The sequence below is a fragment of the Deltaproteobacteria bacterium genome (assembly GCA_016709225.1).
Lineage (GTDB): Bacteria > Myxococcota_A > Polyangia > Nannocystales > Nannocystaceae > Xiheibacterium > Xiheibacterium phototrophicum.
In genome coordinates this window covers 631,852-862,537 of record JADJEE010000002.1, presented here as the reverse complement: position 1 = coordinate 862,537, position 230,686 = coordinate 631,852, and the positions used below count along the sequence as shown (strand labels likewise).

Sequence of the window (230,686 nt, the reverse complement as noted above, 5' to 3'; positions counted from 1 at the left end):
ACATCACCGCGTACTCGCCCTCGCGCTCGGGGCGGATCTTGCCGGCGTCATCGCGGCACGCCGCGTCGACCACCGCCTTGCACACGTCGTCCGGGTTGTCCTCGCAGATGCAGTTGCGGGTGTTCTCCGGCAGCTTGTCGCTGCGTCCGTACAGCGGGATGGGCTTGACGTTGGCCTGGTAGAACGGGTCGCACTGCACGCCTGCGACGGCCTCGTCGACGTCGCCGCCGAGCGAGTCCTGGCAGCACTCCGACGCGGTCAGCACCGTGTCGTTGGTCTCGCTGTTACAGGCGCCCAGCAGCGTGTTCTTGAAGTCGTCGCAGTTCTCGCCTTCTTCGTTGCACTGGCCCTGGAACGAGGAGTTGGTGAAGAAGCACGCGCCCGCACCCGCGTCCGAGAAGCGCCGGTCGATGCAGTAGCCGGTGTCGCCGCCCGTGGTGTCCGGGTTGGCCGCGCAGGTGACGAACCACTGCGCGCGGCAGGCCCCTTCGGTGCACTCGGGGTCGATGCCGACCACGCAGCTGTCGCCGCTGGGCAGCGAGCCCATGCACACCGTGCCGTCGAGGCCGTGGACGTCGCGGCACTCCTGCGAGGTGTTGCACTTCGAGGTGAGGTTCTCGAGGTGGGCGGGACGCTGATCCGGGTGGGTCTCGCGGACCTTGTCGCTCCACGGCACCTGGAAGGTCTCGGCCTTGCAGCCCGGCGTGCCCGGCTCGCACGACCAGTAGTAGGTGTAGCTGAAGTCCTCGTCCTGACGGTCCACGTCGACGACGAAGTTCTTGCACTCGATGAGCGGGTCGCCGGCGGTCGCGTCGCAGGTGATCGCGCCGTTGCCCGCACCGCCCGGGTTGTCACCCTGTGGCGTGCGCGGGGCACCGCTGGCGTCGAGGCCGTACTTGTTGACCCGCACGCTGAGCAGGTAGTCGCACTCGCTGCAGCAGCTGTCGAAGCCCTCCTGCGGCGTGTCGCAGCTGTTGCTCCCGGCCGTCCACAGGCCGCGGAACGACACCAGCTTCGCGTCGTCGGTGCCGACGCGCATCTTCATCGGCAACAGCTCGCCGTCGACCTCGCGCGTGGTGTTGCACGGGTTGGTCGCGGGGTTCTCGTAGCTGGTGTGGTCGAACGGCACGCCGGCGTCGGCGAGGTTGTCGACGCACGCGAGGTTGACCAGGCGCGACACGACGTCGGGCGCGTCGCCGGTGCCCTTGTTGAAGTCGCCGTTGTAGCGGGTCGTGGGGCCGACGATGTCGAGGATGTCGGTCTTCCAGTCGTAGACCTCGAACAGCTTGGGCTGGTCGGGGCGCTTGCGCACCAGCTCGACCGAGGTCGGCTCGAGCAGGGTGTTGAAGACGAACTCGATGCCGAACGCCACCACCAGCGGCGAGATGCGGCAGTACTCCTCGGCGCCGCGGGGCGAGGCCTTGGCCTCGTCGCTCTCCTCGCACGGTCCGATGTCCTCGACGAAGTACGAGCCGCTGTTGACCGTGCCCGGGCAGCGATCACCGGTGCAGGTGGGCCCGAGCACGTGGATCTTCTTCGAGGCGTAGTTGACCCCCGAGATGCTCTCGAGGATCAGCTTGTCGGGATCGCAGATGCCGCAGTCGGTGTCGCGGATGCACGCCGTGTCTGCGAGTGCGATGGCACCCAGGCTCGCGAGCGCCACGAGTCCACGTCGCGCGTGGTTCGTGAGGGTCGCAGTGGTCGTCGACTTCGAAATGATCATGGAAGACTTCGTCCGTCTTGATCGCACCCTGGTCGCCCTCGCGCGGGCTCGGGGTCAGGGCCTTGGCCCCCCATCGTTCGGGGGGACCGGTGGAATCGGCGGTGAGACTACGCCAGGAACTCGCCCGAGGTAACCCGACAATCCGGCGCGGGCCAAGGCCCGAGGGACCGATTGACCGGGGCCCGGGCGTGGCGCGCGAGGCCCTCGGCCGCTCGCACGTTGGCGAGCGCACATCCCCCGGTGCGCGATCCCCTGCACGGGAGGATTGCAATCGCCGCGCGTTCGTCGGGGGTGGTGGGTCGGCGCGGGATCAGCCACCGTCCTGCGCCCCGGTGCCGCTGCTGCTGCTGCTGCCGCCGTCGCCGCTGCCGTCGGTGGCGGGCACGCCCTCGGTGTCGGTGCCGTCCACCTCGCAGCGCAGGTCGAGCCCGTAGCCGCCGTTGCACACCGCGCCGGCCTTGGGCCACAGCCGGCCGTTGGCGTCGGAGTAGGTGGCGTTCTCGGGATCGAAGTCGAACGGGCAGAGGTCGCAGCGATCGCCGTAGCCGTCGAAGTCCTGGTCGAGCACGGGCAGCGTGCACACGTGCGACCAGTACGCGGCGATGTCGTCGCCCTCCTCGAACACCAGCCGCGGGTTGTCCTGCGGCCGCATGCCGGCGAGCGCCTCGTCGCAGCCGAACGGCGGCAGCAAGACCCCCGGCATGGCGGCGAGCGCGTCCGGCAGGCGTCGGCAGGTCTGCAGCAGGGGATCGAGGTCGGGCGGCTCGTCGCAGTCCAGGCGCACGGGCACCGGCTCGCGCAGCTTCATGCCGAACTCGTCGCGGACCCCGGGGTCCATCAGGAGGTCGCCGCTCGCGCGCACCACGAGGTTGCCGTCGCCGTCGACCTCGAGCAGCACGGTGCAGCAGTGGCCCTGCACCGAGATCTCGTAGAAGTCGAACGGGCGTGGCGCGGTGCCACCGACGCCGGCGCAGTCGGCGTTGGTCTCGCAGGCGGCCCCGATGAAGTCGTGATCGCCGTCGTCGTCCTCGGCGGCGCCCTCGTCGTAGTGCTGCAGCGGGTTGTCGTCGGCGGGGCAGGTGTCGCAGATGTCGCCGACGCCGTCGCCCACGATCTCGCCGTCGGCATCGCGCTCGGAGTCGGCGTGGTTGCAGGTGCCCATGCCTTCGCATGCGCCGGTCGCCGGACAGGGCTCGCAGGTCGCGGCCTCGGGGCAGTCGAGGTCGGTGGTGCACGGCTGGTGCTCGACCGGGATGCGCGGGCACTTGTCGACCGCGTTGCCGAGGCCGTCCTGATCGAGGTCGTCGTCGTCGCCGAACCCGACCGGCCCGGCCGCGCCGTCCGAGAGCAGCCCCTCGCAGGCGTTGCCGATGTGATCGCCGTCGGCGTCGACCTGGCAGCGGGAGGCGTCGCCGAACGCGATCGGCAGGCCCGGGTGCCACGGCGAGTCGCGGTCGTACGACTCGCAGTTGGCCACGCTCACGCAGTTGTCGCAGGCGTCGCCGATGCCGTCGCCGTCGCTGTCGCGCTGGCTGGGGTTGTTGTCCACGAGCAGTCGGTAGTCGATGCCGCCCGTGTCGCGGTTGTACTGGTCGGTGGGGCGGCGGCACACGTCGCAATCGTTGCCGATGCCGTCGCTGTCGGAGTCGCCCTGGTTGCCGCCGGCGTCGACCAGCGGACACAGATCGATCACGTCGCCGAGGCCGTCGCCGTCGGCATCGTGCTGATCGGAGTTGGGCACCGCGTCCGCGTTGTCGCAGCTGGTGGGGATCTCGTCGTGATCGGGATCCTCCTTGCACTTGGGCTGGTCGATCGTGAAGTCGTACCAGTCGTCGCGGGTCTGCGCGGTGCCGGTGACGAGCGGCATGCCGCAGGCATCCCAGAAGGCCGCGGCGTAGGCGGCCGGGTCGGCCATCTGCGCGATGTCGGTCAGGCCCGGCGCCGCCAGGCGGTAGCGGTGCCGTGGCAGCAAGGTGGCGTCGAAGCGGGTGGTGTCGATGGCGACCTCGAGCTCACCGGCGGCCTGATTGCGGATGTCGACCGTCAGGCACGGTGCGCCGCAGGGATCTTGCTCGAGCGCGGCCGGGTCGTCGTAACACGCGCTGCCGCCGGCGACCGGCACGACACCGCAGCCGTCGCGCGCGATCGGCTCGCCGTGGTCCGTGTCGTCGGCGGCGAGCTCGTAGATCGCGAGCTTGCGCAGGTTCACCGGGCTGAGGTCGTAGCGGTTGGAGAAGCGCAGCGCGAAGCCGTCGCACGCGCCGATGCGCAGCGAATCGGCCGGGAAGCCGCTGCCCGGCACGACGTGGAACGCGGCGGTGTCGAAGCCGTAGGTCTCGCGCCCGCTCAGATCGTTGCCGACCTTGTCGACGACGTGCTCGCCGGCGGTGGCGAACACCACGGTGTAGTGCGAGCCCGAGCACATCGCGCGATCGAAGTCCTCGAAGCTCTCGATGAACTTGCCGTCGTTGGCGCGCCAGCCGTCGTGGCGGTTGCGCTCGGGCAGCAGGCCGCGGGTCTCCGCGCAGGCTTCGACGCGCGCGCGCGGGACGTTGCCGACGTCGGCAGGCCGCCACTCGAAACCTTTGATCGCCGGGTCGTAGACCACGCCGCCGGCGCGGTCGACGAACGCGACCGCGTACTGGCCGCGTCGCTCGTCGCGGATCCGACCCCCGTCGTCGGTGCACAGCGCCGCGACCAGCTCCGTGCAGTGCGGCTCGGGGTCGTCCTCGCACAGGCATGAGCGGGTCTCGCGGGGGAGGTGCTCGCTGCGATCGTAGATGGGGCGCGCGGTCAGCTCGGGCTGGAAGAGCGGATCGCAGGCGTCGATCTCGGCGCCGAGGCTGTCCTGACAGCAGTCCTCGGCCGACAGCTCGCCGACGCCACCGCGATCGCCACACTCGGCCAGCCGCGAGCCGGCACGTTGCTGCGAGCAGCCGCCGCCGTCGGGATCGCAGCCGCCCTCGAAGGCCTGCGCGGCGGTGAAGCAGGCGCCCGCACCCTCGTCGGAGAAGCGGCGATCGACGCACAGCCCGCGCTCCGAGCCGGTGGTGCGCGCGTCGGCCTCGCAGCCGACGAACCACGCCGCACGGCAGTGGCCGCCGGCGCAGCTGGGGTCGGCGTCGGGATCGCAGGCGGACCCGTCGGTGCCGACGCCGATGCACTCGGTGCCGGGCAGGGCGTGGATGCGGGTGCAGTCGTCGTCGGCCGTGCACGCGGCGGTGAAGTTCTCGAGGAACGCGGGGCGCTGGTCGGGATGGGTCTCGCGCAGCTTGTCGTAGCGCGGCAGCGCGAAGTCCTCGCGTGCGCAGTCCGGGTCCGCCGCGGGGTCGCACGACCAGTGATAGGCGTACGTGCCCCCCTCGGTGCCGCGGTCGACCGCGGGCACGAACGCGGCGCAGTCGGCATAGGCGTTGCCGGTCGGATCGCACTCGATGGCGCCGTCGGCCGCGGCCGCACCGGGCTCGTAGTTGGGCGTGCGTCGGCGGCCGCTGTCGTCGACGCCGTACTTCGCGACCTTGGTCGACAGCAGCCAGTCACACTCGCTGCAGCAGGTGTCGGCGACGCCCTCGCCCTGGGGCGTCACGCAGTCGAACGCGCCCGCGCTGCCGTGGGTGGTGATGCCGCGGTACGAGCGGATCGCCGCGTCGGGCGTGCCGACGCGCATCTTCATCGGCACCACGTGCGACTCGCCGTCCTGCTCGATCACGCGGGTCTGGTTGCAGGGGTCGCGCGTCGGATCCGCCGCCACGACGTGATCGTAGGGACGGCCCTCGTCGCGCAGGTTGTCGATGCAAGCGAGGTTGACCGCCCGCGAGACCACGTCGGGCGCATCGCCCTGGCCGCCGACCACGTCGCCGTTGTAGCGGGTGGTCGGGCCTTCGATCGCGACGATCTGGGTCTTCCAGTCGTAGACCTCGAAGAGCTTTGGTTGATCGGGTCGCTTGCGCACGAGCTCGATGGCGGTGGGGTCGAGCAGGTTGTTGAACACGAACTCGAGTCCGAACTGCGTGACCAGTGGCGACAGCTTGCAGTACTCCTGCGGTCCGCGCGGCGAGGCCAGTGCCGCCTCCGAGCGCTCGCATCGCTCGATCTCGGTCACGAAGTAGTGGCCGTGATCGCGGCTCGCCGGGCACGCGTCGCCGTGGCACTCGGGCGAGAGCAGGTGGATCTTGTCGTAGGTGTAGTTGGTGCCGGAGATCGACTCGAGGAAGAGGTGCTCGGGATCGCAGATGCCGCAGTCGCTGTCGTGGATGCAGCCGGTCGCCGGGCCGGCCATCGCGGCGGTGAGGGCCATCAGCGCGGGGACGCAGGGACGGATGACGGTGCGATCGCGATCGGGCATCTGTAGCTCCACCCCGGCGCAGCCACGGGCATCTGCGCGCCTCGCGGGCAACGGCGGGCAGGCCCGCAGCTTACGGCCGGGCCTACCGTGATCGGTCCCTTCGCCGGCGCCCTGGACGGGAATCTGGCACCCTTGGCGCGCCCCATTGGTCGCGATGCACCCGACGTCGATCCGTTTCCATCGCCGCGGCGTGGCCGTGCTCGTGCTGCTCGTGGGCTGCGCGCGACCGGCCGCCACCACCTCCGTGGCCGGCGACACCCACGGCACGACCGCGCCGACACCGGGCGATCCGTCGCCATCGGCCGCCGTGGATGGTTCGATGCGCGACGCCTCGGCCACCGCGCTGCACGGCGAGATCCTCGGCTGCGTGCTCACGCACCCCGACGTGCGCGCGTATGTCCACCCCGAGCATCCGGGTCGCGTGCCGGTGACGGTCCACGTCGATCGGAGCATCGCCGTCGGGGTGCCGCCGACGGCCTATGGTCACGCGGTCGAGTGGAGCACGCCGGCGGCGTCGCTGGTCGACATCGCGTCGCTGCGGCTGGCGGGCGACGAGGCCACGGTCGCACTCGCGATCGACGAGGAGGGTGTGCGCGGCACGGTGGCCTGCACCCGTGGCGACGGCGGTTGGGTGCCCGGCGCCGCCGCGCTCGCCGAGCACTGACGCCGGTTTCCGTCGCCGGCCGCGGCCCGACGGGGGCGCCGCGCATGGGCACCCGCTGGGAACGGCGATCCCGGCAGCGAAGCCCCCTCGCCCCGCACGGCTGCCGTATGCTGGATCGAAACGTGCGAGACCGGGTCGTCGTCATCACGGGTGCGAGTGCGGGCATCGGAGCAGCGCTGGCGGCGGAGGTCGCCGCCCGCGGCGGACGGCCGGTGCTGGTCGCACGCCGGGAGGACGCGCTGGCCAAGGCCTGTGCGCGCTGTGGCGACCAGGCCCTGGCGGTGGTCGGCGACGTCACGCGCCGCGTCGATCACGAGCGGGTACGCGACGCTGCGATCGCGCGCTTCGGCCACATCGATGCGTGGGTCAACAACGCTGGCCGCGGCATCACTCGCCCGGTCTCCTCGCTGACCGACGAGGACTTCGACGAGATGATGCTCGTCAACGTCAAGTCGGCGCTCTACGGCGCACAAGCGATCCTGCCCCACTTCCGCAGCCGGGGCGCCGGCCACCTCGTCGCGGTGTCGTCGATGCTCGGCCGCGTACCGTTCGCGGTGGTGCGCTCGGCCTACTCGGCGGCCAAGCACGCGCTGAACGCCCTGATGGCGAACCTGCGCATGGAGCTGGCGACCAGCGATCCCACCCTCCACGTCACGTGCGTGCACCCGGGCGTGGTCGCGACCGAGTTCGGCAACAACGCGCTGCACGGCGGGCCCGACTCGCGCCACCTGCCCAACGCGCAGAGCGTCGACGAGGTCGCCGGGGTCATCGCGGACGCGCTCGAGCGACCCCAGGCCGACGTCTACACCCGCCCGGGCGCGCGGCAGATGGTGGTCGACTACTACGCGGCACCCGACATGGAGATCGCCGAGCAGGCGTTCTCGATGGGCCCGCCGCGGCGCGCGACGCCGACCTTCACGCCACCGCGTTGAAGCCCGAGGCGCCGGGCAGCGGCGCAAGTGCTGGCGCGTGTGGGTTCGACGCGGGTGGGGCCTGGTGCCGCGCGCGTCGCCACGGCATCATGTCGGGCGATGTTGCGGCGCGGCTGCTCGACGGCGATCGGACTGCTGCTGTTCGCCTGTCGGCCACCCGCCGCGCCCGCCCCCGAACCGCCGATGTCGCCCACCTCCGACGCTCCGCCCGCCCACGCACCGATCGCGCCGCCGTGGCAGCTGGACGTGGCCGACGGCAACGGCAACCTCCACCGCTGTGGTCACGAGGTCGGCGCGGCGGCGCAGTACGCCTACGTCCCCGTGACCGCCGAGACCAGCTCGAGCGGACACTACGACGGCGGCCCGCCGCGGCAGGGCACCATCGCCGACGATCGCATCGAGCCGCTGTGGCGCGCGGTCGCGACGCTGTGCGCGGACGCATCGGTGCAGATCGCCGAGCGGCGCAAGGGCACGGTCGCGATCGCGGCGGTCGGCCCCGTGAGCTGCGACGTGATCGTCGACGGCGCGGCCGCGGCCGACCTGCTGGAGCTGCTGGTCGCACTGCCCTGAAGACGCGCCGGAGCCCGCCACGACCATGTTGCGCCCGCCCGCCCGCCGTCGACCTCGCCGCTCGCCCACGGCATCGGGCGAGAGCGCCCCACCGCGCTCGCACAGGCCCGGCGCGCGCCGGGCGAACCGCCGCCGCGCGGTGGCACCTTGGTGTCGACCGCCGCCTCGTCGCCCGGCCGCGGGGGCTCCGCCATGAACGACGACATTCCCACGCAGGTCAGCGTCGGCCAGCAGGTCGGACGGGCCGCTGCGGGCTTCAGCGCCGCCGCCAAGCTGGCCCAGCGCGCCGTCGCGCAGGCGCTCTTCGGCGTCGGCGCCACGCCCTTGCTCGCGGGTCGCTATCGCCTCGGCGAGCGGGTCGGGGCCGGTGCCCAGGGTGCGGTGTGGCGCGCGCACGACGAACGACTGGGTCGCGACGTCGCGATCAAGATCCATCACGTCGAGCACGCCGGGGACATCGAGCAGGCCGAGGCCTGGCTCAAGCGCGAGGCGAAGATGCTGGGACGCATCTCGCATCCCGGCGTGGTCGCGGTGTTCGACGTGGGACTGCACGCCGCGTCGGCGTTCGGCATCGACGACGATGGTCCGGTGCTCTTCGTGGTGCTCGAGTTCGTCGACGGGCAGACCTTGTCGCAGTGGCTCGGCCATCGCTGGCGCACGCCCGCGGAGATCACCGCGGTGTTCGCCGCGGTCGCTTCGGGGCTGCAGGCCGTGCACGACGCCGGGCTCGTGCACTGCGACGTCAAGCCCGGCAACATCCTCGTCACCGAGGGTGGCGTGGCCAAGCTCGGTGACTTCGGCCTCGCCCATGCACAGCACGCCCTGCGACTGCGCGCGCGCAGTGCCAGCGTCGAGTTCGTCGAGGACCCCGAGCAGACCGAGCCCGGCTCGACCGCGGCGGGGCCGTTCGGTGGCACGCCGCTGTACATGCCACCGGAGCAGTTCGACGGCGCCCACGTCGACGCGCGCGCCGATCAGTACGCGCTCGCGGCGACGTGGTTCGAGGCGCTCGTGCGGCGTCCGCCACATCGGGGCCGCGACGCCGATGCGCTGCTGCTCGCGAAGCTCGAGGGGCCGCCCGCGCGCCCCCGCAGCGGGCTCGGCAGCGCCGCGCTGGGCACGACCCAGTACCGTGCGCTCGCCCGCGCGCTCGAGCCCTCGCCGTCTCGCCGTCACGCCAGCGTCGGCGAGCTGCTGCGCGCGATGACCACCAGGCGTCGCGTGCCAGCGTGGGCCATGGTCGCGGCGGCCGGCGTGGTCGCCATCGGCGGCGCGGTGCTGGCCCGGCCGCGCGTGCTGCCGGGCTGCGAGCCCGAACGCCTGCGCGGCGACGAGGGCACGCTGCGCATGGTCGGGATCGAGACCGGTGACAGCAGCCACTTCGCGCGGCACCTCGAGCGCAACGCGGTCGATGCCTGGAACCGGGTCCATCGCGCGCAGCACGAGGCGCGTCAACAGGTCTGTCACGCCGACCCGGTCGATCCCGAGGCGCTGGCGTGCATCGAGACGTTGACGCAGCTGACGGCGGCCACCACCGCGCCGGGCGACGCGCGCGGGCGCGAGGCGCTGGTGCGGTTGATCTCGATGCTGGCGCAGCTGCCCGATCCGCAGGGGTGCCGCACGGATCCAGCCTCGATCGTCGGAGCGACCGCGCAGGGTCCCGCGGAGCTGGAGGCCGAGATCGCGGCCGCCGACGCTGCGCTGCGCGAGGCCGTCGATGCGGCCGCTCGCGGCGAGGCCGAGGCCGCCCTCGGGGCGCTCGCGCGCATCGATCTCTCGTCGACCGCGGGGCGACCGTACCGCGGCGAGGTCGGCATCTGGCGCGGCCAGCAGCTCATCGAGCTCGAGCGCTACGAGGAGGCGCTCGCGGTCGAGCGCGTGGTGTGGGACGAGGCGGTGCGCGACGACGTGCCGTTCGACGCCATGCGGGCCGCCAGCGCGCTGGCCCACCTCGAAGGGGTCGTGTCGCTGCGCGCCGAGGCTGGCCTCGGGTGGGTGCGTCACGCGCGGGCCCAGCTCGATCGCGTCGGCGAGCTGCCGGCGTTCGCCGCCGAGATCGATGCCGTCGCGGGCGCCATTCGTGGCACCGCGGGCGACCCCGCCGGCGGGCTCGCCGAGCTCGAGCGCGCCATCGTCGAGCTCGAGCGCGTGGGCGACGACGAGGCCGCGGTCATCGCGATGACGGAGAACGCGGCGCTGCTGCAGATGGTCCAGGGTGATGTCGACGGCGCCGAGCCGCGGCTGAGCCACGTGCTCGCGTGGCGCGAGAACACCCTGGGGCCCGATCATCCCGAGGTCGCGCGGACGCTGTTGAACCTCGCCTTCATCGCGCGCACGCGCGGCCGCCACGACGACGCCGAGGCCCTGCTGACGCGTGCGCTGACCATCCAGACCGCGCTCGAGCGCCCCCAAGAGCGCGAGATTGCCAACATCGAGAGTGCCCGCGCCGAGCTGGCGCTCGCCCGCGGCCGCTACGACGACGCGCTGCGATCGATCGCCCGCGCCGGTGAGATCCGCAGTCGCATCCTGCCGCCCGACCATCGCGATCGGACCGCGGCCGTGATGATGCAGCTCGAGGTGCTGATCCAGGCCGACCGCTTCGCCGAGGCCGACGCGGTGGTGCAGCGCAGCCGCGACGAGATCAGCGCGCTGCTCGGCGACGAGGGCGACGCCGCGTTGTTGCTCGAGGAGCTGCTCGCCCGCATCGACGGCCTCAACGGCCGCCACGCGGCCTCGCTCGTCCGGCTCACCCACGTCATCGACGAGGCGCAGCGTCGCGGCCGTAGGCTCGACTCGATTGCGCGCTGGTGTCTCACGGCGGCCTCGATCAACGGCACCCTCGGCGACCTCGCGGCGGCGACGCGGTGGGTCGATCGCGGCGAGCAGGCCTTCGCCGCCCACGGCGGGCCCGCCACCATCCCGCAGGAGATCGAGGTCCTGCGCCTGCTCATCGCCGGCGAAGACGTCTACATGCGGGTGCCGTCCGCGGGCTGAACACCGCCGCCGAAACGACGGCTGCGGCGGTCAGCCGGCCGGACGCGCGGCACGGATGCGGGCGACCCACTGCTCGAGGTCGCGGATGCTGCTCTCGCGCAGCTCCGGATCGCGCACCAACGACGCGAGCTGCGAGCGCAGCTCGTCGCGCGCGCGGAACAGCCGGCTCTTCACGGTGCCCCGCGGCACACCGAGGATCTCGCCGAGCTCCTCGGTCGAGAGCTCCTCCCAGTAGTGGAGCTCGAGCAGGATCTGCTGGTCGAGCGGCATGCGTCGCAGCCCCCGAACGATGAGTCGCTCCTGCTCGCTACCGGCGAGCGCGGAGTCGGGCGAGGGCAGCAGCTCGTCGATGCAGCTCTCTTCGAGCGCCGCGTCGACCCCCCGACGGCCACGGGTGCGCAGGTGCATGAGCAGCTGGTTGCGCGCGACCGCGAGCAGGTATGCGCGGAACTTGGAGCCCTCGCGAAGGCTGTCGCGGCTCTGGATCACCGCCACGAAGGTGCGCTGGCTGAGGTCCTGCGCCGCGACGTCGCCGAGCTTGGCCGCGAAGAAGCGGAACACCGACACGAAGTGTCGCTCGAACAACGCGCTGCCAGCCGACGCATCGCCGCCGCGCCAGGCCTCGAGCAGGGTTGCGTCGTCGTCGGCCACCGTGGATTCCAGCCGGGGCCACGATACCGCAGGCGCGCGCGATCGTGCGCGCGAAGAGGTGATCACGGCAACGGCGACGGCACGCCTCGAACGCGGGGGGCAGTTCGCGGGCCGGTTGGGCAACTTGCACGGTCGCATCGCACCGGCGCGGCGCCGCAGCGCCCGCGCGCACGCGGGAACCTCTCGGCACGGGACCTGCTCACCCATGGGGCAATGTCCACGCGCGCCTCCAGCCTCGTCGTCGCCCTCGCGGTCGTCTCGCTCTCGTCGGCCTGCGCCGGCGACGACGACGAGGGCGCCGAGGGGGGCTCGTTCACCGGCGCGAGCGCGAGCTCGCCGTCGGGCACCGTCGGCGAAGGGACGCTGGGCGACGCCGACGGCAGCGACGGCAGCGGCGGCGACGGTCCCACGACGATGCCCTCGAGTACCACCACCACCGCCGACGACGGCAGCAGCGACGGGGGCAGCGACGACGGCACCAGCGGCGGCGAGGTGCCGTTCGACGCGGGGCTGTGCGGCGAGCCGGTTCCCGGCGGCGCACCGGTGCCGCCGGCACCACCTGCCTACTCCGGCGGCGCGTGTCCGATGCTGCAGCCCGGCTACAACACCGGCTTCATGGCCGGCGGGTTGAGCCGCGAGTTCGCACTCATCGTGCCGAGCGCGGTCGACGACACCGGCACGTATCCGCTGCTGTTCGCCTGGTATCACATCAGCGGCAACGCGATGGACTTCGTGAACGAGGTCGACGCCCAGGCACTTGCCGACGAGTCACGGGCGATCATCGTGATCCCGCAGGACTCGGGGATGTTCCAGGCCAAGTGGCCGGACACGCCCCTCGACATCGGGCAGTCGGGGGTCGACCTCGCGATGTTCGACGACCTCTACGCCTGCATCTCGCAGCAGTACGCGATCAACCAGCAGTGCGTGTCGTCGCTCGGCGTCTCCGCGGGCGGCCTGTGGACCTCGTACCTCGGCACCGTGCGCGGGCAGTACCTCGCCAGCGACCTGACGATCTCGGGCGGTCACCCCTCGGAGATCGTCGGGCCGTGGTGGCCGTGGAACTCGCCGCGCCCGTTCGCGACGCTGGTGATGTGGGGGGGCCCGAGCGACATGCTCGGCATCGACTTCAACGCCGCCTCGCTCAACCTCCTGGCCGACTACACCGGCAGCGGACACTTCATCCTGCGCTGCGAGCACACCGGCGGCCACGGCGTGCCGCCGGCGGGCGATGGCGATCCGCTGAAGACCGCGATCCACTTCGTCCGCAACCATCCTTTCTGGCTCGACGGTGACTCGCCGCTCGACAACGGCTTGCCCAGCTACTACCCCAGCTACTGCGTCGTGCCGTGAGCCAAGCGCCGAGGGCGAGCCGGTGACGCGGACGGTGGTACAACCACCGTCGACGGCCCCTTTCGAGTGTCGACGTCGCTGCGAGATCAACGCGTGGTCGTGCTCGACGCGCAGAGCACCGGCGCGTCACCGGCCCACGGTCACCTGCTCGAGCTGGCGTGGACGATCACGAGCGCCGCCGAGCTCGCGCCGCCGTCGTGCACGAGCGCCAGCGTGGTCGCACTGCCCGAGGGCGCGAGCATCCCGGCAGTCATCGTCGGCCTCACGGGCATTGCGGCCGCGGACCTGGCGGGTGCGCCCTCGGATGCGTCGCTGTGGCAGCGCCTGCTGGCGCAGACGCACGTCGACGCGGCCGACGACGCGGTGTTGCCGGCAGTGGCCCACTTCGCCCGCTTCGAGCGGTCGTTCCTGGTGCCGCTGCACGAGCGCGTGGCGCCCGGACGGCCGTTCCCTTTCGAGCTGCTGTGCACCAAGGAGATCGCGCGGCGGCTGCTGCCGGGGCTGCCGCGCGTGGGCCTGCGTGCACTCGCGGGTTACTTCGGCCACGACACCGACGAGCCCCGTCGCGCCGGTGCGCACGTGGCCGCGACGGTGCTGGTGTGGCGCGACCTCGTCGACGCGCTCGCGGCGGTCGGCGTGCTGACCCTCGCGCAGCTGCGAGCGTGGCTGCAGCAGCCGGCGCCGCGGGCAGCCAAGCGCAGCTACCCGATGCCCCGCGAGCGCCGCCTGGGACTGCCCGACGGCCCCGGCGTCTATCGCATGCTGCGGGCCGGTGGTGCGGTGCTCTACGTCGGCAAGGCGCGATCGTTGCGGCGCCGCGTCAACACCTACTTCCAGAAGCAGCAGCACGCCGCCGGTCGCACACTGGAGCTGCTGAGTCAGGCCCGCGATCTCGAGGTCACCGCGGTCGCGTCGACGCTCGAGGCTGCGCTGCTCGAGGCCGACGAGATCAAGCGCTGTGATCCGCCGTTCAACGTCGCGCTCAAGGCCGGTGATCGTGCGGTGTGGTTCGCTTGTCGCGGGCTGTCGCGGCAGTCGCCCGCGGTCACGCGCATGCGGCCGATCGGTCCGTTGGGCTCACCGTGGGCTGCGCGCCGCGTGGTCGCACTCGCCGAGGGCCTCGCGAGCGACGACGACGAGGACGCGGTCGCGGCCCTGCGTCGCGCGCTGGGGGGATGGCACGATCACCACCTGCCGGGGCCCGAGGCCGCGGCACTGCTTGCCGCGCGGGACCGCCTGCGCGAGCGCCTCGGCGTGCGACTCGATCGACGGGCGGTGGCGCGCGAGGGTCGGCTGGCGGCGCGCGAGGCCGCCGCTGCGCGCACACGCGTCGACGACGAGGTCGACCCGGACGGGGACGGGGAGCCCGAGCCCGAGCCCGAGTTCGAGTGGACCCCGGAGCGCATCACCGAGCACCTGCACGGGCACGTGCTCGCGCTGGCCCACGAGCTGCGCCGTGCCGCGTGGCTCTCGGCGCTGTCGGAGTCGCTGGTCGAGTTCGTCGACCACGGTGTCGCGCGGGTGTTGGTGCTCGAGCGTGCCTGCGTGGTCGCGCGCTTCGACGCTCGCGACGCGCCGCCGCAGGCGTCGCCGCCGGGCTGGCGACGCAGTCGGCGGGCGCGTGCACGCAGCTTCGATCTCGCGAGCTTCGATCGCCTGCGGGTCTTGAGCGCCGAGCTGCGGCGCGTGCTCGACGAGGGCGGCGAGGCCCGCGTGGTGCTGTCGCCGACGCGTGCGCTCGCCGGCGAGCGGCTACGTCGCGCGCTGGTGTGGGGCTGACGTGGGTCGGCGCCGCGGTTGACAGCCCCGGGTTTGCCGCTAAACGCACGGGCGTGAGCCCCCGTGCACGGACCTCCACGTTGCTGCTGATGATCCTCCCCGCGCTCGCGTGCAGCACGGATGGGGCGCAGGCGCCCGATGGGACCGGCGGCACCGGTGGCGAGGCCTCGACCTCCGCGGGCGTCGGTGACAGCTCGGGCGAGTCGGGCGCGCCCGCGCCCACCGCGGTCGGGCGCTGCGAGTACATCAGTCCGTTCACGCAGGGCGCCGAGTGTCGCGAGTACATCGGCGCCGGCTGGACCGAGGCCGACGTGACCGGAGCATGCGACACGCTGGGCGGCACCGCGACCCTCGCGGCGGGCTGCAGCCGCGACGGCAGCCTCGGCGAGTGCGTGCTCGATGCCGGTGGCGATCAGGTCACGCGCATCGTCGTCTACGGCGACGACCCCGGCACCTGTGCCGATCAGAAGACCGGCTGCGAGGTCTTCGGCGGTGGCGCGTGGGAGCCCGCGGCGATCTGCGACGATGGTGGCGACTCCGGTGAGCCGCCGCCGCCCGGCTCGGTGTTCGAGCAGCCGACGCGTTCGTGCGTCGAGCCGCTGGCCGGCGAGCCACCTGGGTTGTCCGAGGGCGGGCAGGTGTGCACGTGGTGGATGATCTCCGGCGCCACCGAACCGGGGCGACGCTTCGTCGACTACGGCAGCTGCGACACCGTGCTGACCCAGCGCCCCTACTATCCCGCGCCACCGGCCGCCGGCTTCGACGCCGTCGATCCGCGGCTCGACGATCCCGCCTACGTCGACGAGGTCGCGTGGGTGCGTCGCGAGATCGAGGCCAGCGCGTGCGTGTGCTGCCACTCCGACGTCGCCCCCCAGGGCGCGTCGATCTGGACCATCGACGCGCCCGACAACTGGGTGAACTCGTTCTCTCCGACCGGCCTGGCGTTCGCGGGTGGCATCATCGATTCGACGGCGTTCGGCGCCTATCCGCCGGCGCAGAACAACGGCTTTCATCGCGACACCACCGGCCTGCCGACCACCGACCCCGCGCGCCTGCGTGCGTTCTTCGTGGACGAGCTCGCCCATCGCGGGCTCACGCCCGCGGACTTCGCCGACGCCCCGCCGGTCGGGGGCCCGTTGGTCGATCAGCTCGAGTACGTGCCGGGCCCGTGCACGGCGGGCGAAGGCGTTGCCGCCGATGGCACCGTGACCTGGACCGGCGGCGACGCCAGATACGTCTACGTACTCGAGTCGGATGCGCGCAGTCCCACCGTGCCGCCCAACCTCGACATTCCCGACGGCACGCTGTGGCGCATCGACGTGCCCAGCGACGGCCAGCCGCTGCGCAGCACCGAGGTGCAGTACGGCATCACGCCCGCGGGCACCACCCGACGCGTGCCCGAGGACGGCGCCCCGGCATCGCTGGTGGCCGGGCGCAGCTACTACCTGTACGCCGCACGCGACGTGCTGCAGCCGGTGACCCGCTGCGTCTTCACGTTCTGACCCGCGGCGGCGAGCCGCCGTCGGGGCCCGTCACTTCAGGCTGCACTCGATCAGCATCGCCGTGACGTTGTCGTCGCCACCGGCCTCGTTCGAGCGCTCGATCAACTCGGCGACCGCCGCCTCCGGGTCGGCCTCGCCGGCGACGATCTCGTGGATCTCGGCGTCGGTCAGCATGCCCGACAGGCCGTCGGAGCACAGCACGAAGCGGTCGCCGTGCTCCACCTTCACGCAGCTGAGATCGATCTCGACGGTCTCGCGCATGCCGAGCGCGCGCGTGATGACGTTCTTGTGGGGGAAGTCGCGGATCTCCTGCTCGGTCAGGTCGGGACGCGCGTCCTTCCAGTCCTCGAGCAGCGAGTGATCCCGCGTGAGCGCATGGATCGAGCCGTTGCGGATGCGATAGCAGCGCGAGTCGCCGACGTGGGCGACGTAGGCCTTGGTGCCGTTCAAGTGGAACGCGACGATGGTGGTGCCCATGCCGCGCTGGTGGCGGTTGCGCATCGAGGCGTCGTGGATGCGCTCGTTGGCGAGGCAGATCGACGCGAGGATGCGGTTCTCCGCGAACGGCCGCTGCGGATCGTAGCGATACGGCCACGTGACGTCGGGGTCACGACTGGTGCGGTAGAACTCGCCGATGACCTCGGTCGAGAGCTTGCTCGCGACATCACCCGAGGCGTGCCCACCCATCCCGTCGGCGACGAGGAACAGCCGCTCCTCTTCGATGAGCGCGAAGTAGTCCTCGTTGTGGGTCCGCTTGCGACCGACGTCGGTGCGAGCTGCGTAGCGGATGCGCACGATGACGCATCGTAGAGCCGCGGCCGCAGGGCCCGCAAGCGCGATCGGGGGCGTACGCCAAAGTTCGTCGGCCCGCCGGGGCGATGCCGAGGCTGCGCCGCACCCGGCCGCGCGTGGCCTCGCCAGCGGCGGGCGCGAGGGGCCGGGCTGCCCGGGGCGCCGCCGGTTCGCGCCCGAGCGCGCGACGACGACCTCGGGTCCGGACCCCGCAGCGGCCCCGCTTCGGGGCGTGCGCTCACGCGTCGGGGTAGGCCCGCATCAGCGCGTCGTACAGATCGCTGGTGTCGAGCAGCTGAAGGCGCAGCGGGCCGAACGCGATCCAGTCGCCGCTGTGCACCGCGAGGGCGTCGCCGGCCGGTAGGGGCTTGCCGGCGACGGTGGTGCCGTTGGCCGACCGATGATCGGCGAGCTTGAGCGCCGCACCGTCGCCGTCGACGAAGTGCGCGTGCAGCTTCGACACGAACGGGAACCGCAGCACGACGTCGCAGTTGTTGGCCCGCCCGACGCTGATGCGCTCCGGGAACGGATTGCCGGGGCGCTTGCCGACCTCGACCACGCGCCACTCGCCCGGGTAGGGGTCGCTGGCCTCGAGCTCGTCGGTGCGCACCGCGACGGTGTGGTACTCGAACCGAGCGGCCTCGGTGGCGCTGCCGGTGTTGGCGTGCTTGAGCAGGAACCAACGGGCGTGCCGGGCGATGAACGCCGCGCGCCCGAGCTGTCGGGCCTGCTCCCAGAGCGGACGGGCGTCTTGCACGGACGCTTCGCAGCCTAGCAGTCCGCGGCGAAGGCCCGCAACGCGACACGGGTCGACGCGCCTGCCGACCTCGGCTGCCATGCCGTGTGGATTGGAGGTAGCCTCGCTGCGGGCGTGAGGGCAGGGGGCCGGCGGTGGCGGTAGCGGCAAGCGTGGTTCGAAGGGTGCGACGGTGGGGCTTGGCCGCGTGCGCGTCGGCGTGCGCGTGCGCCTTCGACAGCGCAGGTGTTCCCGCGGGTGACGGCAGCACCGCCGCGTCGACGACCAGCCGCGGCACCGTCGACGGCGCCGAAGGAGCCGACGGCAGCAGCGGCACGCAGCCGCGGCCGCCGGGCGATCTCGGCGGCGGCGTCGATGCGGGCACGCCGTGGGCACCGTGGGCGCAGGGCCACCCGATTCCCCCCGGGCCGCCGGTGGACGGCGATGCCGCGGCGGGGCGGGCTGCGTTGCTCGAGAACGGCTACGTCTCGTGCGGCATCCCGTGGGTGGTGTTCCCGTTGCTGCAGCCGTTCCTCGGCGGCATGGCCTCGGAGCCACCGCTGCCCGGCCGCACCGGCGCCAACGCGATGGTGCCGTACAACTGGACCGTCCACACCAACGCGGCGGGCGTCGAGATCACATCGCTCAATTGTCTCGAGTGCCACGTCGGTCGCTTCGATGGCGAGCTCGTGCTCGGGCTCGGCAGCGCCGACGTCGACTACACCGGCAATGCCGGCGCCACGTTGGCCGGGCTCCCGGTGCCGCAGATCGACATCCCCGGCATCGAGGAGTTGCTGCGCTTCGCCCAGCGCTACCAGGTGCTGGGCCCCGAGATCGTGATGCACACCGTCGGCACCAACCCCGCCGACGAGGTCGCGGCGGTGTTGGCCGCCCATCGCGATCGCGACACGCTGGCGTGGAGCGACGCACCGCTGGCCGAGGTGCCCGACCTGGTCGCGCCGGTCGACACGCCGCCGTGGTGGCGCACCAAGAAGAAGCACGGGCTCTTCTACAACGGCATGGCGCGCGGGGACCACCGCGGCACGATGATGTTCGCGTCGTCGCTGTGCACCGACACCATCGACGAGGCCGAGGCCATCCTCGACTACTTCGACGACGTGCGTGCGTTCATCGCCACCATCGAGGCACCGGTGTACCCGTTCGCCATCGACGCCAGTCTGGCCGACGCCGGCGCCGAGGTCTTCACCGCCAACTGCGCGGGCTGCCACGGCACCTACGGCGACGCCGGCAGCGACGACGACGACACCTATCCCAACCTCATCTTCGATGTCGATTTCGTCGGCACCGATCCGCTGATCGCCGAGTACGCCGCGAGCACCCCGCTCGTCGATTGGTTCAACGGCTCGATCTACGGCGCGGTCACCCAGCTGGTGGTCGACGATCCGGTGGTCGGCTACGTCGCACCGCCGCTCGACGGCATCTGGGCCACTGCGCCGTACCTGCACAACGGCTCGGTGCCGAGTCTGGCGCTGGTGCTCGACAGCGCGGCCCGGCCCACGCAGTGGCAGCGCGTCGACCACGACACCCGCAACTTCGACGAGCTCGCGCTCGGCTGGCCTTGGTTCACACCTTCGACCGGGTGGGACGACGCGCCACCCGAGGTCCGCAAGCACATCTACGACACCACCAAGCAGGGCCACGGCAACGGTGGCCACGACTTCGGCGACCACCTGAGCGACGATGAGCGTCGCGCGGTGCTCGAGTACTTGAAGACGCTCTAGTCCGCGACCGCGACCAGCAATCGCTCGGCGCGGAATGGGCGAGCCAACGTCGCCGAACCGTGGGCGTGCTCGGCCCAGCTGCGCGCGTCGCCGTCGGCGATCGGACGCAGACCGACGGCGAGCACCGCCTGGGCGGCGGTGGTCGGGGTCATCGCGCCATGCAGCGCCTCGCCGAGCCCGCGGAACGCCAGCCGCGTGATCGAGCGAGCGCCGGGGATCGGCAGCAGCACCAGCTCGGGCACCGCGTAGGTCATCATCAAGTGGCTGCCGGCGGCCGAGCGCGCGCCGATGTCGGCGAGCGTGGCGTGGATCGCCGCGGGGTGGAGGTAGGGCGTGACGCCCTCCCAGATCCACGCGGTGGGCACGGCCGCGTCGTGGCCTTCGTCGACGAGTCGGGTGTCGAGACGCTCACGCTCGAAGTCGACGGCGACGAAGCGCACCGACGCCGCACAGGGCCTGCTCGTGCCCACGCGCGCGCGCTTGGCCGCCTGCGTCGCGGGGTGATCGACCTCGAAGACGTCGACGTCGTGCAGTGCATCCATCCGCCATGCGCGTGCGTCGAGGCCGGCCCCGAGCACCACCAGCTGGCGGCAGCCGTCGTCCTTCGCGGCCAGCACGGCGGCATCGATCGCCGCGGTCCGCAGGCACACGTGATCGACCATGCCGAGGGTCACCGCGCGGGCGAGCGTGCGGCCGACCGCGCCGTGCGTGAGCGCGAGCGCGGCCCCCATCGGCCCCGGCAGCAGCTGGGCGGCGAGTGGATCGAGGACGTGGGCAGTGGTGCCGACACCACGCCCGAAGGCCACCGCCATGGCGGTGAGAGAGGGCCAGTCGCCGCGCATGTCGGCGCAGCCTACCCGATCGCGGGCGCACCCGCGCGGCGCGGCGCGGCCTCGTCGATGCTCGCCGGGGCCGGCGTGATCCAGCTGCAGATCGGACACGCGGCGGCGTCGTGGCCACGCGCGGGGCAGTGCGCGCGACCAAAGTAGATCATCTGCAGGTGGCGCTTGCCCCACTGCGCGCGCGGGAACGCGGCCCGCAGGTCACGCTCGGTCTGCACGACGTTGCGTCCGTCGGACAGGCCCCAGCGCGCCGCGAGGCGATGGATGTGCGTGTCGACCGGGAACGCCGGCACGCCGAACGCCTGCACCAGCACCACGCTCGCGGTCTTGTGGCCCACGCCGGGCAAGGCCTCGAGCGCGTCGGCGTCGGCCGGGACCACGCCGCCGTGGCGCTCGATCAACAGCCGCGCCGTCGCGTGCAGGTGCTTGGCCTTGGTCGGTGCGAGCCCGATGCTGCGGATGTGGGCGAGGATCTTCGCCGGCGTCATCGCGGCCATCGCCTGCGGCGTCGGGGCCACCGCGAACAACCCCGGCGTGACCTGGTTGACCGCGCGATCGGTGGTCTGTGCGCTGAGCAGGACCGCGACCAGCAGCTGGAAAGGATCGCCGTGATCGAGCGGGATCGCGGGCTGCGGGTGCAGGCGGTCGAGGATGCGACCGATGCGGCGCACGCGGGCGGAGATCGCCGCGCGGGGGTGAGCAGGGGAGTTTCGCATCGCCGTGCGCGAGGGTAGCAGGGGCGCTTTGGCGGTGGCGATCGGGCCGGCGTTGGTGTCCCGCGCACGGCCGCACCCACGCGCGGCGGGCCCATGTCGTGGGTGGTCGGGGTCGCACGCGATCGGCAAGAAGTCACCAGAACGACGATGTCCGACCGCACCGTGTTGGCCCTGCTGCCGCCCGCGCCCGATCCCCCGGCCCGGGGGCTGCCACGCGAGGGGTTGTGCATCGAGCAAGCGCGTCGCTATCGCCTGCGCGAGCGCATCGGCGAGGGTGGCATGGGCACCATCTGGCGCGCGACCGACGAGGCGCTGGAGCGCGAGGTCGCGATCAAGTTCCTCAAGCGCGACGTGCCGGTCGACTACCGCCGCCGGTTCCGTCGCGAGGCGCGTCTGGGCGCGAGCTTCGATCACGCCAACCTCACGCGCGTGTTCGATGCCGGCACGCGACTCGCCGACGGTGACGACTGGATGGCGATGGAGCTGCTGCATGGGCACGACCTCGGGGCCCTGCTCGAGGCCCATGGACGGCTCGGTGTGCCGGTGCTGCTCGATGTGTTCCGTCAGGCCCTCGATGCGCTCGAGTACGTGCACGGCCAGCGGGTGCTGCACCGCGACATCAAGCCGTACAATCTCTTCCTCGCGCGCACGCCCACGCGCGCCGGCTTCGTCGTCAAGCTGATCGACTTCGGCATCGCACGGGTGCTCGCGGGTCCCGAGCCGGTCGACACCCAGCTCATCGGCGATCCGCGCTACATGGCGCCGGAGCAGACCGTGCTGGGTGGCCCGCTCGACCCGCGGGCCGACCTCTACGCCCTGGGCTTGTCGCTGGTGCAGGCCGCGACCGGGCACCATCCCTTCTTCGCGTTGTTCCAGGCGCCGGTGTCCGCGTTGCTCGAGGGGCATCGTCGCGGGCTGCCGTGGCGGCCGAGCTCGGCGCTGCCCGGGGGGCTGCCGCGTGCCTTCGCGGAGGCGTTCGACGCATTCCTGGACCAGGCCTGCGCGGTCGAGGTCGAGGGCCGCTTCGCCGACGCGGCGGCGATGCGCGCAGGTCTCGAGCAGCTGGCCGCAGCCGCTGGTCGGCCGCTGCCGTCGCCACGCGTGGTGTGATGAAAGGGCCGATGGATCGCGCACCGTCGGCCGCCTCGGCCGATGGTCGCGATCATCCCGCGACCGCGGTATGGTCGCCGGCGCAGTGGCCGAACCGTCGTCTTGCTCGAGCTGTGGCGCCGAACACCGGCCGACCGACAACTTCTGCGCGAACTGTGGGAATCGCCTGCGCGAGCCCCCGAAGGAGGGGCCGTGCCGCGAGTGCGGCGTGGTGGTCCCGACCGGGATTCGCTTCTGCGTCGAGTGTGGCGCCTCCGAGCCGCATCGCGGCGTGGTGAGGACCGCACCCGCGCGCAGCGGCAGCAGCACCGCGACGCCCGCGAGCGCCGACGCGTCCGCCACCCCACCGCGGACCTCGCCCACGCGCACGGCACCGCCGAGCAGCTCGCGCACGCCGTCGTCGACGCGCACGCCCGCGGCCGGCAAACCGCTCGGCGAGCCGCCGCGTCCGCCCGCGTCGCTCAAGCGCAACGGCACCGGCGAGACGCCGGCTGCGAAGCCATCCCCCGCAGCGCCCGCGAAGCCCAGCGCCGCAGCGCCGAGCAGGCCGACGACGTCGGCGAAGCCCACCGCGGCGGCCAAGCCGGCGACCGGCGCGACGCCGGCGGTGGGCGCGATGCCCCAAGCCGCGACGGCGGCCACAGCTTCGCCGCGCGCCAACACCGGCAAGACGCCGACCGTGGCTGCACCCCCGCCCGCGCCGCGTCCGAGCACGGTCGTGCCGACCGGCGCACCTGCGGTGCAGCCGGCCGCGACCGCCGCAGCGTCGTCGACCACCGCCGCGCCCGAGGCGGTGCCGCCGGTCGCACCGCGTCGTCGCTCGAGCGTCGAGCTGTTGGCCGCACCCGAGGGCTGGCCCGACATCACCGACGAGCTGGCCGAGGTGCGCTTCTTGGTGCTGCAGGGCTTCGAGGACGAGGCCAACGCGATGCTCGCGGCGCTGCGTCAGCGCTTCGGCGCGCATCCCGATCTCGAGCGCGTCGAGGGGGCCAAGCGGCTCGGCGATCCCGCGGACGACGGCGGCGACGATGCGGTGCGAAAGCGACGCGAGCAGCAGATCACGGTGCGCACCGAGTCGGTGTCCGGGCCTGCGCCGCAGGATCCCAACGTCGCGCTCGAGCCGACACTGCCGGTGCTGCGCGAGACCCCGCGGCCCGTCGCGCCGCCGAGCGCGGCCGCGCCCAGCGGGCCATCGCCCTCACCGGCGTCGATGACGGTCGTGGCCCCGCCACCTTCGCCGGACCCCGTGTCGCCCTCGCCGGCGTCGATGACGGTCGTGGCCCCGCCACCTTCGGCGCCGCCGGGTGCCGTGGCTTCGCCGCCGTCGGGTGCCGTGGCTCCGCCGCCGTCGGTCGCGGCCACGTCGTTGCGCGGTGGTCCCCGCGTGCCGCCACGGGGGCTCACGTTGCCGAGCCCGGCGGTCGCCACCGACACGCCGGTGACGAGCTCGGCCCCCGCATCGCCGCCCGGCGCCGCCGGCAAGCGGACCGTGCGACTGCCCGATCCCTCCGAGCTCGAGCCGGTGTCGCCGCTGTCGCGCCCGTCGATCTCCGCTTCGGACTCCGCGGCCGAGACGCTCGAGTTCGACGTCGACGCCGAGATGCCCGACGATCCCGCGTCGCTGTCGACCTCGGCGGGGGTGCGCCTCGACGACGTGCGCGAGCAGGACGTCGACGACGTCGGGGAGACCGTCGTCGATCTCGCGTTCGAGCCGCAGGATCGCACGGTGATCTCCAAGGCTCCGCCGCGTCCGCCGGTGTTCGACGACGCGCCGAGCGGCGACGTCGACGCGACCCTCACCATGGACCATGCGCCGCCCGAGGCCACCTTCGAAGGCACCGTCATCGCGCGCATGCCCTCGCCGCCCGCACCGTGGCGTGGCGACGATGCCGACGAGGCCACGCACACCGACACCGGGCCGACGCTGCCGCGCACGACGATCGTGCCCGACACCGCCGGGCGTCCGCCCACGCCCGCTCCGTTCGGGGGCGCTCCGCCGCCGGGCAGCACGTTGGTGCCCGGCACCTCGCCGCCGGCCGAGTCACTCGCGAGCGTCGCCGAGGATCCCGACGAGGACGACGACGACGCGGCCACGATCGCGATGCAGCCGCTCGAGGCGGCGCAGCTGGTCGCCAGCGCGTCGGGCAGCGGCTGGTCGGGACCCTCGCCGGCGGTGACCGGCGCGACCGCACCGCCCGGCGTGTTGCAGGCGGTGCCGCCCGCGGTCACCGGGCAGACGTTGCCGCCGTCGTCGCCCGCCGCGGAGGAGGTGTCGACACAGCCGGGCAAGTCGACCGGGCCCCGCGCACGGGGCGACGCGCGGACCTCGGGGGTCCGTCTGGTGATGTTGGGCGCACAGGGTGAGGCCGTCGCCGAGCGCACGCTCGCCACCGGCAGCACGTTCGAGCTCGGCCGTGAGCCTGGCGCGCCGTGGGGCGACGACGAGTTCATCGAGCCTCGCCACGTCCGCGTGCTCGCGATCGACGGCGGCTGCAGCTTCGAGGAGCTGGTGCCGACCGGCGCCGTGTTCCTGCGCGTGCGTGGGCGCGCGCGCCTGCGCGACGGCGATCAGCTGCGGGTCGGGCAGTCGCTGCTGGCCTATGATCGCGGTGATGACGACACCGCCGGCGGGCCCTGGGGGCGGCTGACGATCCACTACGCGCCCGACGGCACCACCAACGCGATCCCGCTCGGCGGCGGCGGCATCATGCTCGGCCGCGAGCTCGGCGACGTGACGCTGCCGGACGACACCTTCGTGTCGAGCACGCACTGCCGCTTCGGCTGCGATCAGAACGGGGTCTTCGTCGAGGACCTCGACAGCAGCAACGGCACCTACCTGCGACTGCGCAACGGCGATCGGGTCGACTACGGTTCGTGCGTGCTGGTCGGTCAGACCCAGTTCGCGCTGCAGAAGCGGTGATCGGCCTTTAGCCGTCGCTGCGGCGCGCGGCGAGGTCGACGTGCAGGCCGCACTCCTTGTTCTCGTCGTGCTCCCACCACCAGCGGCCCTCGCGTTCGTGCTGCCCCGGCAGCACCGCGCGGGTGCACGGCGCACAGCCGATGCTGACGTAGCCCTTGGCGTGCAGCGGGTTGAACGGCACCGACAGCGCACGGATCGCGTCCCACACCTCGTTCGAGGTGGAGCCGCAGAGCGGATTGAACTTCAGCAGCTCGCCGCCGTCGCGCCCGCGGAAGCGACCGTCCGGCTCGATCGCCTCGATGCGGGCGCGGGTCTGGGGGTTCTGATCGCGACGCTGTCCGGTGATCCACGCCCGCAGACCACCGAGCTGGCGCTGCAGCGGCGCGACCTTGCGAACGCCACAGCACTCCTCGTGGCCGTCACGGAAGAACGAGAACAGGCCCTTGGCCGCCACCAGCGACTCGACCGCCGCCCGCTCCGGGAACAGCACCTCGATGCGGATGCCGTAGTGCTGCTCGACCTCTTCGATGAAGCGATAGGTCTCGTCGTGCAGCCGACCAGTGTCGAGGGTGAACACGCGGTAGCGCGCGTCGCCGTGGGCCTGCGACCACTGGTGGGCATACTCGACGAGCAGCACGTCCTCCGCACCGGAGAACGAGATCGCGACGTCGTCGCCGAACACCTGCAGCGCGCGGCCGACCAGCCAGGCTCCGCCCCGACCTGCGGCCTCGCGGCGCCACGCGTCGAGTGAGCTCGTCGCGTCGTTGGGTCGATCGTCAGGCATACCGTCGTGCTCCCAGGCCCATGCCGCGCATCATCGCGCGCCTTGGGCCCTCGCGCGTCGCGGATTTCCACCGTCATCGAACCGGCGGCGCGCGGCGCGGCACTGCGCGCCACGTTCGAGCGGTGCGCGCGTGCGCAGCTTGTGGCGCCTGGGGCGGGCCGCTAACCTGGGCGTCTTGCCGTACAAAGGTGTTCGACGGATGTCGATGCGCAGTGCAACCCGTGGCGTGTGTTGGATCGGTGGGCTGGCCCTGGTGGGCTGCTCTGCCGGCGACTTCGACATGGGGCTGACCACCTTCGGCACCGCGTTCTCGGCGGGGCAGACCACCGCCGCCGACGGTGGCAGCGACAGCGACGGGACCAGCGGTGACGACACGGCCGCGGGCACCACCGGTGCCGACGGTGGCGCGAGCACGGCCGCGAGCACGGCCGGCAGCGCCGACGCGACCACGGCGCTCGATACCGGCGCGAGCGCCGAGGCCGGCTGCACGCCGAGCGACGAGATCTGCGACGGCATCGACAACGACTGCAACGGCACCATCGACGACGGCGATCCCGGTGGCGGCAGCCCCTGCGACACCGGCATGCCGGGTGCTTGTGCGGCCGGCACCACCGCGTGCGTCATGGGCGAGACCACCTGCACCGCCGATGCGCCCGGCACGGCCGAGAGCTGCAACGGCGCCGACGACGACTGCAACGGCAGCATCGACGACGGCAACCCCGGTGGCGGTGCCGCGTGCAACACCGGCATGCAGGGCGTCTGCGCCACCGGCTCGCAGCAGTGCAGCAACGGCGCGCTCTCGTGCGTGCAGACCGTGAACGCAGGCGCGGAGCAGTGTGGTGACGGGCTCGACAACAACTGCGACGGCAGCGTCGACGAGGGCTGCGGCTGCGCCCACGATCAGTGCGCGACCGGGGCCGCGCTCGAGGACGGCTGCACCGGCTGCGTGAGTTCGGTGTGCGCGGTCGACAGCTACTGCTGCACGACCGCGTGGGACAACGTCTGCGTGCTCGAGGTCGCCAACGAGTGCGGCAGCTACTGTCTCGGCAGCTGCTCCCACTCGCCGTGCAGCACCGGCGGCGCGTTGACCGACGGTTGCGACCCCGGCGATTGCGTCTCCGAGGTCTGCCTCAACGACAGCTACTGCTGCACGAACAGCTGGGACGCGCAGTGCGTCGGCGAGGTGCTGACGTACTGCGGCGTCGTCTGCCCGTAGCCGCTACGCCCTCAGAGCAGCGAGAAGTCGCCGTTGTCGGTGACGTGCCACTGCAGCGTGGGGTTGTCGATGCAGAGCTGCACGTCTGGGACGCTCGCCGACAGCCCGGTGTGGGGGAACGCCTCCAGCACCCGCTCCTCGATGATCCCGTCGGCGCAAGTGGGGTAGAGGCAGCCAAAGAACTGCGGCAACGAGCCCAGGATGCTCGAGTTCGCGTCGACCACGACGTTGTCACTCACGACCTCGAAGGTCAGAGTGCCGTCGGCCTCGCAGCCGCCCGTCACCACCAGGTCGAAATCGATGTCGACCTCGGGATCGCTGCCGGTGACATCGGCCGCGAGGTCGGCGTCGAAGTGCAGCGTGTGCTCGTCGAGCTTCCGACTCTCGACCCAGTTCTTGCCGTAGAGGTGCCCCCAGTAGAGCGGGTTGTCCTCGTGGATGGCGTTGCCGATCATCGACTCGACGCGGCTCACCAGGCTGTCGGCGGGGAACACCGGCAACAGCAGCGGCGAGTTCAGCTGCCAGGCCGGCTCGGCGCGGAGCGTGGCGTGATCGAACTCGATGCTGGTCCAGTCGTTCTTGCCGCCGCCGATCCACAGGCAGCCATCCGGCTCGGCGTCGAAACGGCGCTGGAAGAACGTGACCCCGCCCAGCTGCAGCTGGACCTCTTCGAGGCACCACCAGTCCTTGCCCTCCTTGGTGATGCGGAACAGCTCGACGTCGCTGACCTGATCGATCGCCGGGGCGCCGTTCACCTCGGACAGTGACACGTGATAGGTGCGGTTCTGGCCGCGCTCGAAGTCGTCGCCGCCGTAGTCGATCCAGGTGCCGTTGTTCGACGGCGTGTAGCGGGCCTCGTGGGTGTTCAGCTGGATCAGCACGCCGTCGTCGGTGCCGGCATCTTCGATGTCGGCGGTCACCAGGACGACCTCGGCCTCGACCACCGTACGATCGGTGCCATCGGTCGTGAAGGCACAGGTGGTGGCCGACCAGCGGGTGCCGTGGGTGTTCCACGTGCGCACGCGGAAGCACGAGGGCGTGTCGGGGGTGAGACCGACGGCCGTCAGCGTGGTCTCACCGGACAGCGGCCCGAAGGTCACGATGTCGGTGAAGCTGTCATCGCCGTTGCTGCGCTCGATCGCCGTGCCGAGCTCGAAGTCGGAGTGGTCCTGCCAGCGGAACATGATCGCGGTCGCATCCCGGGCGGTGATGATCGGCGTGCCGGGGTTCGCCGGCGGGTCGTCGGCGTCCGGTGGCGAGGGCGGTGGCGGTGGAGGTGGCGGCGGGGTCGTGGGGTCGAAGCCCGGCAGCCATGGGTCGGGGTCCGGCAGCGGCGGCTTCGGGAGCGCGTCGGCATCGCGGGCCAGCATCGTGGTGGTGAGGACCAGCAGTGCAGCTGCGGCCCAGCGTCGATCGATCGTCGGCATCGTGGAACTCGTCTCGGGGTTTCGCGCGCGACAGACCCCAGCGCTGGGATTTCGATCATGCTCGGCGATCGGGTTTCCATCCCGCACCGCCCACGGCACACTCCCGCGAATGCCGGATGTCCACGAACTCGAGCTGTTGCGCGAGGAGCTGTTCGGTGCAGACGCCGGGTTCCTCCGCGTGCGACGCCTGCACCTGCGCAACCTCGCGGCCGACGGCTCGCCCTCGGCGGCCTACGTCTGCGACTTCGCCGTGCGGCCCAAGGGGGTCGACGCGGTGGTGGTGGTGCTGTGGCGGCGCGAGGCCGGGCGGGTGATGGTGCTGCTGCGCGAAGGCCTGCGGCCGGCACTGTGGTTCGGCCGCGACGACCCACCGCCGCCGGTCGCCGAGTCGCGGCGCTCGCCGTGGATGATCGAGGTCGTGGCCGGCATCATCGAGCGCACCGACGTCGGCGAGCACGGCGTGCGGGCGCGGGCCGCCGCGGAGGTCGATGAAGAGGCCGGCTTCACGGTGGCGCCGCATGCGTTCGAGTTCCTCGGCGCGGGTACGTTCCCGACGCCCGGCTCGATGCCCGAGATGTTCTGGTTGCTGGCCGCCGAGCTGCCCGCGGACGCCGTCGCCCGCGAGCCGGGTGGCGACGGCAGTCCGATGGAGCACGGCGCCCGCACGCACTGGCGCGAGCTCGACGCCGCGATCGAAGCGTGTGTGGCGGGCGAGATCCGCGACGCGAAGACCGAGCTCGTGCTGCGACGGCTCCGCGATCGGTTGGCGGCGGCTTGATGCTGCGGCCGCGCGTCAGAGCGCGATCGGTGCCGGCGCGCCGGTGATCTGCACGTCCATGTAGTAGACGTCGCCGGGCTGGCCGGTGAAGAACATGACGTGCTCGAGCTCGCCGCCGCCGGTCGCGAACACGCCGTTGGCGAGCTCGGTGGGGATGCCCGCGGCGAGTTCTTCGACCTGGATGAGATCGCCGCCGTCGGTCATGAAGATGCGGTCGACTCGGCTGGTGCCGCTCGGACCATCGACGCCGCCCTGGTCGACGACGTAGAGGTTGCCGCAGACGTCCAGCGTGATGCCGTCGGAGAAGCCGGTGAGATCGGCGACCATGGTCGGCTGCCCGATCGGCATGCCGCTGCCGCTGATCGAGATGCGCCACAGCTGGCTCTGGTCGTAGCGCACGAAGAACGCCATGCCGCGCAGCTCGTCGTAGATGACGCCGTCGGCGGTCGGCAGGTTCGCGATCAACGTGTTGCCCTCGGTCGCGAGGTCGTAGCGGCGGATGTTGCCGCTGCTGAACTCCGAGTACCAGATCGCGCCGTCGGCGTCGGCGTAGACCGCGTTGGGGATGAACGGCACCATGAGGATGCGGTCGTGGCTGCCGTCGGGGTGCAGCAGATCGATCGCGCGGTCGGCCAGCTGCAGCATCGCGATGTCACCCATCGAGGTGTAGCGGATGCCGAGGGTGCTGGTCGACGCAAAGTCGGGCGTCACCGTCACGTCGGTGCGCGTGATGCCGATCGAGGCGAAGTCGCCGGGGTCGGCGTCCGGCACCTCGTCGCCGATGGTGAGGCCGGTGACATCGATGCGGACCAGCCCGTTGACATTGCGGCCGATGAAGCCGCCGTTGCCATCGGGCGCCATGTCCTCGGCGCCCAGCGGTCCGCCCATCGAGGTGAGTCCACCCGGCCACGGCTCGAACCACTGACCCGCGTGATAGACATCGAACGGCCCCATCGCGAGCGAGTCGCACTCCGGCGGATAATCGATGGGATCGACGGTCGTCGCCGCGGTCGGATCGGTCTCCATGCCGGTGTCGGGATCGACCGTGGTCATGCCCATGGTCGTGGTCAGCGTGGTCGCGGCGGTCGCATCGGTGTCGGTGACGTCGCCGGTGCTGCCGGTGTCGGCGATGGAGTCGTTGGTGTTGCCGAACAGGCCGTCGAGCAGGGTGTAGAAGGGTTGGATGTCGCGGCCCGCACAGCGCACCTGTCGTGCGGGATGCTCGATGCGGCAGTCCTCGAGCGCACGCCACTCGCCCTTGCCCATCGCAAAATCGTCGGCCGAGATGTAGCCGATGTTGGTCTCGCTGGTGTTGCTCGGCAGCGCGAAGCGATAGCTGACCGAGGTGCCATACGCGAGCGGCATGGTCGGTCGCACGCGGTAGGCCTGACCGTAGGACTCCGGCGGTTGCGCGCCCGCCGGCGGGCCGACACAGAACTCGACGTCGGCATCGAGCGACTCGGGCTGGATCGCGATGCTCAGCACGCTGTCGGCGGACTGCAGCAGTCCGCCGGCGCGGCCGATGGTCGTGCAGGTCTCGTCGAGCTGCCCACAGCCCGTCGCCGTCGCGGCCAGCACCGCGAAGGTCACAAACGACCGCCGGGGCGACGCCGCACTGGACCCCATCGAACATGCCATGGCTCGGAAGCCTAGCACGCGCGCACGCCCGGAGGTCGTGCTAGCTTGCGGTACGTGAGCGTTGCAGGAGTGGTCCGGAATCGGCGGCGGGCTCGCGGCTGGGTCGCGTTGTCGCTGTTGCTGGCCTGCGGCGAGGACTCGAAGGTCGCGATCGGTCCCGCCGGCGGTCTGGTGTCGTCCGACGACGAGACGCTGACCATCGTGATCTGGCCCGGCGCCATCGGCAGCTACATGGACTTCGAGATCACGCCGAGCACCATGCCGCCCGACTCGTTCGGTCGCGCGTACCTGGTGCGGCCCAACGTCGAGCTCGACGTCGATGCCGAGATCATCTACCGCGGCGAGCTCCCGACCAACCTCGCATCGGCGCGCATCGGTGCGATCACGCAGGACGAGTACAGCCAGGGCAACGCCGACTGGAAGCCGATTCCCGCCGAGCCCGGGGCCGTCGACGACAAGGAGGGCACCGTGCGTGCCCACGACGACGAACTCGCGCTCTACTACACGTTGCTGGGCGACGGCGTCGACACCGTCGCCGACACCGGCGATCCGAGCACGGATCCCAGCGGCGACCCCACCGGTGACACCTCCGACAGCGCGGCCGAGTCCGATCCCACAGGTCCGCCGGTGTCCTATGCCAACGACATCCAGCCGATCTGGGACGCCAGCTGCGCAAACATGGCGACCTGCCACCTGCAGCCGGGTCCGGCACAGGGGCTCGATCTCTCGGGCAATTCCTACGACGCGATCGTCGACGTGCCGTCGGTGCAGACCGGGCAGCCGCTCATCGATCCCGACAACCCAGATGGCAGCTACATCCTGCTCAAGATCGAGGGCGACTCGTCGATCCTCGGCGGGCCGATGCCGTCGATCGGGACCCCGCTGACGGCCGATCAGGTCGACACGATCCGCAATTGGATCGCCCAAGGCGCGCCGGCCTGAAGCGGCGGGCGCCGGACGAACGAGCGGGACCCCTCGCGGGGTCGCACGCCTAACCCGAGATGCTGATCCCGCTGCCGTCGCAGGTCCAGGCGTAGCTGTTGCCGAGCACCAGCGCGCCGAGGTGGTTGCAGAGCTCGCCCATGGTCGTGCCGGGCACCACCAGGGTCGGCGTCGACGACTGATCGCGGCTGGGCACGCCCGCAAGCAGGAACTGCGGGGTGTTGAACAGCACGCCGGCGTAGCGACGCACGGCCGCGTCGGCGACCTCGCGGGCGACCGGCGCCAGCGGTGAGTCGAGCGGCGCGCCCATCACGGCCTCGATGGCCGCGACTTCGCCCGAGTCGCTGATCTCCGATTCGGTGATGATGCGGTCCTTCACCGCCTCGGCCACGTCGAGGAGGGTCGCTTCGGGGCTCGCGTATGCGACGTCGAGCAGCTGGCTGATCCAGTCGACGTCGGCACATGCGCCGCCCAGCGGGCCGGTGCAGTCGCCCCCGAACTCGATGCGCAAGCCCTGGCCGGTCTCCTGCTCCCAGTGCAGCAGGCCGGTGAAGTCGACGCCGTTGAAGCCGCTCTCGCTGTCGTTCAAGAACACGCCGACGTCGCGCAGGAAGTCGATCTGCATCGGCTCTTCGCTGCACGGCGGGAACTCGCCGGTACCGCAGTTGTTGCCCGGCAGCTGGTTCTCGCCGGGGTAGTCGCCGAAGCGCTGCGCGCGGTCCCACCACATCGCCTGCGACAGCGAGTCGAGCAGCACCATCGCCGAGTAGCGGTGCAGCGCGTCGCCGACGCCGTTGCCACGTGCGGTCGGATCGCTCGAGCTCTTGGTGAAGGGATCGAACAGCGCCGGCATGTGGTAGGCCGTCGAGGCGCCGCAGGCATCGGGCGGGTTCTGGTTGAAGTAGGGGTTGGTCGCGAGCGTCGCCAGCAGGTGCCGCAGGCTGTAGCGGTTCTCCGCGAAGGCCTGCGCCAGCGCCAGCATGGTGTCGTGCTGGGCCTCGTTGCGCGGGAAGTTGTTGGCGACGGTGAGCGGGTAGCCCATCGCCTCCTTCCACACGCGATTGGCGATGTTGGCCGAGAAGATCCACGCGAACGCGACGTTGACGTCGGTCACCGTGCCATCGGGCTCGGTCTGCAGGCCGCCGTCGTACAGCGCCTCGAAGCCCATGCGCATGCGGTCATCGAGCTGCGTGATGGTCGAGCCCAGCTCGTACTCGCCGACCATGTAGGCCTCGTCGGGCGTGAGCAGGTAGTCGGCGTCGGCGTTGAAGTTGAAGAGGCCGCAGCTCGCGTCCATGCCCCACGCGGTCTGGCTCCCGGGCGGCGCGCCCTCGGGCGCCAGCCACGGCGTGCTCGAGAAGCCGTAGCGACGGAAGATGGCATGGGCCCGCGGCGCGTTGGGCAGCGCAGCGTCGGGGCCATAGACCGCGAGCTCGACGTTGCCCGGCAGCGGCCAGTGGCGATCGAACGCCGGGTCGGCGTTGTCGGTCACCGACATCTCGGTGCGGTGGCAGTCCATGCACTCGGTGAAACGACCGAGGTACGACGACTCGAAGATCTTGCCGTAGTTCGCGATGTTGATCGCCTCGAGCTCGGCCTGCGTCACGTTGCCGGCGACCACCGGAGCCGATTGCCGCGCGTACATGTCCGCGCGGTAGGCCGGCGAGATGTCGTCGAGCAGCAGCGAGCTGTAGACCACGTCGCCGAGGCGGAACGACTGCCCGAAGTTGGCCGAGGCCGGGTTGTCGCGGATGTGCTCGGCGACGTCGGTGCCGCCCGCCGCGTTGGTGAAGGTGTCGTAGCAATCCTCGTTGCGGCGGTCGGAGTTCACGTTGACGCGCAGCTGGTCGTAGATCCACTGCTTCCAGCGATCGAGGTAGTGATCGCCGCTGGCGAGCCCGAGCGCGACGGTGTAGCGGCCATCGACGCCGAGCGCGTCGAGCTGCTCGACCATCTGCGCGATGACCCGTGCCTCGCGGATGCCCTCGACGCGGCGGCCCTGGATGAGCGGCACCACGCGCTTGGCCCAGGCTTCATCGCCGGCGTCGCACAGCTCGGCGTCGCCGTCGGGCCCCGGGGGCTCGCCACCACCGTCGTCGGCGGAGGTCATCCACACGCCGGGTCCGCTGTCGTCGACCGACGAGTCGGTGAAGCCCGAGGCCGAGGCCTCGGCGTTGGCGTCGTCGTCGCGGCAGCCGCTGCTCGCCAGCGCCGGCATGAGCGCGAGCGCCAGCAGGGCCTGCCCACGCGTGCGTAGGGTCGTCGTGATCGTGGTGTTCATGCCAACCCCAGGTAGACGTCGCGGACGCGAGTGGCGGCTTCGACCTCGTCTTGCACGCCGCCGCGGACGTCACCGACCGCGAACGACTGCGAGGAGAAGGGATAGATGCCGAGGGTCTGCAGCACCATCATGCGGTTCTCGGCTGGCGTGACGTAGTCCATCGCGTAGCCGTTCTCGGCGCCACCCGGGTCGTAGTTGATCGCGCCGTAGCAACCCGAGCTCTGCACCGGGCCGCCGATGAAGATGGTGATGTAGCCCCACGGCCAGTGGTTGGTGCCGGTCTCGCCGCCGGCGAGCTGGCGTTCGGGCGTGCGGCCGAACTCGGTGTTGATCACGACCATCGTGGTGTCGAGGTCGATCAGGCCCGGCGCGGGGCCGTTGGTCGAGATGATCTCCGTCAGCGCGCGCAGGGTGTGGGGGATGTTCTGCGCCGCTTGCACGGTGTGCAGCGTGTGGCTGTCGTGGCCGCCGTTGGGATGCGGGTTGATGCCGGTGTCGATCCACAGCACGTAGCGGGCCTGATCGGTCTCGCGCGTGAGCAGGTTGGCGGCCAGCCGCGCCTGCATGCGTGGCATGTCTTCCGGGCGCTGGTTGCCACCGCCGCACTCGGCGGCACCGGGCGGCGCGATGGGGTTGAACTGGTCCGCCGAAAGCACCGCCTGCAGCTCGGGCGCGTGGCGCCGCGCGAAGTCGGAGTACTCGTAGTTGCCGCGCTCGAGCGAGCGGGCCGGCGCGCCGAGGCCGTCGACGCGGAAGCGGGCCTCGTACTGCTGGCGGTAGTAGGTGATCGCGGTGTCGAACGCGGCCCGGTCGTACGGGCCCGTGCGCGCCAGCAGGTTCGACAAGAGCGAGTTCGCGGCGACCGTCACGCCCAGCGGTCGCGCCGAGCCGGGGTGGAAGCCGACCGCCGATGCCGACAGCGAGTTGAAGGTCGAGAAGCCGGTGCCGGGGTAGAGCACGTAGGAGTACGGCGTGGCCCGCAGGCCGCCGCCGGCCTCCGGGTTCTCGCTGAAGTAGCGCTGGATCGAGGTGCCGACCCCGGCGAGTCGCGGTTGGCCGAGGCGGTCGCCGGTGAACGACAGCGGGTTCGCGCCCTCGTGGGCGACGTTGTCGTGGCGCTGCACGACGATGCGCATGCGCGCGAGGATGTCGGGGCGATCGCGCAGCGGATACGCCCACGGACCGAGGTTGAGCGCGACGCCGTTGCCGTCGTTGATGCCCAGCGGCGACCACAGCTCACCGGCGAAGCCGCAGGTCGCGAAGCGGGCGTCGCGATCGAGCTGATCGCCGAAGTTGCCGGCCTCCGGGGAGAACTGGTGGACGTAGGTGAACTCGGACGCACCCCACTCGGGCACCGTGTAGAAGGTGTCCCAAGGGCTCATGCCACCGTTCATGTGCAGCTCGAGCACGTTGGTGGCCATGCGATCCGCCGGCAGGATCGCGTCCATCTTCTCGCTCGGCCACGCGCCCCAGCCGGACGCACGCGCGCCGCGGGGGTACTTGAGGATGCCGAACACACCTGCGCCGGCGGCCGCACCTACGGTTGCGGTCGTACGCAGGAAGGATCGTCGTCGCATCTTGCTGGGCATGTCGAACCTTGGGTTGCTCGCGCTGGGCGTGACGGGCGTCAGCCCGACGCGATGAGGTCGAAGTAGCCGCGCCGTTCGAAACGGGTCACGACCTTGACGCCGCCGGCGGAGAAGGGGATGCGCTCGATGTGCTCGCGCGCAACGCTGATGGTGATGGGCCCGGGGCTCAGCACCGCGAGGGCATCGGTGGGGATCTGGTACTCGCCGTCGTCCTGGGCGCGGATCGTGAACATGCGCCCGAGATCGTCCCACACGCGGATGATCAGGCGATCGCGCGCGGTGCCATCACCCTCCCACGCGACGGTGAGTGCGCTGCCCTGCATCAGTGGGTCGTTGTAGCCGCTGAAGTCGGGCTCGACGATGTCGAAGTCCTTGGGGGTCTCGACCGCGCCCAAGAACTGCTGGGTCTCGAACAGCTCGCCGCCGTACATCACGATGTCGTAGTCGGCACCGGGCACGAACTGCTCGGCCCGCGGGGCGCACTCCTCGGGGGAGGTCGCCGAGCCGGTCGCGGCGTACACGGGATAGATGTCGAGCACCATGCCGACCTCGAGCAGGCATGCGAGCGCATCCACCTCGCCGGTGTGGAGCCGGAACGCGGTGCCGGCCTGCAGCCAGCCGTCGACGTCGCCCCAGTCGTAGCCGGCGGGCACGTCGTTGTGCTCGAGCTCGTCGTCGCCCTCGGGCGGCAGCGGGTAGGCGGTCTGGAACGCGAATGCCGCGTGGAAGTCATCGACCTGTTCGACCTTCTCTTCGTCGTCGAACCAGGCGCCCGCCATGCCGACCTGATCGATGGCGGTGAGCGAGTCGGCGGCGTACATCGTGAACGTCAGGATCCCGCGCAGCTCACCGTCGCCCCAGGTCTCGACGCCGTCGTCACCACCATCGTCCATCGAGTCGCTGACGAAGCCGGAGTCGCCGTCCCCGACGCCGTCGCCGTCGTGCTTGCAGCCGGCGAGCACGAGCCCGCACGCGACCAGCCCGCGCATGTAGAGAAAGGAAGCTCGCACGATCGTCTGCACCACGCCCGCCAACGCGAGGAAAACAGCATCCCACGCCCTACGCAAGGGCGCGAGGGGGCGCGCCACGAGCGAACTCGCGGCGCAAACCTCCTGCCCCGGCGTCGACGGTTTTGCGCGTGCGCAGTTGCGGCTTTGGTCGCTCGACTAGAGTTGTGCCAGCTCACCGGCGGCGATCATCGCGTCGTACTCGTCGCCCCCCGGAAACCACCAGTTGTGGCCACTGGCGTCGAGACCGGTGCGCAAGAGTACCGCAGCCGTCGACAGCCCCAGGATCGTCGCGCGGATCTGCTCGGGGGTGTGCTCGCTGTTGGGGGCCGTGCAGAGCCCGCACAGGGCATCGCCGGGGTTCTGGAAGTCGCAGTGATCGGCCTCGAAGATCCGCACGGTGGTCGCGTCGGCGACGGCGCCGAACACGGGCACGCCGTTGGCGCTGCTGTTGCACATCGCGGCCTCGCCGACGATGTCGTGTGCCGGTGCTGCGACCGCGGCCGCCGCCGCCGCGCCGAGCCCACCGGCGTCGACCATGTCGAACCCGAGCAACGCGACGGCCGCGGGATCCTGGGCCGCCGCGAGCACCGCCGCAAGCCCGCCGGCGGAGTAGCCGGCGTAGAGCACGGGGCCGTCACCGACCGCCTGCGCGAGCGCGAAGACGTCGTCTCCGTTCTGCGCGTGATCGCTGTCGATGATCGTCGCGTGACACAGATCCGGCGTCACCACGCGCACGCCCCAGCTGGCCCAGTGCGCGGCCCAGCCCGCCATCGAGCCGCGGTTGCCCTGGAAGCCGTGGGCGAGCACGGCGGTCGGCGGCGAAGCGACGCCCGTGGGCGTGAACACGTCGTAGTCCATCGCGCACCCCGGCAGCGACAGCGAGCCGGGCGTGGTGTCGACCGTGAACGGACCCGGCTCGCGGAAGTCCGGGCCCGGTGCGATCGCGCCGGTGCTGCTGCCGTCGTCGCTGCTGCCATCGAGTGCGCCGCTGCTGCCGACACCACCGCTGCTGCCGGTCGCGTCGGCGACGGTGACCGAGCCCGCGTCGCTGCCATCGCTGGCCGTCGTGCCGCTCGACGTGCTCGGCGAGCCCGAGCTGCCGCTGGTTTCGGTCTGGGTGCCGGCCTGGGTGGTGGTGCTCTCGCCGTCGCCGCACGCCCACGAAGGGGTCAGCAACGCAACGAAGGTGGAGACTCGGATCGTGGCGGGGATCATGGCGTGGGCTCGTTCGGGTTCGGGGTCATCGCGCGCAGGGTCGGCAGCAACAGCTTGCGGCGCAGCAGCACCACCAGCCGCTCGCTGAGGGTGGTCGCGATCTCGGTGAGCGGCGCGAGTTCGCCGTCGGCGAGCGGCACGACGCCGGCGCGGAACATCTGCAGCTCGACGCGGACCAGCGTGCGCAGGGCCTCGACGTAGTCGCGCAGGATCGCAGGCGGCAACATCTTGGCCGTGAGGCCGGCGCGACGCGCCTGCCCGAGCAGTCGCAGCAGCGCGACGTCGTCGCCCACGTAGCGCTCCTGGCCGTCGACCGACTGCGGTGACACCAGCCCGAGTCCGCGCAGCAACGCCAGCTCTTCGTCGCGCACGCCGGCGGCGTGCAGCTGCTCGAGCGTGAGCAGCTCCCGTGGTGCGAGCTCGTCGAGCACGCGCGCGATGGTGGCTTCGAGCGCGACGTCGCCGGGGAGCTCGCCATCGGCGACGCGATCGAGCACCTGTCGGATCACCGGCAGCGGCAGGTGCAGCGTGACCTGCAGGCGCTTGATCGCCTTCACGCGCGGCACCAGGGCCGCGTCGTAGTAGGCCATGTTGCGGCTGGTCCGCAGCGGCTCCGGCAGCAGTCGTTCGCGGACGTAGTGCTTGATCGTCGGGATCGGCACGCCGCTGCGGGCCGCGAAGGCCGACATCTTCAGGAGCTCGGGCGCGCCAGTGGTTTCCATAGTAGGAAGTTCCACTTCCTACTTTTGTTGTGCGTGGATCGTCAAGCCGCAGGCGACCCGTGCGGGATCACAGCGGAATTCCGGCCGGCGGCGGCGGCTGGGGCGGGGCGACTAGCGAGGTCGGGTGGCCATGGCGCCGCTGCGCCGCGGGTCCTCGATCTCGCTGGTCTCCTCGCGGTATGGCCGGAAGCCCGCGTGCTGATACGCCAGCAGCGCGCGCGGATGATCGAGCGAGCAGGTGTGCACCCACAGCCGCGTGGGTTCGGGCTCGCGGGACCACGCGCGCTCGACTGCCGCATCGATGAGGTAGAGCCCGAGGCCCTGACCAATGAACTCCGGCACCAGGCCGCAGTACGCCAGCTCGACCTCGGTGCCGTGCCGTGCGTCGAGCTCGAGGAATCCGGCGGGCACGCCGTTGACGTACAACACGCGGATGTCGACGCGCTCGTCGTGGATGATCGCGGCGAGTGCATCATCCTGCATCACGCGACGCTCGAACCACAGCCACGGCTCGCCCACGGTCTCGTAGAGGTAGCGATAGAAGTGCAGCGGCGGACGCTCGGCCCGCAGCAGTGCCAGCTTGCGTTCACCGACGGGCGGCAGGCGTGCCTTGCGAGGGCGCGCATGCATCTCGAGGTACGTGGTCGTGACCTCGAGCGTTCCAACCACCGGCGGCGTCATGGGCCGGGACTCTAACATGCCGGATCAGGTCTTCGTGCGCGACGGCGCGGCGGCGGCCAAGGTGATCGCGCGCTGCAGCACCGCATGGCCGTGGCCGGCGGGGGGCAGGGCGGCGAGGGCCTCGGCGACGCCCACCGGCCCATTGGCGGCCGACGTGGTGCCGCGGCGCTGCACCGCCAAGGCGAGCAGCCAGTCGGCGCGCGGGCCGACGCAGGACTCGATGGCTTCGATCGTCAGCGCCAGCAGCAGCTCGAGCCCTGCGACCCGCTTGCCGAGCGTGGCGATCTCGGTCCGCTCGAGTTCGCTGCGCGAGTCCGCTGCGCTCACGCGCTCCCGCAGTCCGGCGAGCTCGCTGCGATCGCGGGCGAGCTCGCGCTCGAGCCCCGCGATTCGCTGCAGCAGGCGCGTGGCCTCGGTGCGCTGCTGTTCGCCCTCGGCGGCCATGCGCTCGCGGCCGGCCGCGAGCTTGTCGCGATCGGCCGTGACCCGCTTGAGCTCCGCAGCGACGGCGTCGCGCTCGGTTGCTGTGCGCTCGGCCCTCGCCGCCGCCGCGTCGCGCTCGCCCGTGAGGCGTTCGCCGGTCGCGGTCAGGTCTTGCTGCAGCTTGCGCAGCTGGGCCTCGGCGGCGGCGCGGGCCTCGTCGAGGGTGTGCAGGCGGTGCTCGGCGCTCTGTCGATCGCGCTCGCGCATCGCCGCGCGCTTGGCCTCGTGCTCGAGACGCGTGCGCAGCTCCTCCGCGTGCACGGTCACGGCGCGCAGCTCCTGCTGGGCCTGACTCCGCTCGGTCCGCAGCTGCTCGCGCGCGCCCTCGAGGGTCTGCATGACCCGGCCGAGCTCGCCTTCGACGTGCACACGGTGTGAACGCTCTTGCTCGACCTGCTCCGAGAGGATCGCGTTGCTGTCACGCAGCGACACCAGCTCGGCCTCGATCGCCGCCAGGGCTTGCGCGTCGCCGCTGCCGATCAGGCGGGCGAACCACCCGCGCTTGTTGGCAATCGTCGCCTCTTCGCTCACGGCGTGCCTCCGCCGTTCTGGCCGTCGTGGACGCGACGACGCAGCGTCGCCAGGAGGCTTCCCGGCACGGTCTGCGAGTCGGGACTCGCGATCGCAGCGTGCACGCGGCCGTCGGGCGCCGCGACCAGGGCCAGGGGGCCGCGATCGAAGGCCAGCACCGCCGCGTCGAGCGGTCCGAGCCCGTGCAGCTGGCCCAGGTGCGCGAGCGCGGCCGCGATGATGCGCAGCGATGCAACCGTCTCGGACTCGCCATCGACGAGCGTGGGCCCACCCTCGAAGCGATACTCGGTGGGGGACAGCGAGGTGGGGTCGGTCGTGTTCGACATGGTGAGCTCCCTGTTGAGCATCGCGCCTAGCCCTCGGCGCTGGGCTCGCGCCGCGCCGGGGGTGCGACGATCGATTCTTCGACGCCCGGTTGGTCGGGATGGGTGTCCTCGCGGACCATGGCCGCCAACGCGCGCGCCATCGCGTCGCGCAGCGGACGGCCGCGCACCTGCTGCCGCAGCGCGCGGTCGAGCTCGGCGTCGCGGCCCAGCAGATCCATCGCCCGTGGGCTGCCGCCGTCGTTGGCGTCGGCCTCGATGGCTGCGATGCACTCGCGCAGCAACCTGACGTCGTGGCTCGCCAGCTCGGGGCGCTTGTTGACGCCCATGATCAGCTCGACCATGTTCGCGAGGTCGCGCCAGAGTCGGATGCCGCCGATGGTATCGCCCGCACCGGCCCGCAGCCAGGTGAGGATGCGGTCGTGGAAGGTGCGGATGATGCGTCGGTCGCCCACGCGCAGCGCGGGGTAGATCGGATCGCCGACCAGCTTCACGATCGCGGTGCCGGCCAGGCGCAGTCGCGCGAGGATCTCCGCCTCGCGCGGTGGCCGGCCGACCGCGACGGCGTCGCCGAACACGACGTAGGCGTTGCGGATGCGCACCGCCTCGAGCACCGCGCGCGAGCGCGGATCGTCGGACGATGACAGGCCGAGCGCGCGCTCGATCGCGGTCAGCGTGCGCTCGATCTCCCGCGCGATGCCATCGGCGCCCGCCAGCACCTGCCAGCGGTCGTCGGGCACTGCGGCCTGGAGCGCGGTGAGGCGCGCTCGCAGGGCGAAGCCCGCGACGAAGGCGATCGCGGCGGTGTCGGGCACATGGGCCGGCTCGACGTGCGTGCCACGCTCGGGCGCGAACTCCCAGTCCAACTCGTCGGTATCGATCGCAGCCGAGGCGGCCGCGTCGGCATGGGTTCGCAGCAGCGCGAGTGCTCGCGCCGCGCAATCGGCTGCGAGCTGCATCGACTGCCGGCGACAGGCGGGATCCTCGAGGCGTTCCTCGTCGAGGTTCCGCGCCCACGCGATCTCCTGCGCGAGCTCCCGCAGGCCTACGAGGAACGCGAGTGCGTCCCCCGAGACCTTCGGTGCCGGTTGCGCGTCGGCGTCGTGGATGCGGACCACGTGCCTCGCCGTTCTAGACTGCCGCCTCGATGGTCGGCAGCGCCATGCGGCTCTTCGAGAGCACCATGCCGACGTTGGCCGAGCCGCGGCACACGAACACGACCGCGTGACCGGTGTGCTTCTTGCCGCGCAGGAACACGTGCAGGAGGTTGTCACTGAACACGACGATCTCGTTGAAGTAGTGGTGGTCGTCCTGCGCGACGCCGCGGGACTTCTTGAACATCTTCTCGATGGCCGTGATGTTCGGACCCTGGAAGAGATCGGCGGTGGCGGCCGAGACCAGGTCGAGCACCTCGGCAGGATGGGAGTCGACGGTCTTCACGGACAGCAGCATGCCCGTCTGCATGTCGACGTAGCCGACGGCGACGCACTCGGGGACTTGGGACTGGGCTGCGATGACGGCTCGATCGAGGGACATGGGTGGGGTGTTCCTTGCTATGCGGTGGTGGTGTGGAGGGGGCGTGGCCCCGCGGGTTGAAATGCTTCCAGGAAGTCGAGCTGAGCGATGGACTGCACGAAGCCCGGTTCGACGCGACGGATGGTCGTCAGCGCCTCGGCGGGCGAGAGCTGCTGGGCCCACTGCAGGTAGGCGGCGAGTGCCGTGCCGGTGCGGCCGAGGCCGCCGCGGCAGTGGATCGCGACCGGCTCCGCCATCGCCAGCGCACCGTCGATGAAGCGACACAGCGCGATCATCTCGGCGCGCGTGGGCACGTCCATGTCGGCGATCGCGAGCCGGTGGCCGTGGATGCCGTACTGCGCCTTGAGGCGCGGTTCGATGGGGTCGGTCTCCTCGAGGCAGACCAGATGCTGGATTCCGGCGGCCTGCAGGCTCGCGAGGTCGTCGTCGAGATCACCCACCAGGCCCGGCCGCGAGCAACCCGCGAGCGCGCCGGGGATGATCCACGCCAGCTCGCGATGGCCGCGTGCGGTCGCGCCACTGGGGCTCGGGGATGCCGGCGTCGTGTCGGCGTCGGCGACCTCGGGCACGGGCTCGGCGGTCGCGAGCGCGAAGCTGGTCGGACAGCTGCCGGTGCGCACGTAGCAGCGGCCGAGCTCGGTGGTCGGGGCTGCGAAGAACGACGTCGCCTCACCCGACTCGATCAGTCGGCGGTCGGCGAGCAGCGCCACGTCACCGCCCAGCGCCAGCGCATCGCGACGATTGTGGGTCACGTAGAGCACAGACCGATCGCCGCGCAGGTGACGGATCGACTGCAGCAGCTGTGCGCGGCTGAAGCCGTCGAGACCGGCGGTCGGCTCGTCGAGACAGATCAGCTGGGCATCACCTTCGAGCGCCGCGCGCACGCGCGCGAGATGGGTGCGCGTCGCTTCGTCGGCGGGGGTTGCAGCGCGCGGACGAACGCGTTGGGGCACGAACGCCGTCGGCACGCCGACCTCGAGGCTGCCCCAATGCGTGACCGCGGGCAGCTCGGCGCCGGCGTTGGCGACCAGGCGCAACAACAGCGACTTGCCGGATCCGGCGGGACCGATCAGCCCCAGTGCGCGGCCGGCGTGGAGCTCGAGGTCGATCGCGCTGAGCACCGTACGACCCTGTACGGCGCAGCCAAACCGAGTCAACGCAACCACCGCCATGGACGAATCATGTAACCGGTGGAGGTGGCGGAGCGCAACCGTCGAGTGGGTCCCGATCAGGCACCGACGCTTCTTGCCCCGGCCTGCGCAGCTTGCCAGTGACGCGCCGCCTGGGCGAGGGAGTGCAGCACGATCGAGACCTCGGCATCGCGCGCCGAGGCCGACGCGATGAGGGCCGCGGTGACGTTGCTGGTCAAGAACACCCGGAGGCCCACGGCGACGCCGCTCCCGTGCAGTACGGCTTCGATCTCGCGGTCCGCACCGCGCGGGCTCGCCGCGCTCACGATCGCGTGCGCGTCGCGCAGCACCGCCCGTTGGATCGCGCTGCCGTCGAGACCTTCGGCGTGACTCTCGGCCAGGCAGCCACCGTCGCGCAGATCGACGAAGCCGACCCACAACGGGGCCTCACGGGTCTCGCGAGCACGTTCGCACGCATGCACCAGCTCGCTGGCCCGCGTCGCTACGACGATCGGGCTCGACGCGGGATCCGGGGCCCGCCACGGCAGGTCGTCGAACGCGAACGTCAGGCGCCGATCATAGCGATGCTCGACGGGATGGAAGCTCGCGCGCAGCCCCTCGCCCAACGCCATGACGTGGGCGGAGTGTGCCGCAAGGTGGGCCCGTAGCGCCTCCCGCAGCGCACACATGCTCACCAGCCCGAGTGCCGCGAGGGACTCGCCGAAGCGCTCGCCGGTCGCCCGGCAGCGCGTCATCACCAGGCGCAAGTGCGCGGGCGAGAGCCCGCACTCCCGGCGGAGCACGTCGCCGAGGTGTTCGCCGTGGGTCGAGCAGTGCACCCAGGCCAGCCGGCCCCGATCGATGCAGACCCGCGCCGCTGCGTCCTTGCGGTCGTGCACCTCGAGCTCGCCGCAATAGCCGGCCGCGAGACCCTCGCGGATGACGTCGACCAGCTCGTCGACCGAGCGCAGCGGGACCGCGTCGACGGCGGTGTCGATCTGCAGGGGGATGTCGAGTGCGGTGCCGCTCATCCTGCCACGTCCTCAGCTGGTCGTTCGAGTTCGAGTCGTTGCAGCGCGTACTCCAGGCTCGCCCACGCGCGATCGATCGCGGTGCCGGCCCGCGCCAACAACACCACCGCGAGCGGACCCGCGCCGATGGTTCGATACAGGCGCAGACCCGAGCCGGTCACGATGTGGAGTCGCCGCGGTTCGAGTCGAGTCGGAGCGGTGGCCGTGGCGGCGCACAGCGGCGTGCGAGCCATCAGCAGCTCGGGTGCATGTTCCAGATCGAGCGTCGAGGCGCCCGACGGGCCGGTGTGGGCAGCCAACGGCAGCTGCGTCACCACGTCGACGAATCCGCAGGCGAACGCACCTTCGACTTCGTGGACGAGGACCTCGCAGGCGTGATCGAGTTCGACCATGTCCGGCGCTCATCGGCGCGGCCCCCTTTGGGCCGCGGGGGCCGAGGTGTCGTCCGCCACAGCCATGCGTCCGCCCTCGCCGGTGTGGCCGCCGGCGTACTCGATGCACGCGAGGCGCGCCTGGGCGTGCTGGGCGGCCGCGCTGCGGGTGATGGCCGCCGCGAGCGAGCGCGACTCGTCGAGCACCCGCTGCCAGCACGCGGTCGCCGTGTCGACGGCGAATCGATCGACGGTCGCGTCGCACGCCCGCAACAGCTCGACCAGATCCGTGCGCAGCTGCCAGCGCGACTGCCAGGCGAGCGCGAGCAGGCCGTCCGCTCCGCCGGCGCCGCGCTGCAGGTCGGCGCTCGTCTCGAGCCACTGCAGGAGCGATTCCACCGCCTCGATGCAGCCCCGCGTGGCCGCCATCGACTGTCGCATCATGCGTTCTGCCGCGCCATCGTCGTGATCGCCGCTGCTCCACTGCGAACCGATGTTCTCGGCCCAGCGCGCGAGCCCCACCAGCTCGGTGTGGATCTTCGATGCCTCGGGGCGAAGATCCAAACCGGATGACGACGGCATCGCTGACCCAACATACGGTGCAGCAATCAGCGCGTCAACGGCGATACGTCGGTGACGCACGTCGATCATCCGGCGCTGCGGGTGTGCGCACGGAGCACGATCGATGTGCGTCCGAATTGTCTGCGAGTGATGGATCGATGTTCCGCCGGCGGTGAACGTCGTGCAGTAGCGGCGCCGCCGTTGCAGACCACTTCGGGTGGTGCGGATGGAGCTCACCTCATCGCAGCGTGGCGTTCCGTATCGGGTCGACTTCGACGACCGATCGATCGTTTGGCCGCTGCTCATACCGCGAGGTCGAGCCCGGCCAGCAGCTCGTCGAACACGTCGGTGTCGTTGCTCGGCGCCATGAGGGCCACGTGGCCCCGCTTCGCGAGGGCGACGAGCGCCTGCGTGGTGCGAAACGGTCCCAACATCGTCCGCTCCTGCACTGCCGCCACATCGGCCATGCCGTCGCAGGCATCGAACACGTGTCGGGCGTCGGCCCACTCGCTCATCGCGGCTGGATCGGGATCGTCGAAGAAGTCCCAGTCGTCGTCGGCGCTGGCCTTCTTGCCACCGGCCTCGGGCTTGCTCGGCAGCGGTCCCGGGCGGACCAGGGGCACCGGCACGCGGTCGAGCGGTCCCAGCTCGGCGAGGATGCGCGGGTGCTCGTCGGCGCGTCGCGCCAGCTCGAGCAGCAGGAACGTCGCGTCCTGGGTGGACGACGGCGGCAGCAGCTCCGCGAGCCAGTGCGTGGCGCCGACCACCCACAGCAGCCGCGCGCCCGGAGCATCGCAGCCGTGGAGCGAGGCCAGCAGAGTCTCTTGCAGGAACGTGCGGCCGGGATCGATCGTCGCGCCGCTCGGCTCCGTGTCGGCGCCGATCCGCACGAGCTTTCGCCGGTGGAACTCGAGCGCCCACGCACCGAGGGACGCGAGCGGTCCCTGGCCGAGCACACCGCACGCGATGCCCTCGCGCACGAGCATCGCGCTCGCGTGCGAGCCATCGGCGGCGCCCATCACGAGCACGCCGCTGGGACGACCGGCCAGGAGCGCAGCGATCACGTCGGGCAGGGCACCGGTGGCGCCGACGTGGGTGACGATTGCCGTGACGGCGGTGGTATCGGCGAGCGAGAGCACCGCGCGACCGTCGAGCGCGAGGACGTGGCCGGCGCCGACCAGGCGGGCGGCGCTGCAGCTCACGAGTTGTTCGAGGTCGGTCATGGCGGGGCGATCGTCGTTCGGGCGGCGCTGGTTCTGCTTCGACCTCCGGGGCACCGGGGTTGAGCGCGATCCGCCGCGCCCGCCCGGTGGTGGCGGCGCTCGCTTGGGGACGCGCGGTGGCGGCGGCGGCCCAGGGCAGTGCCAGCGCTGCGCTCAAGCGGCCGTCGTGGTCGAGCGATGTCGTCCGCGGTGCTGGTTCATCGATGAACGTCGCTCCGATCGACATCGCGTACGAAGCCGGTGTGCCGGTGGTGCTGTTCGCGACCCGGCGTGCGGCCGCCGAGATCCATCCGCTCGCCGAGGACCTCATCGTCGAAGGTGCCGCCGTCGAGGTGATTGCCGGCGTCGATGGTGACCACGCCGTGGTCGAGGAAGCGCTCGCGCGCGTGCCCGAGCCGCGCGTGCTCGCGGTGGTGTGCCTCGCGATGGAGCGTGTGCCCGCCGGTGTCCGCCAGCGCTGCGACGCGTGTGCCGGCGCGCAGACCCACGTGGTCACCTGCGAGATCGTGCCGGGGCTGGTGCGCGGCGCCGTCGGTACGATCGTGGAGGCGATGCGGGCCGCGCAGCGTGACGTCGCCGCCGAGCAACACGAGGGACAGGCGCTCGCCACCGTCATCGCGGATCTCCGCGCCGACGGTCACGACAGCTGCGACGAACTCCCGGTCGTCGCGCCGGCGCCGGTGATCGCTGCGGACTCCCGCGTGCCGTCGCCCGTGCGCCGTCGCTGGCCGCTGGCGGTGTTGCCGGTCGCGGCCGCGTTGGCGTTGGCCGTGGTGCTGGGCGGCGGACCTCGCCCGTCGACGTCGCCGCCGCTGGCATCGCCGCCGCCGTCGGCGATCGCCGAGGCGCCCCCACGCATCGATGGCACTCCGGCGCGCCGGCAGCCCGAGTTCGCGGCCCAAGGTCCGAGCGCGCCGCGTTTGCCCGCAGCGCCGCCGCCCAGCGATGCCGTGATGGCGGCGGCCGAGGCCCCGCCGTCGTCGCCGGTCGCCGTCGCCAGCGACGACGTGCTCTCGCAAGCGATTGCCCGCGGACGCGTCCGTCGCGTCGACGATCTGCTGGTGTATCCGCTGGCGGGCGAGCGCGACTGGTACGCTGCGATGACCTCGTGCCGCGCCCGCGCGTTCTGGGGCATCGGTGGCTGGCGCGTGCCGAGCATCGACGAGCTGCATCGCCTCGCCCGTGCGCGCCTGTTCGCCGGTGCCCACGCGTGGTCCAACACCCGGGCGGCCGATCGCGAGTTCGCCCTCGTGATGTCGCTCGCCGGCGGCGCGGTCGAGACCGCGAACAAGGCCGCCGAGACCCGCGAGGTGATCTGCGTGCTCCAACGAACCGAGGCCGAGCCGTGAGCGTCGTCGTCGCAACCGCCGCATCTCTGTCGATCGCGAGCCGTGGGCGGCTGATGCTGTCGCCGGTCGACATGCCGCCGCTGCCGTCGATGCTCGGTGAGCTGCTGCAGGTCGCCAACGACCCCGTCGTCAGCAGCGAGCGATTGGAGCAGGTCATCGCGCGCGATCAGGTGAGCACGCTGCGGGTGCTCACAGTCGCGAACTCGGCGTACTACGGCTGCAGCCGCCAGATCGAGAGCGTCCGGCGGGCGCTCTTGCTGCTCGGCACCCGTCAGGTGCAGCACATCGCATCGGCGCTCGCGCTCGCGCCGACGTTCGAGTCGGCCCATGGCCCGGCGCTGTGGCGGCACGGCCTCGCGTGCGCGCTGTGGAGCGAGCGCGTGGTCGCGCGGCTGGGCCTGCCACCGATCGATGCGTTGTTCACCGCCGCCCTCATGCACGACATCGGCATCGTCATCATGTTGATGCGCGGAGAGCAGTGGGAGCAGCCGTGCCTCGACGATGCTTGCGCCGGGCGCGGTGCGTTGCCCGCGTTGGAGCGGGCGGCGTTCGGCTTCGACCACGCCGAGCTGGGCGCGAAGGTGTGCCAGAGCTGGCGCTTGCCCGAGCCGATCTGGCAGCTCATCGAGCGCCACGAGCGACCGGTCGCGCAGGGCGACGTCGCCCACGCCGTGCTGGCGATCGCCGATCATCTCGCGGGCGCGGCGGGCATGCCCGCTGCGGCCGGACTCGAAGACCCCGCGCCACCACGGGCCGCGCTCGGCGTGCTCGGGCTCGACGGCGCCGCGATCGAGCAGCTGCTCGGCGCGCGCGGCGACATCGAGGCGCAGGTCGCCGTGCTCACCTGAACGCGGCCCGTCAGAAGCGACCGCCGAGCTGCACGCCGAGGTAGGTCGAGCTCACCACCGGCTCGACCTGCAGCGTGCGCGCGCGCTCGCGGCGGTACTGATCGCCGAACGCGAGCACGCCGGCGCCGGCCGCCGCGGTCGACAGCGCGAGCTGGATGCCGATGGTGGTGCCGGCATAGACGCCGCGGTAGCAGCCGACCGTGCGTCCGAGATCGTCGCCGGCGCCGGCGCGGAGCGAGCGGTCGATGCAGCCGATCGCGGCGAGCCGCGCGAAGCGGGCGGCGAGGTAGGCCGCGCCACCGACCCCGACCATGGTCGCGCCGGCGATGATCATCCTGCGAGCGTCGCGGGGCCGTCCGCTGCGAGCCTCCCACTTGCCGCGCAACGCACCGCCGCCGGCCGCGAGCCCGATCGAGGCCAGGTTGGCGAACCACGCCGGGATCGAGAGGAACACGTCGCCGAAGCTCGAGATCAGACAGCCGCCGTAGTCGTAGTCGCCGCCTGGCAGCACGCCGAGCCCGCGACGTCGACAGCCACGCAGCTGCCACGCCACGCGGCCAGCGTTGAGCGCGAGGCCGACCCCGCCGGCCGCGGCCGCGCCGATGATGAGTCCCTTGCCGTTGCGACGCGGCACCGGCGACGCCGTCGGGGGCGACGCGGCGGGCGCGGTGGTGGTGGTGGTCGTGGTCGCGTCGCTCGCGAGTGCGAGCGCGGGGGCCTGGCACGGGCCCGCGAGCACGAGGACGAACGTGATGATGCGCGACGATCTCGGGGCGTGGGTCATGGCGTGGCGTGTCGACGCCGGTGCACAGGGCACCATTCGCCGCCGCGGCCCGCCGAGCGTGCGATTGCAGCGAACGCACCACAGCGATGGGGGCGCACGCGCGGCGGTCCGCCGGCAAGGTGCCGGTGGCGGTACATCAGATGCTGCAGTGCGCGTGGCCCTGCGGCTCGGCTTGCGCTTTCGGGGGGTCGTCGCCGAAGATGCGCCCGTGGACCGGCAGCCACCGCGCGTCTCCAGCAACGCCATCGAGCTCTACATCCGCACGTACTACTCGCTGCTGCGGAGCTCCGGCGACGTGCGGGTGCGGGCGTTCGAGGAGTCCCACGCGTTCAGCGACTCGAGCCTGCACGCAGGCGCGCGCGAGCCCACGCCCGATCTCGCAGCGTTCGCCTACGCCGCGGCCCGCCTGCCGCAGTGCATGCCGCAGGTACGACGCCTGGTGGCAGGGCAATCGAACGAGCAGTTCGAGTCCGCGGGGCTAGCAGTGACCACGTGGCAGCGCGTCACGACCCGCGGTCGTCGGCGCCCGCTGTGTTTCGACGGCGTCGACACCCTGGCGGTCTATGTCACGAGCGCGTCCGACATCGACGATCTGGTGCCGATCGTGACCGCGTGGCAGATCGAGTGGAACAAGATGCACGGTCTGCTGCTGCGGGCCGGCGACCACGCGCAGCTCGTCGCCGGCGGCCTCGATCGTGGGGCCCGCGACGCCGCGCTCGCCGACGGGCTCGGCCTACCCGCGGCCGACATCGTGACATTGCACGCAGCCTTCGGCGATGGCGACGACGACGGCGTGCGAGCGCTCGCGAGGCATCCTTGCGATCTCACGATGCGCCTGCTCGCAGGCACGCTGGCGGAGTACCGCCGCGCGTCGCAGCGGTGGTGGTCGGCCATCGAACCGGCGTACCTGCGCGGTGGCTCGACCCGCCGGCCGGTGTACTTCGTGTCGTCGAACACCCACGCGTTGCCGAACCTCATCGGTGGCTATGCGCGCGCCCATCGCGACGAGATCCTCGATCTCGTGCACGTCGCCGACCCCGAGGCGCTCGCGCCGGACATCGAGGCCGCGCGCGCACGCGGGGACGAGGGTGAGCTCGCGAACCTCTCGTACTACCTGCTGCGGCAGTACCTGCGCGCCGACGCGAGCGGCGGTCGCATCGCCGAGGTGCAGCAGTTCGACGCGGCCAGCGGCCTGTCGACGCTGGCCAACCCCGGCCACCTCGATGTCGCGGCGCAGCTGGTCGAGCTGGCGCAGGTACGGCCCGATCGCCTCGATCCGCGGGTGCGTATCGACGGCGTCGAGCTGCTGGCGCAGTCCGACGCGGTGATCATCAACATCGACTACCCGCTGGGCATGGCCGCCTATCACCACTTCACGCGCCTGTCGGAGGGCGTCGGCGAGCTGCGCGGTGTGTACCTCATGGGCAAGGCCGCGACGCTCAACGGGCGCGTCGGCGACATCATGCTCTCGACCGCGGCCTACGACGAGCACTCGCAGAACACCCATCTGTTCCGCAACGCCTTCGCGGCCGCCGACGTGCAGCCGTGGGTGCACGGCACCGTGCTCGACAACCAGAAGGCGCTGACGGTGCGCGGCTCGTTCCTGCAGAACCGCGAGTACATGCAGGTGTTCTATCGCGAGGGCTACACCGTGCTCGAGATGGAGACCGGGCCATACCTCTCTGGCATCTACGAGCTGGTCTATCCCAAGCGACATCCCACCGACGAGATCGTGCACCTGTCGAACCTGCTGCCGTTCGACCTGGGGGTCCTGCACTACGCGTCGGACACGCCGTACTCGCGGCGGCAGACACTGCTGTCCAAGAGCCTGTCGTACTTCGGCATGGACACGACCTACGGCTGCGCCATCGCGATCCTGCGGCGCATCTTCGAGGCCGAGATCGCCCGCGCCCGCCGCTAGAGAAGCGAACCGCTAAAGTCACGCGGCAAGTGCGGCCTGCAGCTCGATGAGGTTGGCGACGGCGGCGTGGCGCCGGAGGTCGAGCGTGTTCTTGCGGGCGCCCTTGTATCGCGCGCGGTCGCTCTGGAGGCCGCCGATGCGTGCGAGCCTGTGCTCGACGACGACTCGAGCGCGAAGATGCTGTCGTCCGTGCTCAGTCGCTCTGCGAGCCTCGAGTTTGCGATGCAGGCTCTCATGGGGGTGGATTCGGATCGCGCGACCAGCCTTGGCATCAGTGCATCGCGCTCGTAGGCGACAGCGATCGCAGGTCTCGGCACCGAAGTACGCGGTGGGAGTGTTGGCGGAGTACTCGGCCTGTTTGCCAGACGGACAAGTCACGAGTCGTCGGCGAAGGTCGATCTTGAAGGCGCTCTTGCCGAAGCGTCCATGCTTGTTCTGCTCGCGCCAGGGACGACAACGGACTTGCACACCGTCTCGATCGAGCGCGGCGATCTCGGGATGTGCAAGAAAGCCGCGGTCGATGAAGAGCTCGTCGAGCTCGCCGTAGGGCGCTACTTGGTCAACGAGTGAGGGTACAGCCTCGCGTTCGGGTTGGTTGGCGGGTCGCGCTTCGGCTGCGAGCACGAGCGGCGCGTCGATCGAAGTCGCGATGTAGCGCTTGTAGCCGTTGAAGGCCTGTGAGCGGGTTTTTCGGCCGTGGCGCATCTCCGGGTCGCCGACGGAGCAGACGCGGTCTTCAGCGACGCCCTTGCGGATCCGTACTCGTCTCGGTCGCTCGGGATCGGGCTCGGTATCTTGGTGGAGGACGCGCTCGAGCAGAACCGCGGCCTGCTCGACCTCACGCTCCTTCATCGCGTCGGGAGCCCGGGCGCGTGCCCAGTCCAGCAGCGCTTGTGCTTCACCGACGAGTCGTTGCAGCGCTTCACTACGCTGGTCATGATCATCCCAGTCGATGTCCAGTGCAGCCTTGATGCTGCTGCCCTGCAGCAGCGTGAGCCTGGCTTCGGCGATGATCGTGTCCTCCTCGACCGCAGCGATCTTCGCAAGTGCACTGACGAGCTTACCCATCGCCTGTCCGATCAAGTTCCAGGTGTCAGCGACGCGGCCGCGACCTCGCAGCGGCGATGAGTCGAACGCGGCCTTGAGCTTCTGCCAACCGAAGCCGCCAGTCCTCTTCGCGAGCTCGACGGTGCGCTCGAGCAATCTGCGGTCGAGGTCGTGCGCGGCCATCCGCTCGCGGAAGCGCGGCAGACTACCCTGCCCGAACGGAGCCTTCTCTTCGCCAAGTAGCCCCAGCACGAGCTGCCAGCGCGGATTCATCTCGGCTTCTTCGACCGCAGCGGCGTCGCTCGTCTGGGTGTACGCCTGCAACAGCACGACCATCGCCAGCAGCGCCGGCGGTACGGGCTCTTGACCGCGCGGCTCGTAAGCCCGAGCGAGCTCCTCTTGGAACTCCGGCGTGAACAGCTCGGCTCGGATCTCTCGCAGGAACACGAAGAAGCGGCTCGGCTTGCGCATGCGCGCCACCAGCCGCTGCTCCTCGGCGCTCAGCTTCGTAGGGACCTTCCACAGCATCGTGAGTGACCTCGCTCGCCAAACGAGATCACAGCGACACACCCTTGTCGATCCCCCTCGACCTTAGCGGATCGCCTCTCTAGCAGCCCGTGGTGAAACTCCGTGGCGCGAGAACGCCGTCATCGGACCCCGTGGCAAGACGCGAGGACGAAGGAGTACCGGGTGTATTTCGAGCTCCGAGCAACGCCGCCAAGGGGTCCGAGGGCGGTGTTATCGCGTCGCGGAGTTTCACCACGGGCTGCTAGCAGCGTCGGCGACGGAGCATCGGGGGCGCGTCCTCACGGGCGCGTCCGGGAATGCACGCTAAGCTCCACGGCGATGCCGAGAGCCACCTGGAATGGCGCCGTGATCGCCGAGTCGGACCAGACCGTCGTCGTCGAGGGCAACCACTACTTCCCGCCGGCTGCACTGCGCCGCGAACACCTCCGCGACAGCCAGACCCACACCGTGTGTGGTTGGAAGGGCACGGCCAGCTACTACGACGTCGTGGTCGGCGACGAGATCAACCGCGACGCGGCGTGGACGTATCCCGAGCCCAAGTCGGCCGCGGCGCAGATCCGCGATCACGTCGCGTTCTGGCGCGGCGTGCGGATCGAACCGTAGCGTCGCGCTCAACCGGCGGGTGGATTGACCACCAGCCCGAGGCCGGCGCCGGTCATGTCCGAGTAGGTGTAGGGCTGCACGAGGCCGGTCACGGTGGTGGTGGCGTAGCTCTCGGGGTGGACCTTGAACGCGACGCTCGCGTCCTGATCGGGCACCCACACGAAACCCTCGGCGTCGATGCTGATGCCGACCGGCGTGCCGCAGCCGGGCAGCGCGATGTCGTCGCGGATGAGCGTGCGCGTGGCGGTGTCGGCCTTCACCAGTGCGCAGGGGTTGTTGCTGGCCATCCACGCGAAGCCGTTGCGGTCGATCATGATGCCGCGGCCGCGACTGGTGTTCGGCGTGTCGATGATGTCCCAGGTCTCGGTGTTGGGATCGAAGTGCAGCAGCCCGCCGTTCCAGTCGCCCATCCACGGGTGACCGTTGGCGTCGGCGGTGATGCCGTACGGGCTGGTATCGGGCGGGGTCTCCCAGCGGTCGTAGACCAGCGTGTCGCCGTCGATGAACACTAGCGGCCCGGGGCCGCGACCGCTGGTCCAGAGATCGCCGTCGGCATTGACGGCTCCGCCGTAGGGGCCCCAGTCGGTGTCGCCCTGGGTGTCCCAGTCGATCACCTCGACCACGTCGAGGGTGTCGCCGTTGCCGCCGTCGAGCCGCTCGAAGTGGCCGATGTTGTTGTCGTAGTCCCACCACCCGACCCACAGGCGATCGTCTTGGGTCTGGCAGGGATCGTTGGCGGCGCCGGCGTCCCACGCGGTCGGGCGCGGCCCGTGGTGGTTGTTGCCGTCCACCGGCGTGGGCTTGTGCCACAGCATGCACTCGTCGTCGCCGAACGGCAGCACGTTGCCGGCGCCGGTCGACGTCTCGATCATGCCGTTGGCGTTGCGGTCGATGCAGCGGGCGTCGGCGGAGGCGAACTTGACGATGCCGCCGCCGCGGTTCGAGACCGCCGCGTCGCCCTCGAGGTTGACCGACGTGCGCGAGGGGTCGTCGTCGCCGTCGGTCGGGCCGGTGTAGTAGCGCCCGAGCTCGGTGCCAGTCGCGGTGTCGATCTTCGACACCGTGCCCTCGGGCGTGTTGGCGATCCAGATGATGCTGAAGGTGTTCTCGCCCACGGCACCGCCGCCGCCCATGCAGTCGCCGCCGGACTCCGTGGCGTTGCCGGTGCCGACATCGAGCTTGTCGCCGGAGTCGGCCTCGTGCGCGTCGTCGCCGTCGTCGACGCTGGTGCCGTCCAGCACGATGCCCGCCTCGCCGCTGCCCGCCTCGCTGGCCGCCGGCGGCGCTTGGTTGTGACAGGCCGCGACCGTCAACGTCGCGATCGCGCCGCGAATCATGCCTGATGCCGTCATTTGCTCGCCGCCCGATCGAGATCGGGCCCCCCGCAATCCAAGGTGCCACAAACCCCCGACGGCAGGGGGGCAGCGGCGACGCGAATCCTCGCACGACGACCCGTGGAGGTTGATGTGGCGGTCATTTCGACTACGCGCGCGTCAGCGCTCTGCAGCGTTCCCTGCCGATGGCGTGGCCCTCGCCACCCGATCATCCGCGCGCATCGGCGTCGGGCGATCGCCCGACGCCAGCGCGGGCTCAGGCGAGCACGGCGACCGCGAGCGCGACAGCGGTGGTGAACAGCGCGACACAGGCGACTGCGAGCCACGCCCGCGTGCGCGCAGCCGCGGCCGGCATCGCGCGGGGCAGCGACACGTGGGGCCTCGCGGTGTCCACCAGGCCGCGCACCGGCAGCACGACCGCGGGTACCGCTGCCGCGGATGCGCCGCGGGCGGTGGCGCCGATCAGCGTCTTGATGTCGATGAGGCCGGAGCCCGCCGACGGCTCGCGTGGCCGATGGACCATCGCATCCGGTCCGCCACCGTGGCGCCGCGCATCCTCGAAGGCGCGGAGATCGAACAACGTGGACTCGAGGCGGCGCTGTCCGATCAGACCGGGCGGGAACGGCTGCGGCGAGAACAGCGGGCTCGCGTCGCGTGGCGTGGTGCGGGTGTCGTCCACGTCGCAACAGACACCAGCCACCCGCGTGCTTCCGGGTCGGCCCCGCGAAAAATCGCGCCGGCCCCAGGTGTGCCGGTTGCGTTCGGCCCCACGGACGCGTGTACTTTCGGCCATGCAAGCTCGTCGCGTGGCGTGGGCGCTCACCGTGGCGGGTGTGATCGCCTGCCATCCGAAGGATGCTGGCACCACCGCACCGGTGGCGCTGGCGTCGGAGCAGATCGCCGATGACACCGGCAAGGTGCAGGTGGACATCGGCTACCGTGCCCGTCCGCAGCGCGAGGTCGAGCTCGTGGTCGACCTGCACGCCGTCGGCATCGAGGAGATGGACAAGCTCGCGGTCGACATCATCGTCGACGGCTTCGTGCTGGTCGACGGCGAGCCCGCGTGGTCGGGGTTCGTCGCGCCGCGGCAGCCCATCTCGCACCGCGCGAGCTTCCGCCTGATCGACGGGCGCGACGACGGCACCCTGACCGTCAGCGTGGACCGCTCCATGAACAGCGAGTCGTTGCTCGAGCGCCGTCTGACGTTCACCGCCGAGGGCGATCGCGTGGCGCCCGTGGACGATGGCGACTGACGCCGCATGGGGAATACGTGCGAGCGCGCGGGCGGTAGCGTGCGCGCCGATGCGATCGTGGATGACGCTGCGCCTGGTGCTGGTGCTGGGACTGCCTGCGTGCTCACTGCACCTCGAGCCGAGCTGCGGCGTGCACGGGCACGCTGGTGAGGTCGCCGCGTCTGGACCCGCGCCTGCCACCGAGCCCGCGTCCTGCCCGGGCCGCGCGCGCACCGGCATCACCGAGTGCTTCGCGAACCCCTGCGGACCCGGGCTGTATTGCGACGAGACCACGCTGCGCGAGTGTCGTCCCGGCTGCACGAGCGACACGAACTGCGGGCCGCGCGACATCTGCGTGCGCGAGGGCACCGCGGCGCTCGGTCGCTGCGAGTCGTGCGGTGGTCACGAGCTCCACGCGGCCGCGCCGGGCTGTGTCGAGCCCTCACGGACCGGCGCGACGCCGTGCTTCTTCGGCGACTGCGGGGCCGGCCAGTTCTGCGGCGGCGATCAGCGCTGCGTGCCGGGCTGCGTCAGCGACGAGAACTGCAGCGCCGAGGAGCACTGTGCCCGCGAGCGGGGCAGCGCAACGGGCGTGTGCCGCTCCTGCTACTTCTGATGGTCGCGTGCGGCTCGGCGGGGCTATCCTGTCGCGCACGCGGCTCGCCCGTCGGCGCCGCAGCACACCCTTGGCGCACGCGATCCCATGGCTGCTCTCGTTGCTGCTGATGGCCGGCCCCGGAGTGCGGACGCCCGGCGGTGTGCCGGCGCCGTGCGTGGCGAACCTCGTCGGGTCCGAGACGATGCCCACGCCGATGCGCCGCGTGCCCCCGGCTCGGCCGATCGCCGTGTTCACGCTCGGCGCCGGCGCGCTCGCGGCTGCGTCGGGCGCCGCGGTGTTGGCATCCGGGCTCGAGGCGCGCGACGCTGCACCGCACGGTGACACCTTCGGTGAGGTGCGCTCGCGTCTGAAGACCGGTCGCACGCTGGTGATCGTCGGCGCGACGCTGCTGGGGGCCGGCGTCGCGGCCCTCGCCGGGGGCATCGCGTGGATCGTCCGCGACCGCCAGCGTGCTCGGCGAGCGCTCGCACGCCTGTCGGCCGCGGCTTCGCGCTAACCTCCCGCACGAGATGGCGGCTGCGCGCTGGACCCCTGTGTGCCTCGTGTTCGCGATCGCCTGCGGGCGCGACCCCGTGCCCGCGGCGGTGCAAGCCAGCGCGACGCGACCTGCTGCGGCGCCGGTCGAGCGGGCCGCGATTCCGCCGGCGGTGGCGATCACCAAGGTCGCCGCCGGCGGCGACTCGACCTGCGCGGCGTCGAGCACCGGCCGCGTGCACTGTGCGGGGCGCATCATCGGCGACGCCGAACAGCCGCGCGCGATCCCGGTCGGTGATGTCGTCGACGAGCTCGCGGTCGCCGACGGCCAGGCCTGCGCCCGCACCCACGCCGGTGCGGTGGAGTGCTGGCGCGCGCCGGCGGTCGCCGGCGACGCGCCGGTGGTCGCCCGTGTGGACGACATCCACGACGCGACCGCGCTCGCGGTGCGCGACGAGGTCGCGTGCGCCAAGCTGGCGCAGGGGCGCGTGCGGTGCTGGGGCCGCGACACCAAGGGGCCGTTCACCGCGGAGCTGAACGGGCTGATCGGCGCCAAGGCGATCGCGTTCGACGGCGACGCCGTCATCGTGCATGCCGGCGACGGCAAGGTCCGCCACTACGACCCGCGCGGCGCCGTGCTCGAGCGCGACAACGACGGCGACGAGATCGCGGGCCTGGTCGGCACTGGCCGCGGCTGCGTGATCTACCGCGGCGCCCTGCGCTGCAGCGGTGATCACTTCGAGGGCACCCCGCTCGACGAGGGCTTCATGCCGCAGACGACCCATGTCGCGGGGGTGTGCGGCAGCTTCGGCACCGCCGAGATCCGCTGCTCGAGCTGGAACCGCGACACGCCGGCGGCCGGGCGCCGCTGGAGCACGTTCCTCGTGCCCGACGCGACCGTGGTCACCGCCGGCAACCATCACGCCTGCGCACTGACGAAGCTCGGCGCGCTGTGGTGCTGGGGGCGTGGCGCACAGGGGCAGCTCGGCGAGCGCACGCCTGAGCTGCTGCCGACCGACGTCACCGCCAAGTTCCGTTAGCGCTGGTCGGAGCGCACCCTGCCAGTACCTCGACACAGGGATTGTGACGGGCCACAACACCGCGGAGTCGCGGCCATGACGGCGTTCTGACCCATCACAATCCCTGTGTCGAGGTACTAGATCGCGAGCAGCCGTCGCAGCGCGGCCTCGTGGAGCTCGGCCTCGCGCTCGCCCATCTCGACGGTCGCGTCGATGCGATCTGGTCGCGTGTAGTCCCAGCGCTCGACCGGCACGTCGTGGCTGGGCGCGACGTACAGCCGCGGGCCGTGCTCGCCCGGGCGCTCGCCGAGCACGTTGCGCGGGTAGGGCCGGGTGAGCAGCACCAGGTTGGCGCGGATGCCCGCATCGGTCTCGGCGACGTCGGCGGGTACGTTGTCGATGAGGCCGCCGTCGAGCAGCGCGTGCCCGCGGAAGCGGCCGATCGGGGTGAACGGTGGCGTCGACGACGACGCGATCACCAGATCCGCGAGGTCATCGGGGCTCTCGCAGCTGCGCGCGTCGAACGGCATGGCTTGGAAGCCGATGCGACGGCCGAAGCTGGGGTGGACCATGCCCGGGCGCATGCGCTTCTCGAGGTTGTACGCTGCCAGACCCACCGCCGCGCCGACCGGTGCCGGGACCATGCGGGGGAACGCGGCGGTCAGCACCCACAGCGGGAACGGCAGCGCGCGCACGCGCTCGAGCCCGCCCTCGGCGGCCGCGCACAGCAGCGTGTCGCGATAGATCTCGCCATGCGGCGCCGGCGACTTGCCCTGCAGCAGGCGCGTCCACTCGAGGTTGCGCGTCACGTGGTTGCGGCGCGCTCGCCAGAACGAGCGCGTCGGTACCTCGCGCCCGCTGAGCCACAGCACGGCCACGCACGCGCCCGCGCTACACGCCGCGAGCGCACCCAGCCGTGGCAGCAGGCGCTCGCCCCAGCGATGCAGCAAGCCGAGTTGATAGAACGCCCGGTTGCCGCCGCCGGCGAGCGTGAGGGCGATGTTGCGTCGGTCTTGCAAGGGGCTCGGGTCTGCGGTGTAGCGCACTTTGGGGCCGCTAGGGTTGCTTGCGGGGCGCCATGATGGCGCGGCGGAGGGCCGCAGCCCGGTGGCCATCGTCGAGCACGACCTTGCCGTCGGCGATCGTGATGCCCAGCTGCGCAAACACGGCGTCGGTGTCGACGAAGTCGGGCACCGCCAGCGCTCGCGCGGCGGTCTGCGTGAAGATCGGCTCGCCATACCAGCGGTCGAGCCGGGTGAGTAGCGCGTCGGCGCCGAACTGGAACACGCTGTCGCCGCAGCAGCGGCGCAGCTGCTTCATGGCGTCGTCGAGACCGTCGCGATCGGGGTGCGCCAGGCGCAGCGCGACGTCGAGCTCGAACGCGATCGCGGCGCCGCCCCAGTAGACCCGCTGGTAGGCGTGTTGCTCGTGCATGGCCGCGCTGTCGCGGGCGAGCGTGCGTCCGCGGGCACCTCGGCGCCCGCGCTCGAACGCATCGTAGAGCTCCTGCCAGCCCTCGCGCTCGCTGCGGTGACCCTGCCGCGTGCGCATGACCTCGGTGTAGTAGGAGACGAAGCCCTCGCCCATCCAAGGGTCCTTCACGAACGGCATGCCGTGGTGCAGCAGCTCGTGCACCGTGGTCCAGCCGCCGGGCAGGCGCGCAGCATCGGCATGATCGTCGAGCAGCAAGAACACCCCGGCACCGCCACCGCGCGCGGCCGCGCCGAATTCGACCGCACCGTCGCCGCCGGCGATCGGCACCACCACGACCTGCAGGTGCTCACGGGGGTAGTGGCCGTAGAGCATCGAGGCGCCGTCGACCGCGTCGGTGATCCACGCGCGCACGCCCTCGCGATCACAGGCGATGGGGTGATCGAGCCTCGCGATCTCGATGGCCGCGCCGTTGCGCTCGAACCGATCGAGGTCGAGCGCGCCGAAGGCGGTGTAGCCGGTCCATCGCGAGACCGTGGCGTCGATGCGATAGCGGCTGCGTCGAGCGTCGCGCTCGCCGTCGACGAGGGTCCACGGCACCGAGGCCCGCACGCCCGGCGGCAGCTCGAGCGCGACGGTCGGGGTGACGTCGGACGACGCGTCGGTGGGCCACAGCAGCCACAGCGACTGCTTGAGCAACACGCTGTCGCCCAGCACGGTCGCGCTGCGGCTGCCCGCGCCCGCGGACACGCCCGCGAGATCGACGTGCCATCGCACGCACGCATCCTGCGGCAGCGTGCCGAGCTCGACGCGGCCACGCGCGAGCGTCAACGGGCGCGGCATCGGAGCATCCACCGACAGGCCGTCCCATCCGACGCCGGCCTCGTCGACGATCGTGCGCAGCGCGGCTGGGGCGGGGCCGTCGAAGCACATGCGCACCGCCATGCCGCGGGCCCCGGGCTCGAGCGCGACTTCGTAGCGCCACGCAGTGCGCTCGCGGTCTCGGTCCGCGCCCGCACCGGCGGACCCGGGCGCGACGGAGCGATCGGCCGCGCCGGTGCTGCGGCCCGACGTCGTCCCGCATGCCATCGCGAGCGCGCATGCCATCGCGAGCGCGCATGCCATCGTGCCGCCACGGGCCCACGGGGCCACGCGCCGCCGCGCGCCCGCCCGCGGCGCTTCGCTCGTGACGCGGGGCGTGGCGCGACCGCGGGGCACTGGGGGACGATGGACCAGGCCGCGACATTGTGCGCGATTCCTCGCGGCTGCGTCGAGGTCTCCCGACGCGCTCCGCGAAGCACCGGGGCCGGTGATCTGCATGGAACCAACCGCGTCGCTGGGCACCTCCTTCATCGCATGTTGCGAGCGGGATCAAGCCATGCCGTCGGCAACCCGGCGCACCGTCGCTGCGACGAACGTCCACCGACGCGGGCGCGAAATACTGCCGCCATCGACCGGGTAGGCAGGCACGGCACATGCGTTCGGGTGGCGTCGCCCTGCGACGACCCTCGCGACGCAACCGGCCATCGACGATCGACGCTCGCGTCCGCGGGGCCTCGACGGGAGCCGCTGCCCTATGGCAGCCTTGCGATCCCCCGAGCCCGCGGGGTCGGCACGGTGTCGTTCGGATTCCACCGCCATGGATGAGTTCTTCGCCGCCAGCCTGAGCTTCCCGACCGTGGTCTTCACGGTGCTGCTCGGCATTGCGCTGGTCTATTGGGTGCTCGTCATCCTCGGCGCGTTGGGCCTGGACTCACTCGATTTCGGCGACGGCGGACACGGGGGTGACATCGGCCACGGCGACATCGGCCACGGCGACGTCGGCCACGGCGACGGCGGCGGCGACGGCCACGACGGCCACTCGCACGGCTTCCTCGGCACGCTGCTGGGCGCGCTGCGGCTCGACGCGGTGCCGACCACCATCGTGGTGTCGCTGATCTTCTTCTTCGGTTTCCTGCTGTCGGAGCTCTCGACCTACTACCTGCTCGGCGATACCCGCAACTGGCTGCTCGAGACGTTGGTGCTGGTCGCGGTGTTCGTGGTCGCCGTGCTGCTGACCGCGGTGGCGATTCGCCCGCTTGCGCCGGTGTTCCACACCCACTCTGCGGCGCGGCGCTCCGGTCTGGTCGGCAAGGTCGTCACGATCGACACCAGCCGCGTCGACGCCGGCTTCGGTGCGGCGCGGGCGGAGGACGGCGGCGCCGGCCTGATCGTGCAGGTGCGCTGCGATCCACCCAACGAACTCGCCCGCGGTGCCCGTGCCCTGGTGGTCTCGTACGACGAGGCCCGCGAGGTCTACGAGGTCACCGCGCTGGGCGATCTGGTGTCGCCCGACGGCGGCCCGGCCCCACGTTCCTAGAGAGCCCGCGTTCCCGCGACGTCTGCCCCCCGAAACGCCCATCGCGCCGCAAGAAGGTCGAAAGAAACGATGCCAGATCTCCCACTCGTGACGGTCCTCGTCGCCATCGGCGTCGGGGTCATCTTCCTGGTGTTCCTCGTCGCGCTCATCGCCAAGTTCTACCGCCAGGTGGATCAGGGCAAGGCGCTGATCGTGAACACGATGGGCAAGGAACCCATCGTGACCTTCACGGGCCGCACGGTGGTGCCTGTCATCAACCGTGCCGAGGTCATGGACATCTCGGTCAAGACCATCGAGATCGCGCGAACCGGCAAGGACGGCCTGATCTGCGCCGACAACATCCGCGCGGACATCAAGGTCACCTTCTTCGTGCGGGTCAACAAGACCGTCGAGGACGTCCTCAAGGTCGCCCAGACCATCGGCTGCGTGCGCGCCAGCGACCCCGAGACGCTCGAGACCTTGTTCTCGGCCAAGTTCTCCGAGGCGCTGAAGACCGTCGGCAAGCGGCTCGACTTCGAGGAGCTCTACACCAAGCGCCACGAGTTCAAGGACCAGATACTCACCGTCATCGGCCAGGACTTGAACGGCTACGTGCTCGACGACTGCGCGATCGACTACCTCGAGCAGACCCCGCTGTCGAACCTCGACCCGCACAACATCCTCGATGCCCACGGCATCCGCAAGATCACGCAGATCACCGCGGAGCAGAACATCCTCACCAACGACCTGCGGCGCGAGGAAGAGAAGAAGATCAAGAAGAAGAACACCGAGACCGCCGAGGCGACCATGGAGCTCGATCGCCAGCAGGCCGACGCCGCGTACAAGCAGCAGCGCGAGATCGCCAGCGTGAAGGCCCGCGAGGAGGCCGAGGCCGCGCGCATCATTGCCGAGGAGCGCAAGAAGGCCGAGCTCGCCCGCATCAAGGTCGACGAAGAGCTGGGGGTCAACGAGGAGAACAAGCGCCGCCAGATCGAGGTTGCGGTCAAGAACCGCGAGCGCGTGGTGCTGGTCGAGCAGGAGCGCGTGGTCAAGGACCAGCAGCTCGAGGCCATCGGCCGTGAGCGCGAGACCGAGCTCAAGCGCATCGAGAAGGAGAAGGCGCTCGAGGTCCAGAAGAAGGAGATCGCCGACGTCATCCGCGGCCGCGTCGCGGTCGACAAGACCGTCGCCGAGGAGGAGGAGCGCATCAAGGATCTGCGCGTGCTGGCGGCCGCGAGGCGGGCCAAGGACGCGAAGATCATCGAGGCTGAGGCCCAGGCCGAGCAGGAGCTGGTCAAGCAGATCAAGGCCGCGCAGGCGGGTGAGGAGTCGGCCAAGTTCGAGGCGAAGCAGCGCCTGTTGCTCGCCGACGCCGACCTCGAGGCCTCCGACCGGGTCGCGCGCGCCAAGATGCGCATGGCCGAGGGCACGCAGGCCGAGGCCGCTGCGCCGGGCCTCGCCGAGGTGAAGGTCAAGGAGGCCGACGCCGCGGCGATCGAGAAGCTCGGCGGCGCCGAGGCCCGCGTACTGCTGCAGAAGATGGAATCCGAGGCCCGCGGCCGCGAGAGCCAAGGCCTGGCCGAGGTGAAGGTGCGCGAGGCCCAGGCCGCTGCGACCGAGAAGACCGGCAACGCCGAGGCCAACGCGCGGCGCCAGATGCTGCTGGCCGAGGCCGCCGGCAAGGAGGCCGACGCGGCCGCGACCGAGAAGATGGCGACCGCCAAGGCCGCCGAGATCCGCGAGTCGCTGCTGGGCGAGGCCGCCGGTCTCACCGAGAAGGCCGAGGCCATGAAGCACCTCGACGACGCCACCCGGGCGCACGAGGAGTACCGGCTGCGACTCGATCGGCAGATGCAGGTCGCGTTGGCACAGATCTCCGCGCGCAAGGACATCGCCCACGCGCAGGCCGAGGTCATGTCGGCGGCGATGGGCACCGCGAAGATCAACATCGTCGGCGGCGACGGTCAGTTCTTCGACCGCTTCGTGCACGCGGTCTCGCTGGGCCAGGCGCTCGACGGGGTGGTCGACAACAGCGACACCGCGCGCAAGCTGGTGGGGGGCTACCTCGACGGCAGCGAGAGCTTCACCGACGACATGAAGGCCATCCTCTCGCGGCCGGCGATCGACACCGAGGCGCTGAAGAACCTCAGCGTCACCGCGATCCTCACGCAGCTGCTCGGCGCCGCCGGCGAGGGCGAGCGCGGCAAGCTGCAGGCCCTGGTCGCCCGCGCCAAGGAGCTGGGCCTCTAGCGCGCCCGGCGAGAAGCCGCGACATCGATCATGGCCGACACCAACGCGACCGCCCCGGCCGAGGCCGCCGAGGGCAGCGAGACCTCGGCGCGCGATCTCGAAGGGGGCTCCTACGAGGTCATCCGCGCGCGCCTGGTCACCCAGGGCAAGGACCTCGGCGCCCGCGCCGAGCAGCTGAACGCGGCGCGCATCGCCGCGTTCGGCGGCACCGAGATGACGGTGATCGGACAGTGCCGCGTCCGCACCGAGAACAACTGCGTCCCGCGCGACATCGTGCAGATCGGCGGGCGCCTGCTGTTCGGCTACAACGTCTTCATCGGCCTGCGGACCGAGACCGCGGTCGAGGACGTGTTCAGCCTGCAGCGCTGGGACACCAACGAAGACGGCCTCGATCTCACCGCCGTTGCGCTCGGCGATGGTGGCCCCGCGTTCCTGGTCGAGCCCAGCTTCGCGGACCAGTTCCGCGAGCTGTACCGCTTCTACAAGAACGCGCGGCTCCTGCAGTTCTCGCGCAACGAGACGCAGTTCCTGGCGGTGTTCCAGATCGGCGCCGACGTCGGGGACATCCGCGTGTTCCGCTGGGCGCTCGACGCCAAGGGCGAGCCGACCTACGTCGACAACCGTGGCGAGCGCGACTTCACGTTCCCGCCGTCGCACGACTTCGAGTGGCGCGCGACCACCCGCGAGGACCGTCGCGAGGGCGTGCATCCCCACGTCTCGATCCGCGACAAGGTCTTCGTCGAGACCGTTGGTGGCGACCTCACGGTCAAGGTCGAGAACAACACCGAGAGCGGCGAGGGCATCTACGCCGAGCCGGTCGACGAGGCCATGCAGACCCTCGACGACGCCAGCATCGAGTACGCCGAGATCGGCCCGCTGGTGCTGATCAAGGTGCGACCGTATCGCGAGGACGCGTACCGCTACCTGGTGTTCTCGACCCGCACGCAGCGGGTGGTCCGCATCGACGCGATCGGCAAGGCCTGCGTCAGCCTGCCCGAGGACCACGGCATCATCTTCCCCGGTGGCTTCTTCCTCCAAGACGGTCAGCACAAGGTCTTCGACGGCGACTACGCCGGCTTCGAGTTCTACAAGATGCTGCGCTCGCCCAACGGCGAGGACGTGCTCTACGTGTTCGTCGAGCGCAGCAAGGGCATCTACGCGCTGCTGCCGTACAACCTGATCCGTCGCGAGATCCAGACCCCGATCCGTTGCAATGGCTTCTCGCTGTTCGATGACGGCCGCCTGGTGGTCTCGCGTGCGGTCTCGGAGGAGCCCACCAAGGTCCACCCGATGCAGGTGTGGCAGACGCCGTTCGTCTCGGTCGAGTACGCAGCGCGGACCCCGGCTGGCACCGGCTTCCTGCACAAGCTCGGCAACGCCGACCTCGTGCGCGGCATCTCGGATTGCCTGAGCGTGCGACGCTTCATCGACGAGCAGACGCCATCGCGACAGGTCTACGAGGACCTCATCGCCAACGTCACCCGCATCGTCGACGCCTACCACTGGCTCGGGCACGCCGAGACCTTCGCGCTGGCGCCGGTGCTGCAGGAGATCCGCAAGACCGCCGACCTCATCGTGGGCGAGTTCGAGAAGGTGGTGGCGCTGCGCAAGCAGGCCGCCAGCGCGCTGGCGACCGCGACCCGCACGCAACAGGAGATCATCGGCGCGATCCGTCCCGACAGCTGGACGCAGGTCGCCGAGTACATGGAGGCGCTCGCCAAGCTGCGCACGCAGCGGGGCACGCTCATCACGCTGCGCGAGCAGCGTTACATGGATCTGGCGGCGCTGCAGCGGCTCGAAGACGAGGTCGTGCAGGCCTTCAACCAGCTGTCGGCGACCACCGTGCGCTTCCTGGCACGCGACGACGCGCTGGCGCCGGTGACCAAGCAGCTCGACGATCTGCTGCAGCGGGCCGGCAGCGCCGAGAAGACCAACGAACTCGCGCCCCATGCGGAGGCCGTGACGAAGGTTTCCGATGGCCTCGCGGTGCTCTCGGAGGTCGCGGCCAACCTGCAGGTCGACGACCCGACGCTGCGCACGAGGATCCTCGAGGGCATCTCCGAGTCGTTCGCGCACTGCAATCGCGTGCGCGCAGTGGTCGAGAACCGTCGCCGCGAGCTGCTCTCGCACGAGGGCCGCGCCGAGTTTGCGGCCCAGTTCAAGCTCTACGGCCAGGCGGTGCAGAGCGCGATCGCGCTGTGCGATACGCCCGAGCGCTGCGACGAGCAGCAATCGCGACTGATGGTCCAGCTCGAGGAGCTCGAGGCCAAGTTCTCCGAGTTCGACGAGTTCATCGGCGAGCTCACGCGCAAGCGCGAAGAGGTCTTCGAGGCCTTCGGTCAACGCAAGCAGCTGCTGGTCGACGAGCGCCAGCGCCGGGTCGCGAACCTGTGGCAGGCCGCCGAGCGCATCATCACGGGGCTGTCGCGGCGGGCCTCGAGCTTCTCGAACGCCGACGAGCTCAACTCGTTCTTCGCGGCCGACGGCATGGTGCTGAAGCTGCGCGAGCTCGGCGAGCGCATCTCCGAGCTCGGCGACACCGTCAAGTCGGAGGAGGTGCAGTCGCGCCTCAAGTCGACCCGCCAGGACGCGCTCCGGTCGCTGCGGGACCGCCTCGATCTCTTCGAGGGCGGCGCCGACCTCATCAAGCTCGGCAAGCACCGCTTCACCGTCAACGCCCAGCCCCTCGAACTCACGATGGTGCCGCACGAGGGCGGCATGGCGCTGGGCATCACTGGCACCGACTTCGTCGAGCCGATCGTCGACCCGCAGTTCGAGGCGACCCGGCCGCTGTGGTCACAGCAGCTGGTCAGCGAGACCGATGCGGTCTACCGCGGCGAGTTCCTCGCGGCCAGCATCCTCGCGGAGGCCGAGGGTGGCGTGGGCGGCCTCTCGGTCGCGGGCCTCGCCGAGGCGCTGCGCACCGATGCGCTGCTCGAGCTGGTGCGGCGTTACGCGGCCGATCGCTATCAGGAGGGCTACGAGCGCGGTGTCCACGATGCCGACGCCGCGGCGATCCTCGGCAAGCTGGTGACGCTGCACGCCAGCGCCGGTTTGCTGCGCTTCTCGGCGCCGGTGCGCGCGCTGGCGCTGCTGCACTGGAGCTACGGCGACGACGCGCGACGCGGGCGTTGGCACTCGCGCGCGCGCAGCCTGCTGCGCCTGCGCAGCACCTTCGCGCGGGCCGAGGCCGTCGACGAACTCGCTGGCGAGATCGCGGGCTCGATACGCGCTTGGATCGATGCGGCTGCGGCTCCCTTCGCGTCCACGCTCGCGCCGCTGGCGGCCCACTACCTCGTCGAAGAGCTCGCGGCCGATCGCCCGCGCTTCGTGCTCGGCGCGGACGCGGCCGCCCTGCGCGACGGGCTGATGCGGCGGCTCGAAGGCGCGAACCTGCGGCGCGGCCTCGAGGATGACCTGCAGGCGCTCGCCGAAGACCCGATCTCGCGATACGTGGTCGCGCTGGCGTGGCTGCGGGGCTGGCTCGAGCGCAGCGACGACGACGACGTCAAGCGTCGCGCGCCGGCGCTCGCCGAGGCCGCCGCCGCGATCGCCACCGGCGACGCCGTCGAGCGCGAGGTCTCGGCGGGCCTCGTGAGCGCCGAGGTCACCGACCTGCTCGGGCAGCACCCGCGGATCGTGTCGCGGCGCCTGGAGCTGCGCATCGACGAGTTCAGCGAGCGCACCGACGCGTTCCGTCGTGAGCGCGTGCCGGCCTACCTGCGCTACCGCGAGCAGCGACAGCAGCTGGTCGACCGCGAGCGTTCGCGCCTGCGACTCGAGGAGCTGCGCCCCAAGGTCCTGACCTCGTTCGTGCGCAACCGGCTGATCGACGAGGTCTACCTGCCGCTCATCGGTGACAACCTCGCCAAGCAGCTCGGCGCCGCCGGCGAGGGCAAGCGCACCGACCTGATGGGCATGCTGCTGCTCATCTCGCCGCCCGGCTACGGCAAGACCACGCTGATGGAGTACGTGGCGAGCCGCCTGGGGCTGGCGTTCGTCAAGGTCAACGGGCCCGCGCTCGGCCACGGCGTGACGTCGATCGACCCTGCCGACGCACCCAACGCGACCGCGCGTCAGGAGGTCGAGAAGATCAACTTCGGTCTCGAGATGGGCAACAACGTGATGCTCTACCTCGACGACATCCAGCACACCAACCCCGAGCTGCTGCAGAAGTTCATCTCGCTGTGCGACGCGCAGCGGCGCATCGAGGGCGTGTGGAAGGGCCGAACCCGGACCTACGACCTGCGCGGCAAGAAGTTCTGCGTGGTCATGGCGGGCAACCCGTACACCGAGTCGGGCGAGAAGTTCCAGATCCCCGACATGCTGGCCAACCGCGCCGACACCTACAACCTCGGCGACATCCTGCACGGCAAGGACGAGCTCTTCGCGCTCAGCTACATCGAGAACGCGGTCACCAGCAACCGCGTGCTCGCGCCGCTCGCCACCCGCGAGCCGGCCGACCTGCACCGCCTGGTGCGGCTCGCCCACGGCGAGGAGGTCCCGGCCAGCGAGTTCGCTGGCGCGTACTCGGCGGTCGAGATCGCCGAGATCGTCGCGGTGCTGCAGCGGTTGTTCAAGGTGCAGAAGGTCCTGCTCGACGTGAACCGCCAGTACATCGCGTCGGCGTCCATGGACGACCGCTTCCGTACCGAGCCGCCGTTCAAGCTGCAGGGCAGCTACCGCAACATGAACAAGCTGGCCGAGAAGGTCGTGCCGGCGATGAACGACGACGAGATGGAGCGTCTCGTCGACGACCACTACCGCAGCGAGTCGCAGACCCTGACCATCGGCGCCGAGCAGAATCTACTCAAGCTCGCCGAGCTCCGCGGGCGCATGTCGGAGGTCGAGCGCGCGCGCTGGGACGCCATCAAGCTCGAGTTCCAGCGGCTCAAGATGGTCGGTGGCTCCGATGAAGACCCGGTCGCGCGCGTCACTGCGGGCCTGGCCAACCTCGCCCAGGGGCTGCGCTCGATCGAGACGGTGCTCGGCACTGCCGCGGCGTCCGCGGCCCAGAGCGCCGCCGCGGCGTCGCAGAGCGCCGCATCGGCGGCGGCCAACAAGCTCGGTGATCTCGACGCGCACATCTATGGCGTGCAGCAGTCGATCGCCGCGGTCGCAGCCGCCATCAGCAAGGCGACCGCCGGCGGCGTGCCGCGGCCGCCGACCGTCGATACCCCCGGACGCAGCCAGGGGCGCGACGACGTGCTCGCGGGCTACCTCGACCGGCTCGATCGATCGCTGCAGGTGCTGGCGTCACCGAAGCTCGAGGTCATGGTCCACAACCAGCCGCCGCCGGGCATCGAAGAGCTGCTCGCGCAGCAGATCGCGATCATCGAGCGCACGCTGGTGCCGCTGGTGCGGACCACCAACCAGTCGATGGGCAACCCGACGGCGGTCGACCTGCACGTGCAGGAGCTGCTGCGACTCATGCGGGCGATCGACGAGCGACTGCGCTTCGCGGTGATGGGCCCTGCGCCGCAGCGCTGACCACGGCTGCGGCGCCCGGGGGTCGGGCGCCGTCGTCCGCGACTAGAATCGGCCGCTCAGCGCGACGCCGGCGTAGCTCGAGCCGCTGCGCGGGTCGAGGTTGAAGGCCGGGGCCACACGCACCTGCTTCAGAAACTTCGACTGCGCGTCGTAGGCCTTGCCGTGCGCCACGCCGAAGGCGAGCAAGCCCGCACCTGCTGCGATCGCGGCGCTCGACAGCTGCACACCGAAGAGGCGCAGTCGGTAGTCACGCGAGAATGCGTCGGCGTCGAAGTTGGTGGGGTCGAGGTGGCGGAAGGGGCGGCCGACCAGCACCGCCGCGGTGATGCGGCCGATGACGCCGAGCGCGAGCACGCCCGCGCCGACGCCGATGAACACGCCGGCCTTGCGGCGCGCCTTGGCGCTCCAGGCCCGATCGACGCCGTCCCAGCGGCCGCGCACGGCGCCCGCGGCCGGCGCGAGGCCCCACGTCGCGATGTTGAAGCCGTACTGCAGGATGCCCAGCCCGAGGTTGCCCGCGCCCGCGCGCAGCAGACACTTGCTGCCCGCGCTCGCGCCAGTGTCGATGCTGTCGGCCGACTTCGCCGCGTCGACGCACTGCTGCACGAAGGCCATGCGCGTGAGGCCGAGCGCCCAGCCGATGCCGCCGGTGATGCTGGCGGCAACGATGAGCCCGGTGCCCTTGCGATACTCGGGCTTCGCGTTCGCGTTCGCCTTGGTCGGCACCGGCGCGGGCGTGCTCGCGGGGGCCGGGGCGAGCGTCTCGTCGTCCTCGGTCGGAGTCGGCGGCGGCACCTCGGCGTCCTCGGCCGCGACGTCGTCCCAGCTCTTGTCGCCCTCGGCGTCGGGTGCCGCGAGGTGCAGGGTCGGACCGGCGACGACCGGGGCATCGGCGGACCAGGGGCTGAACGCGAGCGACAACGCGAGCGACGTGGACACGAGCGTGGGCATCGGTGGGAGCGTATGAGCAGGGTCCCCGCATGCGCAAGCGCAGCGATCGTCGCCCGTGCGACGGGCCACAGACGGGAGGCCGGTGCGGCTCGATGTCTGTCCGGGGTTGAATCGACCGTGTCGGAGCGCGTCTTCACGCCGCCGAACTACGCCCGCGCGCCACCTCTACCGGTGTTCGCGGCGCGGCGCGAGGTTGGTCCCCTCGTTGGTGCGCGACGTCACGGCTCGACTGCGAGCGTGGCGATGAGCCCGGGTTCGTCGGCGACCGCGTGCGTCTTCGCGAACAGTCGCGCGCCGTGCTGCTCGCCGGCATGCAGGTGCTGCCAACGCGCCGACGCCCGGCAATCCCCCTGCGTGACGATGCTCGTTGCGTTGTTGCCGTCGAGCGCGTGATCGGCATCGCCGCCGTGCAGACACACGCCCGCCAGCTCGGGTGCACCGTCGTCGTGCAGCTCGGGCGGGCAGTCGTCGCCGCGCACTTGCTCGCGCGACCACACACCGCTGCCGAGCGGTGCGAGGTCGATGCGCTGCGCGTCTTCGTCGATCACGACCGGTCGCGGCGCGGTCTCGAAGACCCAGCGAAGCATCGCGGTCATGGATGCGGCCACGGCATCGCCGTGGGCCGGCGAGCCGTTGGCGGTGACGTCCGAGTGACAGAAGTTGCCGTACAGCACGCCGTGCGCGGGCACCCACGTGCCGTCGGCGGCGCGTGTCATGGTCGTGCCGACCGCGGCGGCGCTGGCCTGCGCGCGAAACGGCAGCGACTTGTCGTTCTCACCGGCCCACAGGCTCGGCGAGCAGTCGGCCCAGCTGACCAGCGCGAGCCAGCGGCGGTGGGTGGCGGTCCACGCCGCAGCGGGGCGCGCGGAGATCCGCGCTGCGTACTCGCACCAGCCGTCCGCCTGCGCCAGCTTGCAGCCGGTCTCGAAGCCGGTCGGCCCGATGAAGTCGTACTCGGGGTTGTCGAGCCGATCGATCATGCCGTGCAGCGTGACGACGCCGGCGATGCGCGCCTGCAAACCCCACTGCATGGTGCCGGGTTGCCCGTCGCTGCCGACATCTGCAGCGACCTCGAGCGCAACGCGGGCGCCGGTGCTGTGACCGACGAGCACGAGGTTGCCGACGCCGTCGGGATACGCGGCGTCGAGCTTGGTGACGAGCTGCTGTCGCCAGCGGTTGGCGGTGGTCTGCCCGCTGCCATCTGCCACGTCGTCGAGTCCGGGGCGCAGCAGCGCGCCGTCACCATCGACGTAGAGGTTGACGCGGGTGCTCTCGATCGCGATGACGCGACCGGGGTGCGCGTCCTGATAGGCCGCGACGTAGCCGTCGGCGTGATCGAGCACGAAGGCCTCGAGATCGTCGGCCTCGTTCTCGGCGTGCAGCTGCGAGTCCGCCGAGCCGAGCACGCCGTGGATGAACGCGAAGCGGATGTGGATCGTGCCCGGCGCCTCGCCGGTGCTGTCGGCGGCGGTCGTCGAGCTGCCACTGCCACTGCCGCTGCCATCGGCTGTGGTGGTGCCGGGCTCGCGGCCACTGGAGTCCGGCGAGCCCGAGCTGGTCGACGCGGTGGTGCTCGACGAGCTGGCGTCGGTCGAGCTCCCCGGCGTCGGGGCGCTGCATGCCGTCGCACCGACCACGAGCGCGGCGATGATCGGGGACTCGGCGCGCGGTGGCATCGCACGCCATGGTAGCAGGCTCGATCGCGGCTCGACGCCGCGGCTCACGGGTGGCTGACGCGGGGCGCGACCGACTCACGGCGGTGCGAGCGGAGGCCGCGGAATCACCACGGCGTCCTCATCGACCTGCTGCTCTGGCAGCGACCGCGTGCCGCCGTCGGCCATCGTCCACGACAGCGTCATGCGGTAGGGCCCGGGCGGCAGCACGGCCGACAGCGGGGTCCGATCGCGGCCCTGCAGCTCGACCGTGAGGTCGCCGCTGCGCAGCACGATGCGTACTGCCATGCCTTGCTCGAGGTGGATCGGCAGCAGCTGCACGGTGCGCGATGGGGTGCCCTCGAGCGCGATCGGCAGGACATCGAGCTCGGTGTCCAGCCACGGCGTCGACTCGAAGCGACCGTCGCGAAAGCTGGTGTGGCGGCGCCACGACAACGTACCGCGCGTGCCGGCCGAGAGCGGCGCTTGCCACTGCACGAAATCCTCCAGCCGCGACAACCCGACGGTCTCTCGCACCTCGTGCTCGCCATCGACGAGCCGCAGGTCGACCATGCCCATCGCGACCTCGGCCCAGCCGCTGCCGGTGGGCACCAACGCGAGCCGTCGGCCGGCACCCGCGTAGGGGTCGAGCACCACCAGCTGCGCGTCGGTGACCGCCTCGAGCCGTTGCTCGTGCACGAAGCCCGAGCGCGCGCGGCACTGCACTCGTACCTCGAGCGGCGCGCCGGCAGAGATGCCCGGCAGGCTCACGCGCGCGGTCGGGGTGCCGGCGTCGAGCACGAGGGTCTGGGCCTGGCTCTGGTCCTCGGCGCCGTCGGCCTGGACCTGCAGCTGCACGTCGAGCCATCGCTGCTTGAAGTCGAACGCGGCGGTCGCCACCTCGAGCGCGCGCGGAGCCGGCGGCACCGCGGGCACGACCACGTCGCCGCCGATGGCGGCCTCGGACCAGTCCGACCACCGCGCGTCGCCGCCACCTTGCGGCACCACACGCGCGCGCCAGCGCAGGCGATCGTGCTCGAGCACCACACGCTGCGCAGCGTCGTCGACCAACGCCACGCGCTGCACGCTGCCGGCGTCGTCGAGCTCCACGTCGACCCGGGTCACGCCGGCCGCGAGCTCACCCATGGTGCGGACCCATGTGCGTCGTCGACCGCCGAGCTCGGCCTCGTCCAGCACCACTTCCTCGACCAGGCCCCCGCGCTCGTCGTCGCGCAGGCTGTCGTCGATCACACCGACCAGCTCGAGCGGGAGCACGACCACGTCGGACGCGGTCGCGCGCACCAGCGTGCTGCCGCCTTGCTCGAGCCGCGCGACCAGGGCATCGATCGCCCACGCCCGGAGCGCGGCCTCGATGGCGTCGTCTTCGGGGCCGGCGCCGCGCTGGATGTCGATGCGGAGGTTCGCCGTCACGAGCGCCTGCAGCACGACGCGGGTGCCGATGGGCAGGCGTCCGCGGCCGAGCAGCGGGCCGACGCTGCGGCGCTGCAGCTGCGCGAGGTCGACGCTGGCGGTGACCTCGACCGCGGGCAGTCGCGCGCGCACGTGGCCGCGCCACGACAGCTGCAGCGACGCGCTGGTCGGCGCACGCAGCAGGCCCGCCACGATCGCCGCCGCCGCGGCCGGCAGCTCGACACCGACACCTGCTTGCCCGCGCACCACCGACGCCGGTGCCGACACGGGCTCGAACTGCGGGCCCCGCAGCTCGAGCTCGGCGTCGAGCCACGGCATGCGCTCGGCGCCCGCGAGCCCGGCCGCGGCGAGGGCCTCCGGCGAGGGCTCGAGCTCGGCGTCGAGCACGAGTCGCGAGGCCGTGCGGGTTCCGTCGGCGACGGCGCGCCCGTCGGGGAGCATGAATCGCGTCAACCGCAGGCGTGCACGGCCGTCGCTGCGACGGGCGACGCGCGGGCTACCGGCACACACGAAGCGACGCGTGGGGTCGGCGTCGTCGTCGGCGACGAGCAGCCCAGCCTGGGTACGCAGCGGTAGCTTCAGCATCGCGACCTCGTCATGGCGTGGTGGGCAGCTCAACGGTGATGGCTTCGCCGACGGCCTCGATCCACGCCGACTCCCGCATCGGACGCGAGCGGCCGTCGGCGTCGCGGGGGACGTCGCGGGTGCGATAGCGCAGGCGCGGGGGCGTGAGTGCGTCCTCGCGGCGCAGCGCCCAGGTGATGCGATCACCGCGCTCGAGCGTTCGCCACGGCCCGCCCTCGACCTGCACTGCGAGGTAGGCTGCACGGCCCTCGAGCTGCGCGGGCGGGGTCAACACCACCATCACGTCATCACCGATGCCGAGGGTCGCGGCACCGATGCGCAGTCCGTCGTGCGTGAGCGCGAGGTTGCCGAGCGCGTGGCGGCGACCGTCGGGGGCGCTGGCCGTCACCGCGACCGACGGCGGCGGCGTGCGACCCACGGCCCAGGCTTCGGGGGCGTCGGCGGTCAGCTGGAGGCGACGCGCACCGATTTCGATCTCGAGCGCCGTGACGCGCGTGAACACGATCGGGTCTGCCACGAAGCGCAGCGGCACGATGCCGAGCGACGCCGCGTCGAGGTCGAGCACGAGGCCCGTCGCGCGGGGGGTGGTCTCGACCACCGTCGGTCCGGCCGCGGTCACCACCGTTGCCCGTGCGAGCCAGCGCGGCTCGAGTGCCGCGGCGCTCTCGCGCACGAAGGGCAGGCGCACCGCCGTGGGCGCGCCGACCACGAAGACGTGTCGCAGGCGGCCACTGGGGCCGCCGGTCGTGACCTCGACGTCGATGCTGCGGACGCCGGCCTCGGCCAGCGGCACGTCGCAGCTCACGTGCATCGCTGCAGCCTGGAATGGATCGGGGATGGTGGCCTCGACCAGGTGCACCGTCGGATCGGCGACCTGCGCGAGGAAGCTCGACAGCGACCACCGCAGCGCGACCTGGGTGCGTCCGGCGGTGGCCACCGAGAGATCGAGCGCCAGCCGCTCGGGGAAGTCGTCGCGCAGGCGCAGGGCCGCTGCGGCGCCAGTGGTCGCCAGCGGCAAGCAGTGCTGTGCCAGCGCGACGCGGGCCTCGTCGCGGGGCACCGGGATCGCGTCGGCGCGCAGCGGCCACCACACGAGCGCGTCGTCGCCGAGCCCTGCCCACGCGTCGTTCCAGGCGCTGCGATCGAACGTGGCGTCGCCGAGCAGCCCAACGAGGCGGGCGCGCAGGCCTGCGCCGTCGATGCGCACCAGCCACGGATGGCGCGGGAGCAGGCCCTCGAAGGCCATCTCGAGCTCGACCTCGAGGGTGTCGCCGCCGCTGGCGGCGAGGCGTCGGATCATCGCCAGCTCGATGGCATCGAGGGCGAGCGCGCGGCCGAGTAGGTGCTCGGCGTCGACGCCACCATCGTGCCACACACCATCGCTGCGCACGCCCGCGGCGAGTCCGACCAGCCGCACGCGCGAGGCTGCGATGGTGGCCTGTCGGTGGCGAGCGCCTGGTCCTGGCCAGCGCGGGCGCAGGCGCAGCGTCAGCACGCCCGCGTCGGGGCCGCGCACGACGAAGACCTGCGGCACGCCGGCGGCGTCGACGATCGGCTCGAGCCCGTCGGGCACGACCCAGCGCAGGGACGGATCGGTATCGTCGAGGAACCCCTCGGCGTCGCGGCGCAGGGTCAGCATCAGAAGTCCATCATCGTGCCGCTAGCGGTGCCGACCTCGAGCACGCCGCTGCCGTGACGCTCGCTCCACGCGGTGCGAGCACCCTCGCCGTCGGCGTGGAGGTTGGTGACGCGGAAGAAGTAGCGCTGCGCGTCGTCGGGCAGGCCCTGGAGCCGATCGAGCAGCCGCCCGATGACGGTGACGTCGGCCTGCGGCTGCGACGGTGTCAGGGTCACGCGGGCGCCGTCGTCGAACTCGACCAGCACGCCCGTGAGCGGCGCCTGGTCGGGTCGCACCGCGAACACGCCGTCGGCGACCCGCACCGGCAGAGTGAAGCTGCGCGAGCCGAACCCGGGCGAGATCGTCAGCAGCGAGAACAGGCGCAGCACGTCGGGCTCGGGCGTGCCGATCACCACCGGCACCAGCTCGAGCACGTCGACCGTCGGCGGATCGACGCGGTACTCGATCGCGCGCGTCTGCAGCGGTGCGAGGGTCTGGCCTTGGTGGCTGGCCGGATCGACCGCGTGGGCCATCGCACCCCCGCCGAGCGGGAGGCCGGGCAGCGACGTGATGATCACCGGGCTCTCGATGCGGTTGCGGATCGAGACCTGGTAGCGGCCGGCGGCGGCGTCGATGGCCCCGACGAATGCGACGTCGAAGACCCGTGACGACGGCTCGCGCAGGGACAGACGCGCGGGAATCGACGCCCGCGTGCCGTCGAACAGCTCGTACTCGACATTGCCCATCACCGCACCGCCCGGCGGTGCGAGCTGCTGCCGCCACAGTGCCGTGAAGGCGCCCTCGTCGACCTCGAGCGTGTCGTCGATGCCGGTGTCCGGATCGATGCGGGCGTCGCTGCGCTGCGCGCCCTCGCCCAGGACGTCGGACTGCAGCCGCAGCGACGCGCTGCGGGGCACCAGCGCCTGCAGCTGCGCGGTGCGACCTTCGAGGGTCATGGCGTCGTGCGCGAGCCTGCCGACCAAGGGGTCGATCCACGGTGTGAGCCGATAGCCGATCGCCATGCGGAACACCGTCGTACCGGCACCGTCGCCCTCGGCGATCTCGAAGTCCGTCGGCAGGAAGCTCAGGCTGGGCAGGAACGGCGCCGTGGCATCGCGGCTGAGGCGGAACTCGGTCGGCGGGATCAACACGACGTCCGGCATGAGGCTGTCGCGGAAGGCGACGTGGGCCGTGCCGGCGGCGTCGGCCAACGCCATGCGCCGAATGAGGTGGATGCCGACGCCGCGGAACCCTGCGTCGAGGTAGACCGCGTCGTTGCCGGGGGCGGCAGGGTCGAACTGGAACGGCAGCGAGGCCGTGGTCTCGAGGCGGCTGTCGACCAGCGCGGGTCGTCGCTTCTCGTCGAGCGCGACCAGCGAGGGGATCGCCGCTCGCCCGCCGATCTTCAGGTCGCTGCGCGCCGCGACCTCGCGCATGTCGATCGCGTGCAGGGTGTTGATCTCGCGCAGGGCCGGCCGCATCGCGGCGAGCTGGATCGGTAGCGGCGTCGCGATGGGCGGCGGCGGTGTGATGGGCGGCGGCGGTGTGATGGGCGGCGGAGGCTCGGGCACCGTCGGGGGGTCGATGGCGATCGGCCCGGCATCGTCGACGCGCCCGATCGGGCGCAGCCGGGCGATCATCGGCGCGCGGGCGATCACGGCGGCGCGCAGTAGCGGCGAGGCCGTCGCGGCCGCGACCGACGGGGCCGCGGGCGCAGGCGCAGGCGCGGGCGCGGGCTCCGGCGCGACCCCGCGGGCGCGGACCATCACGGTCGGCGACACCAGCAGGGTCGGCGAGGCCGTGGCGCGGGCCATGAGCGTGGCCCGCACCGCGTCGGCGCGGAGCGTGCGGACCTCCTCGTTCGCCTCGGCGGCCACCACGGCCTTCTTGGCCGACTCCGTGAAGAGGGCCCCGCGCGCGCGCAGGACCTTGGACTGGACCTCGAGCGTGGGCTTGGCGATCACGTGCTGCCGCCAGGTCCGGATCGCGACCTCGGCCGCGAGCGTGATCCGCAGCGTGCAGGGGCGCGATGGCTCGCGCATGGCCAGGTAGGCCGACTCGAAGGTGGCGGCGTCGGTGAAGATGGTGGTCGAGACCGCCTGGGTGCCACCCTGCAGCTGCGCCGGCTGCAACGCGATGGTCCGCTCGAGGGGTTGGGGCGCACCGTCGACCGCGATCTGCGTGACCAGTGTGAGCTGCGCGACGTGGTCCATCACCACCATCGTGGCCGAAGGATCAGTCATGGGCGTCCAGGTCAGCGCGAGCGTGAGGCGACCGACCTCGCCGTCACTGGGCTGGTACCGCAGCGACACCTGCGGCTTGCCGGCCGCGTCGGTCGCGACGCGGTACTGCGGCAGGTAGTAGCGCTTCGACGGCTGATTGGAGGCCGGATACGCCGTTCCGACGGTGAGGACCGCATCGCCGTCCAGCACCGGTCGGTCTTCGCCCCCGGGCGCGGGCGTCGGCGTGAGCACCCCGCCCAGGTGGAGATCCGCGCGGACCTCCAACAAGCGTGAGAGCGGCACGGCGCGAAGGCTTGCATCGACGACGAAGGAACTGGCCATTCGAACTCCACCTCGTGCGCGTCGCAGCTCGCGAGCGGCGCGTCAGCCTAGCACTTCGTCGCCCAACGTCATCCGCGAACAAGCGTTCGTGATCCTCATTGCTCGCGAGAGTTGGCGATTGCTATCCTCCGCAGCCCGCGTGTCGCTCCGCTGTCATGCGGTGCGATCGATCGGGTGGTGGAGGCTCGCATGCTCGTGATCGAAGACCAGCGGACCATCGGCGACGTCACCGTCTATCGCGATGACGCGATCTGGTACCGCTACTACATGGTGCCCCGCGAGCCCCGGCTCGCACGCGATGCCGAGGGGCGCCCGAAGTTCACGCTGTATCTCTATCACTTCGATGACGCGGCTCGGGCCGCCGATCCGTCGCTGCCACCAGGCGCCGGGTACATGTCGCTCGAGACCGAGTTCGCCGTGACGCCCGATCGCCAAGCTGCGATCGCGCTCGAGCTGCAGCCGGTGGTCGATGCCGAGTACGCCCGCCGTCGCGCCGATCCGGCCTTCGCCGGGCGGCCCGAGTACGCGCAGCCCACCGCGCCGCGGGTCGAGCTCGCCGCGCCGCAGCTCAGCTCGGGCACGGTCACCATGCGCACCACCAACGACGAGCGCCTCGTCACGGCCCGCTTCGCCGAGGCCCCGGCCTCGCTCGTGACCGGCTCGGTGGCCGCGTTCTCGCTCGATCTGACCGACGCCGGCGCGAGCTTCATGAAGCAGACGATGATCAAGGAGGACGGCAGCGGCCGTACCGACGCGACCCCCATCACGGTCGAGTACGACCTGAAGATGTGGGCTCGCCTGCCGCCCGTCGAGGTCACCGTCACCGGACATTCCGAGCGCATCCACGAGACCCTGCTCGAGATCTCGCAGAGTGACCGCGACGATCCTTGCACGCCCGACGAGGTCGAGACCTACCGCGACAACGGCATCAGCAGCGCCAAGCTGCGCGACCTCGGCCTCGTCGACGTGCAGGTCAACGCCCGCGACGCGACCGTGCCCGCCGAGGTCGTCACCGCGCTGCAGCAGTACGCGCTCGACCTGTTCGACACCATGATCCAGAGTCGCTTCCTCGAGCCCGCCGAGGCCGATGCCTCTGCGCTCGAGTTCGGCCCCGACGACCCCGGACAGCCCGGGCAGCGCGACGCCGGCTGGGCCGCGATCCTCTATGAGCACCGCGACTTCGGTGGGCGCGCCTTCGAGGTCAGCGAGTCGCTGACCAGCCTCGAGGGCTTCAACGACGTGGTCTCGTCGCTCAAGCTGCGGCCCGGACACCGCGCGACGCTCTACCAACACAACGATTTCGGCGGCACGATGCGGCAGTTCAGCGCCAACACGCCGTGGGTCGGCGGCGACTTCAACGACGTCGCCTCGTCGGTGAAGATCTGGCGCCCACCCACGACGCGCTACAAGGTCCGCAAGACCATCAACAGCTCGCAGATGGACTTGAAGATCCGGGTCCAGCGCTCGCAGGTCGTCGAGTGGCCGACCGGTGCGGTGCCGGGGATCCTGCAGTCGGCCTTCGCCAGCAACGACGCCGAGGCCATGCGGCGTCACGTCGTCGAGGTCACGCTGTCGGACTTCCAGACCCTGCGGGTCGACGTGCTACCGATCGTCGACTTCGCGAACAGCCCGTTCGCGGCGGTGCTGGTCGAGCTCTCCTACGACGCGCTCGATGCCGACGGTCGCACCCATCACGTCGGCGACGCGCATCGCTTCACCGCCGCCGCTCCAAGCGCGTGGCGCTTCGATCCCGCGGTCGTCGGCGGCGTGCGGGCCTATCAGTCGCGTTACCAGATCATCTACGACGACGGCACCACCACGGAGTTCACGCCGTGGGAGCGGCAGACCACCCGTGCGCTCACCATCGCGATCGCCGATCCCGGTCGCATCGATCTCGAGCTGAGCGGCGCGAGCCTCAACTGGCAGCTGCTGCGCTCGGTGGTGGTCAAGCTCAGCTGCCCCGATCCGACCTCGCCCGATGCGATGCTCTCGCACACCTTCGAGCTCACGGCCGCGCAGGCCGTGCGCAAGTGGGAGCGGCGCGTCAACAAGCCGCTGGCCGGCGAGATCACGGTGTCGACCACGTACATGCTGGCCGACGAGAAGGTCATCGAGGGTGCATCCGGTCGGACCGAGGTCAGCAACACGCTGTTCGTGGTGCCGCCGCCGCAGGTCGACATCCTCGACGTCACGCTGGTGCCGGCCGGCGACTGGTCCGAGGTCGCGCAGTGCGTGGTGACGCTCGAGTACGAGGCTGGCGAGGGCGTGGTCTACGACAAGGTCGCGCGCCTGACTGGCATGGATCAGCTGGTGCAGTGGCAGGTGCTGCTGAAGGACCCGCGACGCCGCAGCTTCCGCTACAAGGCGCTCATCACCTACAAGACTGGCAACGTCGACGATGCGCCGTGGCAGACCCTCGAGGGCGATCAAGCGATCCCCATCCGCGTCGCCGGTGTGCCCAAGCTGAAGATCAACGTGCTGCCGAACCTGGTCGACTTCACGCGCACGCCCGCGGTGATGGTCGCGCTCGCCTACGGCGACGAGCGCAAGACGCTGAGCTTCACCAGCGCCGCGCCGCAGAGCTTCACGCCGCCGCTGCGCCCCGATGGCGTTCGCGAGTTCACCTACCAGATCACGTGGCACCCCGCCGACGGCGCGCCGATCGAGGGGCCAGTGCAGCGCACGAGCGCGACCGAGGTGTTCGTGCCCAAGGCCACGCTGCCGCAGTCCGGCAAGCTCGAGGTCATCGTGCGCGGCTTCGCGATCGACTTCGCGGCCACGCCGTTCGTCGACGTGGTGCTGCGTTGGCGCGACGTCGATCGCGAGGAGAGCATCCCGCTGGCGCTCTCACAGGCCGAGCCCAACGCCAAGTGGACCGTCGACATCGGCGACCGCACGCAGCGTCGCTATTCCTACGCCATCACCTACAACCTCGCCGACGGCACGCGCGTGCCGGGCAAGAGCGGCGAGACCGACGACCCGGTCATCTCCGTGACCAAGTATCAACCCGCCTGACCGCCAAACCCGCAGCGCACCCCAAGGATCACGCCATGCTCAAGCTCCCAGCGTTCAAGCACTACCAGTTCGACGGCGGCGCCAGTGCGACGGTGTTTCGCGACGACGCCAAGTTCGCGCGCTTCTACATCATCCCCGGGTTCCCCAGCGTGCGCCTCGACGGCCGCGGCAACCCGGTGTGGCAGCTCATCAAGTACAAGTTCTCGGACCAGTCGCGCGAGGAGAACCCCGAGCTGCCGCGCGGCGGCGGCTACATGGTCTTCGACGCGGAGCTGCGCACCGAGCCCGAGCACCAGGCGCAGATCCTCGAGGACCTGCAGTCGTGGGTGAACCAGGAGTGGGAGCGGCTCAAGGCCATCCCCGATCCGAAGGTGCGGCGGCTCAAGCTGCGCGCGGCGTTCAACGACTCGATCGGCGACGTGTGGAACTCGCCGGCGATGGCCGGCGGCGGCCCGATGGCGACCGCGGGCACCGGCACGCGCATGAGCCTCGACATCCCCACCGGTGACGGCGATGGCGAGCGCTTCGAGGGTGACCCGCCCAAGGTCGAGCTCGGCGAGCCATTGTGGCTCGAGGGCAAGGTCACGATGAACGCGCCGGAGTCGGCGGGCCTCGTGCAGAACAAGATCGGCGAGCGCCCCGCGTCGCTGCTGGGCAACAACGTCGCGGCGTTCTCCGTCGACCTCACGCCCGACGGCGCGACGTTCATGCAGAAGACGCTGGTCGGCGACGGCGGCGGCGGGGCCACCGATCTCACGCCGGTGCAGGTGGTCTACAGCCTGACGATGCTGGCCAAGCTGCCGCGCGCCACCATGTACATCAAGTTCAACACCTCGCAGGTCTACCACGCTGCGCAGGAGCTGTTCCACGAGCACGACAACTGCTCGGACGACTACTTCACCTCCGAGAACATCATGTCGACGGCCATCAACGCCGGCATCGTCACGGTGAAGATCGACATGGGCGGCGTCACCGACCCTGACCTGCAGCAGATGCTGACCTCGCAGGCCATGAGCGGCGTGCAGAAGCTGCTGACCGAGCGCTTCGCGACCAAGGAGCGCAAGCCGCTCGAGGAGTGGGCCGACAGCGGCCTCGCGGAGAGCAGCAACGAGGTCTATCGGCTCAAGCGCATCAACGACGTCGAGATGACGGACTTCGAGCAGCACGTCGAGATCGAGCCCAACGTCAAGTACACCATCGCACCGCAGGGGACGCTGGCCGCGTTCTTCCGCGACCAGCGCGACATGACCGCGTTCGTGCGCGAGGTCGATCTCGACGATCCGTTCTTCAAGACCCTGGCGTTGTCGGTGCGGGCGCTCGCGCGCTGGCAAGAGGACGGCGTGGCGGCGGTCGAGGTCGAGGTGAAGTACGAGCACGACGGCGAGCTCAAGACCAACACCTTCACGTTCACGCCCGCCGCGACCGACCCGCAGAAGTGGGACCCGGCGCTCATCGGCAAGAAGCGCGACTACACCTGGCGTTCGCGCGTCACCTTCGTCGGCCGCGCCGCCGGCGAGTGGTCGCGCTGGGAGACCGCGACCACCCGCGACCTCAACATCGCCGTGCCGACCCCCGGCAAGCTCGAGGTTGCCGTCAGTGGCGTCGGCATCGACTACGAGAACGTCGTCGACGCGGTGCTGGTGCACCTGCGCTACCAGGACACCGCGCGCGACGTGCCGCTGGCCGGGCAGTCGATCCTGCTGGCGGCCGATCGCACCTCGGGCACGTGGACCCGCATGCTCTACGCCGACTGGGACAAGCCGCTCGAGTTCCGCGTCGAGTACCTACTCAAGACCGGCACCGTGGTGACGCGCGACTGGGCCAAGACCGACGGGCCGGTGCAGAACCTGCTCATCGGTCGACCCGACGTCGACGTGCTCGACGTGACGCTGGTGCCGGCTGGCGACTGGTCGCAGGTCGTGCAGGCCGCTGTCGACGTGCGCTACGCCGACGGCGACTACCATCGCGATGGTCACTTCCAGCTCAAGACCCAGGAGGAGTTCAAGAAGTGGGGCGTGCTCATGGTCCACGCCGATGTCCGCAAGTTCGAGTACAAGCTGCTCGCCACCTTCAAGAACGGCGACACCCAGGAGTCGCCGTGGATGACGCTCGAGGGTGATCAGGCGGTGCCGGTGAAGGTGCAGGGGCCGCCGCGCCTGGCGGTGAAGATCACCGGCGCGACGCTCGATGTCGCGAGCACGCCGCTGGTGCGCGTCGACGTGGAGTATCCCAATCCGGTGCCGCCGGGCACCGACACGGTGGCCGCGTTCTCGTTGCAGGCCAACACCGACGTGCATACCTGGTCGGTGCCGGTGTTGCCCGACAGCAAGCTCGAGTACCGCATGCGCGTGACGTACTTCCCCAAGGAGGGCCCGCCGGTCGAGCGGCCGTGGGAGACCAGCGCGAGCGAGCTGGTGGTGGTGCCACGCTACTCGATTCCGCTGGTCGGGGCCGCTTTCAACCCGCTGCTGCAGGACTTCGCCAAGACCATCGCGCTCGAGGTCAACCTCCGCTACGACGACGACGCTCGCAACGTGCACCTGGCGCAGACGCTGCAGTTCACCGGCAAGGAGAAGCAGTCGTGGTTCGTGCCGGTGCCCGACGACGCGCCGCGCGAGTACACCATGGAGATCACCTGGTTCTACGCCGACGGCACCAGCGTCAGCTCGACGCCGGTGAAGCTGTCGAAGCCCGCGGTGATCCTGCCGACCGCGCCCAAGGCGACGCAGGAGCCGGTCTGATGCTCTACCTCGGCAACGGCGTCACGCAGATCAGGGTCGACGAGAACCGCGCGCTGTCGGTGTTCCCCGACTTCAGCGATCCCACGCAGTTCTACTACCTCCCGAACTTCCCCCACGTCGCCAAGATGATCGATGGGACCCCAGCGATCCGGCTGCTGGTGTACCGCGAGGATCTCGACACCGTGGCGGAGAACGCCGAGGACGCGGTCGCGTTCCTCAGCCTCGACGTCGATCTCTCGTGGGAGCCGGACGTCATCGACCGCGCGGCTTCGCGGCTGCGGGCGGACAACAACCTCGAGCAGAAGCCACGGCTGACGCCGATCTTCTTCCGCTCGGGGGCGGTCAAGCTGATGCTGCTCGACGCGGTGACCCCCGAGCCGACCGCGACAGGCACGCCTGCGACGCCGGTCGCGACGGAGTTCGTCGCCAAGATCATGGGCGCGGGCTCGCCGTCGCTGTACGGGGACAACCGCGCCATCTTCCAGGCCAAGCTGCCGAAGAAGGGCGCCGCCGCGCTGCAGGGCGCACTCGATGGCGTCACGCCGATCGGCGTGGTCTATACGCTGACCTTTGCGGGCCTGCAGCCGGCCTTCAACGTCAAAGCCCACGTCGACTGGCAGAAGGTCTACGACCACTGGTCCGAGCGCGAGGGTGGCAGCTTCTTGTTCGTCGAGATCGACATCCAGAAGTCGATCGACAAGTTCGTCGAGGACAAGATCATCACCATCGACGTGACCGTCGAGGGCGTCGGCGAGGAGGCGATGGACGCGGAGCGCGAGAAGGCGATGACCGCGATCCGGCAGCTCATCTTCGAGAAGTTCTTCGAGGCCACGCTCAAGCGCGAGGACTCGGCCGGCAACAGTACCGTGGACAACGTCGTCGACGGCCTGGCGTCGGTGGCGAAGAACGGCCTCACGCTCGGCATGGGCTACTCGTACTCGCGCAAGGAGGTCAACGTCGAGGAGCTGCGGTCGCTCGATCTCGACTGGAGCGCGCGCAAGGCCACCGAGCGCACCATCTATCCCCAGGCGCACATGCACAACGTGCTGACCGAGGGTGGCATCACCCGCGAGCAGCTGGTGACCATCGTCGACGGCGCCGACGATCTGTGGAAGGTGCTGCCGTTCCGCGTCGACGCGGCCGCGGCATGGGAGCAAGACGGCATCGTCGGCATCGAGGTGCTGATCGAGTACGACGACGACGACGGCAACGCGCACACCTGGAATCCCTTCCTCACCAAGGACGCGCCCTCGGCGACCAAGCGCGAGTGGATGGACCGACGCGGCGGCAACGGCTTCCGCTACCGCTACAAGGTCTCGTTCCAAGACGACACCGTGCCGGGACCGCGGGCGAGCGTCGACACCGGTGCGGACTGGATCGTCCACGAAGGCACCGTGTTGGTGGTGCACCCGCGCGAGCTCTACGACACCCACGAGCTCGAGGTCGCGACCATCCCCGGCTTCCCCTACGACCGCTTCCCCGCGGTGCAGGCGGTGCTGCGCTACCGCACCGAGGACGGCAGCTTCGAGCACTACGAGGACGGCGTGTTGTCGGCGGCGAAGACCTCCTTCAGCACCCGCTTCCGCGTCGATCAGGGCGTGCCGGGCCAGCGCGAGCTGCGGCTGGCGTACATCGGCGCCGAGGGCCGCAGGGTCGAGACCCCGTGGATGCCGATGCCGCAGGACCAGTGGGTGGTCGAGGATCCCGAGGGCGACACCTTCACGGTGCGAGCACTGGTCGCCGGCGACCGTAAGAACGTCGCCAACCTCATCGTCGATCTCGAGTACCAGGACGCCGAGCACGGCATCTTCGAGAGCGGCACGCTGCAGTTCGACCCGCAGAACATCGCGACCCCGCAGACCTGGTCGATCCACCTCGCCGATCCGACCCGTCGTCGCTACCGCTACCGCATGACGATGATCAGCACCGACGGCGAGTTCATCCAGACCGGCTGGATCGCCACCGACGCGACCACACTGCCAGTCGGCGAGGTCTACGTGCGGCGATTGACCGTGCAGCTCGCGACCGGCGTGCTGGCGCCCCACGTCGAGGCGGTCGAGGTCCTGCTCGCGTACCACGACGCCGCGCACGAGCTCCACCAGGAGCAGAGCTTCCGGCTCGGGCCCAACGCCAACGCGGAGTGGACCGTGCAGCTGGCCGACGCCGGTCGTCGCGACTACCAGGTGACGATGACCTGGATCATGGACGACGGCTTCAACGCCAAGGTGGGGCCGACCACGCGCAACGACACCTTCCTCGCGGTGCCGTCCAAGGCACCGGAGCAGGGCTGATGCTGGCGCTCGATCGACCGCTCGGCGTCGTCGGCGAGCTGGTGCTGTTCGGCGACCATGCCGACCCCTCGCGGGTGTGGTGGGCGCCGACGCGGCCGACCCTCGCCGACGCCGGCGGGCAGCCGGAGATCGCGTTCGTGAAGTTCCGCGACGCGGACGCGGCCCAGGGCGGCGTCGGCCTGCTGTCGTTCACCTGCGAGCTGGTCGCCAGCGAGGCCGCGCTCGAGGAGGCGCGCCGGCATGCGCAGCGCGTCGGAGTGCACGAGCCGGTGCTGTCGCAGTTCCCCTGGCGCAGCGGTAAGGCCACGCTGGCCGCAGCGCTGCGCGAGGGCGATGGCTTCGTCGAGCAGCTGCTGGGCGAGACGCCGTGCGACGTGCTCGGCGGCAACCGTGCGGTGTTCTCGATGAAGCTCACGCAGCAGGGCGCGGCACTCGTCGAAGCACTGGTCCGCGGCGACGCGTCGTCGCCGAGCCCGCTCGGCGTGCGCTACGAGCTCGAGTACGACGGCCTGCGGCCCGCGCTGGCGGTGCGGGTCGAGGCTGACTACCGCCGCGTCTACGACGAGCTGTCGTGGGGCTTCCAGGCCGGCGTCGCGTACGACGGCATCGGCGTGCGTGCGGGCGTCGAGTCGGCGACCAAGAAGCTGGTCGAGAGCGGCGCGATCCGCATCGAGGTGCTGCGCTTCGTCGACGATGCCGAGCTGCGCGCGCGCGTCGACGCGGCGGTGCAGTGGTTGCAGGAGCAGATCGTCCGCGACTTCTTCAAGAGCCACCTGCAGCCGCAGGGGCAACCCAACCTGCTCGAGGCTGCGACCGCAGCCGCCGCGGCGCTGGGCGCCGGTAGCCTCGGCGAGGCGCTGGCCGACGCCAGCCTCGTGGGTCGGCTCGCCGAGCAACTCGGCCTGCCGGTCGACATGCTGCGCCAGCTCGGTGGCGGCGGGGGTGGAGCGGCTGGTGGTGGTGCCGGCACCGGTGGCACGTCCTCGACCTTCGCGCTCAACCTGCAGTTCTCGTTCAAAGACATCCACGAGGAGGAGCTCGTGACGATGCGCTTCGATTGGAACGAGTCCCACGCCGAGACCCGCACCGCGGCGCCGCAGGGGCTGCTCTCGGCGATGGGTGCGGTGCCCCACGTGGTCGAGGCCAGTGATGCCGGCAGCTTCTGGCAGCGACTCGACGTCGACGTGCGACCGCTGGGCGACTTCGCGAGCCTTGGTGTGCAGCGGTTGGTCACGCAGCTGGCATACCCCGACGAGCGCACCCCGACGACCCAGGTCGCGCTGACCTTCGAGCCCGGCGACGCCACTGCAAAGCACTTCTCGGCATGGACCGACGGCAAGCCGCCGAGCTACCGCGTGCGCAGCGAGGTGCACTTCCTCGAGGACGGCCCGTGGCAGGGACCGCCGACCTTCATCGGCGAGTGGTCGAGCGCGAGCTCGTTGCAGCTCGCGGTGCATCCGCTCTCCGGCGTGCCGCGGCTCGAGGTCGAGCTGGTGCCCGGCACGCTCTCGTTCGCCGAGACACCGCAGGTGCAGATCGATACCCGCATCGATGGCGAGGCGGCGCGGAGCTTCGCGCTCACCGAGGCGGCGCCGCGGGCGATGCTGCGCGCGCGACTCGGCCCGCCGCCGCCTGTGCCGACGGTCGTGGACCCCGGCGGGGGCATGTTCGACGGTCCGCCGCCACCCGCCGTCGCCGAGCCACCGCCGCGGCTCGAGCTCCGCAACACGTGGTTCTTCGCCGACGGCCCGTCGGTCACAGGGCCGTGGACGAATGTGGCGGGCACGTCGTGGGTCGTGCACGGTCCGTGGCGGAGTCAACGATCGCTGCGGCTCTTCCCGCTGCTGCCCGCCGACACGCTCGAGGCGCTGGTGACCGTGACGATGGAGGAGGACGGCCGCTCCCGTACCACCGAGGTGCGGTTCGAGGCCGGCGACAAGCGCACGAAGGTCGTGTCGATGCCGGCACTCGCCGAGGTGCCGCCGCCGGTGCGCATCGACGTGGTCGTGATCCGCGGTGATGGCAGCACCTTCGTCGGCGCGCCGGTGACCACCGCAGATCCGGTGTTCATCGTCCGCGATCGCGATGGCGAGCACCGACAGGTGAAGGTGCGCCTGGTCGCGGGTCCCGAGCTCGCGAGCCACGGTGTGATCGCGGTCGCGGTGCAGCTGCTCGAGCCCGAGGGCGACGCGGTGGTCGACACCCTGGCGTTCACGCAGTCGCAGCGCGAACCCGGCGTGCTGCTGGTGCCGGTGGTTGCCGGTGGGCCGCCGATGACCCGGTATCGCGTGGTGCGGTACGGCCTCGACGGTGCGCCGATGCCAGGTGAGATCCAGCGCAGCGGCGCCGGCGAGCTGCTGGTGTCCGCCGCCGCGGGCGGCTGACACGGACTCGAGCGATCGGGTCGGCCGCGCCGGCGCATCTCGACGAAGATCGCAGCGCGAGACGGTCACAGTTGCGCGGAGCACCGACGCGTCTCGGCATTTGCGTCGGTACCGCCGCCACGCGCGGCCTGCTAGGATCGCCGCCTTGGCGGTACCCTCCACGATCCTGCTGCTGAACCGCCTCGAGCGAATTGCACGTCGGTTCGGTGGCGGCGAGGCGTCGCAGAAATTGCAGTTGCTCCGGCAGATCGGCCGCCGTCGGGCGACCACCGCGGCGCAGGTGCGACGGTTTCACGAGGTCCTCTGTTTCCTGCGGGCGTACCCCGACGATGCGAAGATCCTCGCCGAGGTCGAGCGTCGGATCGCGAGCTTCGGTCGCCGCCGTGACGTCGCCGAATTCGCCCAGGCGCTGCAGGACTCCGGGATCGCGGGGACGCCCATCCGCTACCAATTCCATTGGCCGACGGCGCGCTGGCTCGCCACGCATTGGCCTCGGTACCTGAGCATCGATTGGGAGCGGTTCGATTCGGCCGTGAGCGCCGAGCATCTGCTCGACCTCGCGGTCTCGCAGGCCCAGGTCATCGACATCTCGTCGCTGGACGTCTCGACCCGCGAGTGGCTCGAGCGCATCAAAGGCCCGGCTCAGACCGACGCCACCTTCGTGATCCGGCGCTTCGAGGCGCTCGCGCTCGACGACCTCACGCGGCAGACGATCTACGAGACCGTCGACGTGCCGATGCGGCTGTCGGCGGGCCCGGACACGCCGTCTCGGACCCGCGCGAAGGTGCAGCTCCACGCGCCGGTGTTCCAGCGCGCGGCGCTGTCGTCGAGGCGTCCCGAGCTCTCGACGGCGCTGCGGATCCCACCCCGCTCGGTGCGCGACGTGGCCGGCACGAGGGCCGAGGCGCTGATCCACGCCGCGCGCGAGGCGATGGTGACGCGTGAACGCGACCTCGACGCCATCCAGCACGCGAACCCCGAAGACGTCCGGCTCATCGACGTGGGTGACGGCGTGATGCTGTCGTGCATCGGGCTGCTCCCGGCGTTCCGTCCGCTGATGGAGACGGTCTACGTGTTCGTCCTGCACAAGAACGGCGTGCCGATCGGCTACTATCAATCGGCCCTGCTGTTCGGATCGGCGGAGCTCAACTACAACGTGTTCGAGCCGTTTCGCGGCACCCAGGCCGCCGAGATCTACGCCAAGGCGCTCTCGGCAGTGCACCACCTGTTCGCCGCGGACGTGTTCGCCGTCGATCCCTATCAGCTCGGCCAGGACAACGACGAAGCGCTGGCGAGTGGTGCGTTCTGGTTCTACCAGAAGCTCGGCTTTCACCCCGCCGATCCCGGCGCGCGGCGGGCACTCGCGCAGGAGCAGCGCCGAATCGCCCGCGACCCCGCGCACCGCTCGTCGCCCGCGACGCTACGCAAGCTGGCCGCGGGTCATGTCTACTTTCACCTCGACCGGCCGCGCGACGACGTCGCGGGCAAGATCTCGCTCGATCGCATCGGCCTCGCGGTCGGCGAGTGGGTGGGTCGCCACCACGGCGGCGACACCGAAGCGGCCGAGGCATCGTGCTCGCGCCGCATGCGGGCGAGCCTCGGGCTGTCCGGCCGCGCGGCGATGGATCCGATGCAGCGGGTGTGGTTCGGTCGCTGGAGCGTGCTTGCGTGCCTGCTCGGGGTCGAACGCTGGCCCGCGGCCGATCGCCGCGCCGTGCTGCCGATACTCCTGGCCAAGGGCGCGCCGCGCGAGGACGCGTTCGCGATCGGGCTGGCGCGCCACGGGCGGTTGCGGCGCGCACTGGTGCAGCTCTCACGGCGGCGGGTCGGGGCCGCGTGACGTCGGTCGTGGCGGCGATCGCAGCGCACTTGTGAGGCAGCTGCGCGGGGGCAGCACCGAACACCTGCGTCGACCCGGCGACGTCGATCCACGCCGCGCTGCGGCGCGGCGTCCGGTGGTACACTGCGAGGATGTGGCGGTGGTGGTGGCTCTCGCTGGTGTTCGCGTGCGGGCCGGCCGTCGACGTATCGACGAATGAGGCGACGTCCAGCGCCGCATCGGGCTCGTCGTCCTCGTCGGCGGCGCCGACCGACACCACCGCTGCGAGCGATCCCGGCACGACCAGCACCACCAGCGGCGCCCCGACCGACGCCGACCTTTGCGTGTCGTGGTGCCTCAACGCCGAGGCCCGCGGCTGCGCCGACGTGTTCGTCGGCGAGACCTGCTACGGACGCTGTCTCGATGCGATCGTACTCGCAGAGCAGGGCGCCTGCATCGACGTCTACCGCGAGGTGATCGCGTGCGAGGCGGTCGCGGCCGGGCCCGCCGAGCCCTCGTGCGAGGCGCGCGAGTGCGAGGCGGTCTACATCCAGCACGACCTGTGTCAGGGCTCCTGCTGGCACCTGGGCGGCATCCCGGGCGGCGGCGGCACACAGTCGGCGTGCGAATGGCGGGGCACGGGGTGCTACGGCCACGATCTCGAGGTCGTGTGTCCGGTCGAGGACGCCACCGCGCTGTGCGACTGCATCGTCGACGACACCGTCATCTCGCAGTGCGAGGTCGGCGAGGCGCTCGCGGCATTCGACTGCGGCGGCGAGGACATGCAGATCTTCACGACGTGTTGTCGCGGGGCCTTCGAAGGAGTGTTGCTGCAATGAAGACGCGAAGTGCGATCCTCTCCTTCGGTCTCGCACTCGCCTGTGGCGACGGCGCGGTCGCGAGCGCGACTGGGGCCAGCGCGGACGGCGATCCGACCAGCGACTCGACGCCCGATACGGCGACCGCCGACAGCACGACCGCCGATGCCACCGCCACGACCACCGCGGGCGACGGCCCGTCGGGCCCGTGTGCGCTCGAGGGCATGTTCGTCGAGTGCACCACGGACGGCATGGACGGTGTCGCGTACTGCGACGAGATCGACGGCGAGCTGCAGTGGGGGCCGTGCCTCGCGACCCGCGACTGCATGCTCGGTGACACGCTCGAGGGTTGTCAGAGTTGCACGCTCGTCGACGGCATACCGACCATCGTCGGCTCGGCGACCTGCGAGTGCGAGGACCAGGTCGGCGTCATCACCACGTGCGTGCAGACCGAGTGCGTGCAGCGCTGGGAGTACGAGTGCGGCGACTGTGAGTCGTTCACCGACGGCGATTGCTTTTCGTACAGCGAGGGCTGCGAGAGCCCGCTCGGCTGCGCGCAGGACGGCCCTGCGGTGTGCGATCGCGTGTGGGCGCTGGGCTTCTCCACGCTCGAGACGCTCGAGTCGGACGCCGCCGCGATCTGTCTGCTCGAGTCCCTGCGCGACGATGTGCCCGGCACCTACGAGGTGCTATGGGGCGAGATGGGCGACGAGGGCCTGGTCGCCCAGCGCGTGCACGCGTTCGGCGATGGCACCGTGCTCGTCGAGTGGAGCTATGACTGCCCCGGCTGCCAGAACTTCGGCCGCGTCGGCCGCTCCGGCGCGCTGCAGCTGCAGCCGGCGGCGTACTTCGACGACTGCCTCGCGGCACCGACCACGTCGTCGCTCATCGCGTGCACGGTCGGCTTGGTCGAGATCGAGACCGGCAACCCGCCCGAGGGCTATGCACCGCCGTTCACGACCGGCGAGTGCACGACCCTCGAGGTGGCGTGCGGTTGAGGGCGACCCATCGAAGCGACCGGCGTCGCGCATCGCCGATGCTGCGGTGGAGCACGCGAGGGCGCGGCGATCCAGCGGCGCCGCGCACTCGGTGTCTCGCCTTGCGCGTGCTCAATCGCAGTAGCGAATCGTGAAGTGATCGCTGCTCTGCGTGCCGTCGGGGTTCTGCCAGGTGATATCGAAGCGGTCGCGACCGGTGCCGTCGCTGCCCTCGTGGTCGCAGTCGTCCTGGGTGACCTCGAACGCAACACCGCCCTCGAGCTCCGCGAGCCGCCAGTCGCCCTCGCGCGGGGTCAACGAGAGCACCGCGGTCGGCAGCGGCCCCTCGGAGAGGAAGATGTCGTCGAGCAAGACGGTGTCGCCGAGCTGGACATCGTAGTTGTAGGGCAGATCGGCCTCGCCCTCGTCGTCGTCGGAGCCGCCCGTACCGTCGTCGGAGCCGCCCGTACCGTCGTCGGAGCCACCCGTACCGTCGTCGGAGCCACCTGTGCCGTCGTCGGAGCTGCTGGTGCCGTCGTCGGTGTCCGCGGTGTCGCCCGTGTCGGGGCAGGGCAGCGTCTTTGGCCCGCACTGCGGCGCATCGTCGACGCGAAGGGCCGCGTCGTCGGGCTCGGCGGTATCACAACCGGCAAACAGGGCGAGCAAGCCCACGGTGAAGACGAGATGAGGTGTGCGGTGCATGGTGGGTCTCCCGGGCGCCGATGGGGCGTCGGGCACCGGTGCCCGCGGGCGGGCGATCGTTACAGCCCCCGCGGACGATTCTCGGACGCGCGGGCATCGCAAGGCGGCACACGCGACGTAACCCGCGTGCCGGAGCGAGCGTCCCTCGATGGTCCATCATGTCGATGAAGGGCCGCGTCTTCCGGTTGCTCGGTCCGCTGTTGCGTGACGCCGAGATCATCGGGGTCACCGCACCCGAGCCGTCGTTCCGGCTCGTGCGCCTGGCCGTGCGGGGCGGCGGCGGTGCGCGGTGGAGTGCCGGCGACAAGCTGCAGGTGCTGATGCCGAGCGACGACGTTCGCACGTACACGCCGCTGTGGTGGGGCCCCGACGGCGGCACGGCGCTGCTCGTGTACGCCCGCGGTGACACGCCGGCCTCGCGTTGGGCACGGACGCTCGAGCCGGGCGCGCGCGTTCGCCTTGCCGGTCCCGCGCGCTCGCTCGCGATGCCGCCCGGTCCGCTGACGCTGGTCGGCGACGAGACCTCGATCGCGGTCGCTGCGAGCTACGCGAGGGCGCGTCCTGGTCAGGTGCGCGCGTGGATCGAGGTGGCGCAAGGCGTCGCCGTCGCGCGGGCCATCGCTGCGACCGGTCTCGAGGAGGTCGAGCTGGTCGAGCGCCCGATGGGGGCCGCGCGCGGCGAGACGCTCGCGCGGGCGCTGCCGCAGCTCGCGGGCGCCGTCGGCATCACCGGCGCCGCCGACCTCGTGCAGCGGGTGCGCGACGAGCTGCGTGGGCGCGGCGTCGGCGAGCTGCGGACCAAGGCGTACTGGATCGACGGCCGCGTCGGTCTCGACTGAAGCCACCGCTGCGGGCGAGTGTAGCGGCGGCCACGTCGGCGTCGGCCACCGCCCCGCGCTCGCGTCAGGGGAATCGAACTCCCGGCCGCGCGCACCTGGGTCGGCATGATGCTGCGCAACGTCGCCACTGCCGTCGCCACCTTGGCCGTGTTCACCCAGCTGCCGTCGACCGCGTCCGCGCGGTGGCAGGAGCCCGCGGGATCGAGCGCCGCGTCGCCTGCGGCCGACGAGCCCGCGACTGCGGTCGCACCGTCGGCGTCCGACGTCGAGCTCGCGCAAGCGGCCGACGACGAGCTGCCGCCCCCACGCCCGGCCCTGGCGGCGCCGCGTCCGAGCACGGCCGACGAGGGTCTCGCGGAGCAGCGCGAGAAGCTCCGCAAGCTGCGGATCCGCGGCGTCGCGACGCTCACCGTCGGCGGCGCGCTGGTGGTGCTGGGCGGTGGCCTCGCGGGCGGCTACAGCAACGGCAGCTTCGGGCCCAAGGTGTTGTGGGCCGGCGTGGGCCTGGCAGCGGTGGGCGTGCCGGTGTTCGTCGGCGGCATGATCGCGTTCGCCGTGGCGAACAAGCGCACGCGAGCCCTGCCGACGCAGGGCGTCGCCGGGCTGCGGGTCGCGCCGATGCTCGCGCGCGGACAGGCCGGGCTCAGCATCGGCGGCCGCTTCTGATGCCACCGCGACGAACGAGCGCGCCGCGGTCGCCCGGGGGGTCGACCCCGCAGCGCGGCCCCGCCCCGCCCGCCGCCGGTGGGGCGCCGAGTCACCACCGCGGCGTGGACTCGCGCGGCGTTCGGCGGCGGCACGTCGTGCGCACCGCTGCGCCCGCGATGGATCCCCACGCGATGACGCTCGCCTGCGACGGCCGCTCGGTGGTCGGCCGCCGCCGCTCCAATCAAGACGCGATGCTGCTGCGTCCTCGCTCGGGCGTGTTCGCAGTCGCCGACGGCATGGGCGGCTACGAGGGTGGCGAGGTCGCGAGCGCGCTGGTGGTCGCCGCGATCGATACCTTCATGGGCCGGCTCGACATCGATCCCGAGGGCACGTGGCCGCAGCGCTCGCGCGCGTCGCTGGGGCCACTGGCGCAGGCCGTCGACGTGGCCCTGCGCGCGGCCGACCACGCAGTTCGCAGGGAGCGACGCGGACGACTGGCGCGCATGGGCTCGACCGCCGTGCTGGCGTGGTTCCATCGTGGTCAGCTCGCGCTCGCCCACGTCGGGGACTCGCGACTGTACCGGCTGCGTGCACAGCTCGAGCTGCTCACCGACGATCACTCCGTCGCCGCCGAGCTCACGCGCTCCGGCATGCCGGCAGAGGTGGTCTCACCCGCACTGCTGGCGTGTCTGACGCGCGCGATCGGCATGGATGGCGCGGCCGAGCCCGCGCTACGGCTCGAGCCGGTGTGCGCCGGCGACCGCTACCTGCTGTGCTCCGACGGGCTATGGGGTGCGCTCGACGACGACGCGATCGCGGACGTGCTCGCGCACTGTCGCGACGACGGGCGTGCCTGCGAGGCGCTGGTCGAGGACGCCTACCACGCCGGCAGCACCGACAACATCACCGCGGTGGTGGTGACCGTTCACGGCGTGGCGAGGATGCCGTGACGCACCAGCAGCGCGCGCAGGTGCTTGCGATCGAGGTCGGCCTCGCGGGCTGCGGCCGAGATGTTGCCGTCGTTGCGATCGAACAGCGCTCGCAGATAGCGACGCTCGAACTCGTCGACCACCGCCTGCTTGGCGGCGGCGAACGGTAGCTCGTCGCGCACGACCAGGGCCTCGCGCTGGCCCACGTCGCCATCGAGTGCGAGCCGCAGCCCGTCGAAGCGGGTGGCCCCCGGCGACAGCGCCAGCGCGCGATCGATCGCGTTGCGCAGCTCGCGGGCGTTGCCGGGCCACTCGTGGGCCAGCAGTCGGTCGAGGTTGGGCCCCGCGATCGGCCCGGGCTCGGCGAGTCCACGGAGGCGCAGCAGCTCGCCGACGATCGGCGCGACATCCTCCCGACGCTCGCGCAGGGGCGGCAGTACCACCCGCACCACCGACAGGCGGTAGTAGAGGTCGGCGCGGAAGCTGCCCTCGGCCACCAACGCCCGCAGGTCGCGGCGCGCAGCTGCGACCACGCGCACGTCGATCGCGGTCTCGTCGTCGGCGCCGACCGCCCGCACCCGCCGTTGTTCGAGCACCCTCAGCAGTCGTGCCTGTACCGCACCCGAGATGGTGTCGAGCTCGTCGAGGAAGATGGTGCCGCCGTCGGCCCGCACGAACGCGCCTGCCCGCGCTGCGCTGGCGCCGGTGAAGGCCCCGCGCACGTGGCCGAACAGCTCGCTCTCCAGCAGCGTCTCCGGCAGCGCGCCGCAGTCGATCGCGACGAAGCGCCCCCGTCGACGCGCACCGACATCGTGCAGCGCGCGGGCGGCCAGCTCCTTGCCCACGCCGGTCTCGCCCTCGAGCAGCACCGAGACGTCGCCATCGGCCGCGAGCTCGAGCACCGCGAAGACCTCGCGCATCGCGAGGCTCTCGGCGACCAGCTCGCCCATCCGGCGCGCGCGGCTCGGCGTCAGCACCAGCGGCTGCGGCCGCGGCTGCAGTCGCACGAACGTGTGGCCGAGCTTGAGCGTCGCGCCCACCGGCAGCGATGCCGCGCCCAGTCGCCCACCTTCGTAGAGGGTGTGATTGCGGCTGTCGAGGTCCCGCACGGCGAAGCGGTCGCCGTCGCGGCGCACGCTCAGGTGCCGCCGCGACACCGCCGGGTCGGTCAGCGGGAGATCGCAGCCCGGGTCGCAGCCGATCACGGTCTCGCCGGGCCCGAGCTCGACCGCACGACCGGCATCGGGACCTTCGATCACGACCACCTGGCACGGTAGCGGTGCGGCGCCGGCGGGCCCGAGTGCCTCGGTGTGAACCGTCGCGGTCGCCGACACTTTGCTAAGCTTAGCGCACCCGCATGAACCTGCCTGCGCAGCTCGGGGGCTACCGCGTCCTCGCGCGCATCGGCAGCGGTGGCATGGCCGAGGTGTTCGCGGGCGAGCGCGTGGGGGCCAGTGGCTTCCGCAAGCCGGTCGCGATCAAGGCGCTGCTGCCCGAGCGCGCCGACGAGCCCGAGCTGCAGCGACAGCTGATCGCCGAGGCCAAGCTGGGCGCGACCCTGCACCACGCCAACCTCGTCGAGGTCTTGGATCTCGGGGTCGATGACGGTCGCTACTTCATGGTGATGGAGCGCGTCGATGGCCTCGATCTGCGCCGCGCGCTGCTGCGCTCGCGCCCGGCCCCCGGGGTCGCGCTCGCGATCGTCGACGCGGTCGCCGCGGCGCTGGCCCACCTGCACCGGGCCCGCGACGAGCGGGGGCGGCCGCTCGGGATCGTGCACCGCGATGTCACGCCGTCGAACATCTTGCTGTCGCGGGAGGGCGAGGTGAAGCTCGCCGACTACGGCATCGCGAAGGCGACTGCGCACGCCAGCCAGCCCGCGGCTGGGGTCGTGCGAGGCAAGTTCGCGTACCTCTCACCCGAGCAGGTCGAGGGCGCGGCGCTGTCCGGCGGCAGCGACCAGTTCGCGCTCGGCGTCGTGGCTGTGGAGCTGCTGACGGGCACGCGAGCGTTCGAGGCCGACGACGTCGCGACCACGCTCGAGCGCATCCGCCGGGCCGCGCCGACGTTGGATGGCGTGCCGGAATCACTGCAGCCGATGCTGCGGCGCGTCCTCGCCCGCGTGCCGGCCGAGCGCTTCGAGGGCATGGACGAGCTGCGGCGGGCGCTGGCCGCGGCGCGGGCAGGGTTGGAGCCTGCGGGTGACGCGTCGATCGCCGCGTGGGTGCAGGCGCCGCCCGCGGCGCACGACCGCCCCACGCAACCCTGATACGCTGGCGACCCCGCGATGCGTACCCTTGGTCGTTCCGTAGCTCTGCTCGGCCTCGCGTGTGCGGCGTCGTGCGGTCGTTCCGATTTCACGTTCACGCCCGGGGGCGGTGAGGGCAGCACCGGCAGCACGGGCGGCAGTGGCACCGGCACGGACACGGACTCGGGCTCGGTCACGATCGCGGACTCGGGCAGCGTGACCTTCACCACCGGTGATCCCACCAGCGTCACCGATACGTTCACCACCGGCGACGACCTGCCGACCACGGACAGCGACAGCGACAGCGACACCACCGGCGATCCGCCGCTGTGCGCCAACGACCCGGAGTGCGCCTCGGGCGATCCGTGCATGATCGGCGCCTGCGAAGGCGGCGTCTGCGTGATGTCGGCGCGCGATGCCGACGGCGACGGGGTCGCGCCGTTCTCGTGCGGCGGTGGCGACTGCAACGACCTCAACCCGAACACCTTCCCGGGCGCGCCGGAGGACTGCTTCGACGGCGACGACAACGACTGCAACGGTGTCGCCGATTGCTTCGACCCCGCCTGCGACGATGTGCCCAACTGCGGCTGTGCGCCGGCACCGGGCGGTGAAAACTGCACCAACGGCAGCGACGACGACTGCGACACGACCGTCGACTGCAACGACGCCGATTGCCTCGGGACCCCGGCGTGCGGCTGCGCCGGCAGCGAGGGTGGCTTCTGCGTCGACGGCTTCGACGACGACTGCGACGGCGCGATCGACTGCGACGACAGCGACTGCGCGGGTGACAGCGCGTGCACCTGCATGGCGGCGTTCGAGCAGTGTGGCAACGGCGAGGACGACGATTGCGACCTGCTGGTCGACTGCGTCGATCCCGACTGCGAGGGCACCTTCTCGTGTACCTGCGTGGGCGGCCCCTCGGCCGAGCAGTGCAACGACGGCAACGACAACGACTGCGACGGCCTGGTCGATTGCGCCGACCCGAACTGCGTGCTCTCACCATCGTGTGCGATGTGCGTGCCCGAGCAGTGCGGCAATGGGCAGGACGACGATTGCGACGGCTTCATCGACTGCGCCGACGATGCCTGCGTGTTCGATGCCGGCTGCATGCCGCAGGCGGAGATCTGCAACAATGACCTCGACGACGACGTCGACGGCGCGATCGACTGCGACGACTCGGATTGTTTCGCGGTGCCGGTGTGCGTGCAGAGCCAGCAGAACTGCGGCACCGCGGCGGCGATCTTCGCCAGCGGCACCTTCTTCGGCGACACCACTGGCCACAGCAACAACACCGCCGGCACCTGCGGCGGCGGAGCCGGTGAGGCGGTGTTCCAGCTGATCCTGTTGCAGCCCTCGCACGTCATCCTCACCTCGGTCGGCACCTCGTTCGACTCGGTGCTCTACGTGCGCGCGGGCAACTGTGCCTCCGGTCTCGAGCTCGCGTGTGACGACGACAGCGGCGGCAACCTGGCCTCGTCGATCGATCTCACGCTGCTGCAGCCGGGCAACTACTTCGTGTTCCTCGATGGCTACACCATCGACCCGATCGGCGGGCCCAACGAGGGCGCGTGGCAGCTCAACGTCGAGATCGACGCCAACCCCGTCGAGGTCTGCAACGACGTCATCGACAACGATGGCGATGTCTACGCCGACTGCGGCGACCCCGACTGCGTCGCCGCGCCCGGCTGCGCCGGCTGCGTGGGCGGTAACGACCCCAGCGCGGAGTTCGGTGTCGACGCCTGCACCAACGGCCTCGACGACGACTGCGACGGCACGATCGATTGCCAGGACGACGACTGCAGCGCGAGCGACTTCTACGTCACCGAGTGCTGCGACGGCACCGACGAGAACGGCAACGGCATCCCCGACGACTTCAACTGCCGTTGCAACAACGACGCCGAGTGCGGCCCGGGGCAGCAGTGCTACGACCACACGGCCGACACCTGCGGCATCCCGTGCACCTCGTTCTTCGGCGACGTGTGTCCGTTCGTGGCGCCGGGCTCGACCTGCAACGCTGCCACGAACCAGTGCGAGTTCTGAGCCCGGCGGGTTCGGGCGCCACGCCACGCGCGATCACGGCCCGCCGGTGGCGCGGCCGATCGGCCAGCCCCACATCGCTGGGATCGATCTGCCCCCGCGACACACTAGATGCGCATGTCGTCGACGCCGACGACTCGTGCCCTGGGCGAGCTCCCGACCCTGGCGGTCCACGAGTTCTCCGCCGAGCCCACGGTGGTGATCGGCTCGCGGTCGGTTCGCGTGCGTTGGCGCGTCGATGGTGCCGCGCGGGCACAGCTGCGTTGCAGCCGTGCCGCAGTTGGCGACACGATCCCGCTGCGGGCCCGTGCGGGCCAGCTCGAGCTGCCGGCGATCGATCATGACTGCGTCTTGACCCTGGCGCTGTGGAGCGAGGCCGATCTCGCAGACGAAGCGCCGACCTACGCGACGTCGATCCCGGTGCGTCGCGTCGCGAAGTGGCTGGTCGCGCTGGTGCTCTTCAGCATCTCGTCGCTGCTCGTCGGGGTCTGGTACTGCTCCGAGTATCTCTTCAAGGGCGCGCAGGTCGTCGATCGCAGCACCTGGCTCGCGGGCGGGGTCGGCGTGGCGCGGCTGATTGCCCTGGCGTCGACCGTGCTCGGTGCGCCTGTGGTGCTCGCGCTGGTGCGCATGCGGCAGGACGACATCTTCGGCCTGCTCACCGCCGAGCTGCTGCGTCGCTCGCGACTGGCGACCGGGGTCTCGCTGGGGCTGCTGGCGCTGGTCGGGAGCTACGTCGCGTTCGTGCAGTGGAACACGCGCGAGCTGTGGTTTCGCTCGTCCCTGTCGCGGCCGGTCTACTTCTGGGCGGCGCACCGCGGTGCACACGAGGGCGACGGGGAGGCGCGGTTGCGGCTGGAGGTGCCGCCGGGGCTCACCTCTGTGCGGGTACTCGCGCTCGACGAGCCACTCGCCAACCACGATCCCGCGCGCGTGCACTGGCATGACGAGCCCGCGTTGCCGTCGTCGGAGATCGTCGAGCTCTCCTGCGGGGTCGAGCTGCTGCGCACGGCGCCGGTGGCCGGCGCGTTCGTGCGCTGGTCGCCGAGCGAGACCTCGACCTTCGTCGACGGCCGTGGCTACCTGGCGGTGCCGAACTGCAGCAGCTTCCCCAGCCGCGCCACGCTGGTGGAGCGAGAGCGCGAAGGCGGACGGACGCGCCATCGCCTGCTGTGGACCTTCGATGTTCCCACCGACGACCACGCCGAGCTGACCCATGCGCGCACGTCGATGGCGCTCCCAGCCGCCGACGGCCACCATGTGGTGCTCGGGGTCACGGGCAGCTGGGAGTCCACGACCCGTTGCGCTGCCGATGGCAGCTGCCAGCTCGAGCTGCCGGCCCGCGTCGAGGGACGCAGCTGCGCGGCGTCCCGCGCCTTCGATGCCACGGCGACGCCCGCGTACGCCGATGGTGAGCTCCACGCCAGCGACGGAACCGTGGAGGCGTGCATCTCGGGGATCCCACCCGGTGAGCGCGAGGAGCCGATGGTCGATTGTGGCGGCGAAGGTTCGTGGTCGCTGCGGTTCCGGCCCGCGTCGCTCGAGCCCGCCGCGCTGCGGCTCGGCAAGCTATCGGTGTGCGCCGGCGAACTCGATGCGAGCGCGGTGTCCATCGAACACGGTGCGGTGGTGTTCGCCGGCAAGCTACCCGCGCGGGGCTGGATTCCGTGGCCCGAGCTTCCGCCCACCGCCCAGCTGCGCGTCACCATCGCCGGCGAGACGCAGAGCCGCGGTGTCACGCAGGTCGACGACGGCATGGTCGTGCAGCTCGAGACGCCGACGATCGCGACGGCCCGGCTCGATGTGACGGTCGACGGCACGCCGCAGCTGCGACTGCGCGACGCTCGGCTGCTGCATGTCGGCGCGCAGCCGCTGTGTCCGGTGCCGACCAGCGCGATCACCCGCGTCGAGCGTGACCACGTACGGATCGACGCCCTGCCGCGCTGGATGTTGGCGAAACGCGCCAACGTCTGGCTGCTCGAGGCGCGCGGTCAGGCGACCGCCAGCTGCCGCATCGAGCTCGAGCGTGGCGCGCTTGCGTGCACGCGGAGGCGCAAGTGAGGCCGTGGCTGGCGACCGCGTTCGTGCTGCTCGTGCTCGGCGTGGCCCTGCCGGCACAGGCGGCGCGGCGGGTGCGTGTGCGCGACGAGGCGGGAGCCCCGATCGACGTCGAGGTCGAGGCCCCGGGACCGGCCGGGCGCGTGCGCACGCGCCTGTGTCGTGGCACCTGCCCCGAGTCGCTGTCGCGCATCGTGGTCGACGACAGTGGCGGGCGTGCGGTGTTGCGCTCTGCGCCGACGCTCGATCGCCTGACCGACACGGTGCTGCTCGATCTGCATCGTCTCGGGGACCGCTGTCCTCGGCTGACCATCGAACCGGGTGACGACTACTTCCCGCCGGCTGCGGGCACGTCGACGGGACCGTGCGCCGCATCGGTGGTGGACGTCGTCCTGCAACGGCGTCAGCTCGATGTCGACGTGCTCGGGCTCGGCCTCCTGCCCGTCGAAGCCTCGAAGATCGTGGTGGAACTCGCGCCCGTCGGCGTCGCGGTCACGCCGGTTGCCTACGACGCGACCGCCGATCGCCTGCGGCTGCGCGTGGCGCTGACGCAGCAGGGGCGCACGCTCGACAGCGCCGGCTTCACGCTGCGTGCGCCGGCGTACCACGGTGCGAAGATCGTGATCGATCTGGCGCGCGCACGTCGGCAGCACGAGCCGCTGCAGGTCGAGTCGACGGCCGCAGTCGCGGTGGTGCGATGGATCGAGCTGATCCGCCCGCCGTCGCCGCGCGATGAGTCCGACTCGCCGACGACGGTCTACTGCGTGCGCTACTCGGGCTCCCAGCCCCGTGGGTTCCTGGGGATGGTCGAGGAGGCGGGTGAGGAGTGGAAGAACCCCAGCTGCAACGAGCGGCGCATGACCTGCCATCCCTTGGGCGACGGGTTGCTGTGCCCGCTGCTGCGGGATGACGAGTCCAACGAGATCGTCGCGATCGACCAGACCAACAGCTTCGTCGACACGCCGACCTGCACCGTGCAAGGTGGCGCGTGTGCCTTCGCGGCGGGTTTCGACGACCCCGTGGTCTCGCGGCCGCTGCAGCTGCAGCTGCAGGACACCGTGCGCGCGGTCGCACGCTCGGGTGATCCGGTCTTCGTGATCCTCGACAAGTTCCTGCCCGACGGCGCTCAGGAGTCGAGGAGCTTCACCGTGGACGGCAGCGGTTCGTTCGAGGGCCAGGAGTTCGTGCGCGCCGACCCGGGGGCGACCCGCTACGACATGCGCGTGTTCGGTGGGGCGCTCGACCCCTCCACCCGCCGCAACGCGCTGTTGGTCGCGAATCACGTGCGGAAGCTGGAGCTGCTGCACGGCACCCACGACGCGACCGCCGTGAGCTTCCGTCGCACGAGCGTCGGCCTGCGGGCGTGGAGCGGGGTGGAGTTCGTGTCGTTCTCCCCCAAGCGCAACGATCCCGAGCTCGCACGGAACTGGGGTGTCGCGCCGGTCGTGGGCGGTGCAGCGCGGTTCGAGCTGCACTTCGCCAGCGAGGCGCTCACCATCTTTCCCGAGGTCGGCTTCGAGGGCGCGATGAAGCGGACGTGGACGGTCGACGCGCCCGGGGCTCGCGCGCACGAGGACCACCGCTGGGTCGGGCGCAGCTTCGTCGGCGCGGGGTTGCGCACCCGGGCGGTGAAACGCGTGCCGCTGTCCGTCGAGGTCGTCGGCGCGTGGATGCCCGAGGGGGCACCCCGCGGCAGCGGATCGCGGGCGGGCGATCTGAGCATCGGCATGCTCGGCGTCCGCTATGGCTTCGGCCTGTTGCCGCGGTTCCTCGATCGGCTACGCGCCTCCATCGGCATCGAAGGCCTGTTCGGCGCGCATACCCGCTTCGTGCTGCCCGAGCGGACGATCCTCGCGCGGGTGCACCTGCGGGTCGTGTTCGGGCTCAGCGCCGCGCTCGGCCGCCTGTTGCCGTCGAGCACGCGCGTGCCTACACCACGCCGGCGCGCTCGAGCATCGCGTGCAGCAGCACATTGCACCCGGCGGTGATGTCGGCCGGCGTTGCGTCCTCGATCTCGTTGTGGCTGATGCCGTCCTTGCATGGGATGAAGATCATCCCCGCGGGTGCGAGCCGGGCCATGTAGACCGCGTCGTGGCCAGCGCCCGAGACCGCCGGCATGTTGGTGTAGCCCAGTCGCTCCGCGGCGTTGGCCACCGCGCGCACGCAGTCCTCGTGGAACGGCTGCGCGGGGTACTGCGAGACCAGCTCGATGCTGATCGGCAGGCCGCTGTCGCGCGAGATCGCAGCCGCGACCGCGCGGATGTCAGCGTCCATCGCGTCGACGAGGGCATCGCTGGCGTTGCGCAGGTCGATCGAGAACTTCACGCTGCCGGGGATCACGTTACGGCTGTTGGGGTGGACGTGGACCATGCCAACGGTGCCGCGGCCGTGGGGCGGGTGGCGATGCGCGACCGCGACGACCTCCTGCATGAGCTTGGCCGCGACCTGCAGCGCGTCCTTGCGCAGCGCCATCGGCGTGGGGCCGGCGTGGGCCTCCATGCCGGTGACGACGCAGTCGTACCAGCGAATGCCGAGCACGCCGGTGACGACGCCGATGGTCTTGCGGTGATCCTCGAGCACCGGACCCTGCTCGATGTGAGTCTCGAAGTACGCGCCGATCGGATGATCGCCCGGCTCCTCGGGCCCGACGTAGCCGATGCGCTCGAGCTCGTCCTTGACGGTCTTGCCGTCGACGTCCTTCGCGGCGTAGGCGTGCTCGAGCGTGAAGGCCTTGGCGAACACCCCCGAGCCCATCATCACGGGCACGAAGCGCGAGCCCTCCTCGTTGGTCCAGAACGCGACCTCGATCGGCGCCTCGGTCTGGATGCCGTGGTCGTCGAGGGTGCGGATGACCTCGAGCCCGGCGAGCACACCGTAGTTGCCGTCGAACTTGCCGCCGGTGGGTTGGGTGTCGATGTGGCTGCCGGTCATGATCGGCGGCAGCGCGTCGTTGCGGCCAGCGCGGCGCATGAAGCAGTTGCCGATGCGATCGATCGTCACGCGCAAGCCGGCTTGGCGCGCCCAGCCGATCACGAGGTCGCGGCCCTGCTTGTCGAGGTCGCCGAGCGCCAGCCGACACACACCGCCCTTGGGGGTGGCGCCGATCTTCGCCAGCTCCATGAGCGAGCCCCAGAGGCGGTCACCATTGATGCGGAGGTCGGTCGTGGGCGTGGCCATGCGCGCATGGTAGCGCCCCTTGGCGAGCGGATCCGACGGCGACGTGCAGGAGCTGCGGGGGAGGGTCCGCAAGGGCCGCCTTCACGCCGCGGGCTGGACCCACGGCGTCAGGAACCACCGCAGCCGCACGGCGTCGTCGACGTGCACCCCGCAGGCCCGGCCCACGCGCCAGCGCGGCGGTGCGTCGGTCCGTGCGAGGCTCCACATCGCCTCGACGAAGCTGCGATCGCCACCGTGCTCGCCGCTGGCGCGCCCGATCGCGCGCTGCTTGGCATCGTCCTCGGGCACGAGGGCGAAGCCAGTGGTCGACAGTCGTAGCGCTGCGCTGGAGTGGGCATCGAGCGGGGTCGCGATCACGAAGCGACCGCTGCGGGCGGGGTCGCGGATGAGCGTCGCGAGGCTGCGGGCGGCGAGCGGCCAGCGGCCCGGTGCGACCGCCTCTGCGAGCGCGACGATCGACGCGCGGCGGTCGAGCAACCAGTGCACGTGCACGCGGCGTAGTCCGTCGGTGTCGGCCTCGAGCCGCAGTGCCCACGGGCGCGCGCCCGCCAGCCGAGGCGTCCACGCGTGCAGGCGCGCGGCCTCGTCGGGCGTCAGCACCCGCGCGAGGCGGGCGTGGGCATGGCCGGCATCGGGGTCGCGCAGGTCGACGAAGACCGAGGTGCGCAGGGCGGTCCAGAACAACCACGCGCCGAGGCTCGGGTGGTCACCCTCGGGCAGCGCGGCGAGGCGACGCTCGAGCTGCTCGCAGGCCGGCGACGCGACCAGCCCCTCGACCTGGCGGGGGTCGAAGCGCGGGCCCAGGCGCACGCCCGCGCGCAGCCCTGCAGGGCCCGGCGCGTCGACGGTGAGCTGCAGTGGCGCGCCGGCGTCGAAGCACGAGCGCGCGTCACCGAAGCGGCACGCGTCCGCGAGGCGGTCTGCGATCGTGCGCGCGTCGTCGCCCATGCGCGCGAGCAGGGCCGCGCGCCACAGGCGACCTCGCACGCTCAGGCGCTCGGCAGCAGCACCAACGCCGTCGTCGTCGCATCCAGCCATGGACCCTCGGTCGGGCCGGTCGCGCGGAACTCGGTCACGCGGTAGCGGTAGCCCCGGCTGTCCCGATCCTTGATCGCGATCGACCATGTGAAGCTGCCGGGGTGCCCCTCGCGGATGAGCTCGGAGTGCTCCCAGCGTACATCGTTGGCGGCATCGACGTACTCGAGCTCGATCTTCACCGCCAGCAGCCCGCCGGTGGGTGGCGGCACCAGCCATGTCACCGTCACGGGGATCACGTCGATCGCCTGCACGCCGAGGATGAGCCGCTCGTCGTGGCCGTCGGTCCAGTCGATGGTGCGGATCGCTCCGCTCGTCTCGATCATGGTCGCCTGCCACTGCCATGCACGCGCGGCGGGATCCTCGAGTCGCACCGCCCACTCGTGGGCCTGCGCGTGCTCGCGCAGCTCGAAGGCGTCCTCGATCGAGCGGTTGCCGTGCACGTAGCGCAGCCGCACCTGCGCGCTCTGGTACTCGTGCGCGGGGTCGGCCAGCAGCACCTGCACGCGCAGGGTGTTGCCGCGCGGCTCGTTGATCACGATGAGCTCCTGCGGGGCCCAGCGCTGCGGTGCGAGCGGCACCTGGGCGCCGTCGCGATAGAACAGCACGCCCGAGGTCTCGACCTCGGCGTCGTCGAGGTCCGCCTCCGGGCGGATCACGAGGCGGTGCGTGGTCTGCTCGGCGGTGAACGAGAGGTTCTGCCGATGGGGACCGTAGGTGACGACCACCTGCACGCGCTCGACCAGGTCGAAGTGCATGATCCCGGTCGTGAGGTTGACGGTGAGCGCCGGCGTGACGTCGCGCGGGTGGATCACGAGGTTGCGTGCGAACGATCGGATCCAACCGTCGGCGTCGGCCCCGGGGGCGCCGACACTGGTGACCGCGCCGATGGAGTCCCCCAGCGCGACGTCGTCGAGGTAGTGGATCGTGACGCGGTAGTCGTACCAGTACACCCACGGCTTGCCCGGCATCGATGCGTCGCGCTCGAGATTGCGCACGAAGGTGTCGGTCGCCTTGTCTGGCCGCAGGAACATCTCCCCGGTGTGCTGGAAGCCGCCGGCGTCGGTCGGCGCATAGCGGACCTGCACCTGGATCGCGTTGATGCCGTCCTGTTCCCACATCGCGGTGGTCGAGGCCTCGAGTGCGACGCGCTGGAAGAACTCGATCGCGCCGTCGGCCTCGAGGATGTAGCGCGCGGGATCGTGGCCCTCGAGCACGAGCTGCCCCTGGGGATGGATCTCGTGCTTGCGGGCCTTGCGGGAGTTGAGCTCGTAGGTCGCGACGATCTTCTCGGTGCGCTGGATCATCTCGAAGTTGATCTCGAACGAGGCTTGTACGTTCGAGCTGCTGGTGGTCGAGCCGGTGGGCTGCCGCGGCTGACCGGGCTGACCGGGCTGGCCGGGTTGGCCGGGGTTCGTGGCCCGGCCGCGCGCGAGGCGACCGTTCAGCGTGGTCGGCGTGCCGGCAGCGCCCGGCAGCGCCCCCTCGAGCTGCACCACGCGGTGCTCGATGCGCCCGCCGTTGCGGGAATCGATCGCGCCGCCGCCATTGGTGCGCGTGATGATGAGATCGACCTCCGACATCGAGTGGCCGTGGGCCTCACCGTTCCCGCCGCCGTTGGTGAACGTGAAGCGTGACGGGACCAATGCCCGTGCGACCGCGAGGCGTCGCTGCGACAGGCTCATGTCGTCGGCAACTGCATTGGGTCGCGGCAGCGGCGGCGTGCGATCGAAGCTGGCGTGGGCATGCACGACCAACGACGTGTTCGCGAGCGCGGCGAGCCACGTCGTGAGTGCCCCTGGGGCACCCCGGTCCGGCAGCTCGGACGCACCGGAGTCCTGGGTGAACCGGCTGTCGGTCGCCCGCGGCGGTGTGCTCGTGTACGAGCTGACCTCGTCCGCGGTGGGGTGGTCGTTCTCGAAGAACAGGTGAAACGTGGTTGGTCGCGGCGTGCCGGCCGCGGTGGCCGGCCACGTGATCACGATGTCCTTGCTGTCGCCCTCGGCGAGGTCGACCGTGAGGCGCCCGTTCTCGAGCGTGCGCGCCTGCCCGCCGACGGTGATCGTGCTCGGCGTGCCGCGCACGACCAAGGTCTCGCGCGTGCCGGTGGCCGCGGGCTGGAAGCGCTCGACGCCGAGCCCACCGGGGAGATCGGTCGGCCCCTCGTAGGTCGCGTTCGGACGCGCGCCGGCGGTCGTGGTGGTGGTCGTCGCGGTGGTGCCGGCGGTGTTGTTGGTGCCGGCGGTGTTGGTGGTGCCGGCGGTGTTGGTGGTGCCGGCGGTGTTGGTGCCGGCGGTGTTGGTGCCGGCGGTGTTGGTGGTGCCGGTCGTGCCGGTGGTGTTGGTCGCCGACGTGAGGTTGGTGAGCTGGCTGTTCGGCGCCAGCGTCGGCCGGAACCATGTCGAGCCCATCAGGTTGCCGATGATGGTGTTGATGGTCTCCTGGTTGGCGCTGCGGCTCTCCTCGCTGGGATCGGGATCGACCTCCTCGACCACGATCGCGCGGCGCTCTTGGAGCTCCTCCATCAACAGATGGAAGTCGGCGGCGGCGACGAAGCCGGAGGTGCTGGTGTTGTTGGTCTCGCGTCCGCCGGTGCTGCCCGCGGCGTTGCCTCCCCCCGCTGTGCCTGTGCCTGTGCCTGTGCCTGTGCCTGTGCCTGTGCCTGTGCCTGTGCCTGTGCCTGTGCCTGTGCCGCCGCTGCCGGCGGGCGTTCGCGTGGTGTTCGAGTTTCCGGTCTCGAGGCGTGCGCGTACCCGCAGATCGAGGTGCTCGTACACGCTCTGGTAGTCGATCGTGATCTTGAGGTTGTACGCGGGCCCGATGCCCGCATAGGTGAGGCCGTAGTTGGCCATCGCCATGGTCGCGCCGCCGGCCTCGACGACCGCACGCATGAGCGCCGCGCCGTCGCGATCGAGCACCACGCTGAACGCGGCACGCTCGTCGCCGAACAGCGACGGCACGGTGGTGCCGGCGACCTTGCGCACGAACGTGGTGGTGTCGTCGCCGCGCCCGACTCCGAGCAGGATCAGCTCCACGGTGCCGTCGAGGAACGGCACCGGCATCAGGGTGGCATCGACGCCGAAGCGGCGTCGGATCTCGCGCTTGACGTCCTCGAGCACCGCGGTCGGCACGTGCAGGTCGCAGTCGAGGTTGAGAAACCCGCCGCCCTCCTCGAAGCCCGCCGGCGCGGTGGCGTTGGGGTCGGGTCGGTAGAGCACCAGCCGCAGCGCGTAGTCGCCGGACTCGCCGTCGGCCGCGGTGCGAGCGATGCGGGGGGTCTCCGCGGGCAGGTAGTAGTAGGCCTGCGGGTTGGTGAAGTCGCGGAAGACGGTGATGCCGCGGTGGTGGAGGACGGGTTCGTCGAACAGCATGGGTGCGGATCCGGGGCGTCGGGTGGTCAGTCGGTGGGGAGCACGACAAGGGGCGGGGCCGGGTCGAACACGCGCTCGCGCGTGCTGCCGTCGTTCATGAATTCCTGCACGTGGAGCGCGGGCACGAGGCCGGCGGGATGGGCGAGCACGAGCTTGGCGTGATCGGGGCCGCTGTCGATCATCGCGTGGCTGTGGTGCTCGCCGGCGCGCAGCTCGAGCGCGACCGCGAAGCTGCCGCGGGCCGCGGGCCCGCCGATCGCATGGACCTCGCAGGTGGTGACCTCGAAGCCTTCGCCGCCCAGCACCAGCGAGGGCTGCTCGCCGGCGATCCAGGGCCCGCGCTCGACGCCACCATCGAGGCGCACGAAGGTGGTGCGATGGCGGTAGCGCGCGGGCTGATCGTCGCGGCGACGCAGGTGGGCCATCCGCGGCGTTCGATCCTCGCCGTCCCACGCGAGCGTCCGCGTGCGCGCGCTCTGGGTGTCGGCGCCGGGATCGTCGAGCTGCAGCTCGAGGGTGATGCCGGCGAGGTCATCGCGCGGCAGCGGCACGCACAACACCGAGACCGAGGCGCCGAACGGGCTGTCGAGCACCACCAGGTCGCCCTCGAGCACGCGCTCGGGCTCGAGCGCCGAGGGCTCGTCGGGGGCGCCGCGCCAGTGCACCCGCAGCGCGATGGGCTCGTCGCCGGCGCCCGGCAGGTAGAGCTCGCAGGCGCGGTGCGAGGCGTCGAGCGCGGCCATGCGCGTGACACTTCCGACGCTGCCGAACGAGAGCTCGACCCGCTCGATCCAATCGAGCTCGCAGCGCCCCAGCACGCACGTCAGTGTGCGCGGTGGGAACAGGCGTCGCGCCGACACCACCGCGAGGCTGCCATCGATGGGCATCCAGGGGGTCTCGCGGTCGGGCTGCGCGGTTGCGGTGGGGTCGAAGCGCGCGCGGACCCGCAGCTCGAGCGGGGCGAAGGCCTCGCGCTCGACCTCGAGTTCCTGTTCGGGGGCGTCGTCGGTGAGTACGACCTGCGACTGCGCGTCGCCCTGACCCTCGGGCCGCACGTCGACCTCCAGCGCGGCCACGCCGAGGGCCGCGAGCTCGGGCTCGGCCCGGACCAACACGCGGCGCGGCGCGACGGCGAGGTCGACGGTGTGCACGTGCCGCTCGAGGGGGCTGTCGCGCAGGAGATCGAGGAGGCTCGCGGCAGCGGTGTAGCGCACGGGAATCGCGGCGCGCTCGCGGAAGCTCCAGCGCTTGTGGGTGGCGAGCTCTTCGCGCCGCATCGTGAGGCGGAACGAGAGCTCGATCGGTGCGACCGCGCGGTCGTCGAGCTGCGGGGGTGCCGATGGCGGTGGCTCGGGCGTCAGCATGGTGCGCAGCAGCTCCTCGCCGATGCGTCGCATCGCCTCGCCGCGACGACCCTCGAGCTCGCCGGCCTCGTCGACGACCTCCACACGGATGAGCCCGTCGCGCAGGTACTCCTCCCACGTCGCGCTGATCTTTGCCGCGCCGTACGGTGTGGTGAGGGCCCCGGCCGCGGTGAGCCGATCGTGGATCGCCTGCAGGTCGGCCTCGGCCTCGATGCCGAGCGGGCCCGCCAGCCCGACGGTCTCGAGGTCGAACATCAACACCGTGGGCAGCGCGTCGCCGTGCAACGCCGCCTCGGCCAGCGCCGCGGCGTCGCGACCCAGGCGCGCCGCGATCACCACGCGGGGATCACCGAGCAGCGAAGGTGCGCCGGTGGCGAGCACGGTCGGCGCGAGCGGTGCATCGCCGAGGAAGCCGAACAGCCGCACCTCACCGGCGCGCCACGGCGGCCGCGCGAGGATCGGCGCGGCGCCGTCGGGCGGCTGCCAGCCGAGCGACACCAGCTCGGTGGGCAGTGCCGCGAGTGCCTCGGGATCGGGGGCGAGCGTGCCCTCGAGCTGCAGCAGTGCGCCACCGTCGTCGCGATCGCGGAACATCCACAGCGACAGCTGCGGGTCAGGGTTGTGCGCCAGCCCCGGCACCTGCGCGGCGACGTAGACCACGCCGGTGTCGGCGTGATCGAAGAAGAGATTCAGCCCGCGGCGCAGGGCGGGCGCGCGCCCAGCATCGAGCATCGCGTGCGACGGGGCCGGCGATCGACCCGAGCCCCGCGCATCATCGCAGGCCCGCTGTTGCGGCTGCAAGCACGGGCACGGAGGTCGACGACCACACGTTCGGCGCCAACGTGGCGGCGTCGCCGATCGAACGATCACTGCGGCGGCGCAGCGGTTGCCCGAGCCGCCCGACGGAGCCCCACGCACCGCAGGGGCGGGCGGCCGCGGGCATCCGTCACGGCCGTGCGTCGTTGCGGTGGGCCGACCGCCGAGCCGTGTGCGCCTGGTGCTGCGGCGAGCACCCGATGGGCCGTAGGATGACGGCATGCGAGCCGTCGTGACCGGGGCGAACCGTGGGATCGGACTCGAGCTGGTGCGGCAGCTCCAGGCCCGTGGCGACGTGGTCGAGGCCTGCGTGCGCGACCCCGGCGCGGCCACGCAGCTCGCTGCTTTGGCGGGGGATCGCGTGCGCATCCATGAGGTCGATGTCACCCGCGCCGCAACCGTCGAAGCGCTCGCGCACGCGCTCGGCGACGGGGCGATCGACACCCTGTTCAACGTCGCCGGCTCCTACGGCGGGCCGACCCAGAGCCTCGGACAGATGGCCGAAGACCTCGAGCTCGGCGACGTCGCGACCACCTTCGACATCAACGCGATGGGCCCGCTGCGGCTGTCGATCGCGCTGCTGCCCCACCTGCGCCGCGGCACCACCAAGAAGCTCGTGCACGTCACCTCGGGGATGGGCTCGATCGCCGACAACGGCAGCGGTGGCTACTACGCCTATCGCATGTCCAAGGCCGCGCTCGACATGATGTCGCGCTCGCTGGCGGTCGACCTGCGCCGCGAGGGAATCATCTCGGTGGTCATCAACCCCGGCTGGGTGCAGACCGACATGGGCGGGCCCCATGCACCCACGCCGGTCGCGGACTCCGTGCGCGGAATCCTGCGGGAGACCGACGCGGCCACGCTCGCCGACTCCGGCGAGTTCCTCGACTGGAAGGGCGGGCGGCTGCCGTGGTGAGGCCCCCACCGCAAAGCAGCGCGCGAGGGGATCGCTAGCGGCCGAGGCCTCGCGCGAGGTAGCCCGAGATGTCGTGGTAGTCGACCGCCATGTCGCGCATGCGTCGGCGCGACAGCGGCGGCGTGACGATCGCGCTCGTGGCCGAGACCCGCGGCGTCGGGGCGTCGGTCAACGCGAGTAGCTCCGGCGGCGGCCCGGGATCGGGCTGGCGCGTGGGCGCCTCGAGGAAGCTCTCGAAGCTGTGCGACGCGTGCACGCGATCCGAGAGAAACGGGCGCGTGTCACCGCAGAAGCGCGCGAGCACGGTCTTGAGGATCGAGCAGTGATCGAGCACCACCGAGGGGCCCTTGCCGGGCGTCACCCACGGCGAGATCACGAACGTCGGCACGCGCACGCCGTAGGGGATGTGGAGCGTCGTCGGTGGGGACGGTGGCGGGCTGGCGTCGGTGTCGGGGGTCGGGTCGGCGGCGAGATCGACGAGCGCACCGAGGTTCGGCGCGACGTGAAACCCGTGCGCGACGCCGCCGACGGTCGTGAGCACGCGGTCCGATACGCGCGTGCCGCGGGGGTTGGGCGCCGCCGGTACGTCGACCCCGGCGCCGGTCGGCGGCCGCTCGTTGCCGCCCGCCGCGTTGCGATCGAGGACGTCTGCGATCGGCGGGATCACGTGGTCGTAGAGGCCGCCGTGCTCGTCGTACGTGATGACGAGCAGCGTCCGCGCCCAGGTGTCGGGGTTCGACCGCAGCGCCTGGTAGACGCGACGCAGGAAGTGCTGCCCTTGGTACATGTCCGCGGGCGGATGGTCGTCGTCTTCGGGGTAGTGGTGCATCGCGGGCTCGATGACCGTGAACGCGGGCAGGTCTCCGGCGCGCACGTGCTCGGCGAGCTCGTCGAGCGGCCGGATGTGCACGTCGTCGGTGGCATAGCGCGCGAACATCCGCAGCATCGTGACCGAGGGGAACGACTCGTAGACCCGCCAGCCGACGCCATGCCGCGTGAGCACGTCGTAGATCGTGGTCGCGCGCGACAAGAGGAAGTTGTCCCCCGCGTTGTTGTCGAGGATGGGGACACCCAGGCGGTCGTACTGGACGTCGCCGGTCAACGAGTACATCCGGTTGGGCAGTGTGGGGCCGGGGTGCGAGCAGAAGTAGCGGTCGCAGTAGGCGTAGTGCTCGGCGAAGAAGGCGGTGACCGGCAGGTCGTCGACGCCCTCGGCTTCGTTCTTCTCGTAGTACCCGAGCACGGTGAACGGCGTGCAGCCGACTTCGCCCTCGGGCTTGCCGTGCAGCTTGGTCTCGCGGAAGTTCTCCATGAAGCCGCGGGGGTCGTTGATGGTCGTGCCGGCGGGACCGCTGACGCGCCCTGCGAGCTGCTGCGTGACATCGGCCAGCTCGTGGCCGACGCCCGTGGGGATCCGCGTGCGTCGCTGCGCCGCGTTGGCTTCGAATGCCGCACGGCGCAGCGGGTGCACGGGCGGTAGTGGCTCGGTGCCCGGCTCGGCGGCCGGGAGCGGCTGCACCGCGAGCGCAGCGGCGTCGATCGCTGCGACCAGTTCGGGCGTCAGTCCATCGGCACCATCGGAGATCGGCGCGCGCGCGCGGTAGCCCAACACGTGGTCGTACGAGCGGTTCTCCATCATCACGACCACGATGTGGTCGATCTTCGCGCGGAGGTTGTCGGCCTTCCACGTGTTGCCCAGCGACGGCGGCAGGAAGCGCTGAAGCCCACCCGTCGAGAGCGGCGTGCGGCCGATCGCGCCGGCGTAGTCGCGTCGCGGCTGGGGCTCCGGCTCGGCGGCCGCGACGTGCTCGAACAGCACGTCGTTCCCCTCCCAGCGCGGCTGCAGGTACGTCAGATGGGTACCGAAGGTCGTCATCAGCAGACGGCACGCGAGCGACGGGTCCGCGAACAGCTGCTGCGCGGCGGTGACGAAGCGGTGGTTGAGCGTTGATTCGAGGTACTCCGTCAGCACCAACGCGGTGACGCCGGCGAACACCGGGAGCGCCGCGAGGCTCGCCAGTGCAACGCCGTCGAGGTCGACGTCGAGCACCGACTCGGGCACTTGGTGGACGATGCGGGGTGTGCCATCGGGATCGATCTGTACGCCGACCTCCATCGCGAATCGCCCGTCACGCAGCTCGACCCGGGCGACGGTCACGTCGCGCCAGCGCACGGCGATGTGCCCGTTGGCGGTCGCAGACAAGCGGATCGCAGGCGCCTGCGCGAGCGCGCTCGACGGGCCGAACGCGACATCGAGCGAGCGCAGCGCGAACCCGTCGACGTCGAGCGTGAGCCCGTAGTCGAGCGCCGCCGGTCCGGCGTAGAGCACCTTCGGCTCACCCGCGACGATGTCGACGGTCTCGTGCTCGGCCCGCAGGCGCGCATCCAGGACTCCCCGCATGTCGATGGTCTCGGCGCTCACGACGTCGTTGACCGTCAGCATCACCTTGACCTGGTCGCCGTCGTTGCGTCCGCGCAGATCGAGGAACGAGCCGTGGGGGCCGGTGATCGCGGCGATGCGATCGAGCAGCGGCGCGACGCGGATGCGCCCTGGATCGACGACCGTCGCGGACAAGAAGCTCTCGGGTCCGCGGCTGCCCCCGGGCTGCACCGCCTCGAGGGTCCACAGCCGCGGAAGGCCGGCGGCGTCGCGCGAACGGCCGAGCAGGGCCAGCGGAATTTCGCACCGGAGCTGGTTCGATCCGCTCGAGCTGGCCACCGTGACGCCGTCGGGATCGAGCAATCGCATCGATCCCGGCCACGCGCCGAAGCCCCGACGCGTGCTGACCTGGGCGCGGAAGCTACCGACGCGGTTCAGATCGAACTGCGCGCGGAACGGGTCACCGACGATGCGGGCGTTCGCGACCAGCGGTGGCGCGCTGGACGACGGCACTGTCTCGAGCAGTCCGAGGTTGATCACACCCGGGAGTGGCGCGACGCTCTCGTGCAACGCCGCGTTCGGCTGGTAGAGCCGGCTGTGGCCGGCGAGCGAGAAGCGCCAGCGCCCGAACGGGGCGCCGCGCGGGTCGCGAAACTTCTCGAGGTCGGCGAGGGTGACCTCGTCGGCCGTGAAGCGGGCGCCGCTGGGATCGAAGATCTGCAGCGTGAGCGTGAGGGGTTCCTTGCGCGCATTGACGCCGTTGTGGGGCTGCGCCGGCGGGCGCGGCCCCGGACGACGCGGCCCACCGGGGGTGTCGATGCCACCGGGGGGCGTCGGCACGTCCGTGCCCCCGCCGTCCAATCGACTGTTGCGCTGGACCGCGGCTTCGATGCTGTGGTTCCAGCGTCCGGGGTAGCGAATGTCGAGCGGACCCTCGGCGGCGACCGTGAACAGGATCCCCTCTGGCGTCTCGCGAGACTGGAGCGTGAGCACCTGCGAGTGGAGCAGATGCGGAAGTACGAAGGCCATTGGGCGGGTTCTCCGAGGTCGGTGACGTGGTCGGGACGACCCAGCGCGTCCGGGCCATCGGCGCCCCCGAAGACTGTCGGCGTCGCCGATCTGATCGGTGGAATCGCCCACGCCGCGACGCCCGCCCCCGCCACGCGAGGGACCCGCAGCGCGGCGAGCACCGCAGCTACCGCAGCTGCGCCCGATCGATCACGCCCAGCGCCGCCGGCACGAAGCGATCGGTGATTCCCGGGGTTTCGCCGCCGGCGAGCCAGCGGCGCAGCTCGAGCGGGTCGACGTTGCCCTCGACGCCGGCGGCGAACAGTGCCGCGCCGGCCAGCTCGAGCGCGCGGCTCTCGTCGGCGCCACTGACGAACAGCGCCCGCGCGAGCCACCACGAGGTCTCGGCCACGTTCATCGCGTCCTCGCGTTCGTGGCGACGCAGCTCGAGCGCGCGCTCGAGCGGATCGATGGCTGCGCTGGCGTCGTCGAGCTCGATGCGCGCGTGCGCCAGCCCGGTCAGCGCGTAGGCCAGCAGCGGGTGATCCGGCGACAGCTGGCCCTCCCACGCCTGCAGGGCGATCTGGTAGTGCTCGCCAGCTTGCGACCACTCACCGACCTCGCCGAGCGCGTTCGCCAGCGCGAGGTGGGCGAGCGCGAGATCGGGGTGGTCGTCGGCCAGGGTGTCCTCCCACAGCGAGAGCGCGCGGCGCAGGTGCGGCAGCGCGTGCTGGGGCCGCCGCAGGTCGAGCAACGTGATGCCGAGGTTCAGCAGCGGATAGCCGAGCGCGCGCGACCCCGAAGGGTGAACGGTCGAGAGCAGCGCGGCGGCGGTGGCGTGGGCGGAGGCCGCGGCCGCGAAGCGTCGCTGCGCCCGCTCGCTGACGCCGACGCGGTTCAGCGCCCTCGCCAGCGGCTCGGGGTGTGGCGGCAGCTCACCACGCCACTGCGGCGCGGTGCCGTCGGCCACGATGGTGCGCGCGCGGGCCAGGCCCGCCGGATCGAACACGTCGATCGCCCGTAGCAGGCTCGCGACCGCAGGGCCGTGCTGCTCGAGCGCCATCTGGGCCGCGGCCAGATCCGTCAGCGCGAGGCCGACCCACGGGTGGGTGTCGCCGAGGAGCGTCGCGAGCTCGCGTTGGGCCTCGTTGCACGCGTCGTAGCCGTCGGACGGCAGCTCGAGCGCGACCAGGGCGGCACAGCGATGCTGCTGCAGACGCGCGGCGTAGAGCGGCTCGGCGCCGCTGACGATGATCGCGTGATCGTAGCGATCCATGGCTTCGCGGGGGCGTCCGAGCGCGAGCTCGAGGTGGCCCTGCGCCGTCCACCAGCGCCTGCGCATGTCGGCATCGTCGCCGACCGCCAGGATGGCGGACTCGGCGGCGGCGATCGTCGAGAACGCCTCGTCGCTGCTCGTGATGGTGTCGGGTAGGGATTCCAACAGGTCCACCCACGCCTGCAGCTCGAGGCGGCCGTGCTTGGCCGAGGCCGCCGCGACCACGGCACGACGCAGCCGCGCGCGACCCAGCGAGGTGCGGCCCTCGTGGAGATCGGTCACGCCTGCGAGGCGGAAGAGCTCCGCCTCGATCGCGCGGTCGTCGAAGCTGCCAGGCGCGTTGGCGAAGCCACCGATCCGCGCGGCCGCCTCGGACCAGCGCTGCAACATCGTGAGCACGCGGGTCTCGACCGCGGCCGCGCGCTGATCGGTGCGCGCGCGCTCGACCGCGGTGGAGCGCAGCTCGTAGGGGCCCGCGCACTCGCGTGGGTCGTCGAGTGCGAGGGTCGCGGTGAGCGATGCGTCGACCATGCCGCCGTCGGCGGCCTCGAGCTGCGCGAGCAGGCGGGTGGCGAGCTCGCGCTGGGTGTCGAGGCAGCGCGTGCTGGGCCCCGCGGCATGCTCGCGCTCGAGCGGCGGACCGCGCTCGGCCACGCACGCCGCGGCCCAGCTGCCGCGCCACCGCTCGTCCCAGGCGTCGACGCGCGCGCGCGCACTGGCCCAGGTGGTCGAGGCGTGCTCGCGACCGCTGGCCTCGAACTGCGCGACGATGCGGGCCTCGGTGTCGGGCTCGATCAACGCCGGCAGTGCCGCGAGCTCGCTCGCACACAGCTCGGCGGGGTCGGGTCGCGTCGCGAGATAGGTGCCGACGATGCCCATCGCGACCGCGATCGCGACCACCGCGGCCAACCACGGGCGATGGCTGCGCGGCGGGTCGCGCTGCAGCTCGGCGAGCAGCGCATCCATCGAGGGGTGGCGGTCGCTGGGCTCGACCGCGAGGCCGTGCGCGATCACGCCGAACAACCACCCCGGCACGTCGCTGTCGCGCGGCGGCGGCGTGGGTTTGCCCTCGAGCACCGCCAGCGCGAGCGAGGCCACGCTGTTGCCGACGAACGGTCGCGACCCCCACAACGCCTCGTACAGCGCGACGCAGTAGCCGAACTGATCGACCGCCGGCCCGATGACGCCGCCGGTGTGCTGCTCCGGGGCCATGTAGGCCGGCGTGCCGAGCAGCGCGCCCGTGCGCGTGAGCGAGAGGTCGACCGGCGTCGCGCCGGTGCGGGGCGGGACCGCGAGGTCGGCGACCGGGACGCTCGCCCCGGCCTGGCGCGCGAGGCCGAAGTCCATCACGAGCACGCGGCCATCGTGGCCGACCAGCACGTTGTCGGGCTTGAAGTCGCGATGCACGAGGCCAATCGCGTGCGCGGCCGCGAGCCCGCGGCCGGCCTTGACGAACACCTCGACGATCTCGGCCCAGTCGTGCACGCCCTGGGTGACCCACTCGCGCAAGGTCGTGCCGTCGACGAATTCCATCGCCACGAACACGCGGTCACCGAAGGTGCCGACGTCGTGCACGGTGATGACGTTGGGATGGTGCAGCTTGGCCATCGCCTGGGCCTCGCGGAGCAGGCGTGATCGCCCGCCGCTGCTGCTCATGCCATCGGCGTTGCCGCCGTGCAGCACCTTGAGTGCGACGCGGCGATCGAGCTCGGGGTCGAACGCCGCGTACACCACCCCCATGCCACCGGCGCCGATGCGCTCGAGCACCGTGTAGCGCCCGACCGTCGCACCGCGGCTGAGCGGTTCGAGCGGGTTGTTCGCGACGCGCGACGCCGCGGCCGGCCCCTCGGCGGGCACGGTCTCTTCGAGTGCGTTGCGCGACTCGTTCGTCGTCGTGGGGCCTGGCATCGCCCGCGCCTTGCGAACGAGCAGCATCGCATGGTCGACCGCGTCGCGGCGAGCACTAGAAACCGCCGCGCGGCGGTCTGTGCCCCTGGCTCGGTCGTGCTGCACGGCTTCTGCACGCGAGCGAAGCAGCGGCGCCACGTGCTCGGCGCGGGATTGCCCCCCAAACGCCCGCTGCGCGCGCGGGCCGGGCCGCCGCGCCCGGTCCAGACTGCGACGACGGCTCCCCTTGCGCCGCCGTCCACCCGAGCAGCGGGCGCGAAAGGCCCGCGTTCCCCGCACGAGACGAACCCATGCCCATACCCACACCACCGCTGCGCATTGCCATCGTCGAACCCGATCCGCTCGCGCGTGAGCGACTGCGCCGACGCCTCGCCAGTGCCGCCCAGCACGCGGTCGTGGCCACCTTCGCCAGCGCCGCCCAGGCGCGGCTCGATCCTGCGGCCGTCGACGTCATCGTCGGCGCCCAGACCGACGTCGACGCCGAGCCGGTCGCGTCTGCGCGCGGCGATGCGCTCGCGATCGCAGTGCGCGACGGCGTGGTGTTGCTCGCGCCCGAGGACATCACGCACGCGGTCTTCGACGGCGTGCTGGTGTCGGTCCACCGCCGCGGCCTACCGCCCGTGCTCACCGCCGCGACGCTCCAGCAGCTCGCGCGTCGACTGCCGACCTCGACGTTCCTCCGCAGTCATCGCCGCACGCTCGTCAACCTCGATGCGATCCGGCTGCTGCGTTCGCAGGCGCACGGTGGCTACCTCGCCGAGCTCCACGGTGGTGGCAGCGTGCCGGTCTCGCGGCAGGTCGCGCGACGGCTCCGACGCGCGCTGGGGCTCGCGCGCGCGCAGCCCTCAGCAGCGCGCGAGCGGTGGCACGGCGATGGCGGCGTTGGTGAAGCGGCCGCGCACCATCAGCGTGTCGGGTGACGCCAAGGGCCGCGGCACCCAGTCGTGCTGCGGCCAGCGCTCGGGCGCGAAGTAGACCTCGACGCGTGCGATCTGGCCGTCGATCTCCGCGACGATCTCCGACAGCGCCGGGAACCGCGGGCCGACCACGTCGTAGATGCGCAGCACGTCGTCTTCGCCTTCGTCGTCCTCGTCGATCTGGGCTGCGACCACGCAGCCGAGCCGCTCGCTCCACCACAACCGCGCGAAGCCGCCGGTGCCGAGCACCTCGTCGAGCACGAACAGCTCGGCGGCCTCGCCCACACCGAGCGCGTGGGCGACGGGCACGCGCCCGCGGAAGCTGCGCAAGACGGTATCGACGTAGGCCGAGCGCCGATCGGACAGCACCGGCATCGCCCGCGTGCGCGTCACGTCGGGCGCCGGGGTGGTCCACACGGACTGCGGCACCGCGCGAAAGCCGTAGCGTTCATACAGCGCAGGATCGTTGGCGTGCAATACCACCGTGTCGGTGCGGGCGTCGGCCCAGGCCAGCGCGCGCTCCATCAACGCGCGCGAGTGGCCACGCCCGCGCCACGGCGCCGCCGTACACACGGCATGGATCCCGGCCGCCGTCACGGGGGTGCCGTCGATGACCAGCGGGATCTCGAGCACACCCACGTGGGCGATGGGCTCGTCGCCCTCGAAGCGCACGAACGGCGTCGACATCCGGGTCCAGTCGGCGCCCAACGATCGCGCCCGCGGGATCACCGAGGCCAGCCGCGGCCAGTGGGCCGCCAACAATCGTTGTAACGCCGGGGGATCGATCTCGTTCATACGTACGCGCGTCAGGGCGTGACCCGATGATGTCACGACGGGCCGCCGACCGTGGCGAGAATCGGGTAGCTTCGTCGAGGTCGCGCCTCGATCCCGAGATCGGCCCCGCGAGAGGACCAAAGATGGTGAGCATCCCCAGCGACGACGATCCCGACGGCAACACGGCTGGCCCCCACAGCTCCCGTCGGACCCTCCTCATGGCCTCCGCGGGCGCGCTCGGCGTGGGCGTGGCGGCCAGCGTGCTCGGACCGGTCGCGGTCTTCCTCGGGCATCCGCTGCGCCACGACACCACCGAAGGCGAGGGCGACTTCATCGCCGCGGGCCCACCGTCGATGTTCGGCGGTGACAAGCCGGTGAAGGTCGATCTCTACGCCGATCGTGTCGATGCGTGGAATCGCGTGCTCAACGTGAAGGTGGGCTCGGCGTGGGTGCTCTCGCAGGGGGGCCAGCTGGTCGCATTGTCGACCGTGTGCCCGCACCTCGGCTGCGGCATCGACTACGACGCCGCCGCGAGCAAGTTCTACTGCGCGTGCCACAAGTCGTGGTTCTCGATGGACGGCGCGGTCGAGAGCGGGCCGTCGCCCCGCGGCATGGACGCGCTCGAGGTGAAGGCCGAGGAGCAGCTGGTCTCGATTCGCTTCCAGCGCTTCAAGATGGGCACCAAGACCCAGGAGCCGGCATGAGCGTGCGTGGCTTCCTCGACGAGCGACTGGGCCTCTCGCAGGGCTTCACCGCGTTCGCCAACCGACCGTGGCCCGGCGGGCCCGCGCTGCGTCACGCCGTCTTCGCGGCGCTGGTGTACCTGTTCGTGCAGCAGGCCGTGCTCGGCGTGGTGCTGGCGGCCTACTACAGCCCCTCGTCCTCCGATGCGTGGGCCTCGACCGCCTACCTCACCGACGAGGTCTCGATGGGGTGGTTCATCCGCGGCCTGCACGATCACGGCGCATCCGCATTCGTGGTGATCGCGGTGCTGCACGTGGTCGCGCTGGCGTGGTCGCGCTCGTACATCCGCCCGCGCGAGCTGATGTGGTTCGCGGCGCTGGCGGTGATGGGCCTCGCGCTCGCCGAGGGGCTCACCGGCAACCCGCTGCCGTGGGACGAGAAGGGCTACTGGGCCATCCAGGTCGAGCTCGGCATCGCCGAGCAGACCCCGGGCGGCGCCATCATCAAGCGCTTGGTCCAAGGCGGCAGCTCGGCCGGCAACCTCACGCTGCTGCGATTGTTCGTGCTGCATGCGTTGGTGTTGCCGGTGGCGTTGGGCGGCCTGCTCGCGTTCATCGCGGGGCAGCGTCGTCGCCATGGGCCGGCGCCTGCCGGCGATGCGCGCCCGTCGACCTACGCGCCCGGCCAGCTGCTGCTCGACGCACTCGCGATGACCGTGGTTGCGGGTGTCCTGCTGGCGATGACGGTGCACAGCCATGGCACCGAGCTGTTTGCGCCCGCCGATCCGACCAGCGGCTTCCAGGCGCGGCCCGAGTGGTACTTCCTCTTCCTCTACAAGCTGCGGCACTACTTCGAGGGGCCGCTCGAGCCGATCGCGACCGTCATCCTCCCCGGCGCGGCGGTGGCCTTCCTGCTCGCGGCGCCGCTGCTCGAGCGCATCGCCGGCAAGCTCGGTCGCGTCACGGTGTTGGTCGGTCTCGGCGGCCTGCTGGCGGGCTCGATCGCGCTGACGATGATGGCGATGGCCGATGATCGCGGCGACGAGAGCTACCAGAAGGCGCTCGCCGAGGCCGACCTGATGGCCACCCGCGCGCGCGCGCTGGCGAAGGGCGGCATCGATCCGCAAGGTGGTGGCGCGGTCTACTGGAACGACCCCGAGTACAAGGTCAAGCAGCTGTACATCGAGCACTGTCGCAACTGCCACGCGCTCGATGGCTTCGGTGGCGGCGAGGCGCCCGATCTCACCGACTATTCGAGCCGCGCATGGCTGGCGTCGCTGGTGCGCGACCCGACGCAGGCGAAGTTCTTCGGCAAGACCAAGCACGACACCATGGAGACCTACCCCGCCGACAAGCTGAGCGACGAGCAGCTCGCGGCGACGGTCGAGTACCTGGTGAGCATGATGGAGCCCGAGCTGGCGCCGGACGCTGCGCTGGTCGCCAAGGGCACCGCGCTGTGGAAGGACGAACTCGATTGCAGCAACTGCCACGAGGTCGAGGCCGGCAAGGACAACGAGGGTCCGAACCTGCTCGGCCACGGCACGGTGGCGTGGGTCGATCGGGTCATCCGCGACTCGTCGAAGCCGGACCTGTTCGGCAAGGCGGCGCAGATGCCGAAGTTCGAGGGCAAGCTGAGCGACGAAGAGATCGCGGCGCTCTCGGCGTTCGTGGTCGCGCGTCGAGCACCGCAGCCCGAAGAGGGCTAGCAGCCCGCCACGAGCACGGCTTCGCCCCCGTCGCACGCGCGTGTGCGCGACGGGGGCGTTCACTTGCAGGCGGTGGCCATTCGCGCCAATCTGCGGCCCTTCGCGATGGCCCACGCTGCTTCATCCCGCGCACGCTCGCTCGTGACCTCCGCCGCGCTCGCCTGTGGCATCGGCCTGCTGGCCGCGCCGAACTGCGGCGGCACGGGCGGCGGCAAGCCGCCCACCGGCGACGCGGGCAAGACCGACGTCGTGGCGCCACCGGTGGTGCCGCCGCGCGCGACCTTCGACATCGTCGCGTTCGGCCGCGTGCTCGGCACGATCGCACCGTGCGGCTGCACCACCGAGCCGCTCGGCGGCCTGCAATACGCGTTCGGTTGGCTCGAGGGGCAGGGGCCCGACGCCGCCACGCTGGTGCTCGAGCCAGGGTCGTTCCTCTATCCCGATCCCAAGGGCGCCTATGCGCCGCCCGACGCTGCGGGCTGGGAGCAGGCCGAGTCGCGCGCGTCGCTGCTGACCACGCAGTTCGGGCAGCTCGGCGATCACCTCGTGTCGAGCGTGGGTCCGTTCGACGTGGTCGCGCCGTCCGGCACCAAGGCGCTGCAGGACCACGTGCTGCCCCGCGTGGTCGCCAACCTGCAGCCGGCCGCGGGTCTGCCCGCACTCGCGAGCCATCGCGTGGTCGCGCTCGAGTCGAACGGCGTGACGTGGAAGGTCGGCGTCACTGCGGTGATCGACCCGCGCGTCGCCGGGCTCGAGCCGCTCGGCAAGCCGACGGCGGTCGAGCCCGCGCTCACCTCCACCGTCGCGCGCATGCGCGAGGAGGGGGCCGCGTACGTGATCGTGATGGCGCACGGCCCCCGCGACTTCGCCGAGGGGCTCGCGCGCGGCGAGCTCGGCATCGACCTCGTGGTGGTTGGCTCGGTCGAGGGCGTCGAGCGTCAGCGCACCGGTACGCCCGCCACCAAGCTCGGCAAGACCTGGGTGTTCGAGCCCGGCGAGATGCTGCAGTCGGTGGCGCACCTGCGTCTGTCCGTCGATGCCAGCGGCGCTGCGGTGCCCGACGCGTCGAGCTGGGCGGTGGTGCCGTCGAAGGCCGATCGCGAGCGCGAGCTGGCGCGCGTGGAGGCCCGGCTGAAGAAGTTCGAGGCCGATCCCACGGCCGATCCCGCCTTCCTCGCGCGACTGCGAGGCGAGCGCGATGCCCTGAGCGCCGGGCTCGACGCGCCGCCCGGCGACGCGGCCGCGGTCACGCTCTCGCAGGTGAAGGTCACCTGCAAGCTGCCGGCCGACGCCGAGGCCAAGCAGCGTCTGGTCGAGTACGACAAGGGCGTCGCGCAGGCCAACATCCAACGCTTCACGGGCGTGAAGCCGCCGGCCCCCGCCAAGGGCAAGGCCGGCTTCACCGGCATCGAGCGCTGCGAGGAGTGCCACGCCGAGGCGGTCGAGTTCTGGCGCACGACCGTGCACGCCAAGGCCTGGCAGACCCTCGTCGAGGTCGACAAGCAATACGATCTCTCCTGCGTCAGCTGTCACGTCACCGGCTATCGCAAGCCCGGCGGCAGCGACTTGATCGAGAACGCTGGCCTGCGCGACGTGCAGTGCGAGGTCTGCCACGGACCCGGCAGCCTGCACGTCGACGATGGTGGCGAGAAGCTGCAGCACATCACGCTCGCGACCACCGCCCAGCTGTGCGCCGGCGAGTGCCACACCGCCGAGCACTCCGACACCTTCGACTACGTGCCGTATCTTCGCGACGTGCTCGGCAAGGGCCACGGCGAGGCCGCGCGCGCCAAGCTCGGCGATGGCCCGACCGGTGCGCAGCTCCGCAAGGCCGGGCTCGAGCAGGCCGGCGGCGCCTGCCCGAAGATGTGACGCGAGCGACGTGACCTCGCGATCCCGCGTCGACATCGGCGTCGCATCGCACTGTCCAATCGGCCGTCGGTCGATGCGTCGAGCCGCTCACCGCGACCGCGGTGATGGGCAAGCCGGGCGACGGGGCGCTGCAGGTGCTACGAACGCGGACGGAGCTCGACATCGAGGGCAACGCGTTGCGCGTCATCGATGCCCGGGGCAACATCGCGGAGTCGCGGACGTACGCGATGGGTGGGCTCGTGCTCGAGGTCGAGTCCGAGGACGGCGGGTGACAGCGATCGTTGGTGGATGTCGCGGGCGCGCCGCTGCGCAGCTGGAACGCGCGCGGCTTCGCATCGCGCGTCGTGGTCGACGCGTTGCGGCGGGGGACGCACGTGTTCGTCACACCGCCGGGCGGGGTCGAGATGCTGGTGACGCGCACCGTCTGGGGCGAGGAGGTCGCGACCGCGGTCGCCGACAACCTGCGCGGGCGCGTGTTTCGCGTGTACGACGGCGCGGGCGAGCACACGAATGTGCGGCATGACTTCGCGGGGAATCTGCTGCAGCAGTCGGTGCGATTGAACGTCGCCTTCGAGGGCACCCAGGATTGGAGCGGCTTGGGTGGCGCGAGCGATCCGGATGCGATCGCGGCGAGCGCCGACGCGTCGCTCGAGCCGACCTCGTTCGTGGCCACGATGCAGTACGACGCGCTCGGGCGCTTGGTCTCGCGGACGACGCCCGACGGCTCCGAGACGCGCACGCGGTTCAACGAAGCGGGTCTACTCGAGGCGGTCGACGTGCGCGTGCGGGGCGCGGCGGAGCCGAGCGCGATCGTGACGGCGGTCGACTACGACGCCCGCGGTCAGCGGCTGCGGTGCGTGCACGGCAACGGCACCACGGCGAGCTACGCCTACGAGCCCGACACGTTTCGGCTCTCGCGCATGCGGTTGGTGCGAGCCATCGACGACGCCGTCCTGCAGGACCTGCGGTACACCTACGACCCCGTCGGCAACATCGTGGAGATCCGCGACGGCGCGCAGCAGCGGGTGTTCTTCGACAACGACGTGGTGAGCGCGGACCAGCGGTTCGAGTACGACGCGCTGTACCGGTTGAGCGCTTCGAGCGGTCGGGAGCTGCGCTCGCTGACGCAACCGGTGGATACGGACTTGGCCTTCAGCCCGCAGCCGCACGCGGACGACCCGGCGGCGCTGCGGAGGTACGAGGAGACGTACGCGTGGGACGCGGTGGGGAACATCGTGGAGCTGCGGCACACCGCGGCGGGTGGCAACTTCACGCGGCGGTATGCGTACGCGCCCGGCGGCAACCGGCTGCTGCGCAACTCGGCGCCGGGCGAGGCTGCGGAGCCGTTCTCGCACTCGTACAGCTACGACGAGCATGGCAACATGACGAGCATGCCGCACCTCGCAGCGATGGCGTGGGACCACGCCGACCGACTGCAGCACTGCGACTTGGGTGGTGGCGGCGAGGTGTGGTTCGTGTACGACGCCAGCGGTGCGCGGGTGCGCAAGGTGCAGCGCAACGCCTCGGGCTCGCGCGTGCGCGAGCGGGTCTACCTGGGGGAGTTCGAGCTGTACCGCGAGCGGGCCGCGAATGATGTCGCGCCGGAGATGGAGCGGCAGACGTTGCATGTCGGCGATGGGGCGCGGCGGCTGTGCTTGGTCGAGACGCTGACGGTCGACGACGGGGAACCCGTCGCGGCGCCCGTGAGCGTGCCGCGGTTCCAGCATGGCAATCACCTCGACTCGGCTTCGCTCGAGCTCGATGGTGATGCGGCGGTGTTCTCGTACGAGGAGTTTCATCCGTTCGGGACCACGAGCTACGCGGCGAATGACGGCGCGGTCGAGGTGAGCGCGAAGCGGTACCGGTACATCGGCAAGGAGCGCGACGAGGAGACCGGGCTGTATCACCTCGGGGCGCGGTACTACGCGGCGTGGTTGGGGCGCTGGACGGCCGCGGACCCCACAGGGCTCGCGGATGGGGTCAATCGGTATGCGTACTGCCGCGGGAGCCCCGTCACGTTGCGGGACACGAGCGGTTCGGCGGCTGAGACTCCGGGACTAGTCGTCGAACGCGCACTCTTGCAGGCCCGGCACACAGCAATCGAGGCGCAGCTACTCGCCCTCGATGCGCGAGATGCAGCAGCGACAGCGTCCCGCAGGCAATTCTCCGAGGCAATGGCCCGCCACCGGATTGAGGTCGGCGGCCTTCAGGCGGCAGTTCAACTGCAACGCCGCTATACAGCAAGCCGAGGCTGGCTCGACACCGTCACGCGCATGCCGACACTGACGGAGCTCGGCGACGCCATCGCGGAAGACATCGCGCTGCGTCCATTTGCATATGCACCCGGAATCGGTCCGGCAATCGCCGCCACACATCATACGCATGACGCCGGTGATGCTTGGTCGCGAAGACAATACCTCGAGGCGTCAGGCCACGTGGCGGGCGCGCTCGGTGAAGCGGCGCTCGCGTACCTGGACATCGCTGCACCGGCAGCAGGGGTAGCCGAGCATGGGGCCGAACGTGTCATCACGCTCTTCAGCAACGGGAAGAAGGTGATACGCTCTGCCGCCGTCCGGACGGCGGAAGGCAATGCATCCCGTGAAGCCGAGCGGGTAGCCGCAGAGGGGGAAGCGTTCAGGCTGGCGAGGCATGGCGATCACCCATCGCCGAGGCCGGGTGGCGCGCAGTCGCATCACGGCGTGATGTCTGCATGGATGAAGAAACACCACCCGGCGTACAACCCGGATGAGGCACCCGCGATCTTAATGCCTGCCGAGGCGCATGCGAGAACCTTCGGCGTGTACAATAGGTGGCGCGCCGAGATGAAAGCAGAAATGGGCGGAGTATTCGACTGGGCGAAGGTTTCCGAGGATCAAATGCGCAGACTCTCGGAGAAAATGTTCGATGCCGCCGGCGTGCCGCGGCAGGTTCGCGCTGACTACTGGCGCTGGTTCGAGCGCATGAAGGGCGCACTCCATCGGGGGCGATGAAGGCCGAGGTGCACATGAACGACGCGGACTTCCTTGCCAAAATGATGCGACTGTATCCTGACTTCTTGAGGGAACAGCGTGGTCGGCTTCTCGACCCAAGTCACGTTCCCCAGCCGCTTCGCCGCTACCTCCCGCTCGCTGAACTGTGGGGCGAGGCGGACGACACGGAGCGAGCGAAACTCGTCGAGCGGGCGCCGCAGTCTGCCAAGGACCACCTTGTGGAAACGATTGCACTGATCGACGATCTGCTCGACGCGTGGCTCGCGGGGCCCGAGGCAGAGTCCGCCCACCCCACGGCTGAGTACATAGCCTTTTCAGCGATGCGAATGGCGGCGGATTTTGTCTAGCGCGAGGTCCTGGGTGCCGGGTAACCAGACAAGCGCAGTCGTCCCAATGCTCTTCATCACGCGGGCGAGGGGTTGCGAGGTCAGCCGTTCTCGCACTCGTACAGCTACGACGAGCATGGCAACATGACGAGCATGCCGCACCTCGCAGCGATGGCGTGGGACCACGCCGACCGACTGCAGCACTGCGACTTGGGTGGTGGCGGCGAGGTGTGGTTCGTGTACGACGCCAGCGGAGCGCGGGTGCGCAAGGTGCAGCGCAACGCCTCGGGCTCGCGCGTGCGCGAGCGGGTCTACCTGGGGGAGTTCGAGCTGTACCGCGAGCGGGCCGCGAACGACGTCGCGCCGGAGATGGAGCGGCAGACGTTGCATGTCGGCGATGGGGCGCGGCGGCTGTGCTTGGTCGAGACGCTGACGGTCGACGACGGGAACCCGTCGCGGCGCCCGTGAGCGTGCCGCGGTTCCAGCATGGCAATCACCTCGACTCGGCTTCGCTCGAGCTCGATGGTGATGCGGCGGTGATCTCGTACGAGGAGTTTCATCCGTTCGGGACCACGAGCTACGCGGCGAACGACGGCGCGGTCGAGGTGAGCGCGAAGCGGTACCGGTACATCGGCAAGGAGCGCGACGAGGAGACCGGGCTGTATCACCTCGGGGCGCGGTACTACGCGAGCTGGCTGGGGCGCTGGACGGCGGCGGATCCCACAGGGCTCGCGGATGGGGTCAATCGGTATGCGTACTGCCGCGGGAATCCGGCCTCGAGTCGGGACACGAGCGGTCGAGCGACCGAGCCGATCGCAACCGACCTACGCGAGTCTCATATCGCCGCGATGCACGCTGCTCTCCTCACGGCCATGGCGGGAGGTGACGTGCAGCAGGCGTTCGAAGAGGTCGTGACCACGGCCGCCGAGGCGACGCCTGTCAGACCTCGAAAGACGACAGGTGAGTACGAGGCCGCACAGTGGAGGGCGGACGTACGGAGACTCGACGCGGAGGACGCCGAGCACTACTACCGCCCGGAGGTTCTCGAGTTTGTACCGTTCATGGGTCTCTATGACCTCCCGCATGATGCCGCACAGGCTGGGGCGGCGTGGGGGATGGGGGATGAGGCGCGCTTCGAGAACGCGGCGAAGAAGGTCGCGATCGACGTCGCGTTCACCAGCGCAGAGGCGATGACGTTCTTCGTTGCACCCGCCGTGCGTGGCGGAGCGCGACTGTTCGCCAACGGGGCCAGCGGTGTCACTCGAGGCAGCCTGAAGGCTGCCGTAGGCGAGGCGCGCGCGGCCGGCAGGGAGTCGGTCGCGGCGGCCAGGGTGAGGGCGGAAGGCGCGTCGACCCGGCGAACCGGGGCCGCCGAGCCCGGGGCGGTAGCCGCAGGGAGCGGCGGGCCGAACGATCACCTGAAGCGCTTTGGCCCCGGTCCGGAGTCAGCGGCAGACCTGGCCGCAGATGCCGCGAGGGCCGAAGCGCACGGCTTTCCGCACGGGGTGTCGACGCGCTCAGGGAAGAAGGCCGAGGGCCCCGGGAGTCCGCACCGCTCCTCGCCGCGCTCTGAGGTCGAGGAGCATTTCAAGGTCGAACAAACAGGGGAGGACCCGCGGCACCACACCGTGCACCTCCCCAAACCGGTCACAGACGAGGTTGCTGCCCTCTTTAACAGATTGTTTCGCCCCAAGGGATAAGAACTATGGGACCTGTCGCACAACATCTTCTGATCGTCGGCTGGCATGACGGAATCACCGAGGGATTCATCCAAGGGCACGATGGGCGGTGGCAGTACGCCTCGATGGTCGCGTGGGACCCCGTCCAGAAGCTCAGGATCTTCGCAATGGTGCCAGCCGATGAACTCACGGTCGCAGAGATCCGCGCACTCGGAGCCACCTCCGCAGGCGGCGAAGCAAAGGCAACGAACTGGGCTCGCATCAGGGCTCGCATTTCCGACTTCTTGCAGACGGTTGGAGGTGACATTGAAATTCGAGTGTGCGATCAGCTCGATGGTGAGACAAAGAACACTCGGCGTATTGTCGCAGCTGAGGTCCTCGGCCAATTGGACTGCACGGTCGAAGATGCTGCCATGAGCACGCGCTTCGCCGAGTGGATGACGAAGTTCGGCACGCGTGACTGATCGACTGATCTGCAAAGGAGGGGAGTTCTCGTGCAGGGCGATCGCCTCCAAACTTGGCTCCCCGGGAGAATTCGTGGGTCGATCGAAGCGTTCCGTGAGTCCGAGTTGGCGTGATGCTGATCGACAGGCGCGCGCCGAGCGTGACGTCGGCGACGCTCAGCCACGAGACCGAGCGACGCGCCCCGTCGGTCGTGGGCGGAGGCGATGGGGTAGGGCGACCTCGAGCAAGTTGGGCAGCGTGGAAGTACATCTCGCCGCGAGCACTGCGTGCCAAGAGCCTCCGCCGCGCCCGAGGGGCCCGGACGAGCTCGCGGCGCATTGAGATCTGGGTGCGCTTGGGCACGGGTGACCCGACCCGTTCCAAGCCTTCAGCCCGCAGCCGCACGCGGACGACCCGGCGGCGCTGCGGAGGTACGAGGAGACGTACGCGTGGGACGCGGTGGGGAACATCGTGGAGCTGCGGCACACCGCGGCGGGTGGCAACTTCACGCGGCGGTGTGCGTACGCGCCCGGCGGCAACCGGCTGCTGCGCAACTCGGCGCCGGGCGAGGCTGCGGAGCCGTTCTCGCACTCGTACAGCTATGACGAGCATGGCAACATGACGAGCATGCCGCACCTCGCAGCGATGGCGTGGGACCACGCCGACCGACTGCAGCACTGCGACTTGGGTGGTGGCGGCGAGGTGTGGTTCGTGTACGACGCCAGCGGAGCGCGGGTGCGCAAGGTGCAGCGCAACGCCTCGGGCTCGCGCGTGCGCGAGCGGGTCTACCTTGGGGAGTTCGAGCTGTACCGCGAGCGGGCCGCGAATGATGTCGCGCCGGAGATGGAGCGGCAGACGTTGCATGTCGGCGATGGGGCGCGGCGGCTGTGCTTGGTCGAGACGCTGACGGTCGACGACGGGGAGCCCGTCGCGGCGCCCGTGAGCGTGCCGCGGTTCCAGCATGGCAATCACCTCGACTCGGCTTCGCTCGAGCTCGATGGTGATGCGGCGGTGATCTCGTACGAGGAGTTTCATCCGTTCGGGACCACGAGCTACGCGGCGAACGACGGCGCGGTCGAGGTCAGCGCGAAGCGGTACCGGTACATCGGCAAGGAGCGCGACGAGGAGACCGGGCTGTATCACCTCGGGGCGCGGTACTACGCGGCGTGGTTGGGGCGCTGGACGGCCGCGGACCCCACAGGGCTCGCGGATGGGGTCAATCGGTATGCGTACTGCCGCGGGAGCCCCGTCACGTTGCGGGACACGAGCGGTTCGGCGGCTGAGACTCCGGGACTAGTCGTCGAACGCGCACTCTTGCAGGCCCGGCACACAGCAATCGAGGCGCAGCTACTCGCCCTCGATGCGCGAGATGCAGCAGCGACAGCGTCCCGCAGGCAATTCTCCGAGGCAATGGCCCGCCAGCGGATTGAGGTCGGCGGCCTTCAGGCGGCAGTTCAACTGCAACGCCGCTATACAGCAAGCCGAGGCTGGCTCGACACCGTCACGCGCATGCCGACACTGACGGAGCTCGGCGACGCCATCGCGGAAGACATCGCGCTGCGTCCATTTGCATATGCACCCGGAATCGGTCCGGCAATCGCCGCCACACATCATACGCATGACGCCGGTGATGCTTGGTCGCGAAGACAATACCTCGAGGCGTCAGGCCACGTGGCGGGCGCGCTCGGTGAAGCGGCGCTCGCGTACCTGGACATCGCTGCACCGGCAGCAGGGGTAGCCGAGCATGGGGCCGAACGTGTCATCACGCTCTTCAGCAACGGGAAGAAGGTGATACGCTCTGCCGCCGTCCGGACGGCGGAAGGCAATGCATCCCGTGAAGCCGAGCGGGTAGCCGCAGAGGGGGGAGAGAAGGTCTATCGCGTGCAGGGCGGAACGCTCCCGAACGCCAGCAAGGAGCGCTTCGCGGTCGGTGAAGGTGGAGAACTCTCGATTCAGGGCGATGACATGCTCTACATCAACCTCGGCCAAGAGGGCCGAGCACTGGAGTTCCTCGGTCGGCGCGGGGACACGGCCGTGCTGGTCGAGTTCGAGGTGAGTTCTGAGTTCGCCACGACTCTTCGGACGACCTCGGTACCTCAACGCGCTGGGCGCTCGTCACCTGGTGCGGCGCAGCGCGTTGACGAGACGCGCGGCCCTGATCAGTTCGGAATCCCTTCCAACATGTTCCAGGATCTGCTCGACAGCGTCGTGCCTGGTAGCGTCAGGGTTCGCAAGCAATGACGGGAAACGAGGAACGCTCCAGGGTCGACGAGAATCTCCACGGCGAGCCCGCTCCGCCCGTCGAAGTACGGGTCGTGGCCCTCGTGGACGGCGACCCCGCCGCGTCGCTTTCGCGGATGCGCGAGGTCATGCGTCTCGTCGCCGAGCGGCGTCGTCGAGGGTGGCGGGACGACACGTGGTGGGAATCGCATCTTCCCCGATGGTTTGTCGAGCCGTTCCGAGAGCGTACGATGGATCAGGTGCTCCACGACCCGGACCTCTGGGATTTCGGCTCCTGGCTCGACGCGATGAAGTCGCCCGGGTGGGAGTGGTGGAGCAGCGAACGCACGCCGAGCGGCTGGACGGTGCGGCTTCAGGCGCTCAGCGACCCCTTCAGCATCGGCCCGCTTGAGTACCTCGCACGAGCTGCGGGCGCTACCCGACTTGAAGTCCAAGAGAGTTGACCGCATCCGCGTAAGCGGCATCGGTCATCGGTCGTCAAGAGCGAACGGCTGGAAGTCGACCCGGCGCCGTCGAAGTCAACCAGCACGATGCGCCCGCCCACTTGCACCCGATGGCGGCGACTTCGTCCACGGAACTGTGGAGATTTCGATCGAGCGTGGTGGCGTGGGACCACGCCGACCGGCTGCAGCACTGCGACTTGGGTGGTGGCGGCGAGGTGTGGCCCTGACCCGATTTGGTGGGCATCGATGGCGATGCGGTGGTGTCGCTGCATCCGTGGTCGACGCGGGGCCTCGACGCGACCGCCGTCGAGGCTCGCATCGCGATCGACTGCGAGCAGTTGCGGCGTCGCCTCGCAGAGCCCTCGGGGTCGACGACGCCCGCGCTCAGCGTCCGCGCGGCGACTCACCCGTGACGCGGCGGAACACCCGGCGGAACGCGGCCGCGTCGGCATAGCCGACCTTGGCGGCGACCTCGTCGACCGAGGTCCGCCGGTCGCGCAGCAACGCGCGGGCGTGGTGGATACGCAGCTGCTGCACGAAGCGCTGCGGGCTGTGGCCGACCGCGGCGTGGATGCGACGCGCGAGCGTGCGCGCCGAGGTGCCGGCGACGCGCGCGAGCTCGTCGAGCTCGAGCTGGCGATCGAGATGCGCGAGGACGTGGCGCTCGACCGCGCGTAGCACTGGATCGTCGCTGCGTCGGGGGTCGAGCAGCATGTAGCGCGACTGCGCAGCGCGGGCGTCGAGCACGAGGTACCGCGCGACCAACTCCGCGAGGCCCGGGGTGGTGATGCGGGCGAGCACCGTGAGCACGAGATCGGCGTGCGCGAAGGCGGAGCCGGCGGTGAGCACCGCGCCGTGATCGACCACGATGCGCCCGGCGGTGAGCCCGACGTCCGGGAAGCGCTGCGCGAAGCTCGAGGTCAGCCACCACGTGGTGGTCGCGGGGCCGCCCGCGAGCAGGCCGGCGGCCGCGAGCACGAAGGTGGAGGCGCACGAGGCCGCGATGGTGGCCCCGCGCGCGGCGACCAGCGGCAGCAACGCGACGAGCCGCCGCACGTCGGGCCGCGCGAGCAGGCGATCGACCGCGTCGTCGGTGCTGGTGCGCACCCCAGGGATCAGCCACACGTCGCCGCGTCGGACCCCGCGCAGCGCGAACGCACCGTCGACCGCGATCGTGCGGCCGTTGGTCGAGCGCACCGGCGCGCCGTCGAACGAGACCACCCGCTGGCGCAGATCCACGGCACCGGCGGGCAGCGGCGCGATCCTGGCCCGCACCAGTCGTGCCGCAGTGTCGACCACGTCGACGCCCAGCCCGAGGGCCCCCTCGAGCGTGCCGGCGAGTGCGACGTGGACGATCACGGCGTGGCGAGAATAGACCGAAAAATGTCGAAGCCGCCACTGGTCGCCATTGGCCGATCGGCTCTATCTTCGGTCGGCGATGGACGACGATCTCGACGATTTCGCGGCGCGCGACGTCACCTGCGAGGGGGCCGCCCGCACGGTCTACGTGGCGGGCGTGGGCCCGGCGGTGATCGTGATGGCCGAGATGCCCGGTATCAGCCCCGATGTGGCCCGCTTCGCACGGTGGGTGCGTGCGGCCGGCTTCACGGTCTACCTGCCGTCGCTGTTCGGGCGCGATGGTGCCTACCCCGAGAGCGCCGCGGGCCTCGATGTGCTGCAGCGCGCGTGCGTGCGGGCCGAGTTCGCCGCACTGGCCGCGGGCACCTCGAGCCCGGTCACGGGCTGGCTGCGGGCGCTCGCACGGCTCGCGCACGGCGAGTGCGGTGGCCCGGGCGTCGGCGCGATCGGCATGTGCTTCACCGGCAACTTTGCGCTCAGCATGATGCTCGAGCCGGCGGTACTCGCCCCCGTGCTGTGCCAGCCCTCGCTACCGCTGCGCGACCCTGCCGGGCTCAACATCGCCGCCGACGAGCTCGCGTTCGTGCGTGGGCGTCTGCAGGCCGAGGACCTCACGGTCCGTGCGTACCGCTTCGCCGGCGATCGACACTGCGCGGCGGCGCGGTTCGACGCGTACGCGCGGGCCCTCGGGCCGCGCTTCGAGCCGCGGGTGCTGCCCGACGCGGCGGCGAAGCCCGACCCGCCGCCGTTCTTCTCCCAGGTGGTCGGGTGTCCCCACAGCGTCGTGACCGCCCACCTCGTCGATGCCGAAGGCGAGCCGACGCTCGCCGCCCGCGACGAGATCCTCGCGTTCTTCCGCCACCGCCTGCACGGAGTCGACGATGTCCGCTGACGCCCACCACCCCGCGCTGCGACTGTTCGGTCGCCGCAGCTCCCACTTCACCCGCGTCGCGGTGATCTTCGCCGACGTGCTCGGCATCGACGCGCCGCTCGAGGTGGTCCACGACCTCGCCAGCGTCGAGGCCGGCAACTACGGCGGCAACCCGACCCTCAAGGTGCCGACGCTGGTGATCGACGGCGTGCCGTTGTTCGGCACCGAGAACATCTGTCGGCGCCTGGTCGGGCTCTCGGGGCGTGCCGGCGACCCGCGTGTCGTGCTGACCGAGCTCCTGCCCGACGATCGCAGTCGCAGCGCGCAGGAGCTGGTGTGGCACGCCATGTCGGCGCAGGTGCAGCTGCGCGTCGGCATCCACTTCGCGGGGCTGCCCGCCGACAATCGCTTCTTCGCCAAGACCATCGCCGGCCTCCACGGTGCACTCGACTGGCTCGACGCGCAGCTACCCGCGGTGCTCGCCGCGCTGCCGGCGGATCGTGAGCTCAGCCTGTTCGAGGTCACGCTCGGGTGTCTGCTCGAGCACCTCGCGTTCCGTCCTGCAGTGCGTCTGCAGCCGCCGCCGCACCTGCGCGCGTTCGCAGCGTCGTTCGCCGCGCAGCCATGGGCGCAGCGCAGTGCGTATCGCAGCGACGCCGCGCCGCGACCGGCGTGAGCGGCCGGCCACGGTCACGTCGGTGCCATGCGGGGGGCCCGGCCGCGGCCGTGCGCCGCACGCCGGGCAATCGCGCTGCGGAGCGTGACGAGCTCACCGAGCCCCTCGAGTGTCAGCAGCCCGACCAGCTGCGTGCCGTCGACCACCGGGGCCACGCGCAGCTGGTGCTCGGCCATGCGTTCGAACGCGTGCTCGAGCGGATCGCGGGGTGACACCCGCAGCGGTACCGGGGACATCACCGCATCGATGCAGGTGCCGGGTGCGTGCTCGGTGAGGCCGCGGACGAGGCCATCGTAGGTCAGCAGGCCCGCGACACGATCGCCGTCGACCACCGGGAAGTGGGCCTGGAAGCCGCGCAGCAGGTGGGCGCTCGCGGTCGCGAGCGAGTCGCCGGGCGTGAGCACGTCGAACACGCGGACCATCGCGTCGTCGACGTGCAGGCCCGCCATCATGTCGTGCATCTGCTCGGCGGCGGACTCCGACTGGGCGCCGAGCCACACGAACAGCGCGATGAACACCAGCAGCGGACTGCCGAACAGACCGGCGAAGCCGATCACGAGCGCAAGCCCCTGGCCGAGCCTGGCGGCGATGCGGGTCGCGCGGGCGTGATCGGTGCGCATCGCCAGCAACGCGCGCAGCACCCGTCCGCCGTCCATCGGGAACGCAGGCAAGAGGTTGAACAGCAGCAGCGCGACGTTGACCCACAGCAGGCGCGCGAGGAGCGAGCCGCTCGCGACCGTGGGGTCGGGCGGCGCGAGCGACTGCCCGAGCGCGAGCATCGTGGCGGCGAGCGCCAGCGCGAGCACGAGATTCACCGCCGGGCCCGCCAGCGCGACCACCAGCTCGGCGCGCGGCTCCTTCGGCATGCGCTCGAGTCGCGCGACCCCGCCGATCGGCAGCAGCGTGATATCGCGGGTGCGGATGCCGTAGTGCCGCGCCGCGGTGGCATGCCCGAGCTCGTGCAGCACTACGATGCCGAACAACACGCATGCGAACGCGACGCCCCCGAGTGCGGCCAACGGCGAGCCCTGCTCGGCCCATGCCGCGCCGCCGATCCACAACAGCAGCAGCAGGAAGGTCGCGTGGACCTTGACCTCGATGCCGGCGACCTCGGCGAGCTTCCACGACCAGTGCATGACGCGACACCCATGCTGGGGCCTGGGCGCGGATCGACACGCGCAAGCGCTGCGGCGCACCGCCGTGCGCCGCCGGCGGAACTGCGAGGTACTAGATCACGATCCGCGTCCAGCGTCCGCGCACGAACACGATGGTCAGCCACGTCGCGCGCACGCACCAGTCGATGGTGCTGGCCCACCACACGCCGACCAGCCCCAGGTCGAGGCCGATCGCGAAGGTCCACGCGAGCGTGACCCGGATGAGCAGCCCGCCGACGGTGGCGGCCAGCAGCGGCGTGCGGGTGTCGCCCACGCCCCGCAGCCCCATCGAGAGCACGATGCCCGCGGTCATGCCGGGCTGCGACAGCGCCAGCAACGGCAGCGCCTGCGCGGCGAGGGCCACCAGCGCGGTGCCGTCGGCCCCCGGTGGCACGAACATGGGCAGCGTCCAACCACCGGTGAGCCACACCATCACGCCGAGCGAGGTGATCGCCGTGATCGCCATCGCGAGCGCGATGCGACCGCCCTCGCGTGCGCCGCTCGGATCGCCGCGCCCGAGCCGCTGCCCCATCACGGTCGCGGCCGCGACACCGAAGCCGTCGGCGCACATGAAGCAGATCGACTCGACGGTGATGAGCGCCTGGTTGGCCGCCATCGCGACCGCACCGAGGGTCGCGACCGCCTTGGCGTAGCTGAGGAAGCCCGCGTGCACGAGCACACGCTCCAGCACGGCGGGGGTCCCGAGCCGGAAGAGATCACGCAGCGCCTGGCCGCCGTGCGGATCGCCGCGGCGCCACCAGCCGCGGGTGTCGAGCGGGTGCTGGTCCCGCCCGAGTACGCGCAGCAGCACGACGGCCTCGATCACGAAGGCGATCGCGGTGCCGGTCGCAGCGCCGCGGACCCCGAGTGCGGGGATGTGCAGGCCGAGCGCGGGGAGATCGTGGCCGTAGATCAGCAGCGCATTGATCGCGATGTTGCTGAGGTTGGCGACCGCACCGGCGAACAGCGGTGTGCGGGTGTCGCCGCTGCCCGCGAGGATCATCGAGGCCGACAGCGCCACGAACTCGAAGGGCAGCGACGCGAACGTCAGCCGCAGGTAGCTGGCCGACAGGCCCCGGAGGGCGGCGTCGTCGGGGCCGAACACCAACACCAGCGGCTCGAGCAACGCGATGCCGAGGCCGCCGACCACGAGCCCGAGCACGGCGGCCAGTCGCAGCGATGCGCGGGCGACCGCGCGCGCGCGCACGAGGTCACCGGCGCCGGTGCTGCGGGCCACCAACGCGACCGTGCCGGCGCACACCGCCATGAACACCGAGCCGACCGACCACAGCAGCGGGCCCTGGAGCTGCATGCTCGCGAGCTCGTCCTGGCGGTGTCGCGCCAGCATCACGCGATCGGCCAGGAACACCAACGTGCTGAGCAGGCCGGTGGCGATGGCCGGCAACGCGAGCCGCACGACTGCACGCGCGGCCGACTCCGTGGGGCTGGCGGCGACCGCAGGGGTGGGGGCGTCCATCGAAGGTGGCGATCAGATCGCGCGCAGGAACGCGACGCGCTCGCGCAGCGCCGCATCGGTGTCCAGCGCGAACGAGCGGCCGTGGCCGACCTCGTCGCGGATGAACGCCGACAGCGCCGCAGCCGCGGCGTCGATGCGGTCGGCATGATCGCCGTCGATGCGTCCGAAGCTGCGCGTCACGATGGTGCCGCGGTCGGGGTCGTACTCCCACAGGCCCACGATGCGATCGCCGGCCACGATGGCGCGCATGTGCATGCGCTTGGCGTCGCCCTGGGCGTCGCTGGTGCCCGCGGCGAAGGTGCCGATCGCCGGCACCGCGATGTCGTGGTGCTCCGGCGCGATCCACTGGCCCGGCGCGCCGGTGAGCGCGACCAGGTTGTCCTCGAAGGGCAGCAGCGCGACCACGTCGACCGCGCGCTCGGCTGCGCGCAGCGCCTCGGGATCGGCGAGCGCCGGGCGACCATCGTCGAGCACGACCTCGGTCAGCGGGATCGCAGCGCACGCGGCCTCCGCCGTGCGCACGCCGAGCCCCGACCACGCCGCGAACGCGCGCACGGTCGCCACCGCGGCCCACGCGAAGTAGGCGCGCGCCAGACCCTGGTAGAGCTGGGCGTTCGCCGGCGGCGTCATGCCACCCTTGCGCTTGCGCCACTGGTAGCGCTCGGTGTCGACGCGATCGCGCTCGGGGGCCCGCGCGATCGCACCGGCGAATTCGAGCCGCCGCAGCGCCAGCGGTAGCGGCGACGACACGCCGAGCTTCTTGGCCTCGGGGCCGAGCTTGCGCACCGTGCCCTCGGGCATGCGCTTGCGCAGGGCATCGGTGGTCGCGGGTCCCTCGCGCAGCGCCGCGAGCACGTGGGCGGCGAGCTGATCGAGCTCGGCCTCGCGGATGCCCGCCCGCTCGGCGTCGCGGGCGTCGCGATCGTGGGCGAGCGACTCGGCCAGCGCGAGGCAACGATCGACGTGGGACTCGGGCACGAGGTACATGCAGCCACGCACCGACGGCATCACCCGCAGCTCGCCCGCGCCGATCGCCAGATCGATGGTCGCGCGCGTGATGATGGGCCGACGGGCCTTGAGCGCGAGGTAGGCCTCGATGCCGCCGAGCGTGCGCAGGTAGCCGGTCGCCGCGACCACTTGCGCGAGCGAGCCCGGCGGCGGCGTGACGAGGCCCTGGGCGCCCAGGGCCATGCGCCGCACCGCGGTGGCGTCGAGTCGCACCGCACCGTCGGGGATCCGCGCGGGTTTCGCCTTCGCGACGGGCTTTGCCTTCGAGGTGGGCTTTGCCTTCGCGGTGGGCTTTGCCTTCGGGACCGGCTTCGCCGTCGGGACGGGCTTTGCCTTCGCGGTGGGCTTTGCCCTCGCGGTGGGCTTTGCCTTCGCGACGGGCTTCGCCTTCGCGACGGGCTTCGCCTTCGCGGTGGGCTTTGCCTTCGCGACGGGCTTTGCCTTCGCGGTGGGCTTTGCCTTCGGGACCGGCTTCGTGGCTTTGGACTGCGCGCCCCGGCGCGCGGGCTTGCGAGCGACCGCCATCGCGACCGAGGGTACCCCGATCACCCCGGGCGAGGATCGTGGGCGACACGCGAAGCGAGCGCCGGCCGTCGCGTGGCCCAGGGCAGTACGGTCTCGAGCTGCGCGGCGATGCGTAGCAGCGCGGCCTCGTCGCCGAACGGCGCCACCAGCTGGACGCCCAGCGGCAAGCCGGTGGCGGTGGTCGCCAGCGGCAGCGAGATCGCCGGCTGCCCGGTCATGTTCGCCAGCTGCGTGTTGGGGTAGGCGGCGAGCATCGGGTCGTGCGCCATCATGTCGAGGGCCCGCTCCGCCAGCTTTCGCGATCGCAGGCCGCGGACCACGGCGATGAGCGCCCGCTGCACGGCGGGCTGGGCGAACGCGCCGATGCGCGCCGGGGGATGGCCGAGCGTCGAGCTCAGCCAAAGATCGTGGCGCTGGTGGAACTGCGCCATCGTCCACGCGGCGTGCTGGCAGCGACGATGGGCGGCGACGAACTCGCTCGCCGGCAGCGAGCGGCCGATCATCGCGATCAAGGCGGTCAACGGCTCGATGTCGCCGCCGGCCGGCCGGCCCACGCGCTGCTCGGCGTCGGCGACCTCCGCCGCGACGTTGGCGGCGACGATGACGAGCCACGCCCGCGCGAGCCCGGCCCAATCGAGCTCGGGCAGCGCCTCCTCGACATCGTGGCCGAGCGACGCGCACACGTCGGCCACGCGTCGCACCGCCGCGACGTGCTCGGGGTCGAGCTGGCCGCCGAGCATGGTGCCGGCGCACACGCCGATGCGAAGACGGCCGGGCTCGCGCGCGAGCTCGTCGACGAAGGGGCGCGCGGGCGCGGGCAGCTGCGACAACGCACCAGCCTCGTTGCCGCTCGCGACGTCGAGCATGGTCGCGCTGTCGCGCAGCGATCGCGTGAGCACGTGCTGCACCGTGAAGCCCGACCAGCTCTCGGTGTGGCCGGGGCCGTTGGGCGTGCGCCCGCGGGTCGGCTTGAGCCCCACCAGTCCGCAGCACGCCGCCGGGATGCGGATCGATCCGCCGCCATCGCCGGCGCCCGCGATGGGGACCATCCGCGCCGCGACGGCCGACGCCGAACCACCGCTCGAGCCGCCCGGCGTGCGCTCGCGATCCCACGGGTTGCGGCTCGCGCCGTGGAGCACCGGCTCGGTCACGCCGATGATGCCGAGCTCGGGGGTGTTGGTCTTGCCCACGAACACGAGCCCCGCGCGGCGCCAGCGCGCGACGATCTCGGCGTCGCGATCCGGCACGTGGCGCGCGAGCAGGTGCGACCCGGATGTCGTGGGAATCCCCGCGACGTCCGCCATGAGATCTTTCAGCAGCATCGGCACGCCGCGCAGCGGCCCGTCGGGCAACCCCCGGGCGATGGCGGTCCGCGCCTCGTCGAACATGGTGCGCACGACCGCGTTCAGGCCGCGGTTGCGGCCCTCGATGCGGTCGCGTGCGGCCGCGAGCAGCTCGAGCGCCGAGACCTCGCCACGGCGCACCAAGGCCGCCAACGCGCACGCATCGAGATCGTCGTAGTCGTGTCCGAGCATGGGCCTGGCAGCGACATACCACGGCGCCGGGCCGTCCGAGGCGCGGGGCCCGTCGACGCCGCCCGAAACGCTGCTTGCGCCCCGACCCGGCGGCCGGTATGACCCGCGCGCCCATGGCCACGCGCCGCGAAGACGTTCGTAATGTCGCCATCGTCGCCCATGTCGATCACGGCAAGACGACGCTGGTCGACGCCCTGCTCGAGCTCGCCGGCGCCTTCGAGCGCAGTGAGGTCGGGCGCGAGCAGGCGATGGACTCCGGTGATCTCGAGCGCGAGCGCGGCATCACCATCACCAGCAAGCCGACCGCGCTGGTCTACGAGGGCACGCGCATCAACATGGTCGACACTCCCGGCCACGCCGACTTCGGCGGCGAGGTCGAGCGCGTGCTCAACATGGTCGACGGCGTGCTGCTGCTGGTCGACGCGGTCGAGGGCCCGATGCCGCAGACCCGCTTCGTCACCGAGAAGGCGGTCAAGCGCGGCCTGCCGGTGCTGCTGATGGTCAACAAGATCGACCGCGCCGCCGCGGCGCCGCACAAGGCCGTCGATCTCACCTTCGACCTGCTGGTCTCGCTGGGCGCGTCGGAGGAGCAGCTCGATTTCCCGGTGCTGTTCGGCAGCGGCCGCGATCGCTTCGCCATGAAGGATCCGGACGCCGAGCGCGGCAGCATCTCGCAGATCCTCGACATGATCGTCGCCCGCGTGCCGCCGCCGCAGGTCGACGTCGACGCGCCACCGGCGATGTGGGTGTCGACGCTGCACCACGACTCGTACGTCGGCTTCCTCGCGATCGGCCGCGTTGCCGGCGGTCGCTTCGCGGTCGGACAACGCGTGGCACTGATGCGGCCGGTGCCGGCCGAGTCGACCGACGCCGAGGCCAAGCCGTCCTGCGAAGAGGTCTTCCGTGTGACCAAGGTGCTGGGCTTCTCGGGCCTGCGCCGCTTCGAGCTGCCCGAGGCGGTGGCGGGCGACATCGTCGCCATCGCCGGCATGGAGACCCTGCAGGTCGGCGACACGCTGACCGCCGAGAGCCCCGATCAGCGCACGGTGTTCCCGGCGCTGACGGTCGATCCGCCGACGCTGTCGATCCGCATGCGCACCAACGACGGCCCGTTCTCGGGCCTCGAGGGCCAGTGGGTCACCTCCCGCAAGCTGCGCGAGCGGCTGTACCGCGAGGTTCGCAGCAACGTCGCGCTGCACGTCTACGACACCGACTCGCCCGACGAGTTCGAGGTCCATGGCCGCGGCGAGCTGCACCTCTCGGTGCTGATCGAGACCATGCGCCGCGAGGGCTACGAGATGTGCGTGGCACGGCCCAAGGTCATCTTGCGCGAGGAGCACGGCCGCACGCTCGAGCCGTTCGAGCGCGTGCTCGTGCAGTGCGACACCGACTACGCCGGCGCCGTCATCGAGCACATCGGCAAGCACGGCGAGCTGCTGCTGATGGAAGAGGACGGCCCCGGACGCACGCGCATGGAGTTCCGCGCGCCGACCCGCGCACTCATCGGCTACCGCTCGGAGTTCCTCACCCAGACCCGCGGCACCGGCATCATCTCGAGCGTGTTCGACAGCTACGGGCCGTTCAGCGGCACCATCAAGAACCGCGCCCAGGGCGTGATGATCGTGATGGAGCGCGGCGAGACCTCGACCTACTCGCTGCACCGGCTGCAGGACCGCGGCCCGCTCTTCACCGGGCCGCAGACCAAGGTCTACGCCGGGCAGATCGTCGGCATCCACGTGCGCGACACCGACATCATCGTCAATCCCAACATCGCCAAGAAGCTGACCAACATCCGCACCACCGGCCACGACGAGAAGCTGTTCCTGACGCCGCCGCGGGTGCTGAGCCTCGAGCAGGCGTTGGCGTTCATCGCCGACGACGAGCTGGTCGAGATCACGCCCAAGAGCCTGCGGCTGCGCAAGCGCCTGCTCGATCACAACGAGCGCAAGCGGCTCGAGAAGCGCGCCGTGGAGACCGTCGAGGACTGACCGCCGGTCGTCGTCCGAGGTGGCGTACGAGATGGCGCGCGCCGGCGGCAGCACGAAGACCCCGGCGCGCGGTCGCAAGCCCGCCACGCCGGCCGGTGACGCCGGCCTTGCCAAGCGACTCGCGGACGCGCTCGCGCCGTGGTTTCTCGCGCACCAGCGCGACTTGAGCTGGCGTCGCACGCGGGACCCGTACGCGATCTGGGTCTCCGAGGTCATGCTGCAGCAGACCCGCGTCGAGACCGTCGAGCGCTACTGGTCGTCGTTCCTCGCGCGCTTCCCCGACGCGGCCACGCTGGCGGCGGCCGAGCTCGATGCGGTGCTGCAGGCGTGGAGCGGGCTCGGCTACTACCGGCGCGCGCGCATGCTCCATCGCGGCGCCGAGGTGGTCGCGCGCGATCACGGCGGCCGCCTACCGCAGGACGCCGAGGCCCTGCGATCGATCCCCGGCATCGGGCCCTACACCGCCGGTGCGATCGCATCGATCGCCCACGACCGACCCGAGCCGCTGGTCGACGGCAACGTCGCGCGGGTGCTGTCGCGCGTGCAGGCGATCGCCGAGCCCCGCGAACAGCTGGCGACCGCGCGTGGACACTGGGCGCTGTGCGCAGAGGTGCTGCGCGCCGGCTCGCCGCGGATCCTCGCGCAGGCGTTGATGGAGCTGGGCGCGACGGTGTGCACGCCGCGGTCGCCGGCCTGCGAGCAGTGTCCCGTCCGCAGCGACTGCCGGGCCTGGGCGACCGGCACCACCGCGACGATCCCCGCGGTGCGCGTGCGCGCCGAGTCACCGATCGAGCGCTGGTGGGCACTCGCCGTCGACGTCGGTGACGGGCTCGTGCTCGAGCGACGCCCCCGCGAGGGCCTGCTGGCGGGGCTGTGGTGCCTGCCGCTCGTCGCGAGGCCCGACGACGAGCCGCTGGTCGCCGCGACGCTGCACGGTGCGGTGCCGGTGGCCGTTCGGACGCCGCGGCAGACCGGCGCCGAGGTCGTGCACGTGTTCACGCATCGACGCTGGGAGCTGCAGGTCGTGCGCGTCACGGCGCGGGCGGGCGCGTGGCTCGACGGCGAGCGCTACGCGAGGTGGCGGCCCGACGAGGCACCGCCGGGCGGCGTGCCGACCCTGACGCGCAAGCTGCTGGCGCGCGCGCTCGCGCGCTGACCGGGAGCGCGCGAGCGCCGTCACGCCGCGTCGACGGCAGCGTCACCGCCACGGGTTCGGGCGCGCCGGATCGGCCAACCGGCTCGGGTTTCGCCGACGTTGGCGTCGCGGGCTGCCGCCGCGCACGAAGATGCGGTAGACCACGGCCGCAACACGATGTCGCAGGACTGGACGCAGCGAGTCGGCGCAGTGGCCATCGGTCGCAACGAGGGCGAGCGCCTGCGTCGGTGCCTCGCGTCGCTGCAGCAGGAGACCTCGCGCGTGGTCTACGTCGACTCGGGCTCCGACGACGGCAGCCCCCAGATGGCGCGCGAGCGCGGCGCGGTGGTCGTGGATCTCGACATGTCGATCCCCTTCACTGCCGCGCGGGCACGCAACGCCGGCTTCGAGCGGCTGCGAGAGCGTTGGCCCGATGTCGAGTACGTGCAGTTCGTCGACGGCGACATGGAGGTGCTGCCGGGATGGTTGGCGACCGCGGTCGGCGTGCTCGATGACAACCCCGACGTCGTCGCGGTGATCGGCTGGCGCCGCGAGCGACATCCCGAGCGCAGCATCTACAACCGCGTGTGCGACGTCGAGTGGCGCATGGGCGGTGTGGGCGAGACCGAGAACTTCGGCGGCGACGTCATGTTCCGCGCGTCGGCGCTGGCCGAGGTCGGTGGCTACGACACCCGAGTGATCGCGGCCGAGGACGACGAACTCGGTGTGCGGCTGCGCGAGCACGGCGGCGTGATGCTGCGGATCGATCACGAGAGCACGCTGCACGACGCCGACATGCATCGCTTCGCGCAGTGGTGGACCCGCGCCAAGCGCTGCGGCCATGCCTATGCCCAGGTCAGCGCCATGCACGGCGCCGGCCCCCATCGCAAGTTCGTCCGCGAGCTGCGGCGGGTGTGGGTGTTCGGCGCGATGCTGCCGGGCGGCGCGGTCGCGCTGACCCTGCCGACCCTCGGGCTGTCATGGCTCGGCCTCGGCCTGTACCCCGTGAACGCTGCTCGCATCGCGAGAGACACCCATCGCCGCGGTTTCGCGTGGCCCGACGCGGTCGCGTGGGGCATCTCGTGCGCGCTGTCACCGATTCCCCAGGCGCTCGGCGCCGCCAAGTTCCTGCTCGATCGGGCCCGCGACAAGCGACCCGAGATCATCGAGTACAAAGGCCCCGCCAAGCGTCGGCCGTGAACCCGCTCGGCCTGCTCGACGCCACGCCGGCGCGGGCAGTGCGAGCACGCGAGAGCAAGACCCATGAACGATCACAGCAGTGCTCCGCCCGTCCGCGTCGGCCTCGTCGGTGTGGGCTACATCGCCGACTACCACTTCAACGCCGTGCGCTCGGTGCCCGGGGGCAGCGTGGTGGCGGTGTGCGACGTCGCCAAGGGCCGCGCCGAGCGCTTCGCGAGTGCCCATGGCATCGCCGGCGCATACAGCAGCGTCGAGGAGATGATGCGCGCCGAGCAGCTCGACGCCGTGCACGTGCTGACCCCGCCGCACCTGCACGAGGAGCCCACCCGCATCGTGCTCGAGCACGGCGCCGACGCACTGGTCGAGAAGCCGCTGTGTCACGACTCGGGTGCGACCGGACGCCTCCGCGAGCTCGCGGCGCACCGCGGACGGGCGCTCGGCTGCAGCCACAACTTCCTGTTCCTGCCGGCCTATGATCGGCTGGTCGCCGACCTACGCAGCGGTCGGCTGGGCGCGATCGATCAGATCGACATCGTGTGGAACAAGCCGCTCGGGCTGCTCAAGGGCGGGCCGTTCGGCGCGTGGATGCTGCAGCAGCCGACCAACATCCTCTTCGAGGTTGCGCCGCATTCGTTCGCCCACCTCGCGCACCTGGTCGGCATGCCCGACGAGCTCGCGGTGCATCCCTTCGACCGGGTGGAGCTGCCGCGCGGGCTGTCGTTCTGGCGGCGCTGGGAGATCCTCGCGTGGAAGGGCGCCGCCCAGGCGCGCCTGCGGCTGTCATTCGTCGACGGCTACCCGGAGCACTACATCCACATCCGCGGCACCCAGGCGGTCGCCCGCTGCGACTTCGAGAACAACACCTACGTCTGCCTCGACCACACGCCGCACCTGCTCGACGTCGATCGCTTCCTGACGGTCGCGAGCACCTCGCGCGACGCGGTGGTGCAGGCCGGCGGGACCCTGGCCGGCTTCGTGCTGACCAAGATGGGCATGTCGAAGAACGGCGGGCCGTTCCAGCACAGCATCACCCGCATCGCGCAGACCTTCCACGAGGGGCGCGGCAGCGTGCTCGACGAGCGCGTCGACGCGGCGATCGGCGAGGCCGCGGTGATCATCGGCGAGCGCGTGGCGGCCAAGGCCGACCTGCCGGCCAACACCGCCCCGACCCGCGCCGCGGCGAAGGCGGGCGCGACCACCGGGCCGACCGCGAAGGTGCTCGTGATCGGCGGCACCGGCTTCATCGGCCGCGCGCTGGTGCGGCGCCTGCGGGAGGCCGGTCACGGCGTGCGCGTGCTGGTGCGCGATCCAGCCGGCTGTCCACCGGAGCTGCAGCAGCCCGGCATCGACGTGCGCCGCGGCGACTTCACCGACCTCTCGAGCGTGGCCGCGGCCATGGACGGAATCGAGGTCGTCTATCACCTCGCGCGTGGCAACGGCAACACCTGGCCCGAGTTCCTCAAGTACGACGTCGAGCCCACTGCGGCGCTCGCCAAGCTGTGCGCCGAGCACGAGGTGAAGCGCTTCCTCTACACCTCGTCGATCGCGCTGTACTACGCCGGCAAGGGCGCCGGGACCATCACCGAAGACACCGCGCCGGCCAAGGTCGGCGACCCGTACGCGCGCAGCAAGGTCGAGAACGAGGCCAACCTGCTCGCGCTGCACCGCGAGCGCGGGCTACCGTTGGTGCTCTTGCGACCGGGCATCGTGCTCGGGCGTGGTGGGCCGCCGCTGCACTGGGGCATTGCGGCGTGGCCGTACCCTTCGGTCGCGCGGCTGTACGGCGACGGCAACAACAAGCTGCCGATCGTGCTGGTCGACGACTGTGCCGACGCGATGGTGAAGGCCATGACCGCGCCCGGCATCGAGGGCCGCTCGTACAACCTGGTGGGTCCGCCGGTGCTGACCGCCAACGACTACCTCGACGCCCTCGAGCAGCGCGCGGGTATCCGCCTGCGTCGCATCCCGACCACCAGCCGCACCTACTTCACCGAGGCGCTGGCGAAGTGGGCGCTCAAGAAGGTCGGTCGTGATCCGCACGCGCGGCGGCCCACGCTGGCCGACGCCGAGGGGCGCACCTTCGCGGCAACCCTCGACGGCGGTCGTGCCGAACGGGAGCTCGGCTGGGCGCCGACGCGCGATCGTGACGCCATCATCCGCGACGGCGTGATCGTGCCGACCGAGGAGTGGTTCGAGCTCGGGCACGACGCCGGCGCGTAGCGCTTCAGCGGACGATCCCGCGGGTGTACCCGCGAGGCCCTCGCGGCCGCGCGGGGGCATCTCCGCTCGGCCGATCGGCGCCGCCCGATCGACCGGGTTGTGGCCAGCTGGCGCGCGCGACTAGCCTCGTGCGCGATCATGACGACGCTACGCTATCGATTGCTGGGCAACACGGGTCTGCGCGTGTCCGAGCTGTGCCTGGGCACCATGAGCTTCGGTGAGCAGTGGGGCTTCGGGGCCGACGAAGCCACCAGCCACCGTGTGCTCGATGCCTTCGCCGAGGCCGGCGGCAACTTCGTCGACACCGCGAACAAGTACCACGGCGGGCAGACCGAGCAGTTCGTCGGCAGCTGGCTCGCAGGCCGACGCGACCGCATGGTGGTCGCCACCAAGTACACGCTCGCGATGGATCACAGCGATCCGAACACGGCGGGCAATCATCGCAAGAACCTGGTGCGCTCGGTCGAGCACAGCCTGCGCCGGCTCGGCACCGACTACATCGATCTGTTGTGGGTGCACGCGTGGGACGACTACACGCCCTACGAGGAGACCATGCGCGCCCTCGACGACCTGGTGCGCGCGGGCAAGGTGCTCTACGTCGGGGTCAGCGACACGCCGGCGTGGGTCGTGTCGGCTGCCAACGTCACCGCCGAGCTGCGCGGGTGGTCGAGCTTCGTGGGCCTGCAGATCGAGTACAGCCTGCTCGAGCGCACGCCCGAGCGCGATCTGTTGCCGATGGCGAAGCACTTTGGCCTCTGCGTTGTCGCGTGGGCGCCGCTTGGCGCCGGCGTGCTGACCGGCAAGTACACCCGCGGTGGCGAGCGGGACTCGCTGCGTGCCGATGCCAACGCTGCTCGCGGCCGCACCAGCGACCGCGCGCTCGCCATCGCGCGCGCGGTCGACCGCGTGGCCGACGAGCTCGGTGTCAGCTCTGCCCAGGTCGCGACCGCGTGGGTCCGCGCGCAGGGCTACGGCTTCATCCCGATCGTCGGCGCCCGAAAGGTCGAGCAGATCGCCGACACGTTGGGCGCCGCCGCCGTGAGCCTGAGCGCCGCCCAGCTGGCCGCGCTCGATGAGGTCAGCCGGGTGTCGCTCGGCTTCCCGCACGACTTCTTGGCCTCGTCCGGCGTGCTCGACCTCGTGCGCAGCGAGGTGCGGGGGCGCATCGACGGGCGGCCGCGCTGAGGCGTCGTCACGCGATCGTGTAGTAGGTGCCACGGCCCATGCCGTGGCGCTCGAGCCGGCCGTGCTTCACGAGCTGGCCGATGTGGAACCTCAGCTTGCGGCGCCCGGCGCCGGCGGTCGACTGCTCGAGCTGCTGCATCGTGGCCTCGCCGAGCTCGCGGACCAACGGCAGCAGCACCGCCGCGGCCTCGTCGAGGTTCATGCGATCGTCGAGCGAGATCTTGCTGGCCTTGCCGCGGGCCTTGGGCTTGGCGGCGGCGGCGGGCTTGCTGGCGGAGGCCGCCTCGGCCGCCGGCTTGGTGGCACGTCCACGGGCGGGCTTCGCAGTGACGGCCGGGGCGTCGTCGTCGTCCGCGTCGTCGTCGTCCTCGTCGTCGTCGTCGGTCTCATCGGCCTCGTCGTCGTCGACGACGTCGTCGTCCTCGTCGTCGTCGTCGTCCTCGTCCTCGTCGTGGACCGTGGTGCCCGCTGGGCGCCCGTGCGGGGCGCCCAGCAGCGCGTCGGCCAGATCGGCGAGCGACAGCTCACCGAACTCCGGCCACCCGAGCGCGAGCGCGGCGTCGGCCAGCTGGCCCACGGTGGAATCCGGGCCCAGCGCCCCACCGAGCACGTCGAGCACTGCGGCGCGTTGCTCGACCGCGAGGTGTCGTCGAAAGCTGGTTTCGAAGGCTTGGACCACCCGCTGCACGTGCGGACGATAGCAAAGCCGACCGCGCACGGCCACCGCTGCCCGAACGGGCGGGCGCGCGCGCCCGCACCGGAGGCGAGGTAACCGCATCGACCGTGCTACCGTCGATCCGCGACGATGGCCGATCCGCAACGCAGCGCCGATGCCCCCGACGACGGCGCCACCGCGGCCCAGCCCGAGGCCAGCGTGCGTGCGTGGCCGCGCATCCGGCGGGTGTTCGGCTATGCGCGGCCGTACCGCACGCGCCTGTACCTCGCGCTGGTGTGCCTGTTCGGCGCCAGTGGGCTCGGGCTGTTGTACCCGGCCTACTTTGGCGACGTCATCGACGCCGCGTTCTCGGACGGCGATCTTGCCGACCTCGATCGCTCGAGCCTGATGCTGGTGGGCGTGTTCGCCTTCCAGGCGGTGTTCGTGTTCTTCCGTCACTACTGGATGAGCTGGGTCGGCGAGCGCGTGGTCGCCGACATGCGCGTGCGCGTCTATCGGCACCTGCTGTCGATGCCGCAGACGTTCTTCCATCGCAAGCGCACCGGCGAGCTGTTGTCGCGGCTCTCCGACGACGTCGCGCGGGTGCAGAACACCGTCGGCACCGATCTCAGCATGGCGCTGCGCAACGGCCTCACGCTGGTCGGCGGCATCGCGATCCTCGCCTTCACCAATCCCTTCCTGACGCTGGTGATGCTGTCGGTGGTGCCGCCGATGTCCATCGCGGCGCGCTTCTGGGGCCGCCGCATCCGCGCACTGGCGCGTCAGACCCAGGACCAGCTGGCCAAGGTCAGCGGCGAGGCGCAGGAGCGCATCTCGGCCATCGACACCGTGCAGGGCTTCACGCGCGAGGCCCACGAGATCTCGCGCTACGACCAAGGCGTCGGCGCGACCTTCGTGCTGTTCGTGAAGCAGGCGCTGGCGCGCAGCTGGTTCTGGTCGGTGTCGAGCTTCGTGGCATTCTCGGCCATCGCCGCGATCTTCTGGCTCGGCGGCCGCATGGTCGTGAACCACGAGATCTCGGCCGGCGACCTCACCGAGTTCATGCTCTACACGATGCTGGTGGCCGGCTCGATCAGCGCGATGACCGAGCTGTGGGCGTCGATCCAGACCACGTTGGGGGCGACCGCCCGCATCTTCGAGATCCTCGACACGCCGCCCGACATCGCCGACCCGGCCGAGCCCGAGCTGCTCACGAAGGTCCGCGGCGACCTGCGGCTGGTCGGCGTGCACTTCAGCTACGGCAACCGCGACCAGGCGGTGTTGCGCGACATCGACCTGCAGATCGCGCCGGGCGAGGCGGTCGCACTGGTGGGCTCGAGCGGCTCGGGCAAGACCACCATCGCGCGGCTGGTGTCGCGCTTCTACGACCCGACAGCCGGCCGCGTCGAGCTCGATGGTCACGACCTCCGCAACCTGCGGCTGGCCGATGTCCGCGACCACATGGCGATCGTCTCGCAGGATCCCGTGCTGTTCTCCGGCACCATCCGCGACAACATCCGTTATGGCCGGCTCGATGCCAGCGATGCCGAGCTGGAGCGCGCCGCGGTGCAGGCCAACGCCGACCGCTTCATCCGCGGCTTCCCCGACGGCTACGAGACCCTGGTCGGTGAGCGCGGCGTGCAGCTGTCGGGTGGCCAGCGCCAACGCATCGCGATCGCGCGGGCGGTGCTGCGTGACCCCGAGGTGCTGATCCTCGACGAGGCCACCAGCGCACTCGATGCCGAGAGCGAGGGGCTGGTGCAGCAGGCGCTCGAGCAGCTGCAGCGCGGTCGCACGACGCTGGTCATCGCCCATCGCCTGAGCACGATCCGCAACTGCGATCGCATCGTGGTGCTCGACGGCGGGCGCGTGGTCGAGAGCGGCACCCACGAGGCGTTGATGGCCCGCCGCGGGCACTACGCGCGCCTGGTCGCGCGGCAGCTGGGGAGCATCGACGTCGGACCCGAGCCGTTGCGGTCGGTGCCGCGCGATGCGGACACGGCGGCCGTCGACGCGGCCGCGGCGTCCGAGCCGACGTCGACGCCGAGTCCGGCCGCCGCGAGTGGCGGCGCCGTGGTCGGCTAGCCGATTGCACCGCGCTCGCGCACTCGCCCGGCGCGTCGCGACGCGCTCGACTGGAGCGCGCGCCTACGCCGAGACAGCCCATGAGGATGCCGGCGAGGGGGCGGAGGGTGGTCGGCCGACGGCGGATCGTGCTATCTCGGGCGCCATGTCGCAGGCGCCCGAAGAGGACAAGCTGCAGAAGGTCGTGTCGCTGGCCAAGCGCCGCGGGTTCGTGTTCCAGAGCTCGGAGATCTACGGTGGCCTGCGCAGCGCCTACGACTACGGCCCGATGGGCGCCGAGCTCAAGCGCAACCTGATGGCGGAGTGGTGGCGCACCATGGTCCACGCCCGCGAGGACGTGGTCGGCCTCGATGCCTCGATCATCATGCACCCGCGGGTGTGGCGGGCCAGCGGCCACCTGGCGAACTTCTCGGACCCTCTGGTCGACTGCAAGCTCTGTGGCGAGCGCTTCCGGGCCGACAAGGCCCCGCGCGCCGAGCCCGGCAGCGACGCGGTCATCACGATGGCCGATCGCCCGCGCGCCGAGGCGGCGCTCGAGCGCGCCAACGCGACGATGGGCGTGACGCTGCGCCGCGATGGCAAGACCCTGCTGGGCGCGAAGGTCGGTCCCGCGGGCTACGTGTGCAGCAACTGCGGCTCGCCGCTGCTGTCGGACGAGCGGCAGTTCAACCTCATGTTCCGCACCAGCCTCGGTCCGGTCGATCCGATCGGTGACATCGTTGGCGTCGTGCGCAGCGCCGTCGCCGAGGGTCTCGACGACGCCGCACTGCGCAGCCGTGTCGAGCAGTCGCTCGAGACCAGCGCGGTCTACCTGCGACCCGAGACCGCGCAGGCGATGTTCGTGAACTTCCTGAACGTGCAACAGAGCATGGGCATGAAGCTGCCATTCGGCATCGCGCAGATGGGCAAGAGCTTCCGCAACGAGGTCAAGGTCGAGAAGTTCATCTTCCGCTCCTGCGAGTTCGAGCAGATGGAGATGGAGTACTTCGTGCCGCCGGGGCAGGGCCCCAAGTACCTCGAGTACTGGAAGGACGCGCGCATGGCGTGGTGGACCTCGATCGGCCTCAAGCCCGAGCACCTGCGGCTGCGCGCCCATGGTGCCGACGAGCTCGCGCACTACAGCGACGGCTGCTTCGACGTCGAGTACCTGTTCCCGTGGGGCTGGGACGAGCTCGAGGGCATCGCCAGCCGCACCGACTACGACCTCGGCGCGCACAGCCGCGAGTCGGGCAAGAAGCTGACGTACTTCGATCAAGAAGCCGTCGATCCCGCGACCGGCAAGACCGGCTGGCACTTCCTGCCCCACGTCATCGAGCCCGCCGCCGGCGCGACCCGGGGCCTGCTCGCGGTGCTCTGCGACGCGTACGACGAGGAGCCCGCCGACGCCGAGGGCAAGGGCGGCCGCACCGTGCTGCGATTGCATCCGCGCCTGGCTCCGATCAAGGCCGCGATCCTGCCGCTGGTGAAGAAGGACGGCATGCCCGAGGTCGCCCGCAGCATCGTCACCCGTTTCCTCGCCGCCGGCGTCGCCGCGAAGTACGACGAGCAGCACGCGATCGGCCGCCGCTATGCGCGGCACGACGAGATCGGCACGCCCTACGCGCTCACCGTCGACACGCAGACCCTCGAGGACGACACCGTCACGCTGCGCAATCGCGACGACCGCAGCCAGGTGCGCATCCCTGTCAGCACGGCGCTCGACGTGGTCGTGCGCGCGCTCGCGGAGGCGTAGCCGGGAGGCGCCGCGCGGCGCGAAGCGGGGGCGCGTTGCCCCCGACCGGACCGGTCGCGTATGCTCCGGCCCGGAGTCGCCCGATGAACCAACCGCGCACCGTGTTCTGCCAGAAGCTCAAGCAAGAGCTGCCCGGACTCGGCTTCCGGCCGTTCACCGACGAGCTCGGGCAACAGATCTACGAGCACGTCAGCATGCAGGCGTGGCAGATGTGGCTGCGGGAGTCGCCGCGCTACATCAACACCTACGGCGTCGACCTGCAGACGGAGAAGGGCCGCGAGTTCCTGCGGCAGCAGATGCGGGTGTTCTTCGGCTTCGAGGACGGTGAGCTGGCCTCGACCGCGTGGCGTCCGGCGGAGCCGGCCGAGGACGGCGACGGCTGAGGCACGGCGCGACGAGGCGGTTGCGGTCGTGGCCAGTGACGCCGAGCTGCTCGAGGCGTGGCGCGCGGGGGATGCCCGCGCGGGTCGGCTGTTGTTCGAGCGCCACATCGGCGTGGTCAGTCGGTTCTTCCGCAACAAGGCCGGCGACGACACCGAGGAGCTGATCCAGCGCACGTTCCTGGCCTGCGTCGAGGCGAAGGATCGGTTGCGCGACGGTGGAGCCTTTCGCACCTACCTGCTGCAGGTGGCGCGGAGCAAGCTCTACAAACACTACGCGGCGCAGCGGGCCGTGGTCGACCTCGACGCGATGTCGGTGTCGGTCGCCGAGTTGGCGGCCTCACCCTCGGCGGTGATCGCCGCGGGACAGCGTGATCGTGCGCTGCTGGACGCGCTGCGGCGGCTGCCGCTCGAGCTGCAGGTCGTGCTCGAGCTCTACTACTGGGAAGGCATCGGCACCGCCGAACTCGGTGAGCTGCTCGAGCTGCCGCAGGGCACCGTGAAGACGCGATTGATGCGGGCGCGGGAGCGGCTGCGCGCGTCGCTGTCGCATGCGCCCGCGGGCGAGATTCCAAGCGATGACGACGGGCTCGACGCCTGGGCTCGTTCCCTGCGCGCGCTCGTGGTCGCGTAGGGTGCCAGGCGTGCTAGCATCGCGGCGTGGGTCGTCGATGCTCGACGCGCGCGCGGGCGATCACCGTGGGTGCGGCGACGTGGCTGAGCGCGTGCGTGCCGAATCCCGCGTTCGACGGACCGGCGGATGCCAGCGGAGGCGAGCAGGGGGACAGCGGCGGCGACTGCTCGCCGCGTGTGCGGGTCTCGGGGCTGCACGCGGCGTGGAGCACACCCAACCAGATCCGTTGGGCATGGGCGGTCGACGCCGGCACCACCGACACGCTGCAGGAGTTCCGCCTCGAGCTCGGCGCCGACGAGGCCTCGCTGCTGCGCGGCGACGCGGCGGTTCGCAGCGTGACCCGCGGCGACAATCCCGAGCTGGGCTTCCTCGCGCTGCCGGGTACCACCGGTGACGACCCGGTGCGCGCAACGGTGGTCGACGGCCTGAACCCTGACACCGACTACGCCGCACGTCTGCTCGCGATCGATGACTTCGGCTGTACATCGACGACCGCGGTGGCGTTCGAGCGCACCCCGCCACCGCCGGTCGCCGACGTCGTCGTGTTCGCCGACGTGCTGTCCGGCTACACCTTGCCGCACAACCTCGTGGTCGTCGATGATCCCACGCGGGCCTACGGCGGCACGTCGTTCCTCGAGTACCGACCGCAGGACGATCCCGAGTGCGCCGGCGTCACCCCGGTGTGCTGGCAGAACCTCCGGCTGCAGGACCTCGCGCTGCCGCTCTCACTGGGCACCGCGTTCGACAAGGGCGCCTACGTCGAGTTCGCGCTCGCGGCCGACACCGCCAACACACCGTACTGGGCCAACGCCTGGCTGCGCTTCGACACCGTGTGCGATGCGTGCGGCGGTACCTGTGCCGACTCGCAGGCGTGTGCGCCCGACGGCACGCCCTGCGACGCCGGCGCGTGCGATGGCTGCGGGCCCTGCAGCGCGTCGTCGTGCCCATCGTGTTCGGGGTACTACGAGGCGTGGACGGTGCGACCCGCCGCGGACTACCGCGTGGTGCAGTGGCCGCTGCGGGCGTTCCTGCGCGACGGCGCACCGATTCCTGCCGCCGAAGCCGACGGCGGCTTGTTCGGCTTCGCGATCGGCACCGCGTGGGATCCCCAGGCCGTCATCCGCATCGACGAGATCCATGTCCGTCACTAGTCAGCTCGTCGCCGCCGTGTGGCTTGCCTTCACGCCGCCGCCGGGCGCCGCGACGGCGGTGGCCGGCGAGCTGCGCGTGGGCGTGGCGCCGGCATCGATCGACGGCGAGCTGGAGGCCTCGCGGGCGGCCGGGCTGCAGACCGCGCTCGTCGACGGCCTCCGCAGCGCCGGGTGGATCACGCTCGATGCGGTCGTGCGCTGCGACGACGACGCGTGCCGACGACAGTCGCTCGCCGATGTGGGGGCCGCCCAGCTCGTGCAGCTTCGCGCGCGCGTGCATCGGCGCGACTGGGAGATCGCGATCGAGCTGTACGGCGCCGACGGTGCCTTGTTGCTGTCGGCCGACGAGGACTGCCAGGTGTGTGGCTTCCGCGAGGTCGAGGCGCTGGTCACGGCGCAGGCCGCTGCGTTGCGCGGGCGGCTCGACGCGTTACGACCCCCGCCGCCGCTGTTGCTGCTCGAGACCACGCCACCCGGTGCGACGGCGACCGTGGACGGCGTCGCGGTCGGCACCACACCGCTCGAGGCCCCCGTCGAGGTCGGCGCCCACGAGGTCCGGTTCGCGCGCGCCGGCTACGTGCCCGCCGCGCGCGAGGTCGATGGCGTGCAAGGGGTCCGCACGCACCTCGCGATCACGCTGGTGCCGACCGCCGATGCCCGCGCGGGCAAGCGCTGGCGCGCCGCTGGATGGTCCCTGGTCGGCATCGGTGCGGCCGCGGTGATCGTCGGCCCGACACTCATCGGCGTCGACGGCACCGGCGATCGCACTCGCTGTAGCGGCGATCGGATCGACGCCGACGGCGACTGTGCCTTCGTGCTCGCCACCCGCGGTGCCGGCATCGCGACCCTGGTGGTGGGCGCAGCGATGCTGACCGCCGGGCTCGTGTTCGCGCGGCACCGCCGACTCGGACAACGCCTCGCCATCGGCGGCCGCGGCCCGCTGCTCCGGTTCTAGTAGCTCGACACAGGGATTATCCCTGTGTCGAGGTACTAGCCGTGCCGGCGACGATTTCTGGCGCCGGCCGTGAACCGTTCGCCCGCGCGCGGGTCCTCTCCCATGTGCCGTCTTCGCGTCGAACGTTCCACGTCACGATCCTGACCGCGCTGTGGGCCGCCGCCTGCGGCGACCCGGCGTCCGGTGACACCGCGACCAGCTTTGGCACCACCGACGCGATGATGGACGGGGGCGGGCCGACCGCGGGCGAGGCTTCGAGCGATGGCTCCGGTGGTCCCGTCACCACCATGGGCACGACGGCGATGACCGTGGGTAGCGACACGACCGCGACCGGCACGGCCGATGACTCCGGTGGCGGCGATGGCAGCACCGGCCCGGGCAACGCCGCTGACTTCGACACGCTGTGCGCGTCGCCGGGGGTGATCTTCTGTGACGACTTCGAGGACGGCCCCGACCCTGCGTGGATCGAGGACGGCGGCGACGTGCGCCTGCAGCCCGACGCGGCGGTATCGGGGGTCGGCGCGCAGGTGGTGGAGCTGGCGACCTACGCCGGGCAGCAGAGCTCGAAGCTCATCTATGTCTTCCCGGACGTCGACGAGATCTACATCCGCTTCGACGTCCGCTACGACCCCACCTACGACAACACCGGCGGCAGCCACGGGCCGGTGTTGTCGGGCTCGATGGCGCCGCCGTGGGGGGCCTTCGGCACCGCCGGAATCCAGCCCGCGGGCGACGACTGGTTCGTGCTCAACTACGAGCCCAACGGCATCGTCGGTGACGGCGGCACGTTCCACTTCTATGCCTACTTCGTGAACATGCTGCCCGATGGCCACGGCGACTTCTGGGGGAACTACTTCGACTCGACGATGCAGCCGCCGCCGGTGATCGTGCCCGGGCAGTGGCAGTGCGTGGAGTACGGCATGACCCTCAACGATCCCGCTGGCGACGACGGGCTCGCGGACTTCTGGGTCGAGGGCGTGCACCACGGCCACTTCGACGGCTTCATCTGGCGCACCGTGCCCGAGCTCCACATCAACACCTTCTCGCTCGACAGCTACAACCACTTCAACGATGGGCCGCTGCCGCCGGAGTCACCCAACCTGGTGCGCTACGACAACGTGATCGTCTCGACCGCGCCGGTCGGCTGCCTCGCGGGCTGACATCGACCAGGGTGCGCGCTCAGCCGCCCTGCAGCGCGGCGAGTCGTGCCAGCGCCCGCGCGGCGTCGGGATCGCCCAGGGCCTGCGCGCGCTCGTAGGCGCGGCGAGCCTCGTCGTAGTGGAGGACCTTGAACGCGACATCGCCGTGTTGCATGTGCGCCCTGCGGTCGCGCGGCGCGGCGCGGCAGGCCTTGGTCGCGTAGTCGAGTGCGCGCTGGTACTCGCCGCGATCGAAGTGGATCTCGGCGAGGCCGCGCAGCGCCGAGGCCTGGCGAGGATCGGCCGCGAGCGCGCGATGGAACGCGGTCTCGGCCTCGCGGTCGTCACCGCCGCGCAGCGCGGACCAGCCAGCCTTGGCGCTCGCGCTGGCGCTCGCCCGCGTGCGCGCAGTGGTCTCGCCGTCGTCCGATGCCGCCGCCGGTGCGGCGGAGTCCGTGAGCATCGACGTGGGGCGCGACGACGGGTCGGCGACGGCTGCGGGCGATGGTGTCGGCGTCAGCGGGGGCGCGACGGCGAGCGCGAGCGGGCGTGTCAGCGCTGGCAGCCGATCGACCGCGGCCTGGCGGGCGCGCGCGTCGGTGAGCGCGCGGGGCGGATCGCTCGCGGTCGCGAGGGTGGTGAGCAGCTGCCCCTGCTCGAGCTCGGCGTCCGTGAACTCGCCGCGTAGCGCCTGATCGCGCAGCACCGCGAGCTCGCCGTCGGTCCGCAGCGCCCGGGCGCGGGGCTCCGGTCGCTCGGGCTCGAACAGGGCTGCGGCGGCGTAGAAATCGGCCGCATAGCCGCGACCACCGGGAAGTTCCCAGTAGGCGTCGCCGCGGGCTGCGAGCGCGGTGGCGAAGCTCGCCCGCAGCGCGCGCGCACGGCTCCGCGCGTCGCGGGTGTCGATGCGCTCGAGCGCGACCACGGCCTGCAGCGCCGTGGTCGCGCCGGGTGATGCCGACGTCGGCACCACGAACCGCTGCGCGGCGGCGGCCTCCTGCGCCTGTCGCTCGAGCAGCGCGATGCGGATCAGCAGCCGCGGATCGGTCGCGCTCCCGACCACGAGCGCCGCGATGCCAGCACTCGCGATCGCCAGCAACAGTGCGGCGGCCAGCGCCCACCACTGTCGCCGTCGCGAGCGACGATCGTGATGCAGCGCCCACGCGAGGGCGTCCATGTCGGCGTGTCGACCGGCGGGATCGACCGCGAGGCCGCGCTCGATCGCGCGGTGCAACCATCGCGGCACGCCGCGGGCGGGCGCCGGCGGTGGTCCGCCTTCGACCTGCCGACGCAGCTGCTCGATGCCCTCGGCGACGAACGGGCGCGCGCCGTAGAGGCACTCGTAGGCGGTCACGCACAGGCCCCACTGATCGGTGCGCGCATCGATCACGCCGCCGCGAAGTTGCTCGGGGGCCATGTAGGCCGGCGTGCCGAGCAACGTGCCAGCGTCGGTGAGATCGCCATCGCCGAGACGCGGGGCCGCGGCGGGTGGCGGGGCGTCGATCCCGTCGACCTGTCGCGCGAGCCCGAAGTCCAGCACGAGCGGGCGACCGTCGCTCGCGATCATGATGTTGCCGGGCTTGATGTCGCGATGGACCAGGCCGACCCGGTGCGCCGCCGCCAGGCCGCTTGCAACCCCGACCAGCACGTCTCGAACCGCTCGCCATGATCGTGGCTGCGCATCGAGCCACGCACGCAGCGTGCAGCCATCGACCAGCGCCATCGCGATCCACAGCTCGTCGCCGTCGTCGCCGAGGTCGTGGACCGCGACCACGTTCGGGTGCGAGAGCCGGGCCAGTGCGACGGCTTCGCGTCGCAGCCGCTCCCGGAGCCGCGCGGCTCCGGGGGCCTGCTGTCGCAGGACCTTGATCGCGACCTTGCGATCGAGCTCGGGATCGTAAGCGGCGTGCACGACCCCGAGGCCACCGCGACCGATCACACCGAGCACGACGTAGCGCCCTCGCATCCGCGGTTCGCAGGGCATGCCGAACAGTCGCGCGCGCAGGCGGTCGCGCATCTGCAGTTCGCCGGGCGGAAGCTCCGCACCGGTCGCATCGACCTCGTCGCTCACGGGTGGCTCGGTACCGTAGCAGTCCCACCGAGCTGCTGCTGCTCGGTCACGTCAGCGCGGGTACGCGCACGTGGCGAGCCACCTCGCGACGGCGCATCGCCAGCACCAGCGGCGTGACGGCGACGCCGACGAGGAAGCCGCCCAGATGGGCGAACCACGCCACGCTCTCGGCGTCGGCGCCCTTGCCCCAAAAACCCATGAGCAGCTGGAACGCGGCCCACACGAACAGGTACGTCCAGGCCGGTATCTTGAGCTGCACCCACAGGATCACCTGGAACAGGCGCGCCCGCGGGAATGCCCACAGGTATGCGGCGAGCACCGCTGCGATCGCGCCCGAGGCGCCGACCACCGGCGTTGCAGTGCGGTGGGTCAGCATCACGTGCAGCCCGCCCGCAAGCACGCCGGCGAGCACGAAGAAGATCGCGAAGCGCACGCGTCCGAAGAGGTGCTCCACGTTGTCGCCGAACGTGTAGAGGAAGTACGCGTTGAACAGCAGGTGCGCCCAGCTGCCGTGCATGAACATGTACGTCAGCAGTGTCGCGTAGTCGCCCTCGTGCTTGAGGCGGCCGGCGACGATGGCGTAGTACTCGGTGTCGATGGCCCCGGTCTCCTGACCGATGAACACCGCGAGGAACGTCGCGAGCAGCAGGTAGACCACCCACGGCGTACCGCGTGCGGGGTTGTCGACCTCGACGGGGAGGTGCGTCAACACCTGCGCCGCCCAGATCGCACCGCGCTTGAACCATCGCTCGGTCTTGGTGCCCTGACCCTCGCTGGTCGAGGCCTGCGCGAGCTTGCGGCGCTCGTGGCCGTCGAGCCACAGGCCGCCGCACGCGGTGCAGCGGTCGAGGGGGGTCGAGATCACGCCCGGCAGCCGGTGCTCCGACATCGGGCCGTGGCCATGCACGCAACCGCGCTTGCTCGGGGTCGAGTCGGCGTCGAGGACCTGTTCGACCCCCTCGAGCTTGCCGGCCAGGACATCGAGCTCGCCGGGGTCGAACCACGCACCGAAGCAGACCGGACAGGTGTCGATCTGCACCTCGAGCTGGGCCGTATCCCCCTCGACATCCCGCCCGAACAAGCGACGCCTGTCGGTTTGCACCCAGTTGCCGTCGCCGCCGCGACGCAGCCGCACGACCACCAGCGCGTGCAGTCCACAGGCAGGGCACTGGGCCGAGATCTGTGGATGGTTGTCCGACATGTGTCAGCGATGATAACGCCGGGCCGCGCGGCACGAAATATTCTCCGGTCGACCAACGTCGCTGGGAAACCTCCGGCGCCCGGGTGGTACTCTACGGTTCGAGAACGGCAGACGCGAAGGCAGCGATGACCCCACGCAAGTCCCTCCAGTTCCTCAGTGTGATGACCCTCGGCCTGTTCGTCGGCGTTGCTGCCGTGGGGTGCAAGGGGGCCGACAAGGGGCGAAAGAGCACCCGAACGGCCAAGGCCAGCATCCAAGCCTTCGATCCCAACGCAGACGTGGCGTTCGAGTTCGGCGATGGCGGTGGCGGCGGTGAGATCCCGGACGAGTACGGGGTCAAGATGGCGTTCGAGTCCCGCTTCGAGTCCTTCGACGGCTGTGTCGCCGAGTACAAGGAGCGAAAGGGCATCGCCGCCGAGAAGCAGCTCGACGGCGACGTCTCCATCAGCGTGCGGCTGAACCCCAAGACCTCCGCGCCCTCGGGCATCAACCTCGAGCTGAGCAGCAAGCGTCACGACGACGAGCAGCTGAAGACCTGCATGAAGAACGCGGTCGACCAGGCGCCGTTCCCGACCTACGACGGTGCCCCCCGCGTGGTGGATTTCTCGACGCAGCTGGACCCCGGCTCCGAGATCGAGGACTGAGCCGCACCTCAGCACATCCGATCGAAATCCCGAACGACGCGACGAAGCCCCCGAGATCGACTGCCGATCGCGGGGGCTTCTGCGTTGGTTGCCGCGGCGGGAGGGCTGGGCGTCAGCGCCCGACGCCGGCGTAGCGGAAGCCCATGGCCTCCACCTGCGCGCGGTCCCACTGGTTGCGACCGTCGATCAGCACCGGCTCGGCCATGAGCTGCTTGAGCCGCGAGAAGTCCGGCGAGCGGAACTGCCGCCACTCGGTCACCAGCAGCAGGCCGTGGGCCCCTCGGGCCGCTTCGTACATGTCCTCGACCAGGGTCACGCCGCTGGTGTCGCCCAGGTCCTGCATGAAGTTGGCCCCGCCCTCCGGGTCGTTGATCTGCAGCTTGGCGCCGTCGGTCAGGAGCGCCCGAGCGATTCGCAGCGCGGGCGCCTCGCGGACGTCGTCGGTGTTGGGCTTGAAGGCCAGGCCCCACAGGGCGAAGGTCTTGTTGGCGAAGTCACCGCAGAGTTGCCGCGCCTTGCGGACCAACAGCAGCTTCTGAGCCTCGTTGATGCGCTCGGCGGCGGCGACGAGGCTGAGCGACAGGCCGTGGGCGCGGGCCGTGTCGAGCAGCGCGCGCGTGTCCTTCGGGAAGCACGAGCCGCCGTAGCCGACGCCGGGGTAGAGGAACTTGTTGCCGATGCGCGGGTCGGTGCCCATGCCCTGGCGCACCTTCTCGACGTCGGCACCGACCAGGTCGCAGAGGTTGGCGATGTCGTTGATGAACGACACGCGCGTGGCAAGGTACGCGTTGCAGGCGTACTTGGTGACCTCGGCGGAGCGCGGGTCCATGTACACGATGCGCTCGCTCTGGCGCAGGAACGGCCGGTACAGCCGGCTGAGCAGGTCCTGGGCAGCCTCGTCGTCGGTGCCGATCACGACGCGGTCGGGGTAGAGGAAGTCGTCGACCGCAGTGCCCTCCTTGAGGAACTCGGGGTTCGACGCCACCACCACGCGGTGCTTGGTGAGCTCCGCCATGATCCGCGACACCCGTTCGGCGGTGCCGACGGGCACGGTGCTCTTGTTGACCACCACCACCGGCCCCGGCAGGTGCCGCGCGATGTCGCGGGCGGCCTCGAACAGGTACGCGAGGTTTGCGGAACCGTCGGGCGCGGACGGTGTCCCGACCGCCATGAAGATGACTTCGCCGTGGGCGGCGGCCTCCGCGTTGTCGGTCGTGAAGCGCAGGCGACCGGCCTCGACATTGCGGGCCACGAGCACGTCGAGGCCGGGTTCGAAGATCGGGATCTCACCGGCGCGTAGACGTGCGATCTTGTGCTCGTCGATGTCTGCGCAGACGACGTCGTTGCCGTGCTCGGCGAAGCCGGCGGCGGCCACGAGCCCCACATATCCTGTTCCGATGACACTGACCTTCATGAGAGCGGCGGCAGGATACGACAATCGCGAAACCCTCGCCATGGTGGCCAGGTGGCCGTAGACGGGCCACAGGAGGACGAACCGCGGGAGGCGGAGGACGGCGATGTGCGCGGGCGGGGGGCCGCTGGCGCGCGTGGCCCCGGCGACCCCGGACGCGACGACGATCCGTTCGACTGGATCACATCGCCGCTGCGGCGGGTCCGCTTCGGGCGGCTGATGGTGTTGGTCGGGCCGCTCGGCCTCGCGATCGCGCTGGTGTTGAGCCTGTGGGTGTCCACGATGCACGTGCGGCACAGCTTGATCGTGCAGGTCGAGACGCAGTGGCAGCCGCAGGAGCGACTCGGAGTTCGTGCGCAGCTCGTAGCGGCGCGCGAAGGGCCGATCGCCGACACCCGCATGGGCATGCGGGTCGAGCAAGGCGGCGCGGCGATCGAGTTGCCGGCGCTGTCGATCATCTCGGACGGCAACGCCGGCGAGGGCAGCTTCGAGGTGCCGGCGTCGCTGCAGCCGGGCGCCGCGGTGCTATGGCTCGACGTCACCGGCGAGGGCATGGACGCGATGCACGAGGCGATACCGATCGAGGTCGTCGCCCGTCGCTCTGCCGTCGCGGCCACGCCGATCGTGTCGGGCTCGACGCTGCAGTACGGCGACGACAGCGACGCGCAGCTCGAGGCGCTGCGCGTGGTCGTGCGACCGAGCGGTCGCCTGCTGGCGGGCTTCGACAACGACCTGTTCGTGCGCGTGACGGAGCCCGACGGCCGACCGTACGTCGGTGCGGTCGCGGTGTGGCTCGCGGGCGGCGAGTTCATGGGCAAGGTCGGTGAGGTCGATCGCCCGACGCCGCTGTTCGAGGGCAGGACCGACGCGCTCGGCCTGGTGCGCCTGCGCGGCCCGCTCGAGAACGACGTGCTCCGCATCGAGGTCCGCGTGCCCGATCTCGCCGCCGGCCCGCAGACCCGTCGCATGCGGCTCGTGAGCTTCGCGGGCGGTGTGATGGCGTCGAGCGGTGTCGACGCGGTCGCACCGGGCGGCACGCTCGAGTTCAAGGCATGGGGCCTGTCGTCGAAGCTGCCCATCCACGTCGACGTCCACGGTGACGACGGTGCGTTCATGGACGTGATGACGCCGCCCGTGATCGGGCGCGAGGCGCCGCGCCCGTGGCGGGTGCCCGTCGATGCAGTGGGCGTCGTGCAGTTCGAGGCCCACAACCAAGTCACGGCGCCAGGGGAGTCGACCGCGTTCGTGCGCGTGCAGGTGACCGCCGCCGACCCGCAGGCGCGAGCGGGGCTGTCGCCGCTGCTCGAGCTGCAGCGGGCCCACGCCGCCGACCACCGTATCGAGCGCGACTACGATGCGGCGCTGGAGCGCGCATGGCTCGACGCCATCGCCGGGCTACCGCTGTCACCCGCCGAGGTCGCATCCGCGCGCGCGTTCTTGCTGGGCACGCTGCCGCCGTCGATCTTCGGGCCGCCGGTCGCGGTCGCGACCCGGCCGCGGCTCGACGAGGAGCTCCGCCGGGTCCAGGGGCGCTGGCGCATCGCGATGCGGGTGCTATTGCTGGGCGGTGGTGGAGCGTTCCTCGCTTTCATGACGCTCGGCATGATCCGCAGCCACCGTCGAGCGACCGAGGCCACGCTCGCCGAGCTGCGCACCGACGCATCGGTCAACGACGAGACCCGCGCGCAGCTCGAGGCGCAGGTCCGCGGGGCGGCGCGGGCCGGCATCGCACGTGGCCTCGGCGTGGTCGCGATCATGGTCGGCGGCATCGCGCTCACGATGTTCATCCTCGAGAACCTCGTGTGGGTGTTCTGAGCGCCAAGGGGCCGTGCGCGCGCCATTGTTGGCAGCGGTGGCGAGGCGCTGATATCACGGCTGCATGGCGAACTCGCCCCGCGCGATGATCCTCGCAGCTGGCTTCGGCACCCGGCTGGGTGAGCTCGGCCGCTCGCGGCCCAAGCCGATGCTGCCGGTCGTCGGCGCGCCGCTGGTGCGGTGGGCGGTGCGATATCTGCGGCACCACGGCATCCGCGAGATCGTCGTGAACCTCCACCACCTCGGCGAGCAGATCGAGGCCGAACTCGGCGATGGCTCGCGCGACGGTGTGGCCATCGCGTACTCGCGCGAGCACGGTCACATCCTCGGTACGGGCGGTGGCCTGCGGCACGCGCGAGCGCTGCTCGACGACGGCCATGACCGCCCGATCGTGGTCTTCAACGGCAAGGTGCTGGTGGATCTCGATCTCGGCGAGGTGCTGGCGCGGCACCGCGAGCGTGGTGCCGAGGCGACCATGGTCGTGCGATCCGATCCCGAGGCGGAGCGGTGGGGGAGCCAACAGGTCGCGGACGACGGCCGCATCGTGCGACTGCTCGGGCGTGCGCCAGCGGCCAGCGACGTGCCGCCGCCCACCTCGCCCGCGCTGATGTTCACCGGCATCCACGTGCTGCAGCCGCGCTTCCTCGATCGCGTGCCGCCCGAGGGCGAGCAGTGCATCATCCGCACCGCCTACCGCTCGCTGTTCGACGAGGGGCGGGCGCTGCAGGGCTTCGTGACCGATCGATACTGGTGGGAGCACTCGACCGCCCTGCGCTACCTCCAAGGGGTCTGCAACGCGCTCGATGGTGCGGTGCCGCTGCCGTTCGCGCCCGGCTTCGTGCGCGGCGTGTCGCCATCGGCGATCGTCGCCGACGATGCGGCGATCGTCGGGCCGGTGTGGATCGGCGACGACGTACGGATCGGCGCCGGCGCGACGGTCGGCCCCCACGTGCAGCTCGAGGCGGGCGTGGAGGTCGCGCCCGGTGCCACGCTCTCGCGGGCCGTCGTGTGGGCCGGGCGGGTCGCCGGCGAGGTCCGCGACGCGGTGATCGGCGACGCGACGACCCCTTGACGGGCGCCACGGCGACCCCAACATCGGCGTCGAACCAAGAGCGACGCCCCGCTGTGACGGCCCCTCCGACGGCCGCCCGGGCGCCGGCGTCACCACCACTTGCCGCCCTTGCCAGTCGTTTGCTCGACCGGGGCGCTGTTCATCACCCACCGTCCGCTTCGGCGCGCGGCGGGCCTGTCGACAGGGCGTCGCCGACGTCCCTGTGACGGCCCGACCCACGTCCGAAGGGCTACGACACCAGGAGAACGCCACCATGATCGCCCAGCTGCTCAACTATGACCCGTACCGCGAGCTCAACGACCTCAGCCGTCGCATCTTCGGCGAGCTCGAGACGGCCCGTCCCACCGTGCGGGTGCCGATCGACATCCGCGAAGAGGACGAACACTTCGTGGTCGAGGCGGACGTGCCGGGCCTGACGCCGGAGCACCTCGAGATCGTCGCCTCGCCGGAGAAGCTCACCATCAAGGGCACGCGCAAGGCCAGCGAGAAGCCGACGCTACGACGGGAGCGCAGCGACTACAGCTTCGAGCGCACCTTGATGCTGCCGCGCGGCATCGATCTCGATGCGATCGAGGCGCGCCTCGACGCGGGTGTGCTCACGCTGACGCTGCCCAAGCGCGCCAGCGACAGGCCGCGGTCGATCGCCGTCAAGGCGGTCAAGCCGACCACGGTCGCCGCGACCGCGCAGCCGGCGTCCTGACGACGCGTGCTGCGGACGAAATCGATCGGTGTGATGGCCCGCGCGAGACCAGCAGCTATACTGCTGGTCTCGCCGTCCCTCTCGACCGCAAGGAGTTCGACCGTGACCAGGCCTCGACTCGCGACCAGCCCTCGGGTGGTCGGTCTCGCGTTCGCCACCACGTTGCTCACCGCCGCTGCGTGTGCCCACGCCGGTGGATCCCCGCCGGTGCTCGTGCAGACGCGCACGAGCGTCGCGTCGCCGGGCGCGGCCGTCGTGAACGACGCCCGCGTCGCGGCCGACGAGCCCGCCGCCGATACCGGCCTCGACCAGCTGGAGCGTGCCTTCGAGCGCGCGGCCGAGAACATCGGCCCCGCAGTCGTGTCGATCATCAGTGAGCGCGAGATGGCGCGGCCAGACCTGCCCGCGATCGTGCGCGGCTTCGGTCCACCCGATGGCACCGTGCGCGGGCTCGGCAGCGGCGTCATCGTCGACGGCCGCGGCTTCATCCTCACCAACAACCACGTCGTGGAGGGCGCCGAGCGCCTGCGTGTTCGGCTGCACGACGAGCGCGAGTTCACCGCGTCGCTGGTCGGCGCCGATCCGAAGACCGACCTCGCCGTGATCCGCATCGACGCCGAGCACCTGGTGCCGGCGGTGCTGTCGTCGTCGGAGCGCGTCCGCGTGGGGCAGTTCGTGCTGGCCGCGGGCAGCCCGTTTGGTCTCAGCAAGAGCGTCACCGCCGGCATCGTCAGCGCGGTCGGGCGCGGCGGCATGGGCATCGCCGACTACGGCGACTTCATCCAGACCGACGCCGCGATCAACCAGGGCAACTCGGGCGGGCCGCTCATCGATCTGCGCGGCCGTGTGGTCGGGATCAACACCGCGATCGCCTCGCACAACGGCGGCAGCAACGGTGTGGGCTTCGCGATTCCCATCGACCTCGCGAAGGTCGTGCTCGCGCAGCTGGTCGAGCACGGCAGCGTCGAGCGCGGCTGGATCGGCATCGCGATGGGGCGGCTGACCGACGAGATGGCGGCTTCGTTCGGGCTCACGGGCAAGGACGGCGTGCTGGTCGACGACGTCGACCCGAGCGGACCGGCCGCCAGGTCGGGCCTGCGGCCGGGCGACATCATCACGGCGCTCGACGGCAAGCCGGCCCGCGACATGGTGATCCTGCGCAATCGCGTCGCGCAGCAGCGCCCCGGCACCAAGGTGGCGCTCACGGTCTTCCGCGCCGGCAAGTCGCGCCGCGTCGAGCTCGAGCTCGGCAGCCTGCCGGGTCAACGCGAAGGGCTCCGGCCCAAGGTACCCGAGGGCAAGCGCGCCACGCCGAGCGCCGACAAGGCCCCGCACGGCCTCTCGTTGGCGGATCCGACCGACGAGCTGCGCGCACGCTGGCGCATCGACGTGCGCAAGGGTGCAGTGGTGACCGGGATCGCCCAGGATTCGCTGGCACAGGCCGAATTCGAGCCGGGGGACGTGATCGTCGAGGTCGGCGACGCGTCGGTGCGATCTGCGGCGCAGGCTCGCGGCCTGCTCGACGAGGCCGACCTCGACCGCGGCATCCGGCTTCGCGTGCGCCGGGGAGGCATGGGCCGTTACGTGCTGTTGCATCGCGACCGCTGACGATGCACACAATTGGATCGAGGCCCTGGGACGGGCGACGATGCGATGATGGTGCAGCGGCGGGACGAATTCACGATCGTGTTGGCGTACGGCGCCGACGGTGCGGCGGCGGCCGCGGCGGTCGGCGACCGCCTGCGCGCGCAGGCCCACCGCGTGAGCCTCGTCGAGCTCGGCTCCGGCGACGCGCCGCTCATGGAGGCGTGTGCGCGGGTGGGCGGGCAGGGTTTGTTCGTGGTGGCCCGCACCGACACGCTGACCACTGCGCGCTGTGAGCGGCTGCGCGAGCTCCTGCGCGATCTCGGGGTACCGATGTCGCGCTCGTTGTCGCTGCCGCTGGCGCAGGACCCGAGCCTCGCCGACGCCTTCGTGGCGCGCGTGGCCACGCTGGTGCGGCGGATCGCGATCGCGCCGCCGCGTCGCGCGAGCAGCCCCGACACCGTCACCACACCGGCCGCCGCTGCGGTCGATGTTCCCGCGCCGGCGCCCGTCTGCGCTGCTGACCCGCCGACGGTCGAGCCGATCACGGCGCTGCCGCGCGTGTCGCCGCCGACCTCGCCCGCGCTCATGACGGCCGACGTGGTCGCACCGCGCGTGCAACGAAGCCGCCGCGCCGTGGCGGCCACGGCGGGGACACTCGCCGCCCTCGCCATCGCTGCGATCGCAGCGCTCCGGCCCGCTGCGCCGGAGGCGGAGGCCGCGGCGTCCGACGACGGCGTGGCGCGGGCGACCACTGCGTCCGCGGCGGCAACCCAGCCGGTGATGGCTCCGCCGACCGCGACACCATCGCAGCCGGTCGCGATCGCAGCACCGGCGGCCGCGGGTGAGTTGCCGACGGCCGAGGACGCGCCGGCGATCGTCGCAGCGCTGCGCAAGCGCGAGATCCGGGCGCTCGATGTCTTCGTCGTCGCGCCCGAGTCGAAGAAGCCCGCCGACTATGCCGGTGCGGCCGCGCTGTGCGACGCCCTGGAGGTCGCTGGCATCAAGGGCTGGCGCCTGCCGGAGATCGGCGAGCTCATCTCGATGTCGCGCGCCAAAATGCTGCGCAAGGGCTCGTACTGGAGCGTCACCAAGGGCGACACCTTTGGCGACCTGCGGCTGGTGCTGGTGATCAAGCGCGAGCGCATCAGCCCCGTGCCAGCCGGCTGGGACGCCGGTCGGGTGATCTGCGTGCGCGAGCGTTCGTGAGCCTGTGGCCGCGCCGACGCGGCGGCCGGGCGCTCGCGTCAGGCCCGGCCGACGGCGGCCCGTTCGGCAGGCCACGGCCGTGAGGGCCGCGGCTGTTATCCTGTTCGACGCGTGATCGACGATGCCGCGTCCGAGTGACGACGACGCGAGCGCGACCGACGACGGCCGCGACGACGCGGAGCGCTCCGCCGTGGTCGAGCCGATGGCGCTCGCGCCGGGGCTCGAGGTCGGGCGGTACGTGCTGTTGCGACCGCTCGCCGGCGGCGGCATGGGCACGGTCCACCTCGCGTTCGATCCCGAGCTCGATCGCAACGTGGCGCTCAAGCTGTTGCTGCCCCGCGCACAGGCCCCGAGAGCAGCGGGGAGCGCCGAGCCGGAGCCCAACGATCGCGACCTCCTGATCGGCGAGGCGCGAGCGCTCGCGCGGCTGTCCCATCCGCATGTCATCCAGGTCTACGATGTCGGGGCGTGGGCCGACCGCGTCTACGTCGCGCTGGAGTACGTCGCTGGGCAGGACCTGCGAGCGTGGCAGCATGCCGGCCCGCGTGAGATCGGCGAGGTGCTGGAGGTCCTGCTCGCGGCCGGCGAGGGCCTGCGAGCCGCGCACGCCGCGGGCATCGTCCACCTCGACGTCAAGCCCACGAACGTGTTGATCGGCAGCGATGGTGTTGCGCGCGTCGCCGACTTCGGCCTCGCGCGGCGGGCTCGCAGCGCCGCCGTCGAGGGTGACGCGCCGATCGGCACGTCGAGCACCGACCTCGGTGGCGGCCGGGCGGTCGGGACCGTCGGCTACATCGCGCCGGAGCTGTTCCTGGGCGAGCCCGCGGACGCGCGCAGCGATCAGTTCGGCTTCTGCGTGACGGCCTGGGAGGCGATCGGCGGCGAGCGCCCCTTCGCCGGTGCGACGCGGGCGGAGTACCGCGGCAACCTGTTCGCGCAGCGGATCGCGCCGCCGCGTCGGAACTTGCCGCGACGCTTGCAGCGGGTGCTGCGGCGCGGGCTGTCGCTGCGACCGGGCGCGCGGTTTGCCGACATGGCAGAGCTGCTCGATGCGCTGCGACGCGCGCGGCACGGATGGGCGCGCAATCCCTGGGTGATTGGGGCGGGGTCGGTGGCGGTGGCGGTCGCAGTCGGAGCCGGCGTCCGCGGTGATCGTGCGCCGCTGCAGCGCTGCGATGGCGGCGCGACGGAGTTCGAGGGCAGCTGGAACGACGCCCGTCGGCGTGCCGTGACGGCCGCCATCGACGCGACGGGCCTACCGTTTGCGAACGCGGCCGGCTACGCCGTCGAGAGCCTGATGGCGGGCTATGCCCGCACATGGATCGATCACTTCGATGCCGCTTGCGCGGAGACCTTCGTGCAGCGGTCGCGATCCGAGCCCAGTCACGTGCGCGCCGTCGAGTGCCTGCAGGCCCAGCGCGAGCAGTTCGATGCGCTCGCGCAGCTCTTCGAGCACGCCGACGCTGCGCTGGTGGAGCACGCCGTGGAGGCTGTGCACGGCCTGCCCGCGCCGGCCCACTGTCTCGACGAGGTCGGCGACGTGGCCGAGTCCGACGATGCCCTGCGCGCCACCAGCAACGCGCTGGCCGCCCGTCTCGCGCAGGCGCGCGCGTGGACCCACGCCGGTCGCTTCGTGCCCGCGCTCGAGCTGGCCGAGGAGGTGCGCGCCGCGGCCGACGCGGCGGGGCTCTCGCTACCCGCCGCACGGGCGCGCTTGCTGCTCGGCCACGCGGCTGCGCAGGTGGGTGAGCTCGAGCGGGCCTCGGTCGCGCTCCGCGAAGGGGTCGCGCTGGCGGACGCGGCGGGCGCGGACGTCGATCGGCTCGGTGGCCTCGTGGATCTCGTGTACCTCGAGGGGCATCTCGCGGGTGACGCCCGCGAGGCGCACCGCCTGGCGACGCTGGCCGGGTTCGTGGTCGAGCGTGTCGACGCCGACGTCGATCTGCGGGTCGAGCTGCTGGTCAATGAAGCGGTGGTGCTGGGTGACGAGGGCCGACTCGACGAAGCCCTCGCTCACTACCGTCAGGCACTCGCGCTGCGATCGGAGCGCCCCGGCCCCATCGACGAGCAACTCGCGGCGCTGTGCAACAACATCGGCAACGTCTATCTCGCGCGGTCGGAGCTGGCGGCGGCGGTGTCGTGGTTCGCACAGGCCTATCTCATGCGGGTCGCACTCGCGGGGCCGGATCATCCGTCGGTCGCGGATCCGCTGGTGAACCTCGGCGCTGCCCTGGGCCTGCTCGGCGAGCCCGCGGCCGCGCTCGCACACCATCGCCGCGCGCTCGCGGTGCTCGAGCGGGCGCGGGGCCCCGACGACGGCAGCCTAAGGGTCGTGCTCAACAACATCGGCGTGGTGTTGCGCGACGACGGCGATGCAGCCGGCGCGCTGGCGGCCTATCAGCGTGCGTACCGTCTGTGGCGGCAACTCGATGCCGACAACCCCGCGGTGGGCGTCACGCTGTGCAACATCGCCGAGCTGCACCTCGACGCGGGCGAGGCGGCGCGCGCCCACGAGGAGTACGCGCTCGCGCTGGCATTGTTCGAGCGCACCTTGCCCGCTGGACACGCCTTCATCGGCAATGCCTGGACCGGACTCGGCCGCGCGCGCGTGCAGCTCGGCGCGACGGCGGCTGGCGTGGGCGCGTTGCGGCACGCGATCGATCTCCTCGATCGCGTCGAGGTCACCGACGAGCTGCGCGCCGAACCCCGTCTCGCGCTCGCGCATGCCCTCGCCACCGCCGCGCCCGCGTTGGCGCGGGCGCTGGCGCGTGAGGCCCGTGCGCTCTATCTCGGGCTCGGCAAGCGAGGTGTGGTGCCGGTGGCGGCGATCGATCGTTGGCTCGCGAGCTGGCGGCCGCGGCCCTGAAGCTCGGGTGGTCGCGAACGTGCGGCCAGGGGCGCCGGCTCCGCCCGACGGGGGTCCCGTTGGGTTTGACAGCTTCGTGCGGGTCAGCCCAAACTCTCGGCCGTGCGCAAGCTTGGTCTGGTGGGGCGACGTGGCGGCGGCGTGGCGGGACTCGGCGTGCTGCTCATGCTCGCGTGTGGCCGGACCGAGTTCGGCGTGATCGCCGATGACGGCGGCGCCGACTCGAGCAGCACGGGATCCGGAGGTTCGGACACCGGGGCCTCGAGCAGCGGCACGCTCGACACCACGCTGACGACCGCGGTCGACTCGAGCACCGATGTCACGACCGACGCCAGCAGCAGCAGCGGCGACAGCAGCTCGTCCGACGGCTCCAGCTCCACCACCGTCGACCCGTTCTGCGGCCTGGGTACGTGGAGCGGCGACGCCGTGGTGCTCAACGCCGGCGACGCCGACTCGCTCGAGGGCTTCGACGCCATCGGCGGCTCGCTGTTCGTGCAGCAGCTCGATGCCGAGTCGCTCGACGCGCTGCACTGTTTGACCAGCATCGGTGGCTCGCTCGACATCCGCGACAATTTCGGGCTGCAGAACCTCGACGGCCTCGATGCACTCCAGCAGGTCGGCGGCTACCTCTACGTCACCAACAACGTCGCGCTGCAAGACGTGCTGGCGCTCTCGAAGCTGTCCAGCCTCGGTGACTTCCTCTTCATCACCGACAACCCGTCGCTCGGCTTCCTCGACGGCCTCGACAGCCTCACGGCGGTGCCCGGCCGCGTACGCATCTGGAACAACCCGGGGGTCGGCGAGCTCACGCCGCTCTCGAACCTGCAGGGCGCGATCGGGGGCCTCGAGATCGGCGCGATGCCGGTGATCACGAGTCTCGATGCGTTCTCGGGGATCAGCGAGATCCACGGCTCGGTGCAGATCCTCGACAACCCGTCGCTGGCCTCGATCACGGGCCTGGGTGGGGTCTCCGGCTCGGTCGAGACCTTGTTCGTGCTGCGCAACGCCAATCTCACCTCGCTGAGCGGCCTCGACGGCATCCAGAGCGCCACCGCCGACGTGCGCATCGAGGGCAACGGCTCGCTGCTCAACCTCGGCGGTCTGAGTGGGCTGGGACTGGTCTCGGGCTCGATCACCATCCAGAGCAATCCGCTGCTGCACTCGCTGATCGGGCTCGACGACGTCGCGGCCATCGGCGGCAACCTCATCGTCTACGACAACGCAACGCTGCAGCAGATCGATGCCATGAGCGGGCTCGATCAGATCGGCAACTTCCTGGTGCTCGAGCAGAATCCGCAGCTGACCGACATCGACGGTCTGCTCGGCATCAGCGCGATCGGCAACGCGCTGTGGGTGCACCACAACGACGCGCTGCTGAACCTCGACGGCCTGTCGGGGTTGCAGACGGTGGGTGGCGTGGTCTCGGTGACCGGCAACGCCTCGTTGGTCGACATCGACGGGCTTGCGGGCCTCTCACAGGCGGGCGATCTCGTGCGCGTGATCGCCAACGCCTCGCTGGCGAACGTCGACGGCCTCATCGGTCTGCAAGCTGCCCCGGGCGATCTGCGCATCGAGGACAACACCGTACTGGTGGACGTGGACGGCCTGTCCAACGTGCAGTCGGTCGGTGGCCAGCTGGTCATCCGCAACAACCCGTCGCTCGTCGATCTCGACGGCCTCGACGGGCTCGTCGCGGTCGACGAGGACGTCGTGATCATCAACGACGCCGCGCTGCAGAGCGTCAACCTCGCGGCTCTGCAGGTGGTCGCCGGTGGCTTCCAGATCCGCGAGTGTCCCAGCCTCGCGACGGTGTCCGGCTTGGGTTCGCTGACCGCCGTCGGCGACTACTTCCACCTGTCGGAGAACACGTCGATGACCGCAGTCACCGGCGCACCGCTGCTCACCGCTGCTGGCCGTCTGACGATCCGCGACAACCCGCAGCTGGCGTCGTTGACCGGCCTGCCTGCGCTGGCGAGCGTGGCCACGCAGTTCCAGATCTACTCGAACCCCGCGCTGCCGACGTGCCACGCGACCAACCTGCTGTCCCACGTGATGGTCGGCGGCGGCGTCACGATCATGGGCAACCTCGCAGACGCCTGCGGCGGCTGAGCCCGCGACCCGCCGACGCACGCCGGGCGGGCAGCTGATAAGCTGTCGCGCAACGGTGAACGAGCGCGTGCGGGTGATGTGGCGTGCCCACCGGCGCGCACTGGCGGTGTTCGTGATCGCTGCGCTCGCGCTGCTCGTGTTCGCCGGCGACCGCATCGTTCGGCCCAGCCACGACAACCACTTCGTGTACATGGCCCACGGCTGGCTGCGCGGCGAGCTGGCGCTCGAGGGGCCGCCGCCCGGCTACTGCACACCGCAGCTGCGTCGCGAGGGGCGCTGCCGCGGCCACACGTTCGACGACTGGGCCGTGGTCACGACGCTCGAGCTCGCCGATGGCACGCGCGTGCGCGGCTACCCCTGTCGCACGGCGGCGTGTGTGGCCGTGCCGCGGGGCGAGGAGCCGTGGTGGATCATCGGCCGCGGCCTCGAGCCGCTCGCGCGGCGCGACATCGTCGGTCGCACGCAGACCTGGTACGTCAGCTTTCCGCCGGGGCCCGCGGCCGTGATGCTGCCGGTGGTGGCGGTGCTCGGGCTTCGCACGCCCGACGTGTTGCTCACGCTGCTGCTCGGCGCGTTGATCCCCGCCGTGCTGGTGCACCTGCTCGATCGTGAGCGCGGCCGCGAGGACGGCCGCGGTCGCGAGCACCTGTGGGTGGCGCTGGCGTGGACCCTGGGCTCGCCGGCGCTGCTGCTGGCCTCGCACGGGCGCGTGTGGTTCACCGCGCAGATCGTCGGTGCGCTCGCGTTGGTGCTCTACCTCTGCGCGGTGTGGCAGCTGCGGCGACCGGCGTGGGCGGGACTGTGGCTGGCGCTCGCCATCACGTGCCGGCCGATCAACCACCTGCCTGCGCTGCTGGTGTTCGCCTGGGTGTGGTGGCGTGCGGGTCGCTCCACATCGGCGCTCGTGCGCTTCGCGGTGCCGCTGGTGGCGGTCGGACTGGCGACCGCGTGGCTGAACTGGGCCCGCTTCGACGATCCGCTGGAGTTCGGCCATCGCTTCCTCGAGACCCGCTGGCAGGCGCGCATCCAGGAACAGGGGCTGTTCGCGCTGGGCTACCTCGGGCGCAATCTGCAGTGCCTGTTGTCGTTGATGCCCGTGGTCGCTGGCGCGGGCGTGCGGGTGTCGATCCACGGCATCGCCTTGTGGCTGTCGACGCCGTGGGTCGCGCTCGCGTGGCTCGGCCGAGATCCGAGCGGCATGCGGACGCCGCTGGTGTTGGCTGCGCTGGGCTCGGCCGTACCCTCGCTGCTGTATCAGAACAGCGGGCAGATCCAGTTCAGCTATCGCTTCGCCGTCGACTGGTTGCCGCTGCTGCTGGTCGCCGCGGCGTTCGCCGGCGTCGCGCGACGGCGCGTGTTCGCGGTCTGCACGCTGTGGGCGGTGCTCGTCCACGGCTGGGGTGCGTGGCAGTTCGCGCGCGCGCCGGGTCGGCTGTTCGTCACCGACCCCGTCGGGTGGCCGTTCGAGGACGAGCTCGCGCAACCCTGATCGGGCGCTAGCCCTCGCCGAGCTCGATGCGGTAGCTGACCAGCATGCGTGCACCGTCGTAGCTGGGGAAGCGGTGCTCGAACAGCGAGCGACGGGCACAGGCCTTCACCACCGGATCCGAGAGCCCCGCCGAGGGCACCACCGACACCGCACTCACGCGGCCGGTTGGTTCGAGCTCGAACTGGAAGTCGAGCTCGCCGCTGGTGAAGGGATCCATGCCGCCGTCGTAACAGGCGGCGATGTCGAGGCACTCGAAGATGCGGCCTTGCACGCCCATGAGCTGCTCGTGCAGCTCGATGTCCTGCGGCGACGAGCGGCCCGAGTCCATGTTGGTGCGCCGCGTGCGGGCCTGCCTGAATTCGGGGATGTGACGATCGTCGAGCAGCTCGTCACGCGGGGGCAGGGCGCCGTCGACGTAGGGACACGACGCGCCGCTCTCGACCTCGGTGCCCGCGATCGGACTGTGTTGACTCACCAGCGTCGGGGCCTCGCTGCTGCACGCACCGAGCTCGCAGTCGGGCGCAGGCATGCATGCACCGCCGGCACACGGGTCGACGCTCGCCACGTCGTCGCGACGGCAGGCGACCAGTGACAGCAGTGCGATCGCGAGGGGGAGGCGACGCCGCGAGGCCATGGAAGGACGCTAGCACCAAAGCCTGTGGACGCCGTGCGCTCCGCCACTGGGTGCCTTCACTTTCGTCGGAGCTTCGGCGCTGATGTGATCAAGGTGGGATGCGCGACGCAATCTTCAGTGTCGCGCTCGCCTGCACGCGCACGGTCGAGCCCAGCCGCGCGCGTTGGCGACGCGAAAGCGCCGAGCCTGTAGTCGATGCCACGAATCTCGCGCCTGGCCGCGTGGTGCCGTGTAGGCCAGCGGCGGCGACTGTGCCGCCGTGCATGCGGTCGATCGGGCGCCGCGGGTCGCCCGTGGCCGACGGGCCACGAGCGACGGCGCAGGTGCTGCGCAGGGATCACGCGCGAGTCGTGGGTGCGCGGGCGTGTTCGAGCCGCGCCGAGACCGGGCCGGCAGCGGTCGTCATGCGGGCTCAGCCGAGTCCGGCGGTGAACTGCGGCTGCGCCGCGAACCGCCGCACGTGGTGCTCCTCGTCGCCGCACAGCAGGCCGAGCACGTGCATCCGCTTGAAGTACAGCCCGACGTCGTGTTCGTCGGTGATGCCGATGCCGCCGTGGAGCTGGATCGCCTGCTGCGTGACGAAGCGACCGCTCATTGCGAGCTGCGCCTTCGCGGCGCTCACCGCCCGTCGTCGCTCCGCGTCGTCGTCGTCGGCCGCGCGGACCGACGCGAGTACCGACACCGACTTGATCAGCTGCACCTCGACGAACATCTCGACCGCGCGGTGCTGCAGCGCCTGGAACGAGCCAATCGGCACGCCGAACTGCTCGCGCGTGCGCAGTTGCTCGACCGTCATGTCGAGCACCGCCTGGCACACGCCGAGTCCCTCGGCCACCGCCATCGCGGCGGCCGCATCGTGGGCGCGCTCGAGTGCGACCCCCGCGTCCTGTCCGAGGCGGTGGGCCGCGGAGAGTCGCGCGTCGATGGTGACGTTCGCAGCGCCGAGGCCATCGATGGTGCGAACCGGCGTGACGGTGACGCCCTCGTGGTCGCGGGGCACCGCGAACAGCTGTGCGCGGCCGTCGTGCAGCGCCGAGACCAGCAGGAGGTCCGCGCGGTCGCCGTTGGCGACGAACTGCTTGTGGCCGCGTACGCGGAAGCCGTCGCCCTCGACGCTCGCCATGGTGGTCTGCGGCAGCGCGTCGAAGCGCGTCGCTCGCTCGCCGTGGGCGAGCGCGAGACTGTGGCGGCCCTCGATCATCGGCGCGAGCCAGCGTTGCTGCTGCGCGAGGTCACCTGCGTGCAGCAGTGCGGTGCCGGCCAACACCACCGAGGCCAGGTACGGCTCGGGCACCAGCGTCGCGCCGAAGGCCTCGAGCAGGATCGCCACATCGACGAAGCTGCCGCCGTAGCCACCGATCTGCTCGGGGAACGGCAGCGAGAGCCAGCCGAGCTCGCCCATCTCGCGCCACACCGCCGCATCCCAGCTGCCGCCCTCGGCGGCGACGCGGTCGCGGAGCTTACGGAAGCGGGCGATCGGCGAGCGCTGCTTGGTGAACGTGCGCACCGAGTCGCGCAGGAGCTTCTGTTCGTCACTGAGCTGGAAGTCCATGGCTCGCTTGCCCTCCTCAGGTCCCCGGCAAGCCGAGGATCATCTTCGCGATGATGTTCTTCTGGATCTCGTTCGATCCGCCGTAGATCGTGGTCGCGCGGTTGTAGCAGTAGGTCGGTGCGACCGACTGCTCCAGCTCGGGTAGCACGCCGACGTCGTTGAACCACGAGACCGCATCGGGCCCCATCACGTCCATCGCGAGCTCGAAGGCCTGCTGCAGGATCTCGGAGCCGCGTAGCTTGAGGATGGACGACTCCGGCCCAGGGGCGTGGCCGAGCGCCGCGCCGGCGAGCGAGCGGTAGTTGGCCATCTGCAGCGCTTGCAGCTTGATCTCGAGCCGTGCGATGCGGGCCCGCCACACCGGGTCGTCGAGCAGTGGGCGGCCGTGCTCGGTCGTCGAGGCGGCGATGCGCTTGACCCTTCGCATCGCACGCTGAGAGTGGCCGACGGCGGCGATCAACGTGCGCTCGTGCCCGAGCAGCGCCTTGGCGACGGTCCAGCCGCCGTGCAGCGGTCCGATGAGGTTCTCGCGGGGCACTCGCACGTTCTCGAAGAAGGTGTCGCAGAACGCCGGCGTGTGGCCGATGGTCAGCATCGGGCGCGCCTCCACGCCCGGCGACTTCATGTCGATCAGCAGGAACGAGATGCCCGCCTGCTTCTTCACCGTGGGATCGGTGCGAACGAGCGCGAAGATCCAATCGGCGTACTGCGCATAGGTGGTCCAGGTCTTCTGGCCGTTGACCACGAATGCGTCACCGTCGAGCGTGGCGGTGGTGCGCAGCGACGCCAAGTCGCTGCCGGCGCTCGGCTCGGAGTAGCCCTGGCACCAGACCTTCTCGCCCGCGAGGATCCGCGGCAGGAACCGCTCCTGCTGCGCGGGTGTGCCGAACTGCATGATTGCCGGACCCACCATCGAGAGCCCGAATGGGCTGAGCAGCGGCGTGCCCGCGAGCTCGAGCTCCTCGCTCAGGATGAAGCGCTGGGTCGGCGACAGCCCGGGGCCGCCGAAGGCCTTGGGCCAGTGCGGTGCGACCCAACCCTTGGCCGCCAGCAGCCGATGCCATCGCATGACGTCCGCGTGCTCGAAGTGGCCGTCGACCTCGGCGACGGCGCGCAGATCCGCGGGGAGTGAGGTGCCGATCCAGCTGCGGACTTCGTCGCGAAAGGCGAGGTCCGCGGGGGAGAACGAGAGGTCCATGGCGCCGCGAGACTACGACGACGTCCGCTCGGGTGTCACGTGTGCCGGACGCAGCGCCGCGGGCGACCGCAGGATCGCAGTGCTCGCCGGCGAATCCGCCGGGGCGGCGTCACTCGACGATCTGGTCGATGTACAGACCCGCGCCGGCGTTGATGCCGTTGCGGTCTGCCGCGCCGGTGCGCTCGAATGTCGAGTAGGTCAGATCGGCATCGAGATCGCCGAACGCCTGGGCCGTGAACGTGCAGCTGCCGTAGCCGTCGAGGTCGTTGGCGGCCTGGAAGTCGTAGTGGAAGAAGTGCGCCTGCTCCTGTCCGAAGTTCAGCGCGTTCCAGATGTCGTTGTCGGACCAGTCGCGGATGTCGTAGTAGCCCGGGCCACCGCCGCCAGTGCCCGACGGCACGCAGCGTCCACCGGGGCCGAGGTTGCAGTCGATCGCGGGTGTGAGTCCGGCGGCACCGCTCGCCGGCGATCCCGTTGGTGTCGGGCAGCGGTGCGACGCCGCGTTGGTGACCCCCGCGCCAGACGAGATGGTCTGGACGTCGCCGCGATCGACGTGCTCGGCGTTGAAGTACGCCGACGTGGAGTCGAACAGCTTCGACAGCTGGATGCGCGCCTCGGCGGTCTTGGCTCGACGGAAGTAGGCCGACACCGCCGGGATCGCGACCGCGGCGAGGATGCCGAGGATCGCGGTGACGATCATCAACTCGATCAAAGTGAAGCCAGCCTGGCCGCGTCGGGTGGGGCGCGTTCGACTTCGCGCGCGGGGCTCGGGCTGTGCTGGTCGCGTCATCTCGGTGGAGCGCAAGCAGTGTGCAGCCGCCTTGCCGGGGCGGCCAAGTCCTGAATTCGGCAATGATCGTCACTCCGGGGTCCGTTTCGGGGCGCTCGCGATCGGTGTGCGTCCCCGCGGTGCGCGGCCGCGGTGACGATAAGCGTCACCCCCAAGTGACGCGGTGCGTCACCCGTCGTGCGCCCGCCGAGCTTGCGGTCGAACGGACAGTCGCCGTGATGTCACCGGCGACGACGGCCCTGGTATCCTCTGCCGCGCCGCGGTGTCCGACGTCCAAGTCTCCGAGCAGTTCGTCGATCTCGTGCGCGTGCCGATGCCCGCGTTGTTCTTCGCGCTGCTGTCACGGCGCTTCACCGGCACGGTCGTGATCGAGGCCGCCGGCCCCGAGGGCGCGGCCGCGACGATCTGGCTGCGCGGTGGCATGCCGGTGCGCACGGACCTCCCGCTCGAGGGCAGTCGACTCGGCGAGCTCGCGCAGTCGCAGGGCATCGTCGCGCCCGCTGCGGTCGCCGACGCGCTGGCCGTGCAGGATGGCCGCCGTCTCGGCGAGATCCTCGTGGAGCGCGGCGTGCCCGAGGCCAAGATCGGTGCTGCGTTGCGACTGCAGTGCATGCGTCGACTGATGGGCGCGTTCGCTTCGACCGAAGGTGTGGCGGTGGTCCGCAGCGGATCCGACGCCGAGCCCGGACTGCTGCAGCTGAACGTGCTCGAGCTGATCCAGCGCGGCATCACGGCCCACTACGACCCGGAGCGGGTGCGACGGGAGCTCGGCGCGGCGTGGTCCCAGCGGCTGCGCGCAACCGCGGCGCTGCCGAAGTACGTCGACCAGTTCAAGCTGCGGGCCGAGGACGGCGGCGTGATCGCGTACCTCGCGAGCGGCGGCGAGGCCGGTGTCGACGAGCTCGCGCGCTTGCCCGAGACCAACGCCCAGCGGGTCGCGCAGCTGGTCGCGCTGCTGTTCCACTGCCGCATGATCGAGCCCGCGATCGCAGCGCTGCCCACGCTGGCCGACGATCCCGCGGGCTTCGAGCGGGACCTCACCGCGCTGGAGGGCAAGATCGCCGCCAACGGCGACCCGGCGCTGATCCTCGCGCTCTCGACCGACGCGGACGCGACGGAGATCGATGCTGCGTGGTCGTTGCTCGCCGCGCGCTTCGATCCCGGCGCGCTGCCGGCGGATGCCACCGAGGCGCTGCGTGAGCGACTGACGACGATCACCGATGCGCTCGGTCGGGTTCGCGCGGCGGCGCGGCACCGTCGGCAGGCGCTGGCCGAGATCGCGGGCTTGCGTCTGGTCGTCGAGGGCAAGCACGCCCGCGGCCTCGCGATGCTCGACGAGGCGGTCTCGCTCGGCGCTTCGGGGCCGGAGATCGACTGCGCGCGTGCGTGGTCGAGGTTCCAGCTCGGGTCCCGCGATGACGCCGCGCTGCGAACGACCGATGCCGAGCTCGAGCGGATCCTCGCCAAGGATCCCGACGTCGCGGCGGGTCACTACTATCGCGGCTTCGTGCTCGCGGGTCTGGGCGTGGCACCCAAGGCCGTCGCCGCCTTCAAGCGCGCGGCCGAGCTCGATCCCCGGCTCGTCGATGCGCAGCGGCAGCTGCGGGCGCTGCAGCGCGGCGAACGGCTCGCAGCGCCGAGCGCCGCACCAGCGCCGCAGCGGCGAGGGCCGGCCGAGTTTGCGCCGCTGCGGGTCGACGAGGCGCCGAAGCACGAGCTGCTCACGCGATCGTGGAAGCGCCTGTACTGGTTCGCCGGCCTCGCGTTGCTCTTGCTCATCGCGGTCAACATCATCCTGCGGCTCGACGTCGACTTCTGACTCGCGGATGCAGACGCGACGCGTTCCTCCGCGAGGCGGTGGATGGGCGCAAGCGATGGGGAACACTCGCGGCTCGGCCCGAGCGAGGGCAGGGCGGTTCGCACGGCCCCGCCTTCGGCACCAACGCCGAGGGCATCCCGCCGCCTGCGACGACGGGACCTATGCGCTGGCGCAGGTCACCGGCTACGCGGGGGTCCAAGGCGCGCCGGCGTCGTGTGCCTGCAGCTGCGAGCTGGCCGCGGAGATCGTCTGCGACGACGACGTCACGCTCGATCACAGTCTGCTGCGCGGAGTAGTGTGCCGGGCTCGGCCTCGTCGTCGCGTCGGTCGTGCGAGTCGTCGGTCGTCGCGACGTCGAACTCCTCGCGCCGCCACATGTCTGCGTCGCGTCGGGATGGTGCCGTGATGCGAAGAAGCCCCGCGACCCTTGGAGGTGGCGGGGCTTCTTCGGTTTCGTTCTTGAGTGAGCCCGGTAGGAATCGAACCTACAACCCGCGGATTAAGAGTCCACTGCTCTACCAATTGAGCTACGAGCCCGTTCGGAGGGCGCTACTTATAGACGATTTCTCCGCGATGGGAAGCCCTGATCGCGAGCGGGCTCCACTTCGCCGCAGATGGCCCGAATTCTCGGCCTGAGGCGGTGTTTCGGGCCGCGGGCGTGCGGGGGTGCGGGTGTCTCGGCGCCGCGACGCGCCGGGAGGCCGAGGCGTCGGCCGAGGCGATCTCCGCGGTGCGGCACCCTCGGCGTCGCGCGGCTATAGTCCGCGCTCGATGCCTGCGCTGCGCGAGGGACTGTGCGCCGGAGCGCTGCTCGCGACCCTCGGGTGCCTGCAGCCGCCGCCGGCGGCCCAGGGCGAGAGCACGCCACCTGGCGATGACGCGGACGACGCGGTGTTGCTGGCGGCGCGCGGACCCGGGCAGCTGTACGCGATCGGCGAGGTCCGTGGCTTCGAGCTCCGTCAGGGTGGCCAGCGCATCGGGAGCTCGTGGGGGCGCTACGTCGGCATGGACGAGCGCGGGCACCACCGCTTCGAGACCCGCATCGAGCTGACGTTCCCGGGCCGCGCACCCGCGCGCAGCAGCGGCGAGCTGTTGCTCGACGGCGACGGCCACCTCGTCGAAGGCTTCGAGCGCAGCGCCGCCGCCGAGCTGCGATTCCGTCGCGACGGCGACAGTGTCGTGTTCACCGACGGCGCGCAGACCGATGAGGTCGCATACGAGCCTGGTCGACGACCGACCGCGTTCATGGCCCACTCGGCGATTCTCCACGCCGAGCTGATGTTCGGCCTGCAGGGCATCGTCGGCCGTGAGCCGGCCTGGCGGCTGATCTCGCTCTCGGGCGGCGCACCGGTCGAGTGGTCCGCGCGCGTGGTCGAGCGCACCCCTGGCAACCATCACCTGCGCGTCCAGACCAGCCTCGGCGAGCTCGTCACGCTGGTCGACGGTCGCATCGCAGGCATCGAGGTCGCCGCCACCGAGCTGTCCATCGTCACGATCGCTGCGCCGACGTGGCCGGCCTTCACGATCGAGGCGCCGCGTGTGCTGCGTTGGTCGAGGCCCGCCGACGCCAACTTCGACGTGCGCGAGCTGGAGTTGCCGGGCCCACCGGACGAGCCCGCGCTTGCAGGCGAGTTGCTGATCCCCAAGGGCGCCGCCGGCCCGGTGCCCGCGGTTTTGTTCGTCTCGGGCACGGGGCTCGAGGATCGCTACGGCTTCGCCGGGCCGCCGCCGGTCGACCTCGGCAGCCACGAGATCACCGACGCGCTCGCGCAGAACGGCTTCGCGGTGCTCCGCTTCGACGATCGCGGCCGAGGTCGCAGCGCCCCGGGGCCGGTGGGTTTCCTCGCGCAGGTCGACGACGCCGGGCGTGCGCTGGCGACCCTCGCGGTGCAACCCGAGGTCGATCCCGACCGCATCATCGTCATCGCCCACGGTGAGGGCGGCCTGCGTGGGCTGTTGCTGGCCACGAAGCGCGCCGGGGACGTGCACGCGCTCGCGCTACTCGCGGTGCCCGGACGGCCGTACGAACAGGTGATGCGCGCGCAGGCCGAGGCACGCATCGAGGCGCTCCCGCCCGAGATCCGCGAGCGCGCCCGGGCGCAGCAACGCACGATGCTCGATGACCTGGTGAGCGGGCGCGCGGTGCCCGAGGAGCTGGCACCGCAGGCCCAGTGGCTGCGCGAGGTGTTCGCCGTGAAGCCGGCGGATCTCGTTGGTCGCGTACGCGTGCCGATGCTGCTCGCGCAGGGCGACAAGGACTTCGAGATCGATCCCGTCGCCGACGTGCGCGCGCTCGAGCGGGCCGCGAAGGCTCGCGGTGCGAGCCTCGAGGTCCGGCGGTACCCCGGGCTCGATCACCTCTTCAAGCCCGAGCCCGGCGCTTCGTCGCCCGAGCGCTACATGGTGGACCGCCGGGTCGACGACGCGTTCATCACCGACCTCCTCGCGTGGGCGCGTCGCGTGACCTCGCCGAGTCCGAAGCCGCGACGCTCGCGGGGATGACCGCCCTAGCGCCACGCCGCCCGCTTGGTCAGGCGGCCTCGGCGTCGGCGATGCTGAGGCTGGGCGCGAGCAGGTAGCCGTCGCAGTCGCGGATGAGGAACGGACGCAGTCCCATCTGACGCAGGGTCGCGAGCGCGACGTGGACGCGGTTGCGCGCCGCCTTCGCCTGGATGCGCTCGCCCGGCCAGCCGGCCGCCACCAGCGACGCCAGCGACAGCGGTGCGCCCGGTCGACGCTCGCGCTGCTCGAGCAGCGCCGTCAGCAGTCGTCGGAGGATCGAGTAGCGGCGCAGATCGACGTGCTGCGTGCCGAGCACGATCTCGCTCGCATCACGGCGCAGCACCAACCCAACCTCTTCATCCAGACACAGACCCACGGCGTCTTGCATCGCTCCCAATGACTGAGCAAGCGATGGGCCAGGTGTGACGAACCCCGCGTGATCGAGCATCGGCGGGGCGAAGTGGGGTCTGGGATGTCCTACCTTTTCACACGATCCCGCAGGATACGGCGCGCGCCGGCGGTGGCCACAGTCGAAGCCGCCCGCCGGCGCCTGGCACCAGTCGCTACAGGCTGCCCAGGATCTGGGCGCGCTTGTTCTTGTACTCGTCCTCGGTGAGCAGACCGGCGTCGAACGCTGCCTTCAGCGCACGCAGCTTCTCCTCGAGCGAGCCGGGCGCCGCGGCAGGGGCGGGGGCCGCGGCGGCGGGGGCCGGCGCAGCACCCTGCGGCGGGTAGCCGGGCGGCGGGGGATAGCCGGGCGGCGGGGGATAGCCGGGCGGCGGGGGATAGCCGGGCGGTGGGTAGCCCGGCGGCGGATACCCCGGGGGATATGGCATGGCCTGTCCCATGGTGCCGGCCATCACCTGGCCCATGCCCACGCCCATGCCGAGGCCCATCCCGGCCTGCATCACGCCCCCGGCCGCACCGGGCGTGCGGGCGGCGTCGCGGACGGCCTGCATCCCCTCCCACGCCATGGTGTTGTCGACCCCGCGGGCGGACTGCGCGGCCGCGGCGTCGAGCGCCTTCTCGACCTCGGGCGGCAGCGAGATGTTCTCGACCAAGAAGCTCGTGAGCGTGACGCCGAGCTTCTTGAAGTCCTCTTCGATGGTGCCGCGCACGGCGTTGGCGAGCACGTCGTAGTGCGCCGCCATGTCGGCGACCGAGAGCTCGCTCTTGCCGGCCGCCTGGGAGAACGCGGAGACCATGCGCGGCTTGAGGTAGGCCTCGATCTCGTCGGTCGAGACCAAACCCTGCGTGCCGACGATCTCGTCGAAGAACACGCGCGGCTCGGTGATCTTGAAGTTGTACGAGCCGTAGGCACGGATGCGGACCCGCCCCGGGCGGCCCGCGATCGCAAACTCGGGGTCGCGCACCAGCACGGGGTTGGCGGTGCCCCACTTCTGGTCGAGGTACTGCCGCAGGTTGATGAAGTAGATCTCGACCTTGAACGGGCTCTGGAAGCCGTACTTCCAGCCCCGCAGGGTCGAGAGGATGGGTACGTTCTGCGTCGACAGCGTGTGCGTGCCGGGCCCGAAGACGTCCGCGGCCTTGCCCTCGTTGACGAGCACGGCGGCCTGGCCGGGGCGACAGATCAGCTTTGCGCCGTTCTTGACCTCGTGGTCCTCGTCGGGGAAGCGCCAGACCAGCGTGTAGTTGGTGTCGTCGAGCCACTCGATGATGTCGATGAGCTGGCTCTTGATGAAACTGATGATGCCCATGGTGACGGATGCTCCTCGGGGAACCGGAAGATCTTCGAATGCGGTCAGTCGCCTCGACGTGAACCCGCGCGGCTCGGCCGAACGTCGGCGCCGCTACCCCACCACCGCCGGAACCCATTCCCGGCGGGGCAGCAAGGACGGATCACAGCGCGACGCCGGCGGCCTCCTGCTCGAGCTCGCCGAATTCACGGTTGCTCATGCCGAACGCGTCGGCGATCTCGCCCAGGGCGCGACGCTCGCCGTCGGTGAAGCGTCCGTCGGCCTTGACCATCGCGACCGCCGCACGGATGAAGACCCGGCGCAGGAACGAGGTCTCGAGCACCAACGCGACGTCCTCGGGGCCGTACGGGCCCTTGCCGAGATCGTCGAAGTCGAGTGTCGAGCCGGTCTCGCGCAGGAGGTTGCGCAGCAGGGCTTCTTCGCGCGGCTCGAGGCCGTCGATCGCGGCGACATAGTAGAGCCCGCGCGCGAACGCCTCGAGGATGGATGGGGGTAGTCCCTCGGCAGTCGTGACCATCGCGGCCGAGCGTACCCGATCTCCGCGAGTGATGGATCGGCGCTACTCGACCACGAACTCGCGCGTGTACAGCACCTCGGGCGGCTCGCCGTGCACGGTCTCGGCCGCGACCTCGACGCGCCAGGGGCCGACCTGATGCGGGGCGATGTCCACCGACGATGCGTGCTCGAGGGTGCTCGCGCCGCCGATGGTACCCGCGAGCACGGTCGCTTGGTCGCCGTGGATCCACCGGAACGTCACCGGCCGCGCGCTGTCGATGCCGTCGGCGCGCACGTGCAGGTGAACGGTCCCGACATCCGCAGCGAAGCGCTCGCGGTCCTGCACGGCGCCCTCGGCCTCGGCGGCGAGCACCGCCGAGAGCTGCACGAACGCGGCGCGCTGGGGGGCGGCGCGATCGACCGAGAAGTTGGCCTGATCCCGGGCCGCCGCGGGGCTGCCCCGGAGCAGGCCATCGGCCTCGAGCTGGTCGTCGGTGATCGGCGCATCGGCGCAGGCGGCCGGGAGCACGAGGAGCGCGAGGAGACGGAGCGGGAGCCGCACGGTGCGTGCGTGCGGGTACAGATCCCGTGCCAGGCATCGCGCGTACGCGATGTCAGGCGCTTCAGCGGGATCTCGCGAGGGGGTTTGCGACGATGAACCGCGAGCTTGAAACGATAAGTAGATCCGCGGGTCCGGCGACCGCGGGGTATGCTCGCCGACACTTGATGCGGGCCTGGCTTCCGACCCTTCTGTCGCTCGCGCTCGGCTGTGGGCGCACGGACGCCTCCGACCCCGCCGGGGATTCAAAGCCCGCGGCGCCCGAGGTCGAGGCGCCGGCGGAACCCGAGGTCCCGGACCTCTCGAAGCACGCGTTCCCGCTGCTGGTCTGGACCGGCTCGGAGGTGGAGCGCGACTACTTCGACAAGCAGCGCATCGATCCGCGGGGGCAGGTGGTCGCGGCGGTCGAGGCACTGGGCCTGCACACGCCCGAGTTCTTCGGCGAGGTCACCGGCGACACCGTGCGTGTGCGCGTGCGGTCGGCGACCGCCGAGTTCGCGCTCACCGATCTCACGACGCTCACGGCGGCTGCGATCCGGGTCGAAGAGATCCTCGAGTTCGCGCAGGGCATCCTCGATCTCGAGCCCGAGGCGCTGCACGAGCTCGAGTACGCCGCCATCAACGGCATGTTCTCGCCGCTCGATCCCCACACCGTGCTGCTCACCCCCGAGCAGCACACCGAGCTCGGCGTGCGCACCAAGGGTGAGTTCGGCGGGGTCGGTGCGCAGATCCGCAGCGAGGCCCGCCGCATCCTCATCGTGTCGGTGCTGCCGGGAATGCCGGCCGACAAGGCCGGCGTGCTCGCCGGCGACATCATCCTCGCGATCGATGGCGAGTCGACGGTGAACATGGCCTCCGAGGAGGCGCAGCAGCGCCTGCGGGGGCCGGTCGGCTCGAAGGTCGTGCTGAAGATCCAGCGCGGCAAGAAGCAGCTGACGGTCGAGGTCGGGCGCGACACCATCCGCATCGAGAGCGTGCGCGGCGTCGGCCTGCCCGACGCGATCGCGTACCTCGGTGTCAACGCGTTCCAGGAGCAGACCGCGGCGGAGGCCCGCGCGCAGCTCGAGAAGCTGGCCGCGGCCACGGGCGCGCCACGGGGGTTGGTGCTCGACCTGCGGGGCAACTCGGGGGGCGTGCTGACGCAGGCCAGCGAGATGATCGACGACCTGGTCGCGCGCGGCGAGCTGGTGGTGGTACGCAGCGCGGCCGGCGACGAGGTCGCCGAGGCCGAGGCGGCGATGGTGCTGCCCGAGACCGTGCCGGTGGTGGTGCTCATCGACGAGGAGTCGGCCAGCGCCGCGGAGATCGTCGCCGGTGGCCTCCAGGCGCTCGGCCGCGCGACCGTGGTCGGACGCACCAGCTTCGGCAAGGGCACCGTGCAAATGGTCCGTCCGGCGGCGCCCTACGGTCGCGAGCTCGCGCTCAAGCTGACGCTGGCGGAGTGGTTGGTGGCGGGCGGGCGTCACGTGCAGACCGCAGGCGTGGTGCCCGACGTCATGCTGCAGCCGGTCGAGCTGTCGGGCGTCGCCGGGGTCGCACGCTTCTACGATCAGGAGCGATTCGAGCGCGCGCGCGAGCGTTCGCGCGTGGCCCATCTGCCATCGGCGGCGCACGAGCTGTCCAAGGGGGACCCCACCGCCGAGCAGCGGGCGCGTCGCGTCACCTACCTCGCGACCCCCGAGTTGCCGGCGTCGCTGGTCGCTGCCGCCGGCGCGACGCCGCTGCCGCGCGAGCTGGCCGACCCCGAGATCCGCATCGCGTTCGAGCTGGCCCGCGAGCTCGCCACCGCGAAGCCCGACCGCGCGACGCAGCTCGACGCCGTCAGCTGGCGCCTGGCTGCCGACGAGGAGGTCCGCATCAGCGCCGCGCTCGCGCGCGACGACATCGACTGGTCCTCGCCGCCGCGGGACGAGCCGCTGCCGCAGCTGCACGCGACCGTGACGGTCACCGGCAAGCAGCCGATTGCCGCGGGCGAGGCGTTCGGGCTCACGGTCGCGGTCGAGAATCGCGGATCCCAGACCGCGCATCGCGTGCACGCGATCACGGATTGCGTGCACGACGAGCTCGATGGCATCGAGATCATGTTCGGCGCGATTGCTGCCGGTGCCACCGTCACGCGCGATGTGAAGCTGCACGTGATGCCCTGGCACAGCGCGTTCACCGATGCCATCGATGTCGACGTGCACGTCGGATTGCCCGGTGCCGAGCCCGATGCCGAGGCGCGTGCGATGTTCGAGATCGTCGGCGCGCCGCGGCCGTCGCTGGCGTACGAGTACTGGATCGTCGACGACCCCGCGCTGGCGGCGGTGGCCCCGGCGCGGCCGCTGCCCGAGGACGGCAGTGCGCTGGCGCCGATGACGGTGACGGGGAACGGCGACGGCATGCTGCAGCCCGGCGAGCGCGTGCTGCTGGCCTACGTCGCGCACAACTTCGGCCCCGGGACCAGCCCTGACACCCGCGCGCTCGTCCGCAACTCGAGCGGGCGGCAAGGCCTACTCGAAGAGGGCTTCGCATCGCTCGGGGCGCTCGCACCCGGGGCCCACGTCGCCGGCGCCTTCGGCCTCACGATCCACGAGGACGCCGACCGCAGCGTGCCGCTCGAGCTCGAGCTGGTGCTCGGTGACGCGACGTTGCGGACTGCCGCGCAGGATCAGCTGCGCTTCCGGGTGCTCGACGCCGCCGAGCGCTTCGTGCCCGGCCGCGGCGCCGTGCGGGTCGGCGACGAAGCGGCCCGCCTCTACGAGGGCGCACATCCGTCGGCGCCGATCGGCGCGACCGCGAAGACCGGCGACACGCTCGCCGTGGTCGGCACGCTGGGCGGCTACCACGTCATCGATGGCGGCGGTCAGGGACGACGCCTGTTCCTCCCGTCGACCCTGGTGGGACTCACGCCCGCGCCGGCGAAGGCATCGGTGGTGGCGCCGCAGCGCCGCGTACAGGTGCGACCACCGCAGGTCGAGCTGCGCGACGTGCCGCTGTCGACCACCGCCGCCGTGGTGCAGGTGCGCGGCACCGTCACGCATCCCGAGCGCGCGCGCGACGTGGTGGTGCTGGTGCGACCGCCGGGCACTGCCCAGGTCGATCACAAGGTCCACTACCAGGCCAACGACGCGACCACCGGCGAGGCCGCGCGGCGGCTCGAATTCGAGGCCGCGGTGCCGCTCGAGCCGGGCGGCAATCGCATCAGCGTGCTCGCGCGCGACGGTGCCAAGGTCGTGCAGCGGCACGACGTGTGGATCTACCGCGCGCCCGCGCCCTGACCCGCGCGCGTGATCACGGCACCGGTGGCGGGCCCTGGGCCGAGAAGCGCGCATCGTCGCTGGCCTGCGCCGGCGTGTCGTCGGCGTCCCGACGCGTCTGCTCGAGCCAGCGCGTCAGCGCGGCGGGCTCGGGCGCGAGCCCACGGGTGCCACCGTCGGCGCGCACGATGGCGGCACGAACCCGCTCGGCGTGGCTCGCAGGGATTGCACCGAGCTCCTTGATCTGCACCCGCCACGGTTCGAGGCCGGCCGCGCGGCAGTAGCCCACCAGCGCGGCCGCACGCGCCAGTGCGCGCGCGCGATCGGTCGCGGGGTCCTCGGTGGCGTGCACGTAGATCGCGAGCTCGAGTCGCTCGATCCATGGGTTCAAATGCGCGAGCTCGAGCCAGGCATCGAGCGCGGCGCGCCCGGCCGCGGTGAGCTCGTCGGTGCCGTTCTCGAACTCGAGCACCGGCGTGAGCACGAGACCATCGAGGCTGGCGAAGCTCGCCACGCTGCCGTCGGTGCCGCGGCGATCCGGACAGCCATCGGCATCCTGCGCGCCGTTGACGATCTCGGGCGCGCGCGGGCACAGATCGAAGGCGTCGGCGATGCCATCGTGGTCGTCGTCGAGCTCGGGGCAGCCGTCGCCGTCCTCGAAGCCGTCGGTATCCTCCGCTGCGGACGGGCAGTGATCGTTGCTCGCGACCACGCGATCGCCGTCGGGATCGCGGGGATCGACCGGTGGTGGCGCCTGCGGTTCACGGGCCGCCAGCGCGTCGTGTCGCAGCGCGAGTGCGGTCGCGCGGGGACGCGGGCTGCCGTCGAACGGGTGCGCGCCGCCGGTGCGCGATGGCGGCGCCCAGGCGAATGACAGCACCCCACCCACTTCGCTGCTGCCCAGCGCGAGGCCGGGGCCGCCGGAGACGTAGCCCGCAATCACCACGCCGCTGCGGGTGGCGCCGCGCAGTCCGAGGAACCCCTGCACGTCGCTGCGAGCGCCGCGAACCAGTGCGACGCGGCCGTCGACCTCGGCCACGAACGCGACCGCATGACGTGACGACAGCGGCACCCGCAGTGCGCTGCGCAGCGTCAGCTCGTCGCCGACCACGTAGCCGAGCGCGCGCGTGTCGGGCCGCGCGAGGTACCCGAGGTTGAAGGCGGCACGGATCGCCCGCGCCGCGCGGAACTCGAGCGCGAGCTGGGGCGCGTACGAGGGCGTGCCGAGCCCGAGGTGCGAACCCATCGCGCCGGTCGGGGCCGTCACGTCGAATGTCACGCCGAGCCCGAGCCCGCGCCGTGGCAGGCGCAAGATGGTGCCCTTGAGGCCCGCCCTGACGTCGCCGATGCCGGTCCGCGGTCCGCCGGCGGTGTTGTCGACCCAGCGCTGACGCAGCACCACCGGCAACGCGACCCCGAGCTCGATCCAGTCGAACAGGCCGATCGCGACGCCGAGATCGGCGCGCGTGCGCGAGCGCAGCTCGGCGGCCGCCGCCGCGCCCGTCGTCGCCGTCGGTGCTCGCACGAGATCGGACTCGTGCGACAGCGAGACCGCGACCGCCGGCGTCCACTTGGGCAGCACCTGGCTCGACTCGGTGACCACACCGCCTTCGGGGCTGATTGTCCGCCGTGGCAGGGCCATCGGCGACGCGTGCACGCGCGTGCTCGTGCCGACGACGAGCAGTGCGATCGCGACCGCGGCCGTGCGTGGTCCTGCGACGGCCCGGCGCACACGCGTTCGCTGCCGGTGAAGCGGCGACATGCAAGCCGAGGCATCGCCGCGCATCGGTGGCCGCTTGAGCGCGGGCTCGAAACCTGGACGCCCACGTGGCGGTAGCGGCCGTGCGCGGGCCGACCGTCCGATCGCCGTGGGCGGCGGGGAACCTTTGCCGCCGGGCGCGGTCAAGCCGGCAAGAGCGTGGTATAGCGAGGCAACGTGAGCGGATCCGACGAACGCGAACCGGTGCAGACCGACCGGGACGACCCGCGCAACGCGGTGGTCCCTCCGACTGGCTCCAAGGCGACGGCGCCGACGGCGGGCGAGGACGACGAGGACGCGCTCGATCTTCGCGACCTCGATGTGCACGGGGTCGAGGGCGTGGTCGCGAGGCTGCGCCGCGATGGCGACGCCGATCCCACGCCGGTGGCGCCGCCGAAGCGCCGCATCCGCGCTGGACGCTCGCCGCTGCTCTCGATCGTCGTGACGGTCTTCGGCTGCTGGCTGCTGACGACGATGTTCGCCGACTTTCGCTACTGGCTGCAGAGCAGTGAGCCGCGCGACCTCGGTGACGCCGGCGAGCTGGCCAAGAACGGGCGCATGCCCGACGGCCTGCACGACACCTACGCGCGCATCAGCGGTACGCCCGACGTGCGCCACGCCGCGCGCATGACGACCTCGAAGAACTACGTCGGGTACCTGCGCATCAACGAGGGCGGTGGCAGCCTGTTCGCGGCGGTGCCGCGCAGCAAGGACGAACCCATCCGCGACGAGTTCGAGAGCACGTTCATCGGCCGCATGAAGCAGCTCGATCGCGACCCGGGCACCGCATGGCTCGAGCAGTACCTCCGCGACGAGAACATCGTGCGCACGATCGACGCCGAGCCCGCCGCGCTGTGGAAGGCGCTCGAAGGCGGCAGCGATCACATCGATACCGTCGAGGGCGCGCGCAAGCTCGGCGCCGGCGAGCGCATCCGCTTGGTGGTGCATCCCCCCGACGCGCGCGTCCAGCTGGGCATCGGCTCGTACGACGCCGCCGAGGCCGAGCGTCGGGTCGCCGCGCTCGGCTACCCCTACATCTCGATGGGCAAGGGCAGGGCGTTCCACTCGTTCCTCGCGCGGATCCCCGAGGCCGAGCGCGCCGCCGCCGAGGCCAAGCTGCAAGCGGGCATCGACGTGCCCGCGGTCAACGCGGACCCCAAGCTCGGCGCCGCCGTGTTGCCCGGCACAGTGGCCTTCAGCGGCACGCCCGAGGCCTTCGGGCTGCGCGGCGACGATGTGACGGTCGCGCGCGAGAGCGAGGCCGAGCCCCTCATCTACGACGTGGTCGGCAAGCGACTCGAGGCGCGATCGATCGCGGACGGCATCAACGCGATCCCCCGCGCGTGGGTGTCGATCGTCCGCGTCGAGCAGCCCATCGTACTCGACCGCAGCGGTTACATCGTCGTGGTCGGCGAGACCCCAGCGGACCAGCGCCTTCGCGGAATCCTCTGGTTGGTGGTCGCTGCACTGGTCGGTATGAATGTGGCGTCGCTGGTCGCGTGGGTGCGACGCATGCGGGCGGAGCCGGCCGCCGAGGCGTGAGGCCGAGGGCGTCGCCGCCCGGTTGGCGCGTCCGGGCGAAAACCGTGCGCAATCACCCGCGGATGCGATACGGTTTGCTCGGCACGTCGTCGGCTGGTCCCGGCGCGTGCGACTCACCTTGAGCGCCGCCCCCGAACCCGCCCATCGCTTGCGCCTCCTCGGGGCCGGTGGTGCGTTCTCGCGGCGCTACGGCACCACGTGCGCCGAGCTGCGCATGCCCGACCACAAGCGCTGGCTCATCGACTGCGGACGACAGGCACCCGACCAGCTGCACGCCGTCGGGCTCCGGTGGCACGACATCGAGGGCCAGATCATCACGCACGTCCACGGTGACCACGTGTTCGGGCTCGAGGACTTCGCGTTCCAGCGCTTCTTCGTCGACGAGCCCGACGTGTCGTCGGTGCGCAATGGCGGGCCCCGCATCAAGCTGGTCTGCCACGCGGCGGTGCGCGAGGAGGTCTGGGAGACGCTGGCGCCCTCGCTGCGCTACGTGCCCGGTGGCGACGACCCGCGCGGCGGCACGCTCGCGCACTACTTCGAGGTGCTCGAGGCCTGCGGGCGCGAGCCACCCAAGAACAACGCGTGGCCCCACGCCGAGCGCTTCGAGCACGGGCCCCTGCGGCTGGTCACGCGCGAGACGGTACACGTGCCCGGCAAGCCGTCCACGTCGCTCGAGATCGAGCTGGGCGACAGCGGCCGCGTGGCATGGTGGAGCGGCGACAGCATCGTCGACGCCGCACTGCTCACCGCCCTCGAGCCGCGCACGACGATCTTCTTCCACGACTGCACGTTCGCCGAGTACCCCGGGCAGGTCCACGGTGCATTCGGCATGCTCGAGCAGCTGCCGGCGGCGGTACGCGCGAAGCTGGTGCTGATGCACCACGAGGACGACCTCGAGGTGCACCGCACGCGTGCCGAGTCGCTGGGGTTTCGCATCGCGCTGCCCGGCGATAGCTTCGATCTCGACCGCGGGATCAGGCTCGAGGCGTAGCCGGGCTACGACGGCTGCGATCGGATCCGCGGGAGCAGCTCCACGAAGTTGCAGGGCCGGTGCCGGTTGTCCAGCTGCGGCAGCAAGATGTCGTCCATCGCCAGCGTGACCGCGCGCGGCGAGCCCGGTAGGAGGAACACGTAGGTGCCACGGCACAGCGCTGCCTCGGCGCGGCTCTGGATGGTGGAGGTGCCGATCTGCGCGAAGCTCAGCATGCGGAACAGCTCGCCGAAGCCGGGGATGGGCTTGTCGACGAGGGGCGCGAGCGCCTCGGGCGTGACGTCGCGAGCCGTCACACCGGTGCCGCCGGTCGCGATCACGACGTCGACGTCGGCGTCGTCGACCAGGGTGGTGAGCAGCGCGGTGATGCGCTCCCGATCGTCGCGCACGATGGTCCGCGAGTGGATGCGATGACCTGCATCGCCGAGGCGCTGCGCGATGGTGTCGCCGGAGCGATCGTCATCGGCGGTGCGGGTGTCGGAGACCGTCACGACGGCGACGTTGACCGGTACGAACTCGCGCGCTTGCATGGCGTCGCCAGCGTACGCCAACGCTACCGCTCGATCGTGCTCGAACCCCCGAGGAACGGCCGGCGACGCCCGTACGACGCGGCGGTCAGCGCGCATGCGACAAAGGGTCGCGGGCGTGCTAGCCTGCTCTGCATTGGATTTCTGCATGGCTGGAGATGGAATGACGATGATGGCGATCAAGCGACTCCGAACCACCGGTGCCCTGGCGATGCTGGTGACCGCGACGGCCCTGGCACTGCACCCGCGCGATGCCGAGGCGTGCGGCGGCATGTTCTGTGACGGCGGTCCGCAGCCGATGCCCGTCGATCAGACCGGCGAGAACATCCTCTTCGTCTGGCAGGGCGACACCATCGAGGCGCACATCCAGATCCAGTACACCGGCGAGGCCGCGCAGTTTGGTTGGGTGATCCCGCTGCAGAGCGTGCCCGAGTTCGAGGTCGGATCGCAGCCGCTCTTCGACGCCTTGCTCGCGGCCTCGGTGCCGACCTACGGCTACTCGCAGACGTTCGACGATTGCACGCTCGACGATCCCAGCCCGCCGGGCGGCAACGACGGCGCCAGCGCCAGCGGCACCGGAGCGGCGGGCGACGGCGGCGACGAAACCGGCGGCGGCGGCGGCGGGCCGCAGGTGTTGTTGACCGAGACCGTCGGCGCATTCGAGATCTCGGTGCTGCAGGGCGGCGATGCGCAGGAGGTGTTCGACTGGCTGGGCGCCAACGGCTACCAGCAAGACGAAGCTGCGCTGCCGATCCTCGCCGAGTACATCGCCGAGGGCCACCTCTTCGGTGCGGTGAAGCTGACCGGCGGAGCCGATGTCGACGAGATCCATCCCATCGTGCTGCGCTTCCAAGGCAGCGAGCCGTGCGTGCCGCTGCGGCTGACTCGCATCGCGGCAGTCGACGACATGGCGGTGCGCTCGTTCTTCCTCGGCGACGCGCGGATGGTGCCGAAGAACTACCGCCACGTGCTGGTCAACCAGCTCAAGGTCAACTGGCTCGCGCCGACCAACTACACCGACGTGGTCACGCTCGCCGTCGACGAGGAGAACGCCGATGGTCGCGCATTCGTGACCGAGTATGCCGGCCCCAGCGGCGTGGTCGACACCTCGGGCGTGTACCAATCGTCGTGGCAGCCCGCGCAGTTCGAGGGCCTCGCGGCCACCGATGTCGGCGCGGAGCTGCAGGCTCAGAACCTGCTCTTCTGCGACTACGACTTCGGCAACGGCTGCCAGTTCACGCACTCGCTGCTCGAGGGCTTGCTGGCGGAGTACGTCACGGTGCCGGCCGACGTGCCCGCCGCGGAGTATTGGGGGAACCAGTCCAGCTACGCCGAGGTCGATCTCAGCGCGTGGAACGGCGCCGACTTCAGCACGAAGCTGCAGCAGCGCATCATCGCCCCCGGTCAGCACGCCGCCGAGCTCGTGGCGCAGCATCCGTACCTGACGCGCATGTTCACGACCATCTCGCCCGCCGAGATGACCGAGGACCCGATGTTCCAGGAGAACGGCATGCTGCCCGACGTGCCCAACCTGCAAAACGGGGTGTTGCGCACGCTGTGCAACGGCGATCAGGTCTTCACGCTGCCCGACGGTCGCGAGGTGTTCCTGCCCGCCGGCGGCGTCTGGCCCGACTTCCCCGACGAGCCCGGTGGAACCCCAGGCATGATGGACTCGTCGGCGATCATCGAGGCGGTGCCGACCAACGGCGCGCCGATGAACCTCACCGACAACACCGCTCGCATCGAGGCGGTGCTGGTCGACTGGAACCTCCAACACGGCTGGCCGGGCGGCGGCGTCGGTGGTGCCGACGACGGCTCCGCCGGTGCCGACGGTGGCAACGGTGAGGACGACTCCGCCGATGCACAGGGCTGCGGATGCGACGTCGGCCGCACACCGTCGTGGACCTTTGCGTTCCTCGCGTTCGCGGGCGTCAGCCTGCGTCGGGGTCGTCGTCGCACGGCCTCGTAGACGGTGGTGCGTCATTGCGGCCGGCCGCGTCCCGCAGCCGGTCGCCTACTCCCGCAGGATGACCAGCTCGACGCGACGGTTGATCGCGCGCCCGGCTGCGCTCGCGTTGCTCGCGAGCGGCTCGTCGGGTCCGGCCCCGCGCGCGCTCAGCCGCTCGCGCGGGACCCCGCGCTCGACCAGCGCCGTCACCACCCGCTCGGCCCGGCGGGTCGACAGCGCGCGGTTGGCCTCCGCAGCCCCGCGGTTGTCGGTGTGACCAACGATCTCGCAGCGAACGCCGGGGTTGCGCTGCAGCACGTCGGCGAGGTGCTGCAGCGCGGTGCGCGATGATGGCGTCAGCTCGTCGCTGGCGGACTCGAAGCCGATGCCCGACACCACGCCCTCGAGCTCGGCGATCTCGGGCGGCATCTCGTCGGGGCAGCCGTCGTCGTCCGCGTAGCCGTTGCGGGTCTCGCGTTGCGTGGGACAACGATCGTTGCGCCGAATCACCGCATCCCCGTCGACGTCGCTCGCGGGGTCTTCGGCGGGTGAGCTCGGCCGGCTCGAGGGACAGCCGTCGGGCGCATCACCGATCTGTAACGGACAGCGATCGGCGCTGCCGGTGATGCCGTCGCCGTCGTCGTCGATGGCGGTGGGGCAGCCGTCGGGCGCGAGCCCGGGTAGATCGGGGCAGCCGTCGCGATCGTCGTGCACGCCGTCGGCGTCGCGATCGAGGATCGGGCAGCCGTAGGGCTGCGCACCGCGCTCGCGTGGGCAACGATCGAGCTCGGTCGGCACGCCATCGTGGTCGGGGTCGGCCTCGCTGGGGCCCGGGCCGTCCGCGGGCCCGCGACGCGGGCCGAAGCGGGCGCCCACCGCGAGCACGAGCTCACCATGGTGCACCGGACCACCACCGACACCGCGGCGGTGCGAGAGCACGTCGCGACCGTCGAGCCGCACGATCAACCACCGCGTCGCAAAGGCCTGCACGCCGAGCCCGACGTGGTAGGCGGGATCGACGTCGTCGCCGAGCTCGCCGCTCGACGACGACACGCCGAGCGCGCCGAGCCCACCTGAGATCAACGGCGCGATGCGCCAAGGCAGGCGCAGCACGACCCCGCCTCGCACCGCGCCCACGGCGATCGATCCGGCCCCGCGCACGCGCGTGGGGATGCCAAGTCCCTCGACCTCGAAGCCGAGCCATCGCACCGGGAAGTAGTCGATGCGAGCGCCGAGCTCGACGGCGCCGCGGGCGAGCGGCCGCCAACCCGAGTAGGGGTCGTACAGCTCGTGGGCGTAGGCTGGCAGGAACGCGCCGACCAGCAACGAGGTCTCGACGTCGAGATCGCGGGGCGCGACCGCGGTCATCCACGCGGGCAGTCGTGCGCGTCGACGTGCGCGGCGTGGCGTCTCGCCGGGCGGCATCGCTGGCTCGGGCTTGGTCTTCGCGCTGCGGTAGCCGGCCGATTCCGACGGCGGCAGGGCGCGCTCGGGCGCGGACGCGGCCGTGCGATAGCCGTCGGACTCGGCCGGCGGCATCGGCCCTTCGTTGGGCCCACCGGCGCTGCGCGGGGCGCTCGACTCGGCCGGCGGCATCGGCTCGTCGGAGGGCGACGCCGCCACCAGCCCCGGCGCGAGGCAGGTCGACAGCGCCACCGCGCTGCGCACGAACGACCGACACCTTCCTGGATCACGCCGCCGCATCGGCGACCCGAACTCTACCCGCCCAGCGACGGTTCGAGCAACGGCAGCGCCCGCGCCGGGCCCATCGTGGCCAGCAACGAGGTCAGCTTCGGGCCCTGTTCGCGCGCCAGCAGCAGCCCGTAGACCACCGGGTAGAACCTCTTGAGATCGATGCCTTCGCCCGACCAACGCTTGAACTGCTCGGTGAGCGCGGCCTCCAGCGACGCAGCCGGCTCGCCGCGCAGCAGCTCGACCAGACGCGCAAGCAGGGTTTGCGCCTCGGCGTCGAGCGTCGCGCGCTCTGGCGCGGCGCGGATGCGGTAGCGGAAGTCCTCGGGGGCGTAGTCGCAGACCCATCGCCACGCCCGCTCGGCCCGTACGCGGGCCCGCGCAATGGCGCCTTCGTCGTCGGGCACCGCACCGACGCTGCGCAGCTGCGCGAGCGTGCGGTCGAGGTCGCCGTCGAAGATCTGCACGACCACGCCGAGGTGTCGGAACGGCACCAGGCACGGCACCGCGCCGCCCGCCACGACCCCACGGTGATCGACGCTGGCGAGCTGGAGCGTGCGCCGGGCGGCCTGCCGCTTCTTGTCCTTGCTGCTGCCGTCGTCGGATTCGTGGGCCAGCCGAACGCAGCGGTCGTAGTCCTCGTAGAGCTTGATGACGTCGAGGTCGAACGAGATCTGGAACTCGGTGTTGGGCCGGTAGCTGGCGAACATCCACCGCAGCACCTCGGGCTCGTAGACCTCGAGGCAATCGGCGACCGTGACGACGCCGCCCTTGCTGCTCGAGATCTTGCCGGCGGCGCCCTTGAGCGTGACGAAGTCGTAGCCGACGTACTGCGGCGCGACCCAGCCGTAGACCTCGCGCACGATGTCCTTGGCGGTGTCGTAGCTGCCGCCGGCGCTGCTGTGGTCCTTGCCGCCGGGCTCGAAGCAGACCTGCTCGAAGCCCCAGCGCATGGGCCAGTCGACGCGCCATGGCAGCTTGAGGTCGCCGCCCTGGCGCAGGTCCACCGCGTGGTCGCTGCCGCAGCCGTCGTGCTTGCAGTGGACCTGCACGGTCCACTCGCCGTCCCAGGCGAAGTCGAGGTCGTCGAATCCGCATGCGCGACAGAAGCCCGCGAGCGGCAGCCAGGTGTCGGGCAACAGCGAGCGCGCGCCGTTGCGCTCGCGCGCAGCGTTCAGGATGCCGCGGATGGTGCCCGCGTGCTGCAGCGCGGCGCGCACGCCCTCGGCGTAGCGCCCGGCGCGGTAGGCCCGGCTCTGGCGGATGAACTCGGGGCGGATGCCGAGCGGCTCGAGGCTCTGCTCGAAGCTCGCGATGTGGTGCGACGCGTAGCTGTCGTGCTCGCCCCACGGATCGGGGACGTCGGCGATGCTGCGGCCCAGCTGCTGCTGCAGCGACTCGGCGGCCGGCGCATCCGCGGGGACCTTGCGGAAGACGTCGAAGTCGTCCCACGAGTACAAGAAGCGCACCTTCACGCCGCGGTCCCGCAGCGCGCGCGCGACCAGGTCGACCGTCATCACCTCGCGAAAGTTACCGATGTGCACCACGCCCGACGGCGTGATGCCGGCGGCGACGGTGATCGAATCCCGCTGCGGGTGGGCTTGCAGCGTGCGAGCCGCTGCGACGTCGGCCCAGTGGTGTAGCTCGTCCATGGCGACCGGGTTGTCGCCCGAAACCCGGCGTCGGGGCAAGCCTGCCCTGCGATCACTCGGTGGCGCTCGCCTCGGGCGGCAGCGTGCACTTGTTGGCGCTGGCGAGGTCGGTGGGCACCGCCAGCAGCTTGCTGGCGCCCTTGGCCGCGAACAGCTGGATGGCCGCGACGGCCTCGGCGCACACCTGGTCGCGCTGCTTGCGGTAGTTGGCGAGTGCAGCGTAGCCCTCGTGGGTCCGCGCGTAGACCAGCGCGAGCGCGTCGTCGTCCTTGGCGAGCGCGGCGGCGGCGTCGTAGGCGGCCTTGGCCACGTCGAGCTTCTCGGGGTACTGCAGCGACTCGTCCTCGCGGTTGAACGCGCCGTTGATGAGCGCCTCGGCCCGCATCAGGTGGGAGAGCCCGACCAAGATCGGGTCCTTGGTCTGCTCGGGGACCTTCGCGAGGCGTGCAGCGGCCTGATCGAACTCGAGATCGCCGATGAGGTAGGAGCCGGTCGCGAGATTGGCGGCGGCGTCGATCTCGGGGTCCTCGGTGGCGTCGGCCATCGACGCCGTCCACTGCGATGGCTCCTTGCCGTTCTCGAACACCTGCTCGCCGTGGGCGAGCGTGAGCCATACCGCGGCCATGGTGCTCGCGTGGTACTGCTCGCGCGTCTTGAGGTCGTCGTAGATCGGCTGCAGCAGCTCCACGACCCCGGGGTAGTCACCCATCAGATAGCGCTGCGCGGCCTGGGCGATCTCCGGTGGATCGGGCTCCTGTTTGACGCTGTCGTCGATCTCGACCGGCGGCGCGGTGTCGTTTGCAACGGGGTCGGTGGTCTCGCCGGGCGGCTCGGTCTTGCCCTTGCCCGCGTGCTCGCAGGCGGCGAGCGACAGCGCGGCTGCGAGCCCGAGCATCAGGGGGCTACGTCGTGGCGTCGTGGGCATCATGTTGGATCGGCTCCGTCTATCGTGGCGGCTTCGTCGGCGCGCGCGGCCGTGGTGTCGTCGCTCGCCGGTGGCCGCGAGAGCACGCGGATCTCCAGCGGCCCGCGTGCGCCGAGGGTACCGTAGACGAGCGCGCGCGGGTCGCTGTCGCTGCCGGCCCGATCGGGCGCGAAGGTGCCGATCAGCTCGACCTCGTCACCGAGGCACAGCGCCACGCGTCGACGGTCGCGATCGTCACGCTCTTGGATGCCGCGGCGCGCGGCGGCGGGGGCCATCGGTGCGATCACCCGGGCGTGCTCGAGCTGCTCGATGGCGCAGCGTCCGCTGTCGTCGGCGGCGAAGACGATCTCGGCTGCAATCGCGGTCTCGGGGCCTGCACCGTGGAGGTTGCTCCACACTCGCTCGCGCGCCGCGGGGCCCCCGAGGTTCGTGGGCGCCGACACCAGCGTGGCGACCACGCGCACGGTGCCCGCGCGCGCCGCTGCAATCGGGGTCGGCGCGCCGTCACGCAGCCGTTCGACCGTCGCACGCCACTTCGGATCGGCCCAGTCCGGGCGCGCACGGCGGGCGTTGCCCGCGGCGTGGGCGGCTGCGCGGCGACGCGAGATCCACACCACCGCGACCGCGACCGATGCCAGCAGCAGCAGCAGGCCGAGCTGCGGCCCGACGCCGCTGAACACCTCGAAGGGATCCTCGCCGGTACCCTCGCTGGGCGCCGGTGCCAGCGTGGACATCACCAGAACGCCTCGGCGAGCCCGAGCGTGTAGTGACCCTTGCTGCCGTTGCTACCGTCGAGTGTCGCGCGACCTTCGACCAACGAGCGCCCCGCGGCCCCCGGTGCGATCTCGTCGATCGGCTTGCCGCGCAGCACGGGGCCATTGGCGAACTTCACGACCGGCACCACGTCGCGGATCGGCACGCTGCCGCGGTTGTTGACGCGCACCACCCAACGCACCCGCCCCAGCCACACCTCGGGCGTGCCCTCGACGCGCAGGTCGACCACCGGCTCGATGTCGTAGGCGCGGTTGGGCTTGCGCTCGGCCACGCGCGGCAGCAGCACCATGCGTTGGTTCTTGAAGTCGATCTGCGCGAAGAACTCGCGCATGACGTTGTGGCCGAGCAGGCCGTGGTGGCGATCGTTCACGCAGCCATCGCAGACCGACACCAACAGCCCACGGATCTCGACGTCGCCGAGCCACAGCGATGGCAGGTGGATCATGCGGCTCTCGCGGGGGCCGCTGGCGGTGTTGAAGGTCAGCACCGGCGCGTCGTCGGGCACCATGATGCCGAGCTTCGCCGCGGTCTCGCTGCTCACGGTCGTGAACGATGCGCCGGTGTCGAAGAGGTACGGCAGCTTCAGCCTCGCGCCGGCGGGCGTGTCGAAGCCGACGTCGAGCAGGATCGCGGTGCCCTCCTCGGTGAACGGCACGCTGATGGCCTTGTCGCGCTCGACGTGGCCGTCGGCCTGCGCCGTCCACTCCTCGAGGGTCGCGTCGCCGTGCCCGAGCGGCCAGCCCTCGGGCTGCGCCCCGGCGGGGTCGAGGCGATCGGCGGCGTCGTGACCGAGCGCCGACATCACACGGGTTGCAGCGTGGGAGTCACCCAGCCGATCGGCCGTCACCCACGCGCCGTGGCTGCGCAGCGCCGACCCGATCATGTCGGGGATTACCTGCGTGCCGAGCAGCAGACCCACGCCGTTGGTGCACAGCGGAAGCCACACGATCGTGCGCGACAGGCTGCGCGCGTCGCCGTGGTGCTTCCACAGCGCGAGCGCCAGCGGCAGCCCCACCGTCGTGAGCAGGGCCAGCAGCCACAGCCACAGCCCGCCCGCGAGCACGGCCGCGTCGTGGGACAAGGCCGACTTGGCCAGCGCCAGCACGATCCAGAACGCGACCGAGGTCGCCGCCAGCGAGCCCATCGCGAGCAGGACCCAGAGCAGCGCGGAGCCGACCGCCTGCAGCGTCGATGTCAGGCTAGCTCGCACGCCGATGTTCCCCGCGCGTAGGTGCGTGCACTGCGGTCGAAGTGTAGCCGAAGCGCGCGCGGGGTCGCAACGCCAGGCGCGGTTGCGCTCCGCGCCGCGGGCACCTCATCCGACGCGCAGCACCGGGTGCAGCGGGCGTGAGCCAGGCGCCGCCCGAAACCGACCATGCATCCACCTCGCAGCCTCCGGGCGAGGGCTTCGGTCGATCGCGTCGAACGCTCGCGATGCGAGCACCTCCGGCGCGAGCACGTCGGGCCCGCACCCACGCCGCGGCACGCGGGTTGGATCGATCGCCCAAAACCCGTAGAGTGGGGGACCCTGGAAGGCGACGCTCTTTGGCGGGCAGCCCGATTCATACCTACGCGCTCCGGTTCGAGTCCCGCGACGACTTCCTGGTGGAGTACACCGACAGGTTGCGGCATGGGCTCGTGCTGTTGCCGGTGGCGGATCGCTTCCCGCCGGGTAGCCCGGTGCGCTTGCGCGTCCACCTGCCCGACGACATCGTCTTGTACCTGACCGGTGTGGCGGTCACGGCTCCGCGCGCCGGCCTCGGCGACAACGGCCAGTGGATCCGACTCGCGCCGCTCTCGCCAACCGACGACGCCAGGATGCGAGCCTGCGTCGCCGCGTTGCTCGGCGCCGAGGACGAGGTGGTGTCGACCGCCTCGCCTTCCCACGATGACGCCGCCGAAGGCCTGAGCGTCCTCTTGGTCGACGACATGGTCAGCCAGCGACTCGAGCTCGGCGAGTCGCTGCGCAACCGCGGCGCGCGGGTGCGGGTGGCGGACAACGGCCTGGTGGCGCTGTCGAGCGCGCTCAAGCGCATGCCCGAGGTCATCCTCACCGATGTCGAGATGCCGCACATGGACGGCTGGAGTCTGTTGCGGGCGGTGCGACAGCGCCCGGCGTTCGTGCACGTCGCGGTGGTGTTCCTGACCCGACTCGCCGACGACGCCACGCGCCTTCGCGGCTATCGCATGGGCGTCGACGACTACCTGCCCAAGTCGATGCCGCCCGATGAGATCCTCGCGCGTGCCCAGGGCGCGCTCGCGCGGCGGCGACAGCTACCCGCCGGACACGGTAGCCAGGGCCTGCGCGGCGAGCTGGAGCACGTACGGCTCGGCAGCGTGCTGTCGTTCCTCGAGTCCGAGCGTCGCAGCGGCTCACTGCATGTGCATCGCGGCAGCGAGTCGGCGACGCTGGTGGTGCACCAGGGCGCGCTGGCCTCGGTCGAGAGCCTCGGCCGTCAGAACCATCCCCACGATCGCGTGTTCGAGATGCTGGGGTGGATCCACGGCGAGTTCGAGTTCGTCGCCCACGAGACCGGCGGCGGCGAGGGCACGCCGCTCTCGTATCTGCTGCTCGAGCACGCGCGGCGCTCCGACGAGGCCGACATCGTGGTCGCCGATGCGCCGCGGGATCAGCCCAGCGGCGAGGCCAACGCGGCGCGCTGAGGGATCGGGCGCGACGGCGATGCTTCGGTCGCCGCCGTCCCCGACCGGTGCGTCACTTGCCGTCGCGTCGACCGCAGACGCCGTCGACCTTCCACGAGGCTTCGGACTGGAACGGCGCGGTGTTGAGGATGTAGAGGTCGGCGCCGTGGCTACCGCACTGCTGCTTGGCGGCGTCCATCGCCTCGGCGACGGTGGGCGCGTGACCGCGATACACACCCAGCTCGGTCCACGCACTCTTCAGATCGTCCCGCGACTTCACGACCCGCACGTCCTTGGCGGCGATCGGAGCGGGATGCAGCTTGTGGTTGGTCTCCTTGTAGAACGAGGAGTAGGCGGTCGCGCAGCCGGTGAGTGACAGCGCGAGCACAGTGAGACCAGAGAAGAACCGCGAGAGAGGACGCATCGTACGCTCCATGGCAAGAGGGGCCGGGGGGTGCCACCGGACGGCCGGCTTAGACTGCCGAGGCTTGCTGGGCATTCGCCGACGGTTCGGCCGGGCGGAGCGTCACACGAAACACCGCGCCTGGCGAGCCGTCGGGCCGCAGCGCCGCGGCGTGACCATCCGGCAGGCAGGTCAGCGCACCGTGCATGCCTTCGACCAGACTCGCGCTGGTGGCAAGTCCCAGCCCCGTGCCCTCGCCCGCCTTCGCAGTCGTGAAGAATGGTTCGAACAGCCGCGCACGGACCTGGGGCAGCACGCCCCGGCCGCTGTCCTGGACATCGATCACGACCGCGCCCGCCTCGGCCTCGACCCGCAGCTCGACCACCGCGGGTGGATCACCCTCGCGCGCGGCGCGGGCCGCGTTCACGATGAGATTGACGAGCACCTGCTCCAACTTCGAGGCGTCGGCCAGCGCGCGCAGGCGTTCGTCGCCACGCACGCGCAGCTCGACCTCGGCGCATCGCGGGTCGTGCCGCAGCAGTGCGATCAAGCGCTCGGCCAAGGGTAGCGCCGCGACCGACTCGATCGCGACCTGGTTGGTGCGGGCGTAGTCCAGCAGCTGCGCCACGAGGCTCTGGATGCGCAGGATCTGCTCGCGCACCCGCGTCAACATCTCGCGCGCACCGTCGTCCTGCGGCGGTTGCTGCCGCGGATCGAGCAGCAGCTCGACGTAGCCGAGGATGGTCGCCAGCGGGTTGCCGACCTCGTGCGCGGTGCCGGCCGCGACGCGGCCGATCGAGGCCATGCGTTCGGCACGGACGAGCGCACCGCGCTGCTCCTCGAGCTCGCGCTGGCGCGCGGCGAGCTTGGCGGTCATGTCGTCGAGCGCGGCCGCGAATGCCTGCAGCTCCGCGGGTCCATCCATCTGCACGCGTGCGTCGAGGTCACCACCGGCGACCTGCCGGACGCCGCGCTGCAGCGCCGCCAGCGGTCGCAACACCTGTAGCTCGAGCAGGCCGACGCCGAGCACGAAGGAGATCACGCCGACGCCGAGCACGAGCAACGCGATCTCGCGCCAGTCGGCGTTGGTCGTCCACGGCGAGCGCCGGGCGATCATCCGCAGCAGGAGACGCGGACGCGTGGCCTCGGCGCCGAAGCTCCGCAACGGACGATCGATGATGCTCCACTCGCCGCTGCGTCGCACGAGGTCCTCGCCGTCCGCGAGACCCTGCACCGGCGGCGCGTCGGCCGGTGCAAGCCCCAGCGAGAGCAGGACCTGGCTGCCCTCCGGTGCGATGCGGTGGATCTCGATCGCGACGATGCCCAGGCTGCCCACGCTGGCGCGCAGGACCTGCTCGACCTCGCCGCGATCGCTGGCCAACGGCGCGCCGCCGGCCACCATCGGCGTCACCAGCACCGCGAGCCCCCGCACGTGATCCCGCAGGCGCTGCTCCTCGAAGTTTTCGTGGCGACGTCGCGCCAACCACTCGCCCGCGAGCGCGAGCGAGATGACGGCCATCATCAGCACCAGCGCGAGCGCGGCCGCGAGCTCGAAGCGCAGCGAGTGGCGGCGCTTCACGACACGATCGGCAATCCCCGACGTGCGCTGCGCGGGCGCGGACCGCAGCCTTCACAGCGCCCGCGCGAGGGCCGGAGCCACCGACGCAGCAGCCACGCGACGCTGCCGGCCAGCAGCGCGTAGGCGATCGGCTCCTGCAGCCAGGCGGGGATCACTGGCGCGACCCCCGGCCGCCAGCGGCCTGCTCGTCCTGACGCGGACACGATCCGCCCTTGATGCCGCGTGCCCGCGGGCACAACCCGTAGAGCTCGTGGCGGTGGCGGATCACGTTGAAGCCGAAGCTGCGGGCCACGCGATCCTGCTCGCGCTCGATCGCCTCGCTGTGGAACTCGAGCACGTGGCCGCACTCCACGCAGATCAGATGATCGTGGTGCGCGCTGTCGCCGGCGGTCTCGTACATCGTCTGGCCCTCGCCGAAGCGGCGCTCGGCCGCGAGCCCGCACTCGGTCAGCAGCTTCAACGTGCGGTAGACCGTCGCGTAGCCGACCTTGGGGTGCTCGGCGCGCGCGAGCGCGAGTAGCTCCTCGATGCTGACGTGCCCCGGCGCGGAGAAGAACTTCAGCGCGATCACGTCGCGTTGGCGGGTCGACTTGAGGCCCTTCTTCGTGAGGTAGGCGTGGAACTGTCCCATCAAGCCGTCGACGACGGCGGCGGGGGCGTCGCTGGCCTCGAGCATTCGGCGAAATTAGCACGCTTGGGCCGCGAATCGCACCGCGGCCGGCCGGGCGTGCGCGCGCAGGCGCGAGCCTCCGCACACGGGATCCACCTTGGTCGGCGAGCCGCGAGATGGCTATGCTCCGCGCCGACGATGGCCCGAGCGACCGACAAGCGCACGCCCAGCGACACCGCCGGCGAGCCCGCCGCGGGCCCGGGCATCGACGCGATCCTCGAGCAGCTCGAGCAAGTGGTCGGAGATCTCGAGGGCGGCACCCTGCCGCTCGAGCGAGCCCTCGAGCGCTTCGAGCAGGGGGTCGCGCTCGCGCGGCGCGGCAACGCGTTGCTCGAGCGCGTCGAGCAACGCGTCGAGACCTTGCTGGCCGATCGCCACCAGGCCGTGCCGCTGGCTGAACGTGGCGAGGACGAGGACTGACATGAGCAAGACGTTCGATCTCGATGCCTGGACCCGTGAGCGGCGCGAGCGCGTCGACGCGGCACTCGCCGACGTGCTGAAGGTGCCGGGTCGCAGCGATCCCGGCCGCCTGCGCGAGTCGATGCACTACGCGGTGATGCTCGGTGGCAAGCGCATGCGCCCGTTGCTGACGGTCGCCGCCTGCGAGGCCGCCGGGGGCACCGTCGAGCAGGCGCTGCCGGCCGCCTGCGCGATCGAGATGATCCACGCGTACTCGCTGGTGCACGACGACCTGCCGGCGATGGACAACGACGTCGAGCGTCGTGGCAAGCCCACGGTGCACGTCGCGTTCGGCCACGACATGGCGATCCTCTGCGGCGACGCCCTGCTGACGCTGGCGTTCGAGACCCTCGCGCGCGGGGCTGGCAAGGGCGGCCGCATCGTCGAGGCCGTGGTCCGCATGGCCCAGCACGCCGGTGTCGATGGCATGGTCGGTGGCCAGGCGATGGACCTCGAGGCCGGGCAGGGCATCGAGAAGCTCGAGACGCTGGAGGCGGTGCACGCCAAGAAGACCGGCGCGCTGTATGCCGCCAGCGGAGCCATGGGCGCGCTGTGTGCCGGCGCCGGCGACGATGTCGTCGCGCGGCTCGAGAAGTGGGGCCTGCAGTTCGGCATCGCGTTCCAGCACGCCGACGACATCCTCGACGACGATCAAGTCGCGCTGCGCGATCAGGCGACCGCGCGGGTCGACGCGCTGGTCGCAAGCTGCCTCGATCTCGCGCAGGATCTCGGTGCCGGTGCCGAGCCGCTGCGGGCGATCGCGAAGTGGGTGCAAGAGCGCACCCACGCCGCCGCGGCCGGCGAGAAGCGGGACTAGCCGAGCCCGATGACGGCCCGCGCGTCGGCCACGCTCGAGACGGCCCGCACCGCGGCGGCGGCGTGGAGCCTGCAGGACGCGCCGCTCGCAGTGCTCGGCGGCGGCCTGATCAACGACTCGTTCGTGCTCTCGCACGGGCGTGGCTTCGTGCTGCAGCGGGTGCACCCGGTGTTCGCACCGCAGGTGCACCTCAACATCGCGGCCGTGACCACGCGGCTGCGCGAGCGCGGCGTGGCGACGCCCGAGTTGGTCGCGACCGACGACGGCGCGCTGTGGCTGGAGCGCGACGACGGCGTGTGGCGGCTGATGACACGGATGCCGGGGGTGTCGTTCGCGAAGGTCCGCGAGCCCGCACAGGCGGCTGCGGCCGCGGGGCTGCTGGCGCGCTTCCACGTCGCGCTGGTCGATCTCCCGCACAGCTTCGTCGGCATGCGCACGGGCGTCCACGACACCGACGCCCACCTCGCAGCGCTCCGCGAGGCGATCGCCCAGGGCCGTGATCACCGGTTGTTCGCGCAGGTCGACGCGCTGGCCGACGCCGCGTTCGAGCTCGCGCGGCAGCTGCCGCGCACCGACGGCGTGCCCGATCGCGTGGTCCACGGCGATCCCAAGTTCAACAACGTGCTGTTCGAGGGCGACGAGGGCGACGCAGCGCGGCGCGCCAGCTGCCTGGTGGATCTCGACACCGTCGGACCGATGCCCCTGCACCTCGAGCTGGGCGACATGTGGCGCTCGTGGTGCAACCGCAGCGGCGAGGACGCGAACGCGGCGGCCTTCGATCTCGCGGTGCACGACGCCGCGCTCGACGGCTACGCGCGGGGACGCAGCGCGCCCACGGCACCAGAGTGCGAAGCGCTCGTCCACGGCGTCGAGTGGATCACGCTCGAGCTCGCGGTGCGCTTCGCGACCGACGCACTGCGCGAGCGCTACTTCGGCTGGGACGCGACGACATATTCGGGCCGCGGCGAGCACAACCTCGTGCGCGCCCAGGGCCAGCTCTCGCTGCATCGACAGGTGCTCGCGACGAGGGCCGCGCGGGCCGGTGCGGTCGCGCGGGCGCCGTGGGCGAGCCCGCCGCCCGCAGCGGCCGGCTGAGGGCCGCGACCGCCGCTACCCGCGGCTGCTCGACCGCAGGCAGGCGCGTGCGCCCGGCGCGAGTATACTGCCGCCGGTGTCCGCCTCGATCGGCTCCGACGCAACGCGCATCGCCGTCTACCCGGGGTCGTTCGATCCGATCACGCTCGGCCACGTCGACATCGTCGAGCGGGCGTCGCGACTGTTCGATCGGGTCATCGTCGCGATCGGTCACCACCCGAGCAAGCGCGGCTTCTTCCCGGTCGAGCAGCGTGAGGCGCTCGCACGGCAGAGCATCGCGCACGTGCCCGGCGTGCAGGTCGGGCACTTCGATGGCCTGGTGGTCGACTTCTGTCGGCGCGAGGGCGCGCGCGTGCTCGTCCGCGGTCTGCGGGCGACCGGTGACTTCGAGCCCGAGTTCCAGATGGGCCTCGCCAACCGCGACCTCGCGCCCGAGATCGAGACCGTGTTCCTGATTCCGCCCGCCTCGCACATGTACGTCTCGAGCTCGCTGGTGCGGGAGATCGCGCTGCACGGCGGCGACTTCGAGCGCTACGTCGCGCCGGTGGTGGCAGCCGCCGTCCGCGAGCGCGCCCGCGGGGGCCACGGGTGAGCGACGAGCCCAAGGCGCTCGAGGCCAGTGGCGGCCCGCCGTGGCGGGGTGACGAGCATCGTCTGCAGGTGCAGGCCGCCGGCGAGGCCGGGCTCGCGACCAACGACGTCGCAGTCGAGCTCTACACCAAGGGCTTCTCGGCCGGCATGACCATCGAGGATCCGCTCGACGGGGCCATCGTCGCGCGCGGCCGGACCGTGCTCGATCGTCTGCAGCTGTCGAAGTCGCTGCGGCCGGTGCTGCGCTACCTCGGCATCGATCCCGGAGCTGGTCGCGCTGGAGATCGTCGATGGTCGCTTCGTGCTGCGCGTGCACAAGAAGGCCACCGAGGGCAGCCGGCCGGTGTTCGAAGCTGGCAAGCTGACGCTGCAGATCTGGATCGGCTTCGGCCTGCTGGGTTTCGCGGCCGGCCGCTTCCTGCCGCCGTTCGTGAGTGCGATCTTCTGGGGCGTGGGCTTGTTGCTGGGCGGGTGGCAGCTGCGCCGCGGCCTCACCACCGGCCGTGCGATGGTGGCAGCACGCCTGGCGATCGCCTTGGGCATGCTCGCGCACGAGGAGCAGCTGGTGCTGCCGCCCGAGAGCGACCAGGTGCCGTCGTGATCGATCCGGGCTTGTGCCGCAGCTGCCGGCACAGCCAAGAGATCACGAGCGCGAAGGGCTCGAGCTTCTGGCGCTGTCGCGAACACGATCGCGATCCGGCGTGGCCGAAGTATCCGCCGCTGCCGGTGCGTCACTGCCCCCGGCATTCGCCGCACGCACCGGGCGACTGACGAGCACCACGCCCGCCAGCACCAGACCCGCGCCCAGCAGCTCGAGCAGCGAGACCGGTTCGTCCAGCAGCATCGCCGCCAGGCCGATGGTTGCGACCGGGCCCATCGAGCCGACCAGCGCGGTGCGGGACGAGCCGATCCTCTTTATTGCCGCGCCCAGCAGCAGGGTCGGCAGCACCGTCGAGAGCAGGCCCATGGCGAGCGCGAGCAGCTGCACCGACGCCGGCGCGGCCAGCTGCGCGAGCGGGCGCGTGGCGGCAAACTGCAGCCCGACGCACGCCGACGACACCAGGATCGCCGCCGACGTGAAACGCACCGAGCCGACACCGGCGATCAGCGACTGCGCACCGACCAGGTAGATCGCGTAGGACACCGCGCTGGCGAACACCAAGGCACAGCCCAACAGGGTCGCGCCGGCGTCGTCGGAGACGGTCAGATCGTGCCACATCATGGCGCCGATGCCGGCGTAGCTGAGCAGCAGCGCCCACAGCTCGGCCCGCGAGATCGGTCGGCGTTGCAGCGCGGCGCCGATGACCACCACCATCGTCGGGTAGAGGAACAGCACCATGCGCTCGAGCGCGGCCGAGACGTAGACCAAGCCCATGAAGTCGAGCAGGCTCGCGAGGTAGTAGCCGAGCATGCCGAGCGCGACCACGCGCACGAGCGCATGTGGCTGCCATCGTGGACGCCCGCGCCCGCTCCACCACAGCAGCACCGCGTAGCACGGTGCCGCGTACGCCATGCGCAGCGCGAGCAACGTGATGGCGTCGATCGGCGCGGCCGCGTACGCGAGCTTGACGAAGATCGCCTTGGCCGAGAACGCGATCGCGCTGCCCGCGGCGCACACGAGGCCCCACGTCACCGCGCGCGAACGATCGTTCGAATCGACGAGGGCCACCTGGGAGCGTCGCGGCGAGTGTCGCATCGACACCGCCCTCGGCGTGTCGCGAGCTTCCGCACGCATCGCGGACCTGCACTGCGGCGATGGCGAAACGCGTCCCGACGGGGCCCAAACAGGGCGGCGGCAGCTTTGCGGACCCCTGCTAGACTGCCGGAGCCGAGGCGTTCACGCTTCGCCCGTCCCCGTGTCCGACGCGACCGACATCGCCGAGCTGGTGTGCGCGCTGTGCCGCCAGTTCTACGACCTGGGCTGGGTCTCCGGCACCGGTGGCGGCATCTCGATCAAGGGCGATGACGGCATCTACATGGCGCCGTCGGGGGTTCAGAAGGAGCGCATCGCCGCGGCCGACGTGTTCGTGCTCGACGCGGCTCGGCTCGAGCGCGCCGAGGTGGTGCGGGCGCCCGCCGACCTGCGCCTGCGCATCTCCGAGTGTCAGCCGCTGTTCTACGCGGCATACCGCGAGCGCGGTGCGGGCGCGGTGCTGCACTCGCACTCGCTGTGGCCGGTGCTCGCGGCTCGGCTCGCGTCGCCCCACGGCGGCGCCGGGGTGCTGCGGCTGCAGGGCTTCGAGATGTTGAAGGGCCTGCGCGGCAAGGGCTGCTTCGACGAGGTCGTCATTCCGATCATCCCCAACACCGCGCGCGAGTCGGAGCTGACCGAGTCGCTCACCGCCGCGCTGCGACGTCACGCCGATGTCGACGCGGTGATCGTCGCGGGTCACGGCATCTACGTGTGGGGCCGCGACTGGGTCGAGGCCAAGACCCAGGCCGAGTGCCTCGACTGGCTGTGCCATGCGACCGTGGAGTGCAGTCGTCTACCGATCGCGGTGACGTCCGCGGGCGCGAGCGAGCGGGTGGCGTCGTGAAGGTGACCTGGCTCGGGGGTGCGCACGACGAAGGCGGGGCCCGCGAAGAGCTCGCGCGCGTCGGCGTGCTGCACGAAGTGTTGCCGCTGTCGCCCGATGCGTTCCAGCCCGCGCTCGATCGTCTGGCTGCCGCGCGCGGCTACGTCGAGCAGGACATCGTCGAGCTGCAGCCGACCACGCCCGACCTCGAGGCGATCGGACGCAAGTTCGCCGGCGAGCACCTCCACACCGACGACGAGGTGCGCTACGTGCTGGAGGGCGAGGGCATCTTCGACATCCGCAGCGCCGACGATCGTTGGCTGCGGGTGGTGGTCGAGCAGGGCGACCTGCTGGTCGTGCCGGCCAACCTCCACCATCGCTTCATGCTGACCGAGCGCAAGCACATCCGGTGCGTGCGTCTCTTCAAAGACCGCGGCGGCTGGGTGCCGCACTACCGCGAAGCCGGCTCGGCCTAGCGCGCGTGCGTCATCCTCGTCCGCTCGCACTCCTCGCAAAGCGCGGCACCCGTGGGCCGCAAACACCACGGGAACCGAACATGGACACCAACACGAACACGCAGAAGAACGACTACAAGGTCGCGGACATGTCGCTCGCCGACTGGGGCCGCAAGGAGATCGCGCTGGCAGAGAAGGAGATGCCAGGCCTGATGGCGCTGCGCGCCAAGCACGGCAAGGCCAAGCCGCTCGCGGGTGCCAAGATCGCGGGCTGCCTGCACATGACCATCCAGACCGCGGTGCTCATCGAGACGCTCGTCGAGCTCGGTGCCGAGGTGCGGTGGTCGTCGTGCAACATCTTCTCGACGCAGGACCATGCCGCCGCGGCGATCGCCGCCCGTGGCATCCCGGTGTTCGCCTGGAAGGGCGAGACCGAGGAGGAGTACTGGTGGTGCGTGGAGCAGAGCGTGCGCTGGCCCGACGGCAGCCTGCCCAACCTCCTGCTGGACGACGGCGGTGACCTCACGATCGTCATGCACCGCGACCACAAGGACGCGCTGAAGGCGTGCAAGGGCGTCTCCGAGGAGACCACGACGGGCGTGCATCGCCTCTACCAGATGGCCGAGCGTGGCGAGCTGCTGCTGGCCGCGATCAACGTCAACGACTCCGTCACCAAGAGCAAGTTCGACAACCTCTACGGCTGCCGCGAGAGCCTCGCCGACGGCATCAAGCGCGCGACCGACATCATGGTCGCGGGCAAGACGGTCGTCATCGCCGGCTACGGTGACGTCGGCAAGGGCTGCGCCCAATCGATGCGTGGCTTCGGCGCGCGCGTGATCATCACGGAGATCGACCCCATCTGCGCGCTGCAGGCCGCGATGGAGGGCTACCAGGTGCTCACGATGGACGAGGCCGCGCCGCTGGCCGACATCGTCGTGACCGCGACTGGCTGCATGAGCGTGCTGACCAAGGCGCACATGGAGCGGATGAAGGACGAGTCGATCGTCTGCAACATCGGCCACTTCGACTCCGAGATCGAGATCGGCGCGCTCGAGGCCGACAAGAGCATCAAGGAGATCAACATCAAGCCGCAGGTCGATCGCTTCGTGTTCCCCGACGGGCACGCGATCATCATGTTGGCCCGCGGTCGCCTGGTGAACCTCGGGTGCGCCACCGGCCACCCGAGCTTCGTGATGTCGTCGTCGTTCACCAACCAAGTGCTGGCCCAGCTGGCGCTGTGGACGGAGTCGAGCAAGTACGAGCGCGGCAAGGTCTACGTGCTGCCCAAGCACCTGGACGAGGAGGTCGCGCGCCTGCATCTCGGCAAGCTCGGCGCCAAGCTCACCACGCTGACCAGCCAGCAGGCCGAGTACCTCGGCGTGCCGGTCGGCGGGCCGTTCAAGCCCGAGCACTACCGCTACTAGCGGCGGGCTCGAGCGGCGCAGCTCGGCTGCACGCCGCCGTTGGGGCTCCATCCGGTCACGGATGGGGCCCTTCGTCGTGTGCGGCCTGGAGAGAATCCGCCGGTCGGCGCGCCGTGGGCGGTGCGCTCTCGCTTTGACGATCGGCGGGCATCGGGTCCAAGCTTGCAGCCGCGATGCGGACGCCGCCGTTCGATCCGAACGCGTCGACCTGGCGACCAGGCGCGATGCCAATCACGCCCGCCGCGGACGACTCGGTGTGGTCGTGGCCCCGCGACGCCGCCGAGGTGCCGACCGTCGTGCCGGCCCCTGGCACCGAGGTCGACACCGAGGGCGGCGGGCTCGAGGCCAGCACGCGGCGCTTCGAGCCCGCCCGCGATGGCCTGCTGCCCGGCACCATCATCGACGCGCAGTACCGCATCGACGGCATCATCGGCGCCGGGGCGATGGGCGTGGTCTACCGCGCGCATCACCTCCGCCTCGATCGACCGGTCGCGCTCAAGCTGCAGCGCACCGCCGGTGAGGACACCGCAAGGCTCGAGCGAGAGGCACGAGCGATGGCCCGGCTGTCGCATCCCAACGTGGTCGGGGTCTACGACGTCGGCACCGTCGGTGGAGATGTCTACATCGCGATGGAGTACATCGACGGCTGCTCACTGCGTGCATGGTTGCGCGAGCACCCGCGATCATGGCGGGCTGCGCTCGACGTCTGCATGCAGGCGGCACGTGGGCTCATGGCGGCGCACGCCGCAGGCATCGTCCACCGCGACTTCAAGCCCGACAACGTCCTGGTCGGTCGCGATGCTCGCGTGCGCGTGGCGGACTTCGGCATCGCGCGCGGCTTTGCATCGCCGTTCGGCGCCGACGGAGCATCGCCGCCATCGTTGGGGCCTGATCTGACGCGCACCGGCAGCATGGCGGGCACGCCGGCCTACATGGCCCCAGAGCAGTTCGCCGGCGAGGCCGACCAGCGCAGCGATGTCTTCGCGCTGTGCGTGGTGCTGTGGGAATCGATGCTCGGCCGGCGCCCGTTCGGCGGCGCGACCCTGGCCGAGCTGATGGCCAACGTCACGCAGGGCCGCATCCGCGAGGTCGGGCGCACCGAGGTGCCGCCCGCGGTCGTCGCGGTGTTGCGTGAGGGGCTCGCGGTGGCGCCACAGCGTCGCACGTCGTCGGTCGCCAACCTGTTGGCCGCGCTCGAGCGGGCCGCCTCGCAAGGGCGCTCGACCGGCGCGATCGCGGCCGCGGTGATCGGTGCAGTGGTGCTGGTGCTCGGCCTGCTCGGGCTGGCGTGGTGGTCGGCGCGGACGACCAACGCACCGCAGGCGCCGACCCCCGCCGTGACGGTGTTGAGGATCGGCGGCGAGGGCTCCGACGACGACGACGACGAGCCGGTGGTCTCGCCCGCGATGCCGCGGCCGGTCGCGCAGCTCGAGCGCACGCCCGTCGTCGCGCCGCCGGAGGACGACGAGCCCGCGCCGCGCGTGCCGAGCGAGGCCGAGGGCCTGCATGCGATCGCGGAGCTCGCGGCGGGACGTCCCGCCGATCCTGACGCGCTGCTCGCCGCGGCCGAGGTCGACGCCGATCGCATGCTGGCGGCGACCGCCGCGGGCCTCATGGCGAAGGACGCCGAGGCGCACGTCGACGCCGGCAATTTCGTGCGACCGGCGTGGGACGGTCGCTCGCAGCTCATCTGCGGCTTCGGCGACAAGTTCCTGCTGCAGGGCGAGACGCTCTCGCTCGACGGCACCGCGTTCCTGGCGATGTACGGCTGCCAGCTGCACCTGGTCGACTGTGACATCACGGCCGACACGATCGTGCAGGTGATGATGCGCGCCGAGGTCACGATCACTGGCGGGACGATGCGGCCGCGCGACACCTTCGTCCGGCAGTTGCGCGGCAGCTTGGTCGTTGCCGGTGTCGAGGTTGCGAGCCGGCCGCGGGTCGGCATCGACGTGCTGGGCGGCACCGCCCACGTGGCCGACCTGACCGTGAGCGCCGACACCGGCGTGCGCGCGGGGGCCGACGCGAAGGTGGAGCTGGTCGGCGGGCGCATCGAGGGCGCCACACAGGCGATCGAGAGCGGCGGGACGGCGGTGGTGTCCCACGACGGCACCCGGGTGATCGGGCCGATCACGATCGGCCGCGGATCGAGTGTCGCGGCCGTCTCGGCGCCCGTCGCCACTGCGCCGCCCGTGCCGCGCTGACCGCCGCGACGCGGGTGGAGCCCGTCGTGGCCCGAAGTGGCTGCGGGTGGCCCGAGTGGGCCACGTGTGGCCGTCCTCGGAGGTCGTGCCGCCCGAGGATCCCACGGGAATCGCCTATGTTGATGTGCGCGACCACGCTTGCACCGCGGCGTCGGCAGTCCCATGCCGACGTCGAGGTTCCGAACCAGTCGCGCCCGCGAGGCCGCTGCATCGCGCGACGACGATCGTCCGCGTGAGCGGTTGATGCTGCTGGGCGCCGAGGCGATGGGCGACGTCGAGCTGCTCGCGCTGGTGCTCGGCGGCGGCCATGCGATGGCGCGTGCGATCGCAATGCTCGACGGCGTCGGTGGGCTGCGCGGCCTGGTGGGCGCGGGGCCACAGGAGCTGTGCGCCTGCGACGGCATCGGTGCGGCGGGGGCGTGTGCCGTGGTGGCCGCGATGGAGCTGGGGCGCCGCGCAGGGCGACTCGAATTGGGCCACGCCGACACCATGCGCGGCCCCGACGACGTCGCACGCTTCGCGCGGCGCTGCTATGGCGCGAACCCGCAGGAGACCTTCGTCGTGCTCGGGCTCGACGCGCGACAGCGGGTTCGCCTGGTGCGGACGGTGGCGATCGGCTCGGTCGCCCACGTCGACGTGCATCCCCGGGAGGTGTACCGGCCGCTCGTCCGCGCCGGCATGCACTCGGTGATCGCGGTGCACAACCATCCGAGCGGAGAGCCCGAGCCGAGTCAGGCCGATGTCGAGCTCACGCGGCGGCTGGCCGAGGTCGGCCGCGTGCTCGGGATCCCGCTGCTCGATCACCTCATCGTCACGGGTACGCGCAGTGTTTCGCTGGCGCAGATGGGTGTGTTGCCCGGTGGGTGAAGCGTCGGATCCGTCCACCGGGGGACGTGCACGCGCATGCGCGTGGGGGGTGCGGGCTCCGCGGCCGCAGGCCCTCGCCGATGTGCGATCACCTGTGAACACCGTCCGCGACGGGAATAGCGACTCGTGCGACCGACTTGGGCGCAGACGCACCCTATACTGGGCGAACCGGGATGAACCGCGCGCGACTCAAAGTCATCGGCAAGCTGATGCTCCTGCTCGGGCTCCCGGTCTCGATCGTGCTGGGCCTGTTCGGTGGCGGGGTCTACTGTGGCGTGACCCACCGCGGGGCGCTGCTGGGTTTCGAGCACGACGTGCTCGGTCTCGACGTCGAGGTCCCGGCGGCCCCGAAGCCCGCACCGCCATCGACCGGCGGGGGCCCGGCGACGACGGTCGCGCCCGCCCCGGCGGTGCAGCCGACCACGGAGCCGCCGCCGAGCGTCGCGCCGCCGTCGGATCCTCCGCGGTCGACCCCGCCGACCGCGACCCCACCGACCACGACCCCGCCGGTCGAGCCCACGCCCGAGACCACCACCACGGTCGATCCGGTGTCGAGCGATCTCGCCGCGCTGGTGGCCCTGCCGGTGCGCTTGCGTGTGAAGGTCGTCGTGGACGACGAGCTCATGCGGCAGCGCGCCGACTGGATCGACTACGTGCAGCGCACGGTCGCGTCCGCCTCGTCGATCTACCAGCAGCAGTTCGGCATCGACATCGAGCTCGTCGGCGTCTCGCGTTGGTCCGTGACCACCGCGGGCCTGAGCGCCGATCAGCTGCTGAGCGAGCTCAGGACGCGCCCGCGCGAGGGCGCCGACGTGCTCGTCGGCATGACCGCGCGACCGCTCGACGGTTCGATCTCCGGCGAGGCCGAGACGCCGACGCCGGAGAGCGCCTTCAACGGCGCCTACGGCATCGTCTACGCGGTGCCACGTGCTCGCGAGCCGCACCTGCGAACCCTGCTCCACGAGCTGGCCCACATGTTCGGGGCGCTCGACGTGACCGATCCGCAAGATCCCGCGTGGCAGGCCGCGAGCTGGATGAGCTACGCGCCCGTGCGCGACGGCCAGGTGCCGTGGATCGACGCCGAGAATCGCAAGCGCGTGCTGTCGCGCAAGGACAAGCCGTTCGCCCCCGAGCCCGATTCGGCGCCGCCCGCCGCCGAGGACTTGAACCCCACGCTGTAGAGCGCATCCGTCATGGCCGAGTCCAAGCCCAGCTCCTCCGTTCCCGCCAAGCGTCCGCCGGCCGCCGTCGCCAAGCCGGGTGCCCCCGATGAGCCCGTCAAGTCGGAGGGACGACTGGCGTGGCTGGTCGGTTGGATCTTGGTGCCGTCGGTGCTCATCGGCGGCATCTTCCTCGGCGGTGCCATCCTCGGCGCCCACCGGCCCGAGGGATGGTTCGCGCGATCCGTCATGTGGGTCGCGTCGTTGTGGGGATGACGGGCGGGGTTCGTCCAGTCTCGGTTGCGACCTCGGCACGGAAGCGATCGACCTCGTCGTCGATGTCGGACTGACCGCCGCCGAACGCATCGACCAGCCGCGTCGCGACCGCGAGGATGACTGCCGCGCCCTGCTGTGCATCGGTGAGCACCAGCGGCAGGCGGCGACGCACGATGTCGATCGCATGTACGGCGCCTTCGAAGGCGATCGCGTGGTCGACCTCGCACCAGCGATAGGGCAGGTCGGGTACGAGTCGGGTTGCGGCCGCGGCGTCGGCACGGGCCGCGATCGGACGCGCCAGCGGGCCGTGGCGACCGACGAGGTCGGCGAGCAGGGGGTCCTCGAGCTCGATGGCGTCGAGCGGCTCACCGGGCACCAACGGGGTGTGATCGGTCGTGCAGGGGGCGCGACGCGAGGCCGCCGGCTGCGGCTGCAGGCGCTCGATCACCACGTCGACGAGCTCCTCGGCCATCGCACGGTAGGTCGTGAGCTTGCCGCCGACGATGGCGAGCACACCGTCGTCTCGCTCGACGATGCGATGCTTGCGGGAGAGCTCCGCGGTCGACGTCGTGCCGGCGGCGCGGACCAGCGGTCGCACGCCCGACCACGCGCTGACGATGCGCTCGTGGCCGAGCCGTGCGGTCGGCAGCACGCGCGCGACCAGCTCGAGGATCTCGCGTTCGTCGGCCCGCGTGACGCCGCTGCGCCCCGGATCGCCCTCGTACGCGGCATCGGTGGTGCCGAGGTACGTCCGCGCACCCCAGGGCACCACGAACAGGATGCGGCGCTCGCCCGGCACCTGCAGCACCAGCGGCTGGCGCACCGGCACATCGTCGGCGCGCATCACCACGTGGGTGCCCTTCGACAGCGTCAGCAACCCGTCGGCGGGGCGGCCCAGCAGCGCGGGCGAGGTCCAAGGGCCGGCCGCGACCACGACCGCGTGTGCGGGCACGACGGTGCCGTCGTCGAGCACCACGCGGTGTCGCGCGGAGGCAACGGCCGCGCCCGCGGCCTGATCGATGCGCGTGACCTTCGCGTAGGTCAGCACCTCGGCGCCGGCGCGGCGAGCATCCAGCACGATCGCCAGCGTCAGGCGGGCGTCGTCGGTGACGGCATCTTCGTAGGCGACTGCGCCACGCAGGCCGGCCTCGGCGAGCAACGGCTCGGCGAGCCGCGTGGCCTCGGCACCGAGGTACTCGTGGGGCTCGCCGCGGTGGAAGTTGAGCGTGTCGTAGAGCGTGAGGCCGAGCCGCAGCTTCCACGGCCCCAGGCGATCACCGCGATAGGCCGGGAAGAGGAACCGCGTCGCGTGCACGAGGTGCGGCGCCGACTGGTACAGCCGCGCCCGCTCGCGCAGCGCTTCGTACACGAGACCGAGCTCGCCCTGCTCGAGATAGCGGACCCCGCCATGCACGAGCCGGGTCGAGCGGGAGCTGGTGCCGAACGCGACGTCGGCGGCCTCGAGCACCAGCACCCGCAGTCCCCGCAAGGCGGCGTCCCGGGCAATGCCCGCCCCGGTGATGCCGGCACCCACGACCACGAGATCCCAGGCACTCGGGGTGTCGCGCAGGCGCCCGATCAGGGCCCTTCGCTCGTGCGGGCCCCAGGGGTGAAGCTGCGGGCGATCGGCAGCGGGCAGCAGTGCTGCCGTGGCGTGTTGTTCGGACGCTGCGCCTTCGCGCATGTTGCCTTCGGCGCTTGGCATTGTGAAACTGCCGGTCGAGCCTACCTCGAATCAGGAGCCGGCATGGCGCTGTACACCCTGTACGTCCAGTACGCTGGGCGTCCCCCCGAGACCAAGTCCTTCGACAAGGACGTCATCATCATCGGCCGCGACGTCGGTGACATCGCGCTGTTCGATCCCCAGGTGTCGGGTCGGCATGCGGAGATGCGCTTCGCCGCGGGCAAGTTGGTGTTTCGCGATCTCGGGTCCACCAATGGTTCGTTCATGCCCACCGGCGAGCGACTGCAGCAGCCGATCGAGCTCGCGATCGGCCAAGCCGTGCGGGTCGGGCAGTCGATCATCACGGTGCAGCACATCGACTTCCCCGGGGCCGTGCAGGCCAGTCGCACGATGTTCGCGCATCCCGGCATGGCTCGACCGGCACCGCCGGCACCGCAGGCGCCCGGCGGATTCCAGTCGGCCGCCCCGCCGCCGATGCCGGGCGTGCAGCGACAGGTGAGCGCACCGCCGCCGGGCATGCCGCCGCAGCAGCCGCAGCAGCCGCAGGGCTTCGGCGCGCCGCCGCAGCAGCCGGGCATGCCACCGCAGCAGGGCTTCGGCGCACCGCCGCAGCAGCCGGGGATGCCACCGCAGCAGGGCTTCGGTGCACCGCCGCAGCAGCCGGGGATGCCACCGCAGCAGGGCTTCGGTGCACCGCCGCAGCAGCCGGGGATGCCACCGCAGCAGGGCTTCGGTGCACCGCCGCAGCAGCCGGGGATGCCACCGCAGCAGGGCTTCGGTGCACCGCCGCAGCAGCCGGGGATGCCACCGCAGCAGGGCTTCGGTGCACCGCCGCAGCAGCCGGGGATGCCACCGCAGCAGGGCTTCGGTGCACCGCCGCAGCAGCCGGGCATGCCACCGCAGCAGGGCTTCGGTGCCCCGCCGCAGCAGCCGGGCATGCCGCCGCAGCAGGGCTTCGGCGCCCCGCCGCAGCAGCCGGGCATGCCACCGCAGCAGGGCTTCGGTGCACCGCCGCAGCAGCCGGGCATGCCGCCGCAGCAGGGCTTCGGCGCGCCGCCGCAGCAGCCACAGGCGATGATGCCGATGGGATCGCAGCAGCCGGCCCCGGCCGGTGGTGTGCCGGGGGCGAGCGATGCCGCCGGCGGTCCGATGGGCGACGTGAAGTACGGCCTCGGGCAGGTGACCGCCGCGTTGATCCCCACCTTCATGGTGCTGGGCATCCCGCTGGTCGGCTTCGCGTTGGTCGCGACGGTCTTCTACCTGCTCACCCTCTACTCGCTCGGCAACCTGTTCCTGCGCCTGGGCAATCTGATCTTGTTCGTCGGTCTGCCGGCTTCCGCCTACTTCATGGCGCAGGCGCACTTCGGCAACCGGGTCACCTGGCTCGACGCCTACAAGGCCGCGCTCGGCCGCGGATGGTCGCAGATCGCGAACTACTTCGTGGGCTCGATCGCGCTCGGCTTCATGGTACCGGGCATCTGGTTGTTCGAAGATCTCTTCTGGGTCGACCTGATCAAGCGGAACTTCGAGCTGTGGAAGCCGGTGCTCGTGCGCACGCTGATCGCGGGTCTGATCCTCGCGGTCATCGTCAACGTCGTCACGGTTGGTATCGGCACCGTGCTGCGCATCCCGTTCGACGACGGCTCGTACATGTGGTGGGCGATGTTCGCGATCGGCGGCGTGCTGCAGAACGCCGGCCTGGCGCTGCTCATCCCGATGTTCGCGGCCATCGCGATCCGGGCCTACTTCGAGGTGCGGCAGCAGCTCGAGGGGGTCGACGCGGTGCCCGCGGCGCGGCAGCGACTCGATGCGATCAAGGCCGGCGCGGCCTCGATCCCCGGCGTGCCGGACAGCCTCGGCAACATCGGCGGCGCACCGCAGCCGCAGCAGCAGGCGCCCTATCCGCAGCAGCCGGGCTATCCGCCGCAGGATCAGGGCTATCCGCAGCAACCGCAGCAGGGTGGCTACCCGCAGCAGCCGCAGCAGCCCTATCCGCAGCAGCCGGGCTACCCGCCGCAGGACCAGGGCTATCCGCAGCAGCCGCAGCAGGGCGGCTACCCGCAGCAGCCTCCGCCGGGCGGCTATCCGTACCAGTGAGGCGCGCGCCGCTGGGCGCCGGCGCGCGTGCACGCGCGTCGACATCTCCACCGTGAGAAACCGGCCGCCTCGCTCCCGCGAGCGCGGCCGGTCTCGATTTACCCTCCCGCCGCTTTCGCATAGGCTCCCGTCGCGCGCACGCGAGCCGCTCGAGCCCGAGCGTCATGCGTCGACGCGTAGAAAGCGAAGTGGTCATGCCCGACGCATCAGGTCCCGGCGGAAGCGAGCTGCAGTACGACCTCGCACGGCTGTCCGAGTTTGCCGAGCTGACGCCCGAGCGGCTGCGGCTGGCGTACCGCGAGGCCTGCATGGCGCGTCTGCACGTCGAGCGCGTGGTCCAGGAGTGCTTGAAGGGCCAGGTGAAGTTCGCGATCTGGGGCCCTGGCGAGGAGATCCACGGCACTGCGAGCGCGCTGGCGTTCGCCGACGTGGCCGACCCGGACGCTTTCGCGATCTGCGGCCACTACCGCTCGGCGTCGCTGTTGGCGATGTGGTCGCGACTGCGGGGCTACGACGACTTCCACCTCGATCACATGCGCCAGCAGCTGTCGCGCAGCACCGATCCGTGGAGTGGCGGCCGCCAGATGACCGCGCACTTCAACGACATGCGGCACAACACCTTGCCGGTGCAGTCGGCGCTGGGCATGCAGGTGTCGAAGTCGGTCGGCTACGCCCACGGCTACCGCGTGCGCGGCATCGAGGACGCGCTCACGGTTTGCATCGTCGGCGACGGCACCTGTGCCGAGGGCGACGTGCACGAGGGCATGACGGGCGCATCGATCCTGTCGCTGCCGTGGCTGCTCATCGTGACCGACAACAACGTCGCGATCAGCGTGCTACCCGAAGACGGTCGCGGCATCCGCGACTTCGAGTCGTATGCGCGCGCGTTCGGCTTCGCCTACTACACCTGCGACGGTAACGACTTCATCGACGTCTACGACACCACCCGCCGTGCCGCGCAGTTCTGCCGTTCGCAGCAGGCCCCCGCGCTGCTGTGGGTCCGCAACCTCTCGCGGTTGAACGACCACAGCTCGGCCGCCGACGTCACGTTCAAGTTCGACCAGTTCGATCCGCTGATCGATTTCGGCGAGGCGCTGGTGCGCTGCGGTGTGCTGCAGCCCGAGGACATCATCCGCCGCAAGGACGGCGCGACCAAGGACTACTACGCGCGCCACGACCTCGGTCGCATCGGCACCGAGGCCGATGCGTACATCGTCGGCACCATGGAGACCGCGGCCAGCGAGCCCGAGCCCGATCCGTCGACGGTGTTCGACCACGTGCGCGATCCGTATCCCGTGGTGCACGAGGCCCCGCAGGTCGGGCGGCAGACCGTCATCTCGATCAACGGTGCGGTGCGAGCCTCGCTGCGCGGGATCCTGCGCGCCAACCCGACCACCTGGCTGTACGGACAGGACGTCGCGCGCAAGGGCGGCGTCATGCAGGCCACCCGTGGGCTGTGGGACGAGTTCCCGCGGCAGGTCAGGGACGCGCCGATCAACGAGCCCTACATCGTCGGTAGCGCGATCGGCTTCGCGCTGCACACCGGCTCGACCGCGCTGCCGGAGATCCAGTTCTCCGACTACAGCCTCAACACGCTCCACCAGCTGGTCTACCTGGGCAATCTACTGTGGTCGTCGGGCGGGACCATCCACGCCAACGTGATCGTGCGTCTGCCGGTGGAGCCGTTGCACGGCGGCGCGCTCTACCACTCGATGTGCATGGAGGGCTTCTACGCGTCGATCCCGGGCCTCACGATCATCGCGCCGACGACCTCGCGCGATGTCTACGGCATGCTGCGGACCGCGGCGGAGTTCACCGGACCCGTGCTGGTGTTCGAGAGCAAGGGGCTGTATCGCATGAACCTCGGCGACGCCTTTCCGGGCGAGCCGACCGATCCCAAGGAGGTCGCCGCGCTCAAGCGTGCGATCGCCTTCGAGGGCTTCGCGCCCGACCTGCCCGACGACTTCCGCGTGCCGCTGGGCAAGGCGGCGATCCGTCGGCCCGGCCGCGACCTCACCATCGTGACGTGGGGGCGCTCGACGCTGTTCGTGGCGAGCGCGGTCGAGCAGCTGGCGGCCGCCGGTGTGGACGTCGAGGTCATCGACCTGCGCACGATCGTGCCGCCCGACATGGACTGCGTGCTCGCGAGCGTGAACAAGACCGGGCGCCTGTTGGTCGTGCACGAAGATCGCGTGTTCGCCAGCCTCGGCCGCGAGATCCAGGGCGCGACGATCGAGACGCTCGGCCACGGCGTCGTCACGCGGGTGCTGGGCCAGGATCCGGTGCCGGGGATCCCGCAGAACATCCACCTCGAGGAGCACGTGGTGGTCTCGCCGGAGAAGATCGTCGCAGCCGCGCGCGCATTGATGGCGACGCCGCGCGCGAGCGCGGGCGCCACGACTGGCCACCGCGCCCGTGCGCAGCAGGCCACCGCGCCGACGGTGCTGTGGACCCCCAACCGGAACTTCGTGGCCTGAGCCTGCGGCGCGATCGGTGACGGAGGGCGAAGACGAGCTGGCCGTCGCAGGCTTGACCCTGCGCGGCGTGACCCGTGGCGGCATCCAGACCTGTCTGATGGTGCCGGAGCTGGACCTGATGTTCGACGTCGGCGGGAGCGTGCGGGGCCAGCTTTGCTTCGCGCGGATCCTCGTGACGCACGGCCACCAGGATCACCTGGGTGGCCTGCCGTACCTCATCTCTCAGCGACAGCTGGCAGGCCTGCCACCACCGCAGGTACACGTGCCCGCCGAGATCGAGGCGCCGCTGCGGCGCATCTTCGGGGCGTGGAGCGAGATCGAGGGCTTCGAGCTGGCGCTCGAGCTGGTGCCCCACGTACCCGGCGATGTCGTCGACCTCGGGCGCGGCGTGCGGGCGAGTTGCGTGCGCTCGGTGCATCGCGTGCCGTCGTTGTCGTGGATCGTCGAGCGGACCACCGCGCGTCTGTTGCCCGAGCTGGTCGGGCGCAGCGGTGCCGAGCTGGCGGCCATGCGTGCGGCGGGCGATTCGACCACGGAGGAGCACACGGTGGCAGTGCTGGCGGTCAGCGGCGACACGCAGATCGAGCTGTTCGAGCGGGAGCCACGACTGCAGCGGGCCAAGGTGCTCGTGCACGAGGTCACCGCGTGGGACGATCGCCGCTCGGTCGAGCAGACCCGCAGCTGGGGGCACACCCACGTCGACGAGCTGATCGCGATCGCCGAACGCTTCGAGGGCGATGCCTTGGTGCTCGTGCACCGCAGCCCGCGACACACCCGCCGTGATGCGGAGGCGATCGTCCGCGCGCGCTTCCCCGCCAGCGTGCGGCACAAGGTCCATGTCTTCGGCGACTGAGCCCGCGGCGTCGACGTCGGGCCCCGACGCCGACGTCATCATCGTCGGTGCTAGCTTCGCCGGCATCGAGGTGCTGTACCAGCTGCAGCGTCGGTTGGCCGATCGTCCGCCGCGCGTGCTCGTCATCGATCGTGTGCGCGAACATGGCTACATCCCGCTGATGCAGGAGCGCCTGGTGGATGCGTTGCCGGCCGCGCGTTCGCTGCTGCACACCGCGGCGTGGATCGACGCGCAGCCGCGCACGCGGTTCGTCCAGGGCGAGGTCACCGATGTCGACGTCGACGCGCATGCGGTCGTGCTCGCCGACGGTCGCCGCTTCGAGGCGCGGGTGCTGGTGCTGGCGGTCGGCAGCGAGCTGGTGCCGCCGCCGTCGCTACCCGGGCACGAGCGCCTGCTGTCGCACAAGAGCGCGGCGCAATTCGAGCGGCTACAGGCCGCGCTCGGCGAGGCGCTCGGAGCCGGCGAGGGTACGCCGGAGCTGGTCGTGATCGGTGGTGGCATCTCGGGCGTCGAGCTGGCCGCGGAGCTGGCTGCGCTGCGCGATCGCCCGGCGAGACCGTGGCCCCGCGCGCCCCACGTGACGTTGGTCGGCGCCGACGCGCGGCTGGTGCCGAACCTCGAGCCGGTGATCACCGCGCGCGTCGCCCAGGTGCTCGCGTCGCTCGGCGTCGACGTGCGGCTCGGCACCCGCGTGGCCGCGGTCGGTGAGGGCAGGGTCACGCTGCATGCCAACGATGGCGAGAGCGTGCTGCCGTGTGCGCTCGCCATGTGGGCCGGCGGCATCCGTCCGGCGCCGCTGCTGGCGACGCTCGCACTGCCCAAGACCGCACAGGGGTGGTTGGCGGTGTCCCCGACGCTGCAGTGCTTCGCCAGCCGCGAGCGCGACGATCCGACCATCTTCGCCTGTGGCGATGCGGTGCGCATCGTCGGTGGTGAGGGCGAGTGGCCGACGATGCAGCGCGCCATCGAGTGCCTCTGGCAGGCCAAGGTGGTTGCCCGCAACGTCGCGGCCGTGCTCTCGGCGGAGTCGGCGGAGCAGGTGCCACCGCTGCACCCGCATCGCTTCCGGCCTCGCTTCGCCTACGGCGTGAGCCTGGGGCCCCACTCGCTGGTGCTGTGGGGGCGCTGGTGCGTGGACCTGCCGCGGATCAACCGCTGGTTCCGGCGATGGTTGATGCGGCAGTACTTCGCGCGCTACGAGCTGCCGCCGTCGTGACACCCTTGCGACCTGCGACCGGCTCGCGCCCGCGTCAGTGGCCCTTGAACTGATCGACCGGCGGCAGGAAGCCCATCGCGCCATGGTTGAGCTCGCGCGGGCGCTGCCAGCTGTCCCAGTGGTCGCGAACGATCACGCCGTTGGCCTCGTCGAGCATGCGGGCGTCCTTCCAGAAGAACACCAGCGGCAGCTCCAGGGTGTCTTGTCCGTGATCGCCGGCATCGAGCGCGACCGAGGCCAGCTGTTGCTCGACGCATGCGCTGCCGGCCGCGTCGATCACATCCTCGCCGACCACGTCGGCGGCCCGGATGCGTCCGTCGTCGCCGAGCTCCAGCCGCACGGCGGTGCGGACGACGTCGTGGGGCGAGCGTGCGAAGGCGTCGCTGAAGCACGCGCGCAGGGCGGGCCGGGCCGCGAGGAGGGCCGCCCGCGCGAGCGACCGCCGGCCACGCCCGCGATCGTCGCCGCCGCTGCGATCGTCGCCGCCGCCGACCGGGCCCGCGAGGCGCACGTAGGCCCGCGGCGGATCGAGGGGCTGTAGGGTCGGCGCCGTCATCACGAGCCCGGTCTCGACGGAGGTCTGCGGCCCGGCGATCCACTCGTGCACGCGAGCATCGTCGTGGGTCGGCGGATGCCAGCGACGGGTCTTCACTCGCACCACGCGCTTCAGGCCCCGCGCGTCGGGGCCCCGCTCGTCCTTCGTGGTGCTCGCGGCCGCGGTGCCGTCGTCGTCGTTCGCCGCCGGCGGTGTGGCGCGACGCTCCACCTCGTAGAGTTGCTCGTAGACCTCGCCCCGCTCGGCGCGCGCCCGGGCATCGTCGCCGAAGATGGCCTCGTGCCGCTCGACGTAGCGCTCGAGCAGCCGCTGCGCATCGAGGAGGTAGCGGCGATCGCCGCTGCGCTCCCACGCGGCCATCAGGCCATAGCCGAGTCGCAGCACCAAGCGGTGACGCAGGCGATCGTAGGCGGAGGTCTGCGGCAGCGCGACGATGGCTTGTCGCCACAGTGGAACCGCGCGGGTCGGCTGGCCCTCACCCATCGCGCGCTCACCCAGGGTGTAGAGGCGCTGGGCCTCGCCGGCATCGGCGTCGCGCGCGGGGGCCGGGCCGGCGAGTGCCACGAGCAGGAGCAGGGGGGCGATCGCGAGCTGCACGACGGTGCAAACGGTCCCGCCGCGTCACCCTTACGGGGGGCCCGATGCGGCGGTCGGTGGTGGCCCGGGAGGGCTTCAGGGGGTGAAGTTGCTGCAGGTACCTTCGATGGTGTCGATGGCGGCGGCGAACAGCGGCCCGTAGTCGGGCTCGCACACGCTGGCCTTCACGCCGCGCTCGCCGAACGAGTCGACGAAGCCGATGAGGTTGGGGCTCTCGGCCGCGGTGCAGGCGATGTTCATCCACGGGATGAAGCCGATGACGACGATGGCCTCTTCGTTGCCGTTCTTCCCCTCGACCACCAGGTCGTGCCACATCGTGGTGTCGGTGTTGGGATGGGCGTCGTCCATGTCGAACTGGTACGGCGGATCGTCGGTCACGATCACCACCACCAAGATGGCCTCGTCGCGGATGAACTGCTCGTTGCAGCCGCCGTTGACGGCCTTCGCGGGGTCGAGCGCGGCGATGAGTGCGGTCACCGGCTGCTCGATGGGGCTGCCGCCGGTGCCGACGTGGGCCATGCAAGGGAACTTCTCGATCAGGTCGTCGTCGTCGGTCGCGAAGCGATAGCCGTCGGCGAACGGCGTGCAGACCTGGTTGGCCGCGTCGAAGCCATGGGTCTCGCTGACGAGATCGCCGATGGTCTGACAGCCCGGCGCGTTGCCGGTGTAGTTGTCGCTGGTGATGACCCCGACGTGATAGGAGTCGACCTGATCCAGCGAGTCCTGGATCGCGGTGATGAAGCCGTTGAAGCTGTT

Annotated in this window: 172 protein-coding genes, 1 tRNA gene and 1 pseudogene (2 of these 174 running past the window's edge); 97 read left to right on the top strand and 77 right to left on the bottom strand. The window is 71.3% G+C overall.

Features of this window, described 5'->3' with window-relative positions; genetic code table 11:
• Both IPH07_17740 and IPH07_17735 read right to left on the bottom strand, forming a co-directional pair.
• Nucleotides 1-1,723: the 5' portion of a thrombospondin type 3 repeat-containing protein gene (locus IPH07_17740; GenBank protein ID MBK6919242.1), read on the bottom strand. 2,294 nt of this gene lie to the left of the window's left edge; the window shows 1,723 of its 4,017 coding nt (coding positions 1-1,723); it begins with the start codon at nt 1,721-1,723; its stop codon lies beyond the left edge, outside the window.
• Nucleotides 1,724-2,033: 310 nt separating this feature from the next.
• Nucleotides 2,034-6,068 carry a thrombospondin type 3 repeat-containing protein gene (locus tag IPH07_17735; GenBank protein ID MBK6919241.1) on the bottom strand — a complete coding sequence of 1,345 codons (4,035 nt, stop codon included), beginning with the start codon at nt 6,066-6,068 and terminating at the stop codon, nt 2,034-2,036.
• A 154-nt stretch (nt 6,069-6,222) separates the two neighbouring features.
• Between IPH07_17735 and IPH07_17730 the strand changes: the two genes are divergently transcribed.
• The 4 genes from IPH07_17730 to IPH07_17715 all read left to right on the top strand — a co-directional run bounded on the left by IPH07_17730 (nt 6,223) and on the right by IPH07_17715 (nt 11,228).
• Complete coding sequence (locus IPH07_17730; GenBank protein MBK6919240.1) at nt 6,223-6,732, top strand: hypothetical protein; 510 nt, start codon at nt 6,223-6,225, stop codon at nt 6,730-6,732.
• 107 nt (nt 6,733-6,839) lie between these two features.
• Nucleotides 6,840-7,664, top strand: coding sequence for an SDR family NAD(P)-dependent oxidoreductase (locus IPH07_17725; GenBank protein MBK6919239.1), 825 nt, complete (start codon nt 6,840-6,842; stop codon nt 7,662-7,664).
• A 183-nt stretch (nt 7,665-7,847) separates the two neighbouring features.
• A complete protein-coding gene (locus tag IPH07_17720) occupies nt 7,848-8,234 on the top strand; it encodes a hypothetical protein (protein ID MBK6919238.1) in 387 nt (128 codons plus the stop codon).
• A gap of 192 nt (nt 8,235-8,426) precedes the next feature.
• Nucleotides 8,427-11,228, top strand: coding sequence for a serine/threonine protein kinase (locus IPH07_17715; protein MBK6919237.1), 2,802 nt, complete (start codon nt 8,427-8,429; stop codon nt 11,226-11,228).
• A 30-nt stretch (nt 11,229-11,258) separates the two neighbouring features.
• On the opposite strand, the gene IPH07_17710 is transcribed toward IPH07_17715, so the two are convergent.
• The gene (locus tag IPH07_17710; protein MBK6919236.1) at nt 11,259-11,879 is read right to left on the bottom strand and encodes a sigma-70 family RNA polymerase sigma factor; all 621 of its coding nucleotides are present in this window, start codon (nt 11,877-11,879) and stop codon (nt 11,259-11,261) included.
• A 213-nt stretch (nt 11,880-12,092) separates the two neighbouring features.
• Between IPH07_17710 and IPH07_17705 the strand changes: the two genes are divergently transcribed.
• The 3 genes from IPH07_17705 to IPH07_17695 all read left to right on the top strand — a co-directional run bounded on the left by IPH07_17705 (nt 12,093) and on the right by IPH07_17695 (nt 16,510).
• Nucleotides 12,093-13,229: a hypothetical protein gene (locus IPH07_17705; GenBank protein ID MBK6919235.1), complete on the top strand. Its 1,137-nt coding sequence runs from the start codon at nt 12,093-12,095 to the stop codon at nt 13,227-13,229.
• A 93-nt stretch (nt 13,230-13,322) separates the two neighbouring features.
• Nucleotides 13,323-15,008: a GIY-YIG nuclease family protein gene (locus IPH07_17700; protein MBK6919234.1), complete on the top strand. Its 1,686-nt coding sequence runs from the start codon at nt 13,323-13,325 to the stop codon at nt 15,006-15,008.
• 89 nt (nt 15,009-15,097) lie between these two features.
• Complete coding sequence (locus tag IPH07_17695) at nt 15,098-16,510, top strand: hypothetical protein (GenBank protein MBK6919233.1); 1,413 nt, start codon at nt 15,098-15,100, stop codon at nt 16,508-16,510.
• Nucleotides 16,511-16,540: 30 nt separating this feature from the next.
• On the opposite strand, the gene IPH07_17690 is transcribed toward IPH07_17695, so the two are convergent.
• Both IPH07_17690 and IPH07_17685 read right to left on the bottom strand, forming a co-directional pair.
• On the bottom strand, nt 16,541-17,305 hold the full coding sequence (locus IPH07_17690; protein MBK6919232.1) for a Stp1/IreP family PP2C-type Ser/Thr phosphatase: 765 nt from the start codon (nt 17,303-17,305) through the stop codon (nt 16,541-16,543).
• Nucleotides 17,306-17,540: 235 nt separating this feature from the next.
• Entirely contained in the window at nt 17,541-18,059 is a 519-nt protein-coding gene (locus IPH07_17685) for an FHA domain-containing protein (GenBank protein MBK6919231.1), read from the bottom strand.
• 179 nt (nt 18,060-18,238) lie between these two features.
• Between IPH07_17685 and IPH07_17680 the strand changes: the two genes are divergently transcribed.
• Complete coding sequence (locus tag IPH07_17680) at nt 18,239-19,780, top strand: c-type cytochrome (GenBank protein ID MBK6919230.1); 1,542 nt, start codon at nt 18,239-18,241, stop codon at nt 19,778-19,780.
• Here the strand turns inward: IPH07_17680 and IPH07_17675 are convergent.
• The gene (locus IPH07_17675; protein ID MBK6919229.1) at nt 19,777-20,622 is read right to left on the bottom strand and encodes a class I SAM-dependent methyltransferase; all 846 of its coding nucleotides are present in this window, start codon (nt 20,620-20,622) and stop codon (nt 19,777-19,779) included. The genes IPH07_17680 and IPH07_17675 overlap by 4 nt on opposite strands.
• Nucleotides 20,623-20,633: 11 nt before the next feature.
• Nucleotides 20,634-21,338, bottom strand: coding sequence for an endonuclease III (gene nth / locus IPH07_17670; GenBank protein MBK6919228.1), 705 nt, complete (start codon nt 21,336-21,338; stop codon nt 20,634-20,636).
• A gap of 147 nt (nt 21,339-21,485) precedes the next feature.
• On the opposite strand from nth, the gene IPH07_17665 reads away from it, so the two are divergent.
• Both IPH07_17665 and IPH07_17660 read left to right on the top strand, forming a co-directional pair.
• Nucleotides 21,486-22,448, top strand: coding sequence for a serine/threonine protein kinase (locus IPH07_17665; protein MBK6919227.1), 963 nt, complete (start codon nt 21,486-21,488; stop codon nt 22,446-22,448).
• A gap of 85 nt (nt 22,449-22,533) precedes the next feature.
• Complete coding sequence (locus IPH07_17660) at nt 22,534-25,368, top strand: FHA domain-containing protein (protein ID MBK6919226.1); 2,835 nt, start codon at nt 22,534-22,536, stop codon at nt 25,366-25,368.
• A gap of 7 nt (nt 25,369-25,375) precedes the next feature.
• Here IPH07_17660 and IPH07_17655 read toward each other — a convergent pair whose 3' ends face one another.
• Complete coding sequence (locus IPH07_17655) at nt 25,376-26,152, bottom strand: phosphoadenylyl-sulfate reductase (GenBank protein MBK6919225.1); 777 nt, start codon at nt 26,150-26,152, stop codon at nt 25,376-25,378.
• Between the two features lie 199 nt (nt 26,153-26,351).
• On the opposite strand from IPH07_17655, the gene IPH07_17650 reads away from it, so the two are divergent.
• Nucleotides 26,352-27,368 (top strand): hypothetical protein, encoded by a 1,017-nt coding sequence (locus IPH07_17650; protein ID MBK6919224.1) that lies wholly within the window; start codon nt 26,352-26,354, stop codon nt 27,366-27,368.
• Nucleotides 27,369-27,379: 11 nt separating this feature from the next.
• Here IPH07_17650 and IPH07_17645 read toward each other — a convergent pair whose 3' ends face one another.
• Entirely contained in the window at nt 27,380-28,795 is a 1,416-nt protein-coding gene (locus IPH07_17645) for a hypothetical protein (protein ID MBK6919223.1), read from the bottom strand.
• Between the two features lie 109 nt (nt 28,796-28,904).
• Between IPH07_17645 and IPH07_17640 the strand changes: the two genes are divergently transcribed.
• Nucleotides 28,905-29,573 carry an NUDIX hydrolase gene (locus IPH07_17640; protein ID MBK6919222.1) on the top strand — a complete coding sequence of 223 codons (669 nt, stop codon included), beginning with the start codon at nt 28,905-28,907 and terminating at the stop codon, nt 29,571-29,573.
• A 15-nt stretch (nt 29,574-29,588) separates the two neighbouring features.
• Here the strand turns inward: IPH07_17640 and IPH07_17635 are convergent, their stop codons facing one another.
• Nucleotides 29,589-31,211 carry a hypothetical protein gene (locus tag IPH07_17635; protein ID MBK6919221.1) on the bottom strand — a complete coding sequence of 541 codons (1,623 nt, stop codon included), beginning with the start codon at nt 31,209-31,211 and terminating at the stop codon, nt 29,589-29,591.
• A gap of 108 nt (nt 31,212-31,319) precedes the next feature.
• On the opposite strand from IPH07_17635, the gene IPH07_17630 reads away from it, so the two are divergent.
• Nucleotides 31,320-32,153, top strand: a complete 834-nt coding sequence (locus IPH07_17630; GenBank protein MBK6919220.1) for a hypothetical protein — start codon at nt 31,320-31,322, stop codon at nt 32,151-32,153.
• 49 nt (nt 32,154-32,202) lie between these two features.
• Here the strand turns inward: IPH07_17630 and IPH07_17625 are convergent, their stop codons facing one another.
• The 15 genes from IPH07_17625 to IPH07_17555 all read right to left on the bottom strand — a co-directional run bounded on the left by IPH07_17625 (nt 32,203) and on the right by IPH07_17555 (nt 46,840).
• The gene (locus IPH07_17625; protein ID MBK6919219.1) at nt 32,203-34,434 is read right to left on the bottom strand and encodes a hypothetical protein; all 2,232 of its coding nucleotides are present in this window, start codon (nt 34,432-34,434) and stop codon (nt 32,203-32,205) included.
• Nucleotides 34,431-36,011, bottom strand: coding sequence for a DUF1501 domain-containing protein (locus tag IPH07_17620; protein ID MBK6919218.1), 1,581 nt, complete (start codon nt 36,009-36,011; stop codon nt 34,431-34,433). The genes IPH07_17625 and IPH07_17620 overlap by 4 nt, the downstream gene beginning before the upstream one ends.
• 50 nt (nt 36,012-36,061) lie before the next feature.
• Nucleotides 36,062-37,033, bottom strand: a complete 972-nt coding sequence (locus IPH07_17615) for a hypothetical protein (GenBank protein MBK6919217.1) — start codon at nt 37,031-37,033, stop codon at nt 36,062-36,064.
• Between the two features lie 156 nt (nt 37,034-37,189).
• Nucleotides 37,190-38,248, bottom strand: a complete 1,059-nt coding sequence (locus IPH07_17610; GenBank protein ID MBK6919216.1) for a hypothetical protein — start codon at nt 38,246-38,248, stop codon at nt 37,190-37,192.
• Nucleotides 38,245-38,970 carry a MerR family transcriptional regulator gene (locus IPH07_17605; protein MBK6919215.1) on the bottom strand — a complete coding sequence of 242 codons (726 nt, stop codon included), beginning with the start codon at nt 38,968-38,970 and terminating at the stop codon, nt 38,245-38,247. The genes IPH07_17610 and IPH07_17605 overlap by 4 nt, the downstream gene beginning before the upstream one ends.
• A 111-nt stretch (nt 38,971-39,081) precedes the next feature.
• On the bottom strand, nt 39,082-39,651 hold the full coding sequence (locus IPH07_17600; GenBank protein MBK6919214.1) for a GNAT family N-acetyltransferase: 570 nt from the start codon (nt 39,649-39,651) through the stop codon (nt 39,082-39,084).
• 24 nt (nt 39,652-39,675) lie between these two features.
• Nucleotides 39,676-40,665 (bottom strand): hypothetical protein, encoded by a 990-nt coding sequence (locus tag IPH07_17595; GenBank protein MBK6919213.1) that lies wholly within the window; start codon nt 40,663-40,665, stop codon nt 39,676-39,678.
• Nucleotides 40,662-40,991, bottom strand: coding sequence for a hypothetical protein (locus IPH07_17590; protein ID MBK6919212.1), 330 nt, complete (start codon nt 40,989-40,991; stop codon nt 40,662-40,664). The genes IPH07_17595 and IPH07_17590 overlap by 4 nt, the downstream gene beginning before the upstream one ends.
• 26 nt (nt 40,992-41,017) lie before the next feature.
• Entirely contained in the window at nt 41,018-42,106 is a 1,089-nt protein-coding gene (locus IPH07_17585; GenBank protein MBK6919211.1) for a hypothetical protein, read from the bottom strand.
• Nucleotides 42,107-42,119: 13 nt separating this feature from the next.
• Complete coding sequence (locus tag IPH07_17580) at nt 42,120-42,524, bottom strand: hypothetical protein (protein ID MBK6919210.1); 405 nt, start codon at nt 42,522-42,524, stop codon at nt 42,120-42,122.
• A 17-nt stretch (nt 42,525-42,541) separates the two neighbouring features.
• Nucleotides 42,542-43,645: a dual specificity protein phosphatase family protein gene (locus IPH07_17575; GenBank protein MBK6919209.1), complete on the bottom strand. Its 1,104-nt coding sequence runs from the start codon at nt 43,643-43,645 to the stop codon at nt 42,542-42,544.
• Nucleotides 43,646-43,752: 107 nt separating this feature from the next.
• Nucleotides 43,753-44,685 (bottom strand): hypothetical protein, encoded by a 933-nt coding sequence (locus tag IPH07_17570; GenBank protein ID MBK6919208.1) that lies wholly within the window; start codon nt 44,683-44,685, stop codon nt 43,753-43,755.
• A complete protein-coding gene (locus IPH07_17565) occupies nt 44,682-45,077 on the bottom strand; it encodes a hypothetical protein (protein MBK6919207.1) in 396 nt (131 codons plus the stop codon). The genes IPH07_17570 and IPH07_17565 overlap by 4 nt, the downstream gene beginning before the upstream one ends.
• Before the next feature lie 9 nt (nt 45,078-45,086).
• Nucleotides 45,087-45,854, bottom strand: coding sequence for a hypothetical protein (locus IPH07_17560; protein MBK6919206.1), 768 nt, complete (start codon nt 45,852-45,854; stop codon nt 45,087-45,089).
• A 65-nt stretch (nt 45,855-45,919) separates the two neighbouring features.
• Entirely contained in the window at nt 45,920-46,840 is a 921-nt protein-coding gene (locus tag IPH07_17555) for a hypothetical protein (protein ID MBK6919205.1), read from the bottom strand.
• 203 nt (nt 46,841-47,043) lie between these two features.
• Between IPH07_17555 and IPH07_17550 the strand changes: the two genes are divergently transcribed.
• Both IPH07_17550 and IPH07_17545 read left to right on the top strand, forming a co-directional pair.
• Nucleotides 47,044-48,189: a DUF1566 domain-containing protein gene (locus tag IPH07_17550; protein MBK6919204.1), complete on the top strand. Its 1,146-nt coding sequence runs from the start codon at nt 47,044-47,046 to the stop codon at nt 48,187-48,189.
• The gene (locus tag IPH07_17545; GenBank protein MBK6919203.1) at nt 48,186-49,037 is read left to right on the top strand and encodes an HDOD domain-containing protein; all 852 of its coding nucleotides are present in this window, start codon (nt 48,186-48,188) and stop codon (nt 49,035-49,037) included. Before IPH07_17550 ends, IPH07_17545 begins: the two co-directional genes overlap by 4 nt.
• 10 nt (nt 49,038-49,047) lie before the next feature.
• Here IPH07_17545 and IPH07_17540 read toward each other — a convergent pair whose 3' ends face one another.
• Complete coding sequence (locus IPH07_17540; GenBank protein ID MBK6919202.1) at nt 49,048-49,821, bottom strand: hypothetical protein; 774 nt, start codon at nt 49,819-49,821, stop codon at nt 49,048-49,050.
• 208 nt (nt 49,822-50,029) lie between these two features.
• On the opposite strand from IPH07_17540, the gene IPH07_17535 reads away from it, so the two are divergent.
• Nucleotides 50,030-51,742 carry a hypothetical protein gene (locus IPH07_17535; GenBank protein MBK6919201.1) on the top strand — a complete coding sequence of 571 codons (1,713 nt, stop codon included), beginning with the start codon at nt 50,030-50,032 and terminating at the stop codon, nt 51,740-51,742.
• Between the two features lie 18 nt (nt 51,743-51,760).
• Here the strand turns inward: IPH07_17535 and IPH07_17530 are convergent, their stop codons facing one another.
• Nucleotides 51,761-53,317: an IS1182 family transposase gene (locus IPH07_17530; GenBank protein MBK6919200.1), complete on the bottom strand. Its 1,557-nt coding sequence runs from the start codon at nt 53,315-53,317 to the stop codon at nt 51,761-51,763.
• A gap of 318 nt (nt 53,318-53,635) precedes the next feature.
• On the opposite strand from IPH07_17530, the gene IPH07_17525 reads away from it, so the two are divergent.
• Nucleotides 53,636-53,920, top strand: coding sequence for a DUF427 domain-containing protein (locus IPH07_17525; protein ID MBK6919199.1), 285 nt, complete (start codon nt 53,636-53,638; stop codon nt 53,918-53,920).
• Between the two features lie 8 nt (nt 53,921-53,928).
• Here the strand turns inward: IPH07_17525 and IPH07_17520 are convergent, their stop codons facing one another.
• Both IPH07_17520 and IPH07_17515 read right to left on the bottom strand, forming a co-directional pair.
• Nucleotides 53,929-55,257, bottom strand: a complete 1,329-nt coding sequence (locus IPH07_17520; GenBank protein ID MBK6919198.1) for a hypothetical protein — start codon at nt 55,255-55,257, stop codon at nt 53,929-53,931.
• 253 nt (nt 55,258-55,510) lie between these two features.
• The gene (locus IPH07_17515; GenBank protein MBK6919197.1) at nt 55,511-55,933 is read right to left on the bottom strand and encodes a hypothetical protein; all 423 of its coding nucleotides are present in this window, start codon (nt 55,931-55,933) and stop codon (nt 55,511-55,513) included.
• A 112-nt stretch (nt 55,934-56,045) separates the two neighbouring features.
• Between IPH07_17515 and IPH07_17510 the strand changes: the two genes are divergently transcribed.
• From IPH07_17510 to IPH07_17495, 4 genes are all read left to right on the top strand, one after another.
• Entirely contained in the window at nt 56,046-56,507 is a 462-nt protein-coding gene (locus IPH07_17510) for a hypothetical protein (protein MBK6919196.1), read from the top strand.
• 49 nt (nt 56,508-56,556) lie between these two features.
• Nucleotides 56,557-57,102 (top strand): hypothetical protein, encoded by a 546-nt coding sequence (locus tag IPH07_17505; protein MBK6919195.1) that lies wholly within the window; start codon nt 56,557-56,559, stop codon nt 57,100-57,102.
• Nucleotides 57,103-57,172: 70 nt separating this feature from the next.
• Nucleotides 57,173-57,601, top strand: coding sequence for a hypothetical protein (locus IPH07_17500; protein MBK6919194.1), 429 nt, complete (start codon nt 57,173-57,175; stop codon nt 57,599-57,601).
• A 13-nt stretch (nt 57,602-57,614) separates the two neighbouring features.
• Nucleotides 57,615-58,619, top strand: coding sequence for a hypothetical protein (locus tag IPH07_17495; GenBank protein ID MBK6919193.1), 1,005 nt, complete (start codon nt 57,615-57,617; stop codon nt 58,617-58,619).
• A 116-nt stretch (nt 58,620-58,735) separates the two neighbouring features.
• On the opposite strand, the gene IPH07_17490 is transcribed toward IPH07_17495, so the two are convergent.
• Nucleotides 58,736-59,617 (bottom strand): patatin-like phospholipase family protein, encoded by an 882-nt coding sequence (locus tag IPH07_17490; GenBank protein MBK6919192.1) that lies wholly within the window; start codon nt 59,615-59,617, stop codon nt 58,736-58,738.
• Between the two features lie 37 nt (nt 59,618-59,654).
• On the bottom strand, nt 59,655-61,154 hold the full coding sequence (locus IPH07_17485; protein ID MBK6919191.1) for a hypothetical protein: 1,500 nt from the start codon (nt 61,152-61,154) through the stop codon (nt 59,655-59,657).
• Nucleotides 61,155-61,668: 514 nt separating this feature from the next.
• On the opposite strand from IPH07_17485, the gene IPH07_17480 reads away from it, so the two are divergent.
• From IPH07_17480 to IPH07_17470, 3 genes are all read left to right on the top strand, one after another.
• Nucleotides 61,669-62,388 (top strand): hypothetical protein, encoded by a 720-nt coding sequence (locus IPH07_17480; GenBank protein MBK6919190.1) that lies wholly within the window; start codon nt 61,669-61,671, stop codon nt 62,386-62,388.
• Nucleotides 62,389-62,457: 69 nt separating this feature from the next.
• A complete protein-coding gene (locus IPH07_17475) occupies nt 62,458-64,617 on the top strand; it encodes a hypothetical protein (protein MBK6919189.1) in 2,160 nt (719 codons plus the stop codon).
• A gap of 30 nt (nt 64,618-64,647) precedes the next feature.
• Nucleotides 64,648-70,107, top strand: coding sequence for a DNA repair ATPase (locus IPH07_17470; protein MBK6919188.1), 5,460 nt, complete (start codon nt 64,648-64,650; stop codon nt 70,105-70,107).
• Between the two features lie 42 nt (nt 70,108-70,149).
• On the opposite strand, the gene IPH07_17465 is transcribed toward IPH07_17470, so the two are convergent.
• From IPH07_17465 to IPH07_17445, 5 genes are all read right to left on the bottom strand, one after another.
• A complete protein-coding gene (locus IPH07_17465) occupies nt 70,150-71,058 on the bottom strand; it encodes a hypothetical protein (protein MBK6919187.1) in 909 nt (302 codons plus the stop codon).
• Between the two features lie 218 nt (nt 71,059-71,276).
• Nucleotides 71,277-72,734: a hypothetical protein gene (locus tag IPH07_17460; GenBank protein MBK6919186.1), complete on the bottom strand. Its 1,458-nt coding sequence runs from the start codon at nt 72,732-72,734 to the stop codon at nt 71,277-71,279.
• A 75-nt stretch (nt 72,735-72,809) separates the two neighbouring features.
• Nucleotides 72,810-74,726 (bottom strand): hypothetical protein, encoded by a 1,917-nt coding sequence (locus IPH07_17455; GenBank protein ID MBK6919185.1) that lies wholly within the window; start codon nt 74,724-74,726, stop codon nt 72,810-72,812.
• A 10-nt stretch (nt 74,727-74,736) separates the two neighbouring features.
• Nucleotides 74,737-76,365 carry a hypothetical protein gene (locus IPH07_17450; GenBank protein ID MBK6919184.1) on the bottom strand — a complete coding sequence of 543 codons (1,629 nt, stop codon included), beginning with the start codon at nt 76,363-76,365 and terminating at the stop codon, nt 74,737-74,739.
• Nucleotides 76,365-78,869 carry a hypothetical protein gene (locus IPH07_17445; GenBank protein MBK6919183.1) on the bottom strand — a complete coding sequence of 835 codons (2,505 nt, stop codon included), beginning with the start codon at nt 78,867-78,869 and terminating at the stop codon, nt 76,365-76,367. Before IPH07_17445 ends, IPH07_17450 begins: the two co-directional genes overlap by 1 nt.
• Nucleotides 78,870-79,097: 228 nt before the next feature.
• On the opposite strand from IPH07_17445, the gene IPH07_17440 reads away from it, so the two are divergent.
• The 7 genes from IPH07_17440 (at nt 79,098) to IPH07_17410 (ending at nt 92,974) form a co-directional block, all read left to right on the top strand.
• A complete protein-coding gene (locus tag IPH07_17440) occupies nt 79,098-81,923 on the top strand; it encodes a hypothetical protein (protein MBK6919182.1) in 2,826 nt (941 codons plus the stop codon).
• 35 nt (nt 81,924-81,958) lie between these two features.
• Nucleotides 81,959-84,664: a hypothetical protein gene (locus IPH07_17435; protein MBK6919181.1), complete on the top strand. Its 2,706-nt coding sequence runs from the start codon at nt 81,959-81,961 to the stop codon at nt 84,662-84,664.
• On the top strand, nt 84,664-86,955 hold the full coding sequence (locus IPH07_17430) for a hypothetical protein (GenBank protein MBK6919180.1): 2,292 nt from the start codon (nt 84,664-84,666) through the stop codon (nt 86,953-86,955). Before IPH07_17435 ends, IPH07_17430 begins: the two co-directional genes overlap by 1 nt.
• Entirely contained in the window at nt 86,955-89,339 is a 2,385-nt protein-coding gene (locus tag IPH07_17425; protein ID MBK6919179.1) for a hypothetical protein, read from the top strand. The genes IPH07_17430 and IPH07_17425 overlap by 1 nt, the downstream gene beginning before the upstream one ends.
• A gap of 145 nt (nt 89,340-89,484) precedes the next feature.
• A complete protein-coding gene (locus IPH07_17420; protein ID MBK6919178.1) occupies nt 89,485-91,179 on the top strand; it encodes a hypothetical protein in 1,695 nt (564 codons plus the stop codon).
• Between the two features lie 131 nt (nt 91,180-91,310).
• On the top strand, nt 91,311-91,997 hold the full coding sequence (locus tag IPH07_17415) for a hypothetical protein (protein MBK6919177.1): 687 nt from the start codon (nt 91,311-91,313) through the stop codon (nt 91,995-91,997).
• Complete coding sequence (locus tag IPH07_17410; protein MBK6919176.1) at nt 91,994-92,974, top strand: hypothetical protein; 981 nt, start codon at nt 91,994-91,996, stop codon at nt 92,972-92,974. The genes IPH07_17415 and IPH07_17410 overlap by 4 nt, the downstream gene beginning before the upstream one ends.
• A 111-nt stretch (nt 92,975-93,085) precedes the next feature.
• On the opposite strand, the gene IPH07_17405 is transcribed toward IPH07_17410, so the two are convergent.
• Complete coding sequence (locus tag IPH07_17405) at nt 93,086-93,655, bottom strand: hypothetical protein (protein ID MBK6919175.1); 570 nt, start codon at nt 93,653-93,655, stop codon at nt 93,086-93,088.
• Between the two features lie 164 nt (nt 93,656-93,819).
• On the opposite strand from IPH07_17405, the gene IPH07_17400 reads away from it, so the two are divergent.
• The 3 genes from IPH07_17400 to IPH07_17390 all read left to right on the top strand — a co-directional run bounded on the left by IPH07_17400 (nt 93,820) and on the right by IPH07_17390 (nt 96,092).
• On the top strand, nt 93,820-94,494 hold the full coding sequence (locus IPH07_17400; protein ID MBK6919174.1) for a hypothetical protein: 675 nt from the start codon (nt 93,820-93,822) through the stop codon (nt 94,492-94,494).
• Nucleotides 94,495-94,599: 105 nt separating this feature from the next.
• Nucleotides 94,600-95,160 (top strand): hypothetical protein, encoded by a 561-nt coding sequence (locus IPH07_17395; GenBank protein ID MBK6919173.1) that lies wholly within the window; start codon nt 94,600-94,602, stop codon nt 95,158-95,160.
• A 173-nt stretch (nt 95,161-95,333) separates the two neighbouring features.
• A complete protein-coding gene (locus IPH07_17390; GenBank protein ID MBK6919172.1) occupies nt 95,334-96,092 on the top strand; it encodes a serine/threonine-protein phosphatase in 759 nt (252 codons plus the stop codon).
• Here IPH07_17390 and IPH07_17385 read toward each other — a convergent pair.
• Complete coding sequence (locus IPH07_17385; protein MBK6919171.1) at nt 96,068-97,405, bottom strand: sigma 54-dependent Fis family transcriptional regulator; 1,338 nt, start codon at nt 97,403-97,405, stop codon at nt 96,068-96,070. The genes IPH07_17390 and IPH07_17385 overlap by 25 nt on opposite strands.
• Before the next feature lie 23 nt (nt 97,406-97,428).
• Between IPH07_17385 and IPH07_17380 the strand changes: the two genes are divergently transcribed.
• The 4 genes from IPH07_17380 to IPH07_17365 all read left to right on the top strand — a co-directional run bounded on the left by IPH07_17380 (nt 97,429) and on the right by IPH07_17365 (nt 104,402).
• Nucleotides 97,429-98,340 (top strand): serine/threonine protein kinase, encoded by a 912-nt coding sequence (locus IPH07_17380; protein ID MBK6919170.1) that lies wholly within the window; start codon nt 97,429-97,431, stop codon nt 98,338-98,340.
• Nucleotides 98,341-98,358: 18 nt separating this feature from the next.
• A complete protein-coding gene (locus tag IPH07_17375; GenBank protein ID MBK6919169.1) occupies nt 98,359-100,359 on the top strand; it encodes a putative metal-binding motif-containing protein in 2,001 nt (666 codons plus the stop codon).
• 114 nt (nt 100,360-100,473) lie between these two features.
• Nucleotides 100,474-102,417, top strand: coding sequence for a hypothetical protein (locus IPH07_17370; protein ID MBK6919168.1), 1,944 nt, complete (start codon nt 100,474-100,476; stop codon nt 102,415-102,417).
• Nucleotides 102,414-104,402, top strand: a complete 1,989-nt coding sequence (locus IPH07_17365) for a hypothetical protein (protein MBK6919167.1) — start codon at nt 102,414-102,416, stop codon at nt 104,400-104,402. The genes IPH07_17370 and IPH07_17365 overlap by 4 nt, the downstream gene beginning before the upstream one ends.
• Here the strand turns inward: IPH07_17365 and IPH07_17360 are convergent.
• From IPH07_17360 to IPH07_17345, 4 genes are all read right to left on the bottom strand, one after another.
• Nucleotides 104,344-105,591, bottom strand: coding sequence for a Zn-dependent hydrolase (locus tag IPH07_17360; GenBank protein MBK6919166.1), 1,248 nt, complete (start codon nt 105,589-105,591; stop codon nt 104,344-104,346). The two genes, IPH07_17365 and IPH07_17360, sit on opposite strands and share 59 nt — an antisense overlap.
• Nucleotides 105,592-105,672: 81 nt before the next feature.
• Nucleotides 105,673-106,629 carry a hypothetical protein gene (locus tag IPH07_17355; protein MBK6919165.1) on the bottom strand — a complete coding sequence of 319 codons (957 nt, stop codon included), beginning with the start codon at nt 106,627-106,629 and terminating at the stop codon, nt 105,673-105,675.
• Complete coding sequence (locus IPH07_17350) at nt 106,581-109,997, bottom strand: hypothetical protein (protein ID MBK6919164.1); 3,417 nt, start codon at nt 109,995-109,997, stop codon at nt 106,581-106,583. Before IPH07_17350 ends, IPH07_17355 begins: the two co-directional genes overlap by 49 nt.
• A 26-nt stretch (nt 109,998-110,023) precedes the next feature.
• Nucleotides 110,024-112,093: a hypothetical protein gene (locus IPH07_17345; protein MBK6919163.1), complete on the bottom strand. Its 2,070-nt coding sequence runs from the start codon at nt 112,091-112,093 to the stop codon at nt 110,024-110,026.
• Between the two features lie 304 nt (nt 112,094-112,397).
• Here IPH07_17345 and IPH07_17340 point away from each other — a divergent pair, with 304 nt between their 5' ends.
• On the top strand, nt 112,398-113,093 hold the full coding sequence (locus IPH07_17340; protein MBK6919162.1) for an SDR family oxidoreductase: 696 nt from the start codon (nt 112,398-112,400) through the stop codon (nt 113,091-113,093).
• A gap of 34 nt (nt 113,094-113,127) precedes the next feature.
• Here IPH07_17340 and IPH07_17335 read toward each other — a convergent pair whose 3' ends face one another.
• Both IPH07_17335 and IPH07_17330 read right to left on the bottom strand, forming a co-directional pair.
• Nucleotides 113,128-116,502, bottom strand: a complete 3,375-nt coding sequence (locus tag IPH07_17335) for a hypothetical protein (protein ID MBK6919161.1) — start codon at nt 116,500-116,502, stop codon at nt 113,128-113,130.
• A gap of 166 nt (nt 116,503-116,668) precedes the next feature.
• Nucleotides 116,669-119,803: a protein kinase gene (locus IPH07_17330; GenBank protein ID MBK6919160.1), complete on the bottom strand. Its 3,135-nt coding sequence runs from the start codon at nt 119,801-119,803 to the stop codon at nt 116,669-116,671.
• A 152-nt stretch (nt 119,804-119,955) separates the two neighbouring features.
• Between IPH07_17330 and IPH07_17325 the strand changes: the two genes are divergently transcribed.
• Nucleotides 119,956-120,585 (top strand): LytTR family transcriptional regulator DNA-binding domain-containing protein, encoded by a 630-nt coding sequence (locus IPH07_17325; protein ID MBK6919159.1) that lies wholly within the window; start codon nt 119,956-119,958, stop codon nt 120,583-120,585.
• Here IPH07_17325 and IPH07_17320 read toward each other — a convergent pair.
• Complete coding sequence (locus IPH07_17320) at nt 120,511-121,377, bottom strand: GNAT family N-acetyltransferase (GenBank protein ID MBK6919158.1); 867 nt, start codon at nt 121,375-121,377, stop codon at nt 120,511-120,513. The genes IPH07_17325 and IPH07_17320 overlap by 75 nt on opposite strands.
• Nucleotides 121,378-121,499: 122 nt before the next feature.
• On the opposite strand from IPH07_17320, the gene IPH07_17315 reads away from it, so the two are divergent.
• The 11 genes from IPH07_17315 (at nt 121,500) to IPH07_17265 (ending at nt 133,740) form a co-directional block, all read left to right on the top strand.
• Nucleotides 121,500-122,060 (top strand): Rieske 2Fe-2S domain-containing protein, encoded by a 561-nt coding sequence (locus tag IPH07_17315; protein ID MBK6919157.1) that lies wholly within the window; start codon nt 121,500-121,502, stop codon nt 122,058-122,060.
• Nucleotides 122,057-123,745, top strand: coding sequence for a cytochrome b N-terminal domain-containing protein (locus IPH07_17310; GenBank protein MBK6919156.1), 1,689 nt, complete (start codon nt 122,057-122,059; stop codon nt 123,743-123,745). The genes IPH07_17315 and IPH07_17310 overlap by 4 nt, the downstream gene beginning before the upstream one ends.
• 141 nt (nt 123,746-123,886) lie before the next feature.
• Nucleotides 123,887-125,617 (top strand): hypothetical protein, encoded by a 1,731-nt coding sequence (locus tag IPH07_17305; GenBank protein MBK6919155.1) that lies wholly within the window; start codon nt 123,887-123,889, stop codon nt 125,615-125,617.
• Nucleotides 125,618-125,721: 104 nt separating this feature from the next.
• Entirely contained in the window at nt 125,722-125,889 is a 168-nt protein-coding gene (locus IPH07_17300; GenBank protein MBK6919154.1) for a hypothetical protein, read from the top strand.
• 12 nt (nt 125,890-125,901) lie between these two features.
• Nucleotides 125,902-128,607 carry a hypothetical protein gene (locus IPH07_17295; protein MBK6919153.1) on the top strand — a complete coding sequence of 902 codons (2,706 nt, stop codon included), beginning with the start codon at nt 125,902-125,904 and terminating at the stop codon, nt 128,605-128,607.
• Entirely contained in the window at nt 128,604-128,954 is a 351-nt protein-coding gene (locus tag IPH07_17290) for a hypothetical protein (protein ID MBK6919152.1), read from the top strand. Before IPH07_17295 ends, IPH07_17290 begins: the two co-directional genes overlap by 4 nt.
• A gap of 123 nt (nt 128,955-129,077) precedes the next feature.
• Nucleotides 129,078-129,401: a hypothetical protein gene (locus IPH07_17285; GenBank protein MBK6919151.1), complete on the top strand. Its 324-nt coding sequence runs from the start codon at nt 129,078-129,080 to the stop codon at nt 129,399-129,401.
• Nucleotides 129,398-130,633 carry a hypothetical protein gene (locus IPH07_17280; GenBank protein MBK6919150.1) on the top strand — a complete coding sequence of 412 codons (1,236 nt, stop codon included), beginning with the start codon at nt 129,398-129,400 and terminating at the stop codon, nt 130,631-130,633. Before IPH07_17285 ends, IPH07_17280 begins: the two co-directional genes overlap by 4 nt.
• A gap of 5 nt (nt 130,634-130,638) precedes the next feature.
• The gene (locus IPH07_17275) at nt 130,639-131,076 is read left to right on the top strand and encodes a hypothetical protein (protein ID MBK6919149.1); all 438 of its coding nucleotides are present in this window, start codon (nt 130,639-130,641) and stop codon (nt 131,074-131,076) included.
• 439 nt (nt 131,077-131,515) lie between these two features.
• Complete coding sequence (locus tag IPH07_17270; GenBank protein ID MBK6919148.1) at nt 131,516-133,297, top strand: RHS repeat-associated core domain-containing protein; 1,782 nt, start codon at nt 131,516-131,518, stop codon at nt 133,295-133,297.
• Nucleotides 133,294-133,740, top strand: coding sequence for a hypothetical protein (locus IPH07_17265; protein ID MBK6919147.1), 447 nt, complete (start codon nt 133,294-133,296; stop codon nt 133,738-133,740). Before IPH07_17270 ends, IPH07_17265 begins: the two co-directional genes overlap by 4 nt.
• A gap of 384 nt (nt 133,741-134,124) precedes the next feature.
• Here the strand turns inward: IPH07_17265 and IPH07_17260 are convergent.
• Nucleotides 134,125-135,149 (bottom strand): annotated as a pseudogene (locus IPH07_17260) (helix-turn-helix domain-containing protein).
• A 29-nt stretch (nt 135,150-135,178) separates the two neighbouring features.
• Between IPH07_17260 and IPH07_17255 the strand changes: the two are divergent.
• Both IPH07_17255 and IPH07_17250 read left to right on the top strand, forming a co-directional pair.
• Nucleotides 135,179-135,991: a dienelactone hydrolase family protein gene (locus IPH07_17255; GenBank protein MBK6919146.1), complete on the top strand. Its 813-nt coding sequence runs from the start codon at nt 135,179-135,181 to the stop codon at nt 135,989-135,991.
• Complete coding sequence (locus IPH07_17250) at nt 135,981-136,646, top strand: glutathione S-transferase family protein (protein MBK6919145.1); 666 nt, start codon at nt 135,981-135,983, stop codon at nt 136,644-136,646. Before IPH07_17255 ends, IPH07_17250 begins: the two co-directional genes overlap by 11 nt.
• 14 nt (nt 136,647-136,660) lie before the next feature.
• Here IPH07_17250 and IPH07_17245 read toward each other — a convergent pair whose 3' ends face one another.
• The 4 genes from IPH07_17245 to IPH07_17230 all read right to left on the bottom strand — a co-directional run bounded on the left by IPH07_17245 (nt 136,661) and on the right by IPH07_17230 (nt 142,345).
• On the bottom strand, nt 136,661-137,782 hold the full coding sequence (locus tag IPH07_17245) for a site-2 protease family protein (protein MBK6919144.1): 1,122 nt from the start codon (nt 137,780-137,782) through the stop codon (nt 136,661-136,663).
• A 91-nt stretch (nt 137,783-137,873) separates the two neighbouring features.
• Nucleotides 137,874-139,277, bottom strand: coding sequence for an MATE family efflux transporter (locus tag IPH07_17240; GenBank protein MBK6919143.1), 1,404 nt, complete (start codon nt 139,275-139,277; stop codon nt 137,874-137,876).
• Nucleotides 139,278-139,289: 12 nt separating this feature from the next.
• Nucleotides 139,290-140,498: a winged helix DNA-binding domain-containing protein gene (locus tag IPH07_17235; GenBank protein MBK6919142.1), complete on the bottom strand. Its 1,209-nt coding sequence runs from the start codon at nt 140,496-140,498 to the stop codon at nt 139,290-139,292.
• A 332-nt stretch (nt 140,499-140,830) separates the two neighbouring features.
• On the bottom strand, nt 140,831-142,345 hold the full coding sequence (locus tag IPH07_17230; protein MBK6919141.1) for an amidase: 1,515 nt from the start codon (nt 142,343-142,345) through the stop codon (nt 140,831-140,833).
• A gap of 113 nt (nt 142,346-142,458) precedes the next feature.
• Here IPH07_17230 and typA point away from each other — a divergent pair, with 113 nt between their 5' ends.
• From typA to IPH07_17205, 5 genes are all read left to right on the top strand, one after another.
• Nucleotides 142,459-144,333: a translational GTPase TypA gene (typA, locus tag IPH07_17225; GenBank protein MBK6919140.1), complete on the top strand. Its 1,875-nt coding sequence runs from the start codon at nt 142,459-142,461 to the stop codon at nt 144,331-144,333.
• Between the two features lie 19 nt (nt 144,334-144,352).
• Complete coding sequence (mutY, locus tag IPH07_17220) at nt 144,353-145,489, top strand: A/G-specific adenine glycosylase (GenBank protein ID MBK6919139.1); 1,137 nt, start codon at nt 144,353-144,355, stop codon at nt 145,487-145,489.
• 156 nt (nt 145,490-145,645) lie between these two features.
• A complete protein-coding gene (locus tag IPH07_17215) occupies nt 145,646-146,668 on the top strand; it encodes a glycosyltransferase family 2 protein (protein ID MBK6919138.1) in 1,023 nt (340 codons plus the stop codon).
• Nucleotides 146,669-146,731: 63 nt separating this feature from the next.
• On the top strand, nt 146,732-148,888 hold the full coding sequence (locus IPH07_17210) for an NAD-dependent epimerase/dehydratase family protein (protein MBK6919137.1): 2,157 nt from the start codon (nt 146,732-146,734) through the stop codon (nt 148,886-148,888).
• A gap of 138 nt (nt 148,889-149,026) precedes the next feature.
• On the top strand, nt 149,027-150,073 hold the full coding sequence (locus IPH07_17205; GenBank protein ID MBK6919136.1) for an aldo/keto reductase: 1,047 nt from the start codon (nt 149,027-149,029) through the stop codon (nt 150,071-150,073).
• A gap of 7 nt (nt 150,074-150,080) precedes the next feature.
• Here IPH07_17205 and IPH07_17200 read toward each other — a convergent pair whose 3' ends face one another.
• Nucleotides 150,081-150,761, bottom strand: a complete 681-nt coding sequence (locus IPH07_17200; protein ID MBK6919135.1) for a hypothetical protein — start codon at nt 150,759-150,761, stop codon at nt 150,081-150,083.
• A gap of 117 nt (nt 150,762-150,878) precedes the next feature.
• Between IPH07_17200 and IPH07_17195 the strand changes: the two genes are divergently transcribed.
• From IPH07_17195 to IPH07_17165, 7 genes are all read left to right on the top strand, one after another.
• A complete protein-coding gene (locus IPH07_17195) occupies nt 150,879-152,813 on the top strand; it encodes an ATP-binding cassette domain-containing protein (GenBank protein ID MBK6919134.1) in 1,935 nt (644 codons plus the stop codon).
• A 145-nt stretch (nt 152,814-152,958) separates the two neighbouring features.
• Nucleotides 152,959-154,545 (top strand): glycine--tRNA ligase, encoded by a 1,587-nt coding sequence (locus IPH07_17190; protein MBK6919133.1) that lies wholly within the window; start codon nt 152,959-152,961, stop codon nt 154,543-154,545.
• Nucleotides 154,546-154,628: 83 nt separating this feature from the next.
• Nucleotides 154,629-154,928 (top strand): oxidative damage protection protein, encoded by a 300-nt coding sequence (locus tag IPH07_17185; protein ID MBK6919132.1) that lies wholly within the window; start codon nt 154,629-154,631, stop codon nt 154,926-154,928.
• Between the two features lie 28 nt (nt 154,929-154,956).
• Nucleotides 154,957-155,559, top strand: a complete 603-nt coding sequence (locus tag IPH07_17180; protein ID MBK6919131.1) for a sigma-70 family RNA polymerase sigma factor — start codon at nt 154,957-154,959, stop codon at nt 155,557-155,559.
• A 26-nt stretch (nt 155,560-155,585) separates the two neighbouring features.
• Entirely contained in the window at nt 155,586-156,710 is a 1,125-nt protein-coding gene (locus tag IPH07_17175; protein MBK6919130.1) for a hypothetical protein, read from the top strand.
• On the top strand, nt 156,697-157,665 hold the full coding sequence (locus tag IPH07_17170) for a PEGA domain-containing protein (GenBank protein ID MBK6919129.1): 969 nt from the start codon (nt 156,697-156,699) through the stop codon (nt 157,663-157,665). Before IPH07_17175 ends, IPH07_17170 begins: the two co-directional genes overlap by 14 nt.
• A 41-nt stretch (nt 157,666-157,706) precedes the next feature.
• Entirely contained in the window at nt 157,707-158,825 is a 1,119-nt protein-coding gene (locus tag IPH07_17165) for a hypothetical protein (GenBank protein ID MBK6919128.1), read from the top strand.
• Nucleotides 158,826-158,844: 19 nt separating this feature from the next.
• Here IPH07_17165 and IPH07_17160 read toward each other — a convergent pair whose 3' ends face one another.
• Together IPH07_17160 and IPH07_17155 are read right to left on the bottom strand one after the other, a co-directional pair.
• Entirely contained in the window at nt 158,845-160,875 is a 2,031-nt protein-coding gene (locus tag IPH07_17160) for a protein kinase (GenBank protein MBK6919127.1), read from the bottom strand.
• A 46-nt stretch (nt 160,876-160,921) separates the two neighbouring features.
• Nucleotides 160,922-162,076, bottom strand: coding sequence for a rhomboid family intramembrane serine protease (locus IPH07_17155; protein MBK6919126.1), 1,155 nt, complete (start codon nt 162,074-162,076; stop codon nt 160,922-160,924).
• Nucleotides 162,077-162,201: 125 nt separating this feature from the next.
• Between IPH07_17155 and IPH07_17150 the strand changes: the two genes are divergently transcribed.
• On the top strand, nt 162,202-162,720 hold the full coding sequence (locus IPH07_17150) for a hypothetical protein (protein MBK6919125.1): 519 nt from the start codon (nt 162,202-162,204) through the stop codon (nt 162,718-162,720).
• Between the two features lie 112 nt (nt 162,721-162,832).
• On the opposite strand, the gene IPH07_17145 is transcribed toward IPH07_17150, so the two are convergent.
• Nucleotides 162,833-164,134: a UDP-glucose/GDP-mannose dehydrogenase family protein gene (locus IPH07_17145; GenBank protein MBK6919124.1), complete on the bottom strand. Its 1,302-nt coding sequence runs from the start codon at nt 164,132-164,134 to the stop codon at nt 162,833-162,835.
• A gap of 51 nt (nt 164,135-164,185) precedes the next feature.
• On the opposite strand from IPH07_17145, the gene IPH07_17140 reads away from it, so the two are divergent.
• The 8 genes from IPH07_17140 to IPH07_17105 all read left to right on the top strand — a co-directional run bounded on the left by IPH07_17140 (nt 164,186) and on the right by IPH07_17105 (nt 176,975).
• Complete coding sequence (locus tag IPH07_17140; GenBank protein ID MBK6919123.1) at nt 164,186-165,946, top strand: hypothetical protein; 1,761 nt, start codon at nt 164,186-164,188, stop codon at nt 165,944-165,946.
• A gap of 64 nt (nt 165,947-166,010) precedes the next feature.
• Nucleotides 166,011-167,018 (top strand): NDP-sugar synthase, encoded by a 1,008-nt coding sequence (locus IPH07_17135; protein ID MBK6919122.1) that lies wholly within the window; start codon nt 166,011-166,013, stop codon nt 167,016-167,018.
• Between the two features lie 253 nt (nt 167,019-167,271).
• Nucleotides 167,272-167,718 (top strand): Hsp20/alpha crystallin family protein, encoded by a 447-nt coding sequence (locus IPH07_17130; protein MBK6919121.1) that lies wholly within the window; start codon nt 167,272-167,274, stop codon nt 167,716-167,718.
• A 6-nt stretch (nt 167,719-167,724) separates the two neighbouring features.
• Nucleotides 167,725-169,326, top strand: coding sequence for a Do family serine endopeptidase (locus tag IPH07_17125; GenBank protein MBK6919120.1), 1,602 nt, complete (start codon nt 167,725-167,727; stop codon nt 169,324-169,326).
• Between the two features lie 45 nt (nt 169,327-169,371).
• Nucleotides 169,372-170,511: a hypothetical protein gene (locus IPH07_17120; protein MBK6919119.1), complete on the top strand. Its 1,140-nt coding sequence runs from the start codon at nt 169,372-169,374 to the stop codon at nt 170,509-170,511.
• Between the two features lie 121 nt (nt 170,512-170,632).
• A complete protein-coding gene (locus IPH07_17115; protein MBK6919118.1) occupies nt 170,633-173,377 on the top strand; it encodes a serine/threonine protein kinase in 2,745 nt (914 codons plus the stop codon).
• A gap of 102 nt (nt 173,378-173,479) precedes the next feature.
• Nucleotides 173,480-175,486: a hypothetical protein gene (locus IPH07_17110; GenBank protein ID MBK6919117.1), complete on the top strand. Its 2,007-nt coding sequence runs from the start codon at nt 173,480-173,482 to the stop codon at nt 175,484-175,486.
• Between the two features lie 55 nt (nt 175,487-175,541).
• Complete coding sequence (locus IPH07_17105; GenBank protein MBK6919116.1) at nt 175,542-176,975, top strand: hypothetical protein; 1,434 nt, start codon at nt 175,542-175,544, stop codon at nt 176,973-176,975.
• 7 nt (nt 176,976-176,982) lie between these two features.
• On the opposite strand, the gene IPH07_17100 is transcribed toward IPH07_17105, so the two are convergent.
• The 4 genes from IPH07_17100 to IPH07_17085 all read right to left on the bottom strand — a co-directional run bounded on the left by IPH07_17100 (nt 176,983) and on the right by IPH07_17085 (nt 181,059).
• Nucleotides 176,983-177,609 (bottom strand): hypothetical protein, encoded by a 627-nt coding sequence (locus IPH07_17100; GenBank protein ID MBK6919115.1) that lies wholly within the window; start codon nt 177,607-177,609, stop codon nt 176,983-176,985.
• Between the two features lie 412 nt (nt 177,610-178,021).
• Nucleotides 178,022-179,161 (bottom strand): acyl-CoA dehydrogenase family protein, encoded by a 1,140-nt coding sequence (locus tag IPH07_17095; protein MBK6919114.1) that lies wholly within the window; start codon nt 179,159-179,161, stop codon nt 178,022-178,024.
• Nucleotides 179,162-179,177: 16 nt separating this feature from the next.
• Nucleotides 179,178-180,359 carry an acyl-CoA dehydrogenase family protein gene (locus tag IPH07_17090; GenBank protein ID MBK6919113.1) on the bottom strand — a complete coding sequence of 394 codons (1,182 nt, stop codon included), beginning with the start codon at nt 180,357-180,359 and terminating at the stop codon, nt 179,178-179,180.
• Nucleotides 180,360-180,468: 109 nt separating this feature from the next.
• Nucleotides 180,469-181,059 carry a prepilin-type cleavage/methylation domain-containing protein gene (locus tag IPH07_17085; GenBank protein MBK6919112.1) on the bottom strand — a complete coding sequence of 197 codons (591 nt, stop codon included), beginning with the start codon at nt 181,057-181,059 and terminating at the stop codon, nt 180,469-180,471.
• A gap of 352 nt (nt 181,060-181,411) precedes the next feature.
• Between IPH07_17085 and IPH07_17080 the strand changes: the two genes are divergently transcribed.
• Nucleotides 181,412-182,968, top strand: a complete 1,557-nt coding sequence (locus IPH07_17080) for a hypothetical protein (GenBank protein MBK6919111.1) — start codon at nt 181,412-181,414, stop codon at nt 182,966-182,968.
• A gap of 464 nt (nt 182,969-183,432) precedes the next feature.
• Here the strand turns inward: IPH07_17080 and IPH07_17075 are convergent.
• Nucleotides 183,433-183,505: transfer RNA gene (locus IPH07_17075), tRNA-Lys, on the bottom strand.
• 234 nt (nt 183,506-183,739) lie between these two features.
• Between IPH07_17075 and IPH07_17070 the strand changes: the two genes are divergently transcribed.
• The gene (locus IPH07_17070) at nt 183,740-185,470 is read left to right on the top strand and encodes an alpha/beta hydrolase (protein MBK6919110.1); all 1,731 of its coding nucleotides are present in this window, start codon (nt 183,740-183,742) and stop codon (nt 185,468-185,470) included.
• Nucleotides 185,471-185,498: 28 nt separating this feature from the next.
• On the opposite strand, the gene IPH07_17065 is transcribed toward IPH07_17070, so the two are convergent.
• The 4 genes from IPH07_17065 to IPH07_17050 form a co-directional block, all read right to left on the bottom strand.
• Nucleotides 185,499-185,858: a hypothetical protein gene (locus tag IPH07_17065; GenBank protein ID MBK6919109.1), complete on the bottom strand. Its 360-nt coding sequence runs from the start codon at nt 185,856-185,858 to the stop codon at nt 185,499-185,501.
• Between the two features lie 175 nt (nt 185,859-186,033).
• A complete protein-coding gene (locus tag IPH07_17060) occupies nt 186,034-187,188 on the bottom strand; it encodes an SPFH domain-containing protein (GenBank protein ID MBK6919108.1) in 1,155 nt (384 codons plus the stop codon).
• A 142-nt stretch (nt 187,189-187,330) separates the two neighbouring features.
• Nucleotides 187,331-187,705, bottom strand: coding sequence for a TerB family tellurite resistance protein (locus tag IPH07_17055; protein ID MBK6919107.1), 375 nt, complete (start codon nt 187,703-187,705; stop codon nt 187,331-187,333).
• A gap of 42 nt (nt 187,706-187,747) precedes the next feature.
• Entirely contained in the window at nt 187,748-188,245 is a 498-nt protein-coding gene (locus IPH07_17050; protein MBK6919106.1) for a hypothetical protein, read from the bottom strand.
• A 92-nt stretch (nt 188,246-188,337) separates the two neighbouring features.
• On the opposite strand from IPH07_17050, the gene IPH07_17045 reads away from it, so the two are divergent.
• A complete protein-coding gene (locus tag IPH07_17045) occupies nt 188,338-191,502 on the top strand; it encodes a PDZ domain-containing protein (GenBank protein MBK6919105.1) in 3,165 nt (1,054 codons plus the stop codon).
• 13 nt (nt 191,503-191,515) lie between these two features.
• On the opposite strand, the gene IPH07_17040 is transcribed toward IPH07_17045, so the two are convergent.
• The gene (locus IPH07_17040) at nt 191,516-193,123 is read right to left on the bottom strand and encodes a transporter (GenBank protein MBK6919104.1); all 1,608 of its coding nucleotides are present in this window, start codon (nt 193,121-193,123) and stop codon (nt 191,516-191,518) included.
• A gap of 294 nt (nt 193,124-193,417) precedes the next feature.
• Here IPH07_17040 and IPH07_17035 point away from each other — a divergent pair, with 294 nt between their 5' ends.
• Together IPH07_17035 and IPH07_17030 are read left to right on the top strand one after the other, a co-directional pair.
• On the top strand, nt 193,418-194,782 hold the full coding sequence (locus tag IPH07_17035) for a hypothetical protein (GenBank protein MBK6919103.1): 1,365 nt from the start codon (nt 193,418-193,420) through the stop codon (nt 194,780-194,782).
• Nucleotides 194,783-194,900: 118 nt separating this feature from the next.
• A complete protein-coding gene (locus tag IPH07_17030) occupies nt 194,901-195,773 on the top strand; it encodes an MBL fold metallo-hydrolase (protein ID MBK6919102.1) in 873 nt (290 codons plus the stop codon).
• A gap of 5 nt (nt 195,774-195,778) precedes the next feature.
• Here IPH07_17030 and moaB read toward each other — a convergent pair whose 3' ends face one another.
• Nucleotides 195,779-196,303: a molybdenum cofactor biosynthesis protein B gene (moaB, locus tag IPH07_17025; protein MBK6919101.1), complete on the bottom strand. Its 525-nt coding sequence runs from the start codon at nt 196,301-196,303 to the stop codon at nt 195,779-195,781.
• Nucleotides 196,304-196,511: 208 nt separating this feature from the next.
• On the opposite strand from moaB, the gene IPH07_17020 reads away from it, so the two are divergent.
• Nucleotides 196,512-198,269, top strand: coding sequence for a DUF2330 domain-containing protein (locus IPH07_17020; GenBank protein MBK6919100.1), 1,758 nt, complete (start codon nt 196,512-196,514; stop codon nt 198,267-198,269).
• 45 nt (nt 198,270-198,314) lie between these two features.
• On the opposite strand, the gene IPH07_17015 is transcribed toward IPH07_17020, so the two are convergent.
• The 5 genes from IPH07_17015 to IPH07_16995 are packed head-to-tail and all read right to left on the bottom strand — an operon-like array spanning nt 198,315 to nt 204,501.
• The gene (locus IPH07_17015) at nt 198,315-199,916 is read right to left on the bottom strand and encodes an OmpA family protein (protein ID MBK6919099.1); all 1,602 of its coding nucleotides are present in this window, start codon (nt 199,914-199,916) and stop codon (nt 198,315-198,317) included.
• Between the two features lie 50 nt (nt 199,917-199,966).
• On the bottom strand, nt 199,967-201,592 hold the full coding sequence (lysS, locus tag IPH07_17010; GenBank protein ID MBK6919098.1) for a lysine--tRNA ligase: 1,626 nt from the start codon (nt 201,590-201,592) through the stop codon (nt 199,967-199,969).
• A 52-nt stretch (nt 201,593-201,644) separates the two neighbouring features.
• Nucleotides 201,645-202,520 carry a hypothetical protein gene (locus IPH07_17005; protein ID MBK6919097.1) on the bottom strand — a complete coding sequence of 292 codons (876 nt, stop codon included), beginning with the start codon at nt 202,518-202,520 and terminating at the stop codon, nt 201,645-201,647.
• Nucleotides 202,517-203,251 carry a hypothetical protein gene (locus IPH07_17000; protein MBK6919096.1) on the bottom strand — a complete coding sequence of 245 codons (735 nt, stop codon included), beginning with the start codon at nt 203,249-203,251 and terminating at the stop codon, nt 202,517-202,519. The genes IPH07_17005 and IPH07_17000 overlap by 4 nt, the downstream gene beginning before the upstream one ends.
• Nucleotides 203,251-204,501: a retroviral-like aspartic protease family protein gene (locus IPH07_16995; protein ID MBK6919095.1), complete on the bottom strand. Its 1,251-nt coding sequence runs from the start codon at nt 204,499-204,501 to the stop codon at nt 203,251-203,253. The genes IPH07_17000 and IPH07_16995 overlap by 1 nt, the downstream gene beginning before the upstream one ends.
• Before the next feature lie 395 nt (nt 204,502-204,896).
• Here IPH07_16995 and IPH07_16990 point away from each other — a divergent pair, with 395 nt between their 5' ends.
• Nucleotides 204,897-205,955 (top strand): response regulator, encoded by a 1,059-nt coding sequence (locus tag IPH07_16990; GenBank protein ID MBK6919094.1) that lies wholly within the window; start codon nt 204,897-204,899, stop codon nt 205,953-205,955.
• A 52-nt stretch (nt 205,956-206,007) separates the two neighbouring features.
• On the opposite strand, the gene IPH07_16985 is transcribed toward IPH07_16990, so the two are convergent.
• The 3 genes from IPH07_16985 to IPH07_16975 form a co-directional block, all read right to left on the bottom strand.
• The gene (locus IPH07_16985) at nt 206,008-206,358 is read right to left on the bottom strand and encodes a hypothetical protein (protein ID MBK6919093.1); all 351 of its coding nucleotides are present in this window, start codon (nt 206,356-206,358) and stop codon (nt 206,008-206,010) included.
• Nucleotides 206,359-206,407: 49 nt separating this feature from the next.
• Entirely contained in the window at nt 206,408-207,916 is a 1,509-nt protein-coding gene (locus IPH07_16980) for a HAMP domain-containing protein (GenBank protein ID MBK6919092.1), read from the bottom strand.
• A gap of 151 nt (nt 207,917-208,067) precedes the next feature.
• Nucleotides 208,068-208,592 (bottom strand): transcriptional repressor, encoded by a 525-nt coding sequence (locus IPH07_16975; GenBank protein MBK6919091.1) that lies wholly within the window; start codon nt 208,590-208,592, stop codon nt 208,068-208,070.
• 132 nt (nt 208,593-208,724) lie between these two features.
• Here IPH07_16975 and xseB point away from each other — a divergent pair, with 132 nt between their 5' ends.
• The 5 genes from xseB (at nt 208,725) to IPH07_16950 (ending at nt 212,149) form a co-directional block, all read left to right on the top strand.
• The gene (gene xseB / locus IPH07_16970) at nt 208,725-209,006 is read left to right on the top strand and encodes an exodeoxyribonuclease VII small subunit (protein ID MBK6919090.1); all 282 of its coding nucleotides are present in this window, start codon (nt 208,725-208,727) and stop codon (nt 209,004-209,006) included.
• Nucleotide 209,007: 1 nt separating this feature from the next.
• A complete protein-coding gene (locus IPH07_16965; GenBank protein MBK6919089.1) occupies nt 209,008-209,862 on the top strand; it encodes a polyprenyl synthetase family protein in 855 nt (284 codons plus the stop codon).
• 9 nt (nt 209,863-209,871) lie between these two features.
• A complete protein-coding gene (locus tag IPH07_16960; protein ID MBK6919088.1) occupies nt 209,872-210,957 on the top strand; it encodes an aminoglycoside phosphotransferase family protein in 1,086 nt (361 codons plus the stop codon).
• 109 nt (nt 210,958-211,066) lie between these two features.
• Nucleotides 211,067-211,549 carry a pantetheine-phosphate adenylyltransferase gene (gene coaD / locus IPH07_16955; protein ID MBK6919087.1) on the top strand — a complete coding sequence of 161 codons (483 nt, stop codon included), beginning with the start codon at nt 211,067-211,069 and terminating at the stop codon, nt 211,547-211,549.
• Between the two features lie 300 nt (nt 211,550-211,849).
• Complete coding sequence (locus IPH07_16950) at nt 211,850-212,149, top strand: hypothetical protein (GenBank protein MBK6919086.1); 300 nt, start codon at nt 211,850-211,852, stop codon at nt 212,147-212,149.
• A 42-nt stretch (nt 212,150-212,191) separates the two neighbouring features.
• On the opposite strand, the gene IPH07_16945 is transcribed toward IPH07_16950, so the two are convergent.
• The gene (locus IPH07_16945; protein MBK6919085.1) at nt 212,192-213,181 is read right to left on the bottom strand and encodes a DMT family transporter; all 990 of its coding nucleotides are present in this window, start codon (nt 213,179-213,181) and stop codon (nt 212,192-212,194) included.
• Between IPH07_16945 and mtnB the strand changes: the two genes are divergently transcribed.
• The 7 genes from mtnB to IPH07_16910 all read left to right on the top strand — a co-directional run bounded on the left by mtnB (nt 213,081) and on the right by IPH07_16910 (nt 220,450).
• Complete coding sequence (gene mtnB, locus IPH07_16940) at nt 213,081-214,085, top strand: methylthioribulose 1-phosphate dehydratase (protein ID MBK6919084.1); 1,005 nt, start codon at nt 213,081-213,083, stop codon at nt 214,083-214,085. The genes IPH07_16945 and mtnB overlap by 101 nt on opposite strands.
• Nucleotides 214,082-214,540, top strand: coding sequence for a cupin domain-containing protein (locus IPH07_16935; GenBank protein ID MBK6919083.1), 459 nt, complete (start codon nt 214,082-214,084; stop codon nt 214,538-214,540). The genes mtnB and IPH07_16935 overlap by 4 nt, the downstream gene beginning before the upstream one ends.
• Before the next feature lie 80 nt (nt 214,541-214,620).
• Nucleotides 214,621-215,943: an adenosylhomocysteinase gene (locus tag IPH07_16930; protein MBK6919082.1), complete on the top strand. Its 1,323-nt coding sequence runs from the start codon at nt 214,621-214,623 to the stop codon at nt 215,941-215,943.
• A gap of 224 nt (nt 215,944-216,167) precedes the next feature.
• Nucleotides 216,168-218,147, top strand: a complete 1,980-nt coding sequence (locus tag IPH07_16925; protein ID MBK6919081.1) for a serine/threonine protein kinase — start codon at nt 216,168-216,170, stop codon at nt 218,145-218,147.
• A 162-nt stretch (nt 218,148-218,309) separates the two neighbouring features.
• The gene (gene radC, locus IPH07_16920; GenBank protein ID MBK6919080.1) at nt 218,310-219,014 is read left to right on the top strand and encodes a DNA repair protein RadC; all 705 of its coding nucleotides are present in this window, start codon (nt 218,310-218,312) and stop codon (nt 219,012-219,014) included.
• Nucleotides 219,015-219,187: 173 nt separating this feature from the next.
• Entirely contained in the window at nt 219,188-220,195 is a 1,008-nt protein-coding gene (locus IPH07_16915; protein MBK6919079.1) for a hypothetical protein, read from the top strand.
• 12 nt (nt 220,196-220,207) lie between these two features.
• Nucleotides 220,208-220,450: a hypothetical protein gene (locus IPH07_16910; GenBank protein ID MBK6919078.1), complete on the top strand. Its 243-nt coding sequence runs from the start codon at nt 220,208-220,210 to the stop codon at nt 220,448-220,450.
• Here the strand turns inward: IPH07_16910 and IPH07_16905 are convergent.
• The gene (locus IPH07_16905) at nt 220,422-222,155 is read right to left on the bottom strand and encodes a glycerol-3-phosphate dehydrogenase/oxidase (protein ID MBK6919077.1); all 1,734 of its coding nucleotides are present in this window, start codon (nt 222,153-222,155) and stop codon (nt 220,422-220,424) included. The genes IPH07_16910 and IPH07_16905 overlap by 29 nt on opposite strands.
• Nucleotides 222,156-222,197: 42 nt before the next feature.
• Here IPH07_16905 and IPH07_16900 point away from each other — a divergent pair, with 42 nt between their 5' ends.
• The 4 genes from IPH07_16900 (at nt 222,198) to IPH07_16885 (ending at nt 228,777) form a co-directional block, all read left to right on the top strand.
• Entirely contained in the window at nt 222,198-224,231 is a 2,034-nt protein-coding gene (locus tag IPH07_16900) for an FHA domain-containing protein (protein MBK6919076.1), read from the top strand.
• Nucleotides 224,232-224,425: 194 nt separating this feature from the next.
• Entirely contained in the window at nt 224,426-226,708 is a 2,283-nt protein-coding gene (locus IPH07_16895) for a hypothetical protein (protein ID MBK6919075.1), read from the top strand.
• A 16-nt stretch (nt 226,709-226,724) separates the two neighbouring features.
• Complete coding sequence (locus tag IPH07_16890) at nt 226,725-227,561, top strand: MBL fold metallo-hydrolase (GenBank protein ID MBK6919074.1); 837 nt, start codon at nt 226,725-226,727, stop codon at nt 227,559-227,561.
• Nucleotides 227,545-228,777 (top strand): FAD-dependent oxidoreductase, encoded by a 1,233-nt coding sequence (locus IPH07_16885; protein ID MBK6919073.1) that lies wholly within the window; start codon nt 227,545-227,547, stop codon nt 228,775-228,777. The genes IPH07_16890 and IPH07_16885 overlap by 17 nt, the downstream gene beginning before the upstream one ends.
• Before the next feature lie 34 nt (nt 228,778-228,811).
• Here the strand turns inward: IPH07_16885 and IPH07_16880 are convergent, their stop codons facing one another.
• Both IPH07_16880 and IPH07_16875 read right to left on the bottom strand, forming a co-directional pair.
• A complete protein-coding gene (locus tag IPH07_16880; GenBank protein MBK6919072.1) occupies nt 228,812-229,930 on the bottom strand; it encodes a hypothetical protein in 1,119 nt (372 codons plus the stop codon).
• A 75-nt stretch (nt 229,931-230,005) separates the two neighbouring features.
• On the bottom strand, nt 230,006-230,686 hold the 3' portion of the coding sequence (locus tag IPH07_16875) for a VWA domain-containing protein (protein MBK6919071.1). 381 nt of this gene lie beyond the right edge of the window; 681 of the gene's 1,062 nt are visible here — the last part of the coding sequence; its start codon lies beyond the right edge, outside the window; it ends in the stop codon at nt 230,006-230,008.

Bases quoted from the DNA above. Each gene is read 5' to 3' on its own strand.
- IPH07_17735 (MBK6919241.1), bottom strand. From the start codon at position 6,068: ATGCCCGATCGCGATCGCACCGTCATCCGTCCCTGCGTCCCCGCGCTG.
- IPH07_17730 (MBK6919240.1), top strand. From the start codon at position 6,223: ATGCACCCGACGTCGATCCGTTTCCATCGCCGCGGCGTGGCCGTGCTC.
- IPH07_17725 (MBK6919239.1), top strand. From the start codon at position 6,840: ATGCTGGATCGAAACGTGCGAGACCGGGTCGTCGTCATCACGGGTGCG.
- IPH07_17720 (MBK6919238.1), top strand. From the start codon at position 7,848: ATGTCGCCCACCTCCGACGCTCCGCCCGCCCACGCACCGATCGCGCCG.
- IPH07_17715 (MBK6919237.1), top strand. From the start codon at position 8,427: ATGAACGACGACATTCCCACGCAGGTCAGCGTCGGCCAGCAGGTCGGA.
- IPH07_17705 (MBK6919235.1), top strand. From the start codon at position 12,093: ATGTCCACGCGCGCCTCCAGCCTCGTCGTCGCCCTCGCGGTCGTCTCG.
- IPH07_17695 (MBK6919233.1), top strand. From the start codon at position 15,098: ATGATCCTCCCCGCGCTCGCGTGCAGCACGGATGGGGCGCAGGCGCCC.
- IPH07_17675 (MBK6919229.1), bottom strand. From the start codon at position 20,622: ATGCGCGGCGACTGGCCCTCTCTCACCGCCATGGCGGTGGCCTTCGGG.
- nth (MBK6919228.1), bottom strand. From the start codon at position 21,338: ATGCGAAACTCCCCTGCTCACCCCCGCGCGGCGATCTCCGCCCGCGTG.
- IPH07_17665 (MBK6919227.1), top strand. From the start codon at position 21,486: ATGTCCGACCGCACCGTGTTGGCCCTGCTGCCGCCCGCGCCCGATCCC.
- IPH07_17655 (MBK6919225.1), bottom strand. From the start codon at position 26,152: ATGCCTGACGATCGACCCAACGACGCGACGAGCTCACTCGACGCGTGG.
- IPH07_17650 (MBK6919224.1), top strand. From the start codon at position 26,352: ATGTCGATGCGCAGTGCAACCCGTGGCGTGTGTTGGATCGGTGGGCTG.
- IPH07_17645 (MBK6919223.1), bottom strand. From the start codon at position 28,795: ATGCCGACGATCGATCGACGCTGGGCCGCAGCTGCACTGCTGGTCCTC.
- IPH07_17640 (MBK6919222.1), top strand. From the start codon at position 28,905: ATGCCGGATGTCCACGAACTCGAGCTGTTGCGCGAGGAGCTGTTCGGT.
- IPH07_17635 (MBK6919221.1), bottom strand. From the start codon at position 31,211: ATGGCATGTTCGATGGGGTCCAGTGCGGCGTCGCCCCGGCGGTCGTTT.
- IPH07_17625 (MBK6919219.1), bottom strand. From the start codon at position 34,434: ATGAACACCACGATCACGACGACCCTACGCACGCGTGGGCAGGCCCTG.
- IPH07_17620 (MBK6919218.1), bottom strand. From the start codon at position 36,011: ATGCGACGACGATCCTTCCTGCGTACGACCGCAACCGTAGGTGCGGCC.
- IPH07_17610 (MBK6919216.1), bottom strand. From the start codon at position 38,248: ATGATCCCCGCCACGATCCGAGTCTCCACCTTCGTTGCGTTGCTGACC.
- IPH07_17605 (MBK6919215.1), bottom strand. From the start codon at position 38,970: ATGGAAACCACTGGCGCGCCCGAGCTCCTGAAGATGTCGGCCTTCGCG.
- IPH07_17600 (MBK6919214.1), bottom strand. From the start codon at position 39,651: ATGACGCCGCCGGTGGTTGGAACGCTCGAGGTCACGACCACGTACCTC.
- IPH07_17590 (MBK6919212.1), bottom strand. From the start codon at position 40,991: ATGTCGAACACGACCGACCCCACCTCGCTGTCCCCCACCGAGTATCGC.
- IPH07_17580 (MBK6919210.1), bottom strand. From the start codon at position 42,524: ATGTCCCTCGATCGAGCCGTCATCGCAGCCCAGTCCCAAGTCCCCGAG.
- IPH07_17570 (MBK6919208.1), bottom strand. From the start codon at position 44,685: ATGAGCGGCACCGCACTCGACATCCCCCTGCAGATCGACACCGCCGTC.
- IPH07_17565 (MBK6919207.1), bottom strand. From the start codon at position 45,077: ATGGTCGAACTCGATCACGCCTGCGAGGTCCTCGTCCACGAAGTCGAA.
- IPH07_17555 (MBK6919205.1), bottom strand. From the start codon at position 46,840: ATGACCGACCTCGAACAACTCGTGAGCTGCAGCGCCGCCCGCCTGGTC.
- IPH07_17550 (MBK6919204.1), top strand. From the start codon at position 47,044: ATGAACGTCGCTCCGATCGACATCGCGTACGAAGCCGGTGTGCCGGTG.
- IPH07_17540 (MBK6919202.1), bottom strand. From the start codon at position 49,821: ATGACCCACGCCCCGAGATCGTCGCGCATCATCACGTTCGTCCTCGTG.
- IPH07_17530 (MBK6919200.1), bottom strand. From the start codon at position 53,317: ATGCTGTGGAAGGTCCCTACGAAGCTGAGCGCCGAGGAGCAGCGGCTG.
- IPH07_17525 (MBK6919199.1), top strand. From the start codon at position 53,636: ATGCCGAGAGCCACCTGGAATGGCGCCGTGATCGCCGAGTCGGACCAG.
- IPH07_17520 (MBK6919198.1), bottom strand. From the start codon at position 55,257: ATGATTCGCGGCGCGATCGCGACGTTGACGGTCGCGGCCTGTCACAAC.
- IPH07_17510 (MBK6919196.1), top strand. From the start codon at position 56,046: ATGCAAGCTCGTCGCGTGGCGTGGGCGCTCACCGTGGCGGGTGTGATC.
- IPH07_17505 (MBK6919195.1), top strand. From the start codon at position 56,557: ATGCGATCGTGGATGACGCTGCGCCTGGTGCTGGTGCTGGGACTGCCT.
- IPH07_17495 (MBK6919193.1), top strand. From the start codon at position 57,615: ATGGCGGCTGCGCGCTGGACCCCTGTGTGCCTCGTGTTCGCGATCGCC.
- IPH07_17485 (MBK6919191.1), bottom strand. From the start codon at position 61,154: ATGGCATGCGCGCTCGCGATGGCATGCGCGCTCGCGATGGCATGCGGG.
- IPH07_17480 (MBK6919190.1), top strand. From the start codon at position 61,669: ATGGATGAGTTCTTCGCCGCCAGCCTGAGCTTCCCGACCGTGGTCTTC.
- IPH07_17475 (MBK6919189.1), top strand. From the start codon at position 62,458: ATGCCAGATCTCCCACTCGTGACGGTCCTCGTCGCCATCGGCGTCGGG.
- IPH07_17470 (MBK6919188.1), top strand. From the start codon at position 64,648: ATGGCCGACACCAACGCGACCGCCCCGGCCGAGGCCGCCGAGGGCAGC.
- IPH07_17465 (MBK6919187.1), bottom strand. From the start codon at position 71,058: ATGCCCACGCTCGTGTCCACGTCGCTCGCGTTGTCGCTCGCGTTCAGC.
- IPH07_17460 (MBK6919186.1), bottom strand. From the start codon at position 72,734: ATGCCACCGCGCGCCGAGTCCCCGATCATCGCCGCGCTCGTGGTCGGT.
- IPH07_17455 (MBK6919185.1), bottom strand. From the start codon at position 74,726: ATGCTGAAGCTACCGCTGCGTACCCAGGCTGGGCTGCTCGTCGCCGAC.
- IPH07_17450 (MBK6919184.1), bottom strand. From the start codon at position 76,365: ATGCTGACCCTGCGCCGCGACGCCGAGGGGTTCCTCGACGATACCGAT.
- IPH07_17440 (MBK6919182.1), top strand. From the start codon at position 79,098: ATGCTCGTGATCGAAGACCAGCGGACCATCGGCGACGTCACCGTCTAT.
- IPH07_17435 (MBK6919181.1), top strand. From the start codon at position 81,959: ATGCTCAAGCTCCCAGCGTTCAAGCACTACCAGTTCGACGGCGGCGCC.
- IPH07_17430 (MBK6919180.1), top strand. From the start codon at position 84,664: ATGCTCTACCTCGGCAACGGCGTCACGCAGATCAGGGTCGACGAGAAC.
- IPH07_17425 (MBK6919179.1), top strand. From the start codon at position 86,955: ATGCTGGCGCTCGATCGACCGCTCGGCGTCGTCGGCGAGCTGGTGCTG.
- IPH07_17415 (MBK6919177.1), top strand. From the start codon at position 91,311: ATGTGGCGGTGGTGGTGGCTCTCGCTGGTGTTCGCGTGCGGGCCGGCC.
- IPH07_17410 (MBK6919176.1), top strand. From the start codon at position 91,994: ATGAAGACGCGAAGTGCGATCCTCTCCTTCGGTCTCGCACTCGCCTGT.
- IPH07_17405 (MBK6919175.1), bottom strand. From the start codon at position 93,655: ATGCACCGCACACCTCATCTCGTCTTCACCGTGGGCTTGCTCGCCCTG.
- IPH07_17400 (MBK6919174.1), top strand. From the start codon at position 93,820: ATGAAGGGCCGCGTCTTCCGGTTGCTCGGTCCGCTGTTGCGTGACGCC.
- IPH07_17395 (MBK6919173.1), top strand. From the start codon at position 94,600: ATGATGCTGCGCAACGTCGCCACTGCCGTCGCCACCTTGGCCGTGTTC.
- IPH07_17390 (MBK6919172.1), top strand. From the start codon at position 95,334: ATGACGCTCGCCTGCGACGGCCGCTCGGTGGTCGGCCGCCGCCGCTCC.
- IPH07_17380 (MBK6919170.1), top strand. From the start codon at position 97,429: ATGAACCTGCCTGCGCAGCTCGGGGGCTACCGCGTCCTCGCGCGCATC.
- IPH07_17375 (MBK6919169.1), top strand. From the start codon at position 98,359: ATGCGTACCCTTGGTCGTTCCGTAGCTCTGCTCGGCCTCGCGTGTGCG.
- IPH07_17370 (MBK6919168.1), top strand. From the start codon at position 100,474: ATGTCGTCGACGCCGACGACTCGTGCCCTGGGCGAGCTCCCGACCCTG.
- IPH07_17360 (MBK6919166.1), bottom strand. From the start codon at position 105,591: ATGGCCACGCCCACGACCGACCTCCGCATCAATGGTGACCGCCTCTGG.
- IPH07_17355 (MBK6919165.1), bottom strand. From the start codon at position 106,629: ATGGCTGGATGCGACGACGACGGCGTTGGTGCTGCTGCCGAGCGCCTG.
- IPH07_17350 (MBK6919164.1), bottom strand. From the start codon at position 109,997: ATGCTGTTCGACGAACCCGTCCTCCACCACCGCGGCATCACCGTCTTC.
- IPH07_17345 (MBK6919163.1), bottom strand. From the start codon at position 112,093: ATGCTCGATGCTGGGCGCGCGCCCGCCCTGCGCCGCGGGCTGAATCTC.
- IPH07_17340 (MBK6919162.1), top strand. From the start codon at position 112,398: ATGCGAGCCGTCGTGACCGGGGCGAACCGTGGGATCGGACTCGAGCTG.
- IPH07_17335 (MBK6919161.1), bottom strand. From the start codon at position 116,502: ATGGCCTTCGTACTTCCGCATCTGCTCCACTCGCAGGTGCTCACGCTC.
- IPH07_17325 (MBK6919159.1), top strand. From the start codon at position 119,956: ATGCCCATACCCACACCACCGCTGCGCATTGCCATCGTCGAACCCGAT.
- IPH07_17320 (MBK6919158.1), bottom strand. From the start codon at position 121,377: ATGAACGAGATCGATCCCCCGGCGTTACAACGATTGTTGGCGGCCCAC.
- IPH07_17315 (MBK6919157.1), top strand. From the start codon at position 121,500: ATGGTGAGCATCCCCAGCGACGACGATCCCGACGGCAACACGGCTGGC.
- IPH07_17310 (MBK6919156.1), top strand. From the start codon at position 122,057: ATGAGCGTGCGTGGCTTCCTCGACGAGCGACTGGGCCTCTCGCAGGGC.
- IPH07_17300 (MBK6919154.1), top strand. From the start codon at position 125,722: ATGGGCAAGCCGGGCGACGGGGCGCTGCAGGTGCTACGAACGCGGACG.
- IPH07_17290 (MBK6919152.1), top strand. From the start codon at position 128,604: ATGAAGGCCGAGGTGCACATGAACGACGCGGACTTCCTTGCCAAAATG.
- IPH07_17285 (MBK6919151.1), top strand. From the start codon at position 129,078: ATGACGAGCATGCCGCACCTCGCAGCGATGGCGTGGGACCACGCCGAC.
- IPH07_17275 (MBK6919149.1), top strand. From the start codon at position 130,639: ATGGGACCTGTCGCACAACATCTTCTGATCGTCGGCTGGCATGACGGA.
- IPH07_17265 (MBK6919147.1), top strand. From the start codon at position 133,294: ATGACGGGAAACGAGGAACGCTCCAGGGTCGACGAGAATCTCCACGGC.
- IPH07_17255 (MBK6919146.1), top strand. From the start codon at position 135,179: ATGGACGACGATCTCGACGATTTCGCGGCGCGCGACGTCACCTGCGAG.
- IPH07_17250 (MBK6919145.1), top strand. From the start codon at position 135,981: ATGTCCGCTGACGCCCACCACCCCGCGCTGCGACTGTTCGGTCGCCGC.
- IPH07_17245 (MBK6919144.1), bottom strand. From the start codon at position 137,782: ATGCACTGGTCGTGGAAGCTCGCCGAGGTCGCCGGCATCGAGGTCAAG.
- IPH07_17240 (MBK6919143.1), bottom strand. From the start codon at position 139,277: ATGGACGCCCCCACCCCTGCGGTCGCCGCCAGCCCCACGGAGTCGGCC.
- IPH07_17230 (MBK6919141.1), bottom strand. From the start codon at position 142,345: ATGCTCGGACACGACTACGACGATCTCGATGCGTGCGCGTTGGCGGCC.
- typA (MBK6919140.1), top strand. From the start codon at position 142,459: ATGGCCACGCGCCGCGAAGACGTTCGTAATGTCGCCATCGTCGCCCAT.
- IPH07_17215 (MBK6919138.1), top strand. From the start codon at position 145,646: ATGTCGCAGGACTGGACGCAGCGAGTCGGCGCAGTGGCCATCGGTCGC.
- IPH07_17210 (MBK6919137.1), top strand. From the start codon at position 146,732: ATGAACGATCACAGCAGTGCTCCGCCCGTCCGCGTCGGCCTCGTCGGT.
- IPH07_17205 (MBK6919136.1), top strand. From the start codon at position 149,027: ATGACGACGCTACGCTATCGATTGCTGGGCAACACGGGTCTGCGCGTG.
- IPH07_17195 (MBK6919134.1), top strand. From the start codon at position 150,879: ATGGCCGATCCGCAACGCAGCGCCGATGCCCCCGACGACGGCGCCACC.
- IPH07_17190 (MBK6919133.1), top strand. From the start codon at position 152,959: ATGTCGCAGGCGCCCGAAGAGGACAAGCTGCAGAAGGTCGTGTCGCTG.
- IPH07_17185 (MBK6919132.1), top strand. From the start codon at position 154,629: ATGAACCAACCGCGCACCGTGTTCTGCCAGAAGCTCAAGCAAGAGCTG.
- IPH07_17170 (MBK6919129.1), top strand. From the start codon at position 156,697: ATGTCCGTCACTAGTCAGCTCGTCGCCGCCGTGTGGCTTGCCTTCACG.
- IPH07_17155 (MBK6919126.1), bottom strand. From the start codon at position 162,076: ATGTCGGACAACCATCCACAGATCTCGGCCCAGTGCCCTGCCTGTGGA.
- IPH07_17150 (MBK6919125.1), top strand. From the start codon at position 162,202: ATGACCCCACGCAAGTCCCTCCAGTTCCTCAGTGTGATGACCCTCGGC.
- IPH07_17145 (MBK6919124.1), bottom strand. From the start codon at position 164,134: ATGAAGGTCAGTGTCATCGGAACAGGATATGTGGGGCTCGTGGCCGCC.
- IPH07_17135 (MBK6919122.1), top strand. From the start codon at position 166,011: ATGGCGAACTCGCCCCGCGCGATGATCCTCGCAGCTGGCTTCGGCACC.
- IPH07_17130 (MBK6919121.1), top strand. From the start codon at position 167,272: ATGATCGCCCAGCTGCTCAACTATGACCCGTACCGCGAGCTCAACGAC.
- IPH07_17120 (MBK6919119.1), top strand. From the start codon at position 169,372: ATGATGGTGCAGCGGCGGGACGAATTCACGATCGTGTTGGCGTACGGC.
- IPH07_17115 (MBK6919118.1), top strand. From the start codon at position 170,633: ATGCCGCGTCCGAGTGACGACGACGCGAGCGCGACCGACGACGGCCGC.
- IPH07_17100 (MBK6919115.1), bottom strand. From the start codon at position 177,609: ATGGCCTCGCGGCGTCGCCTCCCCCTCGCGATCGCACTGCTGTCACTG.
- IPH07_17095 (MBK6919114.1), bottom strand. From the start codon at position 179,161: ATGGACTTCCAGCTCAGTGACGAACAGAAGCTCCTGCGCGACTCGGTG.
- IPH07_17090 (MBK6919113.1), bottom strand. From the start codon at position 180,359: ATGGACCTCTCGTTCTCCCCCGCGGACCTCGCCTTTCGCGACGAAGTC.
- IPH07_17085 (MBK6919112.1), bottom strand. From the start codon at position 181,059: ATGATCGTCACCGCGATCCTCGGCATCCTCGCCGCGGTCGCGATCCCG.
- IPH07_17070 (MBK6919110.1), top strand. From the start codon at position 183,740: ATGCCTGCGCTGCGCGAGGGACTGTGCGCCGGAGCGCTGCTCGCGACC.
- IPH07_17065 (MBK6919109.1), bottom strand. From the start codon at position 185,858: ATGCAAGACGCCGTGGGTCTGTGTCTGGATGAAGAGGTTGGGTTGGTG.
- IPH07_17060 (MBK6919108.1), bottom strand. From the start codon at position 187,188: ATGGGCATCATCAGTTTCATCAAGAGCCAGCTCATCGACATCATCGAG.
- IPH07_17055 (MBK6919107.1), bottom strand. From the start codon at position 187,705: ATGGTCACGACTGCCGAGGGACTACCCCCATCCATCCTCGAGGCGTTC.
- IPH07_17045 (MBK6919105.1), top strand. From the start codon at position 188,338: ATGAACCGCGAGCTTGAAACGATAAGTAGATCCGCGGGTCCGGCGACC.
- IPH07_17040 (MBK6919104.1), bottom strand. From the start codon at position 193,123: ATGGCCCTGCCACGGCGGACAATCAGCCCCGAAGGCGGTGTGGTCACC.
- moaB (MBK6919101.1), bottom strand. From the start codon at position 196,303: ATGCAAGCGCGCGAGTTCGTACCGGTCAACGTCGCCGTCGTGACGGTC.
- IPH07_17020 (MBK6919100.1), top strand. From the start codon at position 196,512: ATGCTGGTGACCGCGACGGCCCTGGCACTGCACCCGCGCGATGCCGAG.
- lysS (MBK6919098.1), bottom strand. From the start codon at position 201,592: ATGGACGAGCTACACCACTGGGCCGACGTCGCAGCGGCTCGCACGCTG.
- IPH07_17005 (MBK6919097.1), bottom strand. From the start codon at position 202,520: ATGATGCCCACGACGCCACGACGTAGCCCCCTGATGCTCGGGCTCGCA.
- IPH07_17000 (MBK6919096.1), bottom strand. From the start codon at position 203,251: ATGTCCACGCTGGCACCGGCGCCCAGCGAGGGTACCGGCGAGGATCCC.
- IPH07_16985 (MBK6919093.1), bottom strand. From the start codon at position 206,358: ATGCGTCCTCTCTCGCGGTTCTTCTCTGGTCTCACTGTGCTCGCGCTG.
- IPH07_16975 (MBK6919091.1), bottom strand. From the start codon at position 208,592: ATGCTCGAGGCCAGCGACGCCCCCGCCGCCGTCGTCGACGGCTTGATG.
- xseB (MBK6919090.1), top strand. From the start codon at position 208,725: ATGGCCCGAGCGACCGACAAGCGCACGCCCAGCGACACCGCCGGCGAG.
- IPH07_16965 (MBK6919089.1), top strand. From the start codon at position 209,008: ATGAGCAAGACGTTCGATCTCGATGCCTGGACCCGTGAGCGGCGCGAG.
- IPH07_16960 (MBK6919088.1), top strand. From the start codon at position 209,872: ATGACGGCCCGCGCGTCGGCCACGCTCGAGACGGCCCGCACCGCGGCG.
- mtnB (MBK6919084.1), top strand. From the start codon at position 213,081: ATGGCGTCGATCGGCGCGGCCGCGTACGCGAGCTTGACGAAGATCGCC.
- IPH07_16930 (MBK6919082.1), top strand. From the start codon at position 214,621: ATGGACACCAACACGAACACGCAGAAGAACGACTACAAGGTCGCGGAC.
- IPH07_16925 (MBK6919081.1), top strand. From the start codon at position 216,168: ATGCCAATCACGCCCGCCGCGGACGACTCGGTGTGGTCGTGGCCCCGC.
- radC (MBK6919080.1), top strand. From the start codon at position 218,310: ATGCCGACGTCGAGGTTCCGAACCAGTCGCGCCCGCGAGGCCGCTGCA.
- IPH07_16915 (MBK6919079.1), top strand. From the start codon at position 219,188: ATGAACCGCGCGCGACTCAAAGTCATCGGCAAGCTGATGCTCCTGCTC.
- IPH07_16910 (MBK6919078.1), top strand. From the start codon at position 220,208: ATGGCCGAGTCCAAGCCCAGCTCCTCCGTTCCCGCCAAGCGTCCGCCG.
- IPH07_16905 (MBK6919077.1), bottom strand. From the start codon at position 222,155: ATGCCAAGCGCCGAAGGCAACATGCGCGAAGGCGCAGCGTCCGAACAA.
- IPH07_16900 (MBK6919076.1), top strand. From the start codon at position 222,198: ATGGCGCTGTACACCCTGTACGTCCAGTACGCTGGGCGTCCCCCCGAG.
- IPH07_16895 (MBK6919075.1), top strand. From the start codon at position 224,426: ATGCCCGACGCATCAGGTCCCGGCGGAAGCGAGCTGCAGTACGACCTC.
- IPH07_16885 (MBK6919073.1), top strand. From the start codon at position 227,545: ATGTCTTCGGCGACTGAGCCCGCGGCGTCGACGTCGGGCCCCGACGCC.